Source organism: Gemmatimonadaceae bacterium (genome assembly GCA_020852815.1).
Classification (GTDB): Bacteria; Gemmatimonadota; Gemmatimonadetes; order Gemmatimonadales; family Gemmatimonadaceae; genus SCN-70-22.
In genome coordinates this window covers 1-230686 of record JADZAN010000001.1, presented here as the reverse complement: position 1 = coordinate 230686, position 230686 = coordinate 1, and the positions used below count along the sequence as shown (strand labels likewise).

The window sequence follows — 230686 nt, the reverse complement described above, 5'->3', positions numbered from 1 at the left end:
GATGTCGCCGACTTCACCTACGTCCGGAAAGACCGCCTGGGGCATGGGCGCCTGCGGACCATCGTCGAGCCCGGGCCGCACCGCATCGCGGCACGCTGTCGCCACTACGAAGGCGATCGCTGCGGGGGGTGTCAGCTGCAACACCTGGACATCGAGGCGCAGCGCGAGGCCAAGCGCCGCATCGTCGCCGACGCCTTCGCGCGCATCGCGCGACGGCCGGTCGATGTCCCGCCGCTCGTCCCGTCGCCGGAGGCGTGGGGCTATCGGAACAAGCTCACGCTGACGCTGCGAAACGACGCCGGCCACTGGCGCGCCGGGCTCCACCAGTGGGACGACGTGGACCGCGTCTTCACGCTGGAGGAGTGCCCCATCACACACCCGAAGGTGGTGGCGGGGTGGCGCGAGGTGATGGCGGCCGAAGGGGATCTCCCCCGCATCGGGGAACTGCGCGGCGCCGTGCGCCTGGCGGGCGATTCGCTCGCCTTCGTCCTCGAAGGGGTGAAGTCGTGGGCCCATGCGCGTGACTTCGCGGGGCGCCTCCCCTCGTTCAGCGTCGTGCGGTGGACGGACCAGGACGCTCGAGTGCATGATGTGCTCGACGTCGACCCCGATCGTCCGGCGGCCTCGTTCGAGCAGGTCAATTCACCTGTTGCCGAGCGTTTGCACGCCGATGTGGTGTCGTGGGTGCAGGAGCAACGGCCGGCGACGGTGGTCGACGCCTACGCCGGCGTGGGGGATACCGCCGCCGTGCTCGCCCAGGCTGGACTCCGCGTGACGGCGATCGAGCTGGACCGCGAGGCATCGGCGCACTCCGCGCGCCGGCTCGAGCCCCCCTCGCGCGCCATCTGCGCCCGGGTCGAGGACGTGATCGCGCATCACCTCCCCGCCGACGTGGTGATTCTCAATCCACCTCGCACCGGCGTCGACGCGCGCGTCTGTGCGTCGCTCGAGGCGTCGCTGGCGGCATCGCGCGAGACATCGCGCGAGACACCGCGCGAGGGAGCGACGCGCGAGGGAGCGACGCGCGACGCGGCCGCGCACGATCTCGCAGGGGGTGGCGGGGCCCGCATCGTCTACGTCAGCTGCAATCCGGCGACGCTCGCCCGCGACGTGGCGCGACTCCCCTCGTACCGGGTGGCGCGAGTCCAGCCCTACGACATGTTTCCGCAGACGGCGCACGTGGAGACCGTGTGCCTTCTCGTTCCGGAGGTGTGAGTGAAGTACATCGTCGACGTGAACGGCCAACGACTCGAGGTCGACCTGGAGGCTGACGGCGTGCGCGTGGACGGCGAGCTCGTGCCGGCGCACCTCGCCGACGTGGAGGGGACTCCCATTCATCTGGTCACGATCGGGAGCGAGATGCACCGCGTGGCCGCCCGCCGCGGCGATGCTCGCGGGAAGTACGCGCTGTGGATGGACGGCTACCGCTTCGAGGTCGAGGCGCTGGACGAGCGCATGCGGACCATTCGCGACCTGACCAACGCCAGCACGGCGGCCGCCGGCCCGCGCCCCCTGGTTGCCCCCATGCCCGGCTTGATTGTGCGCGTCCAGGTGGCGGTGGGTGACACCGTCGAGGCGGGGCAGGGGCTGGTCGTGATGGAAGCGATGAAGATGGAGAACGAGCTCCGGAGCACCGCGGCGGGGGTGGTGCGGGCGGTGCTGGCCCAGCCCGGGAGCGCGGTCGAGAAGGGGGCGGTGCTGGTCGAGTTCGCGTAAGGCCAGCGCACGCGGGCGGAGGTAAAGCGCGATGCGATGGGCATTTCGCGCAGGTGGCTCCGTTGACATGGCCTCATGCCCTGTCTACGTTGCATGTCTGCCAAAAAGCGCCTTTCGGCGCTGGATGCGCCACGTCTGGGCGCGCACCGCCCGAGCGTCGTCCTCGTCATTCGTTTCCGATCATGAAGACTTTTTCCGCGACCCCCAAGGACATCGACCGGCGGTGGTACATCGTCGATGCCGAAGGCATGGTGCTTGGGCGTCTGGCCTCTGAAGTCGCGAAGATCCTTCGCGGCAAGCACAAGCCGATCTACACGCCGCACATGGACACCGGTGACAACGTCATTGTCATCAACGCGTCCAAGGTGAAGGTCACGGGGCGCAAGGCGGAACAGAAGCAGTACTTCCGCCACACCGGCTACATGGGGCACGAGAAGTACACGCCGTTCTCCAAGATGATCGCGACCCATCCGGAGCGCGTGATCGAGAAGGCGGTGCACGGGATGCTCCCGAAGTCGGCGCTGGCGCGCCAGGTCCTGCGCCTCAAGCTCCGCGTGTACGCTGATGCGAACCACCCGCACGTCGCCCAGAAGCCGACGGCGTTGACCTTCAACAGCAAGAGTGAGTAGGGATGGCTGAGAACGGACAGATGCACGCCGTTGGCCGCCGCAAGGAAGCGGTCTGCCGTGTGTACGTGAAGCCCGGCTCGGGCAAGTGGGACGTCAACGGCCGTACCCTCGGCGACTACTTCCCCCGTCCGACCCTGGTGACGGCGATCCAGCAGCCGTTCACGGCGACCGACACCCTCGGTCGCTATGACGTCAAGGCGCATGTTGAAGGGGGCGGACAAACGGGACAGGCCGGGGCGCTGCGCCTCGCCGTGGCCCGCGCGCTCGTCGACATCGATGAGACGTACCGCCGCAAGCTGCGCGACCTGGGACTGCTCACGCGTGATGCCCGCGCGGTCGAGCGCAAGAAGCCGGGGCGCCCCGGCGCCCGCAAGCGCTTCCAGTTCTCCAAGCGCTAGAACCACCGACGGGGGACGGGAGACGGGAGACGGGAGTGTCGGCGCCTCGGCGCCGACGACCGCTCGAAGCCCGCAGCTCACGGCCCTCTCTCTCTACGGCGAGTCCGCGAGCCGCGCAGCGGCGAGCACTCCCGTCTCCCGTCTCTCGTCTCCCGTCCGTCTTCATATCGCACTTCTCTCGAGCCTCCGCGGGTGCCAGCCCAGCTGGTCGTAGGCGGCGTTGACAGGGAAGGTCGAACAACCCAAACGATTCGCAACGGCTCACATGTCCTCCCCGACCCTCGAACAACTGCTCGAAGCAGGCGTGCACTTCGGCCACCAGACCCGCCGGTGGAACCCGAAGATGCGCCGCTTCATCTTCGCCGAGCGCAACGGCATCCACATCATCGATCTGCAGAAGACCCTGCGGCAGATCGAACTCGCGCAGAAGCTCGTGCGCGACGTGATCCTGCGCGGCGACAACGTCCTCTTCGTCTGCACCAAGCGCCAGCTGGCGGCGATCGTGAAGGGCGAGGCCGACCGCTGCAACGCGATGCACGTCACCGAGCGCTGGCTGGGTGGCCTCCTCACCAACTTCCAGACCGTCAAGAAGCAGACGCGTCGCCTCAAGGAACTCGAAGCGGGCTCCGAGGCAGGTGGTGAGTTCGAGAACTACACGAAGAAGGAGCAGCTCCTGCTCTCGCGTCAGCGCGACAAGCTCTCCAAGAACCTGTCGGGCATCAAGAACATGGCGCGCCTCCCCGGGCTCCTGTTCATCGTCGACTCCAAGAAGGAGCGCATCGCGGTCTCCGAGGCCAACAAGCTCGGAATCCCGATGGTCGCCATCTGTGACACCAACTCCGATCCCGACCAGATCACGGTCCCGATTGCCGGGAACGACGACGCCATTCGTTCGGTCGAGCTGATCACGCGCATGATCGCCGATACGATCGCCGAGGCGCGCCGTGAAGCCCCGGTCCGCTCGCAGGAAGAGGACGCCGAGGAGAGCACCTACAGCTCCGATCGCGGCCTCGAGCCGGCCGCCGCGCCGGGGAGCGAGGAGGAGCGTCGCCGTCGCCGCCGTCCGCGCCGTCGGCGGGCCAAGCCCGAGGCGATCGCCGCTCGACTCAAGTCGGGTGAGGCGGGCGCCGAGAGCGCGGAAGGCGCGGAAGCGGCCGATGCCGGTGATGCCGGCGGAGACGACGCCGCGGAGTAAGAGGAACCAACGGCCGGGGGGCCATGCCGGCGCCCCCGAACCGACGCGGCGCGAGTCGAGCCGACTCGCCCAATCGACGCAGTACTGACCAGCGCCGCCGGCACCCCAGCCGGCGGCGTTCTCACGATTCGAATGGAATCCGCAGGGATTCGAAGGAAACGACCATGAGCATGCCGATCACGGCGAAGGACATCGCCGAACTCCGCAGCCGCACCGGCGCGGGGATGATGGACTGCAAGAAGGCGCTCGAAGAGGCCCAGGGTGACATGGACAAGGCCATCGCCATCCTCCGAACCAAGGGGATCGCGAAGGCCGAGAAGCGCGCCGGTCGCGCCGCCTCCGAAGGGCGCATCGTTGCCGTCGCGGCGCCCGATGGCAAGAGCATCGCGCTCGTCGAGGTCAACTCCGAGACCGACTTCGTCTCGCGCAACGACGAGTTTGGGGCACTGGCCCAGCAGCTCGCCGTGCAGGTCCACCAGGACGAGTCGCTCGACGAGGCCGTGCACGTGGCCGGGGAAGGGAAGCTCTTCGCCCAGCCCTTCCACGCCGACACCAGCAAGACGGTCGAGGAAGCGGTCAAGGCGGCGTCGGCCAAGACGGGGGAGAACGTCGTGCTCCGTCGCTACGCGCGCTACAAGACCGACGGCGCGTTAGGCGTGTACGTGCACTTCAACCACAAGGTGGCCGCGCTCGTGGAGATCACCGGCGGCGCTGGCGCCGCGGTCGAGGCGCTCGCCCGTGAGGTGGCCGAGCACGTCGCCGCCGGCGTGCCGCGCGTCGCCGTGGCCGCGTCGCGCGAGGAAGTCCCCGCCGCGTTCGTGGCCAGCGAGCGCGCCATCTTCGAGGCCCAGGCCAAGGAGAGCGGCAAGCCCGACGCCATCGTGCAGAAAATGGTGGACGGGCGCGTGGCCAAGCTCTTCGGCGAGATCGTCCTCGTCGAGCAGCCGTGGGTCCGCGACGACTCCAAGACCATCCAGCAGCGCGTGGACGAGGTTGCCAAAAGCGTCGGCGCCCCGCTCACGGTGCGTCGCTTCGTGCGTTTCCAGATGGGTGAGGAGTAATCGCGCGTGACTGACGCCCCCGCGCCGTACCGCCGCATCCTCCTCAAGCTCTCCGGCGAGGCTCTCGCCGGAGACAAGGGGGCGGGTTTCGACTTCAATCGCGTCAATCAGTTCGCCGACGAGATCAAGGGCGTGGCCGACTCCGGCGTCGGCATCGGGTTGGTCATTGGTGGCGGCAACATGGTCCGCGGGACGCAGCTCGCTGCGCTCGGCATGGACCGTGTTGCCGCTGACTACATGGGGATGCTCGGCACCGTCATCAACGCCCTCGCCCTGCAGGATGTGTTCGAGAAGAAGGGGCTCGATACGCGCGTCATGACGGCCATTCGCATGGAGGAACTCGCCGAGCCGTACATCCGTCGCCGCGCGCTGCGCCACTTCGAGAAGGGGCGCGTCGTGATCTTTGCCGCGGGGACGGGGAACCCGTACTTTAGCACCGACACCGCTGCAGCCTTGCGGGCGATCCAGATGAAGGCCGAAGTCATCATCAAGGCGACCAGCGTGGATGGCGTCTACTCGGCCGATCCCAAGAAGGATCCCAGCGCCAAGCGATACGAGCAGATCTCCTACCGCGACGTGATGCTCGAGGAGCTGGGAGTGATGGACCAGACGGCAGTGACGCTCTGCAAGGAGAACAAGCTGCCGCTCATCGTCCTCAACATTCACGAGCAAGGCGCCGTCGCGCGCGCGGTGCGCGGCGAGCGCGTGGGGACCATCGTCCGATGAGCACAATCCAGAACATCCTGAAGGACACTCGCGCGCACATGGAGAAGTCGCTCGAGAACACCAAGCACGAGTTCACGACGATCCGCTCCGGGAAGGCGAATCCGACGATGCTCGACACGCTGCGTGTCGAGATGTATGGCTCGCACATGATGATGAACCAGGTGGCGAACGTGTCGTCGCCCGAGCCGCGCCTCCTCGTCGTCACCCCGTTCGACAAGGGGCAGATCAAGGCGATCGAGAAGGCGATTCGCGAGTCCGACATGGGGCTCGATCCCGCCATCCAGGGGAACATCGTCCGCATCCCGCTCCCGGCGATGAATGAGCAGCGCCGCAAGGACCTCGTGAAGGTGGTCCACAAGTTCGCCGAGGAAGGGAAGGTGGCCGTTCGCCACTGGCGCACCGAGGCGCGCGACCGCTTCAAGAAGCTCGACGGCGTCTCCGAGGATGACGTGAAGCACGCCGAGAAGGAGCTGCAAAAGGTGCACGACGACTTCATCGCCAGGATCGACGGGCTGGTGAAGTCGAAGGAAGCCGAGATCATGGAAGTGTGAGCGGACACGCTCGACAGGCCCGTCACCCTGTGGCGCATGGGTGAACTCGCGCGCCGCGTCGTGGTGGCGCTCATCGCTGCTCCCCTGGCCATCGCGATGGTGTGGCTGGGGGAGCTGCCACTTGCGGCATTCCTCGGCTTGGCCGGCGGGTTGGGCGCGTGGGAGCTGTACCGCATGGCGCGCCGTGGCGGTGTGGAGCCCATGGATGCGTTAGGCATTCCGCTCGCCGCCGCCCTCCCGCTCCTCGCGCATGCCGACCGGTTGCAGCTGCTGCGCTCCCCCGCGGCTGTGGGGGGCACCGTGTTCGTGGCGCTGCTCGGCGCGTCCATCTGGGCCCGCGGTGTGGGGGGACGCCCGCTGGAGTCGGTCGCGGTCACCGTCTTCGGTGCACTGTACACCGGCGGGATGCTCGCCTTCGGCTACGCCCTGCGACACCACCGGTTCGTCATCGAGCCGGCGGCCGGCACGGCGCTGGTCCTCTTCCCGGTGATCCTCACGTGGGCCTCGGACATTGGCGCGTACTTCGTGGGGCGCTCGCTAGGCAAGGCCAAGCTCATCCCCTCCGTGAGTCCGGGAAAGACGCGCGCCGGCGCCGTCGGCGCCCTCGTCATCACGATGATCGTCGCCTATGCGTACAACCTGCACGTGCTTCGCCCGCTGTCGCAGCTGGCGCTGGCGCCGTGGACGGCGCTCGCCTTTGGCGTGGTGATCTCGGCGGCGGCGCAGGTGGGAGATCTCGCCGAATCGCTCCTCAAGCGCGAGGCGGGGGTGAAGGATTCGTCGCAGCTCCTGCCCGGACACGGCGGGATCCTCGACCGGCTCGATTCGCTCTACTTCGTTCTTCCGGTGGCGTACCTGATCCTGGGGCGCCTCCTGATTGCCGCCCCGGCCTGAGCGCGTCCGGGGCCTTCGCCGCGCCGCCGCCATCTCCCTCGTCGTGAGCCGTCAGTTGCAACGCATCGCCGTCCTCGGCTCCACCGGCTCCATCGGGCGCTCGTCGCTCCGCGTCATCGCGCGTCACCCCGATCGATTTGCCGTCGCGGCGCTCACGGCCAACGCCAACGCCGAGGAGCTCGCGGCACAGGCCGCGGCCACGCACGCGGGCTACGTCGCCCTGGCGCGTGACGATGGCGGCGCGCACCCCGGGTGGAAGGTCGGGCCCGAGGCGCTCGTCGAAGCGGCGACGCTCGACGCCGTCGACACCGTTATCAACGCCATCGTGGGAGCCGCCGGCCTCGATGCCACCCTGGCGGCGCTCGGCGCCGGCAAGCGCGTCGCGCTCGCCAACAAGGAGTCGCTCGTCGTGGCCGGAGCGCTCGTGGCGGCGGCGGCGAAGGCCGGTGGTGGCCTGGTCGTCCCCGTCGATAGCGAACACTCGGCCATCCTGCAGTGCCTCGCCGCGCGCCCCGGCCGCGAGGTCAGTCGCCTGATCATCACCGCGTCGGGCGGGCCATTCCGCAGCTGGCCGTCGGCGCGACTGCGCGAGGCGACGTTGGAAGACGCGCTCCAGCACCCCACGTGGCGCATGGGGCGCAAGATCACCGTGGACAGCGCGACGCTCGCCAACAAGGCGCTCGAGGTGATCGAGGCCCACTTCCTCTTCGGCATCTCCTTTGACCGGATCGAGGTGGTGGTGCACCCGCAGAGCATCGTCCACTCGATGGTGGAGTTCGTGGACGGGAGCGTCGTGGCCCAGTTGGGGATTCCTTCCATGGAGCTGCCGATCCTCTACGCATTGACGCATCCGGAGCGAATCACCGATGATGGGGTACCTCGATTCGACCCGGTCGCGTCGTCGCCGCTGACGTTCGAGGCGGTGCGCCACGACGACTTTCCGGCGCTGGCGCTGGGAGTCGCGGCAGGGCGCACGGGGGGGGCGGCACCCGCGGTCTTCAACGCGGCCAACGAACAGGCGGTCGCGTTGTTCCTGGCGGGCGCCATCGGGTTCCAGGACATTTCCTCGGCCATCGAGTCGGCACTGGGCGCGCTGCACGCGTTGCCCGGCGGGGACAGGGAGGCGCTGCTCGCGGCCGACGCGGCAGCGCGCCAACACGTGAAGGATCGCGTCGCATGCTGAAGTTTGTCGCGCCACTGCTGGTCTTCGGGATCGTGGTCTTCGTCCACGAACTCGGTCACTTCCTCGCGGCCAAGCTCGCGCGGGTGTACGCCCCCGTCTTCGCGTTTGGCTGGGGGCCGCGCCTGTTCGGCTTCAAGTGGGGCGAGACCGACTATCGCTGGTCCTGGCTCCCGCTCGGCGGCTTCGTGGCCATGGCGACGAAAGACTCCGAGGGAGGCTCAGCCATCGAGGGGAGCGCGGACCTGACCGACCCCACAGCGGCGGCGCCGGGCGAGGTACCGGGGCACCAGCGCGGATGGAATCCCATTCCGTACGATCCCACGGCGCTGCGTCCGTTCGGACCGCACCCGGTTCCGGCCGATCGCTGGATCGAATCGAAGTCGCTTCCGGCCAAGGTCTTCATCCTCTCGGCCGGCGTTATCATGAACGTCATCCTCGCCCTGGTCGTGTCGACGGGGGTGATCATGCACTTCGGCCGGACGCCGTCGCCCGCCGTGATCGATTCGGTCGTCGCCGGGCGCCCCGCCGCGCTGGCCGGGCTGCAGGCGAGCGATTCCATCGTCGCGATCGAGGGGACGCCGGTCGCGCGCTGGCGCGATGTGCTGGACAAGGTCTCGGCCTCCGCGGGGCAGACCATCGCCTTCGAGGTCGTGCGCGCGGGTGAGCGGGTCACCCTCCCGGTCACGCCGAGCCTGAGCGACGACGTCGACCGGGTCACCGGCGCGCCGGTGAAGGTGGGACGCATCGGGGCCGTCGCGCGTCAATACACGCAGCGCGAGAAGCTCTCGCTCGGGCCGGCGATCGGGGCGGGGTGGGAGGCGACCTGGGAGATGGGGGGAGCGGTCGTGAAGGTCGTCCGCGGCTTGTTTGTCGGAGACGTCTCCGTCCAGCAGCTCGGTGGGCCGATCGCCATAGCGCGGACGTCGTTCCAGGCGGCGAAGAACGGGTGGGAAGACCTGCTCGGGCTCCTCGCCTTCCTGAGCATCAACGTCGCGGTGCTCAACATGCTCCCGGTTCCCTTGCTGGACGGTGGCCAGATCCTGGTGCGAATCGCCGAGTGGGTGAAGGGGAGCGAGTTCAGCGTGCGGACGCAGGAGATGATTGCGCGGGTGGGAGTGGCGGCCATCGCGCTCCTGTTCATGCTCGTCATGTTCAACGACATCAAGAGCCTGGTGACGACCTTCTTCCAATGATGCGGCGGACCATCCGGATCCTGTCCCTCTGTGCGGCCACGCTCCTCGTCATGGGCGCATGGGCGCGTCCGGCGTTCGCGCAGCTCAAGGGCGTGCGATTCGAGATCGCCGCGGTGGGGGACACGACGCTCGGTTTCCGCTCGGGGACCGAGCACTGGATCAAGCGCGGGCAAACGGGGATCGCCGTGGATCCTCGCAAGCGCGACATCCTCGTCGCGCGGCTGCGCGTGCTTGGAGTCGACAAGGCGGGCTACGTCACCGCCCTGGTCACGGGGCAGACGACCGCGGTGACGACGGATCACGTCGTCCTGTTGCAGCAGGCGACTCCCGCCTGGTTCCGCCGCAAGTCGTTCTGGGGCGGCGTGGTGCTCGGCGCCGCGTTAGGCGCGGCAGCGGGGTCGCAGTTGTAGTGTCGTCGCGTTAGGGCGCCGGGCCACTCGCCACCCCCGGCACCCCCCTACTGCTTCTCGCAGATCACGCGGAAGGTGAGGCGCGTGGTGCGGTCGGCGGTGACGTTGACTCCCTCATTGGTGTACGGGGCGCACAGCGGCTGCTGCGCCGTCACGCGGTAGTTGCCCACCGGGACCACGATCCCGCCGTCGCGCGGCAGCGCACCGTCGACCCTGATCGATCCGTCGTCCGACACGACGGCAAAACGCGCCCCGTTGGCAATGTTCAGCAGGTTGATGGCGATCGTCCCGCAGGAGCGCGGCGACAGCGTCACCGTCGCCGGCGCGCCTGCGCGTACCCGTACGCGCTGCTCCACCGAGGCCCACTCGCACCCCGCGCTGGCGGGGAGCGACGCGGCGACCGTGTACTCACCGGGACGGAGCGAGTCGCTGCGCCACGAGCCGTCGGCCACCGCCTGGCCGTTGACACTCACGCGGGCGTTGGCCGGTGCAGTGACGACGAGGCGCCCCATCGTGGTCGCGGGAGGCCTGGCCTTCGCGGTGTCGCGCACGGCGCGGGCGAGCGAGTCGGCCGGCTTGGTCGCGGAGTCGCCCGGCAGGGATGTGTCGGGCGTAGCGGTCGCGGTGATCACGCCCGGCGTCGTCGTCGTGTCGAGGGGGAGCGAGTCGGTGGCCGCGACCACCGGTGGAACGCCCTGCCGCCAGAACGAGACGGCGATCGCGGTGGCGGCCACGGCGAGCACGATGACGGTGAGCGGGGCGGCGCGCCGCCACACGGCGCGGTGGCTGATGCGCTGGAGCGGCGTCACCAGCGTGGGCGTCTCCGAAGGAGACAGGTAGGAGGCGCGCGCGTTGCCATCCTGGGGGGCGTGGAGGACTGCCGTCAGCTCGTCGGCGAGCTGCTCCCCGGTCGCTGGGCGGTCATCCGGGTGCTTGGCGAGGCAACGCAGGAGGACGCGCTCGAAGGCGGGCGAGATCGCGGGGTTGATCGACCGCGGCGAGGGCGGAGGGTCCTCGACGTGCTGGCGGGCAATCTGGTACCAGTCGTCGCCCTCGAAGGGAAGGCGCCCGGCAACCGCGCGAAAGAGGGAGACGCCGAGCGAGTAGATGTCGGCGCGCCCGTCCAGCGGCTTCGCCCGGGCTTGCTCCGGGGCGAAGTACTGGGGGGTCCCCACCACCATGTTCGTCCCGGTCTGGTTGGTGTAGTCCGTGACCGCTCGCGCGATGCCGAAGTCGGCGACGACGGCGTTGCCGTGGGAGTCGAACAGGATGTTGTCGACCTTGATGTCGCGGTGGACGACCCCTTCGCGGTGGGCGAAGCCAAGGGCGCGTGCGACGTCGATCCCGACGCGGACCACGAACTCCTCGGGGAGGAATGGGGACGACTCGAGCTTGTCGGCCAGCCCCGTCGGGAGGTAATCCATCGCGAAGTAGACCGCCTCGCCGTCGCGGCCGACGGCGTAGATCTTCACGATGTTGGGGTGCCGGAGCTTGGCGGCGGTCGACGCCTCACGGCGGAAGCGCTCCTCGAAAGAGGGGTCCCCCGCGAACTGCGGCTTGAGGACCTTGAGCGCGACCGGGATCTCCAGTTCGGGATCGAATCCGCGGTACACCCACGCGAATCCGCCGGAGCCAATGAGCTCTTCGACCCGGTACTTTCCTAGCGACTTTCCGAGATAGCGCTCAGGCACTAAGGGGACGCCTTTACAGTGATGGGCGCTTCGAGTAAGTTGCGTGTCTCCAAAGGACTTAGCGCACGAGCGTTGGACCGCGTACGGAATATATCACATGGCTTTCGAAAAAGCAGCGACGATCGCGAAGTACCAGGCCAGCGAAAGCGATACTGGCTCTACGCGCCTGCAGGTAGCGGTGCTGACGGAACGCATCAACTACCTCAACGACCATTTCAAGCGCCACAAGAAGGACCATCACAGCAAGCGCGGCATGCTGAAGCTCGTCGGCAAGCGCCGCCGGTTGCTCGAGTACCTCAAGCGCAGCGACGTCGAGGGGTACCGGAAGGTCCTCGGTGAGCTCGGACTCCGCCACTAGTACACGTCGCTCATCACGCAATCGCGCGGTCGCCCCGTCGGGGCCCGCGCGTTTTGTGTTCTAACGAGACCCAGTCATCCTCATGATGCAACGCCTGGAAAAGACGTTCGCGGGGCGCCGCCTCGTCATCGAAACCGGCCGCATGGCCAAGCAGGCCGCCGGTTCGGCTGTCGTCACCTTTGGCGACACCATGGTCATCGCCGCCGTCACCGTCAGCGACAACCAGTCCCCCCTCCCGTTCTTCCCGCTCACCGTCGAGTATCGCGAGAAGACCTACGCCGCGGGGAAGATCCCCGGCGGCTTCATCAAGCGCGAAGGGCGCCCGCACGATCACGAGATCCTCGCGGCGCGCATCATCGACCGCTCGATCCGCCCGCTCTTCCCGGAAGGGTTCAAGAACGAGGTGCAGGTCTTCGTCTACACGATCTCCGCCGATCAGGAGAACGATTCCGACGTCCTCGGCCTCATCGCGACCTCGTTCGCCCTCAACGCCTCCAAGATCCCCTTCCTGGGGCCGATTGCCGGCGTGCGCGTGGGACGCGTGCAGGAAAAGTGGATCCTCAACCCCACCTTCCAGCAGCTCGAGTACTCGGATCTCGACTTCGTCGTCGCCGGTTCGTCCGACTCGATCGTGATGGTCGAAGGCGGGGCCAATGAGATCAGCGAGGCCGACGCGCTCGACGCGCTCACCGTCGCGCACAAGGGCATCAAGGAACTCATCGGCGTGCAGCAGGAGCTTCTCGCGACGCAGACGGTCGCGAAGATGGCGTGGACCAGGACCGAGACGCCGTCCGACGTGCTCGACGCGGTCCGCAAGGCTGCCGAGAAGAAGATCGCCGAGGCGATCAACCAGAAGGAGAAGCACACTCGCGTGCAGGCCGTGGAAGCGGTCAAGCGCGCCGTGAAGGAGGCGATGGTCGCCGAAAAGCCGGAGTGGGCGTCGCTGGTGGGGAGCGTGCTCGATGACCTCGAGTACAACGCCCTTCGCTCGCAGGTCCTGTCGACCGGGTTCCGTGTCGACGGCCGCAAGCCCACCGAGGTCCGTCCCATCACGATCGACACGTCGGTCCTGCCGCGTGCCCACGGCTCGGCGCTCTTTACGCGCGGCCAGACGCAGGCGCTGGTGGCCTGCACGTTAGGCACCGCCGAGGACGTGCAGCGCCTGGACTCCATCAAGGACGCCGGCGAGACGACCAAGTCCTTCATGCTGCACTACAACTTCCCGCCGTTCTCCACCGGCGAAGTGCGCCCGGTGCGCGGGACGTCGCGCCGCGAGATTGGCCACGGCAACCTGGCCGAGCGTGCGCTGCAGGCGGTCCTCCCGCCGTTCGAGGAGTTCCCGTATACGCTGCGCATCGTCTCCGACATCATGGAGTCCAACGGCTCGTCGTCGATGGCCTCGGTGTGCGGCGGTTCGCTGGCGCTGTTCGATGCCGGCGTCCCGACGCGCGCCGCCGTTGCCGGCGTGGCGATGGGGCTCATCAAGGAAGGGGACAAGTACGCGATCCTCACCGACATCCTCGGCACCGAGGATCACCTGGGCGACATGGACTTCAAGGTCGCCGGGAGCGAGCACGGGATCACGTCGATCCAGATGGACATCAAGATCGAGGGGCTCGACCTCAAGATCATGAAGGAAGCGCTGGCGCAGGCGCGCGAGGGGCGCCTGCACATCCTGGGCGAGATGAACAAGGCGCTCGCCACGCACCGTCCGGAGCTGTCGCCGTACGCGCCTCGCATCGTGACGCTGACGATCAACCCCGAGAAGATCGGCGACCTCATTGGTCCCAAGGGGAAGACGATTCGCGGGATCCAGGAAGAGACGGGGGCCGAGATCACGGTCGACGACTCCGGGCTGGTCACCATTGCAGCTGTCGGTGGCGAATCGATGGATCGTGCCCGCCAGATGGTCATGGCGATCACCGCCGAGCCGATCGTCGGCGAGACGTACGAAGGGACGGTCAAGACCGTCACCGCCTTCGGCGCCTTCATCGAGATCATGCCGGGGTCGGAAGGACTCCTGCACGTGTCCGAGATGCGGCACACGCGCGTCGAGAAGCCGGAAGACGTGGTGAAGAAGGGCGATCGCGTCACGGTGAAGCTCATCGATCGCGACGAGCGCGGCCGCCTGCGCCTCTCGATGAAGGCGCTCCTGCCCAAGCCGGAAGGGACGGAAGAGGCACCCGCCGGCGAAGGGAGCGAGGGGGGTGAGGAAGGGGGCGAGCGTCGGGAGCGCAGCGACCGCGGCCCGCGCCGTGGTGGAGACCGCGGCGGTGACCGCGGCCGTCGTGGCGGGCGCGGAGGCGACCGCTAGGCGGGAGCGCGCTTGACACAACACACCGTGAAGGAGGCCGTTGCAGGAGTCCAGCGCACCGTACTGGGCAACGGCCTCACCGTGGTCTCGGAGTTCATGCCAGGCGTTCGATCGGTCTCGATCGGCGCCTGGGTTCGCATTGCGTCGGTGCACGAGCCACGACCGCTGATGGGCGTGTCGCACCTGCTCGAGCACATGGTGTTCAAGGGAACGCGGCGGCGGAGCGCGAAGGAGATCGCGATGTCGCTGGAGAACCTGGGTGGGTCGCTCGACGCCTACACGGCGCGCGAGCACACGTCCTACCAGGCGCGCGTGCTCGACGAGCACCTGCTGCAGGCGGCCGATGTCATTGGCGACATGATCTTCGCCCCCACGCTGCGCGAGGCGGACCTCCTACTGGAGCGCAAGGTGGTGCTCGAGGAGATCGCCATGGTCGACGACACGCCCGACGACCTCGTGTTCGAGCTGCATAACGAGTTGCTGTGGGGCGACCACCCGTACGGCTACTCGATCCTTGGCACGCGCGACACGGTCTCGTCGTTAGGCGTGGCCGAGTTGCGGGCGCTGCATGCGCGCGGCTACCAGCCGCGCCACATCGTGGTGGCGGCGGCCGGCAACGTGGAGCACGAGCGACTGCTCTCGGCGCTGCGCGACACCGGGTGGGAAGCCGTCCCGCACGGCGACGACGAGCCGGCCGTCCCGCCCCCCCCGCAGGCCGCCCCGCCCGGGGTGCGCCACGTCGAGCGCGACGCGGCGCAGACGCAGATCGTGCTCGGCATCCCGACGGTGCGCTACGGCGACACGCGACGCTACGCCGTCTCGCTGGCGTCGGCGTTGCTGGGTGGTGGGATGAGTTCCCGTTTATTCCAACGCGTACGGGAGGAAATGGGGCTGGCGTACTCCGTGTCCTCCTTTCACAGTTACCACACCGACAGCGGGACGCACGGCGTCTACCTGGCCACGGCGCCCGAGAACGCGCCATTGGCCATCGATGCGGTGCGTGCCGAGATGCGTGCGGTCGCGGCGCAGGGCTTCACCCCCGAGGAAGTGGCGGCGGGGCGGGGGCAACTGAAAGGGCAGGTCACCCTGTCGCTCGAGAGTTCGTCATCACGGATGTACCGCGCGGCGGCGACGGAGCTGTATGGCGAGCCCTATCGCCCAATCGACGATGTCCTGTCGCAGATCGATGCCATTCGGGACGAGGAGGTCACGGCGATCGCCGCGGCGTTCTTCGAGCCCGACCTGCAAACCGTGCTGAGCCTCGGCCCCGGGCCGGGCGCGGCCTGAGTTCCACCAATCGACACGAGCCTTACGACCATGCTCATTGGCGTTCCAAAGGAAATCAAGACGAACGAGAACCGCATTGCCCTCGTCCCCGCCGGCGCCGAGGCGCTGGTGGCGGCCGGACACCAGGTCCTGATCGAGAAGGGGGCCGGCGAAGGGAGCGGCTTCGACGACAGCGACTTCACGTCGGTCGGCGCGCAGATCGCCCCGGACGCGGCCGCGACGTGGGCCAAGGCCGACATGATCATGAAGGTGAAGGAACCGATCGAGCGCGAGTGGCCGCACATGAAGAAGGGGCAGACCATCTTCACGTACTTCCACTTTGCTGCTGACGAGAAGCTCACCAAGGCGCACCTCGCCTCCGGGGCGACGTGCATTGCCTACGAGACCGTGGAGTTGCCGAGCCGCGAACTTCCGCTCCTGACGCCGATGTCCGAGGTGGCGGGGCGGATGGCGGTGCAGGAAGGGGCCAAGTACCTGGAGAAGCTGTACGGCGGGCGTGGCGTCCTCCTGGGCGGCGTCCCGGGCGTGGCGCCGGCCAAGGTCGTCATCCTGGGTGGCGGCATCGTGGGGATCAACGCCGCCAAGATGGCTGCCGGGATGGGGGCCAAGGTCGTCATCCTCGACATCTCGCTGGAGCGGCTGCGCTACCTGTCCGACGTGATGCCGGCCAACGTGCAGCTCATCCACTCGAACCGTCACAACGTGCTGGAGCAGATCGCGACGGCCGACCTGGTGGTCGGCGGCGTATTGATTCCCGGGGCCAAGGCGCCCAAGCTCATTCGCCGCGAGGACCTCAAGCGCATGCGCCCCGGCTCCGTCATCGTCGACGTGGCGATCGACCAGGGGGGGTGCGTGGAGACGATCAAGGCGACGACGCACGAGAACCCGACCTACGTCGTGGACGGCGTGATCCACTACGGCGTGGCGAACATGCCGGGTGGCGTCCCGCGGACGTCGACGCTGGCGCTGACCAATGCCACGCTCCCCTACGCGCTGCAGCTGGCGAACAAGGGGTGGAAGAAGGCGCTGCGCGAGAACCCGGCGCTCCTCAAGGGGCTCAACGCCTTTGATGGCAAGGTGACGTACCAGGGCGTTGCCGAGGCCTTCGGGCTGGAGTACCACGAGGCGTCGCAGTTCGTGGCGTCGTAGGCGAGCACGCGACGCCGGGACGGTGCGAGGGGTGGGGGCTTCGGCTCCTGCCCCTCGTTCGGTTCCCGGGGCGTTGCGCCTGACGCGGTTTCTCCTCGAATGTTCACCTGCTCCCCCTGCCGTCCCCGGTCCGTTCCCGACGCCATCCCCGCGAGTTCCCATGCCCCCTGACGCGTTGCCCCTGACGGTGCGCATCAAGCGCCTGCCGCACAACCCCGACCTGCCATTGCCCGCTAGACAAACGAGCCACAGCGCGGGGTACGACGTGTGCTCCTGCGAGCCGGACTTCGTCCTTGCACCTGGCGACAGGCGCGCCGTGGCCACGGGGTTCGCCTTCGCCCTGCCGGAGGGAATGGAGATGCAGGTGCGCCCGCGATCGGGGCTGGCGCTCAAACACGGGCTCACCCTGCCCAATACTCCCGGGACGATCGATCCAGACTACCGCGGGGAACTCAAGATCATCGTGTTGCACCTGGGGCACGAACCGTTCACCATTGCACGCGGCGATCGCATTGCGCAGCTCATCTTTGCCCGCTTCGACGCGCCGCTGCTGCAGGAAGCGACATCGCTCGACGACACGGCGCGCGGCAGCGGTGGGTTCGGCAGCACCGGTGTCGCAAGCGAGGGCTAGCGGGCGAGGGCGAGCACGCGTGGGCTAGCACGCGAGAGCTGCGAGCGACGGATGGCACGCGCCTTCCGCCGTGAGCGCACCTGTTGGCGCTCCATCGCCTGTGTAGCACGAGTGGCGAATCGTGGGTCGCGCGACGCATTGCAGTCGAGAGTGATCGTGGGGTGGCGGCTCGTGCCGATGGTCGGTCGAGGAGGCGAGCGTTCGGAGGGGACCGGCGCCACCGCGCCGTGTCCGGGCGCCCGCGTAGGTTGTGATATGGCAATGCCTTGCACCCCCTCAGGTCCACCGCTAGCTTATCCCCCCGAGCGCGTCGCCCCTCCTGACTACCGGCGCCCCGAGGGGGCGTCAGGATTTCCACATACATGCGTTGGCCCTCCCTCACGGCGGGTAAGCTCTTTCCCGCCAATGCAATCGCCGTAGACCTCGGCACCGCAAACACGCTGGTGTACGTCAAGGGCGAGGGCATCGTCCTCAACGAACCGTCGGTCGTCGCCATCGATCGCGAGACCAAGCGGGTCAAGGGCGTGGGTTTGGAAGCCAAGCGCATGCTGGGGCGCACGCCGGACGGGATCATCGCCGTGCGCCCCATGAAGGACGGTGTCATCGCCGACTTCGACGTCACCGAGAAGATGCTCCGCTACTTCCTGGAGCTGATCATCAAGAACCGGATGTTCAAGATCAAGCCGCGCGTCATCGTGTGCGTCCCGTCGGGGATCACCGAGGTCGAGCGGCGCGCCGTGCGCGATTCCGCGTTAGGCGCGGGGGCGAAGGAGGTGTTCATGGTCGCCGAGCCGATGGCGGCGGCGATCGGCGTCGGCCTCCCGATCGAGACACCGACCGGCAACATGGTCATCGACATCGGTGGCGGCACCACGGAGATCGCCGTCATCGCGCTCTCGGGGATCGTGAGCGACACGTCCATCCGCACGGCGGGGGACGAACTCGACACGGCGATCGTGCAGTTCATGCGCAAGAACTACAATCTCCTCATCGGTGAGCCCACCGCGGAGCAGATCAAGATCCAGATCGGCTCGGCCGCCCCGGTGGGCGACGAGCGCGAGATGGACGTGAAGGGGCGCGACCTCGTTTCCGGCATCCCGAAGACGGTGCGCGTCCACTCCTCGGAGATCCGGGAGGCGATCCAGGAGCCGATCCAGCAGATTGTCGACGCCGTGCGCCGCGCGCTGGAAATCACGCCGCCGGAACTGTCGTCGGACATCGTGGACCGCGGGATCGTGATGACGGGTGGCGGGGCGCTGATCCGCGGCCTCGACGTCGTGCTGAGCCAGGAGACCGGGCTTCCGATCCACGTCGATGAGGACCCGCTGACGTGCGTGGTGCGCGGCGTGGGCCGCATCCTCGACGACGAGGAGAAGTACTGGTCGGTCCTCTCGTCGTAGGAGCCGAGCGATGGCACGCGCTGCGCGCTCGGGCTCGCGCGCGGATACGGCACTGGTGTCTGTCTGCGCCCTCCTGGCCCTGCTTGCCACGGTCCTGCCACTCCCGATTCGCGACGCCATTGCCTCGTCGCTCCGCCGCACGGTGGTGGCCCCGCTCCTGGCCTTGCAGGAGCGCGCCGAGCGCGGGCGCACGGCCTTCGCCGAGCGCGAGGCGGTGACGACGCAGCTGGACTCGCTGGCATTGCGCAATGCCGAGTTGGGGACTCTGGAGCAGGAGAACCAGCAGCTTCGGGGGTTGTTGCACCTGTCTCGCCAGCTGCAATGGGGGTTCGTGGCGGCGGAGGCGCTGCACGGACAGGGGAGTGGCGACGACCACACCCTCCTCCTCACCCGCGGGAGCAACGCCGGGGTCAGGGTTCGCGCCGGCGTGGTGGCGCCGGCCGGGCTGGTGGGGCAGGTGACGACCGCCGATCCCGGGAGCAGCGTGGCGATTCTCTGGACGCACCCCGACTTCCGCGCCAGCGCCATGGCCGCCGACGGCTCCGCCTTCGGTATCGTGCGCCCGCACCTGGGGGAGGAGCCGGGGCGCTTCCTCCTCGAGATGCGAGGCGTGGCCTTCCGTGACGCACTCAAGCCCGGCACGCTCGTCACCACGTCGGGGCTGGGAGGGGTCTATCCCCGCGGGATCCCCATCGGCGTGGTGCTCAACGAACTGAAGCAGACCAACGAAGTCTGGTCCCGCGCCTACCTCGTGCGCCCGGCCGTCTATCCCCCCGACGTTTCCAACGTGATGATCCTCGCCCCGCAGCGCACCGCCGACGGGGGGCTCGACAGCGCGTGGATCGGCGTGCAGCGCGCCGAGGCGGCGGCGCGCGCCCTCGCCGCCAGCGGCGACTCGCTGGCGCGCCTGCAGGCCGCCGCCACGGCCTATCGCCAGCGCCAGATCGACTCGCTCAAGGCCGTCATGGGGATTGCCCGTGACGACTCGCTGGCCGGCGACTCGCTGCGTGCCAAGGGGGACACGTCCCGCGCCAGGGGCGATTCGGTGCGCGCCCGAAGTGACACGTCGGCACGTCGCGAACCGGCGCCGGGGCCACGCTAGATGCAGCGAGGACTCCGAACCGCGCTCCTGTTCGTCGCGCTCGTCGCGATGCACTACTTCGTGCGCCCGCTCCTTGGCTGGCGCGTCTCGATCGACTTCCTCGTGGTGGCGGTCCTGCTCGTCGCAGTGCGCGTGCGCCCCGGCGTTGCCGCGCTCATCGGCTTCGCTCTCGGCCTGGTTGCCGATTCACTGGCCCCCGCCACCTTTGGCGCGTCGGCGCTCGCCATGACGCTCGTCGGCTTCAGCGCCTCGTGGCTCAAGGCGGTCTTCTTCTCGGACAACGTCTTCCTCCACGCGTTCTTCTTCTTCGTGGGCAAGTGGGCGTTCGACGTCCTGTTCGTGCTCGCCGCGCGGCAGGGAGGGGTGTATGACATGGCCACGCAGGTCGCGCTCTGGTCGCCGCTCGCGGCGGCGATGACAGCGGTGACCGGTGTGGTGGTCCTCCTCCTGTTCCGCGGGATGCTCGAAGCTCCCGCTTCCTGAGCGCGTCGAGGCAGTCATGAGCCTGCATCCGAACGACATCCAGCGGCGTGGCCGGTTGGCGGCGGTGCTCGTCACGCTGTCGCTCGTGGCACTGGCGACCGGGTTCTTCCGCGCCCAGGTCCTGGAGAGTGCGTCGTACCAGTTGTCGTCGGAGAAGAACCGCCTGCGCGAAGTGCCGATCCCCGCGGCGCGCGGGATGATCTACGACCGGCATGGGCAGATCATCGCCGAGAACGTCCCCGGCTACTCGGTGTCGATCCTCGCCCCCAGCGCCGACTCGCTGCAGGCGACGCTGGAGCGACTGGCCACGATCATCGATCTTGCGCCTGGCGACATCCAGTCGGCGGTGCGCCGGCTGCGGCGCGATCCCAATCGTCCCACCGTCGTCCTCGCCGACGCGTCGTTCGACCAGGTGTCGGTGCTCGAGGAGCACCGGACCGAGTTCCCCAGCCTCATCATCGAGGCCACGCCCAAGCGACGCTATCCGGATGGCCCGATCGTCTCCGCTTTCGTGGGCTACACGGCGGAGATCAACGATTCAGAGCTGAACTCGGCGGAGTACAAGGCCTACAAGTCGGGCCAGCAGATCGGGCGGGCGGGGCTGGAGCAGCAGTATGAGCGCGAGCTGCGTGGCACCGAAGGGTCGCGCTTCGTGGAGGTGGACGCGCGCGGGCGCGTGGTGCGCGAGGCCGGCTCGCGCCCCGACCGCCTGGCGCAAGCGGCGCCGGCGCTGCAGACCAACATCGACCTCGACCTGCAGCGCTTCGTGGCGTCCTACTTCGGCGACTCGCTGGTGGGGGGCGTCGTGGCGCTGGAACCGAAGACGGGCGAGGTGCTGGCGATCCACAGCGCCCCGACCTTCGATCCCAACCGCTTCATTGGCGGCGTCTCGTCGGCGTACTACAAGGAACTCACCGAGGACGCGCGACGACCGTTGTACAACAAGGCAATGCAGGGGCGCTATCCCCCGGCGTCGACCTTCAAGCTGGCCACGGCGGCAATGGCGATGGAGGAGGGGCTCGTCGACTTCGACTCGCGCATGCCGCAGCCGTGCACCGGGGGCTACACCTTCGGCAACCGCTACTTCCGCTGCTGGGACAAGAAGGGGCACGGCTCGGTGACGCTGTCGCAGGCCATCGCCAAGTCGTGCGACGTGTTCTTCTACCAGCTGGGGCTGCGGATGACGCTGTCCAAGATGCTGGCGGGCGGGGTCAAGCTGCGCTTTCGCGAGAAGAGCGGAATCGACCTCCCCAACGAGACGACGCCGCAGTGGCCGTACGCCGTCGACTACTTCAACAAACGCTACGGAGCCAAGGGGTGGAGCAACGCGGTGACGCTCAACCTGTCCATCGGGCAGGGGGAGAATACCCAAACGATCCTCAACATGGCGCGGTTCTACACCGCGCTGGCCACCGATGGCTCGGCGGCACGCCCGGAGGTCGTCAAGCGCAATCCCGATCGCGTGCGCATCCTCGACCTCGACGCGAAGCAGCTGGCGGGGCTGCGTGACGCCATGGCAGACGTCGTCTCGGGGCGCGGCACCGCGGCGTCGGCGCAGATCGAGGGGGTCATCCTCGCGGGCAAGACGGGGACCGCGCAGAACGAAACCGAGAAGGACCACGCCTGGTTTGTCGGCTTCGCGCCGAAGGACGACCCGAAGATCGTCGTGGCAGTGATGCTCTGGCAGGGCGAGCACGGCTACGCCGCGGCGCGCATCGCGTCCAAGGTTGTCGAGCACTACCTCAAGCGCCCCGCCATCCAGCCGGCAAACGTCGAGGGCGACAATTGATCAAGCGCGTCTTTGCCGACTACCCGCTCGTCATCATCGCGCTCTTCCTGTCGGCGTACGGGATAGGGATCGTCTACTCGGCGGGGCAAACCGACGTCATCCAACCGGCGGTAGCGGCGGCGTACAAGCGGCAACTCGGCTGGTTTGCCGTGGCCCTCGTCTCGGCGTGGGTGCTGAGCCGCGCGTCGGTGCGACTGATCGAGTGGGTGAGCTGGCCGGCGTACATCGTCGCCTGCGTCCTGTTGGTCGTCACGCTGGTCTTTGGATCGGGGGCGGGGACGGCGGCCAGCATGAAGGGGTGGCTCACGATTGGCGGCGTCCGACTCGGACAGCCGGCGGAGTTGGCCAAGGTCACGGTCGTCCTCATGCTGGCCAAGGTGCTGGCGGTGAATCGCGAGGCACCGCGTTCGCTCCTCGAGCTCTGGCGACCGGCGCTCGTCGTGCTTGTGCCATGGTTGCTCGTGATGGCGCAGCCCGACCTCGGCACCGGGATGGTCTTCGTGGGGATCTTCTTCGCGATGCTCTTCTGGTCGGGGGTCTCGGGGCCGCTGCTCCTGCTGGCGGCATCGCCGGCCATCTCCCTCGTCCTGTCGTACAAGACCATGGCGTGGGGGGCCTGGTTCCTCATCCTCATCGCCGTGGTGCTCTGGTACAAGCCCTACGTCGTGGAGGGCGTCGTACTCATCGTCACCAATGTGGCGATGGGGGTGCTGGCGCCCATCCTGTGGGAGAAGCTCGCCCCTCACCAGAAGGCGCGACTGCTGGTCTTTCTCGATCCGTCGGAAGATCCCAAGGCGTCGGGCTACCACGTCATCCAGTCCAAGATCGCCATCGGGTCGGGAGGGTGGCTGGGGAAGGGGTTCACGCTGGGGACGCAGAAACGCGGTTCGTTCCTTCCCGAGCAGCACACCGACTTCATCTTCGCCGTGGTGGGCGAGGAGCTGGGCTTCATCGGCGTGTCGGTCGCGCTCGCGCTCTTCCTCCTCCTCTTCCTGCGCGTGATCCGCGTGGCGTCGCGGGCCAACGACTCGTTCTCGTCGCTCGTGGCCTTCGGATTGTTAGGGAGCTGGCTGGTGCACGTGATCGAGAACGTGGGGATGACGCTCAACCTCATGCCGATCACCGGGATCCCGCTCCCGTTCTTCTCGTACGGCGGGTCGTTCATGCTCGCGTGCTGGATCGCCATCGGCATCCTGGTGCGCATCTCGTCGGAAGGGCGCGGCGAGGCGGACGCCCTCCCGATCGGGCTGCGGCGGTAGCGAGGTGTGGGGCGCTTGGGGGGGGTGGCGTCCCCCTACCCGCCCGGTCACGCGCCCTCCATCTTTCTCCCCATATGGCCTGGTTCCGGAAGGAAAAGAAACTGCGGCAGCCGAGGCGCGAGCGCCTCGAGATCCCCCCGGACGTCTGGGAGAAGTGCGAGGCGTGCGGGCACACGGACATCCACGACAAGTTCGCCCGCAACCTCAACGTCTGTCCGCAGTGCGACTACCACCGGCGAATCCGCGCCGTCGAGTACGTCACGATCCTGCTGGACGGCGACAAGTGGGAGGAGACGGAGACCGACCTCAAGTCGCTGGACGCCCTCGGCTTTCCGGACTATGAGGGGCGCCTCAAGAAGGCGCGGGCCAACGCCGGCGACACCGACGCGATTCTCACCGTGGCCGGGACGATCGGCGACATGCCGGTCAACCTTGGCGTGATGGACTTTGCCTTCATGGGCGGCTCGATGGGGTCGGTGGTCGGCGAGAAGATTGCGCGACTCGCGCAGCGCTCGCTCGAGCGCAAGCATCCGCTCATCGTCATCTCGGCGTCTGGCGGGGCGCGCATGCAGGAAGGGGTGCTGTCGCTGATGCAGATGGCCAAGGTGTCGGCGGTCCTGTCGCAACTGGCGGAGCGCCGCATCCCCTACGTCTCCATCCTCACGAACCCCACCACGGGTGGGGTGAGCGCCAGCTATGCCATGCTCGGTGACGCGATCATTGCCGAACCGGGAGCGGTGATCGGCTTTGCGGGGCCGCGCGTCATCAAGCAGACGCTGGGGCAGGACCTTCCCGAGGGGTTCCAGACGGCCGAGTTCCTGCTGGATCACGGGATGCTCGACATCGTGGTGCACCGCAGGGAGCTGAGGCAGACGGTGGGGCGGCTGCTGCGACACATGAGCGGCAAGCCCGCAGCCGCGGCGTGGGCGACGACCTGAGCGGCTCGTCGGGGCGCTACCAGGAGGCCCTCCAGTACCTCTTCGCGCGCACGACCGGCAAGAGCAAGTTTGGGCTTGAGCGGACGAGGGCGCTGCTGGCCGCGCTCGGCAATCCGCAGGAGCGCCTTCCTTGCTTCCACGTGGCCGGGACCAACGGGAAGGGGAGCGTGTGCGCCACGCTGGAGGCGCTGTTGCGCGCGCGCGGGCTGCGCACCGCCAAGTACACGTCGCCGCACCTGGTCGACTTCCGCGAGCGATTCGTGATCGACGGCGTTGCTGTCGATCCCGCGTACATCGTGGACTTCATCACGACGCGCACCGCCGAGGTGGAGCGTATCGGGGCGACCTTCTTCGAGGCGACCACCGCGATGGCCTTCCACTACTTCGCGGAGTCGCTCGTCGACGTCGCCATCATCGAGACCGGGCTGGGCGGGCGTCTCGATTCGACCAACGTCGTTAGGCCCCTCGTCGCCGGCGTGACCTCGATCGGGATCGACCACGTCGAATACCTCGGCGATACCCGCGAGGCGATTGCCGTGGAGAAGGCAGGGATCTTCAAGCCCGGCGTGGTGGCCGCGAGCGGCGAGCCCGACGCGGTCATCGACGCCCTGCTCCTGCAGTTGGCGCGCGAGCATGGTGCATCGCGCGCGGTGAGCGTCTGGCGCGACGCGCCGCCGCACAACGTCACCGTTGGGGCGACCGGGACGACGTTCGACCTCGAGGTGGATGGGGGGCGCCGCCGACTGCACACGCCGCTGGCGGGGGCGCACCAGGCGTCGAACGCGGCGCTTGCGCTCCTCATGCTTCGTGCGGCTGGCGCGCCGTACTGGGGGGGGTGGGAAGGAGCGGCTGCGGCACTCGACCGCGTGCGACTCCCCGGGCGCTTTCACATGGCGCCGCCGTACATCTTCGACGTGGCGCATAACCCCGATGGTGCCGCCGTCCTGGCGAGCACGCTGCGTCACGTGGCGCCGGCGGCGCCGGTGGCCGCGCTCCTGTGCGTGCTCGAGGACAAGGATTGGCGCGGGGTCATGTCGACGCTCGCCCCCGTCGTCTCGCACTTTGTCCTCACCGACGCTCCAACCGCGCCGCGCAGCCGGTCGTGGTGCCTGGGCGACGCGGAGGCTTATGCGTTGGCGCACGGGTGGTCGGCGACGGCGGAGCACGATTTCGATCGCGCGTTGGCGCTGGCGCGCTCACGCGGCGCGACGGTGCTGGTCACCGGCTCGTTCCACACGGTGGGCGATGCGATGGCTCGCTTGCAGGTCGATCCGCTGGCCGGGTAGCTTTCCCCAATGTCGACCGGAGCACTTCCAGGTTTTCGCGATTTCTACCCCGAACAGTTCGCACAACGCGCCTGGCTCTTCGAGCGGTGGCGCGACGTGGCGCGGCGATTCGGCTTCGTCGAGTACGACGGCCCCCCGCTGGAACCGCTGGAGCTCTACACCAGGAAGAGCGGGGACGAGATCGTCGGGCAGCTGTACAACTTCGAGGACAAGGGGGGGCGTCAGGTGTCGCTGCGCCCCGAGATGACGCCGACCGTTGCCCGCATGGTGGCGGCGCGCGCCAACGCGCTGCGCAAGCCCGTGCGCTGGTACTCGATTCCCCAGCTATTCCGCTACGAGCGGCAGCAGAAGGGGCGGCTGCGCGAACATTTCCAGCTCAACGTGGACATCTTCGGCGAGTCGGACGTTGCCGCCGATGCGGAGCTGCTGGCGGTGGCCTGCGAGAACATGCGTGCGTGCGGATTGGGGCCGGTGGATGTGGTGGCGCGCGTCTCCGACCGCCGACTCCTGACGGCGCTCGTCCGCGGCCTTGGCGTTCCGGACGCCGCCACCGGCGCCGTGTTTGCAGCTGTCGACAAGATCGAGCGCGAGCCGGTCGAGGCGCTGGTGAAGAAGATGACCGACGCCGGCGTCACGGCGGCGTCGGCCGCGCGACTGCTCGACGTCGTGAAGGCGTCGGACTTCGAGGCGCTGCGCCACGAGTTCTCCGGCGACGGCGACGTGACGGCGGCGCTGGAGCGCTTCGATGCGTACCGCGCGCTGCTCGAGGCGCACGGCGTGCTCGAGTACCTCAAGCTCGACCTGACGATCGTTCGCGGCCTTGCATACTACACCGGGATTGTCTTCGAACTGTTTGACGCCAAGGGGGAATTTCGCGCCGTGTGCGGCGGGGGGCGCTACGACAACCTCCTGCAGGCGCTGGGCGGCGTGGACATGCCGGCGTTAGGCTTCGGCATGGGCGACGTGGTGCTCGGCGAGTTGCTCAAGGCGCGCGGGAAGATGCCCTCGGGGTTGCCCGCCATCGATTACTGGGTGGCCCCGGTGGACGCGACGCACCGCCTTGCGGTCGCCGGGCTGGCCGCCAGGTTGCGCGGCGCTGGCGCGAGTGTCGAATCGCCCCTCAAGGATCAGGCGTTAGGCAGGCAATTCAAGGCCGCCAACAACGCCGGCGCCCGCGCGGTGGTCATCGTGGGTGACCGCTATCGCGATGCGCAGGAAGTGGAGTTCAAGGACCTCGCGAGCGGCGAGCAGGTCGTGCGCCCGGTCGCCTGGCTCCTCGACCACGCCCGCACCCGTTCCACCGGCGCCAACGACCGACCGTGACGAGACGAGAGACCGCACGCAACTCTCGAATCGGGCGAGATTCTCTCTCCCGTCTCCCGTCCCCCGTCTCCCGTCCCAGTTATGTCTGACAAGAAGATCACCCCCCGCGCCGAGGACTTCAGCGCGTGGTACAACGAGACCGTGCTCCGCGCCGAGCTGGCCGACTACTCGCCCGTGCGCGGCTGCATGGTCATTCGCCCCAACGGCTACGGCATCTGGGAACGCATGCAGCGCGCCCTGGACGACATGTTCAAGGCCACCGGGCACCGCAACGCGTACTTCCCGCTCTTCATCCCCGAGAGCTTCCTGCACAAGGAAGCCGAGCACGTCGAGGGCTTCGCGCCCGAGGCGGCGGTCGTCACGCACGGTGGCGGCAAGCAGCTCGAGGAGCCGCTCGTCGTCCGCCCCACGTCGGAGACGATCATCTACTCGATGTACGCCAAGTGGGTGCAGTCGTATCGCGACCTCCCCATCCTCATCAACCAGTGGGCCAATGTGGTCCGTTGGGAAATGCGCACGCGCCTCTTCCTGCGCACGCTGGAGTTCCTCTGGCAGGAAGGGCATACGGCGCACGCCACGCACGACGAGGCCGAGACGGAGACACGCCTCATCCTGGGCGTGTACCGGAAGTTCATGGAAGACTGGATGGCCATGCCGGTCGTCACCGGGCTAAAGACGGACAGCGAGCGCTTTGCCGGTGCGCTGCGCACGTACTCGTGCGAGGCGATGATGCAGGACAACAAGGCGCTGCAGGCGGGGACGTCGCACAACCTGGGGCAGAACTTTGCCAAGGCCTTCGAGCTCAAGTTCCAGGGTGAGTCGGGCGCGATCGAGTACGCCTGGAACACGAGCTGGGGTGTCTCGACCCGCATGATCGGCGGCCTGGTGATGACGCACGGCGACGACAACGGGCTCCGCATCCCGCCCCGCCTGGCCCCCATCGAGGTCGTCATCGTCCCGATCTGGAAGAGCGACGAGGAGCGCGCGCGACTGCTCGAGGCGGCGTACCAGGTGAAGCAGGACCTCACCACATGGGGCGCTCGCGGCGACGATCGCATCCGCGTGCACGTCGACGCGCGCGAGGGGATGAAGCCCGGCGCCAAGTACTACGAATGGGAGCTGCAAGGGGTCCCGTTGCGGCTGGAGATCGGCCCACGCGACCTGGCCAACGGTGCGTGCATGTCGGCGCGACGCGACACGCGCGCCAAGGCGTCGCTCTCGCTCACCGGACTCCCCGAGACCGTTGCCTCGCTCCTCACGACCATGCAGGGCGACATGCTGCACGCGGCGCGCGAGCGTCGCGAGGCCAACAGCGTGCGCGAGCCAATCTCCTACGATCGCTTCCGGGAGCTGATGGAGGGTGACGGTGCCTTCGTGTACGCCGGGTGGAATGGCGATCCCGCCATCGAGGCGCGCGTGAAGGAAGAGACCAAGGCGACGATCCGCTGCATTCCCGAGCCCGAGTTCCTCACGCACGGCGCCGCGGCCCGCTGCATGGTGACGGGCGAGCCCGCCCGGCACACCGTCATTTGGGCCAAGGCCTACTGATGGCGTCGTTCGCCCGCGTCGACGGCACGCTGCACTGCGAAGGTGTCCCCCTCGACCGGCTCGCCGAGTCGGTGGGGACGCCGGCGTACGTGTACAGCGCGTCGTCGATTCGACGGCAGTTCGCGCGGCTGGCGCGGGCGCTGTCGCCCGTGCCGCACCGGATCCACTATGCCTGCAAGGCCAACGCCTCGCTCGGTTTGCTCCAGCTGCTGCGGTCGGTTGGGGCACGCATCGACGTCGTGTCGGGGGGCGAGCTCTTTCGCGCTCGCGCGGCCGGGTTTCCTCCGGGCGACATCATTTTCGGCGGGGTGGGGAAGTCGCCGCGCGAGCTGCGCGAGGCGATCGCTGCCGGCGTGCACGTGATCTCCATCGAGTCGGAGGCGGAGTTGCGCCTGCTCGACGCGCTGGCCAGCGAGCAATCGGCCATAGTGCGCGTCGGGATCCGCGTCAATCCCGAGATCACCGTCGAGACCTTCCACGCGTACATCAAGACCGGGCAAAAGGGCGACAAGTTCGGCGTCCCCTTCGACGAGGCGCACGCGGTGGCGCGCGTGGCGGCCACGCTCGGCAACGTGCGTCTGGTCGCCATCGGGATGCACATCGGTTCGCAGCTCACCGACCTCGGCGCCTATCGCCATGGCATCGAGCGGCTGGAGGCGCTGATTGGTGCGTTGCGCGCCGAGGGGGTCACGACGCTCGAGCATGTCGACATCGGCGGCGGGCTGTTCGTCCCCTACGATGGTGAGGACCCGGCAGATCTCGCGGCGTACACGTCGATCGTGCTCCCCGCTGTCCAGCGTTTGGGCCTCGAGCTGATCGTCGAGCCGGGGCGCTTCCTCGTGGCCGAGGCGGGGGTGCTCCTCGCGCGCGTGCTGTATCGCAAGCGGAGCGGCGGCCGCGACATCCTCATCACCGATACCGGGATGAACGACCTGCTGCGCCCCTCGCACTACGACGCGTATCATCGCCTCGAGGCGGTGCAGCACGCATCCACGCGCGGGCGCTTCGACGTCGTGGGCCCCATCTGCGAGAGCGGCGACTTCCTCGCCCTCGATCGCGACCTGGAGTCGGTGGAACCCGGGGCGCTCCTCTGCCTGTTCACCGCTGGTGCATACGGCATCAGCATGTCCTCGAACTACAACGCGCGCCCGCGCGCGGTCGAGGTGCTCGTCGACGGCGATCGCTGGGCCGTCATCACGGTGCGCGAGACGTACGACGACCTCGTGCGGCGTGAGTCGGCTTCCCCATCCTGGAGGACCTGCTGATGCTGGTCGGGCTTCTCTCCGACACCCACGATCGCCTGCCAGCGATCCGGTCGTTGCTGGAGTACATGCAGAAGCGCGGTGTGGGGATCGTCCTGCACGCCGGCGACTTCTGCGCCCCCTTCTCGCTCAGGCCCTTCATCGAGCTCAACATGCCGATGGTCGGCGTCTTTGGGCGCAACGATGGCGACCATGAGGGGATTCGCGCCTTCGCGCAACAGGGAATGGGGCTCGAGCTGTTCGAGTCGCCGCATTCATTCGAGATGGGAGGTCAGCGCATCCTCCTCGTGCACGACCTGGCCGATGCATCGCCCCGGTCGGTCGAGTCGCATGGCGTGGTCGTGCACGGCTTCACGCATCGGGAGGAGATGATGATCAGGGGCGAGACGCTGATCGTGAACCCGGGCGAGGGTTGCGGCTGGCTGCACGGCGAGCCTGGTGGCGCGATCCTCGATACCGCGACCAAGGAAGTACACTTCTTCAAGCTCAAGGACGTTCACACATTCGAGGCCTCGAACGACGCGTGAGCCTGCCGCATACCGGAAGCCGCATCCTCATCCTCGACTGCGGGTCGCAGTTCACGCAGCTCATCGCGCGCCGCGTGCGCGAAGCGCGTGTCTTCTCCGAGATCCATCCACCCACCCGTTCGCTGGAGTGGATCCGCGAGTGGGCCCCCACGGGGATCATCCTCTCCGGCGGCCCGTCGTCGGTGAGCGATGACGGCGCGCCGACATTCGATCCCGCCATCCTCGACGTCGCGCCAGTGCTCGGCGTGTGCTACGGCATGCAATGGATTGCCGTTGCGGCTGGCGGGGTAGTCACGGGCGGCGGCCGGCGCGAGTACGGGCGCGCCGAGATCGCCGTGAAGGAGAATGCCGGGATGTTCGCCGGCTTCGACCCGGACGAACGGTCGCAGGTCTGGATGTCGCACGGCGACCACGTCGACGTCGTCCCCCCGGGTTACGTCCTGACCGCCGCCAGCGCCGACAACCCCGTCGTGGCCATGCGCCACGAGTCAAAGCCGATCCATGCCATTCAGTTCCACGCAGAAGTGCATCACACCGTGCGTGGACCGGACATCATCGCCAACTTCCTCTTCGAGATCTGCAAGTGCGAACCGGGGTGGACCCCCGGGCACTTCATCGAGGACGAAGTCGCCAGGATTCGCGAGCTGGTCGGCGACAAGCACGTCATCTGCGGCCTCTCGGGAGGCGTGGATTCCTCAGTGGCGGCGGCGCTCGTGCACAAGGCCATCGGCGACCAGCTCACCTGCATCTTCGTCGATACCGGGCTTCTGCGCCTGCACGAGCGCGAGCAGGTGGAGCGGACGTTTCGCGCCCACCTCGGGATCAAGCTCGTCACCGTCCGCGCCGAGGAACGCTTCCTCTCCGCGCTGGCTAATGAGGGAGAGCCGGAGAAGAAACGGAAGATCATCGGCCACACGTTCATCGACGTCTTCGAGGACGCCGCCGCCGAGGCGGGGAAGGACGCCGAATTCCTCGTGCAGGGAACGCTGTACCCCGACGTGATCGAGAGCGTGAGCGCCAAGGGCGGCCCCAGCGCCACCATCAAGACGCATCACAATGTCGGCGGGCTCAAGCCCGACATGAAGTTCAAGCTCATCGAGCCGCTGCGCGAACTCTTCAAGGACGAGGTGCGCAACGTGGGGCGCGAGCTCGGGCTCCCCGAGGAGATGGTCGGGCGTCACCCGTTCCCGGGGCCCGGACTGGCCATCAGGATCCTCGGCGATGTGAGTGCGGAGAAGGTCACCGTGCTGCAGAAGGCCGATGCCGTCTATCTCGAGGAGATTCGCGCCGCCGGATTGTACAACGACATCTGGCAGGCGTTCGCCGTCCTCCTTCCCGTGCGCTCCGTGGGCGTGATGGGGGACTATCGCACGTACGAGAACGTGGTCGCGCTGCGCGCCGTCACCAGCACCGACGGGATGACCGCCGACTGGTATCCGTTCCCGTACGATGTGTTGGCGCGCATCTCGTCTCGCATCATCAACGAGGTGAAGGGGGTCAATCGCGTGGTGTACGACGTGAGCTCGAAGCCACCGGCGACGATCGAATGGGAGTAGGGGCGGGACGGGAGACGGGGGACGGGAGATGGGAGTGTCGCGGGGCGCCGGAACGGCGCCCTGCTGCGTCTCGTGCGGTGCGGCGACGCGTCGCGCCGCTGTGCGATTGCACGTGACGGCGGACATTGGCGTGCGTGGGGGGGCGTTGCGCATTCCCACGCGTCGCGAGCTCCGCGATGTGGCGCGCCTCGCGCTGCCGATCGTCTTCGTGCAGGTCGGGCTCAACTTCATGGGGACGGTCGATGCGGCGATGGTGGGGCGCGTCTCGGCCGTCGACCTCGCCGCCGTGGCCCTGGGCAACTTCTGGTGGATCACCGTGGCCCTGTTCGGCGCCGGCGTGATCATGGCGATCGATCCCGTCGTCTCGCAGGCGGTGGGCGCCGGCGCCAACAGTGAGGTGGCGTTAGGCGTGCAGCGCGGGCTCCTGCTTGCGCTCGGCGTCGCCGTCTTCGCTTCCCTGTGCCTCCTCCCCACGGAGTGGCTCCTGCGCGTGCTGCGCCAGCCGCCAGAGGTCATCCCGCTGGCGGCGCGCTGGGTGCGCCTCCAGGTCGTCTCCACCTTTCCGTACTTCATCTTCGTCGCCATTCGACAGAGCCTCCAGGCGCATCACGTCACGCGTCCCGTGGTCGTGGCGGTGATCGTCGGCAACGTCGTGAACGTGGTGCTCAACTGGATCTTCATCTTCGGGCACCTGGGTGTTCCCCCGTTAGGCGCCGAAGGGTCGGCGATCTCGACCACCATCGGTCGCTTCGTGATGACCGCGACGCTCGTCGTGCTGGGGTGGCCCTCGTTACGGCACGCGGTGCGCCCGTGGCGCGTGGAGTCGCGCCGGTGGGTTCCCATCGCTCGCATGCTGCGCGTCGGGCTTCCCATCGGCGTTCATCAGTTCTTCGAGGTGGTCGCCTTTGGCGGCGCGCTCGCCCTCATCGGGATGCTGGGAACGGTGCCGCTCGCGGGGCACGAGATCACCATCAACCTGGCGGCCCTCACTTATATGGTCCCGTTAGGCATCAACGCTGCCGCCGCCGTCCTCGTGGGGCGCGCCATCGGGCGCGGCGACATGGACGGGGCGCGACGTGAGGCCAGCGCGGCCTTGGCGTGCGGCGTCGGCTTCATGGCCTGCGCCGCGGTCATTCTCGTCACCTTTCCCTTCCCGCTGGCGCGCGCCTTCACCACCGACGCCGCTGTCATCGGCGTCGCGGCGACGCTCATCCCCATCGCCGGGATCTTTCAGCTCTTCGACGGGGTGCAGGGCGTTTCCAGCGGCATCCTGCGCGGGGCAGGGGACACGCGCGTCCCGATGCTGCTCAACGTCCTGGCGTACGCGGTCGTGGGGCTTCCGCTGGGCGCATGGCTCTGCTTCGGCGCTCAGTGGGGTGCCGCGGGGATGTGGTGGGGGTTGGTGGCTGCCCTCGTGGTCGCCGCCTGCGCCCTGGGGTGGCGCGTCCACACGCACCTGGGTCGCGCCCTCACACGCATCCGCGTCGAGAGCGAGGCCCCCGAGAACGCCCTCACGGCGAACGAGTAAGGACGATCGGTGGGCGTCGCGCGCGTGGACACCAAGCGCGCGCCGGAGCGGAAGGCGGCGCGAGTGCCGGACAATTCTTCAGGCTCACCCCGCTTGCGAAATGTCGCGCAACCACTCGACTGGTGACGGAATCGGCTGTATCGTTTGGCATGAATCCGACCATACGGCTGGCGCTGCGTGGCGCGAAGTTCATGCTCGTCGGCGCGCTCACCGCGTCGTTTCTGGGCGTCATCACCTTCCTCCCGGGCGAGCTGGTGGCCACGGCGGACCTGCCGGGTGGCTCGCGCATCTCGCTCCCGCTGGTATGGGGAGTGTGCTGGGCCTGCGGACGCGTGGGAGGCGTGGTCGGACTCATCTTCTTCATCATCCGCCGCACCCTCATGGGCGAGGTCGCCGATCCGCGCCAGGCATCGGCCGGCGGTCCGACGGTCGCGGCAACGGAAGGAGACGCGCTGGCGACGTGAGGCGGAGACGCGCTGGCGTCGCGAGGCGGAGACGCGCTGGCGTCGCGAGGTTGTGGCGCGCGAAAGCGCTCGTTCGCGAGGACCCGACACTCTCGGCGAATCGTTGAAAGATGCGGGAACGAGAAAGGGGCGACCGAACGGTCGCCCCTCGTGCGTCTCACTCAACGCGTCGGCGTAGCGCTAGACGCCCTTCTCCTCCAGCAGCGCCATGAACTCGGCCGGCGTCGCGATCGCGAGCAGTCGGTCGGGGACGTCGGACTCCTTGCTGAACTGGGCGATCTTGCCCAGCACCGGGAGGTACTGGTTGGAGACCTCGAGCGGAGGGGCGACGATGAGAAAGAAGAACTTCACCGGCTTCTCGTCGATCGCCTTGAAGTCCAGGCCGCTCGACTTCCGTCCGAAGGCGACGCGGAGTTTGTTCACGACCAGCGACCGGCAGTGCGGGATGGCAATGCTGCGACCTATCCCCGTCGATCCCAGGTTCTCGCGACGCTTCAGCATCTTGAAAAGCATGGCGTCGGACTTCTCGTCGAGGCGGAGGAGCGCGATCAGCTCCTTGAGGATCTCGTCCTTGGTGGTCCCTTCGAGATCCAGCTTGATCGCATCTTCGGAGAAGAACTCGCGCAGCTCCATCGAACCCTCAGATCGTCCACGTGCCAGAAGTGCCACCGCCTCGTGGGCGGGACACGTCGCCCGAGCGGCGCGACTCGTCGCGCACCTGCGAGCGGCGGAAGACCGCGCAAGTTATCGGGCGCCGCAAGTCGTGTCAAAGCTTCACGTTGAATCACCTTTCGGGCGCCGTTAGCTTCACCCCCATGCGCTTCCCGTTTCCCGTCTCCCACGACGTCCCGCTCTTCCTCGCCCCCATGGCGGGGGTTTCGGAGTCGCCGTTCCGCCGCCTGTGCCGGCGGCACGGGGCCGACGTGGTCGTGACCGAGTTCCTTTCCGCTGAGGGAATCCGGCGCGAGAACCGGGCGACGATCTCGAAGCTTCGCTTCGGCGCGGACGAGCGCACCATAGGAGTGCAGATCTTTGGCGCCGATCCCGAGGCCATGCGAGAGGCGGCGGCGCTCGTTACCGACGTCTTCCAGCCCGAGTACATCGACATCAACTTCGGCTGCCCGGTCAAGAAGGTCGTGCGGCGCAACGGCGGCTCCGGCTGCCTCAAGGATCTCGACCTCGTCCAGAGGGTCATCCGCGCGGTGATTGCGGGGACACACCTCCCAGTCACGGTGAAGATTCGCTCGGGGTGGAGTGAGGAGATGCGCGACCCTGTCAGAATCGCCCTCGCCTGCCAGGGGGCTGGGGCGACCGTCGTCGCGCTACACCCCCGGACCCGCACCCAGATGTACACGGGGGCGGCGAACTGGGACGAGATCGCGCGCGTCAAGGAGGCGGTCGAGATCCCGGTCATCGGCAACGGCGACATCAAGACCGCGCACGATGCACTGCGCATGCAGCAGGAGACCGGGTGCGACGGCGTGATGATCGCGCGCGGGTCGTTTGGGCAGCCGTGGATCTTTGGTCAGGCTCGCGCGCTCCTCGATGGGCGCGAGATGCCGGCTGCGCCAGCGGTCGAGGAGCGATTCGCTATCGCGTTGCAGCACGCGAAGATGGTGCAGGCATATGAAGCAGATCCTCAAGGGGCAGCGCTCGAGTTCCGCAAGCACCTTGGCTGGTACGTGAAGGGGCTGCCCAACTCTGCGGAGCTGCGCAAGCGCCTCCACCAGGTGAACTCCTTCGACGAGGTCGAAGGGATTTTCGGCGACTACCTGCGCGAACGCGATTGCTCGCTGCCCGACTGCGTCGGTGGCGATGAGGCGTCCGGACCACCAGGCGATGAGACGGACGGCGTCAGCGGCGGATCGCGCGAAGCCGCATAGGGCGGTACCGGCGGCGGGGGGGGTGGGGGGGTGGGGAGGCGCACTACCTACATCGGATCAGTCAGACGTGAGTGCTCATCGCATTCTCGACCTGCTCGGGCGGGTCGCGGCGGGAGAGTTGGCGCCGGAGGCCGCGCTGGAGCGGATGGCGCTGGCGCCGTACGAGACGCTCCCCTTCGCCACGATCGACCATCACCGGTCGCTCCGACAGGGGTATCCGGAGGTCGTGTTCGGGAGCGGGAAGACGCCCGATCAGATCGTCACCATCGCCGAGCGACTGGCGGCCATGGGAGACGGCTTCCTTGTGACGAGGGCCGATGAAGGCGCACGCGGCGCGCTGCGGGCACGTTTTCCCGACGCCATCGTGCATGACACGGCGCGCACCGTTCGCCTCGCTGGGCAGGTCCCGCCTCCGCTCGGGAGCGGCACCATCCTCATCGTGACGGCGGGAACGAGCGACCTACCGGTTGCCGACGAGGCTGCGGAGACGGCGCTGGCCCTGGGCAACACCGTCGCTCGGCTCACGGACGTGGGAGTGGCCGGGATCCACCGTTTGCTCGCGCGCGGCGAGGAGCTGCGGGAGGCCCGCGTGGTGATCGTCGTGGCGGGAATGGACGGGGCGCTTCCGTCGGTGGTCGGTGGCTTGGTGAAGGCACCGGTGATTGCGATCCCGACGAGCGTCGGGTACGGGGCGGCGTTCTCCGGCGTGGCGCCGCTGCTGACGGCGCTCAATTCCTGCGCGGCCGGCGTAACCGTTGTGAACATCGACAACGGGTTTGGCGCAGCGGTCGCGGCGAGCAGAATAGCGCACGGTTGAGCCGGGCATGGTTTTCCACGTGACGGACATCGAGATGCTTTGCTCGATTAGGCATGAGGCCGGTTTGATGCTCGATGCGTGGAGAACTGGCGATTTGGCCGGAATCTCCTAAGTCTCTTCTGGTCTTCAATCGAGCGGCAGGATTGCGAAGTTCGAAGCCGCTGGCGAGGTCTCCTGCGCTTCGTCGGCGAAGGGGGCGCGCCCGCGTTGGCGCCGGTGCCGAGCTTCATTGCCCTGCGCGTGTCTCGTACCTTGGCGTTCGACGTCATCCCTCCCCGAAGACTCTCGCGGATCACGTGCCGTAATGCTCTGCAACACACCACCTTGCGATTCTCACTTCACGTGAAATGTTGAAAGCTCGTTGACGCTGGCCCACAACCGCGATAGGTTTCGGCTCGTAGTCCACGGGGGCGACCTGGATTCGACGGGGTCGGTGACGCTGTGGCTGCGTGCCCAGCTGCTGAGCGCTGGCTAAACACTCGGCAAAATCACAACTGCCAACACTGAACTGGCCCTCGCCGCGTAACTCCTAGGAGTTGCTGCTGGCGTTGCTCCTGATGAAGCCTGCCCGAGGCGGCGTCCGGAGTATCGCAATATCGGGATAGTCCGGCGTCGCGCCTCTTGGCGCCGGGCGAAATCCATAGGAGGCTTGTGCAGCAATGGGCCGCTCACCGGCCAGTGGCTGCAGACCCCAATCGGTGAGCTACGCACGTAGACGCTGTGGTAGATCTTATCTCGGACCGGGGTTCGACTCCCCGCGCCTCCACTCGGAAAACCCCAATCGTTCGCGATTGGGGTTTTCCATTTTCCACATAGCTTCCGGCCACTCCTCCACCTTCAGGCTCGGCGCGCCATGAACAACGGGCGGTTCCAGACTCCCAATCCCCCGGTTCACCGGACCTCCACGGTCCTGTTCGACAGCACGGCGCACCTCCTCCAGTCGCAATCGGCGCTCTTCAGCGGCGCAGACGGGACGATCTACGCAACCTTCGGAACCCCGACGACGCGTGCGCTCGCAGACCTGATCGCCCAACGTGAAGGCGGGGCCGGTGCGGTATTCGCGCCCTCGGGGCTGGGCGCGGTCGCGCTCGCGCTCCTCTCGGTGCTGCGCGCCGGCGACCATCTTCTGATGGTCGACACGGTCTACGGTCCCACGCGCGGTCTCTGCGACGGGATGCTGCGCCGGTTCGGCGTGGAGAGCGAGTACTACGACCCGACGGTCGGGAGCGGCATAGCCTCGAAGATCCGCCCCAACACGCGTGCGATCTTCATGGAGAGTCCAGGGAGCTTCACGTTCGACGTGCAGGACGTCCCGGCCATCGTCGCCGAGGCGCGGCGCGCCGAGCTCACGCGCGGCGAGAACGTCTACACGATCATCGACAATGCCTGGGGCTCGCCGGGGCTCTTCACCCCGCTGGCCCTGGGCGTGGACGTGTCCGTCATTCCGCTCACCAAGTACTGGGGAGGGCACGCGGACTTCGTCCTGGGTGCGGTGGTCGGGAACGAGCGGGCGTGGAAGCTGGTGCGCTCTTGCGCCTGGGACATTGGCTCGTGCGCGCAAGGAGACGATGCCGCGCTGGCGCTCCGCGGGGCGCGATCGGTCGACGTGCGGCTGGAGCGTCATGCGGCATCGGCGCTCGCGGTGGCGCAGTTCCTCACCACGCATCCGCGCGCGGGGCGCGTGCTGCACCCAGCGCTTCCGGGTTCGCCTGGGCACGAGCTCTGGTTGCGTGACTTCTCGGGGAGCAACGGGCTCCTCTCGTTCGAGTTGCTGTCCGCCGATGGCACGCCGGCCGATCCCGAGATGGCGGCGCGCGTAGCCGACGCGCTCTCTGATTCGGGGATGTTCGGGCTTGGCTACTCGTGGGGGGGATACGAGTCGCTGGTGATGCCGGGGGTGCTCCCCAATGGCGGCTCGCACATGGAGCGAAGCGTCCGGTCCTGGACGGGCGGGACGCTGCTCCGCCTGCACATCGGGCTGGAGCCGGTCGAGCGACTCATTGAAGCGTTGGCGAAGGCGCTCGAGTAGCCTGGTCATCGCGTCAGACTCAGATGGAACGCTCGAAGGCGTGACACGGCGAGGGGTTCCGGGGTAGAATCGCCTCACTCACTCGGGGAAGCTCGCCATTCGCCGTCATCACATCCTGCTGTGGCCCGCGCGTGGCCAGCGTGCGACGCTTGCATTCGCCGTCGCCCTCGCGCTGGCGCTCTCTGGATGTAGTGATGAGCGCCCGCCTCAAGCGTCCAACGTCGCGGCGCGACCGTCGCCGCTATCGGGTGAGGGGTTCGTGGGGTCCGCCAGCTGCATGGGATGCCATCGTGAGGCGTACGATGGCTGGCGTGGCTCGCAGCACGCGGCCGCCATGCAGCCCGCCAACGAGTCGACCGTGCTCGGCGACTTCCGCGACCAGGCGTTCACCGAGGATGGCACGACGTCGCGCTTCTTCCGGCGCGGCGAGCGGTTCTTCGTGAACACCATTGGCCCGGATGGCGCGCTGCACGACTACGAGGTGGTGTACACGTTCGGCGTCCATCCGCTGCAGCAGTACCTCGTCCCCTTTCCGGGCGGGCGATTGCAGCCGCTGCCGCTGGCGTGGGACACTCGGCCGGCGGCGCAGGGAGGGGCCCGGTGGTTCACGCTCGATCACGTGGCGCCTTTGGGCGCGGAGGACGACGGGCATTGGAGCGGGCGCGGACTCAACTGGAACTACATGTGCGCCGACTGCCACGCGACGGCGGTGCGCAAGCGTTATGCAGCGGACCGCGACACCTTCGCCACTGCCTTTGTCGAGCCTGGGGTAGGGTGCGAGTCGTGTCACGGTCCGGGCGCGGCGCACGTGGCATGGGGGAAATGGCCGGCATGGCTGCGCGCGACGCTGCGTCGCGACAAGGGGCTCGCGGTGCGGTTGCGGGAGCGCGCGGGGGTGCAATGGCGCGTCGATCCGCGAAACGGACTACCAGTTCGCAGCGTGGCGCGCCGCACGAGCGTCGAGATCGAGACGTGCGCTCCGTGCCATGCTCGGCGCGTGCACATGGCGGATGGGTGGGTGGCGGGGAAGGCGCTGCTCGACTACTACGACCCGGAAGTCCTCGTCCCGGGGTTGTACTTCGCCGACGGGCAGCAGCGCGACGAAGTGTACGATCACGGATCGTTCCTGCAGAGCCGCATGTTCGCGGCCGGCGTCACCTGTGCCGATTGTCACGAGCCGCACTCGCAGAAGCTGCGCGCACCTGGGCGGCAGGTGTGCCTCCAGTGCCACGCCGCGGCGCGATACGACACGACGGCGCACCATGGCCACGCGCGCAGCGGTGAGGGGAGTGACTGCGCCGCGTGCCACATGCCGGTGACCACGTACCTCGAGATCGATGGGCGGCACGACCACTCCATTCGCATCCCGCGTCCCGATCGCACGGTGGCCCTGGGGGTGCCGAACGCCTGCGCGACGTGCCATGCCGACAAGCCCGCGACGTGGGCCGCGAGCGCCGTCGCCAACTGGCGTGGTCGTGGTGCGACCGGCAATCAACCGTTTGCCGAGTCGTTCGCGGCGGCGGAGCGCGGCGTGGTGGATGGCGTGGCGCGATTGCTGGCGGTGGCGAACGACCAGGGGGAGAGTGCGGTGGCGCGCGCGTCCGCGTTTGCCCGCTTGGCCAACACGGGCGACTCGGCGGTGCTTGTCGCAGCGGCTCGGGCGCTCCGCGACCGGGAGCCGCTCGTGCGGCGGTGGGCGGTGGAGGCGATCGGTGGCGCGCCCGACGGCCTCAGGTTGCAGCTGCTGACGCCGGCGCTGTCCGACTCGGTGCGCGCGGTGCGCCAGCGCGCAGCGTGGCACCTCGCGCGGCTGGCGGGGCGGATCGCCGACGCGCCCGCGCGCCGCGCGTTCGAGCGGGCGGCCGCCGAGTTTGTCGCCAGCCAGCGCTACAACGCTGACCGTGCCGACCATCGCGTGGCGTTAGGCGTCTTCTTCCTGGCGCGCGGCGATACGAGCTCGGCGCTTGCGGAGTTCGGCGCGGCGGCGCGCCAGTGGCCGCGTCAGCTCGATGCCGTCCTCAACCTGGCGGGGGTCCTGAGCCTGCAGGGGCGCGAGCGTGACGGCGAGGCGGCGTTGCGCGACGCCATCGCGCGAGTGCCTGACGTGCCCGGGCTGCACGACGCGCTGGCGCAGTCGCTGGCGCGCCAACAGCGCCTGGCGGAGGCCATCGCCGAGTCCGAGCGCGCGGTGCAGCTGTCGGATGGCGAAGCAGCGTTCCGGCGAACGCTCGACGCCCTGCGCAGGGCAACGCCGCAGCACCGCTGAGGCGCGGTGCGACCGTTCGTGCAGGTGCTGCCGGCGTGCGCCCCGCGACTCAGGATGAAAGCGCGGCCTGGGCGGCGGCGAGTCTGGCGATGGGGACGCGGAAGGGCGAGCAGGAAACGTAGTCGAGCCCCGCGCGGTGACAGAAACCGACCGAGCGCGGCTCGCCGCCATGCTCGCCGCAGATTCCCGTCTTGAGCGTGGCGCGCGTTGCGCGACCGTCGCGTACCGCCATCTGGATCAGCTTGCCCACGCCAGTCACGTCGAGCGTCTGGAACGGATCGTCGGGAAGGATGCCGCGCTCCACATAGTGAGGGAGGAAGCGCCCGGCGTCGTCGCGACTGAGGCCCAGCGTGGTCTGCGTCAGGTCGTTTGTCCCAAAGGAGAAAAACTCCGCCGAGGCGGCGATCTCGCCCGCGGTGAGCGCCGCACGGGGCAGCTCGATCATCGTGCCGATCTGGTAGTCGAGGCTCTCGCCCATGGCGCGCACCACCTGTGCGTGGCATTCCTCGAGCAGGGCGCGCTGGTTCTCGAACTCCTTCACCGTGGCGACGAGCGGGATCATGATCTCCACGTGGACGTCGATGCCACGCCGCTTGGCGCGCACCGCCGCCTCGAAAATGGCACGCCCCTGCATTTCGGTGATCTCGGGATAGGTGATGCCGAGCCGGCACCCGCGATGCCCGAGCATCGGGTTGCTCTCGCGCAGCCCGTCGACGATATGCATCAGTTCCTGGCGCGTGAGCTTGAGCTGTCGCGCCAGCAGCTTGCTCTCCTCGCCACCGTGCGGGAGGAACTCGTGCAGCGGCGGGTCGAGGAGGCGGATGTTGACGGGGTAGCCGTTCATCGCCTCGAAGATCGCCTCGAAGTCGGACCGCTGCATGGGGAGGAGCTTGGACAGCGCGCGGCGGCGTCCCCCCTCATCGCGGGCGACGATCATCTCGCGCATCGCCTGGATGCGATCGCCCTCGAAGAACATGTGCTCGGTGCGACAGAGCCCGATCCCCTCGGCGCCAAAGCCGCGCGCGATGCGGGCGTCGCGCGGCGTATCGGCGTTGGCGCGCACGCGAAGGCGGCGCGCCTCGTCGGCCCAGTCGAGGACGCGCGAGAACGCCTGGTAGAGCGGGGCGGTCGCCGCCGGGACCTGCCCCGAGATGACGCGCACCACCTCGGAGGGGATGGTGGGGAGGTCGCCGGCGAACACGCGCCCCGTGCCGCCGTCGAGCGTGATCCACTCCCCCTCGCTCACGGTGCGCCCCTCGACGGTGAACTGTCGGTTGCGCACGTCGACCACGACGTCCTTGCAGCCGACGACCGCGCACTTGCCCATCCCGCGGGCCACGACGGCGGCGTGCGACGTCATCCCGCCGCGTGACGTGAGCACCGCCCGGGCGGCGACGATGCCGTGGAAGTCCTCCGGTGTGGTCTCGTCGCGCACGAGGATCACGCCCTGTCCGCTGGCCGCCTTCTGTTCCGCGACATCGGGGTCAAACACGGCAATGCCGGCGGCGGCGCCCGGGCTGGCGGGGAGCCCCACGGCGATGGGGCGCGCGTGCGCCGATGGATCGATCACCGGGTGCAACAGCTGGTCGAGCTGCGCCGCATTGACGCGCTGGATCGCCTCCGCATGGGCAATGAGCCCTTCATCCACCATCTCGCCGGCAATGCGGATGGCGGCGGCCGCGGTGCGCTTCCCGGTGCGCGTCTGCAGCAGGTAGAGCGTGCCGCGCTCCACCGTGAACTCGAGGTCCTGCATGTCGCGAAAGTGCCGCTCCAGCAACTCCTGCACGCGCAGGAGGTCGGCGTAGGCCTCGGGGAGGCGCGTGGCCAGCTCGCCGATGTGGAGCGGCGTGCGGATGCCGGCCACGACGTCCTCGCCTTGCGCATTGATGAGGCACTCGCCGTAGAACGTGCGCTCGCCCGTCGACGGGTCGCGCGTGAATGCCACGCCGGTACCCGAGTCGTCGCCCATGTTGCCGTAGACCATGGCGACGACGTTCACGGCGGTGCCGGCGTCCTCCGCGATGCCGTTCACCTTGCGGTAGTCAACCGCCTTCTTGAGCGTCCATGACTTCCAGACAGCCTCGATGGCCCCCCACAGTTGCGCCTGCACGTCCATCGGGAAGTCGCGCCCGGTGGTGTTGCGAATGAGCGACTTGTACTCCTCGACGAGGTTGCGCAACGCGCCTTCGTCCAGCTCCGCATCCGACGCCGCGCCACTCATGAGGCGCTTGGCCTTGAGCAGGTGCTCGAAGTCGTGCGCGGGGACGCCCAGCACCACGTCGCCGTACATCTGCAGGAAGCGGCGATACGAGTCGAAGGCGAATCGCGGATTCCCCGACTGCTGTGCCAGCCCTTGCACCGTGCGGTCGTTGAGGCCGAGGTTCAGGATCGTCTCCATCATTCCCGGCATCGACACCGCGGCGCCGGAGCGCACCGAGACCAACAGCGGATTGCGGGCGTCGCCGAACCCGCGGCCGGTGGCTGCCTCGAGCTTCGTGAGGTTGGCCGCCACTTCCTCCTCGAGTCCCGCCGCGCGTGTCGCGGCTGCAAGGAACTCCATGCACGTCGCGCAGTCGATGGTGAAGCCCGGCGGGACGGGGACACCGAGATTGGTCATCTCGGCGAGGTTGGCCCCCTTGCCGCCTAACACGGCCTTCATGTCGCGCGTGCCGTCGGCCTTGCCGTTGCCGAAGAAGTAGACGTGGGGCATGGAGGGCGGACGGGGGACGGGAGACGGGGGACGGGAGAATGCGAGGTGCGGGACGCGGTCCTGGCGAGCGGCCAAGAGCGTCCCGCGGGGGCTACTTCGTTACCCCTCTGGCCATCGTGTCACACGCCGGCGGGTTCGCGACGGCCGTAGCGAAGCTTCACCGGATTGGTCGGGGCGGACGTGGGATACTCGCCGGAGAAGCAGGCGTGGCAGAATCCCTCGGGCCCGCAGGGGACCGCGGCGAGCATCCCGTCGAGCGAGAGGTAGCCGAGCGAGTCGACGCCGATCATGCGTGCGATCTCGTCCACCGAGTGGTTCGCGGCGATCAGCTCTTCCTTGTTAGGCGTATCGATGCCGTAGTAGCAGGGGCCGATGATCGGCGGGGAAGAGACGCGCATGTGGACTTCGCGGGCGCCGGCGCCACGCACGAGGGCAACGAGGCCGCGCGTGGTGGTGCCGCGCACGATGGAGTCGTCGACCATCACCACACTCTTCCCGGCCAGGACCTCGCGCACCGGGTTGAACTTGACCTTCACCTTGTGGTCGCGCCCGGACTGCGTGGGCTGGATGAAGGTGCGCCCGATGTAATGGTTGCGGATGAGCGCGAGCTCGAGCGGGAGGCCGGAGCGTTCGGCGAAGCCGAGCGCCGCGGCGTTGGAGGAATCGGGGACGGCGAAGACCAGGTCGGCGGTGGGCGCCGGCTGCTCCTCGGCGAGCCGTTGCCCGAGGGCGCGCCGCGCCCGGTCGACGGACCCGCCAAAGACGTACGAATCGGGGCGGGCAAAGTAGACGTGCTCGAAGACGCAGCGTTGCAGCTGACGCGGCGGCTCGGCCTGGAACGAGCGCAGCCCGTCACCATCCACGGCGATGATCTCGCCCGGCCTCACCTCGCGCACGAGCTGCGCCCCGACGATATCGAGCGCGCACGTCTCCGACGCGAAGACGTAGCCACCGTTGAGCGTCCCGACCACGAGCGGACGCCAACCGCGCGGATCGCGCGCGGCCAGGAGTGTCTGCCCGATGATCACCACGAGGCAGTAGGCCCCCTCGATACCGCGCAGCGCCTCGGCCAGCATGTGCTCGGGGAGCGCCTGCGCCGCGCGCGCCAGGCGATGCACGATGACCTCGGAATCCATCGTGGAGGCGAAGATCGAGCCCGAGTCCTCGAGCTTGGCCCGTACCTCCACGGCGTTGGTGAGGTTGCCGTTATGCGCCAGGGCGATGTGTCCGCCCTTGAAGCGCGCGAGCACCGGCTGTGCGTTCTCGATGGTGGACGAGCCGGCGGTGCTGTAGCGCGTGTGACCGATGGCAATGCGCCCAACGAGCGATTCCATCTCGCGCGCCGAGAGTCCCTCGCCCACGAGCCCCATCTTGCGCGTCCCGCGCGCAACCGAGTCGCCGTCGACGGCAACGATCCCCGCCGATTCCTGCCCGCGATGTTGCAACGAGTAGAGGCCAAGGTGCGTGACCTCGGCCGCGTGCTCGGCGCCATATACTCCAAAGATTCCGCACATCGCTCAGCCCTCCTGCGAGTCGGCGGTGGCCGAGGCGACCCGCGTCATGATGCGCGGGATCGCGTCGTGATACGCGTCGGCGAGCGCCGCGACGGGGACGTCGATCGCGCCATCCGAGTAACGTATCCGGAATGCACCGTTCCTCGTTCCCACGCGCCCAATCACGCGCGACGGGACGTCATGTCGCTGTGCGATGGCCAGCACGGCTTCCGGGGATGAGGTGGAGACGATCACGCGTCCGTGTGCCTCGCCGAACAGGAGGGCCCGCGAGCGGAGCTGTCCCCACACGGTGAGGTCGACATCGACGCCGATGGCTGCGTCGCGCTCCATCATCGCGCACTCGGCGAGGGCGACCGCGAGCCCTCCGTCGGAGCAGTCGTGCGCCGATGCGACGGCGCCGCTGCGGATGGCCTCGAGGAGCGCGTCGATGAGTCGCTTCTCGCCGGCCAGGTCAAGCTGCGGCGGAGTGCCGATCGTGAGCCCGTGGATGCGCGAGAGGTATTCGCTGGCGCCCAACTCATCCGTGCAGTTGCCCAGCAGGACGATGGTGTCACCCTCACCGACGAAGGCGCTGCGCGTGACCCAGTCGAGGTTCTCGATGAGTCCCACCATGCCGACGGTGGGCGTCGGGAAGACGGCCGAGATGGGGCTCTCGTTGTAGAACGAGACGTTGCCGCCGGTGACCGGCGTGCCTAACGCGGTGCAGGCGTCGCCCATGCCGCCGACGGCTTCCTTGAACTGGAAGAACACCTCGGGCTTGCGGGGATTCCCGAAGTTGAGGCAGTTGGTGATGGCCATCGGGCGGGCGCCGGTGCACGCCACGTTGCGCGCCGCCTCCGCCACCGCGGCGCGCCCGCCGGTGCGCGGCTCGAGGTAGACATAACGCCCGTTGCAGTCGGTCTTGACGGCAATCGCCTTGTTGGTGCCGGGGAGCCGGACCACCGCCGCGTCGGACGCACCGGGGCCGACCACCGTGCTGGCGCGTACCGTGGAGTCGTACTGGCGATAGACCCACGTCTTGCTGGCGATCGTTGGGCTCGTGAGGAGCTGCACCAGCGTCCACGCCGCGTCCGCTTCCTCCGGGCGTGGGGTGACGGCGTTGGGATCGCGTGAACGTAGCGCCACGATGGCGTCGCTCTCGCGCGAATCCGGGTAGTACACCGGGCACTCGGTCACCAGCTTCGACCCGGGAAACTCGGCGACGACATGCTCGCCCTCGGTCACGCGATACACCGGCTCGCTGATCACCTCACCGATGACTTCCGCGGTCAGGTCCCACTTCTCGAGGATCGCCTTGACGTGCTGCTCGTGCCCCTTCTTCGCCACGACGAGCATGCGCTCCTGCGATTCGGAGAGGAGGATCTCGTACGGCGTCATGTGCGTTTCGCGCACCGGGACCCTGCTGGTGTCGATGGTGACGCCGACGTCGCCGCGCGCCGCCATCTCGGCGGAGGAGCTGGTGAGCCCGGCCGCCCCCATGTCCTGGATCGCGACGATGTGCCCGCTCTTGATCAGTTCGAGCGAGGCCTCGAGGAGGAGCTTCTCGGTGAAGGGATCGCCCACCTGCACGCGCGGGCGCTTGGCCTCGCTGGCCTCGGTGAGGTCTTCCGACGCGAACGAGGCGCCATGGATTCCATCGCGCCCGGTGCGCGCACCGACGGCGATGATCGGGTTGCCGACTCCCTCGGCCTTGGCGCGAATCAACTCGTCTTCGCGCAGGAGGCCGACGCACATCGCGTTGACGAGGGGATTCCCCTCATAGGCCGGGTCGAAGACGACCTCGCCCGCCACGGTTGGCACGCCCACGCAGTTGCCGTAGTCGCCCACGCCCTTGACGACGCCGGCAAAGAGCCACCGCACGCGCGCCGAGTCCAACGAGCCAAAGCGGAGCGAGTTGAGCATCGCGATGGGACGGGCTCCCATCGTGAAGACGTCGCGCAGGATGCCGCCGACGCCGGTCGCTGCCCCCTGGTAGGGTTCCACTGCCGACGGGTGGTTGTGCGACTCGATCTTGAACGCGACGGCGAGACCGTCACCCACGGCGATGACGCCGGCGTTCTCCCCCGGCCCCTGCAGCACCCATGGCGCCTGCGTGGGGAGCGTGCGCAGCACCGGCTTGGAATGCTTGTACGAGCAGTGCTCGTTCCAGAGGGCGCTGACGACGCCAAGCTCGGTGAACGTCGGTGTGCGCCCCAACAGGCGCACGAGCCGCTCGTATTCGTCAGGCGTGAGCCCGTGCTCGGCGACGAGCGCAGGCGTGATGGCCGGGTCGCCGGCGCGTGGTGTTGCGCTCATTACCACTTGAGCCCGAACATGGAGCGCACGAAGGAGCGCACCTGCGACTGATCGACATGCTCGAGCATCTCGACCTCGCCGTGATCGAACCAGATTCCCTTGCACTCGGGGCAGCGGTCGATCTTGATGTGGTGGAAGTCCGTCTCCTGGAGGTCAGCGCCGCACTTGGGGCACTTCATGTAGTGCGACTGGCGTTCGCGGCTGGCGCGCTCCTGGTCGAGGCGCGCGCGCTCGGCCTTGATCAACTCGGCGTCCTGCTTGACGAAGTACTCGTCTTCGGCGCGCGTCGGTGAGGGCGTCTTGCGATGATCCATGGTCGTATCGAAGCGGTCGGGGGGATGGGCGAAGGGCGGAGTCGTCAGGCAGCGACGGTGGCGAGCATGCTCTCGAACAGCGCGAGGCCGTCCTGGCTGCCGAGGCGCGCATCCACGGCGCGCTCGGGATGCGGCATCATGCCGAGCACGTTGCCGCGCGCGCTCAAGATGCCGGCGATGTTGTCGAGCGATGCATTGGGATTCGCCTCGGGGACGATGGCGCCGGCAGCGTTCGCGTAGCGGAAGACGACCTGTCCGCCATCCTCGAGCGCCGTGAGCCCGTCCTGGGCGATGGTGAAGCGGCCGTCGCCGTGCGCGACGGGAATGCGCAGCAGCTGTCCGTCGTGGTAGCGGTTGGTGAAGCGCGTGGATGCGTTCTCGACGCGCAGCGTCACCATCTCGCTCACGAACTGCAGGGAGGCGTTGCGCAGGAGGGCCCCGGGAAGCAGGTGCGCCTCGCAGAGGATCTGGAAGCCGTTGCAGATGCCGAGGACCGGCGCACCGCGTTCGGCGTGCGCGATCACCTCGCGCATGATGGGCGAGAAGCGGGCAATGGCGCCGGAGCGCAGGTAGTCGCCGTAGCTGAAGCCGCCGGGCAGGATGATGACATCGCAGCGCTGGAGGTCATGGTCCTTGTGCCAGAGGCGCACGGCCTCCTCGCCTAACGCATCGGCAACGGCGACGTAGGCGTCCTCGTCGCAGTTGGAGCCGGGGAAGGTGACGATGCCGAACTTCACGCGGGGGTCACTCCTGCGAGTTCGTAGTCCTCCGTGACCGGGTTGGCCAGGAGCTTGTCGCACATGCTGCGCACGGCGGCGCCGGCCTGGTCGCTCGAGTCGGCGTCGACGTCGAGGACGAGGTGCCGCCCGACGTGGACGTCGCCGACGGCGGAGAAGCCGAGGGCGTGAAGCGCGTCGGCGACGGCCTTGCCCTGGGGATCGAGGATCCCGCGGCGGGGAACGATGTGAACAGCTACACGATAGCGGGGCATCCCCGTCAGTCCTCGGAGGTGGGAGGGGTGGGTGGAGCATGCTGGGTTGTCCCCGGAGCAGTGCCGCCTCCGGAGGCGTTAGGCGGCCCGGAGGGGCGCGGACCGCGCGGCCGCCTGCGCCGGCGTCGGCGGCGACCATCGCCGCGTCCGTCGTCGCGCGCCTCGTCGCGCGCCTCATCGTCGGCGACGACGAGCGCGCGATCGTTCATATCACCGTCAGCCGCATACTCCTCGTAGTCGTCGCCGTTGCCCGGGAGGCGGTCGAGAAGGCCGATGAAGACGGTCGCCACCAGGCCGTACAGGACGTACGCCATGGCGGCGGGGAAGAAGAACGACTTGGGGAGGAAGATGACGCCGACGATCGTCCCGATCACGAGGAGCGAGCCGAGCACCTGGCGGACGCTCCGGTAGCCGATGGTCGGCATCGCGGCGTACTGCACGTTGCTGATCATCAGGAATGACAGCCCGAGCATGATGAAGCGCAGCATCTGATGCCATGGGAGGTCGGCGATCATCGTCTGCGTGTACAGGTCGGTCTGGCTGAACCAGTAGTACGTGGCGAGCGTCCCGCCGGCGGCGGGGGAGGGGAGGCCGTGGAAGTGTGTCTTCTTGCGCCCGGCCTGCTCGACGTTGAAGCGCGCGAGGCGGATCACCGCGCACATCGTGAACATGAAGCAGAAGATCCAGTCCCACCCCGCCTGGTTGAAGACGGCGAAGTAGATGATCATCGTGGGCGCGAGGCCGAACGAGATGGCGTCGACGAGCGAGTCGAGTTCCTCGCCGAAGCGGCTCCCGGTGTTGGTGGCGCGCGCCACGCGCCCGTCGAGCGCATCGGCCACGCCGCCGAAGACGATGTAGGAGACCGCGCGCGAGAAATCGCCGCGCGAGGCGGCGACGATCGCGAAGACGCCGAAGAAGAGGTTCGCGAGCGTGAACCCGTTCGGCAGCAGGACGACCGCGCGGCGCGGTTGCGGGCGTGCCACGCTCAGCCCCCTCCCAGCCGGGCGAGGAGCGTCGTCCCGGCAAAGGTCGTCTCTCCCACCTGCACCGCCGGCACCGCCGTCGTGGGGAGGAAGACGTCGACGCGCGAGCCGAACCGGATGATCCCCATGCGCTCGCCCTGGTCCACGTCCTCGCCCACGCGGCTGTAGGTGACGATGCGGCGCGCGATGAGGCCGGCGATCTGGCGCACGAGGATGCGCATCCCCCGGTGCTCGAGCCCCACCGACATCTGCTCATTCTCGAGCGACGACTTCTCGGTGGCCGCGTTGAGGAACTTGCCGGGGTTGTAGTGGACAAACTTCACCGTGCCGGCCACCGGGTAGCGGTTGACGTGCACGTTGAAGACATTCATGAAGATCGAGATGCGGAGGGCGCGCCCGTGAATGAAGGCGGGTTCGTCCACCTCGGTGATCATCACGACACGTCCGTCGGCCGGCGAGATGACCAGGTCCTCGCCGCGATCGCCGCTCCGCTCGGGGTCGCGGAAGAAGTACGCCACCCATAGCGCGAGGATCGTGAAACAGAAGGCGAGGAGCCAGAGCGGCCAGGAGCGACGCCCCAGCGCGGCGGCATAGCCGGCGACGGCGAGCGCCGCCGCGATGAGCATGAAGGGATACCCTTCGCGGGCGAAGTTCACGGGAGGCTGGACACGTCGAGGGAGGCGCCGGTGATGCGGCGGAAGGCGTCGAGATAGCGCGCGCTCGTCGCGGCCACGACCTCCTCGGGGAGGTCCGGCGGGGGCGAGTTCCCGTTCCAGCGGCCGGCGCGTCGCTCGGCGTCGAGGTAGTCGCGCAACGGCTGCTTGTCGTAACTAGGCTGCGAGCGACCCGGCGCATACTGGTCGGCCGGCCAGAAGCGCGAACTGTCGGGCGTCAGCACCTCGTCGATGAGGATGGTCTCTCCGCCCACGCGCCCGAACTCGAACTTGGTGTCGGCGATCATGATCCCGCGCGGCTCCGCGGTGCGGCAGGCGAAGTCGTAGATGGCGCGCGACAGGCGCTCGAGTTCCTTCGCTTCCGCGGCGCCGACGATCTCGGCCATCCGCGGTATCGTGATGTTCTCGTCGTGCCCGCTCTCGGCCTTTGTGGCGGGCGAGAAGATCGGCGGGTCGAGGCGCGAACTCTCGCGGAGCCCCTCCGGGAGGCGCTCGCCAGCCAGCGTCCCCGATTGCTGGTATTCCTTCCACGCCGAGCCGGCAACGAAGCCGCGCATCACGCACTCGACCGGGAAGACGTCGGTGCGCCGGGAGAGCATCACGCGCCCGCGCAACACCTCGCGATGCGGGCCTAACGCGGGGTACTCATCCACGAGGGGGTCGATCGCGGTGCCGAGCATGTGGTGCGGGACGATCGGTTCCAGCTGCTTGAGCCACCACGCGGTGAGCTGCGTGAGGACGATCCCCTTGAAGGGGACGGTCTCGCGCATGACGACGTCGAACGCCGAGACGCGGTCGGTGGCGACGAGCAGCAATCGGTCGTCGCCCAGTTCGTACACGTCACGCACCTTGCCGCGGCGATGCGCGGGGAGCGGGAGCGAAGTGGTGGCGATCACGGCGCCGATCATACGCGGACCTCCTCTCGCGCGACGGGGGCGTCGGCGCCGGCGAGGATGGGATCGACGACTTCGGCGAGGAAGTCGTCGACCTGTTGCGGGGAGCGGCCCACGAAGCGCGAGGCATCGAGGGCCGCACGGATGTCATCGAGGGCGACGCCAAACTCCGCATCGCCTGCCAGGCGGTCGAGCATGTCGTTCGCCACGCCGTCGTCCTTCATGGCGCGGGCGGCGGCGATGGAGTGACGGCGAATGACCTCGTGCGCGTCCTGGCGCGAGCGCCCGGCGCGCACCGCGCGCACGATGAGCGCTTCCGTCGCCATGAACGGGAGTTCGTCACGCACGCGCGCCGCGATGCGCGCCGGATGCACCTCGAGTCCCCCGGCGACGTTGGCCAGCAGCACGAGGATCGCGTCGGTGGCGAGGAAGCTCTCGGGGATGACGAGCCGGCGGTTGGCGGAGTCGTCGAGCGTGCGCTCGAAGTACTGGACGCTGTGCGTCTGGTTGGCGTTGGGCTCCAGCGAGGCGACGAACCGGGCGAGCGAGTTGATGCGTTCGCAGCGCATCGGGTTGCGCTTGTACGCCATGGCCGACGAGCCGATCTGCTCCTTCTCGAACGGCTCCTCGATTTCCCCAAAGGCCTGCAGCATGCGCAGATCGGAGGCGAACTTGGCCGCGCTGGCGGCGATGCCGCCGACGACGCCCAGCACCTGCGCGTCGATCTTCCTCGTGTAGGTCTGCCCGCTCACGGGGATCGACGCCGAGAAGTCCATCGCGGCGCAGACGCGGCGGTCGAGTTCGCGGACCTTGGCGTGGTCGCCGCCCAGGATGTCGAGGAACGACGCCTGCGTCCCCGTGGTCCCCTTCACGCCGCGGAAGGGGAGGGTGGCGACGCGGTGATCGAGGTCGGCCAGGTCGAGGACCAGGTCCTGCATCCAGAGCGTGGCGCGCTTGCCCACGGTGGTGAGCTGCGCCGGCTGCAGGTGCGTATAGCCCAGCGTGGGCTCGGCGCGCCACCCGCGGGCAAAGGTGGCCAGTTCGCGCAGCGCGTCCACGACCTTGGCGCGCAGGAGGCCGAGTGCCTCGCGCATGAGGATCAACTCGGCGTTATCGGTGACGTAGCACGACGTCGCGCCGTAGTGGATGAAGCCGCGCGCGGCCGGCGCCGCGTCGCCAAAGGCGTGCACATGCGCCATCACGTCGTGACGGAAGCGCTTCTCGTACGCGGCCACGGCGGCGAAGTCGATGTCGTCGAGGTGGTCACGCATCTGCGCGATGGCCTCGTCGGGAATCGGCACGCCTAACGACTGCTCGGCCTCGGCGAGTGCCAGCCAGAGCCGGCGCCAGAGCCCGTACCGGCGCTGCGGCGACCAGAGCGCGAGCATGTCGCGGGACGCGTAGCGCTCCGCCAGCGGTGTGGAGTACTGCGCGTGCGCGGTCACTGGATCACGAAGTCGGTGGTGTAGAAATAGCCGCGCCGCTCGAAGACGAGGCGGAGTCCGCTGCGCCCGCCGTAGTTGTCGAAGGCGCGCGAGACATCAGCGGCCTGCTCGATCGACGTGCGGTTGATCTGGACGATGAGGTCGCCCTCCTGCAGCCCGATCTCGGTCTTGATGCGATCGCTCGAGCGCACCACCAGGGCGCCCTTGGCGCTCCGCAGTCCGCGCTCGGCGCGGATGGCCGGGGTGAGCGAGACGAGTTCGAGTTCGCGTAACACGGTCACGCGCGGCGCCGAGACGTCGGGGAGGTCGGCGACCGTCACGGTGATCGTGGTCTCGCGCCCGCCGCGACGCACCACCAGCGGGACCGACTCGCCGACGCGCATGTCGAGTCGCTCGGCTTCCCAGTCGAAGACGTTGCGCAGCGGCCGGCCACGCGCGCGCAGGATCTGGTCGCCCGGCTGCAAGCCGGCTTTGGCGGCGGGCGAGCCCGGAATCACCGACTGCACGATGACGCCGGCGGTGACGATGTCGCGCGGGTTGTCACCGGTTCCCGTGCGCAGCTTCTCGCCGATCCAGGGGCGGCGTACGCTCCCGTGATCGAGGAGGTCGTCGACGATGCGGCGCGCGCGGTTGATCGGGATGGCGAAGCCGAGGCCGATGGAGCCGCCGCTCGGTGTGTAGATCGAGGTGTTCACGCCAATCACCTCGCCCACCGCGTTGACCAGCGGGCCGCCGGAGTTGCCCGGGTTGATCGAGGCGTCGGTCTGGATCATCCCGACGTATGCGCCGCTGCCGTCGCTGCGCCCCAGCAGGTTGCGCCCGGTGGCGCTCACGACGCCCGCGGTCACGCTCGGTTCGCTGTTGCCGATCACGAAGCCGAAGGGATTGCCGATGGCGATGGCCCACTCGCCGATGAGGAGCTGGTCCGAGGAGCCTAACGAGACAACGGGTAGGTTCCGCGCGTTGATGCGAAGCACCGCGAGGTCGTTGGTCTCGTCGGCGCCGATGAGCGTTCCGGCGTAGGTGGCGCCGTCGCGCAGCATCACCGAGATGCGGCTGGCGCCGGCGACGACGTGGGCGTTGGTGACGATGATGCCGTCGGGGCGAATGATGAAGCCCGAGCCGAGGCCCGGTTGCACCTGCTGCCCGGACCGCCCGCCGAAGAACTGCTCGAAGACGTCGACCGGGACGCGCTCGACCGTCTCCGTCTGGACCGTCACGACCGCCGGCGCCACGCGTGCCACCGCGTCGACGATCGCGGTGCGCCGCGACGCGGTGATCTGGTCGTTGACGCGGGTGACTTGCGCTGGGGCGGCGAGGGCCGCGCGCGTGGACGCGCTATCGCCTCCTTCGCAGGCCGAGCCGAGTGCGATGGCCAGGGCGGCGAGGGTGTCGCGGAGACTCATGTCGGGGAGAGATACAGCCCGGGCGGGTACGCGACCCGCTCGAGGAACAAGGCGTGGGACGGTGCGGGGGGCGACGTGCGATCGTTGCTGGTGTCGGCGAGGAGCATGCGCAGGTCGCTCGCCGGTCGCTTGCCGGTGGCGATGTCGATCATCGTGGCCACGAGGAAGCGGACCATGTGATGCAGGAACCGGTTGGCTTCGACATGAAAGGTGAGCCCGCCCTGTCGGTCGCTCCAGCAAGCGTCGGTCACGATGCAGCGATGGTGATCGTGGTCAGGGGCGGTTCCTCGGACGGCGAAGGCAACGAAGCAGTGATCGCCCACGATGTCCCGGGCCGCTGCGTCGAGCGCGCCTCGGTCGAGTGGTGGTCGCAGCGCCCACTCGGTCCGGCGCCGGAACGGCGACCGCGCTTCCTCGTCCGTGCCGACAAAGTACGCATACCGACGGGCCGTGGCGCTGTAACGTGCATGGAACTCGGGGCGCATCTCGTGCACCGCCGCTACCCACACGTCGTCGGAGAGGAGTGCGTTCATGGCGCGGCGCAACTCGGGCGCGCTCCACTTGTCCGGCACTCGCACGCCGACCGCCTGCCCGCGCGCGTGGACGCCCGCGTCGGTACGACCGGCCCCCTGGGCCACGATTCGTTCTCCGCACAACCTGGCGAGCACCCGTTCCACTTCACCCTGCACGGTGCGCTGTTCGGGCTGGACTTGCCAGCCGGAAAACGCCGTTCCGTCATAGTGCAGCACGAGCTGCAGGGTGCGCACCGACATCGCCGCGAAACTTAGCCCGGTGACCCTTCAAGTCAAGCAAACACACGAGGCTATCCGAGGCATCGCGCCACGGCAGCCAACCGATTGACTTCGCTGGTTGTACGGGCACACTTTGCACCGCCGCTCGACCTCCGGTCGGCGGATGCCGACACCTTTCCACATGTCGATCAAGAGCCTTCCCTCGCTGGCGCACGCGCTGAGTGTCGCCCCCGACCTGGACGCGGCGCTCGTGGCGCTGGGTGAGGCGCTCGCCGAGGCCGATCGGTCGGCGCTCGTCTCCGTGTTCCGCTACGAAGGGCGCCGGGAAATGCTGCGTGAGCGGCTGACCCCCGTGCAGGAGCGCGTGGTCCGCGCCACCGTCGATACCACCATCGACCACCTCCCCCCGGCCGCGCGCGCCATGGTGGCAAACGGCGGGCAGTTCGTCGACCTCGGCGACCGGTCGGTCGAGTACGCCCGGCTCCTCGGCCTCACCCCGTTTGCCGACGGCGGCATCCTCTCGCTGCGCGGCCTAACGACAGACGGCGAACTGTCAGGGATGCTGGGACTGTACGAACAGCGGCGCATGTTCGGCACGCGAACCAGCGAACGCTTCGCCCCGTGCGTCGCCCTGTTCGAGCTGGCGTACGCGCGCTTTGGCGAGCGCGAGGCGCGTGACGAAGCGGTGCGCACGCTCGAGGACGTGACGCAGCGCGTGCACGGCGAGTACATCCGCAAGCTCGGCGTGCTCGAGGGCGAGCTGGGGAAGGCGCGCGGCGCCGCCTCGCAGGTCAACGCCGCCGACGCCGAACGCCTCTTGCACCTGGAGCGCGACATCGCCGCGGCGCAGGAAGAGGGGCGGCGCGCAACGCGCAAGTCGTCGTCGCTGGAGCACCAGCTCACGGCGGCCGTCGCACAGCTGGAGCAGGCGCACATCGAGCTGCACCGCCGCAACGAATCGCTGCGACAGAAGACGCGCACGCTGTACCTCATCGAACGGTCGCTGCGCATCGACAACACGAGCAAGGATGCGCCGCGCGCCCTGGTGGACGGACTCCTCGCCCTGGTGGGCGATGACATGCAGGCGCAACGCTGCTCGCTCATGCTGCGCGCCCCCGAGCCGGATACGCTCTACCTCGCCGCAGCGCGCGGGCTGGCGCCCAACATCGTCCTCGGCCAGCGCATTCCCAACGGCAAGGGTGTCGCGGGCATCGTCGCCATGTCGCGCGAACCGCTGCTGGTGCAGGATGCCGCGGAAGCCGACCGCCACCCGCTCCTTCGCGACCAGTACCTCACCACCGGGTCGTTCATCTCGTTCCCGCTCATCTACCGGGATGAACTGATCGGCGTCGTGAACCTGACCAATCGCGCCAAGCGCGGCGTCTTCGTGGAGGAAGACGTCGAACGCGTGTCGCTGCTGGCGCTGGTCATCGCGCTCATCGCCGCCAATGCCGAGCTCCCGGAGCGGCTGCTGGGAGAGATCGGTGACGAGTAGCACGCTGCAGCAGGCGATTCGCCGGCTGGCCTTCGGCGAGTCGCTCGCCGAGGACGATTCGGCGGAGGCGTTCGGGACCATCATGCGGGGCGAGGCCACGCCGGCGCAGGTGGCCGCACTCCTCATGGGGCTTCGCGTGAAGGGGGAAACGGCCCAGGAGGTGGCGGGGGCCGCCCGCGCGATGCGCCAGGCGATGGTCCGCCTGAGCGCCAGCGATCCCGCCGCACTGGTGGACACCTGCGGCACCGGGGGTGGAACGGTCACCACGTTCAACATCTCCACCGCCGCCGCCCTGCTCGCCGCCGGGCTCGGGGTTCGCGTGGCGAAGCACGGAAACCGCTCGTTCACCTCGCAGTGCGGAAGTGCCGACGTCCTGGAGGCAATGGGGGTCCCGCTGGACGCCGCGCCGGCGGTCATGGAGCGCTCGCTGCACGACGCGGGGATCGTCTTCATGTTCGCCCCGAGCATGCATCCGGCAATGCGCCACGTGGGACCGGTGCGCCGCGAGCTGGCGGTGCCGACAGTCATGAACATCGTGGGGCCGCTGGCCAACCCGGCAATGGCGGGGCGCCAGGTGCTGGGGGTGGCGGAGGTTCGGCGCATCCCTCTCCTGGCGGGGGCGCTCGCCGCGCTGGGGACCACGCACGCCCTCGTGGTGCACGGCGAGCCGGGGATGGACGAGTTCTCACCGCTGGGCCCGACGCGCGTGGTCGAGGTGCGCGCCGGAACGACTCGCGAGTGGGAAGTGAAGCCGTCGGACTTTGGCTACCCGGCGTTTGACCCCGCCGCACTCGCCGGCGGCGGCCCCGCCGACAACGCGCGCATCGTGCGCGACGTGTTGGGAGGCCAGGGGACTCCAGCCGCCACCGCCGCGGTGGTCCTCAACGCGGCGGCCGCGCTCTACGTCTCGGGGCAGGTGAGCGACTACGCGGAGGGAGTGGCGCGCGCAAAACAGGGGGTGCGCGACGCCGTGGGACTGGACGCGCTGGAGCGGCTGCGCCGCGCGTACGCGCCCGAACCCTGACCGCCGGCAGCGCGCGCGAGCCAAGCTCCTTCGGCTCGCGCGCGCGCTGCACTCTCTGGAACTGGCGCGCCGGCCTAGTAGCGCCGAATGACGCCGACGACGACCCCCTGGATGGCGATGTCGTTCTCGTGCACGTACATCGGCGTGAGCGTCTCGTTGGCTGGCTGCAGCCGAATGCGCCCGTCGCGTTCGCGGTAGAACTTCTTGCAGGTGGCGCCGGTGTTGTTGAGGAGGGCGATGACCATCTCGCCGTTGTCCGCGCTGCGGCGCTCGTTGACGATGACAAAGTCGCCGTCACGGATTTGCTCGTCGATCATCGAGTTCCCGCGCACCTTGAGGACGTAGTGGTTCCCGTTTCGGGTGACCAGGTCCTGTGGAACGGCAAGCGACTCGTTGTGCGCGTACGCCTCGATGGGGGCGCCGGCGGCGACGGTGCCCAGGAGCGGGAGGTCGACCGCGCGCGCAAAGAGTTCCGACGGGAGGATCTCGATGGCCCGGCTCTCGTTGTAACTCCGCCGGATGTACCCCTTGCGTTCGAGGTTGGTGAGGTGCTCGTGCACCGTGGCCAGCGAGTTATAGTTGAAGTGCTCGGCGATCTCCTCGAACGAAGGGGCGTAGCCCCGGTCGTCGGCGTACTCCTGCAGGTAGGTCAGGATCTCTCGTTGCCGTTTGGTGAGCGGCATGTGCGGACTCCGCGCGAGGGTGCGTCGAGGATCGAGAACCAGCCCCCGGGCAAGGGCCGGACGGGCGGTCGATGGAGATCCCCGAACAACTGCCGAAGAAACTCTAGCCGAACAAGCCCCGAAGTGCAAGAGAATCTCTCCTGGACGCCCCCGTCTGGCCCGCTGGGGCGACTTTCCGCAGCCGCGGCCGAGCGCTCGTCCGCGCTTCGGCTCCGCCTCGACGACCTGAAGGCGCAGGTGCGCGACGCCCCACCGGTCACCTCCTTCGCCAAGGCGCTACGAGCGGGCGAAACGATTGCCGTGATCGCCGAGATCAAGCGACGTTCGCCGTCGAAAGGGGAGATCAATGCCGAGATTCGCGCCGGTGACCGGGGGGCGTTGTACGAGAAGGCGGGGGCGCGCGCCCTCTCCGTGCTCACCGAACCGTCGGAGTTTGGCGGCAGCGAGCGTGACCTTGTCGAGGTACGCGACCGCGTGAGCATTCCGCTCCTCAAGAAGGACTTCCACGTAGACGAGGCGCAGGTGTGGGAGGCGCGCGCCCTCGGCGCGTCGGCGATCCTCTTCATTGCGCGGGCGCTGGGACCTGGGCGACTGGAGGGGCTGGTCGACCTCGCACTGGACCTCGGGATCGAGCCGCTGGTGGAGGTGCGGAGCGAGGCGGAGCTGGCGCGTGCGGTGGCGACACGAGCCCCCGCGATCGGCGTGAACGCGCGCGACCTCGAGACGCTGGTGATCGAGCAATCGGTGACGGAACGCCTGCTGCCGTCGATACCGCGCGACCGGGTGCGGGTGGCGGAGAGTGGGATGACGGCGGTGCCGGACGTGGTGCGCGCCGCGGCACTGGGCGCCGACGCCGTGCTCATCGGCTCCGCGCTGTCGGCGTCGAGCGACCCGGCAGCCGCAATGCGCGCGCTGGCCGGCGTGGCGCGCGTCGCCGGCGCGTAGCGCGAGGGCACGCCGTGGCATCGCACCATTCCGCCGTCGCGCTCAAGTTCTGCGGGCTCACGCGTGCCGAGGACGCCGTGCTCGCCGCCGCGTTAGGCGCCGGATTCCTCGGCTTCATCTTTGCGCCGAGTGCACGGCAGCTGACGGTCGAGGGCGCGGCGTCGCTGCTGCGCGCCGTCGAGGACACGCCGGGTTCGCAGCGTCTTCCGCGGCCGGCGCGCGTCGGGGTCTTTGCCGGGATGAGCGCCGACGCCATCGCCGATACCGTCGATCGCCTGGGGCTCGACGTGATCCAGCTGCACGGGGGCGACGACGGAGAACTCGTGCCCGCGCTCAGGCGCCGCACACGCGCGCGCATCTGGATGGTGCTTCACGTGGGCGAGTCGGGTATCGACGGGCGGCAGCTCGCCGCGGCGGCGGAGGGCGATGGCGTCCTCCTCGACGCCAAGGTGGACGGGATGCTCGGCGGGACAGGACGCAGCTTCGACTGGGCGGCGACGCGTGAGGTGGTGGAACCCCTGCGCGACGGGCGATCGATTATCCTTGCCGGAGGTCTTCGCGCGGACAATGTCGCCCGGGCCATCGCGCTCCTGGCCCCGGATGTGGTCGACGTCTCGTCCGGCGTGGAATCGGCGCCGGGGGTGAAGGACCCGCTGCGCATGCGCGCCTTCGCGGACGCCGTTCGCGAGGCGCGCGACCGGAAACCGTCGCACGAATGATCGCCGCGCGCTGGTTCGCTGGCCCTCTCGGCCGGCCACGTGCCGTCGACCATCCGTGAGATCGCCTGTAGACTGCGCCGGCGTCGGCGCGCACCGCAAACCCGCTTCACACGCAGCAACTGGAGTCTGATCGGCATGTCCGCATCTGCCACGCCCTCGACCAATTCGACGAGTTCGACGATTCCAACCAGCGCGGCTGGTTCGGCCGGCGCGAAGGCGTCGCTCGCCTCGAGTGAAGTCCCCGCATCGCGCGACCGCTTTGGCGTATTCGGGGGACGTTACGTGCCGGAGACGCTGATCCCGGCGCTGGACGAACTCGAGGCGGCGTTCGACGCCGCGATGCTCGACCCGACCTTTGTCGGTGCCTGGCAGGAGCTCCTCACGCACTATGTGGGGCGAGCGTCGGCGCTGAGCGATGCGCCACGCCTGTCGGCGCTGGTCGGGGCGCCGGTGTGGCTCAAGCGCGAGGACCTGAACCACACGGGGGCGCACAAGATCAACAACACCGTGGGGCAGGCGCTGCTGGCGCGCCGCATGGGGAAGACGCGCATCATCGCCGAGACCGGGGCGGGGCAGCATGGCGTGGCGACGGCGACCATCTGCGCGCGCTTCGGCCTCGGTTGCGTGGTGTACATGGGCGAGGAGGACATGCGCCGGCAGGCGCTCAACGTCTACCGCATGCGGCTGATGGGGGCGGAAGTGATTCCCGTCACCAGCGGGACGCGGACGCTCAAGGACGCCACGACCGAGGCGATTCGGGATTGGGTCACGAACGTCCGGGACTCGCACTACATCATTGGCTCGGTGGTGGGGCCGGCTCCGTATCCGCGCATGGTGCGCGCCTTCCAGTCGGTCATCGGGCGCGAGGCGCGCGCGCAGATGCTGGAGCGCGCGGGGCGTCTTCCGAGGAGCGTGGTGGCGTGCGTGGGCGGGGGGTCGAATGCGATGGGAATCTTTGCCGGTTTCGTTGACGATGAGGGGGTGGAACTCGTCGGAGTTGAGGCGGCCGGTGAAGGGCTCGATTCCGCCCGGCACTCGGCGTCGTTGACCCGCGGCACGCCGGGGGTGCTGCACGGGTCGTTGAGCTACCTGCTGCAGGACGAGCGCGGGCAGGTGCATCCGGCGCATTCGATTTCGGCCGGCCTGGACTACCCGGGGGTGGGGCCGGAGCACTCGTACCTAAAGGACAGTGGCCGGGCGACCTATGTCGCGGTGGACGACACGCAGGCCCTGGAGGGGTTCGCGATGCTGAGTCGGTTGGAGGGGATCATTCCGGCGCTCGAGACGGCGCACGCTGTGGCGTGGATCGCCGCGCAACGCGGGCGCTGGACCGCCGACGAGCCTGTGCTGCTGTGCGTGAGCGGTCGCGGGGACAAGGACGTGGCGCAGGTCCGAGAAATGGGTATTTTGCCGCTGTGACCCTGCCGTCGGCGAGCACCCCGAACCAGCATGCGGAGGATCGCCCCGAGCCGCCGTTTCCGTTGGCGCTCGTGGAGGAGATGCTCCGCATGTTCGGTCGTGCGGTGCGCGCGCAGCAGCTGTACCTCCCCAACAACCCGACCTTCCTGCGCGCGCTCGACAATGCGCGTGCCTCGTTCGCCCCCATCTGGGCGCATTGCGAGGAGCTGGTCATCGAGGTGACCGACACACAACTGCGCTGGGAAGGGCAGACGGTCATCAACGAGCCGGACAAGACCACCGACGCGCTGCCGTGGATCCTGTACAAGGACGGCATTCGCGAGTTGCGCCTGCTGCGCGAGGTGGAGCAGCAGGAGCTGGTGCAGCTGATCGACATCATCGTCCGGGTGCGCAAGGCGTCGCCTGACGAGGACGACCTCCTGACGCTGCTGTGGGAGCAGGAGTTCTCGTTCGTGCGGTACCGCTACGTGGACGTGGCGCTGGAGGGCGTGGCGCCGCTCGATGCGTCCGACCTCGCGAAGCAGGACCGCCTCGTCGATCCGAAGCAGATCCAGGAGCCGCCGCAGGAGACGATCCTCCCGTCGGGCGTGGTGAACCTCGATGACTTCGACAGCACGCTGTATTTCCTCGACGAGCGCGAGATCGAGTACCTGAAGGACGCGGTGTCGACCGAGTACGCGTCGGAGCTGCGCGGCAACGTCGTCAACATCCTCCTCGACGTGTTCGAGGTGCAGGTGGATCCGGCGATTCGCGACGAGATCGTCGGCGTCCTCGACAACCTGCTCGTGCACCTGCTCACGGCGGGACAGCTGCGTACGGTGGCGCACCTGCTGCGCGAGGTGAACATCGCCGCCAACCGCGCACGCGACCTCACGCCGCCGCAGCGCGAGACACTGCTCTCGCTCCCCAACCGGATGAGCGAACCGGAGGCGTTGTCGCAACTCCTGCAGTCGCTGGACGAGCGCACCGACCTGGCCGACCAGTCGGAATTGAACGAGCTGTTCGACCAACTCCGCGTCTCGGCGCTGGGGACGATCTTCTCGTGGCTGGGACGATTGCAGACGCCGAGGGTGCGGACGCAGCTCGAGTCGGCGGCGCAGCGGCTGGCGGCGGCGCACACCGGTGAGCTGGTGCGGTTGATTGGCGCGCCGGAGCGCGACGTGGCGTTGGAGGCGATTCGCCGCTCGGGGGCGATGAAGGCGGCGGCGGCGGTGCCGGCGCTCTCGCGCCTGATGACGCAACCCGACAACGACGTGCGGCTGGCGGCGGTGCAGGCGCTGGCGGAGATCGGGACTCCCGGGGCGTTGCAGCAGCTGGAGCGCTGCATCGACGACAGTTCGCGCGAGGTGCGGGTGGCGACGGCCAAGGCGTTCGCGCAGCGCGTGCATCGTCCCGCGCTCCCGAAGGTCGAGGCGGCGATCAAGGGGAAGCGGCTGTCCGACGCCGACCTCACGGAGAAGATGGCGCTGTTCGAGGCCTTTGGCGCGATGTGCGGCGACGGCGGGGTGGCGCTGCTCGATGGGCTCCTCAACAGCAAGAGCTTCTTTGGCCGGCGCGAGGACCCGGAGCTGCGCGCCTGCGCGGCAATGGCGCTGGGGCGGGTCGGGACGACGGATGCAATCGCGGTGTTGCGTCGCGCGGCGACCGACAAGGAGATCCTGGTGCGCAACGCGGTGAACCGCGCCCTGCGGGGAGGGACGGCGTGACGACGCCGCGACAGACGCCCGTGGCGGGGATGGCGCGCACCAGCGGGCGGACTCCCGCCGCCGGGTCGCGCGCGCAGGTCGCGATGAGCGACCTGTCCGGCGATTCGTTCGTGCGCCGCGCCGGGCGACAACTGATCGTGAGCATCTACGGCGCCATGCGGGTGATTCGCCTCTATCCGCCGGAGAACGAAGCGGTGCGCAACGCGCTGGCCGACCTTGCGCGCGTGGCCCAGGAGCTCTACGAGCACGAGCACGAAGTGGAGCTGCGCGCGTCCAACGAGTTCATCTTCGTGAACTCGACGCGGCTGCGGCTCGATCTCGACAACTATGCGGCCTTCTCGCAGATCCTCTCGGTGCTGCGCGCCGTTGGGGTGGGCTCGGTGCGCCTGGCGCGCGAGGCGGAACCGCGCGACTGGCTCGTCTTCCTCTCGCTCCTTCTGAGCCAGAGCAAGCAGGGCGACGACGTCACGGCCTTCGACCTCACCGAGAAGCTCGCCGCCGCCGCGGTGACGGTGTTCGAGCTGGGCGCGCCGCTGGTGACCGAGGAGGACCCCGACTTCAAGCAGCGCGCCAAGGAAGCGGCCAAGCGCACCTACTCGCAGTCGGTGGCGGTGACCAAGGAAGTGATGAACTCGGTGCGCATGGGGGCGTCGCCGAATATCAAGAAGATCAAGCGCGTGGTGCAAACCATCGTCGACCAGATCCTCAACGAGGAGACGTCGCTGGTGGGGCTCACCACCATTCGCGACTACGACGAGTACACGTTCACGCACTCGGTCAACGTCTGCATCTTTTCCGTGGCGCTGGGGCGGCGCCTGGGGTTGAGCAAGTTGCAGCTGTACGACCTGGGGCTGGCGGCGCTCTTCCACGACATCGGCAAGTCGCGCGTCCCGCTCACGGTGCTCAACAAGACCGACAACCTGAGCGACGACGACTGGCGCTGGCTGGCGGCGCATCCCTGGCTTGGCGTGCTGGCGCTGTTCCACATGCGCGGGCAGCAGGATCTGCCGTACCGCGCCATGGTGGTGGCGTACGAGCATCACATGAAGCAGGACCTCACGGGGTATCCCAAGACCATTCGCCCGCGGCAGCAGAGCATCTTCAGCCGCATCGTGGCGGTGGCCGACGGCTTCGACGCCGCCACCACGCGTCGCGCCTACCAGACGGTCCCCATGTCGCCAGCGGCGGTGCTCGCCGGGATGCGCGACAACCCGCGACGCGGGATGGACCCGGTGGTGGTGAAGGGGTTCATCAACTTGTTAGGCGTCTTCCCGGTCGGGACGCTGGTCGTCCTGGACACGTTCGAGCTGGCGGTGGTGCATGCGGTGAATCCCAACCCCGCCGCCATCTCGCGCCCCGTGGTCCGCATCGTGAGCGACGACCGCGGCAACGTCCTCTACCCCGGGCACCTCGTCGACCTCACCGAGCAGAAGGCGGACGGGTCGGCATATGTGCGCACGATCATCAAGACCGAGAATCCGGACCGTTACGGCATCAATGTCGGTGACTATTTCGTCTGACGCGCTGGCGCAGCGCTTCGCATTGCTCAAGCGAGACGGGCGCAAGGCGCTCGTGACCTACATGACCGCAGGGCACCCCGATCCTGCGCAATCGCTCGCCCTCATGCGCGCGCTCGAGGCAGGGGGGGCCGACGTGATCGAGGTCGGCGTCCCGTTCTCCGACCCGATGGCCGATGGCCCCGTCATCCAGCGCTCGTCGCAGGTGGCGCTGGAGCACGGCGTGGGCATCCGCGATGTCCTGGCGCTGGTGCGCGACGCGCAGCTGTCCATCCCCGTGGTGCTCTTCAGCTACCTCAACCCGATCATGGCCGCGGGCGACGACATCCTCGTGCGCGCGGCGGAATCGGGGGTGCACGGGTTGCTCCTGACGGACCTCCCCGTGGGGGCAGACCCGGCGCGCGAAGCCTGGGTGGGCGCCGGACCGCTGGCCTTCGTGCGCCTGGTGGCGCCCACCACGCCGCTGGCCCGCATGCGCGACATCGCGCAGCACGGTCGCGGCTTCGTGTACCTCATCTCGCGACTCGGCGTGACCGGGATGCAACGCGACGTGGCCAGCGACCTTCCCGAGACCATCGCGCGGCTCCGCGGCGCGACCGATCTCCCCATCTGCGCCGGGTTTGGGGTGTCCAACGGCGAACAGGCGCACGCCATCGCTCGCCTGGCCGATGGCGTGGTGGTCGGGAGCGCGATCGTGAAGGCCGCCGAGTCGGGGGTCGACGCCGCACACGCTCTCACCGTGGAGTTGCGTCGGGCGCTCGACGCCACCTGACGTGCAACTGCGCGTCGACCTCATCACGCGGGGGATCGCCGTCGCCGGGACGGCGGCGGTCGGCCTCCTGGCCGTGGTCGACCCTCGCTGGGCCGCCCATCCGCTGGGGATCACGATCGTCTTTGTCGCGACCGTGCTGCTGCGCGCGCGCCCCATCGCACTCACCAAGTACTCGACGCTCACCGGTTCGCCGGTGACGGCAATGGCGGGCGCGCTGGTGCTGGGCGTCAGCGCAACAGCACTCGCACTCTTTGCCGGCGTTCTGCTCGCCGACTGGCTGTTCCAGCGCAAGGCGCTGGCATGGGCGTGGGTCAACGCGGGGCGCGAGGTGCTGGCGCTGGTCTCGGCCTACGGCGCATTCGCCGCCACCGCGGCCGCGCTCGACGTGCAGCCGACGGGAGCGCTGTCGGCCGAACTCGTCCCGGCCGTCTCGGTCTTCGTCTTTGCCTACTTCATCGCGTCGCGGGCGCTGCAGTACTTCTCGCTCCTGGTGCGCGACAAGCTCCTCCCCGAGGAGCGCTCGATCATCCTGCGCTACGAAGTCATCGCCTTCGGCGCATCGTCGGCCGCGGTGCTCCTCGTCGTCCTCACGGTCACCAGCGTGGGGCGCGCCGGATGGATAGTGGTCGCCATCGCCATCGCCTTCGGGTCGCTCCTCTTCCAACGCATCATCGAGGAAGCAATCGCCGCCGAGGAGCTGAACAAGATCCACCAGATGGAGCTGGTGGTGTCGAGCGACGCCTCGCTGGGCGACGCCTTCGCGCGCATTGCCGAGTTGGGGAACCGGCTCGTGGACTGGCGCGACTTCCGGATTCACCGGCTGCAAGACGGCGGCGTGCGGCTCCTCTTCACGGGGCGCGACGGACTGCTCGATCCGCCGGTGCCGCCCATGCCGGACGGGCGTGAGCTGCGCGACGAGGCGCTGGCCACGGGGCGCGCGGTGATCGTCACCGACAGCCTCCACGATGTGCGCGTCAAGCAACCGCGCGAGTCGGCGCGCAGCGCGGTCGTGATGCCGCTGCGCTTTGGCGAACGCACGGTGGGGCTGCTCGAGCTGGAGCATCACAAGCGCGGCACCTACGGGCCCAGGCAACTCGACGTGGTGCAGCGCTTCGCCTCGCAACTCGCGACGACGATCCACATCCAGGACCTTCGTCGTCCACTGGCCGAGTCGGTCGAGCGCCTCGAGCGGCAGGTGGCAACCATGAACGACTCGGCGCACCAGTTGCGCAGCGGGGCCGAGACCGTCGCGCGCCTCGCGAGCGAGATTTCGCGCTCCGTCGCCGAGGCGAGCGACCAGGCGGCGCGCGGCCACGATGCGGCGGCCGATGTGCACACCGCGACGTCGTCCATCGCGCGCGACGCCCGCGAGGCAGCCGCCGCGAGCGATCGCGCGGTGCAGATTGCCACGGAGCATCGCTCGACGATCGGCACGGCGATCGAGCGACTCGTCAGCGCCAAGGGCTTCGTGGGGGAGAGCGGCGCAATCATGGGTGACCTTGGCGACGAGACGCGACGCGTCACGTCGTTCATCGGCGTCATCAAGGACCTGGCCGAGCAGACGAATCTTCTGGCGCTCAACGCGGCGATCGAGGCGGCGCGCGCGGGGGAGGAAGGGCGCGGCTTTGCCGTGGTGGCGGAGGAGATCCGCAAGCTCGCCGAGCAGAGCGGGAAGGCGTCGGAGGAGGCGTCGGTGCTGGTGGCAACGCTCGCCGGGCAGATGGAGCGCGCCACGCGGCAGATGGATCGCGGGCGGGCGATGGTTGCCGACGTGGAGACGCTCTCCGGCTCGGCGCGCGACGCGATGGCGCAGGTCGTCGACTCGTCGCGTTCGGCGGCCACGTGGGCCAAGCGCATTGCCGAGGTGTCGCGTTCGCAGGAGGATGCGGTGGGCGGGGTGCGCGATCGCATCGCGCGCATCGCCGAGATCTCGGGACGCAACCGCGAGGGGGCGGCGCAGGTGGCGGAGACGGCGGACTCGCAGGCGCGCGCGCTGCAGGAGGTGGAGGGGGCGACGCGAGAACTGCGCGAGCTGGCGACGTATCTCGCCGAACTCGCCCGTCGCCTGAGCAAGCTCGGGCGCGACTGATCTCGGGGCATGCGAGGGATGACGCGTGCGTTCGGGGGAGCGCCGGGTGGCGTGATTGACCGGCTGCCCGACCGAACCTAGGTTGCGCCGCCGTGTCTCATTCGATCATGCCTGGTACCGATCGTTCATTGCACCCGTCTCCCGCGTTCCCCGCGCTCCCCGCGTGGGCACAGGTGGGGGAGAAGCGGCGCTTGCACATTGCGCGCGTGACGGCGCTGCTGGATCGCTGGAGCGAGGCGTTGCACCTGACGCCGGCGGAACGGCAGTTGTGGCACGATGCGGGGCGGTACCATGACGCGTTGCGCGATGCCCCGCTGGAGGAGTTGCGGCTGGCGGTGCCCGATCCGCAGCTCCCGGACAGCGTCCTGCACGGGCCGGCGGCGGCGCGGCGGCTGGCCGACGAGGGCGAGGAGCGCCGCGAGCTGCTGGAGGCCATCCGCTGGCACACGCTGGGGAACCCGGAGTGGGGGAGAGCGGGGCGCGCGCTCTTCATGGCCGACTACCTCGAGCCGGGACGCCCCTTCTCGCAGGGCGATCGGGCCTTTCTCGCCTCGCACGTGCCGCTCGACTTCGACGGCGTCTTCCGGCAGGTGGTGCGCACCCGCATCGAGTGGACGCTGCGCGAGGGGAAGACGATCTTCCCCGAGACGGCGGCCCTGTGGAATCGCGTCCGATGAGGGGGCGCGCGGTCGTCGGCGTGGTCGCCTTGCTGCTGGCGGCCGGTGGCGGCGCCTGGTGGTTCCGCCGCACGGCGGCGGTTGCAGCCGACGAGGAGCGCCCGGCGCAGCAGGTCGCCGTCCAGCGCCTCGTCCCGGACGGGACGCGGATCCGCGTGGAAGTGCTCAACACCACGACCACGCGCGGTGAGGCGCGACGGCTCTCGCTCTACCTACGCGATGCGGGGTTCGACGTGGTGCGCTTCGCGGGGGAGGGGCCGCCCCGGGACTCCACGCTGGTGCTCGACCGGAGCGGACACCCCGAGTGGGCGGCGCTGGTGAGCAAGGCGTTAGGCGGGGCGGCGGTGGAGGCGCGCCCCGACACCTCACGCTACGTGGACGTCACCGTGCTGATCGGCCGCGTGGTCCGCACGCCGGCGGAGGCGTTCTACCCGTAGCTGCCCGCACGCCGCGGCGATGTCCTTGCCACGGCTCTTGCGAATGGCCACCTCGATGCCGTGGCGGCGAAGCTGGGCGGCAAACGCGCGAATGCCGGCCGCCGTGGTCGGCGTGAAATCGCCCGCCCCGCCGGGATGCAACGGGATGAGGTTCACGAACGCGCCGCACGCCCGCGCCAGCCCCGCCAACTGGTCCGCGTGTTCGTCACGATCGTTCACCCCGCCCAGCATCACATACTCGAACGTCACCCGCCGGTCGAACTCCGCCGCGGCCTTCACCACGTCGGCGAGCGGGTACTTCACGTTGATCGGCATGAGCGTGCGGCGCAGCGCATCGCTCGGCGCATGGATCGAGATCGCCAGCCGGAACTGCTCCGGACGCGCGCCCAGGGCGAGGATTCCCGGCAACACCCCGACCGTCGAGACCGTGATGTGCCGGGCCCCGATGCCGAGGCCGTTGGCGTCGTTGAGGATCGTGAGCGTACGCTCCACCGCGTCCCAGTTCATGAGCGGCTCGCCCATTCCCATGAAGACGATGTTCGTGGGACGCATGGGGGGATCGAGGAGCGCCAGTTCGCGCACCTGCCCGGCAATCTCGTGCGGCGCGAGGTTGCGCGAGAAACCCATCACCCCGGTTGCGCAAAAGGCGCACTGGAGCGCGCACCCGGCCTGGGACGAGATGCAGAAGGTCATCCGGTCGCCGTCGGGGATGGCGACCGTCTCTATCGATTGTCCGTCGTGCAGGGTGAAGAGGAACTTCTGCGTCCCGTCGGCGGAGGCCTGGCGCGTGGCGAGGGTGAGGGCGGGGAGGGCGAACGCGGCGTCGAGCGCGTCGCGGAGTGCCTGGGGAAGCGTCGTCACCTCCTGGAACGAGCGCGCCGGCTGCTGCCAGAGCGCGGGGACGATCTGCTTGACACGGTAGGGCGGCTCGCCGCTCGCGGCGAGGAACGCGGCGATTGCATCCGTCGCCTTGGCCGGCGTGAGGTCGAGGAGGTTGGTTCGACCGTCCGAGCGGTCCAACGCGTGGCGTGCCATGGGTTTGAGGTTATCGGATCGCCGTGGTGGGGTCAATGCGTCGCCTACCACGAGGGCGAGTGGAAACGTAGATTCCACCGTCACTTCCGAGGATACTCCGTGCGGATTTCGCTCGCCGTGCGGCGCGCACCCCATCCAATCCTGCCGCCGCCAGCGTGCGCATGACACCCTCCACCATTTCGGGACGCTGGTGGCCGTGCGTGGCGTGGACCGTGGTGATCCTCGTGATCACGTCGGTGCCCGGCACGGCGATCCCCCACGGGCCGCAGATCCCTGGGGCGGACAAGGTGGTGCACGGATCGATGTACGGCGTGCTCGGATTCCTCGCGGGCAAGGCATTGGGGCGCGATGGATTCGCGCGCTGGGTGGTGGCGGGGGTGCTGATCGCGGCATTGGCGGCGGGAGACGAATGGCATCAGCAGTGGATCCCGGCTCGGAGCGCGGAGACGCTCGACTGGGTAGCCGACGTGGCGGGGGCCACGCTCGGCATGACACTTTCGCGTTCGGCGCAGGCGCGCCGGGAGAGCAGGTCGTGACGAGTTCGAACCCGTTGGCTACCGCCCTTCGGACCCACCTGTGTGGGGCGCTGCGTGAGGCGCACGTCGGGCAGACCGTTCGCGTGGGCGGGTGGGTGCACCGCACGCGCAACCTCGGGGGGCTCGTCTTCGTGGACCTGCGCGATCGCGCCGGGTTGCTGCAAGTCTCCTTTGCCCCGGGAAGCGCCACGCCGGAGGCGTTGCAGGTGGCGGAGCGCCTGACGCCGGAAACGGTCGTCCTCATCGAGGGTGAGGTCGTCTCGCGTCCCGCCGAGGGACACAATCCGGAACTGGAGACCGGCTCGATCGAGCTGCGCGCCGTGAACGCCCGCGTGGTGGGACCGGCGCTGACGCCGGCCATCCCGGTGGCGCGCGGCAAGGGGGAGAAGCTGGCGGCCGAGGAATTGCGCCTGAAGTACCGCATCCTCGACCTGCGACGCCCCGAGCTGCAACAGAACCTGGTCATGCGCCACCGCCTGATGCAGGTGACGCGGCAGGTGATGAGCGACCGCGGCTTCCTGGAGATCGAGACGCCGATCCTCACCAAGCCCACGCCGGAGGGGGCACGCGACTTCCTGGTCCCCAGCCGCGTGCACCAGGGGGAGTTCTACGCCCTCCCGCAGTCGCCGCAGATCTACAAGCAGCTGCTGATGGTGGCCGGCTACGACCGCTACTTCCAGATCGCGCGCTGCTTCCGCGACGAAGACCTGAGAGCCGACCGTCAGCTGGAATTCACGCAGATCGATCTCGAGGCGTCGTTCGTGAGCGCGCGCGACGTCCAGGACGTGGTCGAGGCCTGCCTGGTGGCGCTGTGGGGCGAGGCGGGGCATGCCATTCCGCAGCCCTTCCCGTGCCTCACGTGGAAGGAGGCGATGGAGCGCTTCGGCGTGGACAAGCCCGACTTGCGCTACGGGATCGAGATCGAGGACCTCACGAGGCACGTGGGAAGTGACGCGGCGCCGTTCGTGACCGATGCGTTAGGCACCGGCGCTCGCATGCGCGGACTGCGTGTGCCGCACGGCGCCGATGCGTCGCGCAAGGAGATCGATGGCTTGACCGCCGCGGCCAGGGATGCCAGGGCGGGGGGGCTCATCTGGGCCAAGCGCACCGAACATGGCTGGGAGGGGCAGGGGGTCAAGGCGATCGGGGCCAGTGCGCTGGACGCACTCGGTGGCGACGTCGGCGAGTTGCTGCTGGCGGTGGTCGGAAAGGACGATGTCACCTCGCCCGCGCTGCACGCGGTGCGCTCGCTGGTGGTGAAGCGGCCGGGGGTGCCGATGCTGCGCGAGCATGCGTTCTGCTGGGTGGTCGACTTCCCGCTCTTCGAGCACGACCCGGAGACGGGGGCGTACGTCCCGGCGCACCACCCGTTCACCTCGCCGCACCCCGACGACTTTCCCTTCCTCGAGAGCGACCCGGGGCGCTGCCGCGCGCAGCACTACGACGCCGTGTACAACGGGAACGAATTGGGGAGCGGCTCCATTCGCATCACCGATCCGCAGCTGCAGGCGCTCATCTTCCGCCTGCTGGGGATTGGCGCGGAGGAACAGCAGCGGCGCTTCGGCTTCCTCCTCGACGGGCTGGCCTCGGGGGCGCCGCCGCATGGCGGCTTCGCGTTAGGCTTCGACCGCATCGCGATGCTGCTGGCGGGGGCCCCGTCGCTGCGCGACGTGATCGCCTTTCCCAAGACGACGGCGGCGCGCGCGCTGTTCGAGGGGGCGCCGACCCCGGTCAAGCCCGAGGACCTGGTCGCGCTGCACCTCGCCATCACCGAGTAGTCCCCCCCGCACACCCGTTCCGTGCCTGACGAGTCCATCACGCATCGCCTCGATACCGAGGGGGCCGACCCGCTCACCCTGGCCGGCGTCAACGACATCAACCTCGTGGAGCTGCAACGCGTGACCGGCGCGCGCGTGGCGATGCGGGGCGACACGCTCACGCTCTCCGGGCTCCCCGACACGGTGGAACGCGCCATCGCCGTGGCCCAGCGGATGATCGACACGGCACGCCAGCGCGGGGCGCTGGAGGCCGACGACGTCCTGCGCATGTCGCTGGACGCCTCGCGCGACGGCGCCGAGGATGACCTTCGCATCGCCCTCCCCGGGGTGCGCCGCATCATCCAGCCCAAGACCCCGGGACAGGCGGCGTACCTCAAGGCGATCGCCGAGCACGACATCGTCATCGGCATCGGGCCGGCGGGGACGGGGAAGACCTACCTCGCGGTTGCCGCCGCGGTCGACGCGCTCTCACGCAAGCGCGTACGGCGCATCATCCTCGCGCGCCCGGCGGTCGAGGCGGGCGAGAGCCTCGGCTTCCTTCCCGGCGACCTGCAGGCCAAGGTCGATCCGTACCTTCGCCCGCTGTACGACGCGCTCGAGGACATGATGCCGCTGGAGCGCATGCAGAAGGCGCTGGAAACGCGCGTCATCGAGATCGCCCCGCTCGCCTACATGCGCGGGCGCACGCTCAACGATGCCTTCGTCATCCTTGACGAGTCGCAGAACGCCACCAACGCGCAGATGAAGATGTTCCTCACGCGACTGGGGGCCAACTCGAAGACCGTGATCACCGGCGACAAGACGCAGATCGACCTCCCCAAGCGCGAGGAGTCGGGGCTGTTGCAGATCGAGCGCATCCTGTCGCACATCGAGGGGATCGCGATCCACTACCTGTCGGACGTGGACGTGGTGCGGCATCGCCTGGTGCGCGAGATCATCCGGGCGTACGCCGAGGACCTGGGCGCCTGACCGGCATGGACGACGACCCTTCTCCCGGAAGATCGCGCGCTCGTTCACGGCGCGCGCGACCGCAGCAGCTTGATGTGCGCGTCTCGAGCACGGTGGGACGACTCCCGCTCTCGCGCGAGCGCGTGGCCGCCATCGGCGCGCGCGTCCTCGCGGGGGAGCGGACACGCGCGGCGCTCCTCACCGTAACGTTTGTGGGTGATCGCGAGATGGCACGGCTCAACTGGCGCCACCTCGGGCACCGCGGCCCCACCGACATCATCACCTTCCAGCACGCGCAGGTTGCACCTGCCGCGCCGGTGGTCGGCGACGTCTACATCGCCGCGCAGCTCGCCAGGCGCAACGCGGCGGCGGCCGGTTGCTCCTGGCGGGAAGAGCTGGCGCGGCTGACGGTGCACGGCGTCCTGCACGCGCTGGGGTGGGACCATCCCGAGGGGGAGGAACGGCTGCGCGCCCCGATGTGGCGCCGGCAGGAGCGCTGGGTGGCTCGCCTGCGGCAGGCGGGGGCATGGTGACCGCATTGGTCCCGGGCGGAGTCGCATGCTGACCCTGGTCGCGTGGGCCATCGCCGTGCTCGCCGCTCTCGTGGCGGCGTTGTGCGCCGCCTCGGACGGGGCCATGCTCGCCCTCGATCCCGATGAGCCACTCCCCCCGGCGCTCGGCGCGCTGCACGCGCGGCGCGAACGCACGCATCGCGCGCTGGCCTTCGCCCGCGTCATGGCGCAGCTCACCGGCGGGGTGAGCGTGGCATCGGCGCTCGACCTCGCGGCGCGAAGCCGGGGCGAGGCGATCCTCGCCGGGGTGCTGGCGGCGCTGGTGCTGGTAGGGCTCACCGAGTCGCTCGCCCGCAGCGCGGGGAGCGTCGCAGGGACGCGGACAGCCACGCGCCTGTACGGCTTCATCCGCGTGGTGGAGCAGGGACTCGCGCCCATCTCGGCGTTAGGCGGGTGGATCGACGCCACGCTGCACCGCCTCCTCCCGCCCCCCACCGACCGCACCGAGGAGCGCGAGGCGACGGCCGAGCAGTTCATGCAGGTCGTCGCCGCCGAGGCGGAGGTTGGAAAGGAGGAGCGCGGACTCCTCAACTCCGTCTTTCGGCTCGGCGAGGCCGAGGTGCACGAGCTGATGGTGCCGCGTGTCGACATCGTCGCCCTCGATCGCGACACGCCATGGTCGGAGGTGGTGGACCGCGTGCGCAGTTCGGAACACGCGCGCATCCCGGTCTTCCGCGAATCGATCGACGACGTGATCGGGATCCTGTTCGCGAAGGACCTCCTCCCGGCGATTGTGGCTGACGAGGTTCCCGACGACTGGACGACCATCGTGCGCCCGCCCGTCTTCATTCCCGGGGCCAAGAAGGCCGATGCGCAGCTGCGCGACTTCCAGGCGAGCGGGATGCACATCGCCATCGTGGCCGACGAGTTTGGCGGTACGGCGGGACTCATCACGATCGAGGACGTGCTGGAAGAGATCGTGGGCGACATCCGCGACGAGTACGACATCGAGGAGGCGCCCATCGAGCGCGATGGCGACGACCGCTTCTGGATCTCGGCGCGGCTCACGCTGGACGAGGTGTCCGAGGTGCTGGGCGTCGACCTGCGGCACGAGCAGGTGTCGACGTTAGGCGGGCTGGTGTACGAGGTGCTGGGGCGCGTCCCGCGTTCGGGCGAGGAGCTGACCCTTCCCGGCTTTCGCGTGGTGGTGGAGCGCGTCGTGCGCCGCCGGGTGCAACGCGTGTACCTCGAGCGCGAGCGGCCGGAGCCCGAGCCGGAGGAGTGGCGCGCGGACGGGGAACCATGAGCGACGCGACCCTCCTCCTCATCACCATCGGGATCGTGGCCGGGCTCACCGCGGCGGCGACCGCCGTGCGTTCCGTCAGCCGCATCTGGTTGCGTCACTGGGTCGAGCGGCGGCTGCGCGGGGCGGAGACGGCGGCGCTGTACCTGGAACGCCCGCAACGATTGCTCCTGGCGGCGTCGACCGGGGTGGCGATGGTCGTCTTCATGGCCGGCACCTTCATCGCCACGGCGGTGCAGGGCGGGGTGCTCGCGCACGCGCGGGCCATCGTGCTGTATGCCCTTGCCCTCCTTCTGGCGGGGCAGCTGGTCCCGCGCGCGGTGGCGCGCCGCTGGTCGAGCATCCTCATTCCGCTCCTCCTCCCCCTGTTGCGCCTGGTGGAGTTTCTCTTCATGCCCATCCTCCTGCTGGCGCGCCGCCTGACGGGCGAGGCCCGGCGCGAGGCGGCGACGGAGCAGGCCACCGACGCCGAGGCGCTGGAGGAGCTGCTGCGCGAGGGCGAGCTGGAAGGGGTCGGCGAACATACCGAGATCGCCATCATCGAAGGGGTGGTGCAGTTCGCGGAGAAGACGCTGGGCGAGGTCATGACTCCACGGAAGGATGTCTTCGCACTCGCCGTCGCCACGCCGAACGCTGAGGTGGCGCGCCAGGTGGCGCAGTCCCGCTACAGCCGCGTCCCGATGTATGGCGATTCGCTGGACGACGTGCGGGGGATGCTGCACGCCTTCGACCTGTTGCATATCGAAGGAGATGAGCGGCCGCCGCTCCGCCCGGTGACCTTCGCCACCGCCGACATGCCGTGCAACGAGTTCCTGTTCCGGATGATCAGGGGGCGATCGCACCTGGCGGTGGTGCGTGACGCAGAGGGGCGGACCGCGGGGGTCGTGACGCTGGAGGACCTGCTCGAGGAGTTGGTCGGCGAAATCCGCGACGAGCACGACGAGCCCGGCGCAGCGCCGTCCCCGTCGGTCTCCGCTGCACCCGCTGCACCCAGTGCGCCCACAGCGCCCAGCGCGCCCACAGCGCCCTCCGTGCCCGGCGCTGTCGGTGCGACGAGCGCGGCGCCTCCCGACGCGTCGGCGCCGCCGCGACCGCGCGCCCACTAGTTTTTCCTCCCGTGATCCCCGACTCGCCTGTCCTCGCGCCCGCGCTGACGCGACTGCTCGCCGACTTCGACGCGCGCAAGCCGGCCGCGCTCGCGCGCGTGGTGAGCATGGTGGAGAACCAGCGTGACGGCTTCGACGCGCTGCTGGCGGTGCTGCACGCGCGGCTTGGGCGGGCGCGCCGCATCGGCATCACTGGGCCCCCCGGTGCCGGAAAGAGCACGCTGACGACGCAGCTCACGCGCGCCTATCGCGAGGTGGGGCTGACGGTGGGGATCGTCGCGGTGGACCCCACGTCGCCCTTCACGGGTGGCGCGCTGCTGGGCGACCGGATCCGCATGGAGGAGGTGGCGCTCGACCCGGGGGTGTACATCCGGTCGCTGGCAACGCGCGGGTCGTTAGGCGGCCTGTCGTCGGCCACGCGCGTGGTGGCGGATGTGCTCGACGCCTATGGCTTCGACCGCATCCTGATGGAGACAGTCGGCGTCGGGCAGAGCGAACTCGATATCGCGCGCGCGGCGGAGAGCACGCTGGTGGTCCTCGTGCCAGAGTCGGGCGACTCGATCCAGACGCTCAAGGCCGGCTTGATGGAGATCGCCGACCTGTTCGCCGTGAACAAGGCCGATCGCCCAGGGGCGGACCGCGTGCGCAACGACATCGAGCTGATGCTGGGAATGCGCGCCGGGATCGCCCTGCGGCAGGTGCCGGCGCATCACGGGGTGGACCTGGCGACGATCAACAACCCCGGACGCGTGGCGCGCGCGGCGGCGCGCGGCGACCAGGAGGAGCAATGGATTCCGCCGGTCTTGCGCACCGTGGCGGCAAAGGGCGAAGGGATCGCCGACCTCGTCGACGCGTTCGATCGCCACTTCCGCTATCTTGAGGCGAGCGGGGAACTGACGCGACGGCGCCGCGCGCGCTGGCGCGAGCAGATCATCGAGGTGGCCGAGCAGCGCCTGCGCCGCCGGGTGTGGGACGATGCGGCGATCCGGGCGTTCATCGACGACGCACTCCCGGGCGTCGAGGCAGGAACCAGCACGCCGTTTGGCATCGCCGACGAACTGTTGCGGCGCGGTGCCGGCATCCTAACGAGGACCGACCCATGACGTCGACGCGCGACCTGGCGGATACCGTTCGCGAGCAGCAGGAGGAGATCGAGCGGCTTCGGGGAGAGGTGGACCGGTGGCGCGCGCGCTTCGAGCAGGGCGAGAAGCGCGAGATCGCCTTCGTGAACTCGGACAAGGAGGTCGACCCCGTCTATACGGTGCTCGACGTCCTCCCGGGCGATCCGCTGGCGCTCCCCCTGCCGGGCGACTTCCCGTACACGCGCGGCATCCACCCCACCGGATATCGCGGGCGGTTGTGGACGATGCGCCAGTTTGCCGGCTTCGGCACGGCGCGGGAAACCAACCAGCGCTTCAAGTTCCTCCTCGAGCACGGGCAGACCGGGCTCTCGACCGCGTTCGACTTCCCCACGCTCATGGGGTACGACTCGGACCATCCGCGGTCCGAGGGCGAGGTCGGGAAGACGGGGGTGGCGATTTCGTCGCTGGCCGACATGGAGACGCTCTTCGAGGGGATTCCGCTCGACCAGGTCTCGACCTCGATGACGATCAACGGTCCGGCCGTCATCCTCTTCTGCTTCTACGTTGCGGCTGCCGAACGGCAGGGCGTGCGTCCCGCGCAGATCATGGGGACGGTGCAGAACGACATCCTCAAGGAGTACATGGCGCAGCACGCGTGGGTCTATCCCATCGAGCCGGCGTTGCGCCTGATCGTCGATCTCTTCGAGTGGGGGGCGACGCACACCCCCAAGTGGAACACCGTCTCCATCAGCGGCTACCACATTCGCGAGGCGGGCGCGACCGCGGCGCAGGAACTGGCCTTCACGCTCGCCAACGGCTTCACCTATGTGGAGCGCGGGATGGCGCGCGGGCTCGACGTCGACGCGTTCGCGCCCCGGCTGTCGTTCTTCTTCGACATCCACAACGACTTCTTCGAGGAGATCGCCAAGCTGCGTGCCGCGCGGCGCATCTGGGCCCGGCGCCTCAAGGCGCGCTACGGGGCGAAGGATCCGCGCTCCTGGATGTTGCGCTTCCACTCGCAGACGGCGGGGGTGACGCTCACGGCGCAACAGCCGATGAACAACGTGGTGCGCGTGGCCTACCAGGCGATGGCCGCGGTGCTGGGCGGGACGCAGTCGCTGCACACCAACTCGATGGACGAGACGCTGGCGCTCCCCACGGAAGCGGCGGTGCAGGTGGCGTTGCGCACGCAGCAGGTGCTGGCCTACGAGACGGGCGTCCCCAATGTCTCCGACCCGTTAGGCGGTTCCTACTACGTCGAGGCGCTCACCGACCAGCTCGAGGCGGCGGCGGAACAGATCTTTGCCGAGATCGAGGAGCAGGGGGGCGTGGTGAAGGGGATCGAACAGGGGTGGTTCCAGCGGAAGATCGCCGAGAGCGCGATGCGCCAGCAGTGGGAGATCGAGCAGCGGCGGCGGCTGGTGGTCGGCGTGAACGAGTTCGTGACGCAGGAGCCGGAGCTGTCGATCCCGGTGCTCAAGGTGGGCAAGGAGGCCGACGACACGCAGCGCCAGCGGCTCGCCGAGTTGCGCGCGTCGCGCGACGCGGCGCTCGTGCAGCAGCGACTCGATGCGCTGCGCGCAGCGGCGCGCACCGACGCCAACATGATCCCGTTCATCCTCGACTGCGCCCGGGCGTATTGCACGCTCTATGAGATCCGCGCCGCGATGGAGGACGTGTTCGGGGCGTACCGGGAGCCGGTGTTCTTTTGAGAAGACGAGAGGACGGGAAGACGAGAAGACGAGGGGAGGAGTGGTGGGCGTCGTACTTCGATGCGCAGTACCTCCTGGAGTACGAACCGATCTTTACGTTGCAGAAGGATCGGGAGGAGGTGGCGCGGCTCCTCGAGGTGTTGCAGCTGCCGGTTGGGGCGCGGGTGCTCGACGTGCCGTGCGGGCAGGGACGGCATGCGCACCTGCTGGCGGAGGCGGGCTACGATGTCGATGGGCTCGACTATTCGGCGCACCTCCTCGCCAAGGCCAAGGCGCGCGGGACCGGGAAGACGTTGCGCTACACGCGCGGCGACATGCGAACGCTCCCCGCGCGCTGGACCGGACGATTCGATGCGGTCGTCAACCTGTTCACGTCGTTTGGCTTCTTCGTGGAGCCCGACGACGACGCACGCGTGATCGCCGAGTTTGCCCGTGTGCTCAAGCCTGGCGGCGTCCTCGTCTGGCACGGCGGGAGCCGCGACGGCGTCATGGCGCGCTTCCTCTCCAAGGACTGGTGGCTCTCCGACAACGGGACCATGGTGGCGCATGAGCGCTCGTTCGACCCGCTCTCCGGCGTGCTGACGATTCGCTCGACCTTTCGCGGGCCCAAGGTGCAAGGCGAGCGTGAGCACCGAATCCGGTTGTACACGGCCACGCGAATCTCCGAATTGTGCGCCGCCGCCGGGCTGGTCGTGGAGCAGGCGTTCGAAGCGTTCACCGAGAAGCCGCTGCGGCGCCGGTCGAGCGAAATGATGCTGGTGGCGCGGCGCGACTAGGGGGACTGCTACCCTGCCGTCAGGAGGCGCGGGCGGCTACTTTTTGTATGCAATTCAACGTCCTGCACCCTCTTGTCGCCGGTCCCCTCAACGGCGTTCCCGACATGTCCCGACCCATTCGCGTGCTGATTGCCAAGCCGGGCCTCGACGGTCACGACCGCGGGGCCAAGGTCGTCGCTGCCTCGTTGCGCGACGCCGGCATGGAAGTGATCTACACCGGCCTGCACCAGACCCCCGAGATGATCGCCACGGCGGCGGTCCAGGAAGACGTCGACGTGGTCGGGCTCTCCATCCTCAGTGGGGCGCACATGACGCTCTTCCCGCGCGTGCGACAGCTCCTCGTCGACGCCGGTCGCGAGGACATCCTCATCACGGGGGGAGGAATCATCCCCAGGGAAGACATGGAGGCGCTGCGCGCGCTGGGAATCGGCGAGCTGTTTGGTCCCGGGACGCCGACGGCCGCGCTGGTGGAGTACATCCGGGACTGGTTTCAGCAGCATCAGCCGGCCGCATGACGTCGCGACTTCGTGAACTGAGCGCGGAGGTCCGCTCGCTCGAAGCGGCGCTGCGGCAAGGGGGCGGGGCGGACAAGATCGCGCGGCAGCATACACAGGGAAAGCTGACCGCTCGCGAACGCATCGACGCCCTCTGCGATGCGGGGACGACCTTCGTCGAGATCGGGTTGCTCGTGGCGTACGACCAGTATGACTCCCAGGCGCCGGGCGCCGGTGTCGTCACGGGAATTGGCCACGTGCACGGGCGCGAAGTGGTCATCGTGGCCAACGATGCCACGGTGAAGGCCGGGTCGTGGTGGCCGGAGACGATCAAGAAGATGCTGCGCGCGCAGGAGATTGCGATGCGCTGTCGCATCCCGATCATCTACCTCGTCGACTCGGCGGGGGTGAACCTCCCGTACCAGGGCGGCGTCTTTCCCGGTCAATACGGTGCGGCGCGGCTCTTCTACTACAACTCGATCATGCGCCGTTACCTGCGCATTCCGCAGATTGCGGCGGTGATGGGGCCGTGCATTGCCGGCGGCGCGTACCTGCCGGCGTTGAGCGACGTGATCCTGATGGTGAAGGGGACGTCGTTCATGGGGCTGGGCGGTCCCAACCTGGTGAAGGGGGCGACGGGGCAGACGATCGACGGCGAGACGCTGGGCGGTGCGACGACGCACACCGAGGTGAGCGGGGTGGCGCACTACGCGGTGGATGATGATCCGGCGTGCGTGGCGAAGATTCGCGAGTTGGTGGCTCGGTTGCCGCGGGAGGGGGCGGGGGCCCCCCCCCGCTTTGAAAATACCTCCGCCGACCCCAACCGCCCTCACCATTCCAACCCGCTCAGTACCAAAACCACCGCAACCACCGCCGCCGACTCCGACGCGCTCTACGACCTCCTCCCCGCGGACCATCGCATGTCGTACGACATGCACACCGTCCTCCGCGCCATCCTCGACAACGGAGCGCTCGACGAGTTCCAGCCCCAGTTGGCCCGTGAGATGATCTGCGGCGACGGGGCCATCGAGGGCATCCAGGTCGCGGTGATCGCCAACCAGCGCGGACTCATCAAGGGGCGTCCGGGCGAGAAGCCGCGCTTTGGCGGGATCGTCTACGCCGAGAGCGCGGACAAGGTCGCCTACTTCATCGATCGCTGCGACCGTCAGGGGATTCCGATCCTCTTCGTGCAGGACGTCTCGGGCTTCATGGTGGGCGCCGAAGCGGAGCACGAGGGAATCATTCGCGCCGGTGCGCGCTTCGTCGAGGCCATGGCCTGCGCGCGCGTCCCCAAGTTGGTGCTGACGGTAAACCATGCGTCGGGCGCCGGCTACTACGCGATGGCGGCGCAGGGGTTCGACCCCGACTTCATCTTCTCCTGGCCCACCGGGCGCATGGGGGTGATGGAGGGCGAGTCGGCCATCCAGGCCGTGCACGGCGTTGCGATCGACGCCGCCAGGAAGGCGGGAAAGGCGCTCGCCCCCGAGGTGCAGGGCTCCATCGACGAGATGCGCGCCGACTACGAACACCAGCTCGACGCTCGTTATGCAGCGGCGCGCGGCTACGTCGATGCCATCGTCCATCCCGAGGACACGCGCCACACCCTCGCGATCGCCCTCCGTGCCTCGCGCCACAACAGCGGACCGCACATCGGGGCCTTCGTGCTCCCGCCTCAACCGGAGATTGCTCGGTGAAATCACTCGTTCGTGTCGCCTCGGGCCAGGGTTTCTGGGGCGATTGGCTGGAGGCGCCGCGCCGCCAGGTGGAGGGTGGCCAGGTCGACTACCTGATGCTCGACTACCTGGCCGAGGTCACGATGTCGATCCTCCAGAAGCAGAAGGAGCGCGATCCCCGCATGGGGTATGCGCGCGATTTCATCGGGGCCATCGAGTCGGTGCTTCCGGGTATTGTCGAGCGCGGCGTGAAGGTGATTGCGAATGCGGGCGGGGTGAACCCGCGCGCCTGCGCCGACGCGCTCCTCGCCCTCGCCGACCAGAAGGGGGTGCGGGGACAACTCGTCCTCGGCGTCGTCACCGGCGACGATCTCCTGCCGCGGCTCGATGAACTCATGGCGCAGGGGCACGCCCTTGCCAACATGGACACGGGCGAGCCGTTGTCGCTCGTGCGCGACCGCGTCCTCTCGGCCAACGCGTACATCGGCTCCGACCCCATCGTCGAGGCGTTAGGCAGGGGGGCCAACGTCGTCGTCACCGGACGCTCGACCGACACCGCGCTCACCATGGCGCCGTTGCGCTACGAGTTCGGCTGGGGGGCGGGCGACTGGGACAAGATGGCCGCGGGGATCATCGCCGGTCACATCATCGAGTGTGGCGCCCAGTGCTCGGGGGGCAACTGCCTCAAGGACTGGCAGACCATTCCCGACGTCTGGAACATCGGCTATCCCATCGTCGACGCGCGTCCCGACGGGACGTTCGAGATCTGCAAGCATCCCGGCACCGGCGGCCGCATCGACGTCTCCACCGTCACCGAACAGTTGGTCTACGAGATGGGCGATCCCCACGCGTATATCACGCCCGATGTCGTGGCCGACTTCACCTCGATCCAGCTGCAACAGGCGGGCGAGGACCGGGTGCGCGTGTACGGCATCACCGGGGGGCCGCCCACCGACAAGCTCAAGGTCTCCATTGCCTATCGTTCCGGCTACAAGGCGGTGGGAACGCTCGTCTACGCTTGGCCCGACGCGCTCGCCAAGGCGAAGGCGGCCGATGCGGTGCTTCGGCGCCGCCTCGAATACCTGGGGCTGTCGTTCGACACCGTCGTCACCGAGTACGTGGGGGCCAACGCGACGCACGGTCCGCTGGCCGGCGACGTGGACGACCTTCCCGAGGTGCAGCTCCGCGTTGGTGTTCGCGGGCAGGACAAGGCGATGGTCGAGCGCTTCACGCGCGAGCTGATTCCGATGGTCCTCAACGGCCCGCCGAGCGTGACCGGCTTTGCAGCTGGCCGCCCCAAGGTCGAGGAAATCGTGGCCTACTGGCCCGCGTTGATCGACAAGACCGTCGTCCGGACCCAGGTGGAGGTGGTGCGATGAAGGTCCGCCTGCTCGACCTCGCCCACGCCCGCTCTGGCGACAAGGGCGACACCGCCAACGTCGGCGTCATCGCGCTCCGGCCGGAGTGGTACCCGTTGCTCGCGCGCGAGCTCACGCTGGAGCGCGTCGCCGCGCACTTCCGCGGCGTCATCACCGGCGGCGTGCAACGCTACGAGCTCCCCAACCTCAAGGCGCTCAACTTCCTCCTGCACGGCGCCCTGGACGGCGGCGGGACGCTGTCGCTCAAGACCGACGCCCAGGGAAAGGTCTTCTCCACAGCCATGCTCCGCATGGTGCTCGACATCCCCGACGCCGAGGCCAGCTCGTTAGGCCTCCCGCCGGCGCCGTGAGCACGGGGCGCCCCGGATGAGCACCTTCACGAAGGTGAAGCTCGCCCTCACCCTCATCGGGTTGATCCTGTTCGCGTACGGGGCGCGTACCGACGACGCCACGATCCGCGCGATCGGCATCGGCTTCGTGGCGGTGGCCTGGGTGATGCGCTTCTTCAATCGAGCGCGCGCCACCTCGGCGCCTCCCGGCGACGGCGACGCCGGCACTCCCTCCTAGCGTACGCCCGCCGCCCGTGGCCAGGCGCCCCCTGCGGGCGCGGCCTCGTCAGGCGCTGCCGTCCCTCGCGCGCCGGTGCCACGCCGCGCGCCGGTCGTGCAGGAGCGTCATCCAATCGTCCATCCCGCTGCCGCGCTTTGACGAAACTTCGAGGATCGTCATCCCCGGGCGCACGTCGTGGATCGCCGCGTGTGCCGCCGCGCGATCGAAGTCGCAGGCCTCGGCGAGATCCATCTTGGTGATCACTGCCACGTCGGCCGAGTTGAACATCGTTGGGTACTTGAGCGGCTTGTCCTCGCCCTCAGTGACGGAAAGCAGCGCGACGCGCAGCGCCTCGCCCAGGTCGTAGCTGGCGGGGCACACCAGGTTCCCCACGTTCTCGATGAAGAGGAAGTCGAGCGCCGAGAGCTCCCACTCCCCGAGGAAATCGCCGATCATCTCCGCCTCGAGATGACAGCGCCCATGGGTGTTGATCTGGCGCGCCGGAGCGCCGCTGCGCGCGAGGCGCCTGGCATCGTGGTCGGTTTCGAGGTCGCCCACCAACGCCGCCGTGCGCACCCCGCGCGCCACGAGCTCCGTGAGCGTGCGCTCGAGGAACTGTGTCTTTCCCGTCCCCGGGCTGGAGACGAGGTTCACGACGTACACACCCGCCTCCTCGAACCGCGCACGCAGCGCGCGCGCCAGCTCGTCGTTCTTCTTGAGGATCCCCGCGCGGACTTCAACGATGCGCGTCTGGCTCATGGCGCGATCTCCAACGAGGCAATCTCCAACTCGCGTCCCTGGCGAATCTCGCCGCACGGTGTCGCGCACGTGGGGCAACGAAAGCTCTGCACGCCGGGGAGCTCGACGGTGGTGAGGCAGTGCGCGCACCAGACGACCAGCGGCACGTCCACGATCTCCAGGCGCGACCCTTCGAGGAACGTCCCCTGCGTGGCGGCGTCGTAACAGAAGCGCAGGGCGCCCGGTTCCACCCCGGCCAGTCGCCCCACCTTGAGCTGCACCGCCACCACCCGTTCGGCGTTTGCCTCTCGAGCCGCGGCGGTTGCCTGTTCGACGATTCCCTGTGCCAGTGACAGCTCGTGCATCAACCTCGGGGTGGGCGGCGGCTCGGGCGTGAAACGCGCGCACGGCGCGCGTAGTGCGTGCGCAGTGCTTCTCACGTCTGGACGCGAAATCTCGCCGGTGTGCCCGGAGACTCCAAGTTCTCGCGCGCCTTACCCGTGCGAGGGACGGGCCGCAGCATGATCCCGGTCAGTCTCACCCGGAGCGGCCGCAGCCGCACGCCAAAGCGCGCCAAAGCGCGACACTGCGCGCCACTGCGCGCCACTGCGCGACACGCGATATTGCACGCGCGGCGCCCGCGAACGACGCGGCCAGGCGCTGAGACAGGCCATCACACGCCGCCGGCGAGGATACGGCATGAACCTGGGGATCCTGACCTTCGTCAGCGTGGGCTTCCTGGTCGGATTCCGGCACGCCTTCGAGCCGGACCACCTTGCGGCGGTCACCACGCTCGCCACGCGCGAACGCGGGCTGGGGCACGCCGCGCGCCTCGGCGTGGCGTGGGGCGTGGGGCACACGGCGAGCGTCGCCGTGGTGGCGATCGCCCTCATCCTCCTCGGCGTGCACGTCCCGCCGCACTTCCATCGCTTGGCGGAGTTAGGCGTCGCCGTTCTCCTCGTCGCGCTCGGCGTGTCCACGCTCCTTGCCGAGGCGCGCCGTCACCGGCTGGGGCTGGGAATGCCGCACGCGTACGCCCACGCCGCGCAGCGGGCGCATTCGCACGATCCGTCCATCCGTACCGTCTCGCGCTCCCTCTGGTTTGGCGTCGCGCACGGAATGGCGGGGAGCGGGGCGGTCATCGCCCTCCTCGTGGCAGCTGCGTCGTCTGTCGAGGCGCAGTTCGGCTACCTCGCGGCTTTTGGACTGGGGACCGTGGCAGGGATGTCGATGGTCTCACTCCTTACCGGCGCCGTCTCAGCCCTGGCGGCGGCGCGCAGTGCACGAGTCGCCCGGCATATCCGGATTGGCTCCGCGCTCGCCTCTTCGCTGGTTGGTGTGATGCTCGGCTGGCGGACCGTTGTGGGCTGACGGCCATTGGTGGGTGGCTGGTTAGATTCCGATCGCCATGTCCAAGCGCCGCATCCCGGAACTCCTCGCCCCCGCCGGCTCCATCGACGCCGTGCGCGCTGCTGTCGCCAACGGGGCCAACGCCGTCTACCTGGGCGCCGAGCGCTTCAACGCCCGCGACGAGGGGGCGCAGCTCACGCTCGATGAGCTGGAACAGGCGTGCCTCATCGCGCACGCCGGCGGAACGCGCGTCTACCTCACGCTCAACATCCTCACCAAGCCCGCGGAGCTGGCCGATGCACTCGCGCTCCTCGGCGAGGCCATCGACCGGGGAATAGACGCGGCCATCGTGCAGGACCTTGGATTGGTGCGCCTCATTCAGCGCGTGTATCCCGGCTTCGAGGTGCATGGCTCCACGCAGATGACGGTGCACGACGCCGACGGGGCGCGCCTCATGCGCGACCTCGGGCTCGAGCGCGTGGTGCTGGCGCGCGAGAACACGCTGGACGACGTGCGCGCCATCCGTGCGGCGGTGCCCGACATGGGGCTCGAGACGTTCGTGCACGGTGCGCTCTGCATCTCTTACTCCGGACAGTGCTTCATGTCGGGGATGATTTCCGAACGAAGCGCCAACCGCGGCTCGTGCGCGCAGTCGTGTCGCAAGGATTACATCCTGACCGATGCGACGACGGGCGATGAACTGGATCGCGGCTACCTCATCTCGGCGAAGGACCTGGCGGCGCACGACCAGATTGCCGAGTTGGCGGAGCTGGGGGTCGGCTGCCTCAAGGTGGAGGGGCGCAAGAAGAAGCCGGAATACGTGGCGACGGTGACGCGCACCTATCGCGATCTCCTCGATCGCGTTGCGGCTGGCGAGAACGTCTCGGCCACTCCAGAGGAGATTCGCCCGCTCGTCCAGATCTTCTCGCGCGGCTTCACCAGCGGAATGTTCACCGGGCGCCAGGGGCGCGACTACATCACGCGCACGCAGCCCGACAATCGGGGGCACGAACTCGGCGTGGTGCTCGGCCGGGAGGGGAACGACCTCATCATCGAAGTCACGCACGCCGTGCAGCCGGGCGATGGGCTGGGCTTCGAGCCGCCGGAAGGAACTCCCGGGCGCGCGACCGGCTTTGCGGTGACGCGCGTGCGTACGCTGGGCTCGCGCCAGGGAATGGTGCGCCAGGCCATCACGACGCGCGAGCGCGTGGCGGCGGGGTGGCGTGTGGTGCGCAGCTCGGAGGCGGCGTTGCTCGAGCGCGCCCGCGCCTCGTACGCCGCGCTCCCGCGTCCCGCGCGCGGGGGGCGGCAGCGCCTCGACGTGCGCCTGTTCGGCGGCGCTGGTGCCCCGCTCAAGGCGGTCTTCTCTGTGGGCGACGAGGTGGTGGAGGAGCGCACCGAGACGGTGCTCGCGCCGGCCACCCAGCGCGCCCTCGACTACTCCCGCCTTCGCGAGCAGCTGGCGCGCCTGGGCGAGACGCCGTTCACGTTAGGCACGCTGGACGTGACAGGGCTCCCCGCGGGGCTTTTTCTTCCGGTGAGCGAGGTGAACCGCCTGCGCCAGCGCGCCGTCGACGTCCTGATGACGCGACGCGACTGGGCGCGCGCGGCAGAGGAGGCGGAGCGCTCCGCGCGCATCGACTCGGCCATCGCGGCGCTTCGCGTCACACCCCCTCCGGTGCCGCCAGCTGCTACGCTTTCGGCGGAGGTCTGGACGCTGGACGATGCGCGCGCCGCGGCGAAGGCCGGGGCGAACGAGATCGTCTTCGACCCCTTCCTGCGTCACCCCGTCGCGCCGGCCGCTCGCCTGGCCGCCTTGCGCGACGAGCTGCACGCGGCCGGCGTCGCGCTGCGGCTGCGGACGCCCTCCGTCGTGCGCCCGGAGGAGCGGCGGTCGCTCGACAAGTGGCTGGCGTTGCAGCTGCCGATCCTCACGGGGCACGCGGGACTCGCCGTCGCACTCGCGCGCGAGGGGCGCGACGTGGCCGCCGACTACGCCGTCAACGTCTTCAACGCCTTCACCGCGCAGGAGTTCTTCTCGCGCGGCGTCTCGCGCGTGACGGCATCGGTCGAGCTCACCGCCGACGAGATCGTGCAACTGGTGGCGCCGTGGAATGGAGTCGGCTTCGAGGTCGTGGCCTACGGTCGCCCCGAGGGGATGACGATCGAGCATTGCGTCCTCTCCGCCGCCTTCGATCGCGTCGCCACCACCTGTCGCGACCTCTGCGTGCAGCAGCATCCCGCCGTCGAGCTCACCGACCCCGCCGGCTACACCTTCCCGCTCGCCACCGATTCGGCGTGCCGCAACCGCCTCCTCCACTCGCGCCCCATCGAGGGCTCCGAGTTCATCCCGCGGTTGTGGGAGGGGGGGATTCGCCACTTCCGGGCGCTGTTCAACGTTGGCGGTGACCCGGTGGGCGAGGTGGTGGGCGAGTATGCGCGACTGCTGCGCGCCCTCGCCGCGGGCGATCGCGCTCCCGCGCTCTCCATTCGCGAGTCGCTCGGGCATCGCTTCACGCGCGGCCATTTCGTGCGCGCCGTCTAACGGCCGGCAGCCGCACTTCCATCTTGCGCCCGCCGTGGCCGCTGCGCCCTTCGCGGCCATCGCCCGCGCGGCGAACTGTTCAGGCGCGACGCAGCGCGTCGAACTTGAGGCGGATCTCGAACAGGAGGATCGCCGGCGTGTACGGCTTTTCCAGCACGTGCAATCCCAGCGCCTCCACCTGCGCCACCTCGGGCGAGTCGGCGGGGTAGCCGGACATGTAGATCACGTGCGCCTCGGGGCACTGCGCCGACAGGCGTCGCACGAGTTCGGCCCCGCCCATGCGCGGCATGACGATGTCGGTGAGGATGAGGTCGACCGTGTCGGGGCGCGAGGCCACCAGCTGCAACGCGTCCTCGCCGTCCATCGCCTCCAGCACGGCATACCCCGCGCGGCGCAGCGCGCGCGCGGTGGAGCCGCGCACGTCGGCATCGTCTTCCACGAGCAGGATGGTGCGCGGCGCGTCGCGGGGGAGCGGGGGAGGAGCCGGATGCTCCGCCGTGGCGCGCGAATCGTCGACGACATCGGTGGCCGGGAGCCAGACGCGGAAGGTCGAGCCGGCGCCGAGGGCGCTGTCCACCGCGATCTCCCCACCGTGTGCGCTGACAATGGCCTGGCAGGTGGCCAGCCCGAGCCCGGTGCCACGCCCCGGCGTCTTGGTGGTGTAGAACGGCTCGAAGAGTCGCACGCGCACGTCCTCGCTCATCCCGATCCCCGAGTCCTGCACCTCCAGCACCACGCCGTCCAGCGGCGCCGTCTCGGCGCTGTGCCGTTGCGCCTCGCCGCGCGACGTCCGCAGCTGCAACTCGCCGCCATGCACCATCGCATCGCGCGCATTCACCGCCAGGTTCACGATCACCTGCTCCAGCTGCGCCGGGTCGGCCAGCACGAGCGGCAACGCCTCGCCTAACGAGATGCGCAGCGTGATCGTCTCGCCCAGCAAGCGGTGCAGCATCGTGGCCAGGCTCCCCACGAGCATGTTGACGTCGATCACCCGGGGACGGCTCACGTCGCGTCGCGCAAAGGCCAGCAGCTGCCGCGTGAGTTCGCTGGCCCGCGTCCCGGCGCGACGAATCTCCTCGAGGTCGGGACGGATCCCGTGCTCGTCGGGAAGCGCCTCGCGCGCCATCTCCGCGCTGGTGAGGATCGACGTCAGGAGATTGTTGAAGTCGTGGGCGATGCCCCCCGCCAGGCGTCCGATGCTCTGCATGCGGTTGGCGTGCATCAGGCGCACGTCGAAGTCGGTGCCATCGCGCCCCTCCCCCAGCGCGCCCTCCGGCGTTCCTGCTGTCGCTGGCGATCCCGGCGTGGCGAGATGATCGATGGGGAGCAACGATGCCGCGGCGGCGTCGCGATCGGTGGACGACGCGACATCGGCATGCAACGACGCAGGCGGGGGATTCGTGGCGAGCATCGGCCGGGGGTCGACTGCGGCGCGTGAGGCGCTCGACCGCCAGCGCCACACCGACATCGCGATCGCGCCAACCCCGACCAGCAACGCCGCGGCCACCGTAAGCTGGGGGAGCGCTCCCTCACCGTCGAGCGACGCGTCGCGGCCACCGCGCACGAACGCCAGCGCGACTTCCGCCACTCCGAGAATGACGAGCACCACGCTGTGCGCGCGCACGCGATAGCGCTCGGCGGTCGTGAACTCCTGGCGGCCGCGTGACGCGGCGACCAGCCCCCCCATTACCACGCCTAACGTCACCGTCGTGGCGAGGGCGAGCGTCTCGATCAGGGCATCGATCATGCTGTGGAGCGCCGCGGTGGCGCCGGCATCGCGCGCCCCGGGCTCCTCGCCCTCCGCCGCGTCGCGATGCAATGAATTGGCATGATATGATGTGATTCTGGTGATGGTAAGGGGCGCGCACGGTGCAAGCGTGTGCGGCATGACGCACACCCTCGTCTCGCCGGAGACCTGGCTCCCGCGCTTCGGCATCTCCGCGCTCCGACCGGCGCAACGCAACGCCTTCGATGCCGTGTGCAACGGGCGCGACGTCCTCGTCATCCTCCCCACCGGCGGCGGAAAGTCGCTCTGCTACCAGCTGCCGGCCGCCTGCGGCCTGTCGCCTGCCGTCGTGGTCTCGCCGCTCGTCGCGCTCATGAAGGACCAGGTCGACGCCTTGCGTCACAAGGGTGTCCGCGCGGCGCAGGTCAGCGGTGCCGTGAGCCTGGCCCAGCGCGAGGATGCATGGGACGCCCTCGACGGCCAGGCGCTCGACCTCCTCTACCTCGCGCCAGAGGCGCTCGCCTCCCCGCGCACGCGCGCGCGGCTGGCGCGTGTGGCTCCACGCCTCCTGGCGGTGGACGAGGCGCATTGCATCTCCGAGTGGGGAGAGTCGTTCCGCCCGGCATACCTCGCCTTGGGCGCACTGCGGGCCGATATCGGCAGTCCGCCCACCATCGCCCTCACCGCCACCGCCACCCCACGCACGGCCCGCGACATCGTGCAGCGCCTGCAACTTCGCGACCCGTTGCACATCACGGGCGGCTTCGATCGCGCCAACCTCCGGCTGCACGTGCGCCGTGTCGCGAGCGAGCACGAACGCCTAACGACACTCCTCCAGATGGCCCGCAGCGCACCGGGGGCGGCCGTGATGTACGCCGCGACCCGGCGCGCCACCGAGCAGCTGGCCAGCGCCATTCGCCGCCAGGGCGTCGCCGTCGCCCCGTTCCATGCCGGGCTCCCCCCCGCCGAGCGCGCCCGCCTGCAGGATCGCTTCCTCGACAACCGCCTCGCCATCATCGTCGCCACCAACGCCTTCGGGATGGGCGTCGACAAGCCCGACGTGCGACTCGTGGCACACGCCGAGCCGCCGCTCACGCTCGAAGCGTACTACCAGGAGGCAGGGCGCGGCGGTCGCGACGGCGCCACGGCCGACTGCCACGTCCTCGTCGCGCCTAACGACCTGGCGCGAGCGCGCGCCCGCATCGCCAACGCGCGCGTCTCGGCGCTCCTCATGCAGCGCGTGGTCGACCTCCTGGGCGACGGCCGCGCCGTGACCGCGCTCGCCGCCCTGCGCGACCAGCCGCTCGCACGCCTCGCGCACGCCGTCCAGGCCTCCCTTCACGACGTGGGCGCCGCGCTCCGACTCCTGACCGAGTCAGGCGCGCTGGCGCCCGGCCTCGCCGCGGGCGAGTTGCGCCTCCTCGCCACAGCGGCGCGCATCGCCGCACTCGCCGCCGCGCGCGACGCGGACGCCGAAGCGCTCCAGCAGATCGTGCTCGCCCCGCCTCACTCGTCAGGCAGCACGAAGGGCGCGGCGCTCGCGCCGGCCGCCTCGGACTCCGTGGGCGACGGAGTGCCCCTGGTGATGTCGCGCCGTGCCCTCGACGCCTACGCCCCCGATGGTGACGGGGCGCGACTCCTCGCGCGGTGGGAGGAAGGGCAGCTCGCCCTCTGGCTCCCGGCACACGCGCCATGGCGGCTGCTGCGCCGCCCCTCGCCAGACGAGTTGCAGGGCCTCGCCTCCCGGCACGGCACGCGTCAGGCGCGCGACCTGTGGCGGCACGCGCAGGTGGCGCGACTCGTCGAGACCACGCGTTGCCGCCGACTGGTCCTGCTTCGATATTTCGGCGATCCCGGGCCCACGACTCGTTGCGGCGCGTGTGACGTCTGCGGGTTTGCATCGTGACCGCCGCGCCGCGTGAGTCGTGTGCCTACGTATTCGATGCGCCAACGTGGGCGGCGCGTCTCGCGATGTCGGCGTCGAGTGCCGGCGCTGAGGGCCGACGCGCCCCGCGAACGACGCTCGCAGTCCACGTTTCTCACGACATACCGCGGCGCGCGTCGCCGCAGAACGGCATGGACGACTCCCAGTACTTCTCCGAGCAGCACTATCAGGTCCGCGACATGGTGCGGGCCTTCGCCCGCGACGAAGTCGCTCCGGTCGCCGCCAGGTACGATGCCATCGCCGAGTTTCCGTGGGAGAACATCGCCAAGATGGGCGAACTGGGACTCCTCGGCGTCCCCTGGCCCGAGGAGCTGGGCGGGGCCGGGCTCGACCTGACGAGCTACATGATCGTCATCCACGAACTGGCCAAGGTCGACGCCTCGCACGGCCTCACCGTGTCGGCGCACACGACGCTGGGGACGTCGCCGATCTACTACTTCGGCAGCGACGCCCAAAAGCGGCGCTACATCCCGCTCCTCGCGTCGGGGCGCGTCATGGGCGGCTTTGGCCTCACCGAGGAGGCGGCCGGGAGCGACGCCGGCGGGACGCGCACCACCGCAGTGAAGAAGGGCGATCGCTTCGTCCTCAACGGCTCCAAGCGATTCATCACGCACGGCGGCGTTGGCGAGATCTTCGTCGTCACGGCGGTCACCGACGCCTCCCGCGGGACGCGCGGCGGCATCTCGTCGTTCATCCTCACCAAGCAGAACGACGACCTGGCGCGCGCCCGGGAGCACGGCATCGGGCACGCCGACGAACTCGTCCCCATGCCCGGCTTCAAGTCGGGGCGCAAGGAGGACAAGCTCGGGTGGCGCGCTTCCGACACGCGCGAGTTGATCTTCGAGGACGTCGAAGTCCCGGCGGAAAACCTCCTCGGCACCGAGGGCGAGGGCTTCGCCAACTTCATGCGCACGCTCGACGCCGGGCGCATCGGCATCGCCGCGCTCTCGTTAGGAATCGCCGAGGGCGCCTTCGAGGAAGCGCTCAAGTACTCCACCGTGCGCAAGCAGTTCGGGCAGGCGATTGCCTCATTCCAGGGGATCTCGTTCCAACTGGCGGACATGGCCACGGAGATCGAGGCGGGGAAGCATCTCGTGTATCACGCCGCCGCCATGCTCCAGAAGGGGCTCAACGTGACCAAGACCGCGGCGATGGCCAAGCTCTTCTGCTCCGAGCTGGCCATGCGTGCCACCATCAAGGCGATCCAGGTGCACGGCGGCTATGGCTACACCAAGGAGTATCCCGTCGAGCGCATGATGCGCGACGCCAAGATCTGCGAGATCGGCGAGGGAACGAGCGAGATCCAGCGCCTCGTCATCGCGCGCGAACTGCTCCGGGACGTCACGGCGTGACGCTGTCCAGGCTTGCCACGCGGCTCCGCCTCCCGCTTGGCTTCGTGGTGGGCGGGCTGTACCTCGCATTCGCGCGTCCCAGCGAGCGCACGCTGCTCCTCGGGGCGGTCGTGGCATTCGTCGGCGTCCTCGTGAGGGCGTGGGCCGCCGGGCACATCATCAAGAACGACAAGCTGGCCACCACGGGACCGTACGCACACACACGGAATCCGCTCTACTTCGGGAGCTTCCTCATCGCCTGCGGCTTCGCCATCGCCGCACACTGGGCGCTGCTGTTGTTCGTTGGCCTCTTCTGGGTGCTGATCTACGGGCCAACCATCGCCCGCGAGCGCGCCAAGATCCTCGAGATGTTCCCGGAGGGCTATCCCGACTTCGAGCGCAACGTCCCGGCGTTCTTCCCCCGGCTCACCGCGTGGAAGGGGACGGGAGGGGAGGAGGGAACTGCCTTCAGCCCCGCGCTCTACATGCGGCATGGCGAATGGAAGGCGCTCCTTGGCTATCTTGCAGGCATGACATGGTTGGTCTTGCGACTTCGCGGAGTGATCGGATGAGGCAGGGGGCGGCACTCGCCACCCTGGTTCGTCGCGTCTCCGCCGGGGTCGCGCGCGTCATGGTACGACTTTCCGCTGTTTCACGGGCGCGCGCGCGACTCGCGCACGTCCGGCTCTTCACGCCGAGACCGGCGGGGCGCGTGTCGCCTCGCACCGGACCGGCCGCTGCTGTGGTGCGTGTTTCGGGGGTGACTCCCTGGCATCGCACGTCGGGTTGCATCATCCACGGGTGCACGTCGTTGCCGCCTGCGGCACGTTGGCGCCCAGTGGTGACGACCGCGACGTGTACGATCGCGCGCGCCGTCAGGCAAAATCATCGTCGCACGCGTCTCTTCGGGGGGGCCGCGCTGCGCCCCGGGAGCGCACCCACCCTCTCATGCGTCCGCTCCGCCAGCGCCCTCGAGTCGCGAGGGCACTGGCGAGAGGGGACTTCCGATGAAACGCGAGATACTCATCAGTTCGACGTCGCGGGAAATCCGCGTCGCCATCATCGAGGACGACCAACTCGTTGAGCTCCTGGTCGACCGTCCGGATACACGACGGATGGTCGGCGACATCTTCCTGGGCAAGGTCGAGGCGGTGCAGCCGGGGATCCAGGCCGCCTTCGTCGACATCGGGACCGAGAAAAGCGCGTTCCTCCACGCGTCGGACACGGTCGTGCCCGGCGCCGAGGAGGAGGGCGACGAGGACGGTGACGAGGGCGAGGAAGGGGAGGAATCCGAGGACGCGCCGCGCCGCTCGCGCCGCGCCAAGGCTCCCCCCATCCAGGATGTCCTCAAGAAGGGCGATACCCTCATCGTGCAGGTCTCCAAGGAGCCCATCTCGACCAAGGGCCCCCGGGTGACCGCCGAGGTGTCGCTGGCGGGGCGATTTCTCGTCTACATGCCGCACGCCTCGCGCGTCGGGGTGAGCCGGAAGATCGGCGACCGGACGGAGCGCTCGCGCCTGCGGGAGCAGGTGGAGGCAATCCTCCCGCCAAAGTCGGGCGGCGTCATCGTGCGTACCGTGGGCGAGGACGCCACCCCGGAGGCGTTCCAGCGCGAGCTCAACACGCTCATGGCCACGTGGAAGCGGGTGAAGAAGAAGACCACCTTCGTTCGCGCCCCGGTGCAACTGCATCGCGAGACGTCGCTCACGCGAGGGATCATCCGCGACATCTTTTCCACCAAGGTCGAGAAGATCCAGGTGGACTCGAAGCAGGTCTTCAACGAGATCGTCGAGTACCTCAAGGGGATCGCCCCTGAGCTGATCGAGCGCGTGCAGCTGTACGAAGGGAACGTCCCGCTCTTCGACAAGGCCGACATCGAGACGGAGATTCGCGACCTGTTCAAGCGTCGCTGCGAACTCCCCTCGGGCGGTTACCTGATCATCGAGCCAACCGAGGCGCTGGTCTCGATCGACGTCAATTCGGGGCGCTTCACGGGGAAGAAGGACCCGGAGAAGACCATCCTCAAGACGAACGTCGAGGCGGCCCGCGAGGTCGCCCGGCAGATCCGCCTACGCGACATGGGAGGGATCATCGTCTGCGATTTCATCGACATGGAGACCAAGTCCAACCGGGACCGTGTCCTCCAGGAGCTGCGGACACACCTGGGGCGCGACCGGGCGCGGACCAAGGCTTTCCCGGTCTCCGACCTGGGGCTCGTCGAGATGACGCGGCAGCGAGTGCGGCAGAGCCATCTCCAGCAGATGACCGAGGCGTGCCCGACGTGCAACGGAACCGGACGCGTCTTCACCCCGGAGACCATCGTGCGGCGGGTGGAGCGGTCGGTGAAGCGCATGGCGGTGGAGGGGCGGCGCGAGCAACTGGTGGTGAAGCTGCACCCCGAGGTGGCGCTTTACGTGCTGGACCAGGAGAAGGACTACCTGCGGAAGCTGGAGAAGTCGGCCGGATTCACCGTCGAGATGCGCGACGACCCGCTGCTGCGCCCTGACGAGTTCAAGCTGGTGGTGAAGGGGGCTGGGCGCGACGTGACGCAGCAGTATTCGGTGGCCTGAGGGTGGTTGAGAGACCGGTAGCCGCAGCGCCGGCGTGCTGCGCCGGCAACGGCGCGGCTAGCGGTGTTGAAACCACCGCTAGGGCGGTTGACCGAACCCTTTGCCACGACTAGCTTTTCGGGCTCGCATTCATTTTCCGTTTCGTGACCATGACTTACGCCATCATCCGCACCGGCGGCAAGCAGTATCGGGTGCAGCCCGGGACGACGCTCCGCGTCGCCACGCTCCCCGGCGACGCCGGCGCCGCGGTCGAATTCAACGAAGTGCTGCTCGGCTCCGACGGCTCGACCGTCCGTACCGGCGTTCCGTACCTCTCCGGCGCCAAGGTGACCGGTGAGATCGTGAAGCATGGTCTCGGCGACAAGATCGTCGTCTTCAAGTTCAAGCGCCGGAAGAACTACGCCCGCAAGCAGGGGCACCGGCAGGCGTTCACGGAAGTGCGCATCAAGGACATCACGCTCGGCTGACGAGAGGATCCCATGGCACACAAGAAGGGCGTCGGCTCGTCCCGCAACGGGCGCGACAGCAACCCGAAGTACCGCGGCATCAAGAAGTACGGCGGCGAAGCCGTCCGCGCCGGCAACATCATCGTGCGCCAGTGCGGCACCAAGTGGCATCCCGGGCGCAACGTCGGCCTCGGGACTGACTACACCATCTACGCCCTCGTCGACGGCGTCGTGCGCTTCCACCACAAGGACAAGAAGCGCCAGCAGGTGAGCGTCGACCCGTTCCCGACGGAGACGGTTCCCGCCGCGTAAGCGACACGCGCGGTCCGCTGGCACGTGCCGCCTTGCAACGCCCCCGGAATCCGGGGGCGTTTTCATTGTCGGATGCCGAGCACCCATTGCGGGCCCTGTGGAACCACCCATGTTGTAGTTGCGTAGGGTCACTGTGCGCGGTGGTGCCCACTCGGGGCGAAGGACTGCGCGTCGACGACCGGACACCGGCGAGGGTGGGGCCATGGCGATCTGGAACAAGTTGCGCACCGAACTCGATCGCGCCGGCAAGGCGGCGCAGGGCGCACTGGATGAGGGAAAGCTGCGCCTCGAGGTCTTCCGCGCCCGGCAGTTCGTCGACCGTGCCGCCCAGTCGTTAGGCTACGCCGTCTATCGTTCCCGCACGGGGAAGGAGACGCCCAACGACCACATGATTGCCCGCCTGGTGGATGCCGTGCGCTCGCGCGAGGAGGAACTCGCCGAGCTGGAGGATCGCATGCGCGCGCTCACCGGGCGCAACGTCACGCGCGAGGACGTCCCCGTCGGCGATGCCCCGCCCGCTGACGCGGAGGGCGTTCCACCCGCGGCGACAGACGATCACGCCGCCGCACCGGATGCCGCGGCGCGCCCGGCACCCGACGCCCCGCCGCCCGCCAGCTGAAACGTGGCAGGGCGGCGGCGACGTTCGTGAACCTTGAGCGACCTCGCGGCTACGGCCGGGCGCGATAGTCGGGCGGAAGGGTCTTGTAGCGACGCATCAGATCATCCTGCCGCGACGGGCGTTGCACCTCGCGGCCGCGCACGTACACCTTCTCGGCGTGCGTGTACAGCTCGAACGGGTCGCCGCTCCAGATCACCAGCGTTGCGTCACGCCCGGGCTGCAGCGAACCCACGCGGTCCGCCACCCCATACAGCTCAGCCGGTGTGAGCGTCACCGCGCGGAGCGCCGCGTCCCACGGCATCCCGAAGGCAACGGCCACTCCCGCCTCGTACTTCACGTTGCGCGCGTTGAAGGCGTCGGCGCCGCCCGCGATCACCACGCGCGCCCCCGCCTTCTGCAGTAGCGCGGCGTTCTCCTGTCGCGCCCCGAGGATGGCGAAGTCGCGCGGGATATTGTTCAGCGCCCCCACCAGCACGTAGGCCTTCGCGGCGGCAATCTGCTCCGCCACCTTCCACCCCTCCGACGCCGACGTCAGCGCGAGCTTCAGGTTGAATTCGCGCGCGATGTCGAGCGCGACGAGGAGGTCGCTCGCCCGGTCGGCCTCGATCGCCAGCGGGATCTCGCCCCGCACGACGGGTTGCAGCGCCTCGAGGTCCACCGGGCGCGCCGCGAGCGGACGCGACCCGTTCGCATCGTACCGGTTGCGCCGCTTTGGCCAGTCGCGCGCCTCGGCCAGGACGGCGCGCAGGCGCTGGTACACCTCGGCGCGAGAGGCACCGCGGTCGTTCCCCTTGGACGCGATGTCGGCGAACATCGCGGCCGGCCCCTTGAGCAGGACATCGCCTAACGAGCCGTCGCCAAGGACCACGACGGCGCCCTGTCCGGCGATGAGCCCCCCGCGCGGGACGAGCCCCGCGGTGGTGATCCCGTCGTTGCGCGTCACCTGCAGCAGCGCCGAGGCGGCATTGAAGCCGTCCCAGACGCGCAGCGACGGGACGAATCCGTCGCCCTGCCCGCGCGCGCTCACGTCGACCGTCTCGTCCACGGCGCCGATTTCCGTGAGGCCCAGGGAGGTGGTGGCGTTGAAGATGCCGGGCGTGACCCACTTGCCGGCAGCGTCGATGCGCTGCGCATCGGTCGGAACGGAGACGTTGCTCCCGACGGCGACGATCTTTCCATCGCGCAGGAGGACCGTGCCGCCCTCGATTGGAGGGCCGCTCACCGGGAAGACCCTGGCCCCGGTGATGGCGATGGTCTGTGCGGCGACGATGCGAGGGAGAGTGAGCGCGAGTGCGCTCCCCGCCAGCCATGCCGTGGCGCGAAGTATGGTCCTCATGTCAGCGCCCTCCCGGGATCTCGGGGACGAAACCGAGTTCGAAATCGGTGCGCCACCAGGCCGACGGCGTCGTGCGATCGAACAGCATGGCACCATCCACCCATACCTTCTCGGCCCGGCTGTAGATGCTGAACGGCGTCCCGCTCCACAGCACCACGTCCGCGTTCTTTCCCAGCTCCAGCGTCCCGATGCGATCGTCGAGGCCCAGCGCCCACGCGGCGTTGGCGGTGATCCACTTGATGGCCTCGTCCTCCGGGATGTCGATGCCTAACGTGCGCGCCTCGGCAATCGACTTCGCGGCGTCCTGGTTGAGCCGCTGCATCCCGCTGGCGTCGTCGGAGTGGACGATTGCGCGGGCGCCGGCCGCGTGCACCAGCGCGAGGTTGGCGCGCACACCATCCATCGCTTCGATCTTGAAGCCGCCCCAGTCGGACCACAGCGAGGCCGAGATGCCTTTCTGCGCCAGGATATCTGCGAGCTTGTAGGCCTCCACGCCATGGTGGAACGAACGGATCTTGAAGCCGAATTCATCGGCCACTTCCATGGCGCCTTCCATGTCGTTGGCCGTGTAACAGTGCCACTGCACGAAGATGTTGCCGCGCAGCACCTCGGCCAGCGTTTCCATGTTCAAGTCGCGCGCCGGCGGTTCTCCCTTGCGGTCGGCGAGCCACTTGTCCCAGCGGCGGCGGTACTGCTCGGCCTGCAGGTACTGCTGGCGCCATCCCGCCACGTTCCCCATGCGCGTCGAGGGGCCGCGGCTCTGGTACACGCGCTTCGGGTTCTCGCCGCAGGCGTGCTTGAGGCCGTACTTCGCGCCCGGGAACTTCATCCCGCGCACCGTGCGCGACGGGACGACCTTGAGCACCACGCTGCGCCCGCCAATCAGGTTCGCCGATCCCGGAAGGACCTGGATCGTGGTGACGCCGGCCGCCAGCGCGCGCGGGAACTGCGCGTCCTGCGCGTAGACCGAGTGCTCCGCCCAGACGTTGGGCGTCGACGGGTTGGTCATCTCGTTGCCATCGCTCAGCGCCTCGACGCTGGGCGCCGCGTACACGCCCAGGTGCGAGTGCGTGTCGATGATCCCCGGCGTGACAAACTTTCCGGTGCCGTCAATCACCACGGCATCCGACGGCACGTCGATCGTGCTCCCGACAGCCGCAACCTTCCCGTCGCGCAGCAGGATCGAGGCGCCGCGCAGCGTGGGGCCGGCGGCGGTCATGATCGTGGCGTTGCGGATCACCGTCGTGCGCGACGGGAACGGGCGGTAGGTGCTGGGGAAAGGATCGGCGTTCGGGATGCTGAGGGCGCCAGCGCCCGGGAGGACGGCGCTCGTGCTGTCGGCGGGGGGAACGACCGGGCGAGGGGCGGGGGGCGGTGCCGGCTGCTGTGCGGCGCAGCCGACGGCCGCGACCCCCAGCAGGAGCGGAATGATCGCTCGCATGGGGTACGCTGGACTCCTGGTGACGAAGGAAGGGCGTTCGGGCGAGCGAAGCTACCCGCGCGCCGGATGGCTAGCCAGATGCCTGCGCGCTACGCCGCTACCGCACGCGCGGGACCACTTCGTCGGCCACGTCGGTGCAGACGGCGTCGACACCCAGCGTCCGCAGATGGGCGATAGCCCCCAGGTCGTTCACCGTCCAGGCAATCACGCGCCCACCCGCCGCATGGACCTGCCGCACGAGCGTGGCGTCGATCATCTCCCAGCGCTGCCAGTAGTCGCGCGCGTTCGCGTCCCTGAGCGCGCGCCCCGGATCGAGCAGGTAGCTGTCGGTGAGGATCCCCGTGGGAATGTCCGGCGCGATGGCGTGCACGGTGCACGACACGCGATGGTCGAATGAGTGGACGGCGGCCCGGGCGCCATGCAGGGCGAGCTCCGAAACGACCCGACTCTCGATGTCGGGGGCCTTGATCTCGACGTAAAGCACCGCTCGCCCATCCACGAAGGCCAGCGTCTCATCGAGCGTCGGGATGTCGCCGCCGCCGAAGGTCTCGCGTCGCAACTCGGCGAACGAAAGTGCGCGGATCCCCATCCCCTGGCTCCCCGGGGGCGATCCCGGCGGGCACGACAATGCTGCGTCGTGATGTACCACCACCACGCCGTCCCTCGTGGCGTGGACATCGATCTCGATCCCGTCGGCACCCGCCTCGATCGCCAACGCGAATCCGGCCAGCGTGTTTTCCCGCGACTTTCGCGGCATCCCGCGATGGGCGATGACTTGCACGTGGTGTAAACGTTCGGTGGAAGATGGGAGGGTGTGCCATTCCCCAAGCGCCCCCATCTTAACACTTTGTCACGCCATTCGTCTCACGCGCTGGACAGGCATGACTGCGGATACTGCATCGGGTGTTGACGCGCCGGACGGCGAGTTGATCGCGCGCTGGCGCGCGGGTGACGAGCGAGCTGCCACCCTCCTGGTGGAGCGGCACGCCCCGTCGCTGGCGCGCTACGTGGCGAGCCTGGGGGTGCGGGACGTGGCAGACGAGGTAGTGCAGGACGCGTTCGTGCGGGCGTTCGGGTCGCTGGATGCCTTCCGCGGGGAGAGTTCGCTGCGGACCTGGCTGTTCACGATCGCCCGGCGGCTGGTCCTCGACCGGCGGCGCTCGAGGCGCCGGGAACGGGACGTGTCCGAGCTGCAGGACGGGGACGTGGTCACCGAGTACGACGCCCTCGACGGCATGATCGCCGAGGAGGCTGAGCAGAAGATGCACCGGGCCGTTGGACGGTTGACGGCAACGCAGCGCGAGGTATTCACCCTTCGCGTCAGCGATGGCCTGTCCTATCGGGAGATTGCCGAGGTGGTGGGAACGACTGAAGGAGCCGCACGCGTGCACTATCACAACGCGCTGCGGCAGATCAAGGAGACGCTGCATGACTGATTGCCAGAACGTCGAGGTGCGGGAGCTCCTCCCGGAGCTGTTGCACGACGCCCTGCCGGCCTCGGAGCGCGAACGGGTGGAGGCGCACGTGGCGGCGTGTGAGCTGTGCGCGGCCGAGTTCGCGCTGCTTCGCGACGCGCGACACGCCATGGCGCGCCTTCGCGTTCCGGCCATCGACACGGCGCGCATCGTCGCCGCGCTCCCGCGGACCCAGGGCGCGCGGAGTGACGCGGCGCCGGGTGCTGCGATGCCGAGTGCTGCGACGCCAGGCGGGCTGCGGCTCCACCGCACCGAGCGCATCGTGGCGGCGCAGGCTCCGGTCGCGCGGCGTCGGACGTCCGTGTTGTACCGCATTGCCGCCGCCGTCACCTTCATCTCACTTGGCGGGATGTCGCTGACCATCGCGCGGTCGTACTTCAGTGGGTCGCCGGCTGCCACGGCCGACAGTGCGATGAGCCAGGAGTCGGCGCTGCAGAGCGCACCTCGGCTTGCGGTTGCCGATACGCCCGCCGTTCCGGGCGCCGGGTCGGGGATCACGACGCGGGGGCTGACGGTGCATTCTGCCCTGGCCGAGTTGGACGATGCCTCGCTCGAGTCGCTGATCACTGAGCTGGACCAGCTCGAAGCGGCGCCGCTCGCCGAGCCCGAGGGAACGCCCGGCAGCCGGCTCATTGCCAGCACGCCGTCGAGTTCCCAGGAGTGAACGTGTCGATGTCTCGCCCGATTGCAGCTCTCGCCGTGCATTTCCGTTCCCGTCGCGCGCGCGAGCGCGCGCTCGTGTTCGCGCTCCTCGCGTTGCCGCTGACGGCGTCGCGGGTTGAGGCGCAGCGCCCGGGCCAGGCGCCGGGGGGCGGCCGTGGCCGGGCCGAACTCGAGCAGCGCTTTCGCGAGCGCTTCGAGGGGTTGCTCAAGGAGCGACTGGCCCTCACCGACCAGCAGCTGCAACAGATGCGCGAGGTGAACACGCGACTGGACGGCAAGCGCCGGGAGCTGTTCACGGAGGAGCGCGACGTGCGGCGCGAGATGCGCGTGGCGCTGAAGGGAGGGGGAGGCGAGGATCAGGCGACGCAGGATCGTGTGGCGCAGCTCATGGAGCGCGCGCTGCGCGTGCAGCGGGCGCGACTCGACCTCGTGGAGACCGAACAGCGCGAACTCGCGGCCTTCCTCACGCCAGTGCAGCGTGCCAGGTACCTGGGGTTGCAGGAGCAGCTGCGTCGGCGCGCCGATGAAATGCGCCGACGCGCCGATGGCGACACCACCGACGACGCCGGCCGGAGTGTCCCTCCCGGTCCGGGGCGCATGCGGTCGCTCCCGCGGCGCCCTGGGGTGTAGCGCCTCTCGGTGATGCGCGGCGGTTCGCGGACCGCGCGTTGCTCACCGGTGGCACGCCCCGGACGGCAGCCGTCACTCTCGTTGAGCGGTGGAAGCCCGGCCACTACATTGCGGCGGTGGCCCGGGTGGCGGAATTGGTAGACGCAGGGGACTCAAAATCCCCCGCCCTCAGGGGTATACGAGTTCGAGTCTCGTCCTGGGCATCGTGATGACCGACAACAGGTGGGGGGCGCGTCGCAACGGCGGCGCGCCCTTCGCGTTAGGTGCCGCACCACGGGGAGCACCCACGTGATGCAACCACGGTCGCCCACTCAGCCCCGGCCCAGCGCCGGCTCCACTCGTGAGCGCGCATGACGTTGCCCCCGACCCTCCCGCCGCACCCCTCGATCCTCGTCACGCGCCGCCTCCCCGAGCCGGTGGAGGCAACGCTCGTTCACGAATTCGGCGCCACGCTCAATCCCACCGATCGGCAGCTGACGGGGCACGAGTTGCGCGACGCGCTCGTGGCGCACGACATCGTGCTGTGCACGCTCACCGATCGCCTCACCGCCGAGGTCGTGGGCGACGCCCGGCGGCGCGCGCGGCTCCTGGCCAACTTCGGGGCGGGGACGAACCACATCGACCTCACGGCGGCGCGCCAGGCCGGGCTCGCGGTCACCAACACCCCCGGCGTGCTCACCGACGACACCGCCGATCTCACGATGCTGCTGATCCTCGCGGTCGCGCGCCGCGTGCGAGAAGGAGACGGCGAACTACGCGCCGGAGAGTGGACCGGGTGGCGCCCCACGCACCTGCTGGGGACACGCGTCACCGGCGCCACGTTAGGCATCGTGGGATTCGGGCGCATTGGGCAGGCGGTGGCGCGCCGCGCGGCACACGGCTTCGGGATGCGCGTCCTGTACCACTCCCGGCATCCGCGACCCGCCAGCGTGGAGGCGGCGTGCGGCGCGTCGTACGTCCCCTCGCTGGAGGACCTGCTCGGCCAGTGCGACGTGATCTCGCTGCATACACCGGCTACACCGGAGACGCATCACCTCATTGGCGAGCCCCAACTGCGATGCATGCGGCGCACGGCCTTCCTGGTGAATACCTCGCGTGGCGACGTGGTACACGAGGAGGCGCTGGTCTCCGCACTGGCCGACGGGACAATCGCCGGGGCAGCGCTCGACGTCTACGAACGTGAACCGCACGTTCCCGAGCCGCTGCGCATGCTTCCCAATGTCTTCGCGCTCCCGCACCTGGGGAGCGCGACCGAGGCCTCGCGCGTGGCGATGGGTGAGTGCGCGCTGGAGAACATTCGGGCCTTTGTGCGCGGCCAACCGCTTCCCAACCGCGTCGCCTGACGACGTGGCGCGTTCGCTTGCAGCGCTCATTCGTCCTCCCTAGCTTTCCGCCGCAGTTGCGAACCTTGAGTGCGTACCGGCGCCCCCGTTTGGGGATGCATGCGTGCGCGCGAGCGAAGCCCGAGCCCCCTCGTTCATGACGCTGACCATAGCTGCGCGTGCGACCAACGCGGCGACCTTCAACACGCCGCTGCTGGTAACCCTGCTGCCGGCCGGTTCGGACTTCCCGGCGTACTTGAAGGCGCTCGACAAGTCGACCGGGGGAGCCATCGGGCGCACGCTGCGCCGCGGCGACTTCCGCGGAGGTCGCGATGAACTGTTGCACCTGGTGGGCGGCCCTCGCGGCCCGCGTCGCATACTCCTCGTGGGGTACGGCACCACCACCGACCGCGCCCTCGCTCTGCGCCGTGCCGCGACGCTGGGCGCCCGTCAGGCGCACAAGCTCGGCGTCGGGACCATGGCGATTCTGGCCGGCGGCGTCGACGCCAACGAGGCCGAGGCGATCCTGGTTGGTGCGCAGCACGGATGCTGGGACTACCTCGACCTGCGCACCCCGCCTCCCGAGAACGAACGGCGCGCCCCGCTCGCCTCGGCCACGCTCATTGCCGACAACGCCAAGCTGCTCGGCGCCGCCGTCGCGGCGGCTCAGGCGGTGGGGGCGGGCTATGCCACCGCACGCCGCCTGGCGCAGATGCCCGGCAATGTGTGCACCCCGGAGGTGCTGGAGGAGACGGCGCGCGACATTGCCAAGCGCCACGGGCTCAAGGTCACCGCGCTCGGCCGAAAGGAAATGGAGCGCGAGAAGATGGGGTCGTTCCTCTGCGTGGCGCAGGGAACGCCGCAGGACCCGCGGCTCGTGGCGATCGAGTATCGCCGCGGCCCTAAAGAACAGAAGCCGATCGTCCTGGTGGGGAAGGGGCTCTGCTTCGACACCGGCGGCATCTCGATCAAGCCGGCCGAGCGCATGGAGTTCATGAAGTTCGACATGTGCGGCGCGGCAGGCGTCCTCGGTGCCATGGAAGCCATCGCTCGCCTGGCGCTTCCCGTCAACGTCGTCGGCGTCTTTGGTGCGACCACCAACATGCCGTCGGGCACCGCGGTGAAGCCGGGCGACGTCGTGACCGCGTCGACGGGGAAGACGATCGAGATCATCAACACCGACGCCGAAGGGCGGCTCGTCCTCGCCGACGTGCTGGCCTGGGTCGCGCGCTTCGATCCCGCGGCGGTGGTCGATGCCGCCACGCTCACGGGCGCCTGCGTCATCGCGCTGGGCAACACGACGACCGGTGCCCTCGGCAACGATGACGCCCTTGTGGCGGAAGTCATCGGCGCCGCCACGCGCGCCAGCGAACCGGCGTGGCAGCTGCCGATGTTCGAGGACTATCGCGAACAGATCAAGTCGGACGTGGCCGACATCAAGAACACGGGCGGACGCGCCGGCGGGACCATCACCGCGGCCATGTTCCTGCGCGAGTTTGTCTCGTACCCGTGGGTGCATCTCGACGTTGCCGGAACCGCGTACAGCGAAGTCGACCTCGGAATCATCCCGAAGGGACCGACCGGGACGCCGACGGGTACCTTCATCGAATTCGTTCGAGGGAGAGCGCACTGACTCGGTTGGTCCGACTACTGCGGCTCGCCGGCCTCGGCCTCGCGGTCGGGGCCGTTTTGCACGGGACGGCGGCAGCGCAGCAGCGCCAGCCGCCCCCAACGGCGGCACGCCAGGATACGAGCAAGGCCGCGCGCGCCCGCGCCGACTCGATCCGTAAGGCCAGGGCCCGCGCCGACTCCATCGCCAAGGCGAAGCTTCGCGCCGACTCGCTGGCCAAGGCGCGCGCGGCCACGCCAACGCCGGCCGTGGCTCCCGTGGTCCCGGTCACTCCGGTTGACACCCTGCGTCCCAAGGGAGACTCGGCCGCCAGGGGCGACTCGCTCGCCCAGCGCGAACCCATCGCCCAGGACACGCTCAAGGCGCGGCGCGATTCGTTGCGCGCCGATTCGCTCCGGACCGACTCGCTGCGCAAGGAGGCGGAGGCGATCCTGCGCGAGCAGGCGCGCCGCATCGACACCGTCAAGGCGCCGACCGCCGCCGCCGAGATGCCCAAGCTCACCGACCTTGGCGAACAGTACCGCTGGGGGCGCGACGAACTCGCCGCCACCGGGGCGCTCACGCTGGGCGATCTTCTCGATCGCGTGCCGGGGCTCTCGGTCTTCCGCACCGGATGGGTAGGGTCGCCGCAGGTGGGTGCGATGATCGGCGACGTGGGACGGGTTCGCGTCTTCTACGACGGGATCGAGCTCGACAACCTGGATCCACGCAACGGCGGCATCCTCGACCTCTCCTTCGTGCAGCTCTGGCCGCTCGAGGAAGTGCGACTCGAGCGCGCCGCGGCGGAGGTGCGCGTGCACCTGCGTTCGTGGCGCGTCCGGAACGTCACGCCATCGACGCGTATCGACATCGGGACCGGTGACCTCGAGACCAACGGCTACGCCGGCTACTTCGGGCAGCGCTACCGGAACGGCGCGGCATTGCAGCTCGGGGCCTACCAGATCGGGACGCGCGACAGTCGCGGCGGTGGCGATGCCGATGGGCTGTCGCTCTTTGGCCGGACCGGGTGGGCACGCGGGCGTTTCAGCGTCGACGCGTCGTTCCTGCGCACCGCGCGCGACCGGACGGAGCAGCCGCGCGACGAGGAGTTGATCCCCACGCGACCGGCGCTCCCGCGGTTCGACGGGTCGTTCACGCAGGCCTATGCGCGCGCTGCCTTCACCGACACCGCGCGCGGCATCTGGATGCACCTGACGGCGGCCCGCCTGTCGCACCAGCAGTCGAACATCAATCACACCGATACCGTCGCCTTCCCGCTCAGGCCCTCGCCCACCGAGTTCACGCCGAGCGCGCAGCAGTACATCGCCGCCGCCGGGTGGGATCGGGGGGCGCTGTCGCTCTCGGTCACTGGGCGCTTCAGGCGTATCGACTCGCTGTCGTACCTCACGCCGTCGGCGCGCGTCTCGTACGAGCGCCCGCGCCTGGCGGTCACGGGCTTCGTGGAGCAGCAGGAGGAGCGCCACCTCAGGCGCATTGACGGCTCGGCGCGCCTCCTCCCGCTGTCGTGGCTTGGCGTGTCGGGCGCCGTGAGCTACTACGCCCCCAGCATCGCGGCCCTCTTTCCCACGCAACTCACGTATCGCGGCGAGGTCGGGGTTCGGTTGCATCGCGCGTGGCTGTCGGGCGGCATCATGTCGCGCGACACGGCGCAACTCATCGCCCCGATCGTCTTCGATACCGGCTTCACGGGAACGTCGGTCGGCGCCGCAACCGGGCTGTTTGTCTCGCTGCGTGGCAAGGTCTGGAAGGACGTGGGCTTTGACGCGACCGCCATCAAGTGGGATTCGGCGGGGATGTTGCGCCCCATGTACCAGACGCGCTCGCAGCTGTACGTGAACACCGCCTGGCGTTCGCGATTCCCCTCCGGGAACCTGAACATCTACTTCGCCGTCTCGCACGAGTACCGCACCCAGGCGCTCTTCCTGGTGGGCGACGAGGTGCTCCAGTCGTCGCAGTACCGAACGATCGGTGCGCAGTTGGAGATCCGCCTGCTGCAAGCGACGCTCTCCTACCAGTTCCGGAACGTGATGAACGAGGTGTACCAGCAGGTGCCGGGCTACTTCATGCATCGCCCCGTGCAGTATTACGGCGTGCGCTGGTACTTCTTCAACTAGGAAGGCCGATTTGACAAGGTTGTTGTCCCGCAATAACTTGCGCGGCCTCCCATGATCCGAAGCATGACCGGCTTTGGCGTGGCGGAAGGGATGGTGGGCGCCGCGCGCGTCGCCGTCGAACTCCGCTCCGTCAATCATCGATTCTTCAACGCGACCATCCGTCTCCCCTCGGAGCTTGCCCGATGGGAGAGCGAAGTGCGCGAATCGCTGCGCAAGCGCGTGAACCGCGGGCACATCTCGCTCAGCGCGCGGGTGGAGCGTGGGGTGGCGGGGGCGCCGGCGATCGACGAGGCGCGGTTTGGCGCTTACGTGGAGCTGTTGCGCCGGCTCCAGTCGCGCTACCAGTTGGATGGCGTGATCGACGTGTCGGCGGTGCTGCGCATGCCCGACGTGATGCAGTCCATCTCCGAAGGGGAGGACGGCGAGGTGAGCGAGCTGCTGACGATCGTCGATTCCGCCGCACAGGCGCTATCGGCGGCGCGCGAGGAGGAGGGCGAGCGACTGGCCGCGTACCTCTTGCAGCGGCTGGCCATCGTCGAGGGAGCGCTGGGGCGCATCGCGGCGCGGGCGCCGGCACGACTGCTGGAACAGCGCGATCGCCTTCGCGCGTCGGTGCAGGAACTCGCCGCGGGAGTGGCGGTCGACGACCAGCGCCTGGCGCAGGAGATCGCCATCCTCGCCGACCGGCTCGACGTGCACGAGGAGCTGTCGCGCTTTGACTCTCACAACGCCGCGTTTCGGCAGACGCTCGAGCGCCGGGACGGCGAACCGGTGGGAAAGCGGCTCGGGTTCCTGCTCCAGGAGATGCTCCGCGAGGCCAACACCACCGGGAGCAAGTCGAACGATGCAGCCATGCTGGCCGACGTCGTGACGATCAAGGAGGAACTGGAGCGGATCCGGGAGCAGGTGGAGAACCTCGAGTGAACTGCGACGTACCTGCGCTACGGAACTGCTTGTGAACCCGTTTCCCATGATCCTCTCGTCCCCCTCGGGGGGCGGCAAGACGACCATCGCGCGGATGTTGCTCAAGCGCCGCGAGGACGTCGGATACTCGATCTCGTGCACGACGCGCTCGCCCCGCAACGGGGAGGAGAACGGCCGCGACTACCACTTCCTCTCGGTGGACGAGTTCCGGGAGCGGCGCTCGCGGGGGGAGTTCGCGGAGTCGGCCGAGGTGCACGGCAACTTCTACGGGACGCTGAGGAGCGAGATCGAGCGGGTCTTCGGGACGGGACGGCACGTGGTGATGGACATCGACGTTCAGGGGGCGCGGCAATTCGTCGCGGCGTACCCCGAGTCGGTGTTAGTCTTCCTGCTCCCGCCGTCGGCCGAAGTTCTGCTCGGCCGGTTGACCGGGCGGCAGACGGAGTCACCGGAGGCGCTCCATCGCCGGCTTACCGGGGCGCGTGACGAGTTGGCGGCGGTGGGGAGTTACCAGTACGTCGTGGTGAACGACGACCTGGAGGTGGCCTACGCGCAGGTGGCGTCGATCGTCGACGCCGAGACGGTGCGCCATCGCCGGGTGCCGCTCCTGGAGGATCGCGTCCGGCTGCTGGTGGATGGGCTGGACCGCGAGATCACGAAGTACGCACGCGCTGGTTGATCGACCAGCGTTGCACCTGACCAACAGACACGAGCCCACGAATGCGAGTCTTCACGCCTGACGAGATTGCCAGCGCTTCGGCGAACAAGTACCTCGGGGTCCTTGTGGCCGCGAAGTATGCGCGCGTCCTGAACGACATTCCCAAGAACCTCACGCCGAGCACACGCGAGAAGAAGCTCACCACGCGGGCCATGGAGGAGTTGGCGCGGGGCGACGTGGAGTACAAGGTCATCCCCCGTCGGCGCGCGGAGTAGGTCCCGTTCGTCCGTTCACGAAACGCCGCATCCTCCTGGGAGTCACGGGAGGGATCGCCAGCTACAAGTCGGCGTCGCTGGCGCGCCTGCTCACGCAGGGCGGTGCCGCCGTCGACGTGATCCTCACGCCGTCGGCGCAGGAGTTCATCGGGGCGGTGACGTTCGAGGCGCTCACGGGGCGCTCGGTGCACAGCGGCCTGTTCACGCCGGGACACGCGCTCGAGCACATCAAGCTGGCGCGCGCCGCGGACCTGGTGATCGTGGCACCGGCCACCGCCGACACGATGGCGCGTGCGGCGCACGGCTTCGCCAACGACCTCCTCACCGCCGCGCTCCTCGCCACCACGGCGCCGGTCCTCGTGGTCCCGGCGATGAACGACCGCATGTGGGCCCATCCCCAAACTGCGCGCAACGTGGCGCAGCTGCGTGAGATCGGGTACCACGTCCTCGATCCCGAGGTGGGTGAGCTGGCGGAAGGGGAAGGGGTGGGGCCGGGGCGCATGAGCGAGCCCGAGACGATCCTCCTTCACGCGGCCCGGATCCTCGAGCGCGGCTCGATACTCGCCGGCCGTTCCATCGTCGTCACCGCGGGGCCCACGCGGGAGGCGATCGATCCGGTGCGCTTCCTGTCGAACCGCAGCAGCGGCAAGATGGGGGTGGCCATCGCCGAGGCGGCATGGCGGCGAGGGGCGCACGTCACGCTGGTGGCCGGCCCGTTAGGCACGGCGCCCTCGGCGCCGCTCGACCTGGTCCCCGTGCACACCACGCTGGAGATGCGCGATGCCGTGGCGCATGCGCTCCCGGGCGCCGACGTGCTCGTGATGGCGGCGGCGCCCGCCGATTTCCGCCCGGTGACCGTTGCCGGCTCCAAGATCAAGAAGTCCGGCGCCCCAGAGGCCATCGCGCTGGCGCCTACGCCGGACATCCTGCGCGACACGCGCGAGGTGCGCCGCCCGGGCGCCGTGATCGTCGGCTTCGCGCTGGAAACGGACGACGTCCTGGCCAACGGAGCGCAGAAGCTCGAGGCCAAGGGGCTCGACCTCATCGTCGTGAATGACGCGCGCGAGGCGGGGGCCGGCTTCGAGGGCGACACCAATCGCGTGACGTTCCTCTCGCGCGCCGGCGCCAGCGAGGCGCTCCCGCTCCTGAGCAAGCGCGAGGTGGCCGACGAGATCCTCGACCGTATCGAGGCGCTGCTCGGTGGACGCTAAGGAGCGGCTGCGGCTCTACCTGGAGCAGCGGCGCGACGCGGGAGAGACGGAACTCGTCCTCGACGCGATGTCGGTGGAGGAGGTGCTGCGCCTCCTTGGAGCCGGCGCGGGGAGCGGGCGGCGCCCGGCGACGGGTGACGCGGGAGGGCGGGCGCCGGCGAGCGACCGCCCCGTGCCGCCGTCAGCAGCAACGGAGCGCCCAGGCGCCGCGACGCTCGGTGACGCCGCCCCTCCGAGCGACTGGCGCGAGGCGCTACGCGCACTCGACCAGCGCGGGGGCGCCGGGAGCGCGCCACGCACCGATCGTGAGCGCGCCCCCGCACCTCGCCCCGCGCCGCGCGCCGACGCGGCGTCGCTCGAAGCGTCCGACGCGGAAGCCGGTGCCGCCCTCGTCGCCCCGCCCTCCGACTCGGCCGGCGCGGCGAAGGGATCGTCTGACGCGCCAGCATCCGACGAGCGAGCCTCAGATGCGCCCATCGCCTCCACCGCCCAACCCATGCCAGCCTCGCCCTCCGCGAAGCCGCAGGAAATGTCACACGCCACGCTGCCGTTCGAACAGATCCCCACGGGCCTGGTGGTCGGCTCGCCGGCGCACGAGCTGTTTGGCGGTCCCCAGTCGCCGTGGCGCTCGCTGGCCGACATTGCCGAGGCGGCGCGCAGCTGCCAGGCATGCACGCTGTACAAGACGGCCAAGCAGGCGGTCCCCGGGGAAGGGAATCCCGAGGCGGATTTCGTCTGCGTGGGCGAGGCGCCTGGCGCCACGGAGGACGAGCAGGGGAAGCCGTTCGTGGGGCAGGCGGGGCAGCTGCTCACCAAGATCCTGGCCGCCATCAGCCTGTCGCGCGAGGACGTCTTCATCTGCAACGTCCTGAAGCACCGGCCACCGGGGAACCGGAACCCGACGCCCGACGAGGTCGCGGCCTGCTCGCCGTATCTCGTTAGGCAGATCGAGATCCTGCGCCCCAAGGTGATCGTCGCGCTGGGGACCTTTGCGGCGCAAACACTATTGCAGACCAAGGAGCCGATCGGCAAACTGCGCGGACGGATCCACCGCTACTACGGGGTCCCCCTGATCGTCACCTATCACCCGGCGGCGTTGCTGCGCAATCCGTCGTGGAAGCGCCCGACCTGGGAAGATGTCCAGCTTGCTCGACGACTCTACGACCGCGCCCGCGACGCGTGACCCGTTCCGCGATCGGCGTCCCCCGTACTCGGAGGATGCCGAGCAGGCGGTGCTGTCGGCGATGATGATGGATCGCAACGCCATCGTGCGTGCGATCGAGTTCGTCGACGACAGCATGTTCTACCGGGAAGCGCACCGCCGGATGTTCCGCGCCATCCTCTCGCTCAACGAGCGCGGGTCGGTCGTGGACGTCCTTACCCTCGCCGACGAACTCTCGCTGCGCGGAGAGCTGGAAGCGTCGGGCGGCAAGGACTACCTCGCGCAACTGGTCGACGCGGTCCCCACCTCGGCCAACGTCGAGTACCACGCGAAGATCATCCGCGAGAAGGCGCTCGTGCGCCGCCTCATCGAGACGTCGACGGAGATCATCACGTCGGCGTACGAGGGGAAGTCGACCTCGCACGACCTGCTCGATGTCGCCGAGCAGCGCATCTTCCAGATCAACCAGTCGCGCAAGGCCGAGGGGTTCCATCGCATCAAGGAACTCCTCTGGCAGGCGATGGAGAAGATCGAGGAGCTGAGTCGGCACGGCGAGACCGTGACCGGCGTCCCCTCGGGCTTCGACGACCTGGACAAGCTCACGTTAGGCTTCCAGCCCTCCGAGCTGATCATCGTCGCCGCACGCCCCTCCATGGGGAAGACGGCGTTCGTGCTCAACGTGGCGCAGAACGCGGCCTACTACGGCAAGACGGCGGTCGCGCTCTTCTCGCTCGAGATGGCGAAGGAGCAGCTGGTCACCCGCATGCTGGCCGCCGAGGGGTGGGTCGATGCCCAAAAGCTCCGCAGCGGGAAGCTGACCGATGACGATTTCCGCAACCTGGCCAAGGCGTCGGGGATCCTGGGAACGCTCCCCATCTGGATCGACGACACGCCGGGGCTCTCGGTCCTCGAGATTCGCTCGCGCTGTCGCCGCCTCAAGGCGGAGAACAACATCGGCCTCATCATCATCGACTACCTGCAGCTCATCCAGGGGCCGGCCGACTCGGAAAGCCGCCAGCAGGAAGTGAGCTACATCTCGCGGTCGCTCAAGATCCTCGCGCGCGAGCTCGAGGTGCCCGTGATCTGCCTCTCGCAGCTATCGCGCGGCCCCGAACAGCGCACCGGCGAGAACAAGAAGCCGCAGCTCTCCGACCTGCGCGAATCGGGGGCCATCGAGCAGGACGCCGACGTCGTGATGTTCCTCTATCGCCCGGAGTACTACGAGGGGGCGCACGACGAGCGCGGGGAGCCGCGGCGCCTGGCCGACGGCACGCCGCTCGATGGACTCGCCGAGGTCATCATCGGCAAGCAGCGCAACGGGCCGGTCGACACGGTGCGGATGTTCTTCCACAAGAAGTACACCCGTTTCGACAACTACTCGGCGCGTCAGGAGTGAGTCCCGCGTGATGGCGCCGCGCACCAAGTCGGTGTTCCGCTGCACCGAGTGTGGCGCCGAGCACCCCAAGTGGGCCGGGCGGTGCGATGCCTGCGGCGAGTGGAATGTCCTCGTCGAGGAGGCGGCGCCGCGCTCGGCCAAGGCGCCGCCCCGCGGGCACCCCAGGGGGGGCGCGGGGGCGGACGGCGCCGGTGCCGCGCCGGTACGCCTGCGCGACGTGCGCTCGGCGCGCACGGCGCGGCTCTCGTCCGGCATTGCCGAGTTGGACTTCGTGCTGGGCGGCGGCATCGTGCCCGGGTCGATGGTCCTGGTGGGTGGGGAGCCGGGGATCGGCAAGTCGACGCTCCTGTTGCAGGTGGCGGGCTCGCTCACGGCGGCCGCCACCGAGGTGCTGTACGTGTCGGGGGAGGAATCACCGCTGCAGGTGAAGCTTAGGGCCGAGCGCCTGGGGCAGGCCGAAGACGTGCAGCTGCTGTGCGAGACATCGCTGGAGCAGATCCTCGACGTGGCCACACAGGCGCGGCCGGCGGTCATGATCATCGACTCCATCCAGACGATGGCCACCGAGGCGCTGGAAGGGGCGCCTGGCAACGTGGGACAAGTGCGCGAATGCGCCGCGCGCCTCATGCGACACGCCAAGTCGGCCGGCGCCACGGTCATCGTGGTCGGGCACGTGACCAAGGGGGGCGGGATCGCCGGCCCCAAGACGCTCGAGCACATCGTCGACACGGTGCTGTACTTCGAGGGCGAGGGCACCGGCGACCATCGGATCCTGCGCGCCACCAAGAACCGCTTCGGCTCGGTGGACGAGATCGGCGTCTTTCGCATGACCGAGGATGGGCTGCTGGGGGTGGGGAACCCCTCGGCGCTCTTCCTCGGTGACCGAGAGGGGCGGGCCTCGGGTTCGGCCATCACCGCGTTGCTGGAAGGGTCGCGCCCGGTGCTGGTGGAGGTGCAGGCGCTGGCCGCCAAGGCGGGGTTCGGGACGCCGCAACGCGTGGCGACCGGTTTCGACGGGCGCCGGCTCGCGTTGCTGCTGGCGGTGCTCGACAAGCGGGCCGGGCTCTCGTTCGCGCCGCTCGATGTCTTCCTCAACGTGGTGGGCGGGCTGCGCATGAACGAGCCCGCGGGCGACCTCGCGGTGGCCGCCGCCCTGGCGTCGAGCGTGTACGACCAGGCGCTGCCGTCGGACGCCGTGTTCATTGGCGAGGTGGGGCTGGGCGGGGAAGTGCGTCCCGTCTCGCAATCGGAGCGACGGCTGGCCGAGGCGGCGCAGCTTGGCTTCAAGCGCGTATATCTGTCGGAGCGCGGCATGCCGCGCCGCACCCCCGATGGCGTGCGCGCCATCGGCGTCTCCTCGTTAGGCTCGCTCTTCCAGGACCTCTTTCGCTGACGTGATGTCGATGCACGACGCGCATGACGAGCAGGCCGAGCAGGCCGAGCACGACGGACACGACGTGCGCCGGGCCCCGGGCCACCTCCCACGCGACACGACGCCCCCCGAGTTGCGCCCGGCGGGGACGGTGCGACGCGACGTCGGGGTGATCATCGTGGCCGCGGGGAGTGGGACGCGCACGGGAGGCGCGGAGCTGAAACAGTTCCGCTGGGTCGCGGGGAAGCCGATGCTGTTGCACAGCATCCAGGCCTTTCATCGCCGCGCCGACGTGGCACAGGTGGTGGCCGTGTTGCCGCGATCGGTCGCCGGCGATCCGCCGCCGTGGATCTTCCAGTGCGATGTCGATCGCCTCCTCGTCTCCGTGGGTGGCGCACAACGCGGCGACAGCGTGTGGAGCGGGATCGAGGACCTCGAGGACGAGGTGGAGATCGTCGTGGTGCACGACGCCGCGCGCCCGCTGGTGACCGACGCCACCATCGAGGACGTGATTGCGCAGGCACGCCGCGGCACCGGCGCCGTGGCCGCCCTCCCGGTCGTCGACACGCTCAAGGAGGTCGATGACGAGGGGACCATCGTGCGCACGGTGGACCGTACCAAACTGTGGAGAGCGCAAACGCCGCAGGCCTTCCCGCGCGACATGCTCGAGCGTGCGCATCTGGAGGCGCGGCGCGCGGGCGTGACAGCCACCGACGACGCCGCTCTCTGCGAACGGCTGGCCCTCCCCGTGGTCGTGGTCCGCGGGAGCGAACGCGCCATGAAGGTGACGGAGGAGCGCGATTTCGCGCGCGCCGACGCCATGGCGGCACTCGACGCCTAGTGCGCCGATGAGCACCCCGCTGCTGTCCGTCCCGTTCTGGTCCCCACCCGAGGTCGAGGCCTCGCTGCGCGACACCGTCGAACACCTGCAGGGCGGGGGAGTGCTCGCCTACCCCACCGAGACGGTGTACGGCTTCGGCACGGCCGTGGATCACGATGCCGTCGAGACGCTGGTGCGCCTCAAGCACCGCCCCCCCGCCAAGCCCTTCCTCCTCCTCATCGCGGGGAGCGACATGCTCTCCCGCCTCGACCTGACACTCTCCCGAGCCGCCTCGTCGCTGGCGGCGCGACATTGGCCAGGGCCGCTCACCCTCGTGCTCAACGGCGGCGACCGGCGAGTTCCCCCCCGCCTCCGCGGCCCGGAAGGGGGCGTCGCCGTCCGGTGGACCTCGCACCCGGGGCTGCAACGTCTCCTGCGCGCCTACGGTGACCCGATCACCTCGACCAGCGCCAACCGCCCGCGTCAACCTCCCGCCATGGCGGCAAGCGAGGTCGTCGCGCAATGGCAGCCCGAGATCACGCGCGGAATCATTCGGGTGCTGGATGGCGGACGGCTCGTCGACTCGCCGCCGTCCACGGTGGTCGATTGTACCGGGAGCCGGCCGCGCGTCATACGCCCGGGGGCGATCCCCTCCGCGGTCCTGCGCGAGGCGGTCCCCGACCTGGTCGGCGACACCTGAGTCGGGGGGCGCGCGACGCGCCAATCGGACAAACGGGCGAAGCGATCCGGCGCCTGGTCGAGTAAGTTCACCTTACCCTCATACCCGATCCCCACGACGTCGTGAAGATCCTCTTCGTCTGCACCGGGAATACCTGTCGCTCGCCGCTTGCCGAGGCCATCGCCCGGCGCGAGGCCATCGAGCGAGGGCGTGAGGACATCGAGATCGCCAGCGCCGGCACCAGCGCCTGGGATGGCGCCCCGGCCTCCGACGGCTCCCTCCTCGTGGCGCTCGAACGGCACCTCGATCTCGGTGGACACTCGGCGCGTCAACTGACGAGCGATCTCGTGCAGGAGTCGGACCTGATCCTCACCATGGGACCGCACCATCTGGAGCGCGTCCTGGCGCTCGGTGGCGAAGGGCGCGCGCACCTCCTCACGTCGTACGCCCGCACCGGGGGCGAAGGAATCGCGGTGAGCGATCCGTTCGGCGGTGGGCTCGACGTGTATCGCGCCACCTTCGAGGAGTTGCAGCGCGAAATACGCCGCGTCTTCGACGCGCTCACGCCCGAGCCGGCGTGACGGCACCGCTGCCGGGGCGGCTCGTCCTCCTCGGTCACCCGGTCTCGCACTCCCTCTCGCCCGCCTTCCAGAACGCCGCGCTGCGCGCGGCGGGGATCCCGCTCGCGTACGAGGCGCTCGACGTCCCGCCGGACGCGCTCTCTGGTGTCTTGCAGCTACTCCTGGCCCAACGCGCCGCGGGGAACGTCACCATTCCGCACAAGGACGCCGTGTACCGCGCCTGCGCCGCTCGCAGCGAGCTGGCCGAACGCGCCGGGGCCGTGAATACGTTCTGGGTCGATGCCACCGGGCGACTGGTTGGCGACAACACCGACGTGCACGGGATCGAGGCGTTGGCCGATGCCCTGGGCGTCGAGCGCGCGTCGGCGCGCGTGGCACTGCTGGGGAGCGGCGGCTCGGCCTCCGCGGTCTGTGCCGCCATCGAACGCTGGCCCGGTGCGCAGGTGCGCGTCTTTGCCCGCACCGCATCGCGAAGCGCGGCGTTGGCGGCACGCTTTCCCGCCCTGGTGCGGCTGGCGGGCTCGGCGTCGGATGCCTTGTCGGGGGCAACGCTCGTGATCAACGCCACGCCGGTCGGCATGCGCGACGATGCCCTCCCCCTGGGCCTCGCCGCGCTCCCACGTGACGCTCGCGTGATGGACCTGGTGTATCGTCCTGGCGAAACGCGATGGGTGCGCGAGGCACGCGCAGCGGGACACGCGGCGCTGGACGGCATCGAGATGTTGTTGCATCAGGGCGCCAGATCGTTCGAGCGGTGGTTCGCTCGCGCCGCAGATCTCGCGGTGATGCGGGACGCCCTGCAACGCGCCGCTCGACCGTAGCCGCGCCGCTGCGCCGTGCGCGCGCACGTGCGAGGGCACGTGCACACGCACACGCGGAACCGCGCGCGCGCGGCCTGCGCAGGCGCAACGAGCGTGGGCTCGCGCGCGCCACCCATCGCCACACCAGCGAAGAGGGCGGCATGGGGACAGAGTTCGGGGGACAGGCTTCGCCTCGCGATCGTGTCGGGGCGCTCATGCGCGCGGGGTTGCAGGTGGCGGTGCGCGGGGCGCGCGAAGGTGCCGCGGCGCTCGAGGCGCTCCTCCTGCCACGACATTGCGTAGCGTGCGAGCGCCTCATTCCTCCCAACGTCGACGCCATCGCCTGCGCCACGTGCTGGTCACGCGTGACGGCGCTCCCGCGCCCGCGCTGCGCGCGCTGCGGGCACCCGGTGGGGACGGAGAGTTGCCGCTGGTGTGTGCTGCTCCCTCCGTTCGTGCGCGCGGCGCGCTCGTGGTGCTGGGTCCCGGGCGGCGACGCCGAGCGGATGGTGTACGCGCTCAAGTACGAGGGGTGGAAGTCGATCGCGCGCGAAATGGCGGAGCGGATGTCGCGCCTGGACTGGCCCGACGACGTGGTGGCCGAGCGCGCGGCGCTCATTCCGGTCCCGCTCGCCGCGGCACGGGAGCGCGAGCGCGGCTTCAACCAGAGCCGGGAGTTGGCGCTCGCCCTTGCCCCACGATGGGGCATTCCGGTGTGGGATGATGTCATCGAACGCCCGAAGGCAACACCGTCGCAAACGCGATTGACACCAGCAGAGCGTTTGCGCAACGTTGCCGATGCCTTCAGGCTCGTCGCAGGGGCGCCGGCGAAAGTGCGCGGCGCCCATGTCATGTTGGTCGATGACGTCGTCACGACCGCGGCGACCCTGAACGAGTGCGCCACCACGTTGTGGAACGCCGGGGCGCGAATCGTCAGCTACGTCACCTTCGGCCGGGCCCGCGCAGCGGGTGACCAGCCGCCTACATGGCTTTCGCGAGGATGAGCGCAGATATGGGTATTCGAGTTGGCATCAACGGCTTCGGCCGCATCGGACGTCAGGTCATTCGCGCGGCCAAGGAGCAGGGGGCCGCGATCGACTTCGTGGCCGTCAACGACCTGACCGACACCAAGACGCTGGCGCACCTGTTCAAGTACGACTCGGTCCATCGCACCTACAAGGGAACGGTCGAGTCGACCGCCGACTCGATCACGATCGACGGCGACACGATCAAGGTCTACGCGCAGAAGGACCCGTCGGCGCTCCCGTGGAAGGAACTCGGCGTCGACATCGTCCTCGAATCGACCGGACGCTTCACCAACGCCCCAGACGCGCAGAAGCACATCGACGGCGGGGCCCGGAAGGTGATCATCTCGGCCCCCGCCAAGGGCGAGGACATCACCATCGTGATGGGCGTGAACCACGACAAGTACGACAACGCCACGCATCACATCATGTCCAACGCCTCGTGCACCACCAACTGCCTGGTGCCGATGGTCAAGGTCATCCGCGACAACTTCGGCTTCCGGCACGGCGCGATGGTGACGATCCATTCGTACACCAACGACCAGAACATCCTGGACCTTCCGCACAAGGACCTGCGCCGTGCGCGTGCCGCCGCGCTCTCCATCATCCCGACCACGACGGGGGCCGCCAAGGCGACGTCGCTCGTGATTCCGGAAGTGAAGGGGAAGATCGACGGGATCGCGATTCGCGTCCCCACCCCCGATGTCTCGCTTACCGAACTCACCGTCGAGGTCGAGAAGTCGACGACGGTCGCCGAGGTCAACGCGGCGCTGCAGGCGGCGTCGCAGGGCGGGCCGCTCAAGGGGATCCTCGGCTACTCCGAGGTCGAACTCGTCTCGTCGGACTACATCGGGAACGCCTACTCGTGCATCATCGACGCGAAGAACACCAACGTGATCGATGGGACGATGGTGAAGGTCTCGGGTTGGTACGACAACGAGTGGGGATACGCCACGCGTTGCGTCGACCTCATCCAGTTTGTCGGCGCCAAGCTCTAGGCTCATGAACAAGAAGACCATTCGCGACCTGCCCGACGCCCAGCTCAAGGGGCGTCGGGTCCTGGTGCGCGTCGACTTCAACGTCCCGCTCGACGACGCGGGCAACGTTACGGACGACACGCGCATCGTCGCCGCGCTCCCGACGCTCGAGTATCTCGCCGAGCGAGGGGCGCGCGTCGTCCTCCTCTCGCACCTCGGGCGCCCCAAGGGTGGCCCCGATCCCAAATACTCGCTTGCCCCGGCGGCCAGGCAACTGGCGAGGCGGACGCGATTCACGGTTCGCTTCCACGCCTCGTCGGCCGACGACAGTGCGGTGGCCGCGACGCAGGCGTTAGGCGACGGCGAGATACTTCTCCTCGAGAACACGCGCTTCCACAAGGGCGAGGAGAAGAACGACGACGCGCTCTCGCAGGCGTTCGCCAGGCTCGGCGACCTCTATGTCAACGACGCCTTCGGGTCGGCGCATCGCGCGCATTCGTCCACCGCCGGCGTGACCGCCTACCTCAAACCCGCGGTTGCCGGCTTCCTGATGGAGAAGGAACTCGACTACCTCGGAACAGCGGTGGCGGAGCCCAGGCGGCCGTTCATCGCCATCCTCGGCGGCGCCAAGGTGTCGGGCAAGATCGACGTGATCGAGGCGCTCCTTCCCAAGGTGGACGGGCTCCTGATCGGTGGCGCCATGGCCTGCACCTTCTTCAAGGCGATGGGGCTCGAGACGGGCACGTCGCTCGTCGAGCCCGATCGGGTCGAACTCGCCGCGTCGCTGGTGGAGCGCGCCGGCTACAGGCTCACCCTCCCGCACGACGCGGTGGTCTCCACCGCCATCGACAACGGCGCAGCGGCGCACGCCACCAAACGAGACGCCATCCCGGCCAACGAGGCCATGTACGACATCGGGCCGGAAACGATGGAGTCGTACGCGCGCGCCATCCGGTCGGCCAAGACGGTGCTCTGGAACGGACCCATGGGGGTCTTCGAGAATCCCCCGTTCGACCAGGGGACGCTGGCAATCGCCAAGGCCATGGCCGAAGCGACGAAGAACGGCGCCACGACCATCGTGGGCGGCGGTGATTCCGCCGCGGCGGTCGCGGAAGCCGGGTTGGAGTCAGCGATGAGTCACGTCTCGACCGGTGGCGGCGCCTCGCTGGAGTTCCTCGAAGGAAAGTTGCTCCCTGGAGTCGACGCGCTGGACGACAAGTGAGGCCCATGCAGCACCCTGTCTTTGCCGCCAACTGGAAGATGAACCATGGCCCGAGCGATGCCCGGGCCTTCTTGCGCTCGTTCCTGGCGCACTACGCACGACGCACCGACCGGCAGGTCATCTTCTTCCCACCCGCGGTCACGCTGACCACGGTGCTGGAGATGCTCAAGGATCGGCAGGACATCCTGGTTGGTGTGCAGAACATCTACTGGGAAGACAAGGGCGCCTTCACCGGCGAACTCTCGGCGGGAATGGCGCGCGACGCCGGCGCCACCTGTGTCCTGGTCGGGCATTCGGAGCGCCGGCACGTCTTCGGCGAGACCGACGAGGAGACGGCCAGGAAGGTCGCCGCCGCGGTCAAGGCAGGGCTCGCCCCCGTGCTGTGCGTGGGAGAGACGCTGGCGCAGCGCGAGTCGGGAGAGACCGAGACGGTCGTCCTGCGGCAGCTGCGCGCGGGGATCTCGCTCATCGAACCGAATCAGGTGGCGGGAATGCTGATCGCCTACGAGCCGGTGTGGGCCATCGGGACCGGGCGCACGGCGACGCCGGACGACGCGTCGGCGATCCACCTGCTCATCCGTCAGGACCTGGTCGGGCTGCTGGGAGAGCGGGCCAAGGCGATCCCGATTCTCTATGGCGGGAGCGCGAACCGGGGCAACGCCGCGGCCCTGCTCGACGCCAGCGAGGTGGATGGGTTGCTGGTGGGCGGCGCTTCGCTGGATGCCGAAGGATGGTCGTCCATCGTTCGCACTTGATTCATGTCTGTAAGTGGTTCAATATTCCGTGCTTAGCACGAACGAGCCCCTTTCAGCGCCGCGCGCATGTACACCTTTCTCCTGATCATCCTCATCCTCGTCAGCTTCGCCGTGATCACGGCGATTCTCCTGCAGTCGGGGAAGGGAGGCGGCCTCGCCGCTTCTTTCGGCGGAACGTCGTCCTCGTCCGACTCGCTCATCGGGTCGCGACAGGCCGGCAACCTCCTCACGAAGGTGAGTTGGTGGGGGGGCGGCGTCTTCCTGCTCCTGGCGTTCGTGTTGCAGCTGATGTCGGTGCGTACGCGCGTGCCGAAGTCGGTGCTCGACACGCCGCTGTCGGGCGCGGCGCCCACCGCGCCGGCCACGAAGAACCAGGCTCCGGCCACCGCGCCCGTCGTTCCGCTGGAGAAGGCGCCGGCCACGCCGGCCCCAGCCCCGTCGACTCCGAAGCAGTAGTTCACTCCGCGACGTGACCGCTCACGCAGACCTTCCAGGGTTCCTCCTCCTCGAGGACGGAACCCTTTTTCACGGGCGACTGGCAGCGCCCGCCCCGGTGACCGTTGCCGAAGTCGTGTTCACCACGAACATGACTGGCTACCAGGAGACGTTCTCCGACCCGTCCTATCGCGGGCAGATCGTGGTCATGACGGCCCCGATGATCGGCAACTACGGCGTCAACGCCGAAGACCCCGAGTCGGGGCGTCCGCAGGTGGCGGCGGTCGTGGTGCGGGAGCTCTCGCGCACCTTCTCGAACTGGCGCGCGAGCGGTGATCTGCGCTCGTGGTTAGGCAACGCGGGGGTCCCGATCCTCGAGGGGATCGACACGCGCCGGCTCACCAAGCACCTGCGCTCGGCGGGCGTCATGCGTGGCGTCATTGGCGCCGGTGAGGCGGCCACGGCCGAGGCGCAGTCGGCGCTCGATGCCTGCCCGTCGATGGAAGGGCTCGACCTGGCGTCGGTCGTGACCACCGATAGGGTCTATCACTGGGGGGCGGAGAACGCCCCGTATCACATCGTCGCTTACGACTTCGGGATCAAGCGCAACATCCTCCGACTGTTCGAGGCGCACGGCTGCCGCATCACCGTGGTCCCCAGCACGACCTCGGCGGCCGAGGTGCTCGCGCTCAAGCCGCACGGCGTCTTTTTCTCCAACGGCCCCGGCGATCCGGCCGCCGTCGCCTACGCCCCGGCGGCGATCCGGAGCATTGGTGAGGCGGGAGTGCCGGTGTTCGGGATTTGCCTTGGGCACCAACTCATCGGCCTCAGCTTTGGCGGCTCGACGGTGAAGCTCCCGTTCGGGCATCGCGGGGGGAACCAGCCGGTGAAGGAGCTCGCGACGGGCCGCGTCCTCATCACGTCGCAGAACCACGGCTTCGCCGTCCAGGGCGACGAGCGCGAGATCCCGGGGGCGCCGGAACTCGAGGTGACCCACATCAACCTCAACGACGGAACGGTCGAGGGGTTGCGGCATCGCACGCTGCCGATCTTCTCGGTGCAGTATCATCCGGAGGCTGCGCCGGGGCCGCATGACGCCCGTCCGCTGTTCCGGCAGTTCATCAATGCGGTGAGAGGAGAGGTCGGGCGAAGTGGTCCAAACGCTTGACACACAATAGCTAAGCGTTCTATGTTCGACCAAACTTTCGAGCCTTCGGACCTCGTCCTGTTCGAGATTACGCAATGACCAAAGCCGACCTCGTCGAGCGCGTCACGCAGCAGATTTCCCGCACGGCCGGGCCGATGATCTCGAAGAAGGACTGCGCGCGCGTGGTCGATTCGTTCCTCGAGGCGATCAAGGAAGCGCTGCAGGCCCAGAAGAACATCGAGGTTCGGGGCTTCGGCACGTTCAAGATTCGGCACCGCAAGACCCGCATGGCGCGTAACCCGCGAACCGGCTCTCCCGTCGAGGTCTCGGCCCGCCCGGTCCCCGTCTTCAAGCCGTCCAAGGAGCTGCGTGCGATGGTCGCCGATCTCGAGCCGCTCGATGGCGCAGACCTGGACGATTGGGATGACGATCATGAGGAGGAGATGAGCGAGGCGTGAGCCTCGTGTCATCGCGGCAATCTCGAGGCAGCATTGACGCCCCGCCGGCCCAGCCGGATGGGGCGTTTTCACGTGCGGCCGCACCCCCCGGCCACGGTTGCGTGGCGCTGCCCCCGGGCTAGTCTTCCCTCGTATGCCAACGGTCAGGGTTCTCCTGTTCGCGTCGTACGCCGAGGCGTTCGGCGCGTCGGCAATCGACGTCGAAATCGCCCCCACGGCGCGCGTTCGTGACGTGCTGGCGTCGGTGCGCGCGCGCGCCACGACCGCGAAGCTCCCGCCGCAACCGCTCGTCGCGGTCAACGAGAGCTACGCCTCCCTCGACGACGCGGTGAGCGAGCGCGATGAGGTGGCGATCATCCCTCCGGTGGCCGGGGGCTGATGCGCGCGGCGTTGGTGCACGGTGCCATCGACGCGGCCGCCCTGCTGGCCGAGGTGAACGCCCCCTCGTCAGGGGCATCGACCCTTTTTGTCGGCACCGTGCGGGAAGTGAACGAGGGTAGGGATGTGGCGGGGATCGACTACTCGGCCTATGAGACGATGGCGCAACGCGAATTGGACGCGATCGCGCGCGAGACCTGTGAAGCGTTCGCGACCGAGCACGTGGTGATCGAGCACCGCCTGGGCTACCTGGCGCTCACCGAGGCGAGCGTGGCGATTGCCATATCGCACCCTCACCGCGGGGCGGCGATGGACGCGATGCGCTACGCCATCGAGGAGCTCAAGCGCCGCGTCCCCATCTGGAAGCGCGAGCACTACGTGGATGGCACGCGCGAATGGGTCGATCCCACGCGGTCGGGGGGCACAGCGCGCGCGGGGGAATCGGTGATCACGGGTGCACCGCAGGAGGGGCGCGCATGAGCGGGCTCGTGCTGCAAGACCAGTTTGGGCGCGGCATCGAATACCTGCGCATCTCGGTCACCGATCGCTGCAACTTCCGGTGCCTGTACTGCATGCCGCTGGAAGGGCTGGAGTGGCTTCCGAAGCGAGACATCCTCTCGTACGAGGAGATTGCCGAGGTTGTGCGCCAGCTTGCCCCGCTGGGGCTGCGGCGGCTGCGCATCACGGGGGGCGAGCCGACCATTCGCCCCGAACTCCCCACGTTGGTGGGGATGCTCAAGGCAGTCCCGCACATCGAGGACATCGCGCTCTCGACCAACGGCGTGCGCCTGCCGCAGCTGGCGCCGGCGCTGGCGGCGGCGGGGCTCGACCGCGTGAACATGAGCGCCGACTCGTTGCAGGAGGCGCGCATTGCGGCCATCGCGCGACGGAACCTCGGACTCTCGCCGGTGGACGCGGCGCGTGCGGCGGAGGCGGCGGGGCTCTCGCCCATCAAGATCAACATGGTCGTCATGCGGGGGATCAACGACGACGAGGTCGTGGACTTCGCGCGCCTGGCGCTCGACCATCCGTGGCACGTGCGCTTCATCGAGCTGATGCCGGTGGGCGACATGCGGGAGCTCACGTGGGAGCACGTGGTGCCCAGCGAGGAAATCCTGCAGCGCCTCTCGGCGCTGGGTCCCCTAACGAGCGACGCGGGCCCTCGCGGCAACGGCCCCGCGCAGTACTACCGGATCAACGGGTCGCCGGGGACGGTGGGGGTGATCACGCCGATGACGCACACCTACTGCGGCGCGTGCAACCGGGTGCGCCTAACGGCAGATGGCCGGCTGCGGACGTGCCTGTACGGCGACCACGAGGTGAACCTGCGCGATCCGTTGCGTCGCGGCGAGGCGCTGGAGCCGCTCTTCCGGCAGGCGCTGGCCGAGAAGCCCAAGGAGCATCAGTTGCTGCAGATGCAGGTGGGCGGCTTGCGCGCGTTGTCGCAGGTGGGCGGGTAGCCGGCGAGGGGCGGGAGAGGGGCGGTGGGCGGGGGTGCGGATGAGGGCGTTGAAGGGGCGGAGCGCGCGGGCTAGCTTGGATTCATCCGTTCACCGATCCTTTCACACGATCCGATACATGGTCAACAAGATCACGGTCGTCGGCGCTGGCAATGTGGGTGCAACCGCCGCGCAGCGACTGGCCGAAAAGGAACTCGCCAAGCAGGTCGTCCTCGTGGACATCGCCGAGGGCATTCCGCAGGGCAAGGGGCTCGACCAATGGCAGTCGGCGCCCATCGAGCTGTACGACACGCGCATCGTCGGGACCAACGGGTACGACGAGACGGTCGACTCCGACATCGTGGTGATCACCGCCGGCATTGCCCGCAAGCCGGGGATGTCGCGCGATGACCTCATGAACACGAACGCGGGGATCGTGAAGTCGGTGGCGGAGAGCGTGGCGCGCACCTCGCCTAACGCGATCCTCATCATCGTCTCGAACCCGCTCGACGTGATGTGCCACGTGGCCAAGAAGGCGTCGGGCTTCCCGCGCGAGCGCGTGCTGGGGATGGCGGGGGTGCTGGACACGGCGCGTTATCGTGCATTCCTGGCCGAGGCGCTCGACATTTCGGTGCGTGACATCCAGGCCATGGTGCTGGGTGGGCACGGCGACACGATGGTCCCGCTCATCTCGTACACGACGGTCAGCGGCATCCCCATCACGCAGCTGATGGCGCGCGACGTCCTCGACAAGATCGTGGACCGCACGCGCAACGGCGGCGCGGAGATCGTGTCCTACCTCAAGACCGGCTCGGCGTACTACGCCCCGTCGGCCGGGGCGGTGCAGATGGTGGAGGCCATCGTGCAGGACCAGAAGCGCATCCTGCCGTGCGCCGCGTGGCTCGAGGGCGAGTACGGGATGTCGGGGCTCTTCCTTGGCGTGCCGTGCAAGCTTGGGCGCAAGGGGCTGGAGCAGGTGATCGAGGTCGAACTCACGAGCGCCGAGCGCGTGGCGTTAGGCAAGAGCGCGGACGCCGTGCGAGAGCCGATGGCCAAGCTCGCCTGACCGAGGACGTGCACGGGGCGCGCGGATTGCGCGCCCCGTTTGCCTCCCCACTCCTTCCTTCCCCCTACACCTCGTGCCCCATGGCAACAGCAGCGATGCCGGCGAGTAGCGGCGAGCGGGTATCGGCGAGTCGCGTGAAACGCTTCTGGGATTCCAGCGTCGGCAAGAAGGTCGTGATGGCCGTGACCGGGATCATCGGGATCGGCTTCGTCGTTGGCCACATGGCCGGCAACCTCCAGATGTTCAAGGGGACGGGCGCGGCGCAGGCCATGCACGACTACGCCCTCCTCCTGCGCAAGACCGGCGGCCTTCTCTGGCTCATCCGCGGGGCGCTGGTGACCGCGGTCGCCTTGCACGTGACGGCGGCTCTGCAGCTGACGGCGCGCAACCGTGCGGCGCGCCCGGTTCCCTACGGCAGCAAGAAGGCGCAGGTGGCCACGCTCGCCTCGCGCACCATGCGCGTGGGCGGCGTCATCCTCCTGGCCTTCATCGTCTTCCATATCGCCGACATGACGTTCGGCCTGGGCGTCCCGGGCTTCCGTCACCTCGACCCGTACAACAACCTGCGCAGCGGCTTCTCGCGCCCCTGGGCGGTGGCCTTCTACCTCCTGGCGATGGCCTCGCTCGGGTTGCACCTGTTCCACGGCGCGTGGGCATCGCTGCGCACGCTGGGGGCGCGACGCCCCTCGGCCAATCCCCTCCATCGCAACCTGGCGATCGTCATCGCCGTCGTGGTGGCGATCGGATTCGCGGCCGTGCCCATCGGCGCGGCCCTCGGCATGTTCACCGATGATACGCCGGTGATGGACGAATCCCCGACCGTACGGGCGGCGAACGCCGCCGCCACCCCGGTTGCCTCGCTCACGACGGGAGGCGCACGCTGATGGAACTCAAGTCGAACATCCCCGACGGCCCGCTGAGCGGGAAGTGGGACAAGCACAAGTTCGAGATGAAGCTCGTGAACCCCGCCAACAAGCGGAAATACCACGTCCTCGTGGTGGGGTCGGGACTGGCGGGCGCGGCGGCCGCGGCGTCGATGTCGGAGCTGGGCTACAACGTCTCGTGCTTCTGCTTCCAGGACTCGCCACGAAGAGCGCACTCGATCGCCGCGCAGGGCGGGATCAACGCGGCCAAGAACTACCAGAACGACGGCGACTCGATCCAGCGCCTGTTCTACGACACCGTGAAGGGGGGTGACTTCCGGGCGCGTGAGGCCAACGTGTATCGCCTGGCGCAGATCTCGGTCAACATCATCGACCAGTGCGTGGCGCAGGGCGTCCCGTTCGCGCGCGAATACGGCGGCCTCCTCGCCAACCGGTCGTTTGGCGGCGCGCAGGTGTCGCGCACGTTCTACGCGCGCGGCCAGACCGGGCAGCAGCTCTTGTTAGGCGCCTACCAGGCGCTGGAGAAGGAGATCGCCAAGGGCGGCGTGACGATGCACGCCCGCACCGAGATGCTCGACCTGGTCGTCGTCGACGGTCGCGCGCGCGGGATCGTCACCCGCAACCTGGTCACGGGCAAGATCGAGACGCACCTGGGCGACGCGGTGGTGCTGGCCACGGGCGGCTACGGCAACGTCTTCTACCTGTCGACCAACGCCAAGGGGTGCAACACCACCGCCATCTGGCGGGCCTACAAGCGCGGTGCCGCCTTCGGCAACCCGTGCTACACGCAGATCCACCCCACGTGCATCCCGCAGAGCGGTGAGTACCAGTCCAAGCTCACGCTCATGTCGGAGTCGCTGCGCAACGACGGGCGCGTGTGGGTCCCGAAAAAGCAGGGCGACACGCGCAACCCCAACGACATCCCGGACGCCGAGCGTGATTACTACCTCGAGCGGAAGTACCCGTCGTTCGGCAACCTCTCGCCGCGCGACATTGCGTCGCGCGCGGCCAAGGAGGCCTGCGACAGCGGGCGCGGCGTGGGGCCGGGTGGGCTCGGCGTGTACCTCGACTTCCGCGACGCCATCAAGCGACTGGGGCGCGACCGCATCGAGGAACGCTACGGGAACCTGTTCCAGATGTACGAGCGCATCACCGACGAAGACCCGTACACCGTCCCGATGCGCATCTACCCCGCCGTGCACTACACGATGGGCGGGCTCTGGGTCGACTACAACCTGCAGAGCACCATTCCCGGATTGCACGTGCTGGGGGAGGCCAACTTCTCGGACCACGGCGCCAACCGGCTGGGCGCGAGCGCGCTGATGCAGGGGCTCGCCGATGGCTACTTCGTGATTCCGTACACCATTGGCAACTACCTCGCCGGTCACAAGCTGGAGCCGCTGTCGAGGGACAACCCCGAGGTGCGTGCGGTCGAGCGCGAGGTGGAGGAGCGCACCAGGCGCCTGCTGGGAATCCGTGGCAAGCGAAGCGTGCAGTCGTTCCACCGCGAGCTGGGCAAGATCATGTGGGAGAAGTGCGGGATGGCCCGCAATGCCCAGGGGCTCGAGGAGGCGCTGGGAAAGATCCCGTCGCTGCGCGAGGAATTCTGGGAGAACCTGCACGTCCCCGGGGGCGGCGAGGAACTGAACCAGTCGCTGGAGCAGGCCGGGCGCGTCGCCGACTTTCTCGAGTTAGGGGAGCTGATGTGCCGCGACGCGCTGCACCGCGAGGAGTCGTGCGGCGGCCACTTCCGCACCGAGCACCAGACCGAGGACGGCGAGGCCAAGCGCAACGACGAGCAGTTTGCCTACGTCGCGGCCTGGGAATATGCCGGGGAAGGGAAGGCGCCGATCCTCAACAAGGAGCCGCTCGTCTTCGACAACGTGCACCTGGCGACGAGGTCCTACAAATGAACGGCCACCCTCGTCTTCTCGTCGTCCCGTCCTCTCGTCTTCTGTCCCCATGAACGTGACCCTCAAGGTGTGGCGGCAGTCCGGTCCCACCGCCACCGGCCAGTTTGTCGAGTACAAGGCGAACGACGTCACCGCGGAGATGTCGTTCCTCGAGATGCTCGATGTCGTCAACGAGGACCTGACCAACAAGGGCGAGCAGCCCATCGCCTTCGACCACGACTGCCGCGAGGGGATCTGCGGCATGTGCGGGTTGGTGATCAACGGCGTGGCGCACGGCCCGCAGAAGGCCACCACGACGTGCCAGCTGCACATGCGCACCTTCCGCAACGGCGACACCATCACCATCGAGCCGTGGCGGGCGCAGGCATTCCCGGTGCTGCGCGATCTCTGCGTCGATCGCAGCTCCCTCGACCGGATCATCCAGGCCGGCGGCTACGTCTCCGTGTCGACGGGGAATGCCCCCGACGGCAACGCGCTCCCCGTGCCCAAGCCCGATGCCGACTCGGCCATGGATGCGGCGGCATGCATCGGGTGCGGGGCATGCGTCGCCGCCTGCCCCAACGGGAGCGCGTCGCTCTTCACGGCCGCCAAGATCTCGCACCTGGGGCACCTCCCGCAGGGGCAGCCTGAGCGCTATCGGCGGGCGCTGAAGATGGTGGCGCAGATGGACCTCGAGGACTTCGGCGGTTGTACGTTGTTCGGCGAGTGCCAGGCAGCGTGCCCGAAGGAGATCTCCATCGACACCATCGCCCGCATGAACCGCGACTACATCTTCGGGAGCGCGTTCGAGGTCGAGGAGCGGAAGTCAGCGGGGGGTGCGGGCTAGCCTGACGCTCGCGGCTGGCGCCATGCCTGACGAGTGACCTCACGAGGCGCCTGACGCGTAGCCTGACGAGCGTTGTGCGCGCGGCGGCGCGCGCGACCCGCCACGCGGAAGACGGAACCGGCGGCGTCCCTGATGGGGGCGTCGCCGGTTCTCGTGCTGCCATGCTTCCCGCCGAGCACGACCGCCAACTACAACCTGGGGAGCGTGACGCCCTGCTGCCCCTGGTACTTGCCGGCCTTGTCCTTGTAGGAGACGAGCGGCGGTTCGCCCTTGAAGAAGAGGACCTGCGCGATCCCCTCATTGGCGTAGATCCTGGCGGGAAGCGGCGTGGTGTTGGAGATCTCCAGCGTGACGTGCCCTTCCCATTCCGGTTCGAACGGCGTGACGTTGGTGATGATGCCGCAGCGGGCGTAGGTCGATTTGCCGACCGTGATCGTCACCACGTCGCGCGGGATGCGGAAGTACTCGACCGAGCGCGCGAGGGCGAAGGAATTGGGGGGGACGATGCAGACGTCGCCCTCGAACTCGACGAATGACTTGGGATCGAAGGCCTTGGGATCGACTACCGAGTTCAGGACGTTGGTAAAGATGCGAAACTCGCGTGCCACGCGCATGTCGTAGCCATACGAGCTCACGCCATACGAGATGACCCCGGATCGCACCTGGCTCGACTCGAATGGTTCGATCATGCCGTGTTGCGTGGCCATCTCCGTGATCCACCGATCGTTCTGAATCGACATGCCGGGTACTCCGCGGGTGCGTAGGGGTGAACGGGGGGCGTGAACAACCACACGCCCGCGCTTCGTGCGTGAAGCGGGCGCGTCGTCGCGAGTGGGACCGATCGGTGCAAACTCGGGCGTGGGAAAGCTAACGACGACGGTGCGCGCGGGGGATGCGAACGGCGCGCGGTGCGTGCGGTGCGCGGGCGGTTGCTCGGTCGGTTGCCGGGCGCTTCGCGGTCGGTTGCGGGGCGGTGGGCGGGTGGGGTGGTTGGAATCGTGGTACAAGGCGAAGAATGCGCACAACTCGCTCGCACGACGCGGTTTATCTCCGTTGACACCCTCCTACCCTGTCGGGTAGGTTACCCGCGCTGAACACGTGAAATGTTTCACGAACTTCGAGGCGCGTTGGGAGCGAAATGGATCGCACGTACCTGCCCGTCCTGCTGCTGCTCGGATTCGTCGCGCTGAACGCCGTCCTGATCATCGCGCTGTCGACGCTGGTCATGAAGCGTCGCCCGACGCCGGTCAAGGACACGCCGTACGAGTCCGGCATTCCGCCGTTGGGGGACGCGCGCGAGCGCTTCTCGGTCAAGTTCTACATGGTGGCGATGTTGTTCATCATCTTCGACATCGAAACCGTGTTCATGATCCCCTGGGGGGTCTACTATCGACAGCTCTCCTGCGGCGTGGCGCTCGTCAACAACGCCTGTCCGGCGGGGAACATCTCGTTCTTCGGGCTCGGCGAGATGCTGGTCTTCATGGCCATCCTCGTCGTCGGCTTCGTCTACGTCTGGAAGAAGGGAGCGTTGCAATGGGATTAGCCCCTCGCCCTGAGCCGAACGTCGTCAGCTACGATCCGCAGTCGCAGGAAGGGTGGATCACGACCCGGCTCGACATGCTGGTCAACTGGGGGCGCGCCAACTCGCTGTGGCCCATGCCGTTCGGCACCGCGTGCTGCGCCATCGAGTTCATGGCTTCGGCGGCGTCGCGTTTCGACCTCGCGCGCTTCGGCATGGAGCGCATGTCGTTCTCGCCTCGTCAGGCGGATGTTCTCATCTGCGCCGGCCGCGTCCCGTTCAAGCTGGCGCCCGTCCTGCGGCGCATCTACCAGCAGATGCCGCAGCCCAAGTGGGTCATCTCGATGGGGGCGTGCGCGTCGTCGGGCGGGATGTTCGACACCTACGCCGTGGCGCAGGGGATCGACACCATCATCCCGGTCGACGTCTACGTCCCGGGGTGCCCGCCGCGCCCGGAAGGGCTCATGTACGGCATCATGATGCTGCAGGAGAAGGTGAAGCGTGAGCGCATGAGCAACGACGCGCTGCGCGAGGAACTGGAGCCGGATCCCAAGAGCGACCTGTACATCCCGCCCTCGGTCATCGACGAGCTGTCGGAACCGTTCGGCAATTCGGTTCACCAAACGCGGTCGGGGCTGTGAGCGCTCCCTTCACGATCATCCATGCGGGCCAGGCGGCGAGCGACGCGAGCGCCCCGCGCACTCCCGTCGGCCTTGCGCATCGCGGCGGCGCCACGAACCCGAGCGCCGGGGCCATCGAGGCCCGCTTTGCGCAGCACTTCGTCAGGGTCGAGGTGCTCTGGGGCGACACCACCGTCTACGTGAAGCCGGAGGGTGCGCTCGAGGTGATGCGCTGGCTGCACGACGACGTCTCGCAGCAGTACGACTACCTCGTGGACGTGACGGCGGTCGAGTACCGCGACCTCGAGTTGCCGCTGCAAGTGGTGTGGCACCTGCGCTCGATCCCGTACCGGCGCTTCCTGCGCGTCAAGGCGGAACTTCCCAAGGGGGGACCGCTCAAGGTTCCGAGCGTGGAGCCGGTGTGGAAGGGGGCCGATTGGCTGGAGCGCGAGTGCTACGACATGTTCGGCATCGTCTTCGAGGGGCACCCGGACCTGCGCCGCATCCTCATGTGGGAGCAGTATCGCGAAGGCTTCCCGCTGCGGAAGGACTTCCCGCTGCGCGGACGCTTCTCGCGGGCCGAGCAGCTGCGCCAGGCGCTGACGGCCAATCCTGAGGCGAGATACTCGATGGAAGAGCTCAGCATCGCCGACGCGTTCGAGGACCTGCCGGGCGAGATGCGGCAGCGCCTGACGAGTGGCGAACGGACGGGAGAATAGCCGTGGCCACGAAGCGAACGATCGAAGTCGCGCTGTCGACCACGGGGCTGGACGCCGAGGGGCGTCCGCAGCGCGTGCCGCTCGTGGTGAACGACGGCGGGCAGGTGACGACGCTGGAGCCGCCGCCGGCGCTGGAGCCGGAGCTCGAGGGTGAGCACATGCTCATCAACATCGGGCCGCAGCATCCGGCGACGCACGGGGTGTTGCGCCTGGTGCTGGAACTGGACGGCGAGACGGTGGTGCGGTGCATTCCGCACATCGGCTACCTGCACTGCGGCTTCGAGAAGATCGGCGAGTACCGCCAGTACAACCAGATCATCCCCTGGACCGACCGCGAGGACTACCTCAACTCCCCGGGGAACAACATCGCCTTCTCGTTAGGTGCGGAGCGGCTGTTCGGCGTCGAGATCACGGAGCGCTGCACGGTGCTGCGGGTGATCGCGCTGGAGCTGTCGCGCATCATCTCGCACCTGGTGTGGGTGGGAACGACGTGCATCGACATCGGCGCGTTCACGCCGTTCCTGTGGGCGTTCCAGGAGCGCGAGAACATCTACAACCTGCTCGAGGGGTGGGTGGGGGCGCGCCTGACCACGAGCATCTCGCGCGTGGGCGGGATGGCGGCCGACATTCCCGACGGCTGGATGGACGGGCTCAAGGGATTCCTGCGCACCTTCCCCAAGACGATCGCCGAAGTCGACAAGATGGTGACGCGCCACGGCATCTGGGTGGGGCGCACGGTCGGCTTAGGGGTGATGTCGCCGGCTGAGGCGCTCAACTACGGGCTCTCGGGCCCGATGGTGCGCGCGTCCGGCGTGTCGTGGGACATCCGGCGCGACTTCCCGTACCTCGGCTACGAGACGTACGACTTCGACGTGCCGGTGGGGGTGCATGGCGACGTGTACGATCGCTTCCTCGTCCGCATGGAGGAGATGCGCCAGTCGGTGCGCATCCTCGAGCAGGCGGTGCAGCGCCTCCCCGACGGCCCGCTCAACGTCGACGACCCGCGCCTCATCCTCCCGCCAAAGCACAAGGCGACGAGCGAGATGGAGTCGATGATCCATCACTTCAAGGTCGTCATGGAAGGGCCGCGCCCGCCGGCGGGCGAGGTCTACGTCCCCGTCGAGGGGCCGAAGGGAGAGAAGGGCTACTACTTCGTGTCCGACGGGACGGCCAAGCCGGTGCGCTGGCGCATCCGCCCGCCGGCCTTCGTGAACCTGAGCGCAATCCCGAAGATGGTGGAGGGGCACCTCCTCTCCGACGTCATCGCGATCAATGCGAGCATCGATATCGTCATGGGTGAGATCGACCGATGAGTCACGGACCTTCAGCAGCCGGCGGTGCCGTCCTCAAGGCGGGGCATGGCCATCACGACGAGCCGCACGTCCCCGTCTTTGTCGGCGACACCCGGGCGAAGCTCGATGATCTCCTCACGCGCTATCCCTCCAAGCAGGCGGCGCTGCTCCCCGCGCTGTGGATGTTGCAGCAGGCGCGCGGCTGGGTGAGCGAGGCGGGGATGGCGGAGATCGCATCGCTGCTGGACATCACGCCCGCGTACGTGAAGGGGGTGGTGAGCTTCTACACCATGTACCACCAGCACCCGGTGGGGAAGTACTTCATCCAGGTGTGCACTACCTCGCCCTGTCACGTGTGTGGCGCCGAGGACGTGGTGAAGGCCTTCCTCGACCAGACCGGCTGCGGCGAGTTGGGGGTCACGTCGCTCGACGGTCGCTACACCGTCATCGAGGTCGAGTGCCTCGGCGCCTGCGGCTTCGCCACGCCCATCATGGTCAACGAGGACTTCCTCGAATCGGTCACCCCCGAGAACGTCTCCGACGTGCTCAAGAAGTACCAGTAGCCACGCGTCTTCTCGTCCTCTCGTCCTCTCGTCTTCCCGAAGCACATGGGTTACCCGCACCAACCACATCCCCGCGAGACCCTCGTCCTGTCGAAGCACTTCGGCGAGGGGGACGCCCGGTCGCTCGACGGGTGGAAGAAGCGCGGCGGTTACAAGGCGCTGGAGACGGCGTTAGGCATGGACCCGGTCGCGATCCAGAACGTCGTGAAGGAATCGGGGCTGCGCGGGCGTGGCGGCGCCGGGTTCCCCACGGGGCTCAAGTGGTCGTTCATGAAGATCGGCGACGGCAAGCCGCACTACCTGTGCTGCAACGCCGACGAGTCCGAGCCCGGAACGTTCAAGGACCGCGAGATCATGCGCTGGACGCCGCACGCCCTCATCGAGGGGGTGGCGATCGGCGCCCACGCGATCGGCGCCGAGAACGCCTACATCTACATCCGCGGCGAGTTCACCGAACCGATCGCGGTGATGGAGGCGGCGCTTGTCGAGGCGCGCAACGCCGGTGTGGTCGGGAAGAACGCGATGGGGTCGGGCAAGACGGTGAACGTCTGGGTGCATCGTGGCGCGGGGGCCTACATCTGCGGGGAAGAAACCGCGTTGATGAACTCGATCGAGGGGCGACGCGGCAACCCGCGCATCAAGCCGCCCTTCCCGGCAGTCGCTGGTTTGTTCGGCAAGCCGACGACGATCAACAACGTCGAGACGCTCACCGCGGTGCCGCACATCCTGAACCACGGCGCCGACTGGTACAAGAAGATGTCGCGCCCCGACAACCCCAAGTCGACGGGGACCAAGCTCTGGAGCGTGTGCGGCAACATTCAGCGCCCGGGGAACTACGAAGTGGAGATGGGCTTCCCGTTCGGGGAGTTCCTCAACGACGTCTGCGGCGGCGCGCCCCAGGGGCGCACCATCAAGGCGGTGATCCCCGGCGGCTGCTCGGTCCCGATCATCACGCGCGAGGAGGCCGAGCGTGCGGTGATGGACTACGAAGGAATGATGGCCGTCGGGACGATGCTCGGCTCCGCCGGCTGCATCGTGATCGATAGCGCGCAGTCGATGCCCAGGCAGATTGCACGCCTCGCGCGCTTCTACGCGCACGAGAGCTGCGCGCAATGCACGCAGTGCCGCGAAGGGACTGCGTGGACCACCAAGATCCTCGAGCGCATCGTCGCTGGCGACGGGACGGCCGAGGACCTCGATACGCTCCTGGAGATCGGCGAGAACATGACCGGGAAGACGATCTGCGTGCTGAGCGACTCGTGCGCCACGCCGGTGTCGTCGGGGCTCGCGAAGTTCCGCCATGAGTTCGAAGCCCTCATCAAGACCAAGACCGTGCACGCCGTCCCCGCCGTGGTGGCCTGATGGCAGACACTCCGACAGTCAACCTCACCATCGAAGGGCGCCCAGTCGCCGTCGCCCCGGGGACCACGATCCTCGAGGCAGCGAAGTCGGCAGGGGTCCTCATCCCGCACTACTGCTACCACCCGGGACTTCCCGTGGCCGGCGTGTGCCGCATGTGCCTCGTGGAAGTCGAGAAGTTCCCCAAGCTCGCCCCGTCGTGCGCGACGGCGGTGGCCGAGGGACAGGTGGTGCACGTGCACTCCGAGAAGGCGCGCGAGGCACGCAAGGGCGTCCTCGAGATGCTCCTCATCAACCACCCGCTCGACTGCCCCATCTGCGACCAGTCGGGCGAGTGCGAGCTGCAGGACTACACGTACCAGGAAGGGCGCAAGGACTCGCGCTACCGCGAGCCCAAGCGCTTCAATCCGGCCGATGACTTCGGTGGCGACGTCCTCTACGTGCAGAATCGCTGCATCCTGTGCACGCGCTGCGTTCGCTTCATGGACGACGTGGCGCATGACGCGGTGCTCAATGTCAGCGAGCGCGGCGACCGCGCCTTCATCGGGAAGTTCGAGGGGAAGGACCTCACGCACCCGTGGGCGGCCAACGTCGTCGACCTGTGCCCGGTGGGCGCGCTCCTCTCCAAGGACTTCCTCAACAAGGCGCGCGCCTGGGAGCTGGACCGGACGGCGTCTGTCTGCACCGGTTGCTCGCAGGGATGCAACATCATCGTCGAGACGCGGGACAACACGGTGATGCGCCTGCGTCCGCGCTCCAATGAGAGCGTGAACCAGTTCTTCATGTGCGACCACGGGCGCGGTAACTACCGCTGGCTCAACCGGCGTGACCGGCTCGAGTCGCCCAGCATCCTTGGCGCGAACGGGCACTCGACGGTGGACTGGGAGGTGGCGCTCGAGGGCGCGGCACGCGTGCTGAAGGGGAAGCGCGTCTTTGTCCTCGCATCGCCCAACCTTTCCAACGAGGCGCTGTACCTGCTGGCACGCATCGTCCGCAAGTCGGGGGGTGTGGGCGCGTATCGCGTACCGCAGGGCGCCGTTGCGCCGCTCCCCGGCGTGGACGATCTCGCGCTGCGCGCCGATCGTGCGGCGAATGCGACGGGGGCCAAGCTCCTGGGCTTCACGCGCTCCGAGTCGCCGCTCGAACTCATGCAGCCCGGCGATGCCCTCATCGTGGCCGACCAGGACTTGTCCGAGGCGGAGGGAGCGGCGGTGGCCAGGGCCTCGGCGATCGTGGTGGTGGGGACGGCGATGCCGGCCAACCTCACCAGGGCCGACATCATCCTTCCCATCGCCAACATCGTGGAGGAGGAAGGGACGCTGACCAACCTGCGCGGGCGCGTGCAGCGCTTCCTGCAGGCCAAGGCAACGCCGGGAATGGCGCGCCCGAGCTGGTATGTCCTCGCCGACCTGCTGGCCGCGTTAGGCGAGCGGGCCGAGTACTTTGCCGCGGCCGATGCCTTTGCCGCGCTCGCGGCGAGCGAACCGGCCTTCGCCGGCCTCTCGTTCGAGGCGCTCGGGTTGCGCGGCCTCCCGGTCGTCGACGCGGCACAGTTCGCGGGAGCGGCGACATGAGCGTGCTCCACACACTTCCGGCGCTGTTGCAGGTGGCGGTCGATCGCCAGGCCCCGCTCGACTTCTGGCCCTGGTTCTTCGTCACGCTGCTCAAGTTGCTCGTCTTCTTCACGCTGTACCTGGTGATCGTCGCCTATTCCACGCTGGCCGAGCGCAAGATCTCGGCGTGGATCCAGGGGCGGCACGGTCCCAATCGCGTCGGGCCGCGCGGGTACTTCCAGCCGCTGGCCGACGGCGTGAAGAACTTCATGAAGGAAGAGACGCTGCCGCCGCACGTGAACAAGGCGGTGTTCATCATCGCGCCGATGCTCTCGTTCATTCCGGCGCTGCTGGTGTGGGCCATCATCCCGTGGGGAGCGGCTTATGCCTCGCCGTTGGGGCGCATCGACATGGTCCTCGCCGACCTCCCGATCGGCTTCCTGTTCATCCTCGCGATCGGATCGCTGGGGGTGTACGGCATCGTGCTGGCCGGATGGGGCTCCAACAACAAGTACGCGCTCCTTGGCGGGCTGCGCTCGAGCGCGCAGATGATCTCGTACGAGATCTCGATGGGGATGTCGCTGATCCCCGTCCTGCTGATTGCGGGCAACGTGACGCTGCGGACGATCGTGAACCAGCAGGCCGAGATGCATGCCTGGAACGTGATCACGCTCTCCGTGGCGTTTGTCACCTACCTCATCTCTGCCTTCGCCGAGACGAACCGTCTGCCGTTCGACCTCCCCGAGGCGGAGTCGGAGCTGGTGACCGGGTACCACACCGAGTACTCGGCCATGAAGTTCTCGATGTTCATGATCTCCGAGTACGCCAACATGCTGACGCAGTCGGCGATGCTGGCGACGCTGTTCCTTGGCGGGTGGGACATTCCCTTCATGACCGCCGACAACACGGGGGCAGTGAGCGGGCCGCTGGTGCTGCTCTCCGTGGGGATCATGATGGCGAAGACGCTGTTCTTCATGTTCTTCTACATCTGGATCCGCTGGACGCTGCCGCGCTTCCGCTACGACCAGCTCATGTCGTTAGGGTGGAAGCTCCTCCTGCCGCTGGCGCTGGCGTACATCGTGATCGTGGCGACGCTGATGCTGGTGCTCGATGCCGCCGGCATCCCGCGGGGTTTTGCGTACGCGGGGATCTTCCTGGCGGTGAACGCGGTGATCCTCTTCGTGGCGTTCTGGCGCTTCGATCGCGGCCGCGTGTTGAGCCCGGCCTTCGGGCGCGCCTCGGCTGAGGAACTGGCCAGGCTGCGCGGCGCCGCGGCGGCTCGCGCGCATCTCTCGACCCAGGCAGGCGACTAATGGCCATCAACACCAAGGTCGTGGACCGTCCCCTCGCGGAGACGAGCTACGTCCGGGCGACGCTGAAGGGGCTGGGCAACACCTTCAAGCACCTCATCGATCCGCACAAGGTGACGACGCAGTATCCCGAGCAGCGCGAGAGCATCTCGCCGCGCTGGCGCGGGACGCACCGCATGCTCACCACCGAGGATGGCAAGGCGAAGTGCGTGGCGTGCGGCCTGTGTCCCACGGTTTGTCCGGCCAACTGCATCAAGCTGGTGCCGGGCGAGGATGAGCAGGGCAATCGCTATCCGCTGGTGTTCGAGATCGACGAGTTCCGATGCATCTTCTGCGGATACTGCCAGGAAGTGTGTCCGGAGGAGGCGATCCACCTCGGACGTCACTACGAGAACTCAGAGTACTCGCGCGAGGGCTTTGTCTACGACCTCGAGCGCCTGATGGCCCAGACGCACCCGGTGTGCGAGATGTGGGACCCGGCCGACCCCAAGGGCGAGTAATGCCGAACTTCTTCTACGAACTTCATTTCTACTTCTTCGGGTTGCTCGCGATTGCCTCGGCGCTCGCGTTCGTGACCCGCAAGAGCCCGGTGTCGGCGGCGCTGTGGCTGGTACAGACCATGTTCTGCCTGGCGGCGCTGTACGTGATGATGGACGCGCACTTCATCGGTGCGATCCAGGTCCTCGTCTACGCCGGCGCGATCATGGTCGTCTTTCTCTTCGTCGTCATGCTGCTCAACCTCGGGCATCCGGACGAACTCTCGGACCTGCGCGGCAAGTGGGGGCGCCTCGCCGCGGGACTCCTGGGGATCGCGCTCCTCGCGCAGATCGCGGCCCTGCTTCGCGCGCCGCCGCAGGGTGCGCTGGTCCAGAACCAGTTCCAGCGCGCGGAGAACACGGAGGGACTGAATGCGGTAGCGGCGGTTGCCAAGCCGCTGTTCGCCGACAACCTCCTCGCCTTCGAGCTGACGAGCATCCTCCTGCTGGTCGCCATCGTCGGCGCAGTCGTCCTGGGGAAGCGGAGGAGCCACGCATGATGGTCAACGAAGCGCTTGCGCTCTCGGCGGTGCTGTTCACCATCGGGGTGATCGGCGTCCTCACGCGCCGCAACGCAATCATCATCTTCATGTGCGTCGAGCTGATGCTCAACGCCGTCAACCTGTCGTTTGTCGCCTTCTCGAGGCTGTACGGGATGACAGGGCAGGTGTTCGTCGTCTTCGTCATGACCGTCGCCGCGGCTGAAGCGGCGGTGGGCCTGGCGATCATCATCTCGATCTTCCGCCATCGCCAGACGGTGGACCTCTCGAACATCAATCTCCTCAAGGGCTGATGCTCCTCTTCCAGGAAGCGGCAGCCGCCGGAGCGCACCCATTGGCCGGAACCGCGGCCGAGTGGATCTGGCTCGTCCCGATCCTCCCGCTCATCGGCTTCATCATCAATGGCCTCCTGTCGCTGACGAGCGTGGCGAAGGTAGGGCCCGGCAATCCCACGGAATACCACGCGCACCACGACGATCACGGGGCGCACGGCGACCACGGATCTCACGGGGCGCACGCCGACGACGAGCACGGGCACGGTGATCATCACGCCCCGCCGCGGCACAAGTATGCGGGGATCGTGAGCATCGTGGGGCCGGCGGTCCTCGCGCTGTCGTTCGCGCTGACGGCGACGATCTTCTTCGCGCTCAAGGGGGCGCACGCCGAGCATCCGTTCGTGAAGACGATGTTCACGTGGATGGCGGTGGGGAACCTGCACGTGGACGCCGCGTTCCAGGTGGACCAGCTCTCGATGGTGATGGCGATGGTCATCACCGGCGTGGGGACGCTGATCCACCTGTTCTCGGTAGGCTACATGCAGGACGACCCGGGGTACCCGCGCTACTTCGCGTACCTCAACCTGTTCGTCTTCTTCATGCTCGTCCTGGTGCTGGGCGCCAACTACCCGCTGCTGTTCGTCGGATGGGAAGGGGTGGGGCTCTGCTCCTACCTGCTGATTGGCTTCTGGTTCTCGGAGAAGGCCAACGCCGACGCCGGGAAGAAGGCGTTCATCGTGAATCGCATCGGCGACTTCGGTTTCCTGGTCGCGATGTTCCTGCTCTTCTCGAACCTCAAGACGCTCGACTTTGCCGGGGTGAACGCGGGGGCGCTGGCCTTTGCGCCTGGCGGCGCGCTGGTCACGGCCATCTGCCTCTTCATGTTCCTGGGGTGCACCGGCAAGAGCGCGCAGATCCCGCTCTACGTCTGGCTCCCGGACGCCATGGCGGGGCCAACGCCGGTCTCTGCGCTCATCCATGCGGCCACGATGGTGACGGCGGGCGTGTACCTGATTGCCCGCAGCGCGGTGCTCTTCTCGCTGTCGCCGGTAGCGTCGCTCACGGTGGCCCTCGTTGGCGCGCTCACCGCGATCTTCGCCGCGACCATCGGGCTCAAGCAGTGGGACATCAAGAAGGTCCTGGCCTACTCCACCGTCTCGCAGCTGGGCTACATGTTCGTGGGCGTCGGCGTGGGGGCGTACGCGGCGGGGGTCTTCCACCTGGTGACGCACGCCTTCTTCAAGGCGCTCCTCTTCCTGGGGTCGGGGTCGGTCATCTACGCGATGCACCAGGCCTATCATCACACCGGGAACCACGACGACGCGCAGGACATGCGCAACATGGGCGGGCTGCGGAAGTACATGCCCGTCACGTTCATCCTGATGTGGATTGCCACGCTGGCCATCGCCGGCATCCCGCCGTTTGCCGGTTTCTTCTCGAAGGACGAAATCCTCGGCTCGGTCTTCGCGCGCACGCATGGCTCCACGCTGGCCGAGGCAAGCTGGTTAGGCATCCCCGGGAGCGCGCTGCTGTACGCGATCTATGCGATTGGCCTGGTGTCGGCGCTCCTGACAGCGATCTACATGACGCGCATGATGCTCTACACCTTCCACGGCCCCAACCGGACCGGCGAGAAGGAGCGCGGCTTCCTGCACGAGGCGCCGTGGATCATGACCGGGCCGCTCGTCGTGCTTGGTGTCCTGTCGGCGGTGGGCGGCTGGATCAACCTCCCGACGTTTTTCCCCGCCGGGCCGGTCGCGGCGCTGCATCACTGGCTCGAGCCGGTGACCGGCGAGGCGGCGCTGCGCGTGACGCTGGGGCATGAAGCGCATCTCGAGCACTCGACCGAATACATCCTGGTCGGCATCGCGATCGCGATCGCCGTGATCGGCATCGCGTTCGCGGTGGCGCGGCTCAAGCCGGCGGCGCTGGTCCCCAAGGCGCAGTACCCGGCAGCCGAAGGCTTCGATCGCGTGCTGGAGAACAAGTACTTCGTGGACGAAGGGTACGACCGTGTCGTGGTGCAACCGCTCGTTGGGGTGTCGCGCGCCGTCCTGTGGAAGGGGATGGATGCGGGACTCATCGACGGCTTGTTCGTGAATGGGAGCGCCCAGCTCGCCCGCGGGATCGGGTGGGTGGGCTCGCGCGTGCAATCGGGGCAGGTGGGCACGTACGCCTGGGTCCTCATCATCGGCGTCGTCGCGGTACTCGGCGCTTTCTCCCTGCGATAGACCGATGGCTGCATTCCTCGAATCGATGGGCTACAACGCCTGGGTCCTCCCGGCGCTCCTGATCATTCCGGTGATCGGGGCGTTGGCGGTGTGGCTGCATGGCGCGACGCTCAAGGGCGCGACCGGCGAGTTGCTCGCCGCGGCGGAGCACACCGCCCGCGTCATCACGTTGGCCACCTTCCTCGTCGAGTTTGTCGTCTCCATCGGGCTCTGGTGGTCGTTCGACCCCGCGTCGGCCGGTTGGCAGGCGTCGTTCGACGCCCCGTGGATCAACGCGTGGGGGGCGCGCTTCACGCTGGGGATCGACGGCCTCTCGCTGATGATGGTGCTGCTGACGACCTTCCTCATGCCGCTGGCGGTGCTGGGCGGGTGGACGAGCGTGAACCGGAAGGTGCACAGCTACCACATACTCATGCTCCTCCTCACGGTGGGGATGCTGGGCGTGTTCGTGGCGCGCGACCTGTTCCTGTTCTACGTGATGTGGGAAGTGATGCTCGTCCCGATGTACTTCATCATTGGGATCTGGGGCGGGGAACGCCGCATCTACGCATCGCTCAAGTTCTTCATCTACACGATGTTTGGCTCGCTGCTGATGCTGGTGGCCATCGTGTACCTCGGGTACCAGGCGGGGTTGCCTGGGGGGCAGCCGAACTTCTCGTATGACGCCGTGCTGGCGATCGCCGAGCTGGATCCGTCGGTTGCCTTCTGGCTCTTCGTCGCGTTCTTCGTCGCCTTCGCGGTGAAGGTGCCGATGTTCCCGTTCCATACGTGGCTTCCCGACGCGCACGTCGAGGCGCCCACGGCGGGATCGGTGGTGCTGGCCGGCATCCTGCTCAAGCTCGGCACCTACGGCTTCTTGCGCCTGGCGATCCCGCTCTTCCCGGGCGTGGCGATGCACGACACCGTGCGCGCCGTGATCATCGCCCTGAGCGTGATTGGCGTGATCTACGGCTCACTGGTGGCGCTGGTGCAGCCCGACTTCAAGAAGCTCGTCGCCTACTCCTCGGTGGCGCACCTGGGCATGGTCATGCTCGGCATCTTTGCCATGACCACCGAGAGCGTGCAGGGCGCGCTGATGGTGATGATCGGGCACGGCGTCTCGACCGGGGCGCTCTTCTTCCTGATCGGGATGATCTACGAGCGCAAGCACTCGCGCCTCATCGCCGACTACGGCGGCATTGCCAAGGTGGTGCCGATCTTCGCCACGGCGCTCACCGTCGTCGCGCTGTCGTCCATCGGCCTCCCCGGGACCAACGGCTTCATCTCCGAGTTCCTGGTGATGGTCGGCTCGTTCCAGACCGTGCCGTGGATGACGACGATCTCGGCCACCGGCGTGATCCTCGCGGCGGCCTACATGCTGTGGGCGGTGCAGCGCATCCTGTACAACCCGCTCGACAAGCCGGCAAATGCGTCTCTGTCGGACCTCAACTGGCGCGAGATCACGCTGTTGGCGCCACTCCTCTTCCTGATCCTCTGGATGGGCGTGTATCCGCAGCCGGTGCTGTCGCGCATGGAGGCCTCCGCCTCGCACTTCGTGCAGCAGGTGGAAACGAGGGCCGCCGCGCAGCAAGCGACGATGAGCGCGTCCACGGGAGGGAACTGAGATGCACTACAATCTCTCCATCCCGGCGCAGCTGACGGCCGCGCTCGGCCCGGACCTGATCCTCCTCGGCGGCGCAATGATCCTGATGCTCGGCGCCGCGTGGGGGCGCGAGTCCAACGAGCGGCAGCGGAGCGTCGGCATGGCCAGCCTCGCCCTGCTCGTCCTGGTGCTCCTCGTGGTGGTCTGGACCGCGACCCGCAACGCCACCGCCGGCGCCGGCGTGATTGCCGTCGACGGCTTCCGCTGGGCGGCCGACGCACTCTTCCTGCTGGCGGCCATCATCGCCACCGCGCTCTCGATCGACTACAACGCGCGTGAGGGCATCCTCGCCGCCGAGTTGCACGTCCTCACGGTCTTCGCCACCGGCGGGATGATGCTGATGGCGGCGGCGCGCGACCTGATGGTGCTCTTTCTCGGCATCGAGCTGATGTCGATCGCCGTCTATGTGCTGGCTGGCATGAACCGGCGCAGCCCGCGCTCGGCGGAGGGTTCTCTCAAGTACTTCCTCCTCGGCGCCTTCGCCACCGGATTCCTCCTCTACGGCATCGCGCTGGTGTACGGGGCGACCGGGTCGACGAACCTGGCGACCATCGGCGAGCGCATTGCGACGTACGACATGGCCAGGACGCCGATGCTCCTCGTGGGCGTGGCGTTGCTCCTGGTCGGCTTCGGCTTCAAGCTGGCCGCGGCGCCGTTCCACATGTGGGCCCCCGACGTGTACGAGGGGGCGCCGACGCCGATTTCCGGGTTCATGGCCGCGGGCGTCAAGGCGGCGGCCTTCGCCGCATTCCTGCGCGTCTGGCTCGAGGCCTTCCCGACGGTATACGCGGAGTGGCACCGCGCCATCTGGTGGATCGCGGCCATCACCATGATCGTCGGCAACATCATCGCGCTCCAGCAGAAGAACCTGAAGCGCATGCTCGCCTACTCGAGCATTGCGCACACCGGCTTCGTCCTCGTGGCGCTGTCGGCCGGGACGCCTGCCGCGGCGACCGCCTTCCTCTTCTATCTCTTCGCCTACACGCTGGCAACCATGGGGGCGTTTGCCGTCCTCATCGCCGTGGGGCAGTCGGGGCAATCGAACGACCGCATCGAGGACCTGTACGGGCTCTGGCAGAGCAATCCGGGGCTCGCCGTTTCGATGATGGTCTTCATGCTCGCCCTGCTTGGCTTTCCCGTGTTTGGGGGGATGGGCTTCCTTGCGAAGTGGTATGTGCTCCAGGCCGCGATCCAGGCGCCGGCGCCGCAGGTACGACTCGCGGTGGTCCTGGTCCTGACCTCGACCATCTCGGCGGGCTACTACGTCCCGGTCGTGATGGCGATGTTCATGAAGCCACGCCCCGACGACGCGCCACGGATCCCGGCCATGCCCCGGCTCACCAAGCTGGTGGTGGGAGGGGCGGTCGCGCTGATACTCTTCTTTGGGGTCTACCCCGACCCGATCGCCAGGCTGGCGAAGGCGTCGTCGACATTGGGGACGCCGGCGCTACCAGGCTCGCCGGGGGCCGGCGATGCCAGGGCCGCCGCCGCGCTGGACGCGCCTGACGCGCCCTCGACGACGGGACAATGATTGCAGCGGGGCCGCCACGCGGCCCCGCCTCGTTTACGGACGAACCACCGACTCATGGCCATCAACGACGGCATCTTCCGGCAGTACGACATTCGCGGCGTGGTCGGTGACGACCTCACCACCGAGGCCGCCGAGGGGATCGGCCGCGCGTATGCCGCCCATCTCTCGACGCACGGCATTCGCGGCGCGGTGGCGGTGGGGCGCGACAACCGCCCGTCGGGGGCCATGCTGCGCGACGCGCTGGTGCAGGGCCTCACCGCGAGCGGCGTGGATGTCATCGACATCGGAGTCGTTCCCACGCCACTGCTGTACTGGAGCCTGCACCATCTGCCGGTCGTTGGAGGAATCCAGATCACCGGGTCGCACAATCCGCCGGAGTACAACGGCTTCAAGCTGTGCGTCGGCACCGAATCGCTGCACGGCGACGGGATCCAGGGCTTGCTGCGCTTCATTCGACAGGGGGCATTCCCAGCCGGCAAGGGGAGTGTGTCGCACGTGGAGCTGCTGTCGCGCTATGTCGATGACATTGCCCAGCGCATTGGCCCACTGTCGCGCAGGCTCAAGGTGGTGATCGACGCCGGCAACGGCGCCGGCGCACTCGTCGCCGAGTCGCTCTTCACGCGGCTTGGCGTGGAGGGAACGTATCTCTTCTGCGAGAGCGATGGGACGTTCCCCAATCACCACCCCGATCCTACCGTCGTCGAGAACCTGCAGGACCTCATTGCCGCCGTGCGACAGGGCGGGGCCGACCTCGGGATTGCCTTCGACGGCGACGCCGATCGCATTGGTGTGGTGGATGGCGACGGCACGATCATCTGGGGCGATCACATCCTCATCCTCTACGCCCGCGACGTGTTGGCGCGCACGGGGGCGGGGCAGTCGATCATCTTCGACGTCAAGTGTTCGCAGGCGCTCCCCGACGCGATTGCCAAGGCGGGAGGGACGCCGGTGATGTGGAAGACCGGTCACTCGCTCATCAAGGAGAAGATGAAGGCGCTGCACGCGCCCATCGCCGGCGAGATGTCCGGGCACATGTTCTTTGCGGAAGGATTCTACGGGCACGACGACGCGCTCTACGGCGCCGCGCGCCTGCTGCGGATCGTTGCCGACAGCGGGCGCTCGCTGCGTGAACTCCTCGCCGACGTTCCCCCCTTCTTCTCCACGCCGGAGATCCGCGTCGACTGCGGCGACGACCGAAAGTTCGACCTCGTGCGCGCCGCGGCCGAGCACTTCAAGGCGCGCCACGACGTGATCGATGTCGATGGCGTGCGCGTGCTGTTCGGTGATGGCTGGGGGCTCATTCGCGCCTCCAACACGCAACCGATCCTCGTCACGCGTTATGAGGCGCTCACGCCCGAACGCCTGAAGGCCATCCGCGACGAGATGGAGGGGTGGCTGCGCGCGCAGGGAGTGACACCCTAACGTGAACCGCCGCCGCTGGGTGGTCGGCGCGGTCCTCGCCGTCGCCACGCTGCTCCTCGTGGGGCGCGTGGTGGCCGGATGGTACGTCGACTACCTGTGGTACGATGCGCTGGGGGCGCGCGCCCTCTGGTACGCGCGCACGATGGACCTCCTGATCCTGCGCGGCGGCGCGTTCCTCGCCGGGACCACCTTCGTCTTCCTCAACCTGTGGGCGGTGCGCCACTCGGTCGAGTCGCTCGTCCTCCCGCGACGCGTGGGGAATCTCGAGATTGGCGAGGAAGTCCCGGGGCAGTACCTCATGGTGGCCGTCGTCTCGCTGTCGCTGGTGCTGGGACTCCTCCTCGCGCTCCCGCACGGCGACTGGACCTCGGTGGATCTCCTGCGCCACGGCGAGCCGTTCCGCGAGAGCGATCCGTACTTCCAGTTCGACCTCGCCTTCTGGGTGTACTGGTTGCCGCTGGAGTCGGCGTTGCACCTGTGGGCGCTCATCTCGGTCCTCGCCGTCTCGCTGGTGGTGGTGGTGCTGTACGCGCTCACTCCGAGCCTCCGGTGGGATGGTGGCCGGCTGCGCGTGACGGCGTACGTGCGCCGCCACCTCTTCGTTCTCGCCGCCGCCGTCCTCGTCATCCTCGCGTGGAGTTACCGGCTCGACAGCTACCGACTCCTCCTGGAGGGGAGCGGGGCGCAGTCGGCCTTCAACGCGCTCGACCACCGCGTGGGCATCCCGGCGAACCTCGTGCTCTCCATCGGCACCATCGCCGCGGCGATGCTCCTCGTGTGGGCGGGGTGGTTCGGGCAGTTGCGCCTGGCCTTTGCCACGGTGAGCGCGGTCCTTCTCTCCGCGCTCGCGCTTCGCCAGATCGTTCCTCCGGTGGCCGAGCGCTTCCTCTCGCCGGGCGACCAGGAGCAACGCGATGCCCCGTATTTCAAGACGCGCGCAGGCTACACGCGCCGCGCCTACGACGTCGACCGCGTGGCCCGTCCGGAGTCGGTGCTCACCGCCAGGAGCAACTTGCGGCTGCTGCGCGGGGCGTCGTTGTGGGATCCGGCCGCGCTGGAGCGCGCCATCTCGCGTGAGCGACGTCCCGGGCGCCCGTTAGGCACGGTGGGATGGGAGGCGGCGGACGGCCGGCTGCGCGCCGTGGTCGTCGAGCAGCCGGCGGGAACCGAGGCGGCCGAGCCCCTGGCCCCGTGGGGAACGGTGCGCATCGAGAGCGACCTCGCCACGGAGCAGGGGACCCCCGTCACCGACGCCGGCCCCAACGGGGAGGAGTCGCTCCCCCCCGCCGTCGTCTTCGACTCTGCGCCGGGCTACAGCATCGTCCTCGACTCCACGCAGCGCATCGCGGCACCGCCGCTCGCCTCGTTCGCGGCGCGCCTGGCGCATGCATGGGCGCTGCAGAACCCGCGCCTCCTGCGCGGGAACGCCCGCGAGACCGAGCGCGCCATCCTCTATCGACGCGTGCGGCAGCGCGTCGAGCGGCTCTACCCGTTCTTCCAGCAGGGGGCGCGCATTGCACCTGTCGTGCATCGCGACTCGCTGTGGTGGTCGCTGCACCTGTACGCCACCTCACAGACGTATCCGCTCAGCGATCCGGTGCGCCTGACGGACGCTTCGGTGCGCTACCTGCAGCACGCCGGCGTTGCCCTGATCAACGCGCATACCGGGCGCGCCATCGTCGCGGTCGACCCGGCCCCCGATCCCGTGACGACGTCGTGGATGCGGCGCTTCCCCGCGCTCTTCATCGCCTCCACCGCGCTCGATCGCGAACTCCTCGAACGCATTCCGCCGCCGGCCGAGGCGAGCTTCCTCCACGCGCGCCTGTTCGCGCTCCTTGGCCCGCGAGGGGAGAACGGCCCGCCGTCGCGACTCCCGCGACAGGTCGGTGGCGACACGCTCTTCTCACTCCAGGCGCAGGCGCCGTACCTCGACACGCTCACGCAGCGGCTTTCCGTGGCCTATCCGGTCGTCGATGCCAGCGAGCGTGTGCGCGGCCTCGTGATTGCCGCTGGGGGCGCCGACTACGACGTGCGATGGGAACCGGCCGAGCAGTCCGGGGCGCGCTGGGGGGCGATCCTCGATCGGCTGCACCGCGCGATCGACTCGGCGTCGCAGGGCGTCGTCACGCGCGAGTCGCCACTCGTGCGCGGCGCCGTGCGGGCAGTGCCCACGGGTGGCGCTCAGGCGTACATCCAGACCGCGTATGCGTGGCGTACCGACGGAGCGCCGGCGGTGCGATTGGTTGCCGTCCTCGCCAACGACACCGTGAGAACCGGCGCCACCATCGCGGCGGCGGCGGGACTTCCAGCGCCGGCCGTGCCGTCGACCCCACTCACGCCCGCCGAATTCCGCGCCCGCGTGGAGTCGCTGTACGCCGAGATGCGCGAGGCGCTCAAGCGCGGCGACTGGCTCGCGTTCGGCAACGCATACGAAGCGCTGGGACGTGTCCTGCGCTCAACGTCATCCAAACCTTGAACCCCCTCCGGAGGCACCCTAGCTTGCCTTCGTACCGCGGAAGACGGGAAGACGTCCCATCGGGAAGGTGCAATCGCTCGGCCGAGGCGCTGGACCTCGATGCCGGCTCCTTCTTCCCCTCGTCTTCTCGTCTTTTTGTCGTCCAGCCACTCTTTAGCTCGTTGGAGATCGCGTGAACATTCACGAATACCAGGCGAAGGAGATCCTGCGGGGGATCGGCACGCCGATTCCACCCGGTGAGATCGCCACGACGCCTGACGAGGCCGAGGCCATCGCCCGCCGCATTGGCAAGATGGTGGTCGTCAAGGCGCAGGTGCACGCGGGCGGTCGCGGCAAGGCCGGTGGCGTGAAGCTCGCCAAGACGCCCGAGGAGGCGCGCGAGAAGGCGCAGGCGATCCTCGGCATGCAGATCAAGGGGCTCACGGTGGAGAAGGTCCTGGTGACCGAGGCCTCCGACATCGCGACCGAAGCATACGTCGGGATCATCCTCGACCGCGCGAGCAAGAAGCCGGTCTTCATGGTGAGCCCCGCCGGCGGAATCGACATCGAGGAAGTCGCCGCATCGACCCCGGAAAAGATCCTCAAGCTCCCCATCGACACGCGCTACGGCCTGATGCCGTTCCAGGCCATGCGCCTGGGTTTCTTCCTGTATGACGACCTCGCCAAGGCGCGTGCGGCGGCGAAGATCATGCAGCAGCTCTACACCGCTTTCATGCAGAGCGGCTGCTCGCTCGCCGAGATCAATCCGCTCGTGGTGACGCCGGCCGGCGAGGTCATTGCGCTCGACGCCAAGATGGTGATCGACGACAACGAACTCGATCGCCGCCCCGCCATCGCGGCGCTGCGCGACGAGACGGCCGAGGCGCCCAGCGAAGTGCAGGCGCGCAACGCGAACCTCACCTTCATCAAGCTCGACGGCAACGTGGGGTGCGTGGTGAACGGGGCGGGGCTCGCGATGGCGACGATGGACCTGGTGAAGTACTACGGCGGCGAGCCCGCCAACTTCCTCGACATCGGCGGCAGCTCCAACCCGGAAAAGGTGGTGAATGCACTGCGCATCATCACCGCCGACCAGAACGTGAAGGCGATCCTGTTCAACATCTTTGGCGGCATCACGCGCACCGATGACGTGGCCAACGGCATCGTGACGGCGACCAAGGAGAACCCGCTCAAGGTGCCGATCGTCATCCGCCTCACTGGCACCAACGAAGAGATCGCGATGAAGATCCTGACCGAGAATGGTTTCTCCGCGTCCAGCGACATGGACGAAGCGGTGAAGAAGGCCGTCGAACTCGCCACCGGAGGACAGGCCGCGTGAGCGTCTTCATCGGAAAGGACACGACCGTCGTCGTGCAGGGGATCACGGGACGTGATGGATCGTTCCACACGAAGCAGATGATCGAGTACGGGACCCGCATCGTTGCCGGCGTCACGCCGGGCAAGGGCGGACAGAAGTTCGAGGGAACCGTACCGGTCTACAACACGGTTGCCGACGCCGTGCAGGCCACGGGGGCGAACACGTCCGTCATCTACGTCCCGCCGATGTTCGCCGCCGACGCGATCATCGAGGCGGCCGATGCCGGCGTCCAGTTCATCGTTGCCATCACCGAGGGCGTCCCCGTCCTCGACATGACGCGCGTCTATCCGTACGTGACGGAGAAGGGCGTTCGTCTCCTTGGCCCGAACTGCCCGGGGCTCATCTCGCCCGGGGAATCGAAGGTCGGCATCATCCCCGGACGCATCTGCGCCCCCGGACCGGTGGGCGTCGTCTCCCGTTCAGGGACGCTGACCTACGAGATCGTCTACCAACTCACGCGTGCCGGCATTGGCCAGACGACGTGCGTCGGGATCGGCGGTGACCCGATCAACGGGACCAACTTCATCGACACGCTGGCCGCCTTCGAAGCCGATCCGGCGACCAAGGTGGTCTGCATGATGGGGGAGATCGGGGGAACGGACGAGCAGGACGCCGCCCGGTTCGTGAAGGAGCACATGACCAAGCCGGTGGTCGGCTTCATCGCCGGGCAGACGGCCCCGCCGGGGCGTCGCATGGGGCACGCCGGCGCCATCATCTCGGGTTCGGCCGGTACGGCCGCCGAGAAGATCCAATCGTTCCAGGACGCGGGGATGGGCGTCGCCAAGCGCCCGATCGACTTCGTGGAACTCGTGAAAGCGCGTCTCAAATAGGGGCAGTTCACAGAGGACGAGAAGACGAGAAGACGAGGGAGGGGCGCGTTCTCAGCCCTAAGTGGGGTTACTACCTCGTCCCCAGCCTTCGCTGGGGCAAGCTTCTCGTCTTCTCGCCCTCTCGTCTTCTATAAACGGAGTTTATCAATGGCTGGAAATCGTACGCTGACCATCGTGAAGCCTGACGCCTTTGCGGTCGGGAAGGCCGGGAAGATCGTCGCCCACCTCGAGGGGGCGGGATTCACGGTCGTCGCCGCCCGGGTGATGCACCTGTCGACGGCGCAGGCCGAAGAGTTCTATGGCGTGCACCGCGAGCGCCCGTTCTTCCGGTCGCTCGTGACGTTCATGACGTCGGGGAAGTGCATGCCGATCGTGCTGGAGCGGGGTGATGCGGTGGCGGAACTGCGCAAGGTGATCGGGGCGACCGACCCGGCGGAGGCGGCGGCAGGGACGGTTCGGAAGCTCTATGCCGAATCGAAGGAACGGAACGCGATTCACGCGTCGGATTCGGACGAGAACGCCTCGCGCGAGTCGCGCTTCTTCTTCGCCGAGTCGGACATTCTGTAGTCGGTGGGCGCTCTGGGTCGATCGCGCTCGCCGGGGGGTGGTGGGAGGGGTGGTGCGAGGGGCGTAAGTCCAAAAAACATCGCCACTTGATACGCTAGCCCGGCAAGTCTAAATTGCCGGGCTATGCTGTCCTTTGACCTTCGAACCTTGGAAAGCCAGGCGGCCCGCGTCGATGGCGTGCTTCCCGGTAACGATCCGGTCTGGCTCGAAGGCGACGCGCGTCCCGTCCACGGAGTGCACGTGACGGGGCGCCTGTCGAGCGCGGGGTCGGAACGGTTCTACTTCAGCGGGCACTTGTCGGGGGTCGCGCGCGACTCCTGCCGTCGGTGCCTGGTCGACGTGGAGACGCCGGTGGCGGAGGACGTGCACGTGCTGTTCGCCGAGTCGGGGGGCGAGGACGAGGACGACCCCGATGTGTACCCCATCGACGCCCGCGAACACGACCTGGACCTTCGCCCCGCGATCCGTGAGGAATGGCTGCTGGCCGTCCCCGCGCTCGTGGTGTGCAAGGAGGACTGCAAGGGGTTGTGTCCGCAATGCGGCGCCGACCTGAACGCCGGGGCGTGCCGCTGCGCCCAGGTGCAAGATCCCCGCTGGGATGCGCTGCGCTCGCTGGACGAGTCGGCACGTTAGGCGGATCACTTTCTTCGAGACGATAGTCCCATGGCCGTCCCCAAGCGACGTACCTCCAAGCGCCGGAAGCGCGCGCGCAACACGCACAAGGTCGCCCCGGCGATCGCCATCCAGAGCTGCCCGCGCTGCGGGAGCATGAAGCGCCCGCATCGCGTCTGCGCGGAGTGCGGGTACTACGCGGGTGAGCAGCGAGTCGAAGCGCAGGAAGCGTAACCTTGGCGCGCATCGCGCTTGACGCGATGGGGGGCGACTTCGCCCCCTCCGCACCCGTCGCGGGGGCGCTCCTGGCCCTCGCCGAACTCGATCCCTCGCACCGCCTCCAACTCGTCGGCATCCCGTCGGTCATCCGACGGGCGCTCGACGAGGCGCTCTCGGGCGCCCATGCGGGGATGGCCCCCCACGCCGATCGCCTCGACATCATCGAAGCCTCGGACATCATCGAGATGGGGGAGAAGCCATCGGCGGTCATTCGCGGCAAGCCGAACAGCTCGATGCACGTCGGGCTCAAGCTCCAGGTCGATGGAGAGTCCGAGGCCTTCGTCTCCGCCGGCAATACGGGGGCGCAGATGGCCATCTCGACGCTCATCCTCCGGCTGCACCCCGGGCTCTCCCGCCCAGCCATCAGCACGGTCTTCCCCACCGCCGCGCAGTCGGTCGTCGTCCTCGATTCCGGGGCCAACGTCGATTGCTCCCCGCAGGAACTCGTGCAGTTTGCCCGGCTGGGTGCCGTGTACGCCGAGGACATGCTGGGGCGCACCAACCCGTCCATCGGGCTGCTGAGCATTGGCGAGGAACCGGAAAAGGGGAACGTCGCGGTGAAGGAAGCACATCAGCTCCTCCTGCGCTCGGGGCTCAACTTCCACGGGAACGTGGAGGGGCGCGACATCCCCCTGGGGCGCAGCGATCGTGGCGCCATCGACGTCGTGGTCTGCGACGGCTTTGTCGGCAACGCGCTCCTCAAGTTCTACGAGGCAATCGCCCCCACGCTGATCAACATGGTCGCCCGCAGCGCGGGTCTCTCCAAGGAGCAGCTGGCGGCGACGTTCAAGCACCTCGATTATTCGGAGCACGGGGGCGCGCCGCTGCTCGGCGTGAAGGGCGTGTCCATCATCTCGCATGGCAAGTCGAACCCGCGAGCCATCACGAGCGCGATCAAGGTGGCGTTGCGGGCGGTGGAGACCCGCATGAATGATCACATCGGACGGCGCCTGACGGAGAACGAGCAGGCGGGCAGCGCCGCGTGAAGCGCCCCATTGCCTACCTCGCCGGCGTCGGCAAGTACGCGCCGCCGCGGGTCATGAAGAACGCGGAGTTCGCCGAGCTCGGGCTGCAGACCGACGACGAGTGGATCGTCCAGCGCACGGGCATCCGCGAACGACACGTGGCCGCCGCCGCCGAGACCAACCGCACCATGGCATCTGCGGCCTCACGCGTGGCCATGGAGCGCGCCGGCGTCACGGCGGGAGAGCTCGACCTCATCGTGCTGGGCACGGCCTCGCCCGATCGGCTCCTCCCGTCCACCGCGGTCGATGTGCAGGCGGAGCTGGGGGCCACGCGCGCCGCAGCCTTCGACGTGATGGCGGCATGTTCGTCGTTCCTCTACGGCCTGATCGTCGCCGAAGGGCTCATGCAGGCCGGGAGCGCCGAGACGGCGCTGGTGATCGGGACCGAGAAGCTCACCACCATCGTCGACTGGAAGGATCGCTCGACGTGCGTCTTGTTTGGGGACGGGTCGGGGGCCGCCGTGCTCAAGAAGTCCGACGGAACGAAGGGAATCCTGTCGAGCTTCATGCGTACCGACGGGCGTCTGGCGGAACTCCTGTATCGCCCCGCCGGCGGTGCGGCGCACCCGTTCGACCAGCACGTACTCGACGACCGCTCGTTCTACGTGAAGATGGAGGGGCGCGAGGTCTTCAAGCACGCGGTGCGCTCGATGTCCGAAGCGGCCGACCACGCGCTGGATCGGGCCAGGCTCACGGGAGCGGAGATCGACGTGATGATCCCGCACCAGGCCAACATCCGCATCATCGAGGCAACGGCCAAGCATGCCGGGATCCCGATGGAGAAGGTCTACGTGAACGTGGACCGCTACGGGAATACCTCCTCGGCGTCTGTCCCCATCGCGCTCGAGGAAGCGATGCAGAGCGGGCGCATCACGGAGGGGATGAACGTCCTGCTCGTCGCCTTTGGCGCGGGCTTTACCTGGGCCTCGCTGGTTATCCGCTTCTAGGGTCTTATGGATGTCGTCCTGCTGTTTCCCGGCCAGGGATCGCAGAAGCCGGGGATGGGAAAGGAGCTCGTGGACGCCTTTCCGCGCGCGCGTGAAGTGTTTGCAGCTGCCGACGAGGCACTGGGCGAGTCGCTGTCAACGTTGTGCTTCGACGGGCCGGCCGAGACGCTCACGCTGACGGCCAACGCGCAGCCCGCGCTGTTGACGCACGGCGCGGCCGCGTGGGCCGTGGTGGCGAGCGCGCTGGCCGGGAAGGTGCGCGCCGCCGCCGGGCATTCGTTAGGCGAGTTCACCGCCTACCACGCCGCCGGGTCGCTGACGCTCCCGGCCGCGGTGCGCCTCGTACGCGAGCGCGGGCGCCTGATGGCCGAGACCGGCGTGGCGCGCCCCGGGGCGATGGCGGCAATTCTTGGCGACATGACCGAGTCGGTCGACGAGATCTGCCGGCGCGCCAGCGCCGCTCCCGACGGCGGCGAGGTGGTCCCCGCCAACTACAACGCCCCGGGACAGGTCGTGATCTCCGGTGAGGTGGCCGGTGTCGAGGCGGCGATGGCGCTGTGCAAGGCGGCCGGCGCCAAGCGCGCCATGCGCCTCAACGTGAGCGGCGCCTTCCACTCGCCCCTCATGCGCCCGGCGCGCGATGGCTTGCAGCAGGCGATTGCCGCCGCCGGCTTCGTCGCGCCGCTCGTGCCCGTGTATGCGAACGTCACCGCCGACGTGGTGGGCGACGCGCCGTCGGCCGAGCGTCTCTGCCTCGAGCAGCTGACGGCGCCGGTTCGCTGGACGGAGCTGGTCGAGCGACTCGCGGCGGCCCATCCCGACGCACTCTTCGTCGAGTTGGGGCCGGGGACGGTCCTTGCCGGATTGGTCAGGAAGATCGCCCCGACCGTCGCCACCGCGCCCTGCGGAACGGCGGCCGACGTGGAACAACTCCTTGCCAGGGTGGCGTGATGCAGATCGACCTAACGGGAAAGAGCGCGCTGGTGACGGGGAGCACGCGCGGCATCGGGCGCGCCATTGCGCAGTCGCTGCGCGACGCCGGCGCCCGCGTGGCGATCGTGGGACGCGACCAGGCGCGGGCCGACGCGGTGGCCGCCGAGGTGGGGAACGGCGCTCAGGGCTTTGCCTGTGACGTCAGCGACGTGGCGCAGGTGAATGTGCTGGTCGACGCGGTGGAGAAGGCATTCGGCGGGATCGACATCCTCGTCAACAACGCCGGCCTCACGCGCGACAACATCATGCTGCGTCTCAAGGACGACGACTGGGACACGGTGATCGACGCCAACCTGCGCAGTGCCTTCGCCACCACCCGCGCCGCGGTGCGCGGGATGATGAAGAAGCGCTGGGGGCGCATCATCAACATCGCCAGCGTCGTCGGCATCATCGGCAACAAGGGGCAGAGCAACTATGCCGCGAGCAAGGCGGGGCTCATCGGGCTCACCAAGTCGGTGGCCAGGGAGTTTGCCTCGCGCGGCGTCCTGGCCAACGTGGTCGCCCCCGGCTTCATCGAAACCGACATGACGGCGGCGATGACACCCGAGGCGCGCACGGCGATGAGCGCCCAGATCCCGCTGGAACGACTGGGGAGCCCGGACGACATCGCCAGCGTGGTCACCTTCCTGGCCTCGGACCGGGCCGCCTACATCACGGGGCAGGTCCTCGTGGTCGACGGCGGGCTGGTGATGTAACCCACACGCACTTCGCTTATCTTTTCCCGTCCCACCACCATCAACGCACTTACCCAGAGGACCCGGTCATGGCCGACCTGAGCGAGAAGGTCAAAGACATCATCGAGAAGGAGTTGGGCGTCGAGCGCGAGAAGCTCACGAACGAGGCCAGCTTCATCGAGGACCTTGGCGCGGACAGCCTCGACATCGTCGAACTCGTCATGGAGTTCGAGAAGGAATTCAACATCGACATCCCGGACGAGGACGCCGAGAAGCTGCGCACGGTCGGTGATGCCCTGGGCTACCTGAAGGAGAAGGTCAGCGCGTAATGCGGCGTCGAGTCGTCGTCACGGGCCTCGGGGCCATCACGCCGGTCGGCAACGATGTGGCGACGACGTGGCGCGCGCTGGTCGCGGGCACGTCGGGCGCTGGACCGATCACCCGCTTCGACGCCACGCACTTCAAGGTGCGCTTTGCCTGTGAGGTGAAGGGGTTCGATCCCGGGCTGTACATGGACCGGAAGGAAGCCAAGCGCAACGACGTCTACGCGCAATACGCGCTGGCGGCGGCGGTGCAGGCGATGCAGGACGCCGGTTTGTCCGAGGGAGGCTTCGTTCCCGAGGACACGGGCGTCATCATCGGCTCCGGGATCGGCGGCATCCGCGTGTTCGAGGAACAGCACGACGTGTATCGGGAGCGGGGGCCAAGCAAGATCTCCCCGTTCTTCATCCCGATGTTCATCTCCGACATGGCCGCCGGGATCGTCTCGATGCGCTTCGGCGCCAAGGGACCGAACTACGGCACCGTGTCGGCCTGCGCATCGAGCGCGCACGCGATCGGCGAGGCGTTTCGTGCCATCCAGCACGGCGACGCCGACATCATCATCGCCGGCGGTGCCGAGGCGGCGGTGACGCCGATGTCGATTGGCGGTTTCGCCAACATGACGGCGCTCTCCGAGCGTAACGACGACCCGGCCACCGCGTCGCGCCCGTTCGACAAGGGACGTGACGGCTTCGTGATGGGCGAAGGCGCCGGCATTGTCGTGTTGGAGGAACTGGAGCACGCGCGCCGTCGTGGCGCCCGCATCTACGGCGAGGTGAGCGGGTACGGCGCCACGGGCGATGCCTATCACATCACCGGGCAGCCGGAGGACCACGAGGGGTTGCAGCGCGCCATGCGCCGCGCCCTCAAGGACGGCGGCCTGGGGGCGGAGCAGGTGCAGTACGTGAACGCGCACGGCACCTCCACCCCGCTCAACGACTCCAACGAGATCCGCGGCATTCGCGCGGTGTTCGGGACACACGCCGACGCGCTCAACGTCAGCTCGACCAAGAGCATGACGGGACACATGCTGGGCGCCGCCGGTGCGGTGGAGTTCATCGTCAGCACGCTGGCCATCGTCCACGGGACCGTCCCGCCGACGATCAACCAGTTCGAGCACGATCCCGAGTGCGACCTCAACGTCACGCCTAACGTCGCCGTGGAGCGCACGGTGGACGTGGCCATCAGCAACTCGTCGGGCTTCGGCGGCCACAACGTGGCCCTGGCGGTCCGGCGCTACGCCGAGTAAGCGAGCCCAGTCGTGCCCCAGGCGGTGGAAGTCCCGCGCGATGCCATCCGCGATCCGGCGCTGTGGCCGATCGCCGACAAGGTTGCAGCTGGCGAACGGCTGAACGAGGAGGACGCGCTCGCGCTGTATCGCACGTCCGACCTGCTCGGCGTGGGGCACATGGCCGATGCGGTGAACCGCGCGCGCCACGGCGACGTGGTGACGTTCGCCTCCAACCAGCACATCAACCCCACCAACGTCTGCGTGCTGCGCAAGACGTGCGTCTTCTGCGGCTTCGCGCGCCTTCCCAAGGAGGATGGGGCGTACCGCTACACGATGGAGCAGGTGATGGCCGAGGCGGAGCTGGCGCGCAACGGCCTCACGCGCGAGTTCCACATCGTGGGCGGGCTCGACATGAAGGCCGGGCTGGCGTACTACACCGAGATGTTCCGCATGCTCAAGCGCGAGCTGCCGCATGTGCACATCAAGGCGCTGACCGCGGTCGAGATCGCCCACCTGGCGCGCATCGAGAAGATGAGCTGGCACGACGTGCTGTCGGCGCTGCGCGAGGCGGGGCTGGACACGCTGCCGGGCGGGGGGGCGGAGACCTTCAGCGCGGCGGTGCGCGAACGGATCGCCGACCGGAAGCTGGGCGGCGCCGACTATATCGGCGTCCATCGCGCCGCGCACCAGCTCGGGATCCGCTCCAACTGCACAATGCTGTACGGGCACGTGGAGACGCTGGAGGATCGCGTCGAGCACCTGCGCATGCTCCGCGAGCTGCAAGACGAAACCGGCGGCTTCCTGGCCTACATCCCGCTGGCCTATCATCCCGACGACAACGCCCTGGGCGAGCAGCTCGGCCGGCGCGGACGGGGGACGACCGGCTACGACGACCTCAAGATGCTGGCCGTTGGGCGGCTGTACCTCGACAACTTCGCGCACATCAAGACACACTGGATCATGGTCACCCCCTTCCTCTCGCAGGTGGCGCTGCACTTCGGGGTGAACGACCTGGAAGGGACCGTGGTGCGGGAGAAGATCTACCACGCCGTGGGCGCCACGACGCCGCAAGGCATGTCGCTCGACGATCTGCTGCGCCTCATTCGCGGGGCGAAGAAGACGCCAGCCGAGCGCGATTCGTTCTACCGGATCCTGCGACGCTTCGACGACGGCAGCGAAGGCGGCAACGAAACCCCGCGCGTTGACAGCGCCGCCAGCGCTACCAGCGCCGTCAGCGACGCGCACGCCGCCTGACATGCGCATCGGCCGCATCCCGTACATCAACTGCTACCCGGTCTATGGGGCGATTGATCGCGGGATCGTGAGCCTCGACGGGGAACTCATCGACGGGATCCCCAGTGCACTCAACCAGCAGATGGCGGCGGGGACGCTCGACGTGAGCGTGGTCTCGGCCGTCGAGTACGCGCGCGACTCCAGGCGCTACCTGTTGCTGCCGGACCTCGCCATCTCCTGCGACGGCCCGGTGCGCAGCGTGATGCTGTTCAGCCAGCGCCCCGCGGCGGAACTCAACGGGCACCGCGTGATCGTCTCGCGCAGCTCGATGACGAGCGTCGCGCTCCTCGAGCTGCTCTTCGAGCACGTCTGGCATGCGCGCCCCGAGTTCGTCCCCGGCAACAGCGAGTTGGCCGACATCACGCGCTTCGCCGAGGAGGAGCACGAGGCCCGACTGGTCATTGGCGATGCGGCGCTCATCCTGGACAACGCGCGCCAGTGGCGCGGCGGCGAGTCGTTCGCCTCGTACCCGTACGTCTACGACCTGGGGGCGGAGTGGAAGCGCTGGACCGGGCTCCCGTTCGTCTTCGCCGTCTGGGTTGCGCTGCGCACCACGCCGGTCACCGAGTCGTTAGGCGCGCACGCATCGCTCATCCGCTCCCGCGACTGGGGGCTGCAGCATCTCGATGAGCTGGCCGACCAGGCGGCGCGCGCCACCGGGGTGGCCCGTGCCGCCTGCGTCGAGTACTTCGCGGGGCTCGACTACGGGCTCGGGTACGAACACCTGGCCGGGCTCACCGAGTTCTTCCGCCGCCTCGTGGCCGCGGGACGTGTGCCGAACGGGACCCTGGCCTTTCTCCCCGCGGCCTAGATGCCCCACACCCCATACACGGCGCAGCAGCTGCGCGCCGTGGTCGAGTCGTCGCCGATTGGCTTGCTGATGGTCGATCACCGCGGTCGAATCGTGCTCGTGAACGCCGAGGTCGAGCGCCTGTTCGGGTACGCACGCGAGGCGATGTATGGCCAGAGCGTGGAGTTGCTCCTTCCCGAGCGCTCGCGCGGCGCGCATCCAGCCCTTCGCGACGACTTCGTGACGGATCCGACGGCGCGACGCATGGGGGCAGGCCGTGAGCTGAGCGCGCGACGCGCCGACGGGAGCGAGTTCCCGGTCGAGATCGGGCTCACCCCAGTCGCGACCGAGGATGGAATCTTCGTCGTTGCTTCCATCGTGGACATCACGGAGCGACTCGCCGCCGCCCGGGAGCGCGACTGGCTCGAGGCGCAGCTGCGGCAGTCGCAGAAGATGGAAGCACTCGGCACGCTCGCCGGCGGGGTGGCGCACGACTTCAACAACGTCCTCGCCTCCATCGTGGGGCTGGGCGAGTTGGTGCTGCGGGCCGTTGGCGACCGGCCCCAGGTCGAGGAGGACGTGCGCGACCTGCTCACCGCGGCGCATCGGGGGCGCGAGCTGGTCGAGCGCATCCTGCGCTTCAGCCGGCGACAATCGGTGAAGATGTCCCCGCTCGACCTGGGTGACACGATGGCGCACTCGGCGCGCCTGCTGCGCGCCTCGCTCCCGCCCAACGTCCGCATCGAGTTGACGCTGCTCCCCATGCGGCGGCGCATGCGCGGCGACGCTACATCGCTGCAGCAGGTCGTGATGAACCTGGCCACGAACTCGGCGCAGGCCATGCCCGACGGCGGCACGCTCATCATCGCCCTGGACGAGGTGTACCTGCACGACAGCCTGGCGCGCTCACGCGCCGCGGCGCGCGAAGGGCGGTACCTTCGCCTGACCGTTCGCGACAACGGTCACGGCATGGATGAGGCGACGCGGCTCAAGGCGTTCGAGCCCTTCTTCACGACCAAGCCTGTCGGCACGGGAAGCGGGCTCGGGCTCGCCCTGGTGCACGGTATCGTGCACGACCACGAAGGGGTGATCGAGATGGAATCGTCGCCCGGGGTGGGGACAATCGTGCACTGCCTCTTTCCGGCCATCGAGGAGGATGCGGGCCAGGACCTGTCGGCGAGCGATGCCGTCCCGCGGGGCAATGGCGAGTGGCTGCTCTATGTCGATGACGAGTCGACGTTGGTGAAGATCGGGGAGCGACAGTTGGAGCGGATGGGGTACCGCGTGATGGGGTGCGCCGATCCGCGTGAGGCGCTGGTTGCCCTCAATGCGCGGCAGGGGTCGTCCGAGGCCTTCGCGGCGATCGTGACCGATTACCTGATGCCGGGAATGACGGGACTCGAGTTTGCGGCGGCGGTGCGCGCGGCCGGGGTCACGGTGCCGATTCTCGTCCTGTCGGGCTTCATTGGCGATTTCGCCCCGCAAGCGCTGGCCGACGGGGGGATCTCGGAGGTGCTGCAGAAGCCGGTGGGGGCCGAAGTGTTGGCGCAGGCGGTGCACCGGGCCATCGCTGGTGGATGACCCGTGCACATGGATAGCTTTGCGGGCATGACGCGCGACCTCCTCGACTTCTACACCAACGCCCCGCTCCTCGAACTCGGCCACGAGGCTGACCGGATCCGGCGCGAGAAGCATCCGCACGACACGGTCACGTTCATCGTGGACCGGAACATCAACTACACCAACGTCTGCGTGGCCGACTGCGGCTTCTGCGCCTTCTACCGTCGTCCCAAGCACGGGGAAGGGTACACGCTCTCGTTCGAGCAGATCGGGGAGAAGATCGAGGAGACGAAGGCGCTGGGCGGGGTGCAGATCCTCATCCAGGGGGGGCACAACCCGTACATCCCCTTCGAGTGGTACCTGGACCTGCTGCGCTACATCAAGCGTCACCATCCCATCCACGTCCACGGCTTCAGTCCGAGCGAGGTGGACTTCTTTGCCAAGACGTTCCGGATGGAGGCGGTCGACGTCATCCGTGAGCTGCAACAGGCGGGGCTCGACTCCATCCCGGGCGGGGGTGGCGAGATCCTGGTCCAGCGCGTGCGCGACATCGTCGCCCCCAAGAAGGCCGGGGCCGACCGCTGGCTGGAGATCATGGAGCTGGCGCATAACGAGGGAATGAAGACCTCGGTCACCATGATGTACGGGATCGGCGAGACGCTGGCGGAGCGCCTGGAGCACCTGCAGCGCGTGCGCGCGGTGCAGGCGCGCACCAACGGCTTCACCGCCTTCATCACCTGGCCGTTGCAGCCGGAGAACACGCCGCAGATGTCGCACATGCAAAAGACCGATGCGACGGAGTACCTGCGCACCGTCGCCATTGCGCGGATGGTGCTGGACAACGTCCCCAACCTGCAGGCCAGCTGGGTGACGATGGGGATGAAGATCGGGCAGCTCGCGCTCTCGTTCGGCTGCAACGATTTTGGCTCGCTCATGATCGAGGAGAACGTGGTGTCGGCGGCCAACACGACGTACCGCACCACCACGGACGAGTTGGAGCGCCTCATTCGCGACGCCGGCTTCACCCCAGCGCGCCGGCGCCAGGACTACTCGCTCATCCCGCAGGAGACGCCGGTCGCCGCCTGATGCGCACGGGAATCGGCTACGACTCGCACCGCTTCGCCCCCGGAGGCCCCATGCGCCTCGGGGGCGTCGACGTTCCGTCGGATGTGGTCCTCGTGGGGCACTCCGACGGCGATGCGATCTGCCACGCGCTCACCGACGCCATCCTCGGCGCCGCGGGCGCGGGCGACATCGGCGAGATGTTTGCCGACACCGATCCCGCGAACCGCGGCAGGGATTCGGTGGAGATGCTGCTGGCGGCGTACGATCGCGTGCGTGCGCTGGGCTTCACGCTGACCAACATCGACGTGACGGTGATTGCCGAGCGTCCGCGGATCGGCCCGCACCGCCTGCGCATCCGCGAGCGCCTGTCGGCGGTGTTGCAGCTGGAGCTGGGCGCGGTCAGCGTGAAGGGGAAGACGAACGAGGGGATGGGGTGGATCGGGCGCGGCGAGGGACTGGCCTGCGTCGCAGTTGCGACGCTCGGTTCCGCGCGCGCCACCGCCGCTGGCTGAGCGCGCCGTGCTGCAGCTGCAATCGCTGCTGGACTGGCTCTCGGCGCTCCATCCGGCCACGCTCCTGGCCGCCATGGCGGCGCTGGCCGCGGTCGAGAACATCTTCCCACCCATTCCGGCCGACGTGCTGGTGGCGTTCGGCGGGTTTCTGGCCGCCCGCAACCAGGCTTCGCCGTGGCCGGCCTTCCTCGCCGTCTGGCTCGGCAACGTGGCGGGGGCGCTGGCCATGTACGTGGCGGGACGGAGGCTGGGACGCGCCTGGATTGCGCGGCGCTTCCATGTGGCGCCGGGAGGGCGAAATGAGGCTCGCCTTGCCGCCTGGCATGAGCGCTACGGCGCTCTCGCCTTCTTCGTGAGCCGATTCCTTCCCGGCGTGCGCGCCCTCGTCCCGCCCATGTCTGGCGCGCTGCACTTCCCGCTGCCGGGGCTGGCCATCGCGATTTCCGCCGCCTCGGCCATCTGGTACGGGGCAATCACCTGGCTCGCTTTCACCGCGGGGAGCAACTGGGAGCTGCTGGCGCGCCAGGTTGGGCGGCTCGGACGCTGGTCGGGGGTGGTGGCGGGAGTGGTCGTCGTCGTGGCGCTGGGCGCCTGGTACGTCGCGCGGCGCCGAAAGGGCGGCGCGGGGGAGGAGTAACGGCGATGGGCGAGCCGCTGACGCCCGATGACGTGGCGCGCGCCTTCTACCTGGAGCGCTTCGACGACTTCCTCTCGCTCGAGCAGGGCTCGTCGGAGCGCACGCGCGACGCGTACGGACGCGACGTGGCGCGCCTCGCCATCTTCGCCGTCACCAAGGGGGTGCGTGCTCCCGGTGCACTCGACGCGCGACTGCTGCGCGACTTCGTCTACCACCTCAAGGACCTGGGGCTCTCGCCATCGTCCATCCGGCGCAACGTGTCGGGGGTGCGGACGTACTTTCGCTTTCTGCTGGGCGAAGGGGTCGTTGCCAGCGATCCCAGCGACCGTCTGGAGATGCCCAAGCGCTGGCGCGACCTCCCCGACGTCCTCTCGGTGGAAGAAGTCGACCGGTTGCTGGGGGCGCCGCTGATCGACGATGCGATGTTCTTTCGCGACCGGGCGATGCTCGAACTGGCCTACGGGGCGGGGCTCCGCGTGAGCGAGTGGATCGGGCTGCAGGTGAAGGACGTCCTCCTCGACGAGGGGTTGGTGCGCGTCTTCGGCAAGGGCGCCAAGGAACGACTGGTTCCCGTGGGACGCTCGGCGGTTGGCGCGATCGACCTGTACCTGCGCGAGTTGCGCCCGCGGCTCGAGCGGGGGAGCGGGAAGGGGATCCTCTTCCTCAATGCGCGTGGCCAGGCGCTGTCGCGCATGGGGGCGTGGAAGATCCTTCGCAAGCACGTGGAGGGCGCCGGCATCGAGAAACACGTATCGCCCCACACGCTGCGCCATTCCTTTGCGACGCACCTGCTGGAGGGCGGGGCCGACCTGCGGGCGGTGCAGGACATGCTGGGGCACGCGGACATCTCCACGACGCAGATCTACACGCACGTCAACCGCGACTATCTGCGCACCGTTCACCGGCAGTATCATCCGCGTGGGTGAAGCGTCGGCGCACGCCCGCGCGCAGACCAGCGCGCACGCCAGAGCGGACGCAACACGCGCTGCCTCCTCCTTTCGCCAATCGTCCTCGTGCTCCTCGTCATCGACAACTACGACTCCTTCACGTACAACCTGGTCCAGTACTTCGGTGAACTGGGGGCGTCGCCGGTGGTGCACCGCAACGACGCGCTCACGGTCGATGCGGTGCGCGCGATGTCGCCGCGGGCCATCGTGATCTCGCCAGGGCCGTGCACGCCACACGAGGCGGGGATCAGCGTCCCCGTGATCCGTGCCCTGGGCGCCACCACGCCGCTGCTGGGAGTTTGTCTCGGGCACCAGGCGATCGGCGAGGCGTACGGCGGTCGCGTGGTGCGCGCCTCGCGCGTGATGCACGGCAAGGTGTCGGAGGTGGTGCACGAGGGGAGCGGGCTCTTTCAGGGGCTCCCGTCGCCGCTCCGTGTGATGCGCTACCACTCGTTGATCGTGGAGCGGGTCTCGCTCCCCGACACGCTCGACGTCGTGGCGCACGCCGCCGACCTGCCTGACGAGATCCACGCCCTGCGCCACCGCTCGCACCCGGTGTGGGGGGTGCAGTTCCATCCCGAGTCGATCCTGACGCAGGGTGGCAAGGAGATGCTGCGCAACTTCCTCGCGATGGCCGACGCCTTTCACGCGCGCGCGCGCGCGGCCTGACCCTCCTCACGCCCGTGACCCGCAAGCTGCTCCTCGCCCTTGCCGCCGTCGTCGCGGCCGGGCTGGTGGTCTTCTTCACGCGCGGCGCGGCCATGGCCGACCGCTCCATGAACACGCTGCTGGCCCCTGCGCCGTACACGGCCCCACCGGCGGCAGAGTCGCTCCTGCGCACGCTTGACGTGGTCGACCTCCACGCCGACGCCCTGCTGTGGCCGCGCGACCTGCTCGAGCGGCATGACTACGGGCACGTCGACGTCCCGCGCCTCCAGGACGGACATGTCGCCCTGCAGGTGTTCTCCGTGGTGACCAAGACGCCGCGCGGTATCAACTACGAGCGCAATACCGCAACGACGGACAACATCACGATCCTCGCCATTGCCGAGCGGTACCCGGTTCGCGCCTGGTTCTCGGTCTTCGGTCGCGCGCGCTGGCAGGCGAGGCGGCTCAGGGATGCGGTGGCGCGCAGCGCGGCGCGCGGCGACTCGGCGTTGCGCCTGGTGACATCCCGCGAAGAGCTCGCGGCACTCCTCGCCCTGCGCCGGCGCGGTCGCCCCGCCATCGGCGCGCTCCTCGCCACGGAGGGGTTGCATCCGCTCGAGGGGCGCCTCGACTTCCTCGACTCGCTCGCCGCCGACGGCTTTCGCATGTTTGGCTTCACCCACTTCTTCGACAACGAGGTGGGCGGGTCGGCGCATGGGGTGGAGCAGGGGGGGCTTACGCCCTTCGGCCGGCAGGTGGTCGCGCGGATGGACTCGTTAGGGCTGGTGATCGACGTCGCGCACGCCTCGCCGCGCCTCGTGGACGACATCCTCGCCACGACGCGCCGTCCGATCGTCGTCTCGCACGGCGGGGTGCAGGGCACCTGCCCGGGGCCGCGCAACCTCACCGACGACCAGCTGCGGCGCATCGCCGCCGGCGGCGGGGTGGTGGGGATCGGCTACTGGGACGGCGCCATATGCGAGCCCACGGCGGCGTCCTTTGCCCGGGCGGTCGCTTACGCGATGCGGGTCGCCGGGGAGGACCACATTGCCCTCGGGTCTGACTTCGATGGGAGCACCGCCGAGCCGTTCGACGCCAGCGGGATGGGCCTGGTGGCGGCGGCGCTGCGCGACGCGGGGCTGTCGGACGAGCAGGTGAGGAAGGTGATGGGGGAGAACGCGCTGCGACTGCTGGGCGAACTCCTGCCGTCGCGATAGGGGGCGACGCATCGCGGTTGGAAAAGCGGTATCGCGCGGATTAACTTGGGTGGCGTGCCTTTTGCGAACTCGGCCGCCCCCGCCTCCTCCACCGTCGCTGGAGTCCTCGCCGTCATTCCGGCGCGACTCGGGGCGACCCGCCTCCCGCGGAAGCCCCTCCGCCTGCTGGGTGGACGCCCGCTCATCGTTCGCGTTTGGGAGCGCGTCGTCGCCATGCAGGTGGCACCAACCGTGGTCGTCGCGACCGACGCGCAGGAGATTGCCGAGGCCGTTCGACAGGCCGGTGGAACCGCGGTACTCACCGCGGCGACGCATCGCTCGGGAACTGATCGGATCGCCGAGGTCGCGGCACGGCCGGAGTATGCGCTGCACGACGTGATCCTCAACGTGCAGGGCGACGAACCATTCGTCTCGGAAGCCGCGGTGCGTGGTGCCCTGGCAATGGTGGCCGTCGAGCGATTCCCGCTGGGAACCGCGTGCGCCGTGGCCAACGAGGCGATCCTCGATTCGCCGCATGCGGTGAAGGTGGTGGCAGGCGACGATGGGCGAGCGCTCTACTTCTCGCGCTCGCCCATTCCGCACCTGCGGGACGCCGCTGACGCCGCCGACTCGGCGCTTCGCGCGTCGCTCGTGCGCCAGCACCTGGGGATCTATGCCTACACGCGGGATGCGCTCGCGGCGTGGGTGTCGCTTCCCGAGCATCCGCTGGAGCGAGTGGAACGACTCGAGCAGTTGCGTCCGCTCGCCGCCGGGATGGCGATGGGCGTGGCGACCATCGACGAGCCGCCTCCGGGCGGCGTGGATACCGAAGACGACCTCCACCGGGCCAACGCGCGGTGGCATGACCTTTACGCCGGACGGCGCTGATGACCACTCCCCCGACTCCCAACCAGGCCACGCGCTTCATCTTCGTCACCGGCGGCGTGGTGTCGTCGTTAGGCAAGGGCATCGCCGCGGCGTCGCTGGGGCGGCTCCTCGTCGAGCGCGGGTTGCGCGTGTCGATCATGAAGTTCGACCCGTACCTCAACGTGGACCCGGGGACCATGTCGCCCTTCCAGCACGGCGAGGTCTACGTCACCGACGACGGGGCCGAGACCGACCTGGACCTGGGGCACTACGAGCGCTTCATCGACCGCTCGCTGTCGCAGCTCAACAACGTGACGACGGGGCGCATCTACCTCAACGTCATCACGAAGGAACGGCGCGGCGAGTACCTGGGCTCCACCGTGCAGGTCATCCCGCACATCTCCGACGAGATCAAGTCGCACATCAAGCGCCTGGCACCGGGGAACGACGTCGTGATCGTCGAGATCGGCGGGACGGTGGGCGACATCGAGTCGCAGCCGTTCCTCGAGGCCATCCGGCAGTTCCGCCAGGAGGTGGGAAAGCAGAACGCGATGTTCATCCACCTCACGCTCGTACCCTACATCGCCGCAGCGGGCGAGGTGAAGACCAAGCCCACGCAGCACTCGGTGCGCGAGCTCATGGAGCTGGGCATCCAGCCCGACGTGCTCATTTGCCGCACCGAACGTCCGCTCAGCGAGGACATCAAGCGCAAGATCGCGCTCTTCTGCAACGTGGAGTTCGGCAACGTCATCGAGAGCCGCGACGTGTCCACGATCTACCAGATCCCGCTGGAGTTCTCGGAGCAGGGGCTCGACGAGCGCGTGATGGAGCGCCTCAACCTCGTCGGGCGCGCCCCCGACCTCTCGGCGTGGCGGGCCATGGTGCATCGCGTCGTGCAGCCGCGCGACCGGGTGCGCATTGCCGTGGTGGGGAAGTACACGCAGTTCGTCGACAGCTACAAGAGCGTGCAGGAAGCGCTCATCCACGGCGGGATTGCCAACGACGTGGGCGTCGATATCGCCTGGACGTCGAGCGACCTGTTCACGAGCACGGAGAAGGCGCGCGAGATCCTGCGCGACTACCACGGCCTGCTCGTCCCCGGCGGGTTCGGCGTCCGCGGCGTGGAAGGGATGGTCGAGGCGATTCGCGCCGCGCGCGAGTTGCGCATCCCGTTCTTCGGCATCTGCCTCGGGATGCAGGTGGCGATCATCGAGTTCGCGCGCGACGTGCTCAACCTCGCCGACTCGCACTCCAGTGAGTTTGCCCCCGAGTGCGAGCACCCCGTCATCGCGATGATGGAGGAGCAGAAGCACGTCACCGACATGGGGGGGACGATGCGCCTGGGCGCCTACCCGTGCCGCCTGGCGCGCGGCACCAAGGCGGCCGAGGTCTACGGCGTCCCGGAAGTCAGCGAACGGCATCGTCATCGCTACGAGGTGTCGAACTCGTATCGCGAGGCCTTCATCGAGCATGGGATGAAGCTCAGCGGACTTTCACCTGACGGGTCGCTGGTCGAGATCGTGGAACTCACCGACCATCCGTGGTTTGTCGGCTGCCAGTTCCACCCGGAACTGCAATCCCGCCCCACGCGGCCGCACCCGCTCTTTGCCGCCTTCGTCGCCGCGTCGGCCACGCGCCGCCGTGCCGAGGCGCGCACGACGACGGCGAAGTCCCTCGTGGAGGCGGCGGACTGACGATGTACGCCGGCTTTCCCACCGACCGTCTCTTCCTCATTGCCGGCCCCTGCGTCCTCGAGGACGACGGGCTCAACCTGCGCGTCGCCGAGCACCTCGCGAAGCTCGCCCCACTTGTGCCTGGCGGAATCATCTTCAAGGCATCGTTCGACAAGGCGAACCGCTCGAACCCCGGCGCCGCCCGCGGCCCGGGCATCGAGGAAGGGCTGGCCAGCCTCGCGCGCGTCCGCGAGGCCACGGGGCTCCCCGTCCTCACCGACGTGCACCTGCCGGAACAGTGCGCGCCCGTCGGGGCGGTGGTCGACGTGCTGCAGATCCCCGCCTTCCTGTGCCGGCAGACCGACCTGCTGGTGGCGGCAGGTGCAACGGGACGCCCCGTCAACGTCAAGAAGGGGCAGTGGCTGCACCCGGAGGGGATGAAGGGTGCGGTGCAGAAGGTCGCGCGATCCCGCCCCGGCGCCGATGTAACGCCCGTCGCCCAACTCCACGCTGCCGTCTCGGCCATCGCCACCACGGAGCGCGGCTCGTTCTTTGGATACGGCGACCTGGTGGTCGACATGCGCAGCTTCGAGCGCATGCGCGCCGCCACCGGCGTCCCGGCCATCTTCGACGGCACGCACAGCGTACAGCAACCGGGAAAGGGCACCGACGGCGCCAGCGGCGGGTTGCGCGAGTTCATCCCGCCGCTCACGCTCGCCGCGATCGCCGCCGGCGCCGACGGGCTCTTCCTCGAGACGCATCCCGACCCCGACCACGCGCCGAGCGACGGCCCCAACATGCTCCCGTTAGGCACCCTCGCGGCACTGATCCGCCGCGCCGTTGCCGTCTGGGAGGCGCGTCGATGATTGGCTTCGGTGCGCAGGCGGGGACGCCACTCACGCCGGCCGGTGTCCCGTACATCGCCCCCGACGATGCCCGGCGCATCAGGTTCGTCGCGCTCGACGTCGACGGGGTGCTCACCGACGGCGGGATCGTCCTCGGCGACGTGGACGGCGCACGCTACGAGAGCAAGCGATACGACATCCAGGACGGACTCGGCATCAAGATGCTGCAGAAGGCCGGCATCGTGGTCGCCATCATCACGGGACGCGTGTCGGAGAGCGTGGCGCTGCGCGGAGCCGAACTCGGGGTCGACGAGCTGGTGCAGGATGAGCATGCGCGCAAGCTCCCCGCGCTCAACAGGCTCATCGCCGCGCGGGGCATGGACCTCGCCGAGGTCGCCTTTGTTGGCGATGACCTCCCCGACCTCGGCGTGCTGCGCGTCGTTGGGATGCCCGTGGTGGTCGCCAACGCCACGGACGAAGTATTCCGCACGGCCAAGGTTCGCCTCACGCGGCGCGGTGGCGACGGCGCGGTGCGCGAGTTCGCCGAACTCCTTCTCAAGGCGCGCGGTGAGTGGGACGCCCTCGTCGAGTGGTACGTGGCCTCGCGCGCGCAGGAGGAACCGGCATGACCGGGAGCGAGGCGATCGCCCTCGGGCAGCGCGTGATCCGCCTCGAGACCGAGGCGTTGGCCGAGGTGGAGCGCCGGCTGGGCGACGGCTTTGCGCGCGCGGTGGACCTCATCGCCACGTCGACCGGTCGGGTGATCGTGGCCGGCGTCGGCAAGTCGGGGCTCATCGGGCGCAAGATCGCGGCAACGCTCACCTCCACGGGGACCCCCGCGACCTTCCTCCACCCTACCGAAGGGTTGCATGGCGATCTCGGCATGGTGGGCAGCGACGACGTCGCGATCCTGCTCTCCAAGAGCGGCGAGAGCGAGGAACTCCTCACCCTGCTGGCGCACCTCAAGCGCTTCGGGGTGCGCACCATTGCCCTCACGGGGCAGTGCGATTCGTCGCTGGGGCGCGAGTGCGACGCCACGCTCGACGCCTGGGTGCGCGAGGAGGCTTGCCCGCACGACCTGGCGCCCACCACCAGCACCACCGCCGCGCTGGCGTTAGGCGACGCGCTCGCCGTCGTGATCCTCGAACGCAAGGGGTTCCGCCGCGAGGACTTCGCGCGCCTCCATCCCGGCGGGTCGCTGGGGCGCAAGCTCCTCACCCGCGTGCGCGAGCTGATGGAACGCGAACGCCTCCCGATTCTCCCCGCCAGCGCCACCATGCGCGACGCCATCGTCCTCCTCGCCGAGCGGCGCGGGATCGTCGTCGCGACGGACGAGGACGGAAAGCTCCTCGGCGTCTTCACCGCCGGCGACTTCACGCGCCTCATGGAGCGCGAGCCGGACCCCTTTGGTGTCTCCCTCGAACGGGTCATGACGCGCGCGCCGCGCACCGCGAAGGCTGAGGAACTTGGGAGCGCCGTGGTGTACCGCATGGAGCGATTCGGCATCATGGCGATGCCCGTCACCGAAGACAACGGAACCGTCGTGGGCGTCGTCCACCTGCACGACCTGATGCGCGCGGGGGTCGCGTGATGTCCCTCTCATCTGCCATGCGTTCGTCCGTCGCGGTCGCGATCCTCGCGATCGTGGCCGCGTGCGAACAACCCACCACGACGCCCGTGGCGCAGAAGAGTGTCGTCCCCGACTCCGCCGACCAGGTGATGTTCGGCGTGCGCTTCTTCCTCACCGATGGCGGGTTGCGTCGCGCCGAGCTGGTCTCCGACACCGCGTACATGTACGACGACAACACCCGCACCGAGATGCGCGTCGTCAACACCACCTTCTTCAAGGTGAGCGGGGAAAAGGACGCCGTCCTGACGTCGAAGACCGGGAGCTACAACATCCGCCTCGGCAGCATGGAGGCGCGCGGCAATGTCGTGGTCATCGCCACCGACGGCCGCAAGCTCGAGACGCCGCACCTGCGCTACGATCCGTCGCGCAACGAGATCGCCAGCGACTCCGCCTTCACCATCACCGAGGGTGGCGGTCGCGTGACGCAGGGAATCGGATTCATCGGCGACCCGGACCTCAACAACGTCCGCGTCCTCAAGTCCACGCGCTCGCGCGGCAGCGCGGTCACCATCCCCAAGTCGTGAACGGTCGCGCGATCGCGATCGCGATTCTCTTGCTCGCCACCGCCGGCTGCATTCGGTTTGGGCGACGTCCCGCCGCGCCGCGGCAAGGGCCGGTGGCGCCGGGGCCGGCCCTGCCCGCGGACTCAATCCCCCCCATCAAGATCGACTCGATCATCGAGCGAAAGGCGGGAGCCGCGGCCGAGTCGACCTTCGTCGCCTCCGCACCAGGGCGCCGTACCCCCGAGAAGCCGGCCGAGCGGTGCCTGCTGGAAATCGACGGCGACCGCTCGCAGTTCATCAAGGACCCCATCTCGCAGAAGTACACCTCCTACTTCGGCGGCGGCTTCATTGGCCGCTGCCCGGGGCAGGGCATCACCATCACCGCCGACTCGGCGGAGTTCTACGACCAGAACCAGCTGTACTACCTGCTGGGGAACGTGAAGTACCGCGAGAAGCGCGTGAACCTGGACGCCGACAAGCTCACCTATTTCCGTGCCGAAGAACGGCTGCTGGCGGAGGGGAACGTGGTCGCCGTCATGAGCGACTCGTCGACGATGACGGGGCCACGCGCCGAGTACTTCCGCGCCGTGCGCGGCGTACGGACGCGCGCGCGCATCGTGGCCACGAACCGTCCCACGCTTCGCCTCATCGAGGCCGACTCCACGGGCAAGCGACGCGGTGAGCCGGTCATCCTCGTCGCCGACAACATCAACGGCGAGGGCGACTCGCTCTTCATCGCCTGGGGACGGGTGACGATCGACCGCAGCGACATCCTGGCGCGCGGCGACTCGGCGAACCTCGACAATACGCGCCAGTTCTCGCGGCTCATGAAGCAGCCGTACATCGAGAGCAAGGGGAAGGATTCCTTCACCCTGCGCGGACTGGTCATCGACATGTACGGGCGCAACCGCGCCATCGAGCGCGTGGTGGCCAAGGACTCAGGCGTCGCCGTCAACAAGGACCTCACGCTGGCCTCGGACACCATCGACCTGCGCGTCCGGGACAACCGGCTGCAACGCGCCTATGCCTTTGGCCCCGGGTCGGCGTCCGCCATCACCAAGGACCGCACCATCCTCGCCGACTCGATCGACGTACGCATGCCTAACCAGCAGTTGCGCGAGATGTACGCCGTGCGGCAGGCCTATGCGGAGTCCGACCCGGACACCTCCAAGGTCCGCTCGCGCGAGCGCGACTGGCTGCGCGGCGACACCATCGTGGCCCGCTTCGACTCGCTCCCGCCGACCGATACCACCTCGAAGCCGAGGATCCGCGACCTCCTGGCGTCGGGCACGGCGAGTTCCTACTACCAGGTCCCCAATCGCAAGGATGTGCGGAAGCCCGGCGTGAACTACGTGCGGGGGCGACAGATCATCGTCGACTTCAAGTCGCAGGAAGTGCAAACGGTGACCGTCGTCGACTCGGCCAGTGGTGTCTTCCTCGAGGCGCTCCCCGACAGCGTCGTCGGTGACTCGGCCAAGGCCAACGCCCGGCAACGTCGCCCCCCCCGCCGTGCCGGCGCCGACGGACGTAACCCGCAGTCCGGAACCATCACCCGGCGGCAGCCTAACGCCGTCCGTCGCCCGTGACGTTGACCAGCCTATCGCGCGCATGAACGGCGAACCCATCTCCCCCCGCGTCCAGGCGCTCATCGAGCAGCGCGCCGGCGGCGACCGCTCGGTCGCCTTCGGGCTCCACGCGCTTATCAGCGAGGCCGACGCCAATGGGCTGTCCGTCTTCAACGACGTCGCCATCCGCTTCCGCGACGACTGGCTCGCCGCGATCCGCAGCCAGGGCGGCGACGCCGACCGCGAGGCGGGACGGCTCTCGCTGGACGAGGTGCGCGCCTTCCTCCAGCGCTCCGTCCTCCCCAGGCTCGCGGCCCAGGGGTTGATCGAATACCCCGTTCCCGGCGACCAGGACGTCGGCGCCAAGGTGCGGCTCTCCCCGGAGCTGTGGGACGAGATCGCGCCGCAGCGCCTGGGGGTCGCCGAGTCGCTGCGCCTCACCGGCGAGCACGCGACCGTCTCGGTCCCGACGCCGGCATCGCGGCGCGCGGTGGAGCCCACGGTCGCCCTTTCCGGGAGCATTCTCGAGGCACATGGGCTGGTGAAGGTCTACCGCAAGCGACGGGTGGTGAACGACGTCGCGGTCCGCCTGCAGCAGGGGGAGATTGTCGGACTCCTGGGCCCTAACGGGGCGGGCAAGACAACCACGTTCTACATGATCGTCGGCCTCATCCAGCCCGAGGCCGGTTCGATCAAGCTGGACGGCGAGGAGATCACCCGGATGCCGATGTACAAGCGCGCCCGCCGGGGGATCGGCTATCTTTCGCAGGAGCCGTCCATCTTCCGGAAGCTGACGGTCGAGGACAACATCCTCGCGATCCTCGAGACGTTGCCAATCACGAAGGAGGAGCGTCGAACACGGTTGGAAGGGTTGCTCGACGAACTAAGCATCAAGCACCTGCGGCACAGCCGGGCCTACGCCCTGTCCGGCGGGGAACGGCGGCGCCTGGAGATTACCCGGGCGCTGGTCTCCCAGCCCAAGTTCATGATGCTCGACGAACCGTTCGCCGGAGTCGACCCGATCGCCGTCCATGACATCCAAACGATCGTGGCCGGGCTGCGCCATCGCGGCATCGGGGTGCTCATCAGCGACCACAACGTGGAACAGACGCTCGATATCGTCGACAGGGCTTACATCATGTTCGACGGCCAGGTGAAGGTTTCCGGGACGGTGCGCGACCTTGTCTTCGACGACGAGGTATCGCGCATCTACCTCGGCCCGACCCTCACGGCCCGGTTGCGTTCTCGCTTTGCCGCCGAGCGGGAGCGGGAAGGCTACGCGTCGGCCATCGTGCCCGACGCCGGGGAGGAGCTTCCCGCATGAGAACCGGGCTCAGTCAGCACGCGGCGCTTCGGCAGGAGCTGAAGATCAATCCTCGCCTGTACCAGGCGATGGACCTGCTCTACATGCCGCTGCTCGATCTCCAGCAGCACCTCAAGCAGGAGCTGCTCAACAATCCCTTCCTCGACATGATCGAGCCGGACGAGGAGGATTCGGAGGAGGAGCCGGAACTGGAGGGGGAGGAAGGGCCGGTCGACCTGGCAGAACCCGAGACCGCGCCGCCGGAAGAGCGCGAGGCGGTGAACAACGAGACCATCGACTGGGAGGAGATCCTCCTCGACGGTTTCGAGACGGGCGGGGTGCGCGAGGAGCACGAGGAGCGCGAGTACTACGAGCCGGTGTCGGTGGACCGTCGGGACCTGGACGACCACCTGAAGGACCAGATTTCGCTGCTCGAGCTGACGCCGCGCCAGTTGCTGCTGGCGGACGAGTTCGTGGGGAACGTGAACGAGGACGGGTACCTCACCTGTGCCATCCCCGAGATCGTCGAGGGGATCAACGAGGTCGTGGCGCGCGCCGCCGAGAAGGAGAACTTCCACGGCGACCTGCCGCTGTACACGCTCCCCGAGGCCGAGGAGATGCTGCGCATCGTGCAGACGCTCGACCCGCCCGGCGTGGGCGCGCGCGACCTGCGCGAGTGCCTCCTGTTGCAGCTGCGCGACCTCAAGCAGGAGGAGACGCTGCAGTACCGCCTGGTGCGCGACGCCTTCGACGAACTCATCGCCCACCGCTGGAGCGAGATCTCCAAGCGCTTCGGGATCAGCGCGCAGGACGTGCAGCAGGCCGCCGACGAGATCGCCAAGCTCGACCCCAAACCGGGATTGCGCTACAGCGACGCCAGCGACGGCTACATCGTCCCCGACCTGGTCGTCGAGAAGATCGACGGGCAGTACCACGTCTTCATCAACGACGGCAACCTCCCGCGCCTCAAGCTCTCCAAGGCCTACCAGGAGATTGCGCGCGACAAGAAGAAGTTCGACGGCGAGAACAAGGAGTTCATCTCGTCCAAGCTCAATTCGGCCAACTGGATGATCCAGGCCATCGAGCAACGCCGCCAGACGATGCTCAAGGTCATGAACTACATCGTCGACCGGCAGCGCGATTTCTTCGAGAAGGGCGTGCAGTACCTCAAGCCGCTCACCCTGCGCGAGGTCGCCGAGGTCATCGCAATGCACGAGAGCACCGTGAGCCGCGTGACGAACGAGAAGTTCGTGCAGACCCCCCGCGGCGTGCTCCCGCTCAAGTTCTTCTTCTCCTCGGGGCTCAGCACCACGGGCGGCGAGGACGTCTCGGCGCGCGGCATCAAGGACCAGATCGAGAAGCTCGTCACCAACGAGGACCCGAAGAACCCGCTCACCGACCAGGCCATCGTCAACATCCTGCGCGACAACGGCGTGAACATCGCCCGCCGCACGGTGGCCAAGTATCGCGATCAACTCGGCGTGTTGTCGGCGCGGATGCGCAAGCGGGTATGACCCTGCCGGAGCTTCGCGTCTCGGTCCTCGTTCCGGCGAAGGACGAGGCCGAGAACCTCCCGTTGTTCCTGGAGCAGGTCGAGGAAGCGTTCCGCGGCTTCGCCCCGGGGTTCGAGGTCATCGTCGTCGACGACGGCTCCGAGGACGACTCCTGGACGGTCCTCGAGCGACTGCGCGCGCGCTATCCGTTCCTCCGCACCGTTCGGCACCGCTCGCGCCGCGGGATTGCCGATGCCCTGCGCACCGGATACCTCAACGCCCGCGGTGACATCCTCGTCTTCTATCCCGCCGACCTGCAGTTCAAGCCCGCCGACATTCCACGCCTGGTCGCCCCCATCCTCGCCGACACCGCCGACATGGTGACGGGGTTCAAGGAAGGGAAGTACGAAAAAGCGTTCGTCTCGTCGGTGTACAACAAGCTGAGCCGAGTGCTGTTCCATGTCCCGGTCAAGGACCTGAACAGCGTGAAGGCGTACCGGCGCGAAATCATGGAGATCCTCCCCACGCGCCCCGACTGGCACCGTTACATGATCGTGATTGCCGCCGCGCAGGGCTACTCGGTCACCGAGATCCCGGTGCCGCTGTACCCGCGGCACGCCGGCAAGTCGAAGTTTGGGATCGGACGCATACCGGTCGGCGTCCTCGACATGCTCTCCGTCTGGTTCGAGCTCCGCTTCGCCCAGAAACCGCTCCTCCTCTTCGGGATGCTCGGCGCGGCGCTCTTCGCCCTTGGCGCCATGGCCGGCCTGGTTGCCCTCGGCTGGCTTGCCTTCACCGGCGAGGGGCTGCGGGCCGTCTGGACCGTCATCCAGACCTGCCTCATCCTCGGTTCGGTCTTCTTTGCCGCCGGGCTCGTGGGCGAGCAGGTGGCCGGCGTGCGTGCCCAGCTCCGCGAACTGCGACGCGTCACCGACGAACTCCGCGACGGCCAGCGTGAACTCCAGCATTCCGAGCCCCGCGATGGCTGACGCGCCACGCCTGCGCGTCCTCTTCCTCACCCACTCGTACCCGCGCGTCCCCGGCGATGCGCCGGGATCGTTCCTGTTGCATCTGGCGGTGGCACTGCGAGGGGAGGGGATCGACGTGCGCGTCGTGGCCCCCGGCGCACCGGGACTCGCGCCGCACGACACCTTCGACGGCATCCGCGTCGACCGCTTCCACTACGCCCCGCGCCAGTATGAGAACCTCGCCTACACCGGCGAGATGGCGCAGGAGGTGCAACGCTCGTGGGGCGCCAAGGTCGCGCTGGTCGGTTTCCTCGGGACGCAGTTCGCCCTCGCCACGCGCATTCGGCGGGAATGGGCGCCGCACGTCCTGCACGCGCACTGGTGGTTTCCCGGCGGCGTGGTGGGGAACTGGGCGGCGGGACTCGGCCACCTCCCGCTCGTCACCACGATGCACGGTACCGACGTGCGCCTGGCCCGCGCCAAGGCGTTTGCGCGCCCCATCTTTCGCCGGGTGATGCACCAGTCGCGCGCCGTCACCACCGTCTCCCGCTGGCTGGCCGGCGAGGTGCACGACATGGTCCCCGACGTGCAACCGCTCGTGGCCCCGATGCCAGTGTCCACCGCGCTGTTTGCGCCTGGCGGAACGCGCGCCGCCGACCGCCTTCTTTTCGTCGGTAGGCTCAACGCGCAGAAGGGGGTCGCCGCCCTCCTCGACGCCGTCGCCCGCATGCGCCACCGCATCGCCGTCGACCTCGTCGGCGATGGCCCCGACGCCGCCACGCTGCGCGAGCAGGCCACGCAACTCGGCATCGCCGCCCAGCTCACCTGGCACGGCGCACTCCCGCAGGACGCGCTCCCCGCGCTCTACCAGCGCGCCAGCGCCCTCGTCGTCCCCAGCATCGGCGAGGGACTTGGACTCGTCGCCGTCGAGGCGCAGTTGTGCGGCGCCCCGGTGGTCGCCTTCGAGAGCGGTGGCCTCACCGATACCATCACCCACGGCGAGACCGGGCTCCTGGTCCCTCCTGGCGACCTGGACGCCCTCGCACAGGCGCTCGATCGCCTCTTCGACGATCCCGAGCTGCGCTTGGCGTTAGGCAGGGCAGGGCGGATGTCGGCGCTGGGGGACTTTGCGCCGGAATCGGCGGCTCGGCGGTACGCCACCCTCTACCGCTCGATCGTTGCGCCATAAGGCGACGCGGGTCGTCTTCCTCGTCCTGACCCTGGCCGCGGTGGCCCTCGCCGCTCGCGCCATCTTCTCCCAGTGGCAGGACTTCCGTGCCTCGGGGGTGCAGCTCCAACCGCGATGGACGCTCGTCGCCGCGTCGAGTCTCGTCGTCTTCCTTGCCTACGGCGTTCTCGTCGAGACGTGGCGGCGCACCGTGCGCGCGTGGGACAGCGAGCTTCCCTGGGGCCAGGCCGCGCGCATCTGGTTCATCTCCAACCTCGGGCGCTACCTCCCCGGCAAAGTCTGGCAGATCGGGGCGATGGGGGTCATGGCGCAGGAGCACGGCGTCTCGGTCGTCGCCTCGACGGGGTCGGCGCTCGTCATCAACCTCGTCAACATCCTGGCGGGCTTCGGCCTCGTGCTCGTCACAGGGGCTGACTATTTCGACGCCCCACGCGCGGCGGTCGCGCTGGCTGTGGTCGTGGTCGCCGGCATCTTTCTCGCGCCGAGAATTGTCCCATTGCTGGGAGCGGCGGCGAGCCGAGTCGTGGGGCGTCGGCTCGACATTCCCGCCTTCCCCGATCGCGCCGTGTGGCTGGCGTCGGTCGGTTGTCTCGTCGCGTGGATCCTGTACGGCGTCGCCTTCCAGCTCTTCGTCGCCGGTGTGGTCGGGCACGCCCCCGGACGCACGACCGCGTACATCGCCGCCTTCACCGGATCGTACCTGGCGGGCTACATTGCGTTGTTTGCGCCCGGCGGTATCGGCGTGCGGGAAGGGTCGCTCATCGTCGCGTTAGGCCGGCTGGGCCTCGCGCAGGGAGGGGCGGCCGGCGTCATCTCGCTCGCCTCCCGACTCTGGCTTACCGTGCTCGAGGTCCTCCCGGGACTCGTCTTTCTGGCCATCGACGCCCTCCGGCGCCGCCGCACCACCTCATCCGCCCCGTCATGACCCGCACACCCGACGTCGCCGCGTCCCCCCCATCGGGGTTACCATCGGCTGCGTCGCCCGGACCGCGCTTCGCCCTCGCCTGGGCCGCCCTCGTGCACGGGGTCTGTACCCTCGTACTCGGCTTTCCCGCGTTGGCCGGCAAGTTCCTGGTCAATCCGTACTCCGACCAGTACATCGCCGGCTACGCGTTCCGCGACTTCGCGAGAAGCCACTGGAAGCAGTTCGGGGAGATTCCGCAGTGGAACCCCTATCTCTTTGGCGGGATGCCGTTCGTCGATGCCATGCACGGCGACACGTTCTATCCCACCGCGCTCTTGCGCATCGTGCTCGGGACCGACACGGGGATGACCTGGGGGATGATCCTTCACGTCTTCCTGGCTGGCCTGTTCACGTATCTCTTCCTTCGCTCGCTCGGCCTCTCATTCTTCGCCGCCGTCATTGGCGGCGTCGCATACCAGATGGGGGGGAACGTGGCGGGGCTGGTCTCGCCGGGACACGACGGCAAGATGTTCATCGCCGCACTCCTCCCGTTGGCGCTCTACCTCGTCACGCGCGGCGTGCGCGATGGCCGCACGGCGGCATGGGGAGCGCTGGCGCTCGTCGTGGGGCTCGCCGTTCTCTCGCCGCACCCGCAGTTGCTGCAGTACATGCTCCTCGTGACCGGCGCGTTCGCCGTGTTCAACGCCTTGGGGTGGGGATCCGACGCTCCGCTCGACCGGCGCGTTGGCGTTAGGCGACTGGGTGCAGCACTCGCCTCGGTGGCCATCGGGCTCGTGATGGGGGCCATCCAGTTCTGGCCCGTGAAGATGTACGAACCCTTCTCGCCACGCGCCGGCGGAAAGGCGTGGGAGCACGCCGTCTCGTATTCGCTCCCCCCCGAGGAGACGCTCAACTTCCTCATTCCGCAGTTCACCGGGGTGCTCGAGCGCTACTGGGGGCGCAACGGGATCCACTTCCACTCGGAGTACATCGGCGCCGCGGTCCTCGTCCTTGCCGGGCTCGCCCTGGGCGCATGGGCGCTCCGCTCGCAGAAGCGCCTCGTCACCTTCTTCCTGGTGACCTTCGTCGTGTCGCTCCTCTGGGCGCTGGGGGGATACACGCCGTTCTACTCGCTCGTCTACGCACTCGTCCCGGGAACGAAGTACTTCCGCGCGCCCAGCACGATGCTCTTCGTGGTGTCCTTCGCCACGGCGGTCCTCGCCGCCTTCGGGACTGAGCGCATCGTTCGCGCGGAGAACCGCCGCCGCTACCTCCTGGGCTGGGGAATCGCGGCGGTGATCATCGGGCTCCTTGGCGGAGCCGGCGCCCTGACCAATCTCGGCGTCGCGATCGCCGGGCCCGATCGGGCCGATTTCGTGATGGCCAACGACGGTGCGCTCAGGGTCGGTGCACTGCGCTCGATGGTCTTCATCCTCCTCACGCTTGGCGTCGCCTTCATGGTGTCGACGCGGCGCGCCTCACGCGACCTGGGCGGCATTCTCCTCATCCTCGTCGTCGCGCTCGACAGCGCGAGCGTCCTGCGCCGCTACTGGCAGTTCTCCGAACCGGCGGCGGTCACGTACGCCAGCAACCCCGTCATCGACTATCTCAAGAAGCAGCCGCCACCGTTCCGCGTCCTCTCGTTCCAGACGGCGGAGTCGGAGGCGGTGCACGATCCCGTGCTCAACTACGACGGGTTGATGAGCTTCGGCATTGCCAACGTCCTGGGTTACCACGGCAATGAACTGGGAGCATACGATCGATTGGCAGGAAAGGATGAGGGATTCCGTCAGGTGGCGAATCCCAACTTCTGGCGCCTCCTCAACATGCGCTACATCCTCACCAACTCGCCGGACAACATCGGCCTCAAGGACCTGAAGTTGGTCGCGGGCCCAGCGCGCGATGCGGCGGGGAGCCAGCTCTACCTGCACGCCGTTCCGTTCGAGACGTCGTACGCCTGGGTGACGCCGGCCATCGCGAAGGCCAACGAAACGTCGGTCCTGGCCACCGTGCTCGATCCGCGATTCGACGTGCGCACCGCGACGGTCTTCGATAGCACCGTCTCCGTGCAGGCGCCGCCGCTCACCGCGCTCCCGCAACCGTTGGCGATCACCGCGAAGGTGACCAACTACTCTCCGGGGCGAGCCACCATCGAGTTGGACGGTCCGGCGCCAGCCGGCTCGGCGTTGATGGTCTCGGAGAACTGGTATCCGGGGTGGAAGGCGCTCGTGGACGGGAAGCCGGCGGTGGTGGGGAAGGCGGCGGTGTCGCTCATGGGGGTCGTGCTCCCCGCGGGCGCTAAGAACATCCAGCTCTCGTTCCACAACGCCCCCTACGAAACCGGAAAGCACGTCACCTGGATCGCGGTGTTGGTCGCCCTCCTGATGCTCGCGGCCGGGCTGGTCGTCGATCGACGCGGAGCCAGCGCCGGTGGGTGAGTCGGCGATGCAGGGCGAACCCACGGAGAAGGCGCTCGTCATCGTCCCCACGTTCAACGAGCGCGAGAACATCATCCGCCTCATCGATGCCGTCCTCGTCCAGGACCCGCGCATCGAGGTGCTGGTGGTGGACGACGGCTCGCCCGACGGCACCGGCGCCCTCGTCGACGAGCGATCGGCGACGGACGCGCGCGTTCACGCGCTCCACCGACCGCGGAAGATGGGGCTCGGCACCGCCTACCTGGCGGGCTTCAAGTGGGCGCTGGAGCGCGACTACGCGCTGGTGTTCGAGATGGACGCCGACTTCTCGCACGACCCATCGCACCTCCCGCAGTTCCTCGAGAGTGCGCAGGACGCCGACCTCGTGCTCGGTTCCCGGTATCGCGACGGGAAGGTGACGGTGGTGAACTGGCCCATCGCGAGACTGTTGCTGAGCTACAGCGCGAACATCTACGCCCGGCTCGTGACGGGGCTCCCGCTCTACGACGCCACCGGCGGCTTCAAGTGCTTTCGGCGGAAGGTACTTGAGGCGATCGACCTAAGCGATGTTCGGTCAAACGGTTACGCGTTCCAGATCGAGGTAAGCTTCCGCGCCTGGCGCAAGGGATTTCGCATTGTCGAGATCCCGATCGTCTTCGTCGATCGCACCGAAGGCGAGAGCAAGATGTCGAAGCGGATCGTGCGAGAGGCCATCTGGATGGTCTGGCGCCTGCGCTGGTGGGCCATCATCGGACGCGTGTGACGTGAAGGGGCGACGCTTCTGGAAGATGAGCGGGTCGGGGAACGACTTCGTCTTCTTCGACGCCATGCGCGACCCCGCGGGCGAGCTGGCGACGCCCCCCTGGATTGGGCGCCTGTGCGAGCGGCGCACCGGCATCGGCGCCGACGGCGTCGTCTTCCTCGAACCGCACCCGCTTCACGCGTTCTCGATGCGGTACTTCAACCGCGACGGCTCACTGGCCGAGATGTGCGGGAACGCGGCGCTGTGCAGCACCAGACTCGCACGCATGCTCGGCATTGCCCCCGAGGGGAGCTTCACCTTCGAGACCGTTTCGGGATCCGTCACGGGGCGTTTCGTGGCGGGGATGCCCGAGATCGACATGATCCCGGTCACCGAGCTGGCCGCGAGCTTCGAGACCGCGCTCGAGCCGGGCGAGCAGCGCATTGGATTCGCCCGCGTCGGGGTCCCGCACCTGGTGCTGCTGGTCTCCGATCTCGAAGGATTGGACGTCTTCCGTCGCGGGCGCGCGCTGCGGCACCTGGAAGCGCTGCGGGACGGCGCGAACGCCAACTTCGTGATGCGCGACGAGGGCGATAGGTGGTGGGTCCGCACATACGAGCGCGGCGTGGAAGAGGAGACGCTCGCCTGCGGTACGGGCTCGGTCGCCGTCGCGGCGCTCCTGACCGCATGGGGGCTGATCGATGGTCGCGTCGCCCTTCGCACACGCTCTGGTCGGGATCTCGTGGCGACCGTGAACGCCGAGCCGGAGCAGGGAACCCCCGTCCTGGCTGGCGAGGGGCGCATCGTCTTCGAGGGAACGCTCGGCGAGTTCTGAGAGGCGGCGATCGTCGCTCCGCGACGCACTGGCGAGACGCGGCATCAGGCGCCTGGACGGCCGAGCAGCGTAGTCGCGTGCTGGGACCATGGAGACGTGCCACCGCGGGGCTGGAGCGCACCGTGACGTTCCTTGCGTCGAGGCGGCGTGGATGCCGATGCGCCATCGTCGTCCGAGAGTCGAGTTGCACGGATGCGCTCGGTGGCGCCGACGGGGCCACGCTCTATCGCGAGTCCCGGGACAGCCCAGCGGGGGAAGCGAAGCAACCGGCAGGGAGATCTCCCCACTTTTCCACGGGGTAAGTTTACATAACACATATTATGCGTATTTGTTCGGAGGCCGACCGCCGGGACGTACCATCTGGTCAATCGAGGCTCGTGGACAGCAAACAGGCCGCCGAACTGGAGTCGGCGGCCTGCTCTGTTGTTCTACGTGCAGCGTCGAGTATGCGTACGTCGTACGTGCGTCGTTGGTGCGTCGGGTGTGTGCGTGGGCGCGCTGCGACCCGCAGCGGCGCGCAACTGTCCTAGCGCGTGGCGACCGTCGCGCTCAGCTCACCGACCCGAAGACGCGCCTCGCCGTTCAGCGGCGACGCCTCATCGGCGGCGATCGCCTCCCAGATCTTGAGTGCCTCGTCCTTCTTCCCCGCGGTCACGTAGGCGCGCGCTGCGTCGGCCTTGTATGACTCGCGCTCCGACGGAAGCGTCGACGCCGTGGAGGCCTTGAGGTACTCGGCAGCAGCCTCGGCCGGCTTGCCCGACTGCTCGAGTCCGGCACCGCGCAACGCGTGCAGCGAAGCCTGCATTGCACCCGCCGAGCCCACTTCGTCGAGCACCTTCATCCCGTCGGCGACCTTGCCCTGCTGGAACTGCACCTGGGCCAGGAGGAGGCGCGCCTGCGTCCCTGCCGTGGTGGAGCCATAACGAGACACGACTTTCTGCAAGTCGGCCGCGGCGAGCGCCAGGTTGCCCGACGCCATGCTGCGCTGAGCCTCGCTCAGGGCGCGCGATGCGCCCGCCGCCTTCGTGTCGTTGGAGCGCGACACGACCCACGAGCCAGCCGCAAGGGCGACCACGACGATCGCCCCAATGCCGAGCTGGCGCCCGTGCGATTGCACCCACTCCATCAGCGACTCCGCCGAATCCTCGAGCCGCGGCCGAGCCGCTTCACCTGTTTTGGTCATCGTTTGTCAGGCGTTCCCTGCCCCCGAATTGTCGTTAGAGGGCCAAGTTATTTGGTGGAGGTGCGTGCACTCGCGTCGGAGTACAGCACACGTCGTACGTAGCGCGTTAAAGATGTGGAGCGCGGCGGCGAGTCGGTAGTGCGGCCTTGTTCTGACGCTAGTTTTCACTATCCTTCCCAGCGCCCTCACCCTTAACCACTTACCATGATTAGGCGCAAAGGCATCTCACGAATCGACCAGCCGGAGAAGCACAATCACGGCTGGCTCGTCCAGGTCACTTTCGAGGGCAAGACGCACCGAAAGTGGTTCTCGGACAACAAGCATGGTGGCAAGAAGAAAGCGTTCGCCCAGGCGGTTGTCTGGCGCGACAAGACCGAGAAGGCGCTCGGTAAGCCGCAGACGGGTCGTGTGGTGGTGCGCTCGCGCCGGAATCGTTACGGCGTGACGGGGGTACAGTGGGACAAGCGGCATCAGGCGTTCATCGTCTCGATCAACCCTGAACCTGGCAAGCAGAAGCGCTTCTACGTCCCCGCCAAGGGGCGCAAGAAGACCGAGGCGCTGGACGAGGCGAAGAAGCTCCGCCTCAAGCTGGAGAAGGACATCTACGCCAAGCGTGGCGCCTGACGGTCCCTCCATCCGCAGTACCCTCTGCTCCTGAAGGGCGTTGGGGCCCCTCTGCCGAATCTCGCAGAGGGGCCCCACTCGTATCGTGCCACTTGAGCCACGTCTCAGCTGCTGAGTGACGTCGGGCCACTGCGAGGTCGTTCCAGGTGCCCCCGACACGATTCGAACGTGCGACCAACGGTTTAGGAAACCGCTGCTCTATCCATCTGAGCTACGGGGGCATGTGTGACATGAACCCCGGTGAATCTACGCCTGAGGCTCGAGGCGGTAAAGCCGACACACCCCTGCCGTGTGCGGCCACCGGCGATCGCTCGAACGGTCGCTGACTCCCTTCCCCCGCTAGTCGCCAGCGCCGAGGCGTGGCGGCGCGACAGAGCAGCGGCGACGACCCACCTCGCGGCTTCTAGTAGACGACGACGGCCGACACCTGCTGTCCCGCCAGTCGTTCTCTCCCCGGAAGAAAGCCCAGCTCGATGAGGAAGGAACTCCCCACCAGATCGCCACCGAGCGTGTGCACCAGTCGCGCCGCAGCAGCGGCCGTCCCGCCAGTCGCAAGGACGTCGTCCACCACGAGCACGCGCGCGCCGTGCCCCAGCGCATCGGTGTGTACCTCGAGCGCGTCGGTTCCGTACTCGAGGGCGTACTCCTCGCGCCTGGTCTCGAACGGGAGCTTGCCCGGTTTGCGAACCGGGATCAATCCCGCCCCCAGCGACACCGCGATCGGGCCACCGAAGAGGAAGCCGCGGCTCTCGATCGCCAGCACATGCGTGATCCTCGCCTCGCGAAATGGGGCGAGCATCAATTCGCACGTCGCCCCGAACAGCGTCGGCTCGGCAAGGAGCGGCGTGATGTCCTTGAAGAGGATCCCGGGTTTCGGGTAGTCGGGGATCTCGCGAATCGCCGCGCGGATGCGCTGCCGAAGCGACGCGTCCGACGCGTCCGCTGCTTGGTGAGCCAACGAATTCACTTGAGGATCGTGAACGGATGGGGGAGTTCGAGCGTGGGCTGCGGCGCCAGGCTGATGACCTGCTTCACTTCGGCCCCCGCGGGTCCCACGCGCACTGCCGCCAGCAGCGCGCGAACCCCCTCCTCACTTCCCGACGCGGCAATCTCGAGGTTGCCGCTGGAGAGGTTGCGGACCCAACCCGTCAATTGAAGGGCCCGCGCCTGCTGCTGCACAAAATGGCGAAAGCCGATGCCCTGCACTTTGCCAGCGACTTCAACGTGAACGACGGGCACGAGGGGTTCGGCAGCGACGTGGCGAAAACGTTACGATCGAGCGGTCAGAAGGGACGCCAGGACACTCGCGAGCACCGCCTCGGGTGTCGATCCGGCGGGAGCCGCGGGGGCAATCTCGCCTGCTCGCACCCGTCGCGCTACCGCTTCCAGCGTCTCCAGCACGTGCTGCTGGGTCGTCGAGCGCGCCACGAAGTCCCGCAACTGCGCATCCCGCTCGGCCAGGAGCTCCGGCGACTCGTCGGACTCGATTGCAGCTCGCGACGGCTCGACCGTGTCGCGCTCCGCAGCGACGCTCAACGAGGACGAAGGCGCCGCCTCAGCTGCGTGCGGCGCCTGGGGCTGGGCGGTTTCCAAGGCGTCGTCGGCAACGGAGAGGTTGGCCACGGCGTCGCCTGCCAGGGAGCGTCCCCCGCTTGCCCAGGTCGCGCGCCCGGTCACCGCCGATTCTGTCGGTTCCGCCTCGGCGCCCAAACTCGCGAGAGAATCCGCGCGCAACATGCTGTCCAGACCGGGGATCGGCGTCGGAAGCTGAAGCACTTCGTGAGGTGTGAGCGCGAAGTCCGCGAGCTCGGCGTCGAGCAAGAGGGTCGGCGCGGCGCGCTTGGCGCGCTCTTCGATGAGCTCGGCGGCGATGGTGCTGTCCCCTGCTCCGCCGTCGACTTGGTCGAGGACGGCGTCCGCGTCGAGGGGGGCCGCGTCGAGGGCCGATGTGTCGCGGGCCGATGTGTCGCGGGCCGACGTGTCGAGAGCCGACGTGTCGAGGGTGGTTTCCTCGAGGGAGATCTCTGAGAGGGTGACAGCCTCTACGTCGGTGGGCCGAACGAACGCGGCAACCTCGGCAGCAGCGAGAGTTACGGGCTCGACGGCTTCGGCGAGAGGAGACTGTGCGGCGACTGCCTCCGCCGAGAGCGACTCCGCCGCGCCGACCGCAGCAAATGGCTCGAAGGCATCGATGGCTTCGATGACCGGGGCGACTTCTACCTCGGCCGCAGCCTCGAGCACCTCCGACACGTCCGCGACGGGCACGATGTCACGAGAGCGCGCAACCTCGACGTCGTCGACGTCGTCGACGGTCTCGATGGCCTCGATGGCCTCGATGGACTCAACCGCCTCGACGGTCTCGATCGTCTCGACCGAATCGATGGTCGCGACGGCCCCAGAGGCCTCCGTGGCCTCAACGGCGTCGACCGCACCATCCGCGCCGAGTGCTCCAAGCGCCTCGCCCTCGTCGAGGTTACGCCAGTCGACATCAGGTGCACCGCTCGCCTCCAGCGACGGCGCCGATTCCACCAGCGACCCAGCCTCCCCAACCGTCGGCGCTTCCGCGTTGACGACGTCGTTCGCGGCTTCTGCCTCCGCCTCAACACTCTCGATCTGCGCCGCCTGGGCCGCCTGAGCCGCCTGCGTCGCCTGGGTAGCCGTCGCTTCGACCTGGTCAACAGACGCCGGGCTTTCGCCGAACCAATCCGCTGCGGCCGCGGGAAGCGCGTGCGAAACCTGATCTGCGGCCGGCGCCTCGGGCAGCGCGAGCATCTCGGTGACCGCCTCCGGCTGCTCGGGCTGCTCAGTCGCCGGTGTCAACGCCGGCGTCAACTCCGTCGACACCGCCGCCGTCGCCTCCACTGCGCTCGTCGGTTCGACCGTCGCCGTGGCGACCGCCGCTGGCGGCTCGGGGGCGGCAACGTCGCGCGGCGGAGCGAACGTCGCGATGGCGGGGCGTCGCGCCCCCAGCGGCTTCAGGCCTCCCCCGCCGTGATCCTGACTTCGCTGACCGCTGAAGGGTCGAAGGAAGGGACGACGGGGTGCCGATCCACCCTGAGCCTGCGAAACATCAGCCATGTGAGCCGCTCCGATCGACGGTTGCGATTCCGGTCCTGGGCCGGATGGGGCGGCGGCGCTTTCGCTATGGCGACGACCAGCCGTGAGTCCCCACGAGCGGGACGAATCTCACCGGGAGGATGTCACGTCGCTCGGCCTGGTCGCCGTGACGTGTCACCATGGTGAGCATCTGGTCGTTACGATCGCCGATCGGGATCAGGAGGCGCCCCCCCTCGGCGAGCTGCTCCACCAGCGGCTGAGGGATGGAGGGCGAGGCCGCGGAGACGAGGATCGCGTCGTACGGCGCATACTGCCGCCACCCGATGCTCCCGTCGCCCAGGAGGAGCGACACGTTGCGCACGCCGCACTCGCGAATTGCCTCGCGCGCCGTCTCGAGGAGCGGGGCGACGCGCTCGATGGAGAAGACCTGTTCCGCGAGTTGCGCGAGGAGGACGGTCTGGTACCCCGAACCTGTCCCGATCTCGAGGACGCGCTCCTTGCCGGTGAGCTGAAGAAGCTGCAAGTAGCGCGCGTGCACGCTGGGCTGCGAGATGCTCTGCCCGTTGCCGATCGGGATGGACGAGTCCAGGTAGGCCCGGTGCCGAACGCCGGTCGGGACGAAGAGGTGGCGGGGGGTACTATCGATGGCGCGCAGGACCGCCGGATCGGAAATGCCGGCGGCTTGCAGCTGCTCGACCAGGCGCCGCCGCGGGGCGCGGTAGTCGGGGCCTACGGCGCTCGCCACCAGCGCTCCGCCGAGTCGAGCATGGCCCGGTGCGTGAGGTCCAGGTGCAACGGCGTCACCGAGACGAAGCCGTCGCGGATGGCCTGGAAGTCGGAGTCATCGGATCCCGTCCAGCTGATCTCCCCTCCGCCGATCCAGTAGATCTTGCGTCCCCACGGGTCCTTCATTGGCTGGATCGAGTTGGAGTACACGCGCCGTCCGAGCCGGGTGAGCTTGATGCCGCGAATCTCATCGGCGCGCACCGGCGGGAGGTTCACGTTGAGCAGCGTCCCCTCCGGAAAGGCGGGGAGCGTGGTGAGGTGTCGCAGGAGGGGAACGAGCATCTCGACCTGTTCATCGAGCTTCGCGATATCGGCCCGCAGGTCGCCACCGGCGAATGAGAAGGCGATGGACGGGATGCCCAGCGCGAGCCCCTCCATCGCCGCCGACACCGTCCCCGAGTAGAGGACGTCCTCCCCCATGTTCTGCCCATGGTTGATCCCGCTCAGGACGAAATCGGGGCGGCTCTCCATCAGCGACTCGACCGCGAGCATCACGCAGTCGGTCGGCGTTCCATCGACCTGATATCGTTCCGCCCCGCGCCGCACTGGGCGCAACGGATGGTGGAGCGTGAGGGAGTGCGAGGTGGCGCTCTGCTCGCGATCGGGGGCCACCACGGTGACCTCGCCGATCTGCTCGGCGGCGCGCACGAGGCAATCGAGGCCGTGCGCGAGGATGCCGTCGTCGTTGGTGCAGAGAAATCGCATGGTGCCCTAACGCTAGCGACCCACGACGTTCGGGGCTACCTCGAACGTCGGGCGCACGCGCGAGGCGACGAGCAGGCGCACGAACGCTCCCACGAGCATGCTGACGCGGCCGCCTACGTAGCGGAGCGACCGCTCCCCGGCAGCTCCTCGGTCTCCGGCTTGGGAACCGGAGCGGAGCCATCGAGGATCGACGCGAGCTGGCCGAGTTCCCGTTCCAACTCGGCCAGCGTTTCGACGCCCAGCGCATCGCGAGCCGCAAGCTTGATGCTTCCCCCCTTTCGGTGTTCGTCGACCTTTTGACGCGCACCATCGATCGTGTACTTCTCGTTGTACAGCAGGTGCTTCACGAGCTGGATGAGTTCGACTTCGCGCCGCTGGTACACGCGATTGCCCGATCGATTCTTGGCGGGGTTGAGGAAGCGGAACTGCGACTCCCAGTACCGCAGGACGTGCGGCTTGAGGTCGGTGAGTTGGCAGACTTCGCCAATGGAGAAGAACTCCTGCAGGACCTCGTCGCTCATGCATCACGCTCCGGGCGCAATTCGCGCCCCATGAGGTCGGCCAGCGCGTCGCGCGGCGCCTGCTGTTCAAAGAGGATGCGCGCGATGGCGCGCACGATGGGCATGTCGACGCCTTCACGCTCGGCGAGGGCACGCGCACTGTCGGTGGTGGTGATGCCCTCGGCGACGCTCTCGGTGGCGGCGAGGATCTCGTGGAGCGCCCGTCCCTTCCCCACCTCGACGCCTACCGCGCGATTGCGGGAGAGGGCGCCGGTGCAGGTGAGCACGAGGTCGCCCATGCCGGCCAGGCCGGCGAAGGTGTCGGGGCGTGCGCCTAACGCGACGCCGAGCCGTGTCATTTCCGCCAGGCCGCGCGTGATGAGGGCGGCGCGCGAGTTGAGCCCCAATCCCACGCCTTCGGCAATGCCGGTGGCGACCGCCATCACGTTTTTGAGCGCCCCCCCCACCTCCACGCCCGTCACGTCGTCGTTGGAGTAGACCCGGAAGACGGGCGACGACAGCGCGCGCTGGACGGTCTCGGCGGCAGTGGCGTCGTGCGATGCCGCCACCACGGCGGTCGGCATCCCGCGCGCCACCTCGAGGGCGAAGCTCGGGCCGCTCAGCGCCACCACGGCGTGTTGCGGGAGCTCCGAGCGGACCACCTCGGTCATCAGTGCCAGGGAGCCGCGCTCGATGCCCTTGGTGGCGACGACCGCGATCGCGCCGGCGGCGACGGCACTCCCCGCCCGGCGCACCACGTCGCGCAGGACGTGCGAGGGGGCCACGTACACCACGAGCTCGGCGCCGCCTAACGCCAAGGCCAGGTCGGCCGTGGCGCGGATGCGCGCATCGAGCGTGGCGCCGGCAAGGAAGCGCGGGTTGGCGTGCGAGGTGTTGATGTGCTCGACGACGTCTTCCTCGCGCGCCCATAGCCGCACGTCGTGCCCGCCCTGCGCGAGCAGGTGCGCGAGCGCGCTCCCCCATGCGCCGCCGCCGACGACTGCGGCGCGCATCAGCGCACCCCTCCCGGGCGCCCCAGCCGCGACTCCTCACCGCGCATGAGGCGCGCGATGTTCGTGCGGTGCGTCCAGAAGACGAAGATCGCAACCACGAGGGCGACCGCCGACAGCGGCGACGCCGGCCCCTCGCGCACCAGCACCGTGGTGGCCAGCGCCGCGGCGCCGAGCATGGACCCTAACGATACATAGCGGGTTGCCGCCACCACGACGAGAAACGTGAGGAACGCCGCGAGGAACGGCAGCGGGGCCAGCGCCGCGAACACGCCGGCCGCCGTGGCCACTCCCTTCCCCCCGCCCTTGAACAGCCCCGCATACGGCCGCACGTGCCCCACAATGGCCGCCACGCCAAACGCCACCGGCCACCACGGTCCGCTCACGCCCGAAAGCGGCGCGAAGGCCAGCACCGGAAGCACTCCCTTGAGCGCGTCGAGCAGCAGGACGACGATCGCCGCCGGGGCGCCTAACGTTCGATAGACGTTCGTCGCCCCGAGGTTGCCGGACCCGTGCTCCCGCAGGTCGATTCCGCGCAGCAGCCGCCCCGCAAAGTAGGCAAACGGCGTGGAGCCGAGCAGGTAGGCAACGACGAGCAGGGCGATGGCGCGCATGTCAGGTCAGGGGGCGTGCCGCTTCTTCACCTGCACCCGCAGTGGATTCCCGGTAAAGCCCCACGCCTCGCGGAAGCCGTTGTGCAGGTAGCGCACGTAGTGCTCCTGCAAGGCGTCGGTGTTGTTGCCGAACACGATGATCGTCGGCGGCGCCGTCTCCACCTGCGTCGCGTAGTGGATCTTCACCTCGCGCCCCGCGGCCTGCGGCGGCTGGCGGCGCGCCACCAGCTCCTCCAGCACCGCATTCACCTGCGACGTCGTGATGCGCTTGTGACGCTCGGCCTCGACCTCGAGCAGCATGTCCAGCACCTTGGTGACACGCTGTCCCGTCTTGGCCGACGTGAAGAGGAACGGGACGAAGGCGAGGTACGGCGCCTTCTCCACGCACTTCTTCTGGAAGCGCGCCGACGTCTTGTCATCCTTCGACACCAGGTCCCACTTGTTGACGACGATGATGAGCGCGCGCCCCGCATCCCACGCCAGCGTGGCGATCTTCAGGTCCTGGTTGTGCAACTCCTCGGTGGCGTCGAGGAGGAGAATGCAGATGTCGGCGCGATCGATCGCCCGGCGCGTGCGCAGCGCCGAGTAGAATTCGACGCCATCCTCCACGCGCGACTGGCGACGCAGCCCCGCCGTGTCGATGAAGACGAAGTCGCGCTCATGATAGCGCATGGGCGTGTCGATGGCGTCGCGCGTCGTCCCCGCCACCTCGGACACCACGAGCCGATCCTCGCCGAGGAGGCGGTTCACGAACGACGACTTTCCCACGTTGGGGCGCCCGATGACGGCAATCTTGAGCGACGTGTCGTCCTCGGCGCCCACCTCGGGGATGTTCGCCACGACCACGTCGAGCATATCGCCCGACTGCTTGCCGCTGATTGCCGACACAGGGATGGGATCGCCGGCCCCGAGTTCGTAGAACTCGTAGAAGTCGGTCGCCTTCGGGTTGTCGGCCTTGTTGGCGATGACAAGAAAGGGCTTGCCGGCGGTGCGCAGCAGTTCGGCGATGCGCTGGTCCACCGGATGCAAGCCGGCCTTGGCATCCACGACGAAGAGGAGCAGGTCGGCCTCGTCGATCGCTTGTTGCACCTGTCGGCGGATCTCGACGTCCATGGCCGCACGCGGGTCGTCGGTGATCCCGCCGGTGTCCACCAGCCAGAACGCCGAGCCGGCCCACTCGGCGCGCGCGAAATGCCGGTCGCGCGTCGTGCCCGCTTCATCGCTCACGATCGCGGTGTTGCGCCCGACGATGCGGTTGAACAGCGCCGACTTTCCCACGTTGGGGCGCCCCACCAGGGCGACGACGGGGAGCGTCATGGCGCGGACACCGCGCGGGAACTTGCAGCCTGCCCTTCGAATTGCAGCACGTCGATGAAGTCGTAGGAGGGGTACACGGGGATCGGAAGCTGCTCCCGGACGCCGACGAATGTCCGGTCATCCAGGAAGATCCCGTCTTCGTTGATCGACTCGGCCGGTATCAGCGCGAGATCGAGGTCGTGGCGATGCTGGAGCGCGGTGAGAATGTCAGCCCCCACCAGGAGACCGGCGGTCGTCGTCGTCGGGCCAAAGAGCGAGTTCGTTGCCGGGATCATCTCGAACGTCGCGCCGGTCTTCCCCGCCAGCTGCTCGAGTAACGGCGGCATGATCTCCCGCATCGCCACGCCGGTGACGACGCCGATCTTCTTGCCGACGAGCGAGGGGAGCGTGTGCAGCCCCTTGGCCACGCGCTGTCGCAACGACGTGACCGCCCCGACGCCATTCTCGATCTGCGGGAACTCGCCGTAGTGGTCGGGGCCCGGGAGTTCACGACGCGCCAGGAGATACAACTCGTCCGAGCCGTACACCCAGTTCTCGCCACGCTCGCGCATTGCCCGCGCCGCCCACCGCTCGACCGTCTCGAGCAGGCGCAGCGAGTTCTCGAGGCTCATCGACTCGCCGGTGAAGAGGTGCGAGAACTGCGTGAGCCCCACCGGGACCAGCGCCACCGAGAGGCAGGCGTCGCCAAAGGCCCACAGGTCGGCCAGCGATTGCTCCAGCACCTCGCCGTCGTTGAGCCCCGGGACAATGACCATCTGCCCATGGAACTGGATCCCGCCGGCCACCAGCCGCGTGAGCTGGTCGACGATGTTCGGGACGCGGGGGTTGTTGAGGAGCGCCTTGCGCGCCTCCCACGGCGTGGCGTGCACCGAGACGTACAGCGGCGACAGTCGGTACTCGAGGATGCGCTGGAAGTCGCGTTCCTTGAGGTTGGAGAGCGTGGCGAAGTTTCCGTACGCGAACGACAACCGATAGTCGTCGTCGCGGATGTAGAGCGGCTTGCGCAGCCCCTTGGGGAGCCCCTCGATGAAACAGAACTCGCAGCGGTTGGCGCAGCGCCGCACCGACGGCGGCTCGAGTTCGACGCCGAGCGATTCGCCCTCGGGGCGCTCGATTTCGTAGACGATCTCCTCGCCGGTCGGAAGGCGCACCGCGATTTCCAGCTCGTCGTCGGCGGTGAGGAACTCCCAGTCGAGGAAGTCGTCGATGTCGCGCCCGTTGACCGAGACAACCTCGGTCCCGGGCACGATCTCGAGTTCCTCCGCGATGCTGTCGGGAGCTACGCGCGCGACGCGAACCATGACGACACAACGACTTGGCGACGGGGAGATGCGAGGCCTTCGCGATTCCAGCGGTCGACTGGCGCGGCCTGCGAGTGCCGAACGGGGGAAGTGCGCGAGAGCGCAAGCTTCCCCCGATGACTGGCGCACAGCGGCACCTTGGCCGCTACTGCACCTCAAGGAACTTAGCAGCAGCTTGGGGCGATATCAATGCGGCACATGCACTTTCGCCCCTGTGCCTTGGCTCGCATGCGAGGCGACGAGCGCGGTGGCTGTTGCGATGGCAGGCGCGAGCAAGACCCGAACGAACAACGGCGCCGCCCCTGGGGGACGGCGCCGTTGTTCGAGACAAGAGGTGCGGATGGGCGCGAGCCGTAGCGCTCCGCGCGGTTAGCCGCCGATGGGCTTGTTGCGATACGCCACGACCCCCGCTCCTTCGACCTCCACGCGGAAGGCCTTGGACTTCTTGCCCGCAACGGCGCCGACTTCCGCCGTCTTGGTCGTGACGACGTTCCCTGCCCCGTCGAGGAACTCGAACGTCACCGAGTAGCTCTTCTCGGCGTCGGTGAGGTTCTCTACTGTGCCGCCCAACGTGTGCTTGTTGCCGTCGTGCGCCCAGAGGTTCACGGTGAGCTTGACGGTGGCTTCGGAGAAGCGCTTGAAATACTTGAGCAGCGAGTCGTTCGCCGCGTTGTACGCCTTGACCTCGGGCGACGTGGCCGGCTTCTTGGCCGCGGCGTCCTTCTTGATCTTGGCGTCGTTCTGGAAGTAGAGCGCCCAGAGCTGGTAGTTCTCCGGGTTGTCGGGGTCGACGACCACCAGCCGCTCGAGGACCGGCGGGACCTCGTTCCACTTCTCGAGCTTCTGCAGCGTCACGGCCAGGTTGAACAGGCCGTCGCGCGACGCCACGTTCTTCTTGAGCCCGGCATTGAAGAGCGCGGCGGCATCGGCCGGACGGTTGGCGCGGGCGGCGTTGACCCCGGCTTCGAACAGGGCGCCGTCCGTGTACTTGTCGGGCGAGGCCACCATGTCGCCAAAGACCTTGTCGGCCGCCGCGGTGTTCCCCGAGGCGATCTGCGCGCGGGCCAGGGCCCCCTGCGCCTTGGCATCGCCCGGGAACTCGGCGAGGAAGCCCTCGAGGTACGTCGACGCCTCGCTGAACTTCGCCTTCTTGGCGTCGCCCTCGAGGTTCTCGGCCTGCGCCATGATGAGCTGGCCAACGTTGAGCATGACGTTCTTTCGCTCATCCACCAGCGACGTGTCGCCCTTCATGAGCGACGCCATCTTCTTGAACGAGTCGACCGCTCCGTCCACCTGGTCCTTCGACTGCTGGACGTTGCCGAGGATGTTGTACGCGATGTAGGCCAACCGGTAGCCGTCGTACACCGACAGCCCACGCTTCACGAGGGCGCCGGCGGAGTCGAGTTGCTGCTGGTTGTACAGGTTGACGGCGGAGTTCACGAGTGGCGCGTACATGCGGCGACGGAACTCTTCCGTGTCGTCCTTGCAGGCGGCGTTGGACGCCTCGACGGCGTCGAACGCCTCATCAGCCGAGGCGACGAGATCGATGGTGGCGTCAGGCTCGGTGGCCAGCCCCACGGCCGAGCGCTTGACGATCATCGCGCTGTCGCGCCCCAACCCCATGGCCTGCTCGGCGTAGAGGGCGTAGGCGCGGCCGAGGACGTAGGACCGTCCCAGCGCGTTGGCGGCGATGATCTTGTCCTGGTCCTTGTTGAGGAGCCCCACGGCCTGCTGGATGCTCTTGATCTTGTCATCGGGCTTGCCGATGGGGAGCGCGACCTTGGCGAGCGCGTTGGCCGCGTCCTTGACCTGGTTGGGCTTCTTTTCGTCGATCTCGCACTTGCCCTGCGCCAGCACAGGGAGCGGGGTGAGCGCGAGCGCAAAGGCTACGGTGAAGCGAGACAGGGTCATTCGTGTTCTCCTTGCATGGTGAGGCGCGAAGGGCGCGCCAGGGGGATTGCTACCCATTCTCAGCGGTGACGTTCCGTGGCCGCGAGGGCAAGCGACGCCACGTCGCCCACCGAGCGGCCTGTGACGTCGGACACCGCACGGACGTCGTCGAACTCCGGCTTGGTGCGCACGGAGCCGTTAGGCATCGTGGCGACCTTCACGCGCACCGGGTGGCCCAGTACGTCCACCACGGTCGACCGGCGCGGCAGCGCGTGGCGCTCCACGGCCGACCAGCGGACGCCTAACGTGGTGGTATGGACGAAGAGCAGCTCCTCGAGGCGCGGCGCGTCGGCTTCCGCGCACAGGACCTCGAGGCGCTGGCCGCCCCGCCCCTTCTTCATCATCGTGGAAAGCGTGACGACGTCCAGCGCCCCGGCGGCACGCACCACGTCCGCCGCCGCCGCCACGTGCTCGGGCGTCATGTCATCCAGGTCGGTCGCCAGCTGCACGAGGCGTTCCGTTGCCCCGTCCAGTGCGGTGGCATCGTCGGCGAGGACCACACGCAACGCGTTGGGTCGACCGATGAGGTCCTTCGTCCCCGCACCGTAGCCGCTTCGTCGCGGGATGTAGCGCAGCGGCGCTCGCCCCTGGGAGAGGACCTTCACCAGCGCCGCGCCGGTCGGCGTCACGAGTTCGCCCGTTCCCTCCGGACCGGGGCGTACCGCCTGCCCCTCCAGGAGCCGCAGCGTGGCCGGTGCCGGGACGGGGAGAACGCCGTGCGCAGCCTTCACGAAGCCGTCTCCGAGAGAGATCGTCCCGCAGCACACGCGCGAGACGTTGAGTTCGCTCAATCCCCAGATGGACCCCACCACGTCGAGGATCGCGTCGACCGCCCCCACCTCGTGCAGGTGCACTTCGTTTGGCGACACGCCGTGAATCTCCCCCTCTTCGACAGCGAGCGCGGTGAATGCCTGGTTGGCCAGTTCGCGCACGTGCGGCGGGACATCGGCAGCGGCGATCATCGCCCGGATCTCCTCGAGGTGCCGGCCGTGCGGCTGCGCGGGAACGTCGAAATCGACCTTCTTGCAGCCGATCATGCCGCGCTGGACATCGGCGATACGCACCTGCACCCCCTCGAGCCCAAGCCGACCCGGGAGCGCGCGCAGCCAGTCCGGTTCGAGCCCGACGTGCACCAGCGCGCCGAGCATCATGTCGCCGGCGATTCCGCTGAACGGTTCGAGAATGGCGATCGTCACGGCGCGAAAAATACACGCCCTGCGTTGCCGGCGCTCATTGCCGGTAGCTGGCGCCACTCCCCGTGTTGTACACCACCACTTCGCTGTCGGGCGACAGGCGCCCCAGCCTCACCAGCTTGGCGGTGACGAATAGCGCGGCCCCTCCCTCGGGGGCGGCGTCGATCCCGGTGGCGTGCGATAGCCTGGCGCTGTAGTCGCGGATCTCCTCCTCGGTGGCGGCCTCGGCGTCGCCTCCGCTGTCGCGCAGCGTCTTGAGGACGAGGCGGTCACCCAGCGGCCCGGGGACGCGCAGCCCGGCGGCGTACGTCCACGGATTTTCCCACGGCGTAGCGCGATCGGCGCCGTCGCCGTGCGCACGGACCAGCGGTGCACAGCCGGCCGCCTGGGCAACGATCATCCGCGGCAGGCGCTCTGCGGCATCCAGCCACCCCCAGCGACGCATCTCGTGAAACGACTTCCACATCCCGATGACGCCCTCGCCCCCCCCCGTGGGATAGACGATGGCATCGGGGAGGCGCCATCCCAGCTGCTCGGCCAGCTCGAGGCCGAGCGTCTTGTTCCCCTCGGCGCGGTACGGCTCGCGAAGCGTGGCGACGTTGAAGAAGCCCGTTTCCTGGGCATAGGCCACCGAGAGCCGGCCGCAGTCGCCGATGTGCCCGTCGATCGTGACGAGGTCGACGCCCATTCCCCGAATGATGTCGAGGATGGGGCGTGGCGTGGTGGCGGGGGCGTAGATGCGCGCTGGCAGCCCTGCGGCGGCGGCGTACGCGGCGAGTGCGGCGCCGGCGTTCCCCGCCGTCGGGACGACGAGGCCGGGAACACCGCGCCCCTTGGCGCGCGTTACCGCGGCGCTGAGACCGCGCGCCTTGAACGACGCCGTCGGGTTCACCCCTTCGTCCTTGATCCAGAGCTTCCGCACTCCCACCAGCGACGCCAGCGACGCCGACTCGGTGAGCGGGGTGAGCCCTTCGCCTAACGAGACCGGCGATTCGCCGTCCACCAGCGGCAGGGCGGGCGCGTAGCGCCACATGTCCCATCGTGGGAGGAGCGCCTCGCGCGATGGGGCCGGCCCATCGAACTGCGCGAGGAACGGTTGACCGCACTGCGGGCACAACCCCACGGGGGCGTGCTGCGACTCGGAATGACCGCAGGCAGAACAGGCGAGGGTCCAGGCTGGCATGAGGCGAGAGCGGAGTTAGGCGGGGGGGAGCAAAGCGGCGCGGCGAAGCCGCTAGTGGCGGTGCGGCGTGTCGGCAGCGTTGGGGGCGCCGGCATCCTGCGCAGATACGGGTGAGGGGGTGTCGGCGCTGCACGCACCGTCGACCGTCGGCGGCTCGGCGGGATTCCCGGCAATCGGCGCACGCAAGGCGGCCAGCAGGCGCTCGGCCGAGGCCATCGAGAAGCCCGGGATGGCGGCGATCGCGTCCGGCGTCGCCTCCTTCACTCCCTGCAGCGAACCGAATGCCTTGAGGAGTGCGCGGCGCTTGGCGGGTCCGACCCCCGGGACCTTGAGCAGCTCCGACGTCAGGGTGCGCGCGGTGCGGCGCGCGCGGTTGAAGGTCACGGCAAAGCGATGCGCCTCGTCGCGCGCCTGCTGCAGCGTGCGGAGCGCCGGCGAGCGGCGCGACAGCCGAAGCGACTCGCTGCGCCCCAGGACGAAGACTTCCTCCTCCTTCTTCGCCAGCGAGATGAGCGGGAGCTCGCCCAGCCCCAGCGACTGCAGCGCCTCGTGCGCGGCGTTGAGCTGCCCCTTTCCGCCGTCGATGCAGACCAGATCGGGGAGCGGCTTCTGTTCCTCGAGACGGCGCCCGAAGTAGCGCCCCACCACCTCGCGCATCGAGGCGAAGTCGTCGGTTCCCTCGACGGTCTTCACCTTGAACTTGCGATACTCGCCGCGCCGCGCGCGCCCGTTCTCGAACCATACGCACGACCCGACGGTGTCGGTGCCCTGGGTGGTGGAGATGTCAAAGCAGACAAAGGCGCGCGGGAGCTTCTGCAGTCCGAGTTCGCGCTGCAGGTCGTACACCGGGCTGGCCGCGCGCTCTTCGGCCTCGAACGAGGCGAGCTTGAACTCCTCCAGGAGGTGTCGCGCATTCTGGTCCGCCAGCTGCACCAACTCCCGGCGCGGGCCGCGCTGCGGCACCACCACGCGCGTGCTGCCGAGCGATTCCTCCAGCACGGCGCGATCCTCGAAGTCCATCGGTACCAGGAGCTCGTTCGCGCGTTCGTTCGACGCGACGTACGTGCGCGCCAGGTACGCCGACAGGATCGTCGGGTCGTCCTCGCCCTCGAGGTTCTCCAGGTAGCGCTGGTCGCGCGCCAGCAGCTTGCCGCCACGCACGCGCAGGATGGTCACGCACGCATCGTCGCCGTCACGGGCGTACCCGATCACGTCGCGGTCGCCGCCCTCCACCTGCACGACGACGGTAGGCTCCTCCAGCTTTTCCAGCCGCAACAGCGCGTCGCGCAACTCCGCGGCCCGCTCGAAATTGAGCGACGCCGAGGCTTCCATCATGCGGGCGCGCACCCGCTTGACAACCTCGGCGGTGCGCCCATCGAGGAATAGGACCACCTCGTCGATCATCGCCCGGTACTCGTCCTCGCGCTGGTAGCCCACGCACGGCGCCTTGCACCTGCCGATGTGGAAGTCGAGGCAGGGACGGTCCGGCACCTCGTCCATCAGGGCGTAGTGGCACGACCGCACGGTGAAGATACGCTTCACCACGTTGAGAGCCCGCCGCATCGCGCCCACGTCGGTATACGGCCCGAAGTAGCGCCCCCCATCGTTGACTAACCGCCGAGTGACGTACACCCGCGGAAACGGCTCCTGCAGCGTGACCTTGATGTACGGATAGGACTTGTCGTCGCGCAGCGCGATGTTGAAACGGGGGCGATGCTCCTTGATCAGGTTCGCTTCCAGGATGAGCGCGTGCGCCTCGGAAGGAACAACGATCGTGTCCAGCTCCGCGATGAGTCGCACCAGGTGCTGCGTCTTCACCGAGGCATGGTGATCGCCCGAGAAGTAGCTCCGCACGCGCGCGCGCAGCCGCTTGGCCTTGCCCACGTACAGCACCGTCCCCTCGGCGTCCTTCCACAGGTAGACGCCGGGCGACTCGGGGAGGTGCGGCACCTTCGCGGCAACCGCCGCTGGAGTCTCGAGCATGAGGGAAAGGTACTCGGACGCCCCCCCGCCCTGCGCGCCGTCAGCGCGCGCGGACCATCGCCAGCACGCGCTCACCAATGGCCCGCGCCTGCGGGATGCCCGCCGCCATCGCCGCCACGCCGTATGCCAGCGAGTACATCCCGAGAACGGCAATGCTCATGAGGATCGGGCGCACATCGCTCAGCAGTTCCCGCACCCCCCAAGCGGCGAGCGCGGCAACGAGAGCACATCCCCACAGTGTGAACAGCACACGCGGCGGGATGGAGACCGGTCCGATGCGCCGTCCAACGGCGCGGCGCAGGAGCGCGAACTCCACCCACGCCGCACATCCCGCCGACACCGTGAGCCCGGCCACCGCCCATCGCGGGTTCAACCCCAGCACGCCGGGGAGCCATAGCGAGGCGGCGAAGCCAAGCCCGGTCGTGAGCGCCACGCGCACCATCGCGAAGCGCAGCGGCGTGCGCGTGTCGCGCAGCGCATAGAGCGCCGACGCGTACAGGCGGCCGAGCGTCGACGCGAGGAGCCCCACCGCCGAGCCGGCCAGGACACCCCACACCCATTGCACCTGCTCGTGCCGGAACTCGCCCCCTTCGTACACCACGCGCGCCAGCAGGTCGCCAAACGCAAGGAAGGCGACGGCCGAGGGGACGATGAAGAACGCGATGCGGCGCAGCCCCAGCCCCAGTCGATCGCGCAGCTGCCCGGCGATCTCGCCCGTGTCGCCCGTCACGCTCGACATGGCCGGCAGTTCGGCCGCCGAGATGGACATGCCGAACAGCGACACCGGGAGCATGTACAGCAGCTGCACGTTGTTGAGGATGGTCGGCGCGCCGGTGACCAGGAACGACGCGATGAACGAATCGATGTAGGCGCTGAGCTGCGTGACGCCGCGCCCCACGAAGACGGGGCCGAAGTTGCGCAGGACGGTGCGCACGTGCGGCGAGCGGGTGCTCACCGTCACGCGCCAGACGCCCAGCACCTTGTGCACGTTGCGCCATTGCACCACCAGCTGCAACGCGCTCCCCACCACGCTCCCCCAGGCGAGCACCGCCGCCAGTCGCGGAAGCGAGACCGACCCGCCATACAGCACCAGGGCCCCGATCATGCACGCGTTCCACAGTACGGGGGCCGCGTACGAGAGGAAGAACTTCCCGTGCGAGTTGAGCACCCCCAGGCACCACGCCGCCAGCACGAGCAGTCCCGCCCCGGGAAAGAGGATGCGCACCAGGTGCACGGTGAGCGCGCGCTTCTCCCCCTCGAAGCCCGGCGCGATGACATGCACCAGCACGGGCGCGGCCAGCACGCCAATCAGGACGACCACCGCCGAGAAGAAGGCGAGCACGCCAAGCACCGCCCCCGCCACCTCCTGCCGCCCCACGTCGTCGCCGCGCGCACGCAGCTGCGAGTACACGGGAATGAAGGACGCCGAGAGCACGCCCTCCCCAAAGAGATTCTGCAGGATGTTGGGGATCTTGAACGCCTGCGTGAAGGCGTCGGACTCGTCGGCGGCACCGAAGTAGTAGAGGAAGACACGCGTCCGCACGAGGCCGACGAGCCGGCTGAGCAGGATTCCCGCGGCGACCAGCGCCGCCGGCCGCCGGCTACCGCTGTCGCCCGCGACCGCCGGTCCCTCCGCCGTGCGCGCCGCCGGACGAGCACTCATGGGCGCACTCGAGCGTGCACCCGAGGGTGCACTCGCCCGCTCGGCCGAGCCCTCCGACGATCGTGCAGCTGGCGACTCCCCGTTCGGATGGTTCACGCCGTGTCCACCGGGAGGGGGCGACCGTGCACCAGCGCCTCGGCGTGCCGGCGCGCCGCCATCCGCATTGCCTCGACGACGCCGTGCCCGTGTCGCGCCACGATGGGGAGGAGATTGAGGGCGCGTTCCTGTCGCATGCCACCGGGATGGAGCGCGCCACGCAGCGTGGCCACGTCGCGCCGCATTGCATCGTCGCGCCGCTTGAGCGCCGCGATCAGGCGCCGCTCCAGACGTTCGGCACGCCACGTCATCTGGTGGCGCAGCCCGTCGGTGACCGATGGCGGAAGGAGTGAGCCTTCGTCGGAGAGCACGCGAGCCAGCGCGGACGTCTCGTGATCGATGCGATCGCGCAGCGCCTGCAGCGCCGTCATCACCGGCGCCGGCGCGGCGCGCCGCGCGAGCGACGTCTCGAGTGCGTCCGGATTGGCCACGTCATGCCGCTCGATGCCGCGCGCCGCCAACAGCGCGGCAACATGCGGTTCGACAATCGTGCACGACCACCGCGGGACGACGAGCGGCGTGGCCGCGCCCAGCACGGGAGCGACCGCCCCAACCTGCGCGAAGTAGGCGATCTCCCCGGGGCCTGCCACGTACGCGACCGTGGGCAGCACCGCCCGCTCGACCACCGGACGCAGGAGGACGTTCGGGGAGAGCGGTGCCGCACGGTCGGCGGCGGCGTGCTCCGCCAGGCGCAACGGGATGCGGATCTTGCGTCCCGCTTCTCGGCCAAAGACGAGCGACAGCCCCTCCACGTCCGCCACCTGCGGCTCGAAACCGGCGCTCCGTATCTCCGCGCTGCGCGCCAGCAGCGCGCCCTCCACCTCTCGCGACCGGACCAGCGCACGTTCCAGCCACGGCCGTTCGGCGGCGAGGAGCGCTGGGTGCGAGGCGTCGAGTACGGCGATCCCCAGCGGCTGCAACAGCTGCCGCATCAGCGTCAGATACGCCCCGCCCACCGTCGCTTTCGGGTGGTAGGCAACGCGCACCGCGTCCAGGATTCCCGGCTCCACCGCCGAGCCCGCGGCGGTCGCCAGTCGCTCCAGGGCATGGGAGACGTCACCCAGGGGATGGTCGTGCATTGGCAGGGCGTCGATTGCATCGATGGCCGTCGTCAGGTGCTCTTCCCCACCAACCAGTGCCACCCACGTGTCCGAAGCCTCCGCGAAGTCGGCGTCGTCAGTCGCCGCCCAGAAGACGGGGGCTGCGGGAATCCCGGTGTCGCGCTCGATCGCATTCGCCAGTTCCAGGGCGGACAGCGCCTTCGACCAGGTGTAGATCGGCCCGCCGAAGAGCCCGGGTTGCTGCCCCGTCGTGACAACGACGCCCTGTCCGTTCGCCACGCGCTCGAGGCGTTCGCGCGCTGCACCGGTGGCCGCGAATGCGGTGACAAGCGAGGAGAGCCAGGATGACTGGGCCGAAGCGCGCACGTCCTCCGCGCGTCCCCGCCACGTCTCCGGTGAGGTGGGGCGCGGGAGATACCATGGCGTCGGGGCATCGCCGGCAATGAGGCGGCGAGCCAGGGGGCCGCCACCAAGCGACTCCGTGATGATGCGAGGAAGCGTCATGCCCGCGCTGGCGCGCAACCGACGTTCGTCCCGCATGCGGCCGCAATGCGCCCCCATAGGCGACAGCAACATCGTACGACTGGGATCGCGATCATGAACGTCCAGGGTGCTGGAGGAGGCAGGGACGGCCGGACTGCGCCAAGACGTCGCCCGCTCCAGGGAATCGCACTGCTTCCGCCGGCTCGGGCAGCGGGAAATCTCGCGCGAGTGGATGCGCTTTCGCGAGTGCAGGCGCCATGAAACGTGGGGAGTTGTTGGCGGCGCACGCGTGAAGGTGCGCGCCAACCCGCCCGCGACTCGCGCAGGTCACCGCCGCCCACATCCCGGCGCGAACCTCCCCTGCCGCCGCCACGAGCGCGCGGACCGGCCGTCACGCCTTGTGATACGGCTCCCGCCTAACGATCGTCCCCGCCCGGTACAGTTGCTCGGCCAGGACCAGGCGCGCGACCTCATGCGGGAGCGTGAACGGCGCGAGGGTGATGAGCCGACTCGCCGCCTGCCGCACGGCGTCGTCGAGCCCGAACGCCCCACCCATCACGAACGACACGTCGCGCCCCCCTTCGCGCAGCCGCTGCATCCAGGCCGCGAAGTCTGTCGACGTCATGGCGTCTCCCCGCTCGTCGCAGGCGACGATCACGCTCCCCGCCGCGCGTTCCAACAAACGCTCCCCTTCCCGGCGCATGGCGACCACCCCTTCCCCACCGCGCTCCTCCTTCACCTCGGCGACTTCGAGCGGCCAGTAGCGCGCGGCGCGCCCCTCGTAGTCCGCGATTGACTCCGCCAGCGCGCGATCGCGCGGGCGACCGACCGCCACGACGCGGAACTTCATGCGCGCCACATTGCACGCAACGGGCGGCGCGGCATCACGCCGCACCGCCCGTTGCACGTTGCCAACCCGCTCCGCATCTCACGCGCGTCCATCACGGCGTGAGCGGCGATTCGGTTATGCGTAGATCCCGCGCAGGCGATGCACGGTGGCCACACGCGAGATCGAGAGCATGTACGCCGCCGTCCGCATGTTGACCTTGTGCTGCTTGGCGAGCTCCAGCACGTCGCGGAACGACTTCACCATGAGATCGCGCAGGCGATCGTTCACGGTGTCCTCGCTCCAGAAGTAGCCGCCACGGTCCTGCACCCACTCGAAGTACGAGACCGTCACGCCACCTGCGTTGGCCAGGATGTCAGGGATGACGAAAATTCCCTTCTCATCGAGGATCGCGTCGGCAGCCGCCGTCGTCGGTCCGTTGGCCCCTTCGCAGATGATCTTGGCGCGAATCTTCGGGGCGTTCTTCGTGGTGATCACGTTCTCCAGCGCCGCGGGGACGAGGACGTCGACATCCATCGTCAGCAACTCGTCGTTGCTGATGACGTCACCCTTGGTGTATCCCTCCAGCACCTTGTTCTTCTTCACGTAGGCAACGGCATCGTCCACGTCGAAGCCGTTGGCGTTGTAGTACGCCCCGCTCCGATCGCCGATCGCCACGATCTTGCACCCCTCGCGCGCGAGCAGCTGTGCGGTGACGGACCCCACGTTGCCGAAGCCCTGCACGGCAACGGTGGTCCCCTTCACGCTCATGCCGAGGTGGGCCAGCGCCTCCTTGGTGACGAACATGCACCCGCGCCCGGTCGCCTCACGACGACCCAGCGAGCCACCCATCTCGATCGGCTTCCCCGTGACGACCGCCGTCACGGTGTGGCGCATCTGCATGGAGTAGGTGTCCATGATCCACGCCATCACGCGCTCGTTGGTGTTGACGTCGGGCGCGGGGACATCAGAGTCGGGGCCGAGCACCGACATGATCCCCGAGGTGTACCGGCGCGTGAGCCGCTCGAGTTCACCGGCGCTCATCTTGAGCGGATCGCAGATCACGCCGCCCTTGGCGCCGCCAAACGGGACGTTGACGACGGCGCACTTCCACGTCATCCACGCCGCGAGCGCGGTGACTTCATCCAGCGTGACCTGCGTATCGAAGCGGATGCCGCCCTTGGCGGGACCGCGCGAAGTGTTGTAGAGGACGCGAATGCCCGTGTAGACCTCGATCTCGCCGCTGTCCATCATAACGGGACACGACACGATCAGCTGCTTCTCGGGCTTGCGTAGGACCTTGTAGAGACCGGGTTCGAGGTCGAGGAGTTCGGCGGCGCGATCGAAGCGCGACATCATCGCCTCGAACGGGTTCTCTTCATTCAGAAAACGATCTTTGTCCGGCTGGACGATGGCGTTCGTCGGGAGGCGGAGATCGGTGGGCATGAGGAATTCAGTGGGCCGGCCCCGGGCCGGTGGTGGACCGGCACACGGCCGGTAGTGGTCGGAACGATTCGCGAATCCAGTTCATGGGCGAGCGTCCAGCACGCGTCGAATCGCGGCCACATACGCCGCCTCGCCCGACTCGACGGTCAATCGCTGCGAAACATACCACAGGGGCACCCCAGCGCGAGGCCAGTGATTCCCCAGTTTCACGCCGTCTTTCAGCGTACAGACGACGCACGCGTACCGAGGGGCACGCGCGCTGTTCCGCGCGCTGATCCGCGCGCCGATCCGCGCGACATCAGCATCGCTGAAACGGTGGTGATCTGGAAACGATACCAAGTCCACGCGGGCCCCCACGCCCTCCAATTGCGCGACAAAGGCGCGCGGCGCGCCAATCCCGGTCACCGCCAACACCGTTTGCCCGCCAAGCGAGGACAACGGCATCGTCTCGTCATCCCCACCACCAACTCGCCGCAACGAATCCAGGTGAAACGCAACACTCGCCGAGGGAATCGATGCGCTCGCCGCGAGCCGCGCGGCGAGATCGTGCGCCTCTGCCGCGCTCGCCGTCTTGCGCGTCACGATCACGAGCGATGCACGGCGAAGCGCCGACGCGCCTTCCCGGTACGGGCCGGCCGGGAGGAATCGCGGCGGCTGTCGCCACTGCTCGGCGGCCACCAGGACGATGTCCACCGCGCGCGCTGCCTGACGATGCTGGAAGGCGTCGTCGAGGACTGCTACGTCACAACCGCGCGCATGCGCCGCCTCACACCCCGCCACCCGGTCAGGACTCGTTAGGACGGGGACGTCGGGGTTCAGGATGGCATGGACGGCGGGTTCGTCATCGCCGTAGCCGCGCAGCACGATCGCCGGGTGCGCCCCCGCATCGCGGAGACGTCGCGCCACGTCGGCGGCCACCGGGGTCTTCCCGGTCCCGCCAACGCTCAGGTTGCCAACGGAGATCGCCGGGATCGCCGTCGCGCGACGCGCCAGCACCCCGGCGTCGAAGAGCGCGTTGCGTCCGGCGACGCCGGCCTCGAACAACCAGGCGAGCGGCGAGAGCGCGGCACGCGCCAGTTGCGCCCCCACGCCCGTCCCTTCCCACACGGCAAAGGGATCCACGGCTTACCCCTCGTCAGGCGTGCACACGCCCATCAGGATCGCGCGAAAACGTTCCTGCTCGCCTTCGGCCCCCTCGCTCGTCGTGGCCTCGACCATCTGCGCCGGCGAGGTGGTGACGGTCACGCGCGCAAAGGGCTTGGGGAGGACGAAGCGATCCCACGATCGAAAGCGCCAGGCGCGATCGACCGTGGCGCCGAACGCGACGATCGGGACGCCGGCGCGCATTGCCGCCATCACCGCCCCCGGCTGCATCACGCGGCGCGGGCCGCGAGGCCCGTCGGTCGTCACCGCCACCTCGCCCCCCGCTTGCAGCTCACGGACCATCTCCAGCAGCGCGCGGGCCCCGCCACGGCTCGACGACCCGCGCACCGTGCGGAACCCCAGCCCCTCGATGATCCGCGCAATGATCTCGCCGTCGGCGTGCGTACTGATCAACGCCCTGATTCCCTCGCCCCGGTACGCCCAGAGAATCGGCAGGAGTTCGCCGTGCCAGAGGATGAAGACTGCGCCGCGCTCGTCGGTGCGCGCCTGTTCGCGCCCCGGCCCGTTCCGTGTCACGCGCCAAGTGTGCGCGAGCAGCCGGACGATGGCCCCGCCGACGGTGACTGCACACCCGATCTTGAGTCGGGTGCGCCAGTCGAGGCGGCGCGCGGTGCCGGCGCTCGCGGTGGAGGTCGTCACCGGGCCAGGTCGGCCGCCATGGCCGCCACGCGCGCCGACGCGCCGGGCGTGCCCAGCGTGTCGCGCACCTTGCCTAACGCCGCCAGCTGCGCCGCTCGAGCCGCACTCCCGGGCTCCAGCAGCTCCCCCAGCGTCGCGGCGACGTTGGCCGGAACCAGTGCGTCCTGCACGAACTCGCGCGCCACCTCCCGTCCGGCGACGACGTTCACCAGCCCGATGTAGGGGATCTTCACCGCGCGCCGGGCAATGGCGTAGGTCCAGCCGCTGGTGCGATACGCCACGACGAGCGGACACCCGGCCACCGCTGCCTCCAGCGTCGTTGTCCCGCTCTTGCACAGCGCCGCATCGGCCGCCCGCAGCACGGTGAACGACGCGCCGTGCACCTGACGGTAGGGACAGCGCGCCGGATCGAGCGTCACCGTCGGCGCCGCGCTCACCACCACCTCGAGACCGGGATGTCGCGCCTCCAGCAGCCGGGCCGTCGCCACGAAGTCGTCCAGGTGCCGCGCGATCTCCTGTGCGCGGCTCCCTGGAAACAACGCCAGCACGCGCCTATCCTCGGCGATCCCAAGGGCGCGCCGCGCCTCCGCCCGGGATGGGAGCGCCTGCGCCCGGTCCAGCAGCGGATGCCCGACGAAGGTGGCGTCGATCCCGTGCTGCCGCAGCAGCGCCTCCTCGAACGGGAGGATCACCGCCGCCTTCGTGATGAGGCGCTCGAGCTTGGGAAGGCGATTGGCCCCCCACGCCCAGACCTGCGGCGTGATGTAGTACAGCACCGGGACGCCGTGGCGCCGCGCCGCCGCCGCCACCTTCATGTTGAAGCCCGGATAGTCGATCGTCACCAGCAACGCGACGTTGCCGCTCGCCAGGCGCCGCTCCAGCTGCCGGAGGAGCTTCCAATGGTGCGGCACCTTGCGCAGCACCTCCACGAACCCCATCACCGCCATTCGCTCGGCGTCCTCGAGCAGCTGCACGCCGGCATTCTGCATGTTGCGTCCTCCCATCCCGACCAGGCGCAGGTCGGGGCGCAGCGCCGCGAGGGCACGGGCGAACCCCGCCGCATGCAGATCGCCGGAGGCCTCGCCGGCGATCACCAGGACCTCACGCACGCGCCCGCTCCGCCCCGCCCGCGAGCGCCGGCCGCGTGCGCTCGATCTCGTGCACGATGCGCATGGCCACGGCCAGCGCCTCGCGCCCATCGGCCCCCGTCACCGTCACCGGCGCTCGCCCCAGCACCGCGTCGATGAAGGAGCGGAACTCCAGCCGCAACGGCTCGCCGTCGGGCGCCTCGAGCGGGATGCGTTCGACGAACGCCTCCAGCGCCTGCGGCGCCTTGGTCAGCGCCGCCAGGTCCACGTCGCCGCGAATGCGGTAGAACTCGCCGTTCCCCGCGCCAAGGTCCAACGACAGATAGCCGGACGGCTGGAAGAGGCGGAGCTTGCGCATCCGCTCGCGCGACACGCGGCTCGCCGTCACGTTCGCCACGGCGCCCGACTGGAAGGTGATGCGGGCATTGGCGATATCCACGAACGGCGTGAGCACCGGGATCCCGACCGCCGCCACGTCCTGCGCCCCGCTCCGCACGAGCGTGAGCAGGAGATCGATGTCGTGGATCATGAGGTCGAGCACGACGGCGACATCCGAGCCGCGGGGGCTGAACGGCGCCAGGCGGTCGCTCTCGAGAAAGCGCGGGCTCTCCACGTAGGGCATGGCCGCGCGAATCGCGCGATTGAAGCGCTCCACGTGCCCCGTCTGGACCAGCGCCCCGTGGCGCGCCGCGAGCGCCAGCAACTCATCGGCCTCCGCCAGCGTCGCGGTGAGCGGCTTCTCGATCAGGACGTGCTTGCCGCGCGACACCGCCTCCCGCGCCACCGCGAAGTGCGCCGGCGTGGGCACGACGATCGTCAGCGCATCACACGCCTCCACCAGCGCCACCGCGTCATCGAACGCGCGCACCCCCAGTTCCGATGCCACCTGCGACGCGCGATCGGTGCGCGCCTCGTGGAAGCCGACGAACGCAACGTCCTCCATCTCCCGCATGATGCGGACGTGATGGTAGCCCAGCGCTCCAGCGCCAATCACGCCGACGCGCAACGGCGTGGCGCTCAAATGACCACCCCGCGCCCGGAGTCCTCGAGGAACCGCAGGAAGTGATCGACCTCGGGCATCGGCTGCAGCTCCGATCGCGCCCGTTCCATCGCCTGCGACACGTTCAGTTCCGAACGGAAGAAGAGGCGATAGGCACGCTTGAGTTCGCGCACCGTCTCCTCCGAGAAGCCGCTGCGCTGGAGCCCCACGCTATTGAGGCCGTAGAGCTTGACCGGGTTCCCCACCGCCTTGAGGAAGGGGGGCACGTCCTTGGCCACGCGCGAGCATCCCCCAACGAAGGCGTGCTTGCCGATCTTCACGAACTGGTGCACGGCCACGAGCCCGGAAATGATCACCCGGTCCTCGATGGTCACGTGTCCCGCCAGCTGCGTTCCGTTGGAGATGATGACCCCGTCGCCCACGTGGCAGTCGTGCGCCAGGTGCACGTACGACATCAGGAAGCACCCCTTCCCCACCGTGGTGCGATACGACTGCGACGTCCCGCGGTTGATCGTGCTGTACTCGCGAATCCGGGTCCCCTCGCCAATCTCGACCCAGGTCTCCTCTCCCTTGAACTTGAGGTCCTGCGGGTCGCCGCCAATCACGGAACCGATGCCGATGGTGACGTTAGGCGCGAGCTTCACGTTGCGCTCCAGCATGGCGCGCGCCTCGATCACCGAGCCGTCGCCCACCTCGCACTGGTCGCCCACGATGGCGAACGCCCCGACCTGCACGTCGGCACCCAGTACCGCCCTGGGCGAGACGATGGCGGTGGGATGGATGTTCGTGCTCATCGGTCCCTCAGCATCGCCGACATGTCCGCCTCCGCCACGAGCGATCCGTCCACCTTTCCCACGCCGCGCATCTGGCACACCGGGCCGCGAATCTTCACCACTTCGAGTTCGAAGCGCAGCTGGTCGCCAGGGCGCACCGGCTTGCGCCACTTCACGTTGTCGAGCGACGTGAAGTAGACCACCTTGTCCTCGGCGTTCTGCACCGTTCCCATGAGCAGGATCCCGCCCACCTGCGCCATGGCCTCGATGATGAGCACGCCGGGCATGATGGGATGCCCCGGGAAGTGCCCCTGGAAGAACGGCTCGTTGATGGTGACGTTCTTGATCCCCACCACACGCTTCCCTTCCTCGTACTCGATCACGCGATCCACGAGGAGAAACGGGTACCGATGGGGGAGCAGTCGCATGATCTCTTCGATGTGGATCACCTGCGTCTCCTTGCACGCCTTCCTGGTCAGTTCGCGCACCAGCCGCACCGTTCCGGCGTGACTGGGGCGGTGGGCCACCACGCGTGCCAGCACGCGTTTTCCCGCGAGCGCGAGGTCACCCACGCAATCCATGGCCTTGTGCCGCACGAATTCGTCGGCCCACCGAAGTTCGTTCTCCACCACGCCCTCGGGGCCGAGGACGACGGCATTCTGCGTGGAGCCACCCTTGATCAGCCCGCGCCCGCGCAGGTACTCCACCTCGTGAGCGAAGCCAAAGGTGCGCGCATCCGCCAGCTCGCGCGCAAAGCACGCCGCCGTCACCTCGTAGCGCCCTTCCTGGTGCCCAACGAGCGCGTGCGGGAAGTCGATCGAGACCTCCAGCGACAACGCCTCCGCCGGGTAGGCGACATACCACGAATCTCCCAGCTCCACTCGAACCGGTTCCGACAACCGCAGAACCTCGACGCGACCGCCGTGCGGCGCAATCCCCGCCCGTTCCAGCGCACGAAAGAAGGGCCCCGCGCTCCCGTCCATGATCGGCGGCTCGGGACCGTCCATCTCGATCGTCACGTCATCGATCTCGTGCGCCGCCACCGCCGCCAGAACGTGCTCCACGGTGTGCAGCGCCCCATCCCCCTCGCCCAGCTGCGTGCGTCGCTCCGTCTCCACCGCGACCGACACGTGCGCCCGCACCGTCGGCCCTCCTGGTAGGTCGGTCCGGACAAAGCAGACACCGCTCCCCGGCGCCGCCGGGCGAAAGGTGAGCCGGCAGGGAACCCCCAGGTGCAGCCCCACCCCCTCGAGCGTCACCGCCTCCGCAATCGTCTGCCGTCGAGGGGCGTTCACGACGAGCCCTTGGACTCGCGGTCGTGCTCGGCGATGAGCGCTTCCAGGCGCCGGATCATCCCCGCCAGCCGAAACGTTGCCGCCTGCGCGCGCAGCGCCTCGCGGTGCGGGCGCGCCGGGTACCCCGACCACGTCTCCCCCGCCGGCACGTCGCCGAACACTCCTGCCTGCGCACCCAAACGAGCACCTGCGCCAATCTCGTGATGACCGGCAATCCCCACCTGGCCGCCAATGACGCACCCGTCACCCACACGGGTGCTCCCGGAAATTCCGGTCTGCGCGACGATGAGGCACAGGCGACCGATGCGCACGTTGTGCGCGATCATCACCAGGTTGTCGATCTTTGTCCCGGCGCCGATGACCGTGTCGTCGATGCTCCCGCGGTCGATCGTGGTGTTGGCGCCGATCTCGACATCGTCCTCGATGAGGCAGCGCCCGACGTGGGGAATCTTCTGGTGCGCCCCCTGCGCCCATACGTAGCCGAAGCCGTCGTTCCCCAGTCGCGCTCCGGCGTGCGCGACCACGCGCTTTCCGATCACGGTGCCGGGATACGCGGTCACCTGCGGATACAGGTGCGTGTCGTCGCCCACCACCACGCCGTCCCCAACCACGACGTGCGCCTCCAGCTGCACGCGATCCCCGACGCGCGCCCCCGCACCAATCACGACATAGGGGCCGATCGTGACGTCGTCACCAATCGTGGCCCCGCGTGCGATGCGTGCCGTCGGGTCCACGCCGGCCTCGCGGGGGGGCGGCGAGAAGAGCCGCGGCAGCACGCGCAGCAGCGCCTCCTGCGGGTGCGCCACCACGATGCGCGCCGCCACGCGCCCCGACGTCTCCGCAAGGTCCGGTGACAGGAGGACGACGCTCGCCTCGCAGCTGGCGAGCATGGGCGCATAACGAGCCACGCCCAGGAAGGTCAGGTGGCCGGCAGCCGCACGGTCGAGCGGCGCCACGGCGTGCACCAACGCATCGGCGTCACCCTGCAGCTCCCCCCCGACGAGCGCGGCGATCTCGCGTGCCGTGAGCATGACGTGCGTCATGCGGCCCGGGCGGACTCCGGAACGCGAGCCTCGGTGGCGGTGGGAAACGTCGCTCCCCACGCCACCGCGAGCACGATCGGGACCCGGACCGCCGTACTAGAAGGTGTCCGGCTTCTTCGGCACCACGCCCGCCGGCTGCGCCTTGAGCGCCGACGCCTTGGACGTGTCGGGCTTGGCCGCCGTCACCGGGATCGGCTTGAGCCGCGAGATGACGCGATCGGTCACGTTCAGCGACGAGTCGGCCGCCACGATCACGCTCGACTGCGCGCCGATGTCGAAGATGAAGGAGTAGCCATCTTCCTTGCGTAGCGCGTCGAGCACTTCGCGAATCTGCGCCATCATCGGCTGCACCAGCTCGTTCTGGCGCTGTTGCATCTGCACGTCGAGCAGGCGCGCGGCATTCTCGAACGACTGCTGCTTGTCGCGGATCTCCTTCTCGCGCAATTCGCGCGTCACCGCGGTCAGCGTCGGCGCCGCCTTCTGGTAGGCCGACGCCATCGCCTCCAGCGTGTCCTGCATCTTCTTGATCTTCACCTGCGCGGCGTCGTACTCCTTCTGGAACGTGCTCTCGGCGGCCGCGCGCCCCGGCGCCTTGTCGAGCACCACGCGCGAATCGATGTACGCGAACTTCAGCCCGCTCGACTGGGCCGAGGCCGCGCCGGCTCCAATGGTCAGGAGCGCGAGGACGGTGAGGAAGGCGCGAACGCGAAACTGGAACATGAGGTCTCCGGTGCTGGAAGAACAGGTGCGGAAAGAGGAGAAGGTCCGGCCGGACGCGGGCGTCACTTCGGCGCCACGCGGCCATCCGGGGCCGTGAGCTACTGGAACATCTGCCCCAATCGGAAGTGGAGCTGCCACTTCGGCTTCTTGTTCCCCGACGCATCGAGGCGATCGAAGCCGTACGCATAGTCGAGCCCGAGGGGGCCCATGGGTGTCACGGTCGACGCGCTGATGCCCGCGCCGCGGAACAGCCGTGTCGGATCGAAGTCGCGCGGGTGCGCCCACACGTTGCCAGCGTCGTGGAACACCGCCAGGTACAACGCCTGGTTCACGCGCATCCCCACTTCGGCGGTCGTGCTGAAGAACGCCTTGCCGAACGACCCACGCTGCGCATTGAACGTGCTGGTCCCCGTCACGTAGCCGCTGGGCGAGATCGAGAACTCCTCGTAGCCGCGCAGGCGCTCGCCGTACTGCACGCCGCCTAACGCGAATTCCTGCGAGAAGAAGAACGGCCCGGTGTTGCCAAACACGGCCCCGCTGCGCGCGGTGAGCCCCGCCACGAACTTGATGGGCTGCGATCCCGGCTTCCCGCCCCCCAACTGCCACAACGGGGCAAAGGCGCTCGCGTCGGCGGTGTAGCGCTGGAACGACGACGTCCCCCCGAGGATCCCCCCGTTGAAGTTGGCCGAGACGTTGTACTGCGCCCCGGCCGTCGGGAACGGCAGGTCGATGCGCGTGTCGCGCGTGAGCGAGGCGCCAAGCGTCGAACGGAATGACTTGCTGCCATAATCCGTCCGGAAGTCGCCCAGCAGCCCCTGCGTCCCGAACTTCACGTTCTCCGCGCCATACGAGAGGAAGACGCGCGTGTACGGCGAGTGCGGCAGCGGCACGCCGAATTGCAGCTGTGCCCCCGTGCGCAGCGATCTCCCGAGGTCGGCAATGTAGTACCGCTGCAGCGAGCGGTAGACCGAGACCGTCCCCGACACCAGCGACTGCTTCACGCGCGGGTCGGAGTACGACAGGTTGAAGTCGTTGATGTACCGCCCGAACTGCCACTGCACCGAGCCGCGCTTGCACTGCCCGAACAGGTTGGGCTGGTCGAGCCCGATGAAGCCGCCCACCCCCGTCCCCTGCCCCATCGACGCGCCAAAGTTCACGTTGCCGGTGCGCTTCTCCTTCACCCGGAAGACCACATCGACGTCGCCCCCCTCGTTGGCGGTGCGCGTGTCAGGCGGCGGGATGGGCGTCTCGAAGAAGCCGAGGTTCCCCAGGCTCTGCCACGAACGAATCAGCGCCTCCTGGTTGAACACCTGCCCCGGGAGGATCACCAACTGGTCGCGAATGCACGTTTCCTGTGTGTAGTCGTTGCCGAAGATCTCGATGCGATTGATGATCGCCGGCGTGCGCTCGTCCACTTCCCAGCGCAGGTCCACGTAGCGTGACGAGTCGGGCATCACGCGGCGCTCCACCACGGGGCGCACGTTGGCGTAGATGTACCCCTCGGTCGCGTACGCCGTCGAGATTTTCTGGCGCGCATCGTCCCACGCCGCCTGGTCGAAGATCCCCTTGGGCGTCGGTGAACGACGCTTGAGGAAGTCGGTCACGCGCGCCATGACGGGGCGCGACTGCTCACCAAACGGGTAGAAGCGCGCCAGGTCCTCGCTCGAGAAGTGCTTGTTCCCCGTCACCTCGAAGTCGCCCACCTTGTATCGCGCCCCTTCCTCCACGGCGAGGTCCACCAGCGCCTTGCCGCGCTGGCGATCGATGATGAGCGTGTCCTTCGCCACGCGAAAATCGATGAAGCCGCGCCTGGCGTACAACGCCGGGATCCGCTCTGCGAGGTCGCCCGCGTAGTTGTCCTCGTTGAACTCGCCCTTCTTCCAGAAGAAGAAACCCTCGGGGCGCGTCTTCATCGCGCCTACCACTTCACTCGGCTTGAGGCTGTGGCTCCCCGCCACGCGGACGCCGGAGACCGCCAACCGTCGCCCTTCATCGATCTTGAAGAAGAGGCGCACTCCCTCGTCACCTACCAGTTGGCTGTCGACCGTGACCTTGGCCAGGTAATAACCGCTCTTCTCGTACAGCGAGTCGATGCGATGCACAGCCAGCGCCACCGCCGACGGATCGAGCGGCTTGTTGTAGCCGAGGTCGATCTTGTCGCGCACGCTGCGCCCTGAAAGCTGTTGCACGCCCTGAACGTCGGTCTCCGCGAGGAGCGGACGCTCCTTCACCTCGATGGCCAGCGTGGCGAAGTTGCGCCCATCGTCGAGGTCGCAGGTGATCGCCACGCGTTCATACTGCCCGGATTGGTAGAGCGCCTTGATGGCACGCTGCACGGCCTTGTAGTTCAGCTGGGTTCCCGCCAGCAAGCCGGTCTCGGTAATGACGTCGTTTGTCGTCACGCGCTTGTTCCCCCGAACCGTGATGGAATCCGGGGTGGTGCATCGACCCTGTGTGGCAGCATCCTGGGCCGACGCCACCCGCACGAACGGGGCGATCAGGCCGAGCGCGAGGAGCGCAAACAGCTTCCGTGACATAGCCGACTAATATACACAAAGGGAACGACCGGGTTCAGGGTGAACCCGGCCGTTCTTTTTGTCACCTTGGCCGCGAAATCGGCTTACCCGACTTCGCCTCCCATTTCCCCGTCAGGCCTTCGAGGCGGGGTTGCTCAGGACTTTGAAGGCCAGCTTCTGGCCGTCCTCGGCAAGGTCGACCTCGATCTCGTCCCCCTTGGCGAACTCGCCCAGGAGGATCTTCTCCGACAGCGGGTCCTCGATGTAGCGCTGGATTGCCCGCTTGAGCGGACGCGCCCCGTACTGCTCGTCGTACCCGTTTCGCGCCAGGAAGTCCGAGGCGGCGTCGCTGAGCTTGATCGACAGCTCGCCCTCCGACATCCGCTTCTGCACGTCCCGGAGCATGATCCCCACGATCTGGGCGATGTGCTCCTTCTGGAGCGGATGGAAGACGATCACGTCGTCCAGCCGGTTGAGGAACTCGGGGTTGAACGTGTGCTGCAGCTCCTCCTTCACCTTCTCCGACATCCGCTCGAACGAGGCCTTGAAGTCGGGAGCGGTGAAGCCCAGCGACTTGTTCTTGGCCACGTCCTTGGCGCCGACGTTCGAGGTCATGATCACGACGGTGTTCTTGAAGTCGATCACGCGCCCGTAGTTGTCGGTCAGGTGTCCTTCGTCGAGTACCTGGAGCAGGATGTTGAAGACGTCGGGGTGCGCCTTCTCGATCTCGTCCAGCAGGACCACGCTGTACGGCTTCCGCCGGATGGCCTTGGTCAGCGTCCCGGAATCTTCATAGCCCACGTAGCCCGGAGGCGCACCGATCAGGCGAGACACGGAGAACTTCTCCATGTACTCGCTCATGTCGACCCGGATCAGCGCCGAGGCGTCGGCGAACAGGAACTTGGCCAGCGAGCGCGCCAGCTCCGTCTTCCCGACCCCCGTGGGGCCGCAGAAGATGAACGAGCCGATCGGGCGCTTGGGATCCTTGAGCCCGGCCCGGCTGCGGCGAATGGAGCGGGCGATCGCCTTGATCGCCTCCTCCTGCGCCACGACCGATTCGTGCAGCTCCTCCTCCATGCGTAGCAGGCGCGACGACTCCGCCTCCTGCAGGCGCGTGACCGGGATCCCCGTCCAGCGGCTGACGATGAAGGCGACTTCCTCCTCACCCAGCACCGGGCGGTGCGACTGGCGCCGCTTCTCCCACTCGTCCTGCTTCTTGCGGATCTCGCCCTGCAGTTCGCGCTCCGTGTCACGGAGCGATGCCGCCCGCTCGAAGTTCTGGTCGCGGACCGAGGTCTCCTTTTCCGTGTTCACGCGCTCGAGCTCTTCCTTGAGCTTCGCCACCTCCGGCGGTGGAACCTGCGCCGCCAGCCGCGCACGCGCCCCCGCCTCGTCGATCACGTCGATCGCCTTGTCGGGGAGGAAGCGGTCGGTGATGTAGCGCTCGGAGAGCTTGGCCGCCGACACGAGCGTGTCGTCGGGGATGATCACGCGGTGGTGGTCCTCGTACTTCTTCTTCAGCCCCTGGAGGATCTGCACCGTCTCCTCGATGGAGGGCGGGTCGACCACCACGGTCTGGAAGCGACGCTCGAGGGCGCCGTCCTTCTCGATGTACTTGCGGTACTCGTTGAGCGTGGACGCGCCCACGCATTGCAGCTCGCCGCGCGCAAGTGCCGGCTTGAGCATGTTGGAGGCATCGATGGCCCCTTCGGCGGCGCCCGCCCCAACCAGCGTGTGCAGCTCGTCGATGAACAGGATCACGTTCTTGTTCTGGGCGATCTCGTTCATGACGGCCTTGAGGCGTTCCTCGAACTGGCCGCGATACTTCGTCCCCGCGATCACCGCCGCCATGTCGAGCGACAGGACGCGATGGTCACGCAGCGCGTCCGGACACTCGCCCGTCGCGATGAGCTGCGCGAGCCCCTCGACGATCGCCGTCTTGCCAACGCCCGGCTCGCCGATGAGGACCGGGTTGTTCTTCTTGCGGCGCGTGAGGATCTCCATCACGCGCTCGATTTCCTTGGCGCGCCCGATGGTGGGATCGAGCTGCTGCTCCGACGCCAACTGCGTGAGGTCACGGCAAAAGTGGTCGAGCGCCGGCGTCTTGGACTTCTTCTCGCCCTTGGGCGGCGCTGCAGCTGGCGGCGTGTTGCCGGGCTGCGGCTCCTTCCCCCCGCCCGGCTGCGGCATCTCGGTGCCGAGCAGGCGCAACGTCTCGGCGCGCGCGGCATCGAGGTTCACGCCGGCGTCGGTGAGCACCTGCGCGGCGATCCCCTTCTCCTCGCGCAGAAGCCCCAGCAGCAGATGCTCGGTCCCGACGTACGAGTGATTGAGTTCGCGCGCCTCGCTCATGGCCAGTTCCAGCACCTTCTTGGCGCGCGAAGTGTACGGGAGGTCAGGCCCGGTCGTCTGCGCCGCCTTTCCCTTCTTGACCGTCTCCTCGATCTTCTGCTGGATCTCGTCGAGGTCGACGTTGAGGTTCTGCAGGACGGCCGCCGCGACTCCCTCGCCTTCGCGAATGAGCCCGAGCAGGATGTGCTCCGTTCCCACGTACTCGTGGTGCAGGCGCTGCGCCTCCTCCCGCGCCATCTGGAGGACCTTGCGCACTCGCTCGGTGAAGTTATAGCCGTTCATGAGTCCCTCAGCTCGGTTCCCGTTGTGCCGTTAGGCAACCGGGTCCGCCTCGGCTTCGAGCGCCTGCCGCACGTAGCGCGCTCGCGCCACATTGGCTTCGCTCTCGGTCAGCGCGCGCCCTTCCGCATATGCCAGGTGCGCACTCTGGCAGAAAATCAGGAGCTTGTTGAGCGTGTATACACTGAGCCCATTGATCAGTTTCAGCCCCACCGCCAGCCGCACGCCGCTGAGGTAATTCATCGCCTCGTCGAACGTGAGGCTCCGCGCGAAGCGAAGCGTCCCGTAGGCCCGCCACAGCTTGTCCTCAATAATATACCCCGCATCCCGCCACAGCACGCGCCGTGCCTCGTGCTCGCGCTGGATCACGTGCCGCACCACCCGCACCAGGTGATCGGCCAGTTCCTCCTCCGTCCGGCCCAGTGTCGTCTGGTTCGAAATCTGGAAGAAGTTGCCGACCACCTCGCTCCCCTCGCCGTACAGCCCACGATAGGTCAACCCCATCGTCTGCAGCCCGGCCAGAACCTTGGCGATCTCCTTGGTCAAGACGAGCCCCGGCAAGTGAATGAGCACGGAGGCGCGCATTCCGGTTCCCGTGTTGGTCGGGCACGCGGTCAGGAAGCCGAAGTCGTCGTGGTACGCGTACGGAAGCCGGGCCCCGAGTTCGCGGTCCAGGCGCTCGATGACCGAGAGCGTCCTGGCTACCTCCAACCCGCTGCGCAACGCCTGGAGACGCAAGTGATCCTCCTCGTTCACCATCACGCCCACCCCCTCGCCCAGCACCACCGCCGAGCCCCCGCGCAACGGCTGCGCACTCTCCAGCCCCGCCAGTTCCTTGCTCACCAGGTGGCGCTCGTGCAGCAACTGGCGATCGTTAGGCGCCATCTCATCCACCCGTAGCACCACGCCCCCCTTGAGCGCCGGCACGTGCGGCATGGCGTCACGCACCTGCTGCAGCACGCGCAGCCGCTCCCCCTCGCGCGCGCGCCCCGTGAAGGCATAGCCCTCCACGTTGCGCGCCAGGCGAATGCGGGTCGACAGGACGACGTCGGCGTGCTCGCCCGATCCGTCCAGCCACCCCATCCCGCCATCCGGCAACAGTGCGAGGTCCAGCATCACTCGGCATCCCGGATCTGGTCGCGCAGCGTCGCCGCCACCTCGAACTCCTCGTGCTCGATGGCGCGCCGCAGGCGGTCGCGCAGTTCACCGATCGTCGTCGCCTTCTCCAGCACGTCGACCGCCGGCGGGACATAGCGCCGCCCCACGTGCGTCGCGCTCCCTTGCACCCGGCGGAGCAGCTCGCGCAAGCTCTGCTCAAACGTGGCGTAGCAGCGAGAACAGCCGAGGCGCCCCGTCGCGCGGAAGTCGCGCAGGGTCATCGCGCAATACGTGCATCGCACCGCGTCGGCCTGGGCCGCGCTCGCCTGCTGCTGCACCGCCTGCAAGAACTCTCCGATGACGTGCTTGGGTGACGTCGTGACGGTCGACTCGATCCCCTGCTCGGCCGCGCACTTCGCGCACAAATGACGTTGCGTCACCTCCCCCCCGGCAGCCTGGGTCAGGTGAACGCTCGCATCGCGCTCGCGGCACTCGTCGCAGAGCATCAAGCAACCACTCCTCTCACGTCAGTTTCGGCCAGCACCCCATCCTCCAACAGGAGCACGCGGTCGGCGCGCGTCGCCAGCGACCGGTTGTGCGTGACCACCACCATCCCAATCTCCAGGTCGCGCCCCAGCTCCGCCAAGAGGTCGTGCAGCCGCTCGGCGCTCCCATGATCCAGGTTCCCCGAGGGCTCATCCGCCAGCAGGAGGACCGGATCCATCGCCAGCGACCGCGCCACCGCCGTCCGCTGTTGCTCGCCCCCCGACAACTCCGAGGGACGATGGTGCATGCGACCGCTCAGCCCGACGCGCGACAGCAGCTCCTCGGCGCGGCTCCTCGCCGTCCGCACGTCCCGTCCCGCGATGCGGGCGGGCATCATCACGTTCTCCAGCGCTGTGAACTCCCGCAGCAGGTGATGGAACTGGAAGACGAACCCCACCTTGTGGTTGCGAATGGTCGCCAGCTCCTCGTCCGAGCGACCGTCGAGCGATTCGCCGTCCACGACGACTCGCCCCTTGGTGGGCCGGTCCAGCGCCCCCAGGACATGCAGGAGCGTGCTCTTCCCTGCCCCCGACGTCCCCACGATGGCAATCATCTCACCGCGCTTCACGGCCAGATGAACCCCGTTGAGGATGTGCAGGATTCCGCCATCGCCCCCGCGGTACGACTTGACGATTCCCTCGCCAACTAGCACGGACATCCGTTCTCGCCCTCGTGGCAGCGACTGGATTTGTTGCGCAAGGACGCCTCCGCGGGATGTGTCGCCCCGATAGGCGACCCCCGCGTGCCTCACGCTCGCACGCACCCCTCCACGTACACAACTAGCCCGATCGGGCGAGACCCGGTTCCCGCCGGCTCTGCCGCGTCACCGGGCCGGCGCGCCAAGCGCGGCGCACCTGACGCGGCTACTCGTGCCGGATCGCCTCGATCGGATACAGCTTCGCGGCCTGCTGCGCCGGGTAGAGCGTCGCCAGGCCGGCAATCAGGACCGACGCCAGCACGGTGAGCAGGACGTCGGTCCACTCGGTGGTGACCGGGAGATGGTCGATGAAATAGATGGCCGGGTCGAGCTTGATGATCTTGTACTTCCCCACCGCGACCGAGACGATCAGTCCCAGGCAGAGCCCCAGCATTGTCCCTGCCACGCCGATCACCAGCCCCTGCGTAAGAAAGACCCTTCGAACCGACTTCGCCGTCATCCCCATCGCCTTGAGGATCCCGATTTCGCGCGTCTTGTCGGCGACCACCATCGTCAGGTTGCTCACGATGTTGAACGCCGCGACAACGACGATGAGGAGGAGGATGACCCCCATGCCGAGCTTCTCGAGCTTGAGCGCCTGGAAGAGCGACGAGTTCTGCTCCTGCCAATCGACGGTTCGATAGGGAAAGCCCAGGCGTTGGGCGAGCACGGGCGCGATCTCGGGGGCACTCCAGCGATCGGTCGTCTTCACCTCGAGCCCGGTGACCGCGCCCTCGAGCCCCGCAATGTCCTGCGCCGCCGCCAGCGACATGAAGACGTAGGCATTGTCGTACTCGTACATCCCGGTCTCGAAGGTCCCGGTAACCTCGAAGCGAACCGGGCGCGGGACAAACGTCCCCGTGGCGCGGTTCACCTTGGTCCCCGAGATCGTCATGATCGTGATCGTGTCGCCCGGGTATGCGTTGAGACGCGAGGCGAGGATCTTTCCCAGCACGACGCCGCGCTGCAGTCCGTCCGACGAGGCAAAGCGGAAGTCGCCCTGGATCGCATGATGCCGGATGCTCGTCACGTCGATCGCGTCGCGCGACTGCGGCTCGATGCCCGAGACGTACGCCCCTTCCACGTAGTCGTGTCCCGTGCTCAGCAGCCCCTGCGTGAGGACGAACGGCGCCACCGCGGTGACCCCGGGCTCCTTCTTCACCCGCGCCATCACCGACTGCCAGTCGTTGATCGTGAGGTCCTCGCCGTAGCTCAGCACGCGAATGTCGGGCGAGCCGATGAGGATCTTCTCGCGCAGGTCTCGCTGCAGTCCGTTCATCACCCCCATGACGACGATCAGCGCGCTGACGCCCACGATCACGCCGCCGATGGCGATCACGCTAATGAAGGACAGCAGCTTGCTCCCGCGCCGGCTGCGCAGGTATCGCCAGGCGATGTCGAACTCGATCCCGCTCATTCGGGGCGCATCGTGGGAAAGAGGATCACGTCGCGGATGTTGGCCGACGACGAGAGGTACATGAACAATCGGTCCATCCCGATCCCAACGCCACCCATCGGCGGCATTCCGTACTCCATCGCGCGCAAATAGTCCTCGTCGACGCCGCTCGCCTCCTCGTCGCCCTCCGCCTTGAGCCGCGCCTGCGCCTCGAAGCGGCGGCGCTGGTCGAGCGGGTCGTTGAGCTCGCTGAAGGCGTTCGCCAATTCCTTTCCCTTGGCGAACAGCTCGAAGCGCTCGGTGAGTCCTTCCACGCCACGCTTGGGCTTGGCGAGCGGCGAAAGCTCAACCGGGTAGTCCACCACGAAGGTCGGCGCGTCGATCCGTGACTCCACCAGCGCCTGGAACATCTCGTCCAGCAGCTTGGGGCGGGAGAGCGACTCCACCTTGTGGACGCCGATCCGGTGCGCCATCTGCCGCAGCGACGCGAGGTCGGCCCTCATGCAATCGGCGCCCAGCGCCTGGTTGAGCGACGGGACCCACTCGATGCGCGGAAAGGGCGGCGTGAAGCGCGGGACGTCGACGCACCCCTCGTCCGTCAGCAGCAATCGCTCCTCCGCACCGACCGCGTCCGGCGACAGCACCCCCCGCACCGCATCCGAGGCGCGAATGAGCAGCGACTCCACGCGCCCCATCATCACGGTGTAGTCGGCATACGCCTCGTAGAACTCGAGCATCGTGAACTCCGGATTGTGCGTCCGGTCGATCCCCTCGTTCCGGAAGTCGTGGCCGATCTCGTACACGCGGTCGAGCCCGCCCACCACCAGGCGCTTGAGGTACAGCTCGTCGGCAATCCGCAGGTAGAGCGGCATGTCGAGCGCGTTGTGGTGCGTGGTGAACGGGCGCGCCGCCGCGCCGCCGTACAGCGGCTGCAACACGGGCGTCTCCACCTCGAGATAGCCCAGCGCGTCCAGCGCGCGGCGCACCTCGGTGATCATCCGCGAGCGGGCCACGAAGCGGCGCCGCACGTCGGCGTTCACCGCCAGGTCGGCGTAGCGCTGGCGATAGCGCATCTCCGGGTCGGCAAAGCCGGAATGCCGCACGACCTTCCCGTCCACGATCTCGTCCTTGCCGTACGGGAGCGGGCGCAGCGACTTCGCGAGCATCGTGGCGCGTGCGACCTTCACCGTCGTCTCGCCCGTGCGTGTGCGGAACAGCGTCCCGTCCACGCCGATGATGTCGCCGATGTCGAACAACGCCAACTGGGCGAAGACCTCCTCGCCCAGTTCGTCCTTGCGGAAGTACACCTGCAGGCGCGAGTGCGTGTCGGCCACGTGCCCGAAAATCGTCTTGCCGTGCGGGCGCCAGGCCACGATGCGGCCGGCCACCGCCACGCGCGGCCCCTCCTCCTCACCGGCCGGCAGGGCGCGCAGCGCCTGCACGGTGTCGTGCGTCGCGTCAAATCCGTACGCGAAGGGCGCCACGCCTAACGACTCGAGCTGCGCCAGCTTCTCGCGCCGGGCCTTCAGGACAAAGTTGAGGTCCTCGCTCATGCCATCTCCGAGGCGCCCGGCGCGCCGGCGCCAAATTGCTTGAGGTACGCCTCGATGAACGCGTCGATGTCGCCGTCCATGATGCGCTGCACATCGGGGATCTTCAGTTCGGTGCGGTGGTCGTTCACCATGGTGTACGGCTGGAAGACGTAGCTGCGAATCTGGCTCCCGAAGGACACGTCGGACTTGGTGGCGTCGAGCTTGGCCTTCGCGGCCGCCTGCTTGTCTGCCTCGATCTGGTAGAGCCTGTTCTTCAGCTGCTTCATCGCCGTCGCCTTGTTCTTGAACTGCGATCGCTCCTGCTGCGACGAGACGACGACACCGCTCGGAATGTGCGTCAGGCGCACCGCCGAACTTGTCTTGTTGACGTGCTGACCGCCCGCTCCGCTGGCCCGGAAGACGTCCATCTTGATGTCCTCCTCGCGGATCTCGATGTTGATCTCCTCGTCCACCACGGGATAGACGAAGACCGAGGCAAAGCTCGTGTGCCGGCGGGCGTTGGAGTCGAACGGCGAGATGCGCACCAGGCGGTGGACCCCAGTCTCCGGACGCAGGAAGCCGTACGCATACTGCCCCTTGATCTCGACCACCGCTCCCTTGATCCCCGCCTCCTCGCCCTCCGACATGTCGAGGATCTCGATCGAGAACCCGTGACGCTCGGCCCAGCGCGTGTACATGCGCAGGAGCATCTGCGCCCAGTCCATCGCTTCCGTCCCGCCCGCCCCCGCCGCGATCTCCACTTGCGCGTCGCGGAAGTCGTCGGGCCCCTGCAGCAGCGACCGAAGCTCGTACTCCCGCAGCGACGACTCGATCGACGACGTCTCCTGGTCGAGGTCTCGCCGCATCTCGTCATCGGGCTCCGCCTCCAACAGCTCGTCGAGTTCGGCCGCGCTGCGCACGCGTCCCTCGATCCGGTCGAATGGCTCGATCCACCCCTTGAGCGCCTTGACCCGCTGCACCACGTCGCGCGCGCGCTCCTGGTCGTCCCAGAATCCGGCGCCTGTCATCTGGTGCTCGAGCGCCGTTAGGCTCTCGCGCTTGCCGGCGAGGTCAAAGATACCTCCGCAGCTCGGTCAACCGCTCGTCATATCCGGCGAGGGTGCGCGCGCGTTCGGTGTCGGCCATCGGTGTGTGCTCTCCGCGAGTCCGCATGTAAGTCGAGCCGCCCTCCCCTGCGGAGAACGGCCCGTCCGGTGTTCGCCTTGCTGCGTTCGGAAGATAGTGGCCTCCGCTCCGGCGTTCTACCCCGCGCGACGCCACCCCTGCCCTAGAACAGCCGCTTCCCCCCGGCCAGCACGTCGTTCAGCGCTTCCTGGAAGTGCGTCGTGCTCTCGGCGAACTCGCGCCCCACCTGCTCCACGTATTCCTCGTAGCTCTTCTTGATCTCCTCGCGAAAGAGCTGCTTGAGCGTCCCCGCGCGCGAGCCTTCCTCTCGCTTCTGCGGATGGTACGCCACCATGTCCGACACCAGCGCGCGCGCGAGGCGACGCGCCTTCTGGTTCGGATCGTTGGACAAGAACGGGTTGATCGGCCGCCGAGGCGTCGATTGCGCGGGAGACGCGGGAGACGCGGGCGCGGCGGGCGACGTCAACGACGCAGACGCCCCTGGCGCTGGCGAAACAGGCGCCGCTGCCGCGGGAGGAACCGGCGCCGGCGCGCTCTCGGCAGGGACCGGCGCAGGTGCATACGGCACCGCGGAATCCGGAGTCGACACGAGCGGCGCCGCGGGGATGCTCGCCGGTGCGAACGGCGGAACCGCCACGCGAGGCACCGCAGGAGGGCCCACGAGCGGCGCGCCGAGTGCGGGCGTCACTGGCGTCGGACGGCGAGACGGCACAAAGGGCGGAACCGCGCCGCTGGCGCCTAACGCTTCCCGTCCCTCCCGCGCCGGTGCCACGCGCGCATCCGGCGCAACACGAACGTCCGGCGCGACAGGCGGCGTCGGTGCGCGCTCTGACGGGATCGCCGCCAACGGCGCGACATCGCGCACGGACGCAGCGCCGGCGGCGTTCGAAGTGGCCGCATGGGCCGCACTGGCCGCACTGGCCGCATCGCGAACGTCGGCGGCCGGCGGCGCGGCGGCACTCGTCGGTGCGTCAGCTGCAACAATCGGCGGCGCGTACGGCGTTGCGGCTGACGACTCCCGCTCGGCGCGTGCGGGTATCGCTTCAGGCGCGCGCGCCGTGGAGCTCGGGAACTCGTCCGCCCACCGAACGCTCGCACCAACCGGAATCAGGCCGCCGCAAATCGAGCACCGCGCACGGAGGTTGGCACCCGTCACCTTGGCGGGATCGACGCGAAATACGGAGTGGCAATCCGGGCACGAGACGTTCATGACTCGTCAATCACGCTGATGGTTCGCTGCGGACGGGGGGGCGTCACCTCACCTCCAGGCGCGACCGCGTCCGTCCGACGATCCACAGTATATACCGACCCGGCAAGCGTCTTGGCATACCCCTTCATCTCGGTCGCCAGTTCCGCCACCTGCGCCGCCGTCTGGAACGTGCGGCGCTCGTTCGTCACCACCCCGATCGAGAGCGTCATGAGCGGCACGCGGTGCAACTGTCCGCGCCGGTCCTTCCCGAAAAAGTAGCCGGCGCGCCGATCCTGCTCCGAGTACTGGTACGGCACCAGCATGTCGAAGACCGTCACGATCTCCGTGCAGATGTCGTTCAGCTCCGACGCCGGAATGATGAAGATGAAATCGTCGCCGCCAATGTGCCCCACGAAGCCGCGCTCGCCGCACATCCCCTTCACGACGTCGTGCAGCAGCTTGGCCAGCAGCCGGATGACACGGTCGCCATCGTAGTAGCTGTAGCGGTCGTTGTACTCCTTGAAGTGATCGAGGTCGGCGTAACACACGGCGAACAGCTCGCGCCGCCCCATGCGCCGCGCGATCTCGCCCTCGATCTCGACCGTCCCGGGGAGGCGCGTCGACGGATGCACGTACACGTCGCGGTCAGAGCGACGAAGGAGGAGGTCGAGGCGCTGCACGATCTCCAGCTCCGACACATTGGCGCGGAGAATCTCGTCGGCGCCGGCGGCCAGCGCGCTCTCGAACGCCCCTGCCTGTCCCCCCACGAGCACGACCGCCGGCACGATCCCCGTGAACGAGTCCGACTTGAGGCGCCGGCACGCATCCCACAGCTCGGCGTCCGCCGCTTCAACTCGTGCGTCGAAGACGACCAGGCGGGGGCGACTCCTCAGTGCGATAGACAGCAGTTCGTCACCCGTCGCGACCTCGCCGAGGGCAAACTCCCGGTCCCGCACCCACGTCGCCACTGCCGCGGGGAGCTTCTCTCCTCGCGGGGCGAACAGCATCGCGGTTGGGAGCGGCACGCTAGAGGCGGGGTGAGCGGGTCGGGCGCAAGATACCCGGCGGGGGAGGTCTCGTCAAAGCGGGCAAATCCTTGTGTCGTCGCACCTTCCGTCTCGCGTCGACCTTCGACAGCACGCCGGGATCGTTCAGTCGTCTCGTCCGACCCCTCACCGTCCAGACGATCTGCCTCGCGTTCGGTGACAGACGCGTCGTCCCGCTCCCGACGCGTTCGGCGGGCGTCCGTGGGCTCGTCGTCCCCGTCAGCGATCGATCAGAACGAGAGACGGAGCGAAAGATAGGTCGGCGCCTGCCCCGCGTCTGCCGAGAGCCCGGCAAACACACGAGCGAAGTCGATGACGAGTCGCCGAGCAACGAAGCCGATGCCCAGCGTGGGCCCCCCCGACTCGGTGGATCCCGACGAGAAGACATAGCCGGCCCGAAGGAAGGCGGTCTTCTCCCATCCGAACTCAGCGCCAACACGAGGAAGCGGCTTCTCCAGCGGGAAGTCGTCCAGGACGTCAGCAGAGACTGTGACCTCGGCATCGTCCGCGTACTGCGAGGGAATCACGTATCGCGCCGATGCCCCCACCTGCAATCGCGTCGGGAGCGGGTCGGACTCTCCCGATTCGTCCGATGGCAACCGCACGCCGACATTCCGAACCGCGGCGCCTACAGTCACCGGGATCCGCGTCGGCAGCGCGAACTGTGCGCCGAAGTCGAGCGCGCTGGTCGAGGACTGGCTGGTGGGGAGCGATGGGCAGAGCCCCTCGCAGTCGAAGCGAAACTGGACGAGCTTGTAGGAGACGCCGGCTGTGAGGCGGCGCCTGATCGTCGTGGCGTAAGTGCCTATCACGGCAAGGTTTCGCGGAAGGATCTTACCTACCACGTTACCTTGGTTGTCCACCGCGGGGATATCGCCGCCGAAGTCGAGGATGTTGGCGCTTATGGCGAAGACGCCGAGCGGCGACGAGGCTGCGCTGACAGTCAGCGCCTCGCTCGTGCCAATCACGCTCTGCGAATGATGAAGCGCCGCGTCGCCGCGCCTGACGCCGGCAACGCCGGCGGGATTCCACCAGACGCCGTCGCCGGTCCCGCTCGCCGCCATCATCGCCTGCCCCATTCCCACGGCCCGCGCCGAGACGGGAAGGAGGAGGAAGAGGGCCGCCTGGTCTGCCGTCCCGCCCTGCGCCTGCGCGCGACGCGAGCCGAACAGCATCACGCACAGCGTCGCGATCTGCGCGGCGACGATCAGGACGTGGACGGCAGTCTGACGAAGGCGCCTAAGCGGGCGTCGCCTCATCAGTGAGCATGATGGGGATTCCGTCGCGGATCGGATAGCGGAGCTTGCACGCCGGACAGAGGAGTACCGCCTCCTCCTCGCGGTGTTCCAGCGCTCCCTTGCAGCGCGGGCAGACCAGGACAGCCAGCAACTTCGGGGAGAGCGTCACGACGTGGAATCCTCGGGAATCACGAAGCCGAACCGCTTGAGCGAGCGCTCGTTGCGCCGCCAGTTATCGAGCACTTTCACCCAGAGATCGAGAAAGACGCGCGCGCCCACGAGTGACTCGATCTTCGCGCGCGCCGCCGTTCCGATCGCGCGGATTCTCTCCCCCTCGCGCCCGATCACGATGTGCTTCTGGCTCTCGCGTTCGACGAACAGCACGGTGCGAATGTACACCGGATCGCTTTCCTCCCGGAACTCCTCTACCTCGCAGGCGATGCTGTATGGAACCTCGTCGTCGAGTTGCTCGAGCGCCGTCTCACGCACCAGTTCCTCCACGAAGAAGCGGAGATTCTGCGTGGCGATGTCCTCGCCGTCGTAGAGGAAGGGACTCTCCGGCAGGAAGGAGACCAGGCGTGCCTCGAGGGCGTCGATCCCATCGCCAGTGGACGCAGAGACGAAGAGCGCATCCGGGTTGGCGGCCTCCAGGCGTTGGCGCTGTTCGGCGGAGAGGAGGTCGGCCTTGTTGACCACGACCAGCACCGGGGCGCGCGGCGGGGCATCGAGGCGCGCGACCTCGATGAGCGGCTGGACGTCGCCGCGTGCACCATCCACGAGGTACGCGATGACGTCGGCGTCGTCGAGTGCGGCGAGCGCCTCGCTGCGCATCGCCTTGTGGAGGGCGTAGCGCGGATGGAGGAGTCCCGGCGTGTCGTGCACGATGATCTGGGCGTGCGGGCGCGTGAGGATCCCGACGACGCGCTTGCGCGTGGACTGCGGCTTGGGACTGGTGATCGCGAGCTTTTCGCCGACCAGCCGGTTGAGGAGGGTCGACTTTCCGGCGTTAGGGCGTCCGACGACGGTGACGATGCCAGCGCGAGTCATGATGGAAGGTACACCGAAAACAGAACGCGGGCCGCATGGGGATCCATGCGGCCCGCGAAGGGGTGCCGGCGACGGCCTACTCTCCCGCGATCTCTCGATCGGAGTACCATCGGCGCTGTAGGGCTTAACGACCGTGTTCGGAATGGGAAC

The 230686-nt window shown here is 68.5% G+C and carries 215 protein-coding genes, 2 tRNA genes, 1 rRNA gene and 1 other RNA gene (1 of these 219 cut by a window edge); 154 read left to right on the top strand and 65 right to left on the bottom strand.

Annotation, left to right across the window (positions count from 1 at the left end; all coding sequences use genetic code 11):
- From IT359_01095 to IT359_01040, 12 genes are all read left to right on the top strand, one after another.
- Window positions 1-1215 carry the 3' portion of a class I SAM-dependent RNA methyltransferase gene (locus IT359_01095; GenBank protein MCC6927558.1) on the top strand. 186 nt of this gene lie to the left of the window's left edge, so only the last 1215 of its 1401 coding nucleotides appear in the window; the start codon falls outside the window, past its left edge; its stop codon occupies window positions 1213-1215.
- The gene (locus tag IT359_01090) at window positions 1216-1716 is read left to right on the top strand and encodes a biotin/lipoyl-binding protein (GenBank protein ID MCC6927557.1); all 501 of its coding nucleotides are present in this window, start codon (window positions 1216-1218) and stop codon (window positions 1714-1716) included.
- Between the two features lie 182 nt (window positions 1717-1898).
- On the top strand, window positions 1899-2345 hold the full coding sequence (rplM, locus tag IT359_01085) for a 50S ribosomal protein L13 (protein ID MCC6927556.1): 447 nt from the start codon (window positions 1899-1901) through the stop codon (window positions 2343-2345).
- 2 nt (window positions 2346-2347) lie between these two features.
- On the top strand, window positions 2348-2743 hold the full coding sequence (gene rpsI / locus IT359_01080) for a 30S ribosomal protein S9 (protein ID MCC6927555.1): 396 nt from the start codon (window positions 2348-2350) through the stop codon (window positions 2741-2743).
- Between the two features lie 265 nt (window positions 2744-3008).
- A complete protein-coding gene (gene rpsB / locus IT359_01075; protein MCC6927554.1) occupies window positions 3009-3938 on the top strand; it encodes a 30S ribosomal protein S2 in 930 nt (309 codons plus the stop codon).
- 164 nt (window positions 3939-4102) lie between these two features.
- On the top strand, window positions 4103-4999 hold the full coding sequence (locus IT359_01070; GenBank protein ID MCC6927553.1) for an elongation factor Ts: 897 nt from the start codon (window positions 4103-4105) through the stop codon (window positions 4997-4999).
- A gap of 6 nt (window positions 5000-5005) precedes the next feature.
- Window positions 5006-5725, top strand: a complete 720-nt coding sequence (locus IT359_01065; GenBank protein MCC6927552.1) for a UMP kinase — start codon at window positions 5006-5008, stop codon at window positions 5723-5725.
- Entirely contained in the window at window positions 5722-6276 is a 555-nt protein-coding gene (gene frr / locus IT359_01060) for a ribosome recycling factor (GenBank protein MCC6927551.1), read from the top strand. The genes IT359_01065 and frr overlap by 4 nt, the downstream gene beginning before the upstream one ends.
- A gap of 36 nt (window positions 6277-6312) precedes the next feature.
- Window positions 6313-7170, top strand: coding sequence for a phosphatidate cytidylyltransferase (locus IT359_01055; protein MCC6927550.1), 858 nt, complete (start codon window positions 6313-6315; stop codon window positions 7168-7170).
- The gene (locus tag IT359_01050; protein ID MCC6927549.1) at window positions 7154-8353 is read left to right on the top strand and encodes a 1-deoxy-D-xylulose-5-phosphate reductoisomerase; all 1200 of its coding nucleotides are present in this window, start codon (window positions 7154-7156) and stop codon (window positions 8351-8353) included. Before IT359_01055 ends, IT359_01050 begins: the two co-directional genes overlap by 17 nt.
- Window positions 8347-9546: an RIP metalloprotease gene (locus IT359_01045; GenBank protein MCC6927548.1), complete on the top strand. Its 1200-nt coding sequence runs from the start codon at window positions 8347-8349 to the stop codon at window positions 9544-9546. Before IT359_01050 ends, IT359_01045 begins: the two co-directional genes overlap by 7 nt.
- Entirely contained in the window at window positions 9543-9956 is a 414-nt protein-coding gene (locus IT359_01040) for a hypothetical protein (protein MCC6927547.1), read from the top strand. Before IT359_01045 ends, IT359_01040 begins: the two co-directional genes overlap by 4 nt.
- A gap of 47 nt (window positions 9957-10003) precedes the next feature.
- Here the strand turns inward: IT359_01040 and IT359_01035 are convergent, their stop codons facing one another.
- Window positions 10004-11647, bottom strand: a complete 1644-nt coding sequence (locus tag IT359_01035) for a protein kinase (GenBank protein MCC6927546.1) — start codon at window positions 11645-11647, stop codon at window positions 10004-10006.
- A gap of 97 nt (window positions 11648-11744) precedes the next feature.
- Between IT359_01035 and rpsO the strand changes: the two genes are divergently transcribed.
- The 19 genes from rpsO (at window position 11745) to IT359_00940 (ending at window position 33851) form a co-directional block, all read left to right on the top strand.
- Window positions 11745-12005 (top strand): 30S ribosomal protein S15, encoded by a 261-nt coding sequence (rpsO, locus tag IT359_01030; GenBank protein MCC6927545.1) that lies wholly within the window; start codon window positions 11745-11747, stop codon window positions 12003-12005.
- 85 nt (window positions 12006-12090) lie between these two features.
- Entirely contained in the window at window positions 12091-14319 is a 2229-nt protein-coding gene (locus IT359_01025) for a polyribonucleotide nucleotidyltransferase (GenBank protein ID MCC6927544.1), read from the top strand.
- Between the two features lie 12 nt (window positions 14320-14331).
- Complete coding sequence (locus tag IT359_01020; GenBank protein MCC6927543.1) at window positions 14332-15606, top strand: insulinase family protein; 1275 nt, start codon at window positions 14332-14334, stop codon at window positions 15604-15606.
- A 30-nt stretch (window positions 15607-15636) separates the two neighbouring features.
- The gene (ald, locus tag IT359_01015; protein MCC6927542.1) at window positions 15637-16755 is read left to right on the top strand and encodes an alanine dehydrogenase; all 1119 of its coding nucleotides are present in this window, start codon (window positions 15637-15639) and stop codon (window positions 16753-16755) included.
- Between the two features lie 160 nt (window positions 16756-16915).
- Window positions 16916-17386, top strand: a complete 471-nt coding sequence (gene dut / locus IT359_01010) for a dUTP diphosphatase (GenBank protein ID MCC6927541.1) — start codon at window positions 16916-16918, stop codon at window positions 17384-17386.
- A gap of 362 nt (window positions 17387-17748) precedes the next feature.
- Window positions 17749-18786 (top strand): rod shape-determining protein, encoded by a 1038-nt coding sequence (locus tag IT359_01005; protein ID MCC6927540.1) that lies wholly within the window; start codon window positions 17749-17751, stop codon window positions 18784-18786.
- Between the two features lie 10 nt (window positions 18787-18796).
- Window positions 18797-19888 carry a rod shape-determining protein MreC gene (locus IT359_01000; GenBank protein ID MCC6927539.1) on the top strand — a complete coding sequence of 364 codons (1092 nt, stop codon included), beginning with the start codon at window positions 18797-18799 and terminating at the stop codon, window positions 19886-19888.
- Window positions 19889-20371 carry a rod shape-determining protein MreD gene (gene mreD / locus IT359_00995; GenBank protein ID MCC6927538.1) on the top strand — a complete coding sequence of 161 codons (483 nt, stop codon included), beginning with the start codon at window positions 19889-19891 and terminating at the stop codon, window positions 20369-20371. It abuts the gene before it with no gap.
- Window positions 20372-20387: 16 nt separating this feature from the next.
- On the top strand, window positions 20388-22160 hold the full coding sequence (mrdA, locus tag IT359_00990; GenBank protein MCC6927537.1) for a penicillin-binding protein 2: 1773 nt from the start codon (window positions 20388-20390) through the stop codon (window positions 22158-22160).
- Window positions 22157-23419: a rod shape-determining protein RodA gene (rodA, locus tag IT359_00985; GenBank protein MCC6927536.1), complete on the top strand. Its 1263-nt coding sequence runs from the start codon at window positions 22157-22159 to the stop codon at window positions 23417-23419. The genes mrdA and rodA overlap by 4 nt, the downstream gene beginning before the upstream one ends.
- A 74-nt stretch (window positions 23420-23493) precedes the next feature.
- Window positions 23494-24357 carry an acetyl-CoA carboxylase carboxyltransferase subunit beta gene (locus IT359_00980; GenBank protein ID MCC6927535.1) on the top strand — a complete coding sequence of 288 codons (864 nt, stop codon included), beginning with the start codon at window positions 23494-23496 and terminating at the stop codon, window positions 24355-24357.
- Window positions 24342-25643, top strand: a complete 1302-nt coding sequence (locus IT359_00975) for a bifunctional folylpolyglutamate synthase/dihydrofolate synthase (GenBank protein MCC6927534.1) — start codon at window positions 24342-24344, stop codon at window positions 25641-25643. Before IT359_00980 ends, IT359_00975 begins: the two co-directional genes overlap by 16 nt.
- A gap of 9 nt (window positions 25644-25652) precedes the next feature.
- A complete protein-coding gene (locus tag IT359_00970; protein ID MCC6927533.1) occupies window positions 25653-26966 on the top strand; it encodes a histidine--tRNA ligase in 1314 nt (437 codons plus the stop codon).
- An 81-nt stretch (window positions 26967-27047) separates the two neighbouring features.
- Window positions 27048-28514 carry a proline--tRNA ligase gene (locus IT359_00965; protein MCC6927532.1) on the top strand — a complete coding sequence of 489 codons (1467 nt, stop codon included), beginning with the start codon at window positions 27048-27050 and terminating at the stop codon, window positions 28512-28514.
- Entirely contained in the window at window positions 28514-29779 is a 1266-nt protein-coding gene (lysA, locus tag IT359_00960) for a diaminopimelate decarboxylase (GenBank protein MCC6927531.1), read from the top strand. The genes IT359_00965 and lysA overlap by 1 nt, the downstream gene beginning before the upstream one ends.
- Window positions 29779-30303: a YfcE family phosphodiesterase gene (locus IT359_00955; protein MCC6927530.1), complete on the top strand. Its 525-nt coding sequence runs from the start codon at window positions 29779-29781 to the stop codon at window positions 30301-30303. Before lysA ends, IT359_00955 begins: the two co-directional genes overlap by 1 nt.
- 2 nt (window positions 30304-30305) lie before the next feature.
- Window positions 30306-31859: a glutamine-hydrolyzing GMP synthase gene (guaA, locus tag IT359_00950; protein ID MCC6927529.1), complete on the top strand. Its 1554-nt coding sequence runs from the start codon at window positions 30306-30308 to the stop codon at window positions 31857-31859.
- Between the two features lie 112 nt (window positions 31860-31971).
- Entirely contained in the window at window positions 31972-33387 is a 1416-nt protein-coding gene (locus IT359_00945) for an MATE family efflux transporter (protein ID MCC6927528.1), read from the top strand.
- A gap of 149 nt (window positions 33388-33536) precedes the next feature.
- Window positions 33537-33851, top strand: a complete 315-nt coding sequence (locus IT359_00940; protein MCC6927527.1) for a hypothetical protein — start codon at window positions 33537-33539, stop codon at window positions 33849-33851.
- A 180-nt stretch (window positions 33852-34031) separates the two neighbouring features.
- Here the strand turns inward: IT359_00940 and IT359_00935 are convergent, their stop codons facing one another.
- Window positions 34032-34484, bottom strand: coding sequence for a PTS sugar transporter subunit IIA (locus IT359_00935; protein ID MCC6927526.1), 453 nt, complete (start codon window positions 34482-34484; stop codon window positions 34032-34034).
- Window positions 34485-34666: 182 nt separating this feature from the next.
- Between IT359_00935 and dusB the strand changes: the two genes are divergently transcribed.
- From dusB to IT359_00910, 5 genes are all read left to right on the top strand, one after another.
- The gene (dusB, locus tag IT359_00930; protein MCC6927525.1) at window positions 34667-35734 is read left to right on the top strand and encodes a tRNA dihydrouridine synthase DusB; all 1068 of its coding nucleotides are present in this window, start codon (window positions 34667-34669) and stop codon (window positions 35732-35734) included.
- Window positions 35735-35801: 67 nt separating this feature from the next.
- The gene (gene larB / locus IT359_00925; protein ID MCC6927524.1) at window positions 35802-36551 is read left to right on the top strand and encodes a nickel pincer cofactor biosynthesis protein LarB; all 750 of its coding nucleotides are present in this window, start codon (window positions 35802-35804) and stop codon (window positions 36549-36551) included.
- Window positions 36552-36957: 406 nt separating this feature from the next.
- Window positions 36958-37320, top strand: a transfer-messenger RNA (tmRNA) gene (gene ssrA / locus IT359_00920).
- A gap of 84 nt (window positions 37321-37404) precedes the next feature.
- Window positions 37405-38580 (top strand): cystathionine beta-lyase, encoded by a 1176-nt coding sequence (gene metC, locus IT359_00915; GenBank protein MCC6927523.1) that lies wholly within the window; start codon window positions 37405-37407, stop codon window positions 38578-38580.
- A 277-nt stretch (window positions 38581-38857) separates the two neighbouring features.
- Entirely contained in the window at window positions 38858-40846 is a 1989-nt protein-coding gene (locus tag IT359_00910) for a hypothetical protein (GenBank protein MCC6927522.1), read from the top strand.
- A gap of 49 nt (window positions 40847-40895) precedes the next feature.
- On the opposite strand, the gene IT359_00905 is transcribed toward IT359_00910, so the two are convergent.
- The 12 genes from IT359_00905 to truA form a co-directional block, all read right to left on the bottom strand.
- Window positions 40896-43556: a pyruvate, phosphate dikinase gene (locus IT359_00905; GenBank protein ID MCC6927521.1), complete on the bottom strand. Its 2661-nt coding sequence runs from the start codon at window positions 43554-43556 to the stop codon at window positions 40896-40898.
- Window positions 43557-43675: 119 nt separating this feature from the next.
- Window positions 43676-45070, bottom strand: a complete 1395-nt coding sequence (locus IT359_00900) for an amidophosphoribosyltransferase (protein MCC6927520.1) — start codon at window positions 45068-45070, stop codon at window positions 43676-43678.
- Window positions 45071-45073: 3 nt separating this feature from the next.
- Window positions 45074-47365: a phosphoribosylformylglycinamidine synthase subunit PurL gene (gene purL / locus IT359_00895; GenBank protein MCC6927519.1), complete on the bottom strand. Its 2292-nt coding sequence runs from the start codon at window positions 47363-47365 to the stop codon at window positions 45074-45076.
- Window positions 47365-47679: a zf-TFIIB domain-containing protein gene (locus tag IT359_00890; GenBank protein ID MCC6927518.1), complete on the bottom strand. Its 315-nt coding sequence runs from the start codon at window positions 47677-47679 to the stop codon at window positions 47365-47367. Before IT359_00890 ends, purL begins: the two co-directional genes overlap by 1 nt.
- Window positions 47680-47723: 44 nt before the next feature.
- Complete coding sequence (gene purQ, locus IT359_00885) at window positions 47724-48416, bottom strand: phosphoribosylformylglycinamidine synthase subunit PurQ (protein MCC6927517.1); 693 nt, start codon at window positions 48414-48416, stop codon at window positions 47724-47726.
- Complete coding sequence (purS, locus tag IT359_00880; protein ID MCC6927516.1) at window positions 48413-48670, bottom strand: phosphoribosylformylglycinamidine synthase subunit PurS; 258 nt, start codon at window positions 48668-48670, stop codon at window positions 48413-48415. The genes purQ and purS overlap by 4 nt, the downstream gene beginning before the upstream one ends.
- A gap of 5 nt (window positions 48671-48675) precedes the next feature.
- The gene (gene pssA, locus IT359_00875) at window positions 48676-49653 is read right to left on the bottom strand and encodes a CDP-diacylglycerol--serine O-phosphatidyltransferase (protein ID MCC6927515.1); all 978 of its coding nucleotides are present in this window, start codon (window positions 49651-49653) and stop codon (window positions 48676-48678) included.
- Window positions 49654-49655: 2 nt separating this feature from the next.
- Window positions 49656-50309, bottom strand: a complete 654-nt coding sequence (locus tag IT359_00870; protein MCC6927514.1) for a phosphatidylserine decarboxylase family protein — start codon at window positions 50307-50309, stop codon at window positions 49656-49658.
- Window positions 50306-51235 carry a phosphoribosylaminoimidazolesuccinocarboxamide synthase gene (locus IT359_00865; GenBank protein ID MCC6927513.1) on the bottom strand — a complete coding sequence of 310 codons (930 nt, stop codon included), beginning with the start codon at window positions 51233-51235 and terminating at the stop codon, window positions 50306-50308. The genes IT359_00870 and IT359_00865 overlap by 4 nt, the downstream gene beginning before the upstream one ends.
- Window positions 51232-52665 (bottom strand): adenylosuccinate lyase, encoded by a 1434-nt coding sequence (locus tag IT359_00860; GenBank protein ID MCC6927512.1) that lies wholly within the window; start codon window positions 52663-52665, stop codon window positions 51232-51234. Before IT359_00860 ends, IT359_00865 begins: the two co-directional genes overlap by 4 nt.
- Entirely contained in the window at window positions 52662-54071 is a 1410-nt protein-coding gene (locus IT359_00855) for a trypsin-like peptidase domain-containing protein (GenBank protein MCC6927511.1), read from the bottom strand. The genes IT359_00860 and IT359_00855 overlap by 4 nt, the downstream gene beginning before the upstream one ends.
- The gene (gene truA / locus IT359_00850) at window positions 54068-54844 is read right to left on the bottom strand and encodes a tRNA pseudouridine(38-40) synthase TruA (GenBank protein MCC6927510.1); all 777 of its coding nucleotides are present in this window, start codon (window positions 54842-54844) and stop codon (window positions 54068-54070) included. Before truA ends, IT359_00855 begins: the two co-directional genes overlap by 4 nt.
- A gap of 160 nt (window positions 54845-55004) precedes the next feature.
- Between truA and IT359_00845 the strand changes: the two genes are divergently transcribed.
- Together IT359_00845 and trpD are read left to right on the top strand one after the other, a co-directional pair.
- Window positions 55005-56318 carry a GAF domain-containing protein gene (locus IT359_00845; GenBank protein MCC6927509.1) on the top strand — a complete coding sequence of 438 codons (1314 nt, stop codon included), beginning with the start codon at window positions 55005-55007 and terminating at the stop codon, window positions 56316-56318.
- Window positions 56308-57342 (top strand): anthranilate phosphoribosyltransferase, encoded by a 1035-nt coding sequence (gene trpD / locus IT359_00840; protein ID MCC6927508.1) that lies wholly within the window; start codon window positions 56308-56310, stop codon window positions 57340-57342. Before IT359_00845 ends, trpD begins: the two co-directional genes overlap by 11 nt.
- A 74-nt stretch (window positions 57343-57416) precedes the next feature.
- On the opposite strand, the gene lexA is transcribed toward trpD, so the two are convergent.
- Window positions 57417-58025, bottom strand: coding sequence for a transcriptional repressor LexA (gene lexA, locus IT359_00835; GenBank protein MCC6927507.1), 609 nt, complete (start codon window positions 58023-58025; stop codon window positions 57417-57419).
- 123 nt (window positions 58026-58148) lie between these two features.
- Between lexA and IT359_00830 the strand changes: the two genes are divergently transcribed.
- The 9 genes from IT359_00830 to IT359_00790 all read left to right on the top strand — a co-directional run bounded on the left by IT359_00830 (window position 58149) and on the right by IT359_00790 (window position 68306).
- The gene (locus IT359_00830; protein MCC6927506.1) at window positions 58149-58970 is read left to right on the top strand and encodes an indole-3-glycerol-phosphate synthase; all 822 of its coding nucleotides are present in this window, start codon (window positions 58149-58151) and stop codon (window positions 58968-58970) included.
- Window positions 58971-58984: 14 nt separating this feature from the next.
- On the top strand, window positions 58985-59689 hold the full coding sequence (locus IT359_00825; protein MCC6927505.1) for a phosphoribosylanthranilate isomerase: 705 nt from the start codon (window positions 58985-58987) through the stop codon (window positions 59687-59689).
- Window positions 59690-59824: 135 nt separating this feature from the next.
- Window positions 59825-61108: a tryptophan synthase subunit beta gene (gene trpB / locus IT359_00820; GenBank protein MCC6927504.1), complete on the top strand. Its 1284-nt coding sequence runs from the start codon at window positions 59825-59827 to the stop codon at window positions 61106-61108.
- A complete protein-coding gene (locus IT359_00815) occupies window positions 61105-62814 on the top strand; it encodes a HEAT repeat domain-containing protein (GenBank protein ID MCC6927503.1) in 1710 nt (569 codons plus the stop codon). Before trpB ends, IT359_00815 begins: the two co-directional genes overlap by 4 nt.
- Complete coding sequence (locus tag IT359_00810; protein ID MCC6927502.1) at window positions 62811-64334, top strand: HD domain-containing protein; 1524 nt, start codon at window positions 62811-62813, stop codon at window positions 64332-64334. The genes IT359_00815 and IT359_00810 overlap by 4 nt, the downstream gene beginning before the upstream one ends.
- Entirely contained in the window at window positions 64318-65103 is a 786-nt protein-coding gene (locus IT359_00805; protein MCC6927501.1) for a tryptophan synthase subunit alpha, read from the top strand. The genes IT359_00810 and IT359_00805 overlap by 17 nt, the downstream gene beginning before the upstream one ends.
- Before the next feature lies 1 nt (window position 65104).
- Complete coding sequence (locus tag IT359_00800; GenBank protein ID MCC6927500.1) at window positions 65105-67192, top strand: GAF domain-containing protein; 2088 nt, start codon at window positions 65105-65107, stop codon at window positions 67190-67192.
- Between the two features lie 107 nt (window positions 67193-67299).
- Window positions 67300-67869, top strand: a complete 570-nt coding sequence (locus IT359_00795) for a hypothetical protein (GenBank protein MCC6927499.1) — start codon at window positions 67300-67302, stop codon at window positions 67867-67869.
- Window positions 67866-68306 carry a LytR C-terminal domain-containing protein gene (locus tag IT359_00790; GenBank protein MCC6927498.1) on the top strand — a complete coding sequence of 147 codons (441 nt, stop codon included), beginning with the start codon at window positions 67866-67868 and terminating at the stop codon, window positions 68304-68306. Before IT359_00795 ends, IT359_00790 begins: the two co-directional genes overlap by 4 nt.
- Here the strand turns inward: IT359_00790 and rlmN are convergent.
- Window positions 68235-69341, bottom strand: a complete 1107-nt coding sequence (rlmN, locus tag IT359_00785) for a 23S rRNA (adenine(2503)-C(2))-methyltransferase RlmN (GenBank protein ID MCC6927497.1) — start codon at window positions 69339-69341, stop codon at window positions 68235-68237. The two genes, IT359_00790 and rlmN, sit on opposite strands and share 72 nt — an antisense overlap.
- A gap of 161 nt (window positions 69342-69502) precedes the next feature.
- Here rlmN and IT359_00780 point away from each other — a divergent pair, with 161 nt between their 5' ends.
- The 14 genes from IT359_00780 (at window position 69503) to IT359_00715 (ending at window position 83207) form a co-directional block, all read left to right on the top strand.
- Complete coding sequence (locus tag IT359_00780) at window positions 69503-69877, top strand: VanZ family protein (GenBank protein MCC6927496.1); 375 nt, start codon at window positions 69503-69505, stop codon at window positions 69875-69877.
- On the top strand, window positions 69874-71655 hold the full coding sequence (gene aspS, locus IT359_00775; protein ID MCC6927495.1) for an aspartate--tRNA ligase: 1782 nt from the start codon (window positions 69874-69876) through the stop codon (window positions 71653-71655). Before IT359_00780 ends, aspS begins: the two co-directional genes overlap by 4 nt.
- A gap of 141 nt (window positions 71656-71796) precedes the next feature.
- On the top strand, window positions 71797-72624 hold the full coding sequence (locus IT359_00770) for a PhoH family protein (GenBank protein ID MCC6927494.1): 828 nt from the start codon (window positions 71797-71799) through the stop codon (window positions 72622-72624).
- Between the two features lie 74 nt (window positions 72625-72698).
- Entirely contained in the window at window positions 72699-73136 is a 438-nt protein-coding gene (gene ybeY, locus IT359_00765; GenBank protein ID MCC6927493.1) for an rRNA maturation RNase YbeY, read from the top strand.
- A 25-nt stretch (window positions 73137-73161) separates the two neighbouring features.
- Complete coding sequence (locus IT359_00760; GenBank protein MCC6927492.1) at window positions 73162-74421, top strand: HlyC/CorC family transporter; 1260 nt, start codon at window positions 73162-73164, stop codon at window positions 74419-74421.
- Window positions 74418-75524: a DUF21 domain-containing protein gene (locus IT359_00755; GenBank protein MCC6927491.1), complete on the top strand. Its 1107-nt coding sequence runs from the start codon at window positions 74418-74420 to the stop codon at window positions 75522-75524. Before IT359_00760 ends, IT359_00755 begins: the two co-directional genes overlap by 4 nt.
- A 107-nt stretch (window positions 75525-75631) precedes the next feature.
- Window positions 75632-76627 (top strand): methylmalonyl Co-A mutase-associated GTPase MeaB, encoded by a 996-nt coding sequence (meaB, locus tag IT359_00750; protein MCC6927490.1) that lies wholly within the window; start codon window positions 75632-75634, stop codon window positions 76625-76627.
- On the top strand, window positions 76624-78318 hold the full coding sequence (locus IT359_00745; protein MCC6927489.1) for a methylmalonyl-CoA mutase: 1695 nt from the start codon (window positions 76624-76626) through the stop codon (window positions 78316-78318). The genes meaB and IT359_00745 overlap by 4 nt, the downstream gene beginning before the upstream one ends.
- Window positions 78315-79094, top strand: a complete 780-nt coding sequence (locus IT359_00740) for a methyltransferase domain-containing protein (GenBank protein ID MCC6927488.1) — start codon at window positions 78315-78317, stop codon at window positions 79092-79094. Before IT359_00745 ends, IT359_00740 begins: the two co-directional genes overlap by 4 nt.
- A 104-nt stretch (window positions 79095-79198) precedes the next feature.
- Window positions 79199-79609 carry a cobalamin B12-binding domain-containing protein gene (locus tag IT359_00735; protein ID MCC6927487.1) on the top strand — a complete coding sequence of 137 codons (411 nt, stop codon included), beginning with the start codon at window positions 79199-79201 and terminating at the stop codon, window positions 79607-79609.
- Window positions 79606-81282, top strand: coding sequence for an acyl-CoA carboxylase subunit beta (locus IT359_00730; GenBank protein MCC6927486.1), 1677 nt, complete (start codon window positions 79606-79608; stop codon window positions 81280-81282). Before IT359_00735 ends, IT359_00730 begins: the two co-directional genes overlap by 4 nt.
- Window positions 81279-82640: a DUF1446 domain-containing protein gene (locus tag IT359_00725; GenBank protein ID MCC6927485.1), complete on the top strand. Its 1362-nt coding sequence runs from the start codon at window positions 81279-81281 to the stop codon at window positions 82638-82640. Before IT359_00730 ends, IT359_00725 begins: the two co-directional genes overlap by 4 nt.
- On the top strand, window positions 82637-82990 hold the full coding sequence (locus tag IT359_00720; protein ID MCC6927484.1) for a hypothetical protein: 354 nt from the start codon (window positions 82637-82639) through the stop codon (window positions 82988-82990). Before IT359_00725 ends, IT359_00720 begins: the two co-directional genes overlap by 4 nt.
- Before the next feature lie 16 nt (window positions 82991-83006).
- Window positions 83007-83207: a hypothetical protein gene (locus IT359_00715; GenBank protein MCC6927483.1), complete on the top strand. Its 201-nt coding sequence runs from the start codon at window positions 83007-83009 to the stop codon at window positions 83205-83207.
- 48 nt (window positions 83208-83255) lie between these two features.
- Here IT359_00715 and hypB read toward each other — a convergent pair whose 3' ends face one another.
- Window positions 83256-83948, bottom strand: a complete 693-nt coding sequence (gene hypB / locus IT359_00710) for a hydrogenase nickel incorporation protein HypB (protein ID MCC6927482.1) — start codon at window positions 83946-83948, stop codon at window positions 83256-83258.
- Entirely contained in the window at window positions 83945-84292 is a 348-nt protein-coding gene (gene hypA, locus IT359_00705; GenBank protein ID MCC6927481.1) for a hydrogenase maturation nickel metallochaperone HypA, read from the bottom strand. Before hypA ends, hypB begins: the two co-directional genes overlap by 4 nt.
- 334 nt (window positions 84293-84626) lie before the next feature.
- Here hypA and IT359_00700 point away from each other — a divergent pair, with 334 nt between their 5' ends.
- Entirely contained in the window at window positions 84627-85298 is a 672-nt protein-coding gene (locus IT359_00700; GenBank protein MCC6927480.1) for a sulfite exporter TauE/SafE family protein, read from the top strand.
- A 37-nt stretch (window positions 85299-85335) separates the two neighbouring features.
- Complete coding sequence (locus IT359_00695) at window positions 85336-87822, top strand: U32 family peptidase (GenBank protein ID MCC6927479.1); 2487 nt, start codon at window positions 85336-85338, stop codon at window positions 87820-87822.
- A 79-nt stretch (window positions 87823-87901) separates the two neighbouring features.
- Here IT359_00695 and IT359_00690 read toward each other — a convergent pair whose 3' ends face one another.
- On the bottom strand, window positions 87902-89641 hold the full coding sequence (locus IT359_00690) for a response regulator (protein MCC6927478.1): 1740 nt from the start codon (window positions 89639-89641) through the stop codon (window positions 87902-87904).
- 67 nt (window positions 89642-89708) lie between these two features.
- Between IT359_00690 and IT359_00685 the strand changes: the two genes are divergently transcribed.
- The 7 genes from IT359_00685 to IT359_00655 all read left to right on the top strand — a co-directional run bounded on the left by IT359_00685 (window position 89709) and on the right by IT359_00655 (window position 96771).
- Window positions 89709-91454 (top strand): RecQ family ATP-dependent DNA helicase, encoded by a 1746-nt coding sequence (locus tag IT359_00685; protein MCC6927477.1) that lies wholly within the window; start codon window positions 89709-89711, stop codon window positions 91452-91454.
- A 170-nt stretch (window positions 91455-91624) separates the two neighbouring features.
- Complete coding sequence (locus IT359_00680; protein MCC6927476.1) at window positions 91625-92845, top strand: acyl-CoA dehydrogenase family protein; 1221 nt, start codon at window positions 91625-91627, stop codon at window positions 92843-92845.
- Window positions 92842-93396 carry an isoprenylcysteine carboxylmethyltransferase family protein gene (locus IT359_00675; protein MCC6927475.1) on the top strand — a complete coding sequence of 185 codons (555 nt, stop codon included), beginning with the start codon at window positions 92842-92844 and terminating at the stop codon, window positions 93394-93396. The genes IT359_00680 and IT359_00675 overlap by 4 nt, the downstream gene beginning before the upstream one ends.
- Window positions 93397-93831: 435 nt before the next feature.
- On the top strand, window positions 93832-95394 hold the full coding sequence (locus IT359_00670; protein MCC6927474.1) for an Rne/Rng family ribonuclease: 1563 nt from the start codon (window positions 93832-93834) through the stop codon (window positions 95392-95394).
- 149 nt (window positions 95395-95543) lie between these two features.
- Window positions 95544-95861, top strand: a complete 318-nt coding sequence (gene rplU, locus IT359_00665) for a 50S ribosomal protein L21 (GenBank protein ID MCC6927473.1) — start codon at window positions 95544-95546, stop codon at window positions 95859-95861.
- Between the two features lie 12 nt (window positions 95862-95873).
- Window positions 95874-96152 carry a 50S ribosomal protein L27 gene (gene rpmA, locus IT359_00660; GenBank protein ID MCC6927472.1) on the top strand — a complete coding sequence of 93 codons (279 nt, stop codon included), beginning with the start codon at window positions 95874-95876 and terminating at the stop codon, window positions 96150-96152.
- A gap of 202 nt (window positions 96153-96354) precedes the next feature.
- Window positions 96355-96771 carry a hypothetical protein gene (locus tag IT359_00655; protein MCC6927471.1) on the top strand — a complete coding sequence of 139 codons (417 nt, stop codon included), beginning with the start codon at window positions 96355-96357 and terminating at the stop codon, window positions 96769-96771.
- Window positions 96772-96820: 49 nt separating this feature from the next.
- On the opposite strand, the gene IT359_00650 is transcribed toward IT359_00655, so the two are convergent.
- The 3 genes from IT359_00650 to IT359_00640 form a co-directional block, all read right to left on the bottom strand.
- The gene (locus tag IT359_00650) at window positions 96821-98107 is read right to left on the bottom strand and encodes an amidohydrolase family protein (protein MCC6927470.1); all 1287 of its coding nucleotides are present in this window, start codon (window positions 98105-98107) and stop codon (window positions 96821-96823) included.
- Between the two features lies 1 nt (window position 98108).
- The gene (locus tag IT359_00645; protein MCC6927469.1) at window positions 98109-99548 is read right to left on the bottom strand and encodes an amidohydrolase; all 1440 of its coding nucleotides are present in this window, start codon (window positions 99546-99548) and stop codon (window positions 98109-98111) included.
- A 97-nt stretch (window positions 99549-99645) separates the two neighbouring features.
- Entirely contained in the window at window positions 99646-100329 is a 684-nt protein-coding gene (locus IT359_00640) for a glycerophosphodiester phosphodiesterase (protein MCC6927468.1), read from the bottom strand.
- Window positions 100330-100429: 100 nt separating this feature from the next.
- Here IT359_00640 and IT359_00635 point away from each other — a divergent pair, with 100 nt between their 5' ends.
- From IT359_00635 to IT359_00480, 32 genes are all read left to right on the top strand, one after another.
- Window positions 100430-100984: an RNA polymerase sigma factor gene (locus tag IT359_00635; protein MCC6927467.1), complete on the top strand. Its 555-nt coding sequence runs from the start codon at window positions 100430-100432 to the stop codon at window positions 100982-100984.
- On the top strand, window positions 100977-101687 hold the full coding sequence (locus IT359_00630) for a zf-HC2 domain-containing protein (GenBank protein MCC6927466.1): 711 nt from the start codon (window positions 100977-100979) through the stop codon (window positions 101685-101687). Before IT359_00635 ends, IT359_00630 begins: the two co-directional genes overlap by 8 nt.
- Before the next feature lie 2 nt (window positions 101688-101689).
- Window positions 101690-102316: a Spy/CpxP family protein refolding chaperone gene (locus IT359_00625; GenBank protein ID MCC6927465.1), complete on the top strand. Its 627-nt coding sequence runs from the start codon at window positions 101690-101692 to the stop codon at window positions 102314-102316.
- Window positions 102317-102435: 119 nt separating this feature from the next.
- Window positions 102436-102519: transfer RNA gene (locus IT359_00620), tRNA-Leu, on the top strand.
- A 147-nt stretch (window positions 102520-102666) separates the two neighbouring features.
- A complete protein-coding gene (locus IT359_00615) occupies window positions 102667-103659 on the top strand; it encodes a D-glycerate dehydrogenase (GenBank protein MCC6927464.1) in 993 nt (330 codons plus the stop codon).
- Between the two features lie 136 nt (window positions 103660-103795).
- Entirely contained in the window at window positions 103796-105271 is a 1476-nt protein-coding gene (locus IT359_00610; protein ID MCC6927463.1) for a leucyl aminopeptidase, read from the top strand.
- A 5-nt stretch (window positions 105272-105276) separates the two neighbouring features.
- Complete coding sequence (locus tag IT359_00605) at window positions 105277-107382, top strand: hypothetical protein (GenBank protein ID MCC6927462.1); 2106 nt, start codon at window positions 105277-105279, stop codon at window positions 107380-107382.
- Between the two features lie 51 nt (window positions 107383-107433).
- Window positions 107434-108306 carry a YicC family protein gene (locus IT359_00600; protein ID MCC6927461.1) on the top strand — a complete coding sequence of 291 codons (873 nt, stop codon included), beginning with the start codon at window positions 107434-107436 and terminating at the stop codon, window positions 108304-108306.
- 31 nt (window positions 108307-108337) lie between these two features.
- The gene (gmk, locus tag IT359_00595; protein MCC6927460.1) at window positions 108338-108985 is read left to right on the top strand and encodes a guanylate kinase; all 648 of its coding nucleotides are present in this window, start codon (window positions 108338-108340) and stop codon (window positions 108983-108985) included.
- Window positions 108986-109026: 41 nt separating this feature from the next.
- The gene (locus tag IT359_00590) at window positions 109027-109239 is read left to right on the top strand and encodes a DNA-directed RNA polymerase subunit omega (protein ID MCC6927459.1); all 213 of its coding nucleotides are present in this window, start codon (window positions 109027-109029) and stop codon (window positions 109237-109239) included.
- Window positions 109240-109268: 29 nt separating this feature from the next.
- Entirely contained in the window at window positions 109269-110450 is a 1182-nt protein-coding gene (coaBC, locus tag IT359_00585; GenBank protein ID MCC6927458.1) for a bifunctional phosphopantothenoylcysteine decarboxylase/phosphopantothenate--cysteine ligase CoaBC, read from the top strand.
- Complete coding sequence (locus IT359_00580; GenBank protein MCC6927457.1) at window positions 110440-111633, top strand: hypothetical protein; 1194 nt, start codon at window positions 110440-110442, stop codon at window positions 111631-111633. The genes coaBC and IT359_00580 overlap by 11 nt, the downstream gene beginning before the upstream one ends.
- Entirely contained in the window at window positions 111587-113008 is a 1422-nt protein-coding gene (gene dnaB / locus IT359_00575; protein MCC6927456.1) for a replicative DNA helicase, read from the top strand. Before IT359_00580 ends, dnaB begins: the two co-directional genes overlap by 47 nt.
- A gap of 10 nt (window positions 113009-113018) precedes the next feature.
- Window positions 113019-114401: a DNA repair protein RadA gene (gene radA / locus IT359_00570; protein MCC6927455.1), complete on the top strand. Its 1383-nt coding sequence runs from the start codon at window positions 113019-113021 to the stop codon at window positions 114399-114401.
- Between the two features lie 10 nt (window positions 114402-114411).
- Window positions 114412-115221 carry a 2-C-methyl-D-erythritol 4-phosphate cytidylyltransferase gene (ispD, locus tag IT359_00565; protein MCC6927454.1) on the top strand — a complete coding sequence of 270 codons (810 nt, stop codon included), beginning with the start codon at window positions 114412-114414 and terminating at the stop codon, window positions 115219-115221.
- Between the two features lie 7 nt (window positions 115222-115228).
- Window positions 115229-115900, top strand: coding sequence for a threonylcarbamoyl-AMP synthase (locus IT359_00560; GenBank protein ID MCC6927453.1), 672 nt, complete (start codon window positions 115229-115231; stop codon window positions 115898-115900).
- 101 nt (window positions 115901-116001) lie between these two features.
- Window positions 116002-116460 (top strand): low molecular weight protein arginine phosphatase, encoded by a 459-nt coding sequence (locus IT359_00555; GenBank protein ID MCC6927452.1) that lies wholly within the window; start codon window positions 116002-116004, stop codon window positions 116458-116460.
- Window positions 116457-117281, top strand: a complete 825-nt coding sequence (locus tag IT359_00550; GenBank protein MCC6927451.1) for a shikimate dehydrogenase — start codon at window positions 116457-116459, stop codon at window positions 117279-117281. Before IT359_00555 ends, IT359_00550 begins: the two co-directional genes overlap by 4 nt.
- A gap of 140 nt (window positions 117282-117421) precedes the next feature.
- Window positions 117422-118264, top strand: a complete 843-nt coding sequence (locus IT359_00545) for a ComF family protein (protein MCC6927450.1) — start codon at window positions 117422-117424, stop codon at window positions 118262-118264.
- Between the two features lie 8 nt (window positions 118265-118272).
- Window positions 118273-119283 (top strand): type I glyceraldehyde-3-phosphate dehydrogenase, encoded by a 1011-nt coding sequence (gene gap, locus IT359_00540; GenBank protein MCC6927449.1) that lies wholly within the window; start codon window positions 118273-118275, stop codon window positions 119281-119283.
- 4 nt (window positions 119284-119287) lie between these two features.
- Window positions 119288-120484 carry a phosphoglycerate kinase gene (locus IT359_00535; GenBank protein MCC6927448.1) on the top strand — a complete coding sequence of 399 codons (1197 nt, stop codon included), beginning with the start codon at window positions 119288-119290 and terminating at the stop codon, window positions 120482-120484.
- A 5-nt stretch (window positions 120485-120489) separates the two neighbouring features.
- Window positions 120490-121239, top strand: a complete 750-nt coding sequence (locus IT359_00530; GenBank protein ID MCC6927447.1) for a triose-phosphate isomerase — start codon at window positions 120490-120492, stop codon at window positions 121237-121239.
- Window positions 121240-121305: 66 nt separating this feature from the next.
- On the top strand, window positions 121306-121695 hold the full coding sequence (gene secG / locus IT359_00525) for a preprotein translocase subunit SecG (protein MCC6927446.1): 390 nt from the start codon (window positions 121306-121308) through the stop codon (window positions 121693-121695).
- Window positions 121696-121708: 13 nt separating this feature from the next.
- Window positions 121709-122842 (top strand): glutamine-hydrolyzing carbamoyl-phosphate synthase small subunit, encoded by a 1134-nt coding sequence (carA, locus tag IT359_00520; protein MCC6927445.1) that lies wholly within the window; start codon window positions 121709-121711, stop codon window positions 122840-122842.
- 74 nt (window positions 122843-122916) lie between these two features.
- Window positions 122917-123279 (top strand): integration host factor subunit beta, encoded by a 363-nt coding sequence (locus tag IT359_00515; protein ID MCC6927444.1) that lies wholly within the window; start codon window positions 122917-122919, stop codon window positions 123277-123279.
- Window positions 123280-123412: 133 nt separating this feature from the next.
- Window positions 123413-123658 carry a MoaD/ThiS family protein gene (locus tag IT359_00510; protein MCC6927443.1) on the top strand — a complete coding sequence of 82 codons (246 nt, stop codon included), beginning with the start codon at window positions 123413-123415 and terminating at the stop codon, window positions 123656-123658.
- Complete coding sequence (locus IT359_00505; protein ID MCC6927442.1) at window positions 123658-124137, top strand: molybdenum cofactor biosynthesis protein MoaE; 480 nt, start codon at window positions 123658-123660, stop codon at window positions 124135-124137. Before IT359_00510 ends, IT359_00505 begins: the two co-directional genes overlap by 1 nt.
- Window positions 124134-125117 carry a GTP 3',8-cyclase MoaA gene (gene moaA, locus IT359_00500; GenBank protein ID MCC6927441.1) on the top strand — a complete coding sequence of 328 codons (984 nt, stop codon included), beginning with the start codon at window positions 124134-124136 and terminating at the stop codon, window positions 125115-125117. Before IT359_00505 ends, moaA begins: the two co-directional genes overlap by 4 nt.
- 118 nt (window positions 125118-125235) lie before the next feature.
- Complete coding sequence (mdh, locus tag IT359_00495; GenBank protein ID MCC6927440.1) at window positions 125236-126162, top strand: malate dehydrogenase; 927 nt, start codon at window positions 125236-125238, stop codon at window positions 126160-126162.
- An 80-nt stretch (window positions 126163-126242) separates the two neighbouring features.
- A complete protein-coding gene (locus IT359_00490; protein MCC6927439.1) occupies window positions 126243-127046 on the top strand; it encodes a succinate dehydrogenase cytochrome b subunit in 804 nt (267 codons plus the stop codon).
- A complete protein-coding gene (locus IT359_00485) occupies window positions 127043-128959 on the top strand; it encodes a fumarate reductase/succinate dehydrogenase flavoprotein subunit (protein MCC6927438.1) in 1917 nt (638 codons plus the stop codon). Before IT359_00490 ends, IT359_00485 begins: the two co-directional genes overlap by 4 nt.
- Window positions 128960-129008: 49 nt before the next feature.
- A complete protein-coding gene (locus IT359_00480; GenBank protein ID MCC6927437.1) occupies window positions 129009-129785 on the top strand; it encodes a succinate dehydrogenase/fumarate reductase iron-sulfur subunit in 777 nt (258 codons plus the stop codon).
- Window positions 129786-129973: 188 nt separating this feature from the next.
- On the opposite strand, the gene IT359_00475 is transcribed toward IT359_00480, so the two are convergent.
- Entirely contained in the window at window positions 129974-130525 is a 552-nt protein-coding gene (locus IT359_00475) for a dCTP deaminase (protein MCC6927436.1), read from the bottom strand.
- A 398-nt stretch (window positions 130526-130923) separates the two neighbouring features.
- On the opposite strand from IT359_00475, the gene IT359_00470 reads away from it, so the two are divergent.
- The 51 genes from IT359_00470 to IT359_00220 all read left to right on the top strand — a co-directional run bounded on the left by IT359_00470 (window position 130924) and on the right by IT359_00220 (window position 183751).
- Window positions 130924-131328 (top strand): NADH-quinone oxidoreductase subunit A, encoded by a 405-nt coding sequence (locus tag IT359_00470; protein ID MCC6927435.1) that lies wholly within the window; start codon window positions 130924-130926, stop codon window positions 131326-131328.
- Window positions 131319-131945, top strand: a complete 627-nt coding sequence (gene nuoB, locus IT359_00465) for an NADH-quinone oxidoreductase subunit NuoB (protein MCC6927434.1) — start codon at window positions 131319-131321, stop codon at window positions 131943-131945. Before IT359_00470 ends, nuoB begins: the two co-directional genes overlap by 10 nt.
- 206 nt (window positions 131946-132151) lie before the next feature.
- A complete protein-coding gene (locus IT359_00460; GenBank protein MCC6927433.1) occupies window positions 132152-132643 on the top strand; it encodes an NADH-quinone oxidoreductase subunit C in 492 nt (163 codons plus the stop codon).
- Window positions 132644-132801: 158 nt separating this feature from the next.
- Window positions 132802-133956, top strand: a complete 1155-nt coding sequence (gene nuoD / locus IT359_00455; GenBank protein ID MCC6927432.1) for an NADH dehydrogenase (quinone) subunit D — start codon at window positions 132802-132804, stop codon at window positions 133954-133956.
- Window positions 133953-134498: an NAD(P)H-dependent oxidoreductase subunit E gene (locus tag IT359_00450; protein MCC6927431.1), complete on the top strand. Its 546-nt coding sequence runs from the start codon at window positions 133953-133955 to the stop codon at window positions 134496-134498. Before nuoD ends, IT359_00450 begins: the two co-directional genes overlap by 4 nt.
- 45 nt (window positions 134499-134543) lie before the next feature.
- On the top strand, window positions 134544-135860 hold the full coding sequence (nuoF, locus tag IT359_00445) for an NADH-quinone oxidoreductase subunit NuoF (GenBank protein ID MCC6927430.1): 1317 nt from the start codon (window positions 134544-134546) through the stop codon (window positions 135858-135860).
- Window positions 135860-137431: a (2Fe-2S)-binding protein gene (locus IT359_00440; protein MCC6927429.1), complete on the top strand. Its 1572-nt coding sequence runs from the start codon at window positions 135860-135862 to the stop codon at window positions 137429-137431. The genes nuoF and IT359_00440 overlap by 1 nt, the downstream gene beginning before the upstream one ends.
- Complete coding sequence (nuoH, locus tag IT359_00435; GenBank protein MCC6927428.1) at window positions 137428-138723, top strand: NADH-quinone oxidoreductase subunit NuoH; 1296 nt, start codon at window positions 137428-137430, stop codon at window positions 138721-138723. The genes IT359_00440 and nuoH overlap by 4 nt, the downstream gene beginning before the upstream one ends.
- On the top strand, window positions 138723-139220 hold the full coding sequence (locus IT359_00430) for an NADH-quinone oxidoreductase subunit I (protein MCC6927427.1): 498 nt from the start codon (window positions 138723-138725) through the stop codon (window positions 139218-139220). Before nuoH ends, IT359_00430 begins: the two co-directional genes overlap by 1 nt.
- The gene (locus IT359_00425; GenBank protein MCC6927426.1) at window positions 139220-139756 is read left to right on the top strand and encodes an NADH-quinone oxidoreductase subunit J; all 537 of its coding nucleotides are present in this window, start codon (window positions 139220-139222) and stop codon (window positions 139754-139756) included. The genes IT359_00430 and IT359_00425 overlap by 1 nt, the downstream gene beginning before the upstream one ends.
- Window positions 139753-140049 (top strand): NADH-quinone oxidoreductase subunit NuoK, encoded by a 297-nt coding sequence (gene nuoK / locus IT359_00420; protein MCC6927425.1) that lies wholly within the window; start codon window positions 139753-139755, stop codon window positions 140047-140049. Before IT359_00425 ends, nuoK begins: the two co-directional genes overlap by 4 nt.
- Window positions 140049-142262, top strand: a complete 2214-nt coding sequence (gene nuoL / locus IT359_00415; protein MCC6927424.1) for an NADH-quinone oxidoreductase subunit L — start codon at window positions 140049-140051, stop codon at window positions 142260-142262. The genes nuoK and nuoL overlap by 1 nt, the downstream gene beginning before the upstream one ends.
- Before the next feature lie 4 nt (window positions 142263-142266).
- Window positions 142267-143865, top strand: coding sequence for an NADH-quinone oxidoreductase subunit M (locus IT359_00410; protein MCC6927423.1), 1599 nt, complete (start codon window positions 142267-142269; stop codon window positions 143863-143865).
- Between the two features lies 1 nt (window position 143866).
- A complete protein-coding gene (locus IT359_00405) occupies window positions 143867-145435 on the top strand; it encodes an NADH-quinone oxidoreductase subunit N (protein ID MCC6927422.1) in 1569 nt (522 codons plus the stop codon).
- A gap of 54 nt (window positions 145436-145489) precedes the next feature.
- Complete coding sequence (locus IT359_00400) at window positions 145490-146857, top strand: phosphomannomutase/phosphoglucomutase (protein ID MCC6927421.1); 1368 nt, start codon at window positions 145490-145492, stop codon at window positions 146855-146857.
- Window position 146858: 1 nt separating this feature from the next.
- A complete protein-coding gene (locus IT359_00395) occupies window positions 146859-149333 on the top strand; it encodes a UPF0182 family protein (protein ID MCC6927420.1) in 2475 nt (824 codons plus the stop codon).
- A 172-nt stretch (window positions 149334-149505) separates the two neighbouring features.
- Window positions 149506-150651 carry an ADP-forming succinate--CoA ligase subunit beta gene (gene sucC, locus IT359_00390; GenBank protein MCC6927419.1) on the top strand — a complete coding sequence of 382 codons (1146 nt, stop codon included), beginning with the start codon at window positions 149506-149508 and terminating at the stop codon, window positions 150649-150651.
- Window positions 150648-151520 carry a succinate--CoA ligase subunit alpha gene (gene sucD / locus IT359_00385; protein ID MCC6927418.1) on the top strand — a complete coding sequence of 291 codons (873 nt, stop codon included), beginning with the start codon at window positions 150648-150650 and terminating at the stop codon, window positions 151518-151520. The genes sucC and sucD overlap by 4 nt, the downstream gene beginning before the upstream one ends.
- A 147-nt stretch (window positions 151521-151667) precedes the next feature.
- Entirely contained in the window at window positions 151668-152087 is a 420-nt protein-coding gene (gene ndk, locus IT359_00380; GenBank protein MCC6927417.1) for a nucleoside-diphosphate kinase, read from the top strand.
- A 177-nt stretch (window positions 152088-152264) separates the two neighbouring features.
- Window positions 152265-152720 (top strand): DUF177 domain-containing protein, encoded by a 456-nt coding sequence (locus IT359_00375; protein ID MCC6927416.1) that lies wholly within the window; start codon window positions 152265-152267, stop codon window positions 152718-152720.
- A gap of 30 nt (window positions 152721-152750) precedes the next feature.
- Window positions 152751-152933: a 50S ribosomal protein L32 gene (gene rpmF / locus IT359_00370; protein MCC6927415.1), complete on the top strand. Its 183-nt coding sequence runs from the start codon at window positions 152751-152753 to the stop codon at window positions 152931-152933.
- A gap of 2 nt (window positions 152934-152935) precedes the next feature.
- Window positions 152936-153964, top strand: a complete 1029-nt coding sequence (gene plsX, locus IT359_00365; protein ID MCC6927414.1) for a phosphate acyltransferase PlsX — start codon at window positions 152936-152938, stop codon at window positions 153962-153964.
- Window positions 153961-154950 (top strand): ketoacyl-ACP synthase III, encoded by a 990-nt coding sequence (locus IT359_00360; GenBank protein MCC6927413.1) that lies wholly within the window; start codon window positions 153961-153963, stop codon window positions 154948-154950. Before plsX ends, IT359_00360 begins: the two co-directional genes overlap by 4 nt.
- A gap of 6 nt (window positions 154951-154956) precedes the next feature.
- On the top strand, window positions 154957-155901 hold the full coding sequence (gene fabD / locus IT359_00355; protein MCC6927412.1) for an ACP S-malonyltransferase: 945 nt from the start codon (window positions 154957-154959) through the stop codon (window positions 155899-155901).
- A 5-nt stretch (window positions 155902-155906) separates the two neighbouring features.
- A complete protein-coding gene (gene fabG, locus IT359_00350) occupies window positions 155907-156638 on the top strand; it encodes a 3-oxoacyl-[acyl-carrier-protein] reductase (protein MCC6927411.1) in 732 nt (243 codons plus the stop codon).
- A gap of 68 nt (window positions 156639-156706) precedes the next feature.
- The gene (locus tag IT359_00345; protein MCC6927410.1) at window positions 156707-156946 is read left to right on the top strand and encodes an acyl carrier protein; all 240 of its coding nucleotides are present in this window, start codon (window positions 156707-156709) and stop codon (window positions 156944-156946) included.
- A complete protein-coding gene (gene fabF, locus IT359_00340) occupies window positions 156946-158187 on the top strand; it encodes a beta-ketoacyl-ACP synthase II (GenBank protein MCC6927409.1) in 1242 nt (413 codons plus the stop codon). The genes IT359_00345 and fabF overlap by 1 nt, the downstream gene beginning before the upstream one ends.
- Window positions 158188-158199: 12 nt before the next feature.
- On the top strand, window positions 158200-159423 hold the full coding sequence (mqnE, locus tag IT359_00335; protein MCC6927408.1) for an aminofutalosine synthase MqnE: 1224 nt from the start codon (window positions 158200-158202) through the stop codon (window positions 159421-159423).
- Window position 159424: 1 nt separating this feature from the next.
- Entirely contained in the window at window positions 159425-160273 is an 849-nt protein-coding gene (locus IT359_00330) for a menaquinone biosynthesis protein (protein MCC6927407.1), read from the top strand.
- Complete coding sequence (locus IT359_00325) at window positions 160274-161833, top strand: PAS domain S-box protein (GenBank protein MCC6927406.1); 1560 nt, start codon at window positions 160274-160276, stop codon at window positions 161831-161833. It abuts the gene before it with no gap.
- A gap of 27 nt (window positions 161834-161860) precedes the next feature.
- Window positions 161861-162898, top strand: a complete 1038-nt coding sequence (gene mqnC / locus IT359_00320) for a dehypoxanthine futalosine cyclase (GenBank protein MCC6927405.1) — start codon at window positions 161861-161863, stop codon at window positions 162896-162898.
- A complete protein-coding gene (gene ispF, locus IT359_00315) occupies window positions 162898-163389 on the top strand; it encodes a 2-C-methyl-D-erythritol 2,4-cyclodiphosphate synthase (GenBank protein MCC6927404.1) in 492 nt (163 codons plus the stop codon). Before mqnC ends, ispF begins: the two co-directional genes overlap by 1 nt.
- Before the next feature lie 7 nt (window positions 163390-163396).
- Window positions 163397-164026: a DedA family protein gene (locus tag IT359_00310; GenBank protein MCC6927403.1), complete on the top strand. Its 630-nt coding sequence runs from the start codon at window positions 163397-163399 to the stop codon at window positions 164024-164026.
- A 5-nt stretch (window positions 164027-164031) separates the two neighbouring features.
- Complete coding sequence (xerD, locus tag IT359_00305; GenBank protein ID MCC6927402.1) at window positions 164032-164952, top strand: site-specific tyrosine recombinase XerD; 921 nt, start codon at window positions 164032-164034, stop codon at window positions 164950-164952.
- Window positions 164953-165039: 87 nt separating this feature from the next.
- Window positions 165040-165642, top strand: a complete 603-nt coding sequence (locus tag IT359_00300) for an aminodeoxychorismate/anthranilate synthase component II (GenBank protein ID MCC6927401.1) — start codon at window positions 165040-165042, stop codon at window positions 165640-165642.
- A gap of 92 nt (window positions 165643-165734) precedes the next feature.
- Window positions 165735-166838 (top strand): membrane dipeptidase, encoded by a 1104-nt coding sequence (locus IT359_00295; GenBank protein ID MCC6927400.1) that lies wholly within the window; start codon window positions 165735-165737, stop codon window positions 166836-166838.
- A gap of 54 nt (window positions 166839-166892) precedes the next feature.
- Window positions 166893-167705: a 3-deoxy-manno-octulosonate cytidylyltransferase gene (gene kdsB, locus IT359_00290; protein MCC6927399.1), complete on the top strand. Its 813-nt coding sequence runs from the start codon at window positions 166893-166895 to the stop codon at window positions 167703-167705.
- Window positions 167705-169378 (top strand): CTP synthase, encoded by a 1674-nt coding sequence (locus IT359_00285; GenBank protein ID MCC6927398.1) that lies wholly within the window; start codon window positions 167705-167707, stop codon window positions 169376-169378. The genes kdsB and IT359_00285 overlap by 1 nt, the downstream gene beginning before the upstream one ends.
- Before the next feature lie 2 nt (window positions 169379-169380).
- Window positions 169381-170223, top strand: coding sequence for a 3-deoxy-8-phosphooctulonate synthase (gene kdsA, locus IT359_00280; protein ID MCC6927397.1), 843 nt, complete (start codon window positions 169381-169383; stop codon window positions 170221-170223).
- Window positions 170220-170831, top strand: a complete 612-nt coding sequence (locus tag IT359_00275; GenBank protein ID MCC6927396.1) for an HAD hydrolase family protein — start codon at window positions 170220-170222, stop codon at window positions 170829-170831. Before kdsA ends, IT359_00275 begins: the two co-directional genes overlap by 4 nt.
- Window positions 170828-171793, top strand: coding sequence for a KpsF/GutQ family sugar-phosphate isomerase (locus tag IT359_00270; GenBank protein MCC6927395.1), 966 nt, complete (start codon window positions 170828-170830; stop codon window positions 171791-171793). The genes IT359_00275 and IT359_00270 overlap by 4 nt, the downstream gene beginning before the upstream one ends.
- A gap of 17 nt (window positions 171794-171810) precedes the next feature.
- A complete protein-coding gene (gene lptC, locus IT359_00265) occupies window positions 171811-172356 on the top strand; it encodes an LPS export ABC transporter periplasmic protein LptC (GenBank protein ID MCC6927394.1) in 546 nt (181 codons plus the stop codon).
- Window positions 172353-173921 carry a hypothetical protein gene (locus IT359_00260; protein ID MCC6927393.1) on the top strand — a complete coding sequence of 523 codons (1569 nt, stop codon included), beginning with the start codon at window positions 172353-172355 and terminating at the stop codon, window positions 173919-173921. Before lptC ends, IT359_00260 begins: the two co-directional genes overlap by 4 nt.
- A gap of 469 nt (window positions 173922-174390) precedes the next feature.
- Window positions 174391-175224 carry an LPS export ABC transporter ATP-binding protein gene (gene lptB, locus IT359_00255; GenBank protein ID MCC6927392.1) on the top strand — a complete coding sequence of 278 codons (834 nt, stop codon included), beginning with the start codon at window positions 174391-174393 and terminating at the stop codon, window positions 175222-175224.
- Complete coding sequence (gene rpoN, locus IT359_00250; GenBank protein MCC6927391.1) at window positions 175221-176717, top strand: RNA polymerase factor sigma-54; 1497 nt, start codon at window positions 175221-175223, stop codon at window positions 176715-176717. The genes lptB and rpoN overlap by 4 nt, the downstream gene beginning before the upstream one ends.
- The gene (locus IT359_00245) at window positions 176714-177685 is read left to right on the top strand and encodes a glycosyltransferase family 2 protein (GenBank protein MCC6927390.1); all 972 of its coding nucleotides are present in this window, start codon (window positions 176714-176716) and stop codon (window positions 177683-177685) included. The genes rpoN and IT359_00245 overlap by 4 nt, the downstream gene beginning before the upstream one ends.
- Window positions 177678-178853, top strand: a complete 1176-nt coding sequence (locus IT359_00240) for a glycosyltransferase (GenBank protein ID MCC6927389.1) — start codon at window positions 177678-177680, stop codon at window positions 178851-178853. The genes IT359_00245 and IT359_00240 overlap by 8 nt, the downstream gene beginning before the upstream one ends.
- Window positions 178843-179778, top strand: coding sequence for a flippase-like domain-containing protein (locus IT359_00235; protein MCC6927388.1), 936 nt, complete (start codon window positions 178843-178845; stop codon window positions 179776-179778). Before IT359_00240 ends, IT359_00235 begins: the two co-directional genes overlap by 11 nt.
- Window positions 179775-182195: a hypothetical protein gene (locus IT359_00230; protein ID MCC6927387.1), complete on the top strand. Its 2421-nt coding sequence runs from the start codon at window positions 179775-179777 to the stop codon at window positions 182193-182195. The genes IT359_00235 and IT359_00230 overlap by 4 nt, the downstream gene beginning before the upstream one ends.
- 7 nt (window positions 182196-182202) lie before the next feature.
- Window positions 182203-182937 carry a polyprenol monophosphomannose synthase gene (locus IT359_00225; protein ID MCC6927386.1) on the top strand — a complete coding sequence of 245 codons (735 nt, stop codon included), beginning with the start codon at window positions 182203-182205 and terminating at the stop codon, window positions 182935-182937.
- Between the two features lies 1 nt (window position 182938).
- A complete protein-coding gene (locus tag IT359_00220) occupies window positions 182939-183751 on the top strand; it encodes a diaminopimelate epimerase (GenBank protein MCC6927385.1) in 813 nt (270 codons plus the stop codon).
- A 526-nt stretch (window positions 183752-184277) separates the two neighbouring features.
- Here IT359_00220 and IT359_00215 read toward each other — a convergent pair.
- Complete coding sequence (locus tag IT359_00215) at window positions 184278-184934, bottom strand: tetratricopeptide repeat protein (GenBank protein ID MCC6927384.1); 657 nt, start codon at window positions 184932-184934, stop codon at window positions 184278-184280.
- A gap of 204 nt (window positions 184935-185138) precedes the next feature.
- Between IT359_00215 and IT359_00210 the strand changes: the two genes are divergently transcribed.
- On the top strand, window positions 185139-185558 hold the full coding sequence (locus IT359_00210) for a hypothetical protein (protein MCC6927383.1): 420 nt from the start codon (window positions 185139-185141) through the stop codon (window positions 185556-185558).
- A gap of 147 nt (window positions 185559-185705) precedes the next feature.
- Here IT359_00210 and IT359_00205 read toward each other — a convergent pair.
- From IT359_00205 to rrf, 41 genes are all read right to left on the bottom strand, one after another.
- Window positions 185706-185779, bottom strand: a tRNA-Arg gene (locus IT359_00205).
- Between the two features lie 182 nt (window positions 185780-185961).
- Window positions 185962-186468, bottom strand: coding sequence for an adenine phosphoribosyltransferase (locus tag IT359_00200; GenBank protein ID MCC6927382.1), 507 nt, complete (start codon window positions 186466-186468; stop codon window positions 185962-185964).
- Window positions 186469-186521: 53 nt separating this feature from the next.
- The gene (locus IT359_00195; protein MCC6927381.1) at window positions 186522-186797 is read right to left on the bottom strand and encodes an acylphosphatase; all 276 of its coding nucleotides are present in this window, start codon (window positions 186795-186797) and stop codon (window positions 186522-186524) included.
- Between the two features lie 30 nt (window positions 186798-186827).
- Entirely contained in the window at window positions 186828-188636 is a 1809-nt protein-coding gene (locus IT359_00190; protein MCC6927380.1) for a hypothetical protein, read from the bottom strand.
- Window positions 188637-188700: 64 nt separating this feature from the next.
- Window positions 188701-189363: a protein-L-isoaspartate(D-aspartate) O-methyltransferase gene (locus IT359_00185; GenBank protein MCC6927379.1), complete on the bottom strand. Its 663-nt coding sequence runs from the start codon at window positions 189361-189363 to the stop codon at window positions 188701-188703.
- A complete protein-coding gene (gene surE / locus IT359_00180; GenBank protein MCC6927378.1) occupies window positions 189345-190106 on the bottom strand; it encodes a 5'/3'-nucleotidase SurE in 762 nt (253 codons plus the stop codon). The genes IT359_00185 and surE overlap by 19 nt, the downstream gene beginning before the upstream one ends.
- A gap of 113 nt (window positions 190107-190219) precedes the next feature.
- The gene (locus IT359_00175; protein ID MCC6927377.1) at window positions 190220-190627 is read right to left on the bottom strand and encodes a MerR family transcriptional regulator; all 408 of its coding nucleotides are present in this window, start codon (window positions 190625-190627) and stop codon (window positions 190220-190222) included.
- The gene (locus IT359_00170) at window positions 190624-191619 is read right to left on the bottom strand and encodes an NAD(P)-dependent glycerol-3-phosphate dehydrogenase (protein ID MCC6927376.1); all 996 of its coding nucleotides are present in this window, start codon (window positions 191617-191619) and stop codon (window positions 190624-190626) included. The genes IT359_00175 and IT359_00170 overlap by 4 nt, the downstream gene beginning before the upstream one ends.
- Complete coding sequence (gene plsY, locus IT359_00165) at window positions 191619-192230, bottom strand: glycerol-3-phosphate 1-O-acyltransferase PlsY (protein MCC6927375.1); 612 nt, start codon at window positions 192228-192230, stop codon at window positions 191619-191621. The genes IT359_00170 and plsY overlap by 1 nt, the downstream gene beginning before the upstream one ends.
- A gap of 6 nt (window positions 192231-192236) precedes the next feature.
- Window positions 192237-193547, bottom strand: coding sequence for a ribosome biogenesis GTPase Der (gene der / locus IT359_00160; GenBank protein MCC6927374.1), 1311 nt, complete (start codon window positions 193545-193547; stop codon window positions 192237-192239).
- A complete protein-coding gene (locus IT359_00155; GenBank protein MCC6927373.1) occupies window positions 193544-194848 on the bottom strand; it encodes a DUF512 domain-containing protein in 1305 nt (434 codons plus the stop codon). Before IT359_00155 ends, der begins: the two co-directional genes overlap by 4 nt.
- Before the next feature lie 369 nt (window positions 194849-195217).
- Window positions 195218-196759, bottom strand: a complete 1542-nt coding sequence (locus IT359_00150; protein ID MCC6927372.1) for a hypothetical protein — start codon at window positions 196757-196759, stop codon at window positions 195218-195220.
- A 59-nt stretch (window positions 196760-196818) separates the two neighbouring features.
- A complete protein-coding gene (gene larC / locus IT359_00145) occupies window positions 196819-197994 on the bottom strand; it encodes a nickel pincer cofactor biosynthesis protein LarC (protein MCC6927371.1) in 1176 nt (391 codons plus the stop codon).
- Between the two features lie 34 nt (window positions 197995-198028).
- Complete coding sequence (locus IT359_00140; GenBank protein MCC6927370.1) at window positions 198029-199174, bottom strand: threonine synthase; 1146 nt, start codon at window positions 199172-199174, stop codon at window positions 198029-198031.
- A gap of 51 nt (window positions 199175-199225) precedes the next feature.
- Window positions 199226-201157 (bottom strand): excinuclease ABC subunit UvrC, encoded by a 1932-nt coding sequence (uvrC, locus tag IT359_00135; protein ID MCC6927369.1) that lies wholly within the window; start codon window positions 201155-201157, stop codon window positions 199226-199228.
- 40 nt (window positions 201158-201197) lie between these two features.
- Complete coding sequence (gene murJ / locus IT359_00130; GenBank protein ID MCC6927368.1) at window positions 201198-202820, bottom strand: murein biosynthesis integral membrane protein MurJ; 1623 nt, start codon at window positions 202818-202820, stop codon at window positions 201198-201200.
- Between the two features lie 92 nt (window positions 202821-202912).
- A complete protein-coding gene (bshC, locus tag IT359_00125) occupies window positions 202913-204481 on the bottom strand; it encodes a bacillithiol biosynthesis BshC (protein ID MCC6927367.1) in 1569 nt (522 codons plus the stop codon).
- 370 nt (window positions 204482-204851) lie between these two features.
- Window positions 204852-205310, bottom strand: coding sequence for a 23S rRNA (pseudouridine(1915)-N(3))-methyltransferase RlmH (locus tag IT359_00120; GenBank protein ID MCC6927366.1), 459 nt, complete (start codon window positions 205308-205310; stop codon window positions 204852-204854).
- Between the two features lie 114 nt (window positions 205311-205424).
- The gene (locus IT359_00115) at window positions 205425-206405 is read right to left on the bottom strand and encodes a Glu/Leu/Phe/Val dehydrogenase (protein ID MCC6927365.1); all 981 of its coding nucleotides are present in this window, start codon (window positions 206403-206405) and stop codon (window positions 205425-205427) included.
- A gap of 408 nt (window positions 206406-206813) precedes the next feature.
- The gene (locus IT359_00110; protein MCC6927364.1) at window positions 206814-207854 is read right to left on the bottom strand and encodes a tetraacyldisaccharide 4'-kinase; all 1041 of its coding nucleotides are present in this window, start codon (window positions 207852-207854) and stop codon (window positions 206814-206816) included.
- Between the two features lie 3 nt (window positions 207855-207857).
- Window positions 207858-208535, bottom strand: a complete 678-nt coding sequence (locus IT359_00105; protein ID MCC6927363.1) for a lysophospholipid acyltransferase family protein — start codon at window positions 208533-208535, stop codon at window positions 207858-207860.
- A complete protein-coding gene (gene lpxB / locus IT359_00100; GenBank protein ID MCC6927362.1) occupies window positions 208532-209644 on the bottom strand; it encodes a lipid-A-disaccharide synthase in 1113 nt (370 codons plus the stop codon). The genes IT359_00105 and lpxB overlap by 4 nt, the downstream gene beginning before the upstream one ends.
- A complete protein-coding gene (locus IT359_00095) occupies window positions 209637-210644 on the bottom strand; it encodes a Gfo/Idh/MocA family oxidoreductase (protein ID MCC6927361.1) in 1008 nt (335 codons plus the stop codon). The genes lpxB and IT359_00095 overlap by 8 nt, the downstream gene beginning before the upstream one ends.
- On the bottom strand, window positions 210641-211417 hold the full coding sequence (gene lpxA / locus IT359_00090) for an acyl-ACP--UDP-N-acetylglucosamine O-acyltransferase (protein MCC6927360.1): 777 nt from the start codon (window positions 211415-211417) through the stop codon (window positions 210641-210643). The genes IT359_00095 and lpxA overlap by 4 nt, the downstream gene beginning before the upstream one ends.
- On the bottom strand, window positions 211414-212691 hold the full coding sequence (locus IT359_00085) for a bifunctional UDP-3-O-[3-hydroxymyristoyl] N-acetylglucosamine deacetylase/3-hydroxyacyl-ACP dehydratase (protein MCC6927359.1): 1278 nt from the start codon (window positions 212689-212691) through the stop codon (window positions 211414-211416). Before IT359_00085 ends, lpxA begins: the two co-directional genes overlap by 4 nt.
- Window positions 212688-213734, bottom strand: a complete 1047-nt coding sequence (gene lpxD, locus IT359_00080) for a UDP-3-O-(3-hydroxymyristoyl)glucosamine N-acyltransferase (GenBank protein ID MCC6927358.1) — start codon at window positions 213732-213734, stop codon at window positions 212688-212690. The genes IT359_00085 and lpxD overlap by 4 nt, the downstream gene beginning before the upstream one ends.
- A 96-nt stretch (window positions 213735-213830) precedes the next feature.
- Complete coding sequence (locus IT359_00075; protein MCC6927357.1) at window positions 213831-214454, bottom strand: OmpH family outer membrane protein; 624 nt, start codon at window positions 214452-214454, stop codon at window positions 213831-213833.
- Window positions 214455-214552: 98 nt separating this feature from the next.
- Window positions 214553-216991 (bottom strand): outer membrane protein assembly factor BamA, encoded by a 2439-nt coding sequence (bamA, locus tag IT359_00070; GenBank protein MCC6927356.1) that lies wholly within the window; start codon window positions 216989-216991, stop codon window positions 214553-214555.
- A 111-nt stretch (window positions 216992-217102) separates the two neighbouring features.
- Window positions 217103-219604: an ATP-dependent Clp protease ATP-binding subunit gene (locus tag IT359_00065; GenBank protein ID MCC6927355.1), complete on the bottom strand. Its 2502-nt coding sequence runs from the start codon at window positions 219602-219604 to the stop codon at window positions 217103-217105.
- 30 nt (window positions 219605-219634) lie between these two features.
- Complete coding sequence (locus tag IT359_00060) at window positions 219635-220717, bottom strand: protein arginine kinase (protein ID MCC6927354.1); 1083 nt, start codon at window positions 220715-220717, stop codon at window positions 219635-219637.
- Complete coding sequence (locus IT359_00055) at window positions 220717-221208, bottom strand: UvrB/UvrC motif-containing protein (protein ID MCC6927353.1); 492 nt, start codon at window positions 221206-221208, stop codon at window positions 220717-220719. Before IT359_00055 ends, IT359_00060 begins: the two co-directional genes overlap by 1 nt.
- Window positions 221205-221903, bottom strand: a complete 699-nt coding sequence (locus IT359_00050) for an ABC transporter ATP-binding protein (protein ID MCC6927352.1) — start codon at window positions 221901-221903, stop codon at window positions 221205-221207. The genes IT359_00055 and IT359_00050 overlap by 4 nt, the downstream gene beginning before the upstream one ends.
- 205 nt (window positions 221904-222108) lie before the next feature.
- Window positions 222109-223359: an ABC transporter permease gene (locus IT359_00045; protein MCC6927351.1), complete on the bottom strand. Its 1251-nt coding sequence runs from the start codon at window positions 223357-223359 to the stop codon at window positions 222109-222111.
- A complete protein-coding gene (gene lysS, locus IT359_00040) occupies window positions 223356-224891 on the bottom strand; it encodes a lysine--tRNA ligase (GenBank protein ID MCC6927350.1) in 1536 nt (511 codons plus the stop codon). Before lysS ends, IT359_00045 begins: the two co-directional genes overlap by 4 nt.
- On the bottom strand, window positions 224888-225949 hold the full coding sequence (gene prfB / locus IT359_00035; GenBank protein ID MCC6927349.1) for a peptide chain release factor 2: 1062 nt from the start codon (window positions 225947-225949) through the stop codon (window positions 224888-224890). The genes lysS and prfB overlap by 4 nt, the downstream gene beginning before the upstream one ends.
- A 209-nt stretch (window positions 225950-226158) precedes the next feature.
- Complete coding sequence (locus tag IT359_00030) at window positions 226159-227226, bottom strand: zinc-ribbon domain-containing protein (protein MCC6927348.1); 1068 nt, start codon at window positions 227224-227226, stop codon at window positions 226159-226161.
- Window positions 227223-228230 carry a diguanylate cyclase gene (locus IT359_00025; GenBank protein ID MCC6927347.1) on the bottom strand — a complete coding sequence of 336 codons (1008 nt, stop codon included), beginning with the start codon at window positions 228228-228230 and terminating at the stop codon, window positions 227223-227225. Before IT359_00025 ends, IT359_00030 begins: the two co-directional genes overlap by 4 nt.
- Window positions 228231-228481: 251 nt before the next feature.
- A complete protein-coding gene (locus IT359_00020) occupies window positions 228482-229510 on the bottom strand; it encodes a PorV/PorQ family protein (GenBank protein ID MCC6927346.1) in 1029 nt (342 codons plus the stop codon).
- Complete coding sequence (locus tag IT359_00015) at window positions 229491-229658, bottom strand: Trm112 family protein (protein ID MCC6927345.1); 168 nt, start codon at window positions 229656-229658, stop codon at window positions 229491-229493. Before IT359_00015 ends, IT359_00020 begins: the two co-directional genes overlap by 20 nt.
- Window positions 229655-230536, bottom strand: a complete 882-nt coding sequence (gene era / locus IT359_00010; protein ID MCC6927344.1) for a GTPase Era — start codon at window positions 230534-230536, stop codon at window positions 229655-229657. Before era ends, IT359_00015 begins: the two co-directional genes overlap by 4 nt.
- Before the next feature lie 63 nt (window positions 230537-230599).
- A 5S ribosomal RNA gene (rrf, locus tag IT359_00005) occupies window positions 230600-230686 on the bottom strand; the annotation flags it as partial.

Excerpts from the sequence above, each read along its gene's own strand:
- rplM (MCC6927556.1), top strand. The coding sequence starts at position 1,899 with ATGAAGACTTTTTCCGCGACCCCCAAGGACATCGACCGGCGGTGGTAC.
- rpsI (MCC6927555.1), top strand. The coding sequence starts at position 2,348 with ATGGCTGAGAACGGACAGATGCACGCCGTTGGCCGCCGCAAGGAAGCG.
- rpsB (MCC6927554.1), top strand. The coding sequence starts at position 3,009 with ATGTCCTCCCCGACCCTCGAACAACTGCTCGAAGCAGGCGTGCACTTC.
- IT359_01070 (MCC6927553.1), top strand. The coding sequence starts at position 4,103 with ATGAGCATGCCGATCACGGCGAAGGACATCGCCGAACTCCGCAGCCGC.
- frr (MCC6927551.1), top strand. The coding sequence starts at position 5,722 with ATGAGCACAATCCAGAACATCCTGAAGGACACTCGCGCGCACATGGAG.
- IT359_01055 (MCC6927550.1), top strand. The coding sequence starts at position 6,313 with ATGGGTGAACTCGCGCGCCGCGTCGTGGTGGCGCTCATCGCTGCTCCC.
- IT359_01045 (MCC6927548.1), top strand. The coding sequence starts at position 8,347 with ATGCTGAAGTTTGTCGCGCCACTGCTGGTCTTCGGGATCGTGGTCTTC.
- IT359_01040 (MCC6927547.1), top strand. The coding sequence starts at position 9,543 with ATGATGCGGCGGACCATCCGGATCCTGTCCCTCTGTGCGGCCACGCTC.
- rpsO (MCC6927545.1), top strand. The coding sequence starts at position 11,745 with ATGGCTTTCGAAAAAGCAGCGACGATCGCGAAGTACCAGGCCAGCGAA.
- IT359_01025 (MCC6927544.1), top strand. The coding sequence starts at position 12,091 with ATGCAACGCCTGGAAAAGACGTTCGCGGGGCGCCGCCTCGTCATCGAA.
- ald (MCC6927542.1), top strand. The coding sequence starts at position 15,637 with ATGCTCATTGGCGTTCCAAAGGAAATCAAGACGAACGAGAACCGCATT.
- dut (MCC6927541.1), top strand. The coding sequence starts at position 16,916 with ATGCCCCCTGACGCGTTGCCCCTGACGGTGCGCATCAAGCGCCTGCCG.
- IT359_01005 (MCC6927540.1), top strand. The coding sequence starts at position 17,749 with ATGCGTTGGCCCTCCCTCACGGCGGGTAAGCTCTTTCCCGCCAATGCA.
- IT359_01000 (MCC6927539.1), top strand. The coding sequence starts at position 18,797 with ATGGCACGCGCTGCGCGCTCGGGCTCGCGCGCGGATACGGCACTGGTG.
- mreD (MCC6927538.1), top strand. The coding sequence starts at position 19,889 with ATGCAGCGAGGACTCCGAACCGCGCTCCTGTTCGTCGCGCTCGTCGCG.
- mrdA (MCC6927537.1), top strand. The coding sequence starts at position 20,388 with ATGAGCCTGCATCCGAACGACATCCAGCGGCGTGGCCGGTTGGCGGCG.
- IT359_00980 (MCC6927535.1), top strand. The coding sequence starts at position 23,494 with ATGGCCTGGTTCCGGAAGGAAAAGAAACTGCGGCAGCCGAGGCGCGAG.
- IT359_00970 (MCC6927533.1), top strand. The coding sequence starts at position 25,653 with ATGTCGACCGGAGCACTTCCAGGTTTTCGCGATTTCTACCCCGAACAG.
- IT359_00965 (MCC6927532.1), top strand. The coding sequence starts at position 27,048 with ATGTCTGACAAGAAGATCACCCCCCGCGCCGAGGACTTCAGCGCGTGG.
- lysA (MCC6927531.1), top strand. The coding sequence starts at position 28,514 with ATGGCGTCGTTCGCCCGCGTCGACGGCACGCTGCACTGCGAAGGTGTC.
- IT359_00955 (MCC6927530.1), top strand. The coding sequence starts at position 29,779 with ATGCTGGTCGGGCTTCTCTCCGACACCCACGATCGCCTGCCAGCGATC.
- IT359_00940 (MCC6927527.1), top strand. The coding sequence starts at position 33,537 with ATGAATCCGACCATACGGCTGGCGCTGCGTGGCGCGAAGTTCATGCTC.
- IT359_00935 (MCC6927526.1), bottom strand. The coding sequence starts at position 34,484 with ATGGAGCTGCGCGAGTTCTTCTCCGAAGATGCGATCAAGCTGGATCTC.
- dusB (MCC6927525.1), top strand. The coding sequence starts at position 34,667 with ATGCGCTTCCCGTTTCCCGTCTCCCACGACGTCCCGCTCTTCCTCGCC.
- metC (MCC6927523.1), top strand. The coding sequence starts at position 37,405 with ATGAACAACGGGCGGTTCCAGACTCCCAATCCCCCGGTTCACCGGACC.
- IT359_00910 (MCC6927522.1), top strand. The coding sequence starts at position 38,858 with ATGGGATGCCATCGTGAGGCGTACGATGGCTGGCGTGGCTCGCAGCAC.
- IT359_00905 (MCC6927521.1), bottom strand. The coding sequence starts at position 43,556 with ATGCCCCACGTCTACTTCTTCGGCAACGGCAAGGCCGACGGCACGCGC.
- IT359_00900 (MCC6927520.1), bottom strand. The coding sequence starts at position 45,070 with ATGTGCGGAATCTTTGGAGTATATGGCGCCGAGCACGCGGCCGAGGTC.
- purL (MCC6927519.1), bottom strand. The coding sequence starts at position 47,365 with ATGAGCGCAACACCACGCGCCGGCGACCCGGCCATCACGCCTGCGCTC.
- IT359_00890 (MCC6927518.1), bottom strand. The coding sequence starts at position 47,679 with ATGGATCATCGCAAGACGCCCTCACCGACGCGCGCCGAAGACGAGTAC.
- purS (MCC6927516.1), bottom strand. The coding sequence starts at position 48,670 with ATGCCCCGCTATCGTGTAGCTGTTCACATCGTTCCCCGCCGCGGGATC.
- IT359_00865 (MCC6927513.1), bottom strand. The coding sequence starts at position 51,235 with ATGATCGGCGCCGTGATCGCCACCACTTCGCTCCCGCTCCCCGCGCAT.
- IT359_00855 (MCC6927511.1), bottom strand. The coding sequence starts at position 54,071 with ATGAGTCTCCGCGACACCCTCGCCGCCCTGGCCATCGCACTCGGCTCG.
- truA (MCC6927510.1), bottom strand. The coding sequence starts at position 54,844 with ATGTCGGTGCGCACCCTGCAGCTCGTGCTGCACTATGACGGAACGGCG.
- IT359_00845 (MCC6927509.1), top strand. The coding sequence starts at position 55,005 with ATGTCGATCAAGAGCCTTCCCTCGCTGGCGCACGCGCTGAGTGTCGCC.
- lexA (MCC6927507.1), bottom strand. The coding sequence starts at position 58,025 with ATGCCGCTCACCAAACGGCAACGAGAGATCCTGACCTACCTGCAGGAG.
- trpB (MCC6927504.1), top strand. The coding sequence starts at position 59,825 with ATGTCCGCATCTGCCACGCCCTCGACCAATTCGACGAGTTCGACGATT.
- IT359_00795 (MCC6927499.1), top strand. The coding sequence starts at position 67,300 with ATGCCTGGTACCGATCGTTCATTGCACCCGTCTCCCGCGTTCCCCGCG.
- IT359_00790 (MCC6927498.1), top strand. The coding sequence starts at position 67,866 with ATGAGGGGGCGCGCGGTCGTCGGCGTGGTCGCCTTGCTGCTGGCGGCC.
- rlmN (MCC6927497.1), bottom strand. The coding sequence starts at position 69,341 with ATGGCACGCCACGCGTTGGACCGCTCGGACGGTCGAACCAACCTCCTC.
- IT359_00780 (MCC6927496.1), top strand. The coding sequence starts at position 69,503 with ATGACACCCTCCACCATTTCGGGACGCTGGTGGCCGTGCGTGGCGTGG.
- IT359_00770 (MCC6927494.1), top strand. The coding sequence starts at position 71,797 with ATGCGGGGCGACACGCTCACGCTCTCCGGGCTCCCCGACACGGTGGAA.
- IT359_00760 (MCC6927492.1), top strand. The coding sequence starts at position 73,162 with ATGCTGACCCTGGTCGCGTGGGCCATCGCCGTGCTCGCCGCTCTCGTG.
- IT359_00755 (MCC6927491.1), top strand. The coding sequence starts at position 74,418 with ATGAGCGACGCGACCCTCCTCCTCATCACCATCGGGATCGTGGCCGGG.
- meaB (MCC6927490.1), top strand. The coding sequence starts at position 75,632 with ATGGTGGAGAACCAGCGTGACGGCTTCGACGCGCTGCTGGCGGTGCTG.
- IT359_00745 (MCC6927489.1), top strand. The coding sequence starts at position 76,624 with ATGACGTCGACGCGCGACCTGGCGGATACCGTTCGCGAGCAGCAGGAG.
- IT359_00735 (MCC6927487.1), top strand. The coding sequence starts at position 79,199 with ATGTCCCGACCCATTCGCGTGCTGATTGCCAAGCCGGGCCTCGACGGT.
- IT359_00730 (MCC6927486.1), top strand. The coding sequence starts at position 79,606 with ATGACGTCGCGACTTCGTGAACTGAGCGCGGAGGTCCGCTCGCTCGAA.
- IT359_00720 (MCC6927484.1), top strand. The coding sequence starts at position 82,637 with ATGAAGGTCCGCCTGCTCGACCTCGCCCACGCCCGCTCTGGCGACAAG.
- IT359_00715 (MCC6927483.1), top strand. The coding sequence starts at position 83,007 with ATGAGCACCTTCACGAAGGTGAAGCTCGCCCTCACCCTCATCGGGTTG.
- hypB (MCC6927482.1), bottom strand. The coding sequence starts at position 83,948 with ATGAGCCAGACGCGCATCGTTGAAGTCCGCGCGGGGATCCTCAAGAAG.
- hypA (MCC6927481.1), bottom strand. The coding sequence starts at position 84,292 with ATGCACGAGCTGTCACTGGCACAGGGAATCGTCGAACAGGCAACCGCC.
- IT359_00700 (MCC6927480.1), top strand. The coding sequence starts at position 84,627 with ATGAACCTGGGGATCCTGACCTTCGTCAGCGTGGGCTTCCTGGTCGGA.
- IT359_00695 (MCC6927479.1), top strand. The coding sequence starts at position 85,336 with ATGTCCAAGCGCCGCATCCCGGAACTCCTCGCCCCCGCCGGCTCCATC.
- IT359_00685 (MCC6927477.1), top strand. The coding sequence starts at position 89,709 with ATGACGCACACCCTCGTCTCGCCGGAGACCTGGCTCCCGCGCTTCGGC.
- IT359_00680 (MCC6927476.1), top strand. The coding sequence starts at position 91,625 with ATGGACGACTCCCAGTACTTCTCCGAGCAGCACTATCAGGTCCGCGAC.
- IT359_00670 (MCC6927474.1), top strand. The coding sequence starts at position 93,832 with ATGAAACGCGAGATACTCATCAGTTCGACGTCGCGGGAAATCCGCGTC.
- rplU (MCC6927473.1), top strand. The coding sequence starts at position 95,544 with ATGACTTACGCCATCATCCGCACCGGCGGCAAGCAGTATCGGGTGCAG.
- rpmA (MCC6927472.1), top strand. The coding sequence starts at position 95,874 with ATGGCACACAAGAAGGGCGTCGGCTCGTCCCGCAACGGGCGCGACAGC.
- IT359_00655 (MCC6927471.1), top strand. The coding sequence starts at position 96,355 with ATGGCGATCTGGAACAAGTTGCGCACCGAACTCGATCGCGCCGGCAAG.
- IT359_00650 (MCC6927470.1), bottom strand. The coding sequence starts at position 98,107 with ATGAGGACCATACTTCGCGCCACGGCATGGCTGGCGGGGAGCGCACTC.
- IT359_00645 (MCC6927469.1), bottom strand. The coding sequence starts at position 99,548 with ATGCGAGCGATCATTCCGCTCCTGCTGGGGGTCGCGGCCGTCGGCTGC.
- IT359_00635 (MCC6927467.1), top strand. The coding sequence starts at position 100,430 with ATGACTGCGGATACTGCATCGGGTGTTGACGCGCCGGACGGCGAGTTG.
- IT359_00630 (MCC6927466.1), top strand. The coding sequence starts at position 100,977 with ATGACTGATTGCCAGAACGTCGAGGTGCGGGAGCTCCTCCCGGAGCTG.
- IT359_00615 (MCC6927464.1), top strand. The coding sequence starts at position 102,667 with ATGACGTTGCCCCCGACCCTCCCGCCGCACCCCTCGATCCTCGTCACG.
- IT359_00610 (MCC6927463.1), top strand. The coding sequence starts at position 103,796 with ATGACGCTGACCATAGCTGCGCGTGCGACCAACGCGGCGACCTTCAAC.
- IT359_00600 (MCC6927461.1), top strand. The coding sequence starts at position 107,434 with ATGATCCGAAGCATGACCGGCTTTGGCGTGGCGGAAGGGATGGTGGGC.
- IT359_00590 (MCC6927459.1), top strand. The coding sequence starts at position 109,027 with ATGCGAGTCTTCACGCCTGACGAGATTGCCAGCGCTTCGGCGAACAAG.
- dnaB (MCC6927456.1), top strand. The coding sequence starts at position 111,587 with ATGTCCAGCTTGCTCGACGACTCTACGACCGCGCCCGCGACGCGTGAC.
- radA (MCC6927455.1), top strand. The coding sequence starts at position 113,019 with ATGGCGCCGCGCACCAAGTCGGTGTTCCGCTGCACCGAGTGTGGCGCC.
- ispD (MCC6927454.1), top strand. The coding sequence starts at position 114,412 with ATGCACGACGCGCATGACGAGCAGGCCGAGCAGGCCGAGCACGACGGA.
- IT359_00560 (MCC6927453.1), top strand. The coding sequence starts at position 115,229 with ATGAGCACCCCGCTGCTGTCCGTCCCGTTCTGGTCCCCACCCGAGGTC.
- IT359_00545 (MCC6927450.1), top strand. The coding sequence starts at position 117,422 with ATGGGGACAGAGTTCGGGGGACAGGCTTCGCCTCGCGATCGTGTCGGG.
- gap (MCC6927449.1), top strand. The coding sequence starts at position 118,273 with ATGGGTATTCGAGTTGGCATCAACGGCTTCGGCCGCATCGGACGTCAG.
- IT359_00535 (MCC6927448.1), top strand. The coding sequence starts at position 119,288 with ATGAACAAGAAGACCATTCGCGACCTGCCCGACGCCCAGCTCAAGGGG.
- IT359_00530 (MCC6927447.1), top strand. The coding sequence starts at position 120,490 with ATGCAGCACCCTGTCTTTGCCGCCAACTGGAAGATGAACCATGGCCCG.
- secG (MCC6927446.1), top strand. The coding sequence starts at position 121,306 with ATGTACACCTTTCTCCTGATCATCCTCATCCTCGTCAGCTTCGCCGTG.
- IT359_00515 (MCC6927444.1), top strand. The coding sequence starts at position 122,917 with ATGACCAAAGCCGACCTCGTCGAGCGCGTCACGCAGCAGATTTCCCGC.
- IT359_00510 (MCC6927443.1), top strand. The coding sequence starts at position 123,413 with ATGCCAACGGTCAGGGTTCTCCTGTTCGCGTCGTACGCCGAGGCGTTC.
- IT359_00505 (MCC6927442.1), top strand. The coding sequence starts at position 123,658 with ATGCGCGCGGCGTTGGTGCACGGTGCCATCGACGCGGCCGCCCTGCTG.
- moaA (MCC6927441.1), top strand. The coding sequence starts at position 124,134 with ATGAGCGGGCTCGTGCTGCAAGACCAGTTTGGGCGCGGCATCGAATAC.
- mdh (MCC6927440.1), top strand. The coding sequence starts at position 125,236 with ATGGTCAACAAGATCACGGTCGTCGGCGCTGGCAATGTGGGTGCAACC.
- IT359_00490 (MCC6927439.1), top strand. The coding sequence starts at position 126,243 with ATGGCAACAGCAGCGATGCCGGCGAGTAGCGGCGAGCGGGTATCGGCG.
- IT359_00480 (MCC6927437.1), top strand. The coding sequence starts at position 129,009 with ATGAACGTGACCCTCAAGGTGTGGCGGCAGTCCGGTCCCACCGCCACC.
- IT359_00475 (MCC6927436.1), bottom strand. The coding sequence starts at position 130,525 with ATGTCGATTCAGAACGATCGGTGGATCACGGAGATGGCCACGCAACAC.
- IT359_00470 (MCC6927435.1), top strand. The coding sequence starts at position 130,924 with ATGGATCGCACGTACCTGCCCGTCCTGCTGCTGCTCGGATTCGTCGCG.
- nuoB (MCC6927434.1), top strand. The coding sequence starts at position 131,319 with ATGGGATTAGCCCCTCGCCCTGAGCCGAACGTCGTCAGCTACGATCCG.
- IT359_00460 (MCC6927433.1), top strand. The coding sequence starts at position 132,152 with ATGCGCTGGCTGCACGACGACGTCTCGCAGCAGTACGACTACCTCGTG.
- nuoD (MCC6927432.1), top strand. The coding sequence starts at position 132,802 with ATGCTCATCAACATCGGGCCGCAGCATCCGGCGACGCACGGGGTGTTG.
- IT359_00450 (MCC6927431.1), top strand. The coding sequence starts at position 133,953 with ATGAGTCACGGACCTTCAGCAGCCGGCGGTGCCGTCCTCAAGGCGGGG.
- nuoF (MCC6927430.1), top strand. The coding sequence starts at position 134,544 with ATGGGTTACCCGCACCAACCACATCCCCGCGAGACCCTCGTCCTGTCG.
- IT359_00440 (MCC6927429.1), top strand. The coding sequence starts at position 135,860 with ATGGCAGACACTCCGACAGTCAACCTCACCATCGAAGGGCGCCCAGTC.
- nuoH (MCC6927428.1), top strand. The coding sequence starts at position 137,428 with ATGAGCGTGCTCCACACACTTCCGGCGCTGTTGCAGGTGGCGGTCGAT.
- IT359_00430 (MCC6927427.1), top strand. The coding sequence starts at position 138,723 with ATGGCCATCAACACCAAGGTCGTGGACCGTCCCCTCGCGGAGACGAGC.
- IT359_00425 (MCC6927426.1), top strand. The coding sequence starts at position 139,220 with ATGCCGAACTTCTTCTACGAACTTCATTTCTACTTCTTCGGGTTGCTC.
- nuoK (MCC6927425.1), top strand. The coding sequence starts at position 139,753 with ATGATGGTCAACGAAGCGCTTGCGCTCTCGGCGGTGCTGTTCACCATC.
- nuoL (MCC6927424.1), top strand. The coding sequence starts at position 140,049 with ATGCTCCTCTTCCAGGAAGCGGCAGCCGCCGGAGCGCACCCATTGGCC.
- IT359_00410 (MCC6927423.1), top strand. The coding sequence starts at position 142,267 with ATGGCTGCATTCCTCGAATCGATGGGCTACAACGCCTGGGTCCTCCCG.
- IT359_00405 (MCC6927422.1), top strand. The coding sequence starts at position 143,867 with ATGCACTACAATCTCTCCATCCCGGCGCAGCTGACGGCCGCGCTCGGC.
- IT359_00400 (MCC6927421.1), top strand. The coding sequence starts at position 145,490 with ATGGCCATCAACGACGGCATCTTCCGGCAGTACGACATTCGCGGCGTG.
- ndk (MCC6927417.1), top strand. The coding sequence starts at position 151,668 with ATGGCTGGAAATCGTACGCTGACCATCGTGAAGCCTGACGCCTTTGCG.
- rpmF (MCC6927415.1), top strand. The coding sequence starts at position 152,751 with ATGGCCGTCCCCAAGCGACGTACCTCCAAGCGCCGGAAGCGCGCGCGC.
- fabD (MCC6927412.1), top strand. The coding sequence starts at position 154,957 with ATGGATGTCGTCCTGCTGTTTCCCGGCCAGGGATCGCAGAAGCCGGGG.
- IT359_00345 (MCC6927410.1), top strand. The coding sequence starts at position 156,707 with ATGGCCGACCTGAGCGAGAAGGTCAAAGACATCATCGAGAAGGAGTTG.
- fabF (MCC6927409.1), top strand. The coding sequence starts at position 156,946 with ATGCGGCGTCGAGTCGTCGTCACGGGCCTCGGGGCCATCACGCCGGTC.
- IT359_00330 (MCC6927407.1), top strand. The coding sequence starts at position 159,425 with ATGCGCATCGGCCGCATCCCGTACATCAACTGCTACCCGGTCTATGGG.
- IT359_00325 (MCC6927406.1), top strand. The coding sequence starts at position 160,274 with ATGCCCCACACCCCATACACGGCGCAGCAGCTGCGCGCCGTGGTCGAG.
- mqnC (MCC6927405.1), top strand. The coding sequence starts at position 161,861 with ATGACGCGCGACCTCCTCGACTTCTACACCAACGCCCCGCTCCTCGAA.
- ispF (MCC6927404.1), top strand. The coding sequence starts at position 162,898 with ATGCGCACGGGAATCGGCTACGACTCGCACCGCTTCGCCCCCGGAGGC.
- xerD (MCC6927402.1), top strand. The coding sequence starts at position 164,032 with ATGGGCGAGCCGCTGACGCCCGATGACGTGGCGCGCGCCTTCTACCTG.
- IT359_00295 (MCC6927400.1), top strand. The coding sequence starts at position 165,735 with ATGGCCGACCGCTCCATGAACACGCTGCTGGCCCCTGCGCCGTACACG.
- IT359_00285 (MCC6927398.1), top strand. The coding sequence starts at position 167,705 with ATGACCACTCCCCCGACTCCCAACCAGGCCACGCGCTTCATCTTCGTC.
- kdsA (MCC6927397.1), top strand. The coding sequence starts at position 169,381 with ATGTACGCCGGCTTTCCCACCGACCGTCTCTTCCTCATTGCCGGCCCC.
- IT359_00275 (MCC6927396.1), top strand. The coding sequence starts at position 170,220 with ATGATTGGCTTCGGTGCGCAGGCGGGGACGCCACTCACGCCGGCCGGT.
- IT359_00270 (MCC6927395.1), top strand. The coding sequence starts at position 170,828 with ATGACCGGGAGCGAGGCGATCGCCCTCGGGCAGCGCGTGATCCGCCTC.
- lptC (MCC6927394.1), top strand. The coding sequence starts at position 171,811 with ATGCGTTCGTCCGTCGCGGTCGCGATCCTCGCGATCGTGGCCGCGTGC.
- rpoN (MCC6927391.1), top strand. The coding sequence starts at position 175,221 with ATGAGAACCGGGCTCAGTCAGCACGCGGCGCTTCGGCAGGAGCTGAAG.
- IT359_00245 (MCC6927390.1), top strand. The coding sequence starts at position 176,714 with ATGACCCTGCCGGAGCTTCGCGTCTCGGTCCTCGTTCCGGCGAAGGAC.
- IT359_00240 (MCC6927389.1), top strand. The coding sequence starts at position 177,678 with ATGGCTGACGCGCCACGCCTGCGCGTCCTCTTCCTCACCCACTCGTAC.
- IT359_00230 (MCC6927387.1), top strand. The coding sequence starts at position 179,775 with ATGACCCGCACACCCGACGTCGCCGCGTCCCCCCCATCGGGGTTACCA.
- IT359_00225 (MCC6927386.1), top strand. The coding sequence starts at position 182,203 with ATGCAGGGCGAACCCACGGAGAAGGCGCTCGTCATCGTCCCCACGTTC.
- IT359_00215 (MCC6927384.1), bottom strand. The coding sequence starts at position 184,934 with ATGACCAAAACAGGTGAAGCGGCTCGGCCGCGGCTCGAGGATTCGGCG.
- IT359_00210 (MCC6927383.1), top strand. The coding sequence starts at position 185,139 with ATGATTAGGCGCAAAGGCATCTCACGAATCGACCAGCCGGAGAAGCAC.
- IT359_00190 (MCC6927380.1), bottom strand. The coding sequence starts at position 188,636 with ATGGCTGATGTTTCGCAGGCTCAGGGTGGATCGGCACCCCGTCGTCCC.
- surE (MCC6927378.1), bottom strand. The coding sequence starts at position 190,106 with ATGCGATTTCTCTGCACCAACGACGACGGCATCCTCGCGCACGGCCTC.
- IT359_00175 (MCC6927377.1), bottom strand. The coding sequence starts at position 190,627 with ATGAGCGACGAGGTCCTGCAGGAGTTCTTCTCCATTGGCGAAGTCTGC.
- IT359_00170 (MCC6927376.1), bottom strand. The coding sequence starts at position 191,619 with ATGCGCGCCGCAGTCGTCGGCGGCGGCGCATGGGGGAGCGCGCTCGCG.
- plsY (MCC6927375.1), bottom strand. The coding sequence starts at position 192,230 with ATGCGCGCCATCGCCCTGCTCGTCGTTGCCTACCTGCTCGGCTCCACG.
- der (MCC6927374.1), bottom strand. The coding sequence starts at position 193,547 with ATGACGCTCCCCGTCGTCGCCCTGGTGGGGCGCCCCAACGTGGGAAAG.
- IT359_00155 (MCC6927373.1), bottom strand. The coding sequence starts at position 194,848 with ATGGTTCGCGTCGCGCGCGTAGCTCCCGACAGCATCGCGGAGGAACTC.
- IT359_00150 (MCC6927372.1), bottom strand. The coding sequence starts at position 196,759 with ATGACCCTGTCTCGCTTCACCGTAGCCTTTGCGCTCGCGCTCACCCCG.
- IT359_00140 (MCC6927370.1), bottom strand. The coding sequence starts at position 199,174 with ATGCCAGCCTGGACCCTCGCCTGTTCTGCCTGCGGTCATTCCGAGTCG.
- uvrC (MCC6927369.1), bottom strand. The coding sequence starts at position 201,157 with ATGCTCGAGACTCCAGCGGCGGTTGCCGCGAAGGTGCCGCACCTCCCC.
- murJ (MCC6927368.1), bottom strand. The coding sequence starts at position 202,820 with ATGAGTGCTCGTCCGGCGGCGCGCACGGCGGAGGGACCGGCGGTCGCG.
- bshC (MCC6927367.1), bottom strand. The coding sequence starts at position 204,481 with ATGACGCTTCCTCGCATCATCACGGAGTCGCTTGGTGGCGGCCCCCTG.
- IT359_00120 (MCC6927366.1), bottom strand. The coding sequence starts at position 205,310 with ATGAAGTTCCGCGTCGTGGCGGTCGGTCGCCCGCGCGATCGCGCGCTG.
- IT359_00115 (MCC6927365.1), bottom strand. The coding sequence starts at position 206,405 with ATGACGTGGAAGTGCGCCGTCGTCAACGTCCCGTTTGGCGGCGCCAAG.
- lpxA (MCC6927360.1), bottom strand. The coding sequence starts at position 211,417 with ATGAGCACGAACATCCATCCCACCGCCATCGTCTCGCCCAGGGCGGTA.
- lpxD (MCC6927358.1), bottom strand. The coding sequence starts at position 213,734 with ATGACGCACGTCATGCTCACGGCACGCGAGATCGCCGCGCTCGTCGGG.
- IT359_00075 (MCC6927357.1), bottom strand. The coding sequence starts at position 214,454 with ATGTTCCAGTTTCGCGTTCGCGCCTTCCTCACCGTCCTCGCGCTCCTG.
- bamA (MCC6927356.1), bottom strand. The coding sequence starts at position 216,991 with ATGTCACGGAAGCTGTTTGCGCTCCTCGCGCTCGGCCTGATCGCCCCG.
- IT359_00065 (MCC6927355.1), bottom strand. The coding sequence starts at position 219,604 with ATGAACGGCTATAACTTCACCGAGCGAGTGCGCAAGGTCCTCCAGATG.
- IT359_00060 (MCC6927354.1), bottom strand. The coding sequence starts at position 220,717 with ATGCTGGACCTCGCACTGTTGCCGGATGGCGGGATGGGGTGGCTGGAC.
- IT359_00050 (MCC6927352.1), bottom strand. The coding sequence starts at position 221,903 with ATGTCCGTGCTAGTTGGCGAGGGAATCGTCAAGTCGTACCGCGGGGGC.
- IT359_00045 (MCC6927351.1), bottom strand. The coding sequence starts at position 223,359 with ATGAGCGGGATCGAGTTCGACATCGCCTGGCGATACCTGCGCAGCCGG.
- lysS (MCC6927350.1), bottom strand. The coding sequence starts at position 224,891 with ATGAGCGAGGACCTCAACTTTGTCCTGAAGGCCCGGCGCGAGAAGCTG.
- IT359_00030 (MCC6927348.1), bottom strand. The coding sequence starts at position 227,226 with ATGAACGTCTCGTGCCCGGATTGCCACTCCGTATTTCGCGTCGATCCC.
- IT359_00020 (MCC6927346.1), bottom strand. The coding sequence starts at position 229,510 with ATGAGGCGACGCCCGCTTAGGCGCCTTCGTCAGACTGCCGTCCACGTC.
- era (MCC6927344.1), bottom strand. The coding sequence starts at position 230,536 with ATGACTCGCGCTGGCATCGTCACCGTCGTCGGACGCCCTAACGCCGGA.